Below are 230,686 nucleotides of genomic sequence, written 5' to 3' on the forward strand. Positions count from 1 at the left end.
CCGCGCCGTCCTGGTCGAAGAGGGCGTGGAAGAGCATGCCCTCCTGGAGGGGCGTCAGCGGCAGTACGGCCTCGACATCGCTCGTGGTCCAACGGGCGCCGAGGTGCTGCAGTTCCTCGGGGCCGAGTTCGAGCGCCGCCGTCACGGGCGCGGGTGCGGCCGGCGCCGGTTCCCCGGCGGCCTCGGCCAGGGCCTGGGCGGTGCGGCCGGAGAAGATCTGCTGCGGGGTGAGCACGAGCCCCGCCTCTGCGGCCCGGGCGGCGAGGCGGATCGCGGTGATCGAGTCGCCGCCCAGGTCGAAGAAGTTGTCGTCGGGGCCGACCTCGGCGGCACCGAGGACCTCGGCGACGAGGGCGCACAGCAGCGTCTCGCGCCCGGTGCGCGGGGCCCGGCCGCCGGAGCCGCCGGTGACGACCGGCGCGGGCAGCGCGGCCCGGTCCAGCTTGCCGCTGGGGGTCCGGGGCAGTTCCGCCAGCTCGACGACGGCCGCGGGAACCATGTACTCGGGCAGCACGGAGGCGAGCGCCCGCCGCAGTCCGGCCGGGTCGAGGCCGTGGCCGGGAGCGGCGACCGCGTAGCCGACGAGCCGCCGCACGCCGGGGTGGTCCTCGCGCACCATCACCGTGGCCCGCGCGACGGACGGCTGGTCGGCGAGCGCCGCCTCGACCTCGCCCAACTCGATCCGGAATCCCCGCAGTTTGACCTGATGGTCGGACCGGCCCAGGTACTCCAGCTCGCCCTCGGCACTCCAGCGGGCGACATCCCCCGACCGGTACATGCGCGTTCCCGGCGGGCCGAAGGGGTTGGCGACGAACCGTTCCGCGGTGAGGTCCGGCCGGTTCACATAGCCCCGGGCCAGGCTCTGTCCGGCGATGTACAGCTCACCGGGTACGCCCGCCGGGACCGGCCGCAGCGCGTCGTCGAGCAGCAGGATCCGTGAGCCCAGGACCGGGCGGCCCATCGGCGGCACGGTCCGGCCGGTGAGCGGCCGGCTCATCGTCGCGATCACGGTGGCCTCGGTGGGCCCGTAGGCGTTGACCATCCGGCGCCCCGCCGACCAGCGTTCGACGAGACCGGGGGCGCATGCCTCCGCGCCGACCACGAGGGTGACGCCCGGGGGCAGACCGCCCTCGGGCATGACCGCCAGCGCGGACGGCGCGAGCAGCAGCAGACTCACGCCGGTCTCGGCCACCAGGTTCGCCAGCGCGGGGCCGGGCAGCAGCCGCGTCCGGTCCGCCACGACGGCGCAGGAACCGGTCAGCAGCGCGCTGCACAGCTCCCACACGGAGGCGTCGAAGCCGGGCGAGGCGAACAGCAGGACGCGTTCGGGCCTCCGCAGGCCCAGCGGTTCGGACTGGGCCGCCAGCAGGTTCGGCACACCGAGGTGCGGTACGACGACACCCTTGGGCACCCCGGTCGAGCCCGAGGTGTAGATGACGTAGGCGGCGTCCTCGGGGCGCGAGGGCCGGATGCGCTCGGCGTCCGTGAGGTCGCCGTCGTCGGCTGCGTCGAGCAGTCCGGGGGTGTCCACGGCGAGCGGCCGCACCCCGACGCCGTCCGGCAGCACGGTTCCGGTGACGGTCAGCACCGCCGTGGGCCGCGCGTCGCGCAGTACATGGGCGATCCGGTCGGCCGGGTAGGTGATGTCGACCGGCAGATAGGCGGCACCCGACTTCAGTACGGCGAGGAAGGCGACGACGGCGTCGACACAGCGCGGCATGGCCACGGCGACGAAGCGGTCCGGCCCGGCGCCGTGGGCGACCAGTACCCGCGCGAGGCGGTTGGCCCGCGCGTTGAGCTGGGCGTAGGTCAAGGTGGTGCCGGATTCCGCGCCGGACGCCGTCGGCCCGGCCGCCCGGTGGACCGCGGGGGCGGACGGTGCGGTGCGGACCTGCTCCTCGAAGAGCGCGGAGAGCGTGCCGGTGCGCGGCTGCGGGCCGGTGCCGTCCTCCGCGCGCAGCAGGCGCGCCCGCTCGTCGTCGGACGTCAGGGCGACGCGGCCGAGCGGCTGGTCGGCGTCGGCCGCCGCGAGCGCCCGCAGATAGGTGACGAAGCGCCGCTGATGGGCGTCGAGCTGCCGCTGTGTGTACCGGCCGGGGTTGGCCTCGAAGTCGACGAGCAGGATCTCGCCGCCGGGCCCCCGGCGGACGCTGATGTTGAGGTCGAGGACCGTGCCGCCGGGCAGGGGCCGGGGGTGGGTCGGATGTCCGCCGAAGCGCAGATCGCCGCGCAGGGGAAGGACGTTGACGACGATGCCGAAGAGCTGACCGTCGTCGCGTACGAGGTCCAGCTCGCGCCGCAACTCCTCGTACGGAAGGCTCTGGTGGACGAGCAGGTCGCCCAGTTCGCGGGCAACCTGGGTGAGCAGGTGGCCCCAGGTCCTCGCCGGGTCGACGCTGAGCTTCAGCGGGAGCTGGTTGGCGACCATGCCGGGCACGTTCTGGGTCCCCGGTCCGCGCCGGGCGGTCACCGGCACCCCGAGGGTGAGGTCGCGTACGCCGGTCATGCCGTGCAGATACGCGGCCACGGCGGCGATGACCGGGACGGTCCAGGGGGTGCGTGCGGCCCGCCCCGCGGTACGCAGGGCGGCCATGTCGGCCGCTGTCAGGGTGACCGTACGGGAGACGGGGCCCGCCGGCGGGGTGTCCACGGGGGTCTCGGAGAGGCTCACGGGCTCGGGCCGGCCGGCGAACCGTTCGGTCCAGTAGGCGCGGTCGCGGGTGTACTGCTCGGACTCCCGGTACGCCGTCTCGTCCGCGAGCAGCGCGGACAGGTGCCCGAGCGGGGCGCCCTCGGCGGGCTCCCCGCGTACGGCCGCCGCGTAGAGCTCGGCGACCCGCCGGGTGAGGGCGACGCCGCCGAACGCGTCGGTGAGGATGTGGTGGCAGCGCCGATACCAGAGGTACCGCTCCGCGCCCACTCTCAGCAGCGCGTCCCGTGACAGGTCGTCACGCAGCAGGTCCAGGGGTGTCCGGTGGTCACGGTTCATCCAGGCGAGCGCGGCGGCGTGCGGATCGGCCGTACCGGTGAGGTCGACGCTCTCCAGCGGGGGCGTGCCGGCCTCGGTGAGCCGCTGCCCGGGACCCTGCGGGCCGTCGGTCAGCCGGACGCCGTAACTGCCGCACTCCTCCTCGGCCCGCCGGATCGCCTCGCGCAGGTGGTTCGCGTCCACGGGACCGTGGATGTCCAGATAGTGGGCCGAGTTGAACGTGGTCGTCGCCGGGTCGAACCGCTGCGCGAACCACACCCCACGCTGAGCCGTGGTCAACGGGAACTCCCCGCTCCGTGCGCCCTGCGAATTCATGGGACTGCGACCGCCTTTCCCGACGAGTACGGGGTACTCGCTCCACCTGTGTCTCCGGTCCTGTCGATGCTGTCCGGCGGGCACCGGCGCGGGCCAGGAAGGCGACCGGCAATCGGCGTTGCTGGTCACCCGCGGCACACCCTCCGCGTATTGCCGGGTCCTTGCCTGGATCGGCGGTCCCGAGGACCGCATGATCGGACCGTCGAGATGCCCGGGGCGCCGTTTGATCCCCCGCGGCGGCGCCTCCCGAGAGCCGCTCCGGCGGGCGCCCGCCGCCCGCCGGAGCGGCTCGAATTCCGTTCCCCGCGCTCGACCGGGTCCTGACCAGTGCCACGACCTTCCCGAGGAGAGATCACGTTGAACGTCCCGGACAAGGCTCTTCTCCAGTGGCTCCAGCAGCCGTCCGCCGACCGGGGGCTGCATTTCGCCGGCGCCGGGGACAGCTGGGACTTCCACTCGTACGCGGATCTCGCGGAGCTGACGCTTCGCACGGCGGCGGCGCTGCGCGCGCACGGGCTGCGCACCGGCGAGGTGGTCGCCGTCGTCCAGCGTTCGAGCCCCGGTTTCACGGCGGGCCTGTTCGGCGCGATCGCCGCGGGCGCCACGGCGTGCTCGATCGCCCCGCCGTTCGCCTTCCAGCGCGCCGACGACTACGAGAAGCACGTCACGCATCTCTTCGGTACGGCCCGGCCCACCGTGACCCTCTGCGACCAGGACTCCATCGAGAAGGTACGCAAGATCGCGGCGAACCTCGGGCTGCCGGAGCCGGTGCTCTTCGACGGGTTCGTCGACGGCGTCCGCCCGGCCCAACAGCCTTTCCCCGCCGCGGAGTTCGCGCTCCTTCAGTTCACCTCGGGCTCCAGCGGCTTCTCCCGCGGCGTCCGGGTGACCGGCGCGGCGCTGCGCGCCAACGTGACCGCCATGCGGCGCTGGCTCGACTGGTCGCCCGAACTGCCGGGCATCGCCTGGCTGCCGGTCCACCACGACATGGGCCTCATCGGCTGCCTGCTGAACATCGTCACCACCGGCTGCGACGGCTGGATGCTCCAGCCGGAGGACTTCATCCGCTCCCCGCAGCGCTATCTGCGCTGCATCAGCGAGCAGCGCGTGGGCCTGGCCGCGATGCCGAACTTCGGCCTGGCGTACATCCTGCGACGGGTGCGGGCGGCGGACCTCGACGGGCTGCGCTTCGACTCGCTGCGCTCGATCATCCTGGGCGCGGAACGCATCGACCCCACGGTGCTGGAGAGGTTCGCCGCGCTGCTGGAACCGTACGGCTTCGACCGCCGGGCCCTGCTGCCCGCGTACGGGGGCGCCGAGGCGACGCTCGCCGTGACCGGGCTCCCGCTCGACGAGGGCTGGACGGCCCTGTCACCGGAACACAGCGGTGCGGCCTCCTCGGCGGGCGGCCGGATCGTGGGCTGCGGGCGTCCCCTCGACGGCATGACGGTCACCATCGTGGACGACGACGAACGACCGGTGCCGGACGGCGCGGTCGGCGAGATCGTGGTCAACGGCCCCTCGGTGGCGACCAGTTACGTCGGCGATCCGGGCTCCGCCTCCGGTACGAGCATCGAGGACGGCCTGCTGCGCACCGGCGACGCCGGTTTCCTCCACGACGGGCAGCTCTTCGTCGTCGGACGCCTCGGGGACGGCCTCAAGATGCACGGCCGGATGGTCTTCGCCGAGAGCCTGGAGGCCCAGCTGATCGAGCGGGGCATACCGGAACGCCGGGTCGCCGTACTGCTCGGCAACCGCGAGGGCACCCCGACGGCGACCGTGGTCCTGGAAGCGCCGAAGCCGGAGTGGTACGACCTGGCGGGCGCCGTCCTCCGCGAGTCCCTCACGGACACGGAACTGACGGCCGTCGCCGTCCCCCGCACCGGCATCGCCGTCACCTCCAGCGGCAAACCTCGGCGCCGCGTCATGTGGACGGCGCTGTGCGAGGGGTCGCTGGGGGGCACGGCCCGCAGCTTGTGAGGGGTTCATCGCCCCCGTAGTCCCCCGTCTCCCGTCGGGGTGCCGATGAGGTCATCCACGTCGAGGCTCAGCGGCCGGGTGACCAGGTCCAGGCGCTCTGGGGAGAATCTGGGGGTACGGGCGGCGCTGCGGAGAAGCGGGAGAATGGGCGGCGCTCCGGTCCGGCGGCCCGTACCGGGAACAGCCGGTCCGGTCGGCGCGGTTGCATGGAGCGAGGGCCGGTGTCGCACGGGCGGGGAACACGGAGAAGATCACAAGATCGTCCACCCCACCGGGATCCGGGCCTCAGGACGGCGGCAACGCCGCCGGACTCCTTTGACCAGGACGTATCCGTGCTCTCCGCAGGAGGAAAGTTTCATGACCGACCGGCCCTTGACGCTCATGGCAGTGCACGCCCACCCCGACGACGAGGCCACCAGCACCGGAGGGGTCCTCGCGCGGTATGCGGCGGAAGGCATCCGCACGGTGCTCGTGACCTGTACCGACGGCAGTTGCGGTGACGGACCGGGGGGTGTCAAGCCGGGCGATCCCGGCCACGATCCGGCGGCGGTCGCCCTCATGCGGCGTCAGGAACTTGAGGCGAGCTGTGGCGTCCTGAAGATCAGCGATCTGGAGATGCTGGACTATGCCGACTCCGGAATGATGGGCTGGCCGAGCAACGACGCCCCGGGATCCTTCTGGCAGACCCCCGTACAGGAAGGCGCGGCCCGGCTCGCGGACCTCATGCGGCAGTACCGGCCCGACGTGGTCGTCACCTATGACGAGAACGGTTTCTACGGCCATCCCGACCACATCCAGGCCCACCGCATCACGATGGCGGCGCTGGAGATGATCGAGCCGGCACCGAAGGTGTACTGGACGACGATGCCCCGCTCGGGGATGCGCCGGTTCGGCGAGATCATGCGCGAGTTCCACCCGGAGATGCCGGAGCCGGAGCCCGCCGAGGTCGCCGAGATGGCCAAGATGGGTCTCCCCGACGACGAGATCACCACCTGGGTGGACATCACCGCGTTCAGCGACCAGAAGTTCGACTCGCTGGCCGCACACGCCAGCCAGGGCGACAACATCTTCTTCCTCAAGCTGGGCAAGGAGAGGTTCAGCGACCTGATGGGCATCGAGACCTTCGTACGCGTCCAGGACACCACCGGCGCGGCCGTACCCGAGAAGGACCTCTTCGCCGGACTGCGCTGATCCACCGGCCCGCTCGACCGACCCGGGGAAGCGCATCGACCGCACGACGCGGACACGGGCGCGGACACGATCGAGCGGGTCACAGGTGGAAGTCAACGCCCGTACCGCCGAGTTGGCCCACGAGCGGGACGGGATGGGGGCGGCGTCCGGCGGTCCGGAACGGCTGCCACCAGCCCAGGAAGGAAACGTCCCCCGGCGGCAGATCGACGAACGCGCCGAGCGCCGCCGGGCCGATACCGGGTAGCGGAACCTCAGTCGCCAGGGGTGACGTGCTCGGGATCGGCGTCGTCGAGGGCGTCGAGCACCGCGTCGCCGTTCGCCCTCGCCCACTCGGTCAGCATGTGGATCGGGTCGATCAGTGTCGCGCCGAGCGGGGTGAGTTCGTACTCGACGCGGGGTGGCGCCTCGGCGTAGGCGTGGCGGTGGACGAGTCCGTGGGACTCCAGTCGACGGAGGGTCTGGGTGAGCACCTTGCGGGAGATGCCGCCGATCAGGTCGATCAACTCGCCATGGCGCACCGGGCCCTTGCTGAGGGCGTAGAGCACGACCGCCGTCCACTTGTCGGCGATGAGTTCGACCGTCAGACGCGCCGGGCAGTCGGCGAGATAGGGGTCGCCGGGACCGAAACCGCTCATGGCGCCAAGGTACCCGCTGAGGTACCTGCCGGTTCCTGTCGGAGACCTAGCCTGGGTGCTCTCCCTCCTTTCCGATCCAAAGCCAGGAGAGTCATGCCGGTAAGGCCAGTAGCTCCGGTCGCGCGAGTCATGCGCGTCATCACCCAGCAAACGCTCGGCGGTCCCGAGGTGCTCACCATCGTGGAGGCGCCCGAGCCCAGGGCCCTCCCGACCGAGGTCCTCGTCCGCGTCAAGGCGATCGGGCTGAACCCGTTGGAGGCCCGGCTGCGTGCCGGTGAGTTCCCGCTGCTCGGCCGGCCGCCGTTCGTCCTCGGCTGGGACATCAGCGGCGTGGTCGAACAGGCGCCGGGGACATGGCGGTTCAGGCCCGGTGACGAGGTGTTCGGGATGCCGCTGTTCCCGCAGGCGGCGAACGCGTACGCCGAGGTCGTGGCGGCGCCGGCGCTGCACCTGGCCCGCAAGCCGGCATCGCTCTCGCACGTCGAGGCGTCGGCGCTGCCGGTGGTCGGGCTGACGGCGTGGCAGGGACTCGTCGACCTCGGCGGCGTGAGCGAGGGCGACCGGGTCCTGGTCCACGGCGGCGGTGGCGGGGTCGGCCATGTCGCGATCCAGATCGCGAAGGCGCTCGGCGCGTATGTGGTCACGACCGCCGGCGGGAGCAAGCGGGAGTTCGTCGAGGGGCTCGGCGCCGACGAGGTGATCGACTACACGGCGGTCGACTTCGCCGACGCCGTCCGTGACATCGACCTCGTGCTCGACACGATCGGCGGCGACACCGTCGAGCGGTCTCTCGAAGTGCTGCGCCCCGGTGGTCACTTGGTGACGGCGGTCGCCGAGGAAGATCTGAAACTCATCGCCAGGTTCGAGGCCGCCGGCATGCGTTTCAGCGGCATCGCGGTCGACCCCGATCCGATCGCGCTGCGGGGTCTCGTCGGACTCGTCGAACAGGGCAGGCTCCGGGTTCACGTGCAGGAGACGTTCCCGTTCGAGCGCGTCGCCGACGCCCACCGACTGCTCGACGCCGGCCACCTCCAGGGCAAGCTCGTCCTCACCGTCCGAGGAACGCGGCTTTCCTGACGGGGTTGATCCCCCACCTCAGGCTCCGGGGCAGTTGGCCCGACAGCGCACGACGGAGGACGCGCGCCCCGCCCGCACTCCAACACTCCCTTACCGGTCGGACAAAGCGCTGATACTACGGACTCCTGCACGAGGGGGACGAAAGTGACACGCACCGGCACAGACTCCGACGACGGCACCACGGGCGACCAACCGCACGGTGAGGACGGCAAGACCGACAACAGGACCAGGATCGTGATCGCGTCCATCGGCGCACTGGCGGCCGTCGCCGCGGCAGCGGCCGGAGCCTGGTTCGCTCATGACGATGGCACCAAGGGGACACCGGCCGGCTCTTCGGTCTCCGCGCCCGTCTCCATACTCGTCTCGACACCCGCCTCCAGCGCGGCCGAAGACCCCTGCGATCTGCGACGGCTCGCCGACTCCTGGAATCAGCCGCCGTCGCAGCGCTACAACGAGACGCTCTTCGCGAACCACGACGCGCCTCGCGTCTACACCCAGGTGGGCGGCCCGGCAAGGAGCCCCGAGATCAGCGTCAAGGGGCAGATGAGTCTCAACATCCCGGCAGGCCAGGTCCTTTACCTCGTCACCCGGCCCGACCCCGACTCGAAGGACGAGTTCGGACACCCGGGCAACGGCCGTTTCTATCCGGGTACGCCCGTCAGCCCCACGTCCAGCGGGTGCTGGGAGGACGACAACCACTCGGTCGGCTACATCGGCGTCGAGGGAATCAGCGAGACCTATCTGCTCGTCCTCGTCGGTTCCGACCAGGCCGCGAAGTTCCCGGCCGACCGCAAGGCGAAGGACTGGGACGGATACAGCGCGGACGACTGGCGGGCGCTCACCAAGATCGACGTCATGAACTTCCATGTCTCAACGGCCTAAGGCCTGTCCGGCGGATCAGGTCGCAGGAAAGTGACAGTGCCTGATCAGCGCCGGTGAGCGGGATCTGGTGCGTCCAACGGCAAGGCGGAGGAGGGAGTCGACGCGGTGGGGGCACCTCCCGGCCGAAGGCCGGGGGACGTCGACGACCGACGACAACGCCGCTGGGGGTCCCCCCACGTCTTTAGGACAGTGGGGGAGGGCGTGCCAGACCCCGCGTCTGCGGCAGGATCCGCCGGACAGGTCCTAGTCCCGGAGGGGAGTTGCCACCCGTTCCGTTTCTTCCGGCGTTGCGGCAGCCGGGCGAGCATCCCCTGGCATGCGACGTGAGGATGTCCTCGCGCAGTTCGGGTGGGGCATCGGCCGGGATCGGCTCACCCGCGGTGAGGTCCCGGAAGCGGTCGCGCCGAAGCAGTCGAGGTCGCCGCGGGTGACGGGGGCGGACCACGCGAAGCCGGGCAGGGTCGGCACGACGACGTCGAACGCGTCGGCCGGGTCGCCCCCGTGGGCGACGGTCCGCCAGCGGGTCGATGAGCGGGGAGCTGAACTCGCCCGGCCACGGCCAGCCGTGCAGGATCAGCAGCGGGGGCGGGGTCGGACCCGTGCCGGGCTTGCGGAATCCGCAGCGGCCCGCCGCACCGAGGATCACGCTCCCCCCAAGATCGCGGCGCCACGGCCGACGGCGTCGGAACAGCCCGGAACCGAGCACCCGCCTACGGCACCCCCGCCTCGAACAACACAAACCCGGCATACGACCCCGACGCGACCGCCGTGATCCCCAACAGCAGGCACAGCATGGGCAGTTGGAGGGTACGGAGCTTGACGGCCAACGGGATGAAGAGGGGGAAGCACGGGAGGAGGTAGCGGGAGACGTTTCCGAAGATCTGCTGGCTGCCCAGGACCAGGGCGAGGGTGAGCAGGGTGTAGACGGTCAGGACGGCCGGTGGGCGCAGGCGGATCAGGAGGGGGATCAGCAGCGCGGCCAGCAGGACGACGGCCACACCGATGGTGTCCTCGAAGGGGAACGCGGACAGGTAGTCGAAGTGGCCCACCGCCACGGAGCTGAAGACGTCGACGGTGTGCTTGCCGTAGTCGAAGCTGTGCGCCCACGCGCCGCTCTGGAGCTTGAAGTAGCCCGCCAGATTGCCCATCTCATTGCCGACCCAGAGGAGGTAGCCGATCAGCCCGAGCGGTGCGATCGCCATCGCGACCCACGGGCCCGCGAGGTTCTCCCGGCGGCGGTGGAGCGTCTGCAGCGCGGCGACGGTGAGGGCGGCGATGAGCGCCACGGCGGTGGGGCGGTTGAGGCCGGCGGCGAAGGTGAGGACGCCCGCGGTGAGCCAGCGGTCGGTCATGACGGCATGGCAGGCCCAGACCGCGAGGGCGATGTAGAGGGACTCCGAGTACGCCGACCACTCCATGCCGGAGCCGGGCCAGACCGCCCATAGTCCGGCCGCCGCCAATCCGGCTCGCCTGCCCCCGAAGCGAGTCGTCACGGCGTGGATGCCCAGCGCCGCCGCGAACGACGCCACGACCGACACCAGCATCCCGGAGCCGAACAGACCCAGGCCCGTGACGTCGGAGACCAGTCGCATCGTCGCCGGGTAGAGCGGGAAGAAGGCCGCCGAGTTGCCTTCGAGGGTGATCAGGCCGGTGGCGCCGGGGACTTGGACGAGCGCGGGGTGGTAGCCGTGTGCGGCGATCTGCTGGTACCACCAGCCGTCCCAGGTCGCGAGTACGTCCCAGGCGTGGGCGCCGCCACCGAAACGCGGGTTCCTCGTCCGGAAGCCGCCGTCGGAGTCCAGCAGGTACATGAACACCGAGAAGCCGATGAGCTTCAGCACGCCGTACAGCGCGAGCACCGGGCCGTAGTGGCGGACCGTGCGGCGCAGATACTCGCCAACGTCCCTGTACGGGACGACCGTTGAGCTCTTCGCTGAGTTCTCCGCGACGGGCGGGGTCAGCGTCGTCGTATCGCTCATATCGCCGCCTCCTCCACCGTCTCCTTCGCCGTCTCCTTGGCCGTCTCCTCCGCCTCGCCACGGCGCCCGGCCGGGAACACCCAGGCCCGGAAGAGCAGGAACCGTACGAGAGTCGCCGCCAGGTTGGCGGCGACGAGGATGCCGACCTCCGTGGTGCGCGCGGGAGTTGGGGACATGCGGTGCAGGACGGCCAGGGAGCCGCTGGTGAGGGCGAGGCCGACCGTGAAGACCAGGAGGCCCTGGGCCTGGTGGCGGAGGGCGCCGGCTCGGCCGCGCAGTCCGAAGGTCAGGCGGCGGTTCGCTGCCGTGTTGGCGAGGGCGCAGAGCAGCAACGCCAGCGCGTTGGCGGCCTGTCCGCCCGTCGCCGGCCGCAACGCGACGTACAGCAGGACGTATCCGACCGAACTCACCGCCCCCACGGCGGCGAAGCGCAGGAGTTGGGCGGCCAGGCCGGTCGAGTGCGAGCCGTCGGCGGCGGCCCGGCGCAGGCCCGCCGTCGGGAGCGTGCCGCGGGCCAACTCCCGTCCTATGCGGGCGATTCCGCGCAGGTCGGCCAGTGCCGTGGACAGGATGTCTACCCGGCTGTCGGGGTCGTCCACCCAGTCGACCGGTACTTCGTGGATGCGCAGTCCGGCGCGTTCGGCGATCACCAGCAGCTCGGTGTCGAAGAACCACCCCGAGTCCTTCACCAGGGGCAGCAGCCGCTCGGCGACATCACGCCGTACCGCCTTGAAACCGCACTGCGCGTCGGAGAAGCCGACCGCGAGGGTGGACCTCAACAGGGCGTTGTAGCAACGGGAGATGGCCTCCCGTTTGGGGCCGCGCACCACCCGGGAGCCACGGGCCAGGCGGGTGCCGATCGCGATGTCGGAGTGGCCGGAGATCAGCGGGGCGACCAGCGGGAGGAGGGCCGCGAGGTCGGTCGACAGGTCGACGTCGACGTAGGCGAGCACGGGTGCGCGTGATCCGGACCAGGCCGTGTGCAGCGCCCGGCCCCGGCCCTTCTCGGGGAGCCTCAGCCACTCCAACTCAGGCAGTTCGGAAGCCAGTTGGGCCGCTATGCGCGGGGTCCCGTCCGTGCTGGCGTTGTCCGCGACCGTGATGCGGAACGGGTACGGGAACGTCTCCGACAGGTGTGCGTGCAGCCGCCGTACGCTCGGTTCGAGATCCTTCTCCTCGTTGAACACGGGGACGACCACGTCGAGGACCGGCTCGCGGTGGTGTGCCGACACCGGTGTGCGGAGCGGTAGTTGACCCGTCCAGCACGTCCGACTCGTCGAACCTGTCCGGCTCGTCGAACCCGCCTGGTTCGTCAGTATCGTCATGTTCCGTCCTGGTCTGTGTGCTGCCGCAGGGCGTGCGGGATCGCCTGCGGGCGCCATGCCGCAGCTGGGGCTTACGGGTTGGGGTGGTTCCAGGTGGGACGGGTCAGTCGGAGCCGGTCGCGCCCACGGTCGCGGACGATTCCGTTGCCGGCGAAGTCGTGATCGAGCTCGTCGAAGTGCCGTGCCCGGTCGGCGTGTTGGCCGTCCCCGTGCCGGAGGGTGGCGGGGCCGTGTCGGTCATGGTCGGGTCGGAGGACGAGGTGGTCGAACCTCCGCTGGGGGTCGAGGTCGGTGTGGTGGGCGGCAGGGTGGTCCGTGTGGGGGTCGGGCTCGTGGTGGCGCTCGGGGGCGTGTCCGGTGTGCGGCTCGGGGTGGCGCTCGGGAGCGTCGGGGTCATGGCGGGGCCGGGCAGGGGGGCCTGCGGTCTGTCGTCCACCCGGTCGTGGGGCAGCAGGAAGAAGCCGAGGCCGAGTCCGGCGACGGCCAGGGCGGAGCCAACGGCCTTCTGTGCTACGCGAACCCGGCGTTTGGCCAGTACCCCGGAGCGGAGACGGGTCTGATGCCTCGGCTCGAAGGGGGTCGCCTCCTCGGCGTCGCGCATCATCCGCGCGAGCTCCCGCTCGAAGTGGTCCATCAACTCCCCCTCATCCCACCGGTTCGATGACATCGCCGAGGATCCGGCGCAGCCGTGCCACGCCCCGTGACGTATGGGACCGGGCGGTGCCGACCGGACACCCCAGCACTTCGGCGACCTGCCTGTCGGGCAGGTCCTGGTAGTAGCGCAGGACCACGGCGGCCCGTTGCGCAGGCGGCAGTTGGGCCAGCGCCGCCTCCAGCCGCGAGCGCTCCGCCACCACGGCGGACACGTCCCCGGCCGCCGCCCGGTCGGGCAGTTGCTCGACCGGGCGCTCACCCCACCAGCGCCGCCGCGCCGAACGGGCCGCCGCCCGCGCCAGGATCGTGCGGACGTACGGCTCCGGTGCCTCCTCCGCGATTTTCGGCCAGGCGAACCAGAGCTTGACCATGGCCTCCTGGAGCAGGTCCTCGGCGCGGTGCCGATCGCCTCCCACGAGCAGACAGGCCAGATGGAACAACGCCGACCAGCGCGCTGCCACGAACCCGTCGAACCCGTCGGCCCGACTCTGTTCCATCCGTACCGTCCACCGTCCCCGTTTCGGGCAAGCCCCTTACACAGAGAGAAAGGCCGTGGACCCCCTGCCGCGCTGCACTTCCGTGCTGTGATCCGGGTTACATCGCGCTCCGGTCGGCGACGGCGGCCCCCGTGCCCTGACTCGATGACGACGAACGAGGGCCCGCGGCCGAAACGCGAGAGCGCATCCTCGATGCCGCGATGGACGTGTTCGCCGAGCAGGGCTTCGACGGCGCCACCATCAGCGAGGTGGAGCGGCGGGTCGGCCTGGCCGTGGGAAAGGGCAGCCTGTACCGGCGTTTCCCCTCGAAGGAGGCCCTGGTGGAGGCGGCCGTCGAGCGGGAGGTCACCCGACTGCGGGCCTAGACGACACAGGCCCGCGCGGAGCTGCCGCCGCTGACCGATCCGGCCGAACAGCGACTGCGGGTGTACGAACGGATGCTTCAGGACCTCCGTCGTTTCGACCGGCTGGTTCGGCTGATGCCCAACGAGGGTGAGCGCGTCCCGGAGTTGCGCAAGGCGATCTGGGCGGCGCTGCACCAGCCGGTGGAGGGACTGCCGCACGAGGGCAACACCGTGGAGGCCATCGCCGTGGCGGCGCTCGGCGGCTACCACCCGCTCTCCCGCATGCAGGGCCGACCGTTCAACGGCGTGGCGCAGGAGCAGTTCCTGCGGACCCTGGTGGAGATCACCCAGGCGGGGCGCGCGGAGACGGCCGCACCGGCCGCCGCCTCGACCGCCGCACCGGCCGCATAGTCACAGCCGCACTCCCCCTCGCCACAGCCACGAGGGTGTCCTTGCACATCTGCAAGGACACCCTTGCATCTTGTGTGCGCGCGTCATTGCCGTGCGCGTCGCAGGCGACATCCGCAGCGCGAGTTCCGCGCCCTGAGCCGGGAGATACGCCGTGACCCCAACGACGACCGCGGCCGAAGCGGGCCCCGTCGAGCAGCTCAAGATCTGTGACGTCGACTCGCACGTCCTCGAACCCCCTGACCTCTGGACCGCGCGGATGTCGAAGAAGTGGGGCGACAACGTGCCCCACATCAGGCGGACCGGTGACCGGGACACCTGGTTCATCGGCGACCTGCGGCTGGGCACCGCCGTCGGCGGGCAGGCGCAGGCCGGGTAACCGGAGCCGTATCCCGCGAGCCCGCTCGTCTACGCCGATGCCGACCCCGGCGCCTGGCAGGCCGAGGCCCGGCTCGGCGGGCTGGCTGGCTGGCTGGCTGGCTGGCTGGACCGGCACGGGATCCACTCGCAGGTGCTGTACCCGAACATGATCGCCTTCCACACGGGCGCGATCCTGCCGCTGGAGCCGCGGCTCCGGCTGCAGATCATCCAGACGTACAACGACTTCCTGAGCGAGTTCAGCTCGACGGCCCCGGACCGCCTCATCCCGCTCGCCAACCTCCCCTGGTGGGACATCGAGGCGAGCGTCGCCGAACTCGAACGCCGGAGCCGCTGCTCAGGACCGTCGCGGAGATGGACCGGCCGGTCAACTTCCACGTGGCCTTCAACGAGAGCTTCGCCGAGGACCAGGGGGTCGTGGCCGAGGGCGCGCGCGTGGTGGTCGCCGACGTGTATGCGGAGACCGGCGCCTCCGTCGCCCAATCCCTCGGCGACCGCGCCGCGTTCCGGCGCACCGATGTCACCGACGCCCAACAGGTCCGCGAACTCGTGGAGTTCACGGTGGACCGCTTCGGCGGGCTGCACGTGATGTGCAACAACGCCGGTGTGTCGAGGAGCCTGCGCCGGTTCCTCGACGACGATCTGCGCGACTTCCAACGGGTCGTGGACGTCGACCTGTTCGGGGTCGTGCTCGGCAGCCGGTACGCCGCGCTGCACATGGTGGGACACGGCGGTGGCGTGATCGTCGACGTGGCGTCGGCGGCGGGCATCGACCCGGGCACCGGGATGCTCCCGTACCGGGCCGCCAAGGCCGGGGTCACGCACTTCACGCGGTGTCTCGCGGTGGAACTCGGTGAGCACGGGGTGCGGGCGAACTGCGTCGCGCCCGCCAACATCGCGACCGAGATCAACGCCGCGTTCGACAAGGCGGCCGTGACCCGGCTTCAGCCCTTGGCGCGCCAGGGGTGTCCCGCCGACGCGGCCGAGGCGGTCCTCCACCTCGCCGGCGACCGGGCCGCTCAGCTCACCGGTGTCGTCCTGCCGGTCGACGGAGGCATGTCGACCGGAACGCCGGCCTCGCGGGTCCGCGCACCGGCTGGTCAAGACTCCGTCATGTGAAAACCGCGGGTGAGAGGGGCACGGTCCGCCGACGTACTAAGGGAGCAAGCAGACGCGACTCCCGACGAAGGGCACTTCCTTGATCCCGCGACGCATCCTCCTGAGCCTCGTCGCAGGGCTCGCCTCCACGCTGCTGCTGGGGGCGTGCGGTTCCTCGAACGACGCCGGAACCGACAACGCCGCCTCGGTGGCCCCGGCCGCGTCGGATCCGGCGAGCTCGACACCGGTCGCCTCACCACCGAGCGCCGGCACCGGTTCCGGTGGCGGAACCACGACCACCGCCCTGACGGCCAAGGCGATGAACGGCCTGGGCGACGTGGTCACCGACAACAACGGAAAGACCCTCTACCGTTTCGACAAGGACGAGCCGTCCCCCTCCAAGTGGACGTGCAAGGACGCCTGCACGATGACATGGATCCCCGTCATCGCGCAGGGGTCCGTACAGACCTCGGGAGTCGAGAAGAGCCTCCTCGGCACGGTGCACCGCAACGGCCGGCCGCAACTCACCCTCGCCGGCTGGCCGTTGTACCGGTACGTCGGCGACACGGCGGCCGGGGAGGCGAACGGCCAGGGCAAGGACGGCGAGTGGTACGCCGTCGCCCCGTCCGGACAGAAGGCCGCGACGACGGGCTGACCCCGGTCCCTGCGCCCGCCCCTCAGTCCTTCTCAGTGCCTAGCGGTGGCCGTCGGAACGCTTGCGGTGGAGGGTGAAGTTCTCGAACACCGACAGGTCGCCGTTCGGCTTGTTCACGTTGTAGTAGGTCACGTGCATGCGGGTGGTGTCGCCGGCGTGACTGCCCGGGTCGACGGTGAACGCGGCGAAGCCGTAGGGGTGTTCGGTGTCCCGGACGCCGATCCAGACGGCCTCCTCCTGCGTGTACGTGGAGGTGCGCTTGCCGTTGGAGCCGGGTGTCGCCGAGACGGACGTGATCACCTTGCCGGTGCCGTCCTTGAAGAAGCTCTGGTTCGTGGTGCCCGAGACCCCGCCGCCGCCGAGGATCATGTGCACGGTGCCGAGACCGGTGTCGATGTTGTCGGTGGCCGTGGAGACCGGGTTGGGGGTCAGCGTCTCGGTGCCGCCGACGACTCCGCGGACGGCGAGCGAGCGCTCGTAGTTGTGCTCGTGGCCGCACAGCACCAGGTCGACGCCGTAGCGGTCGAAGAGGGGACCGTACTTCTGGCGCAGGCCGAGGTCGGCGCCGTTCGCGTCGGTGGAGCTGACCATGACCTGGTGCATGGCGACGACGATCCAGTCGGTGTCGCGCGAGGCCCGTGCTGCCTTCAACTCCTTTTCCAGGAAAGCGAGTTGGCGTCCGCCGGAGTAGCCGCTGATGTAGACGTCGCCGCCGTCCTGGAGGCAGTTGTCGTCGTTCTGCAGCACGATCACCCGCACCGAGCCGGCCGTGAACGCGTAGTAGAGGCCCGCGAGTTCGGCGTCGGTCTCGGTGGACGGGAGGGCGAAGTAGGTCTGGTAGGCGCCGAGTCCGATCGGGCCGTTGGCCTTCTCGATCTCGTGGTTGCCGGCCGCCGGCATCCAGGGGCGGAAGCGGGCCGAACGGGTGTTGTTGGTGAAGAAGTTGTTCCAGGTGCGCACCCGATCGACGTCGAGGTTGGCATAGCAGAGGTCGCCGTTGAGGAGGTGGAACAGCGGGGCGACCTGCTCGATGCCGGTGACGATGTCCTTCGTGGCGGGGGTGGAGTTCGCGTCGAGCCCGACCGTGCCGTTGGCCGCCCAGGTGACCTGCGGGGCGGACTGGTCGCCGAAGCTGGTGAAGGTGAGCGGCTTGCGTCCGTGCGGCGCGGTGCGGAACGTGCCGCTGTCGGGCGTCGTCCCCTCGTGGGTGGCGAGGTAGAGGTAGTCGGTGTCGGGGGTGAGCCGGTTCAGCGCGGCGTGGTGGACGTAGACGGTGCGGCTGGAGGTGCCGTCGACGTAGGTGACGGTGCGGGCCTTGGCGCTGGAGCCGAAGCCGTGCTCCAGCGTGCCGTAGCGCACGACGGGTCTGTTCACCGGTTTGTCGGTGATCCAGGAGACGTTCATCTGGGTGCGCGGGTCCGCGCCGAAGGTGAGGTGCAGGCCCTGGACCGGGGTCGCGCCGGAGGAGTCCGCGGTGAGGTGAAGGGCCGGGGCGGCGAGCGGGGCGGCCTGCGCCGTGCCTGCTCCCAGCAAGGGGGTGACGGCCGCGCCGGCGCCGGCCGTACCGAGGAGACCCAGCGCGTGCCGCCGGCTGACCCCCTCGGACGACTGCGTCGACTCGTCCGGTGTCTCGGTCTGTGTGGTCATGGTGCCCTCCCTGGCGAGCAGTTGAGCTGACAACGTCCGCACATTGGCGCTTCCCGGCGGCTCCGAAGTGAACAGTGCGTTGCCAGAGGGTCGTTGCGGCCCCGGGGGCGGGCGACGGGGCCGAATCTTGCCCGGCGCTTTGCCAGGGACCGCCCCTTCGTTGACACGGACGATCGCCCGGGCGGGAGTCGGTGAGCCATTTCCGGCCACCGCCGACCCCGCGTCACGGGCGCGTCAAGAATCGGCGCTCCGGCGTCAGACGGGCGCCAACACGGCGGTACGTCCGCGCTCTTCGGCCCTTCGATGGGACACGCAGACGTCTGTGTACGCCGAGGAGTGAGCGACGATGAGCAGTGACGGGCCGGACGCGCGAGCACGTGCCGTGGTCGGAGTGAGCGGTTCGCCGGGCAGCCTGGCGGCGCTGCACCGGGCGGTGCGGGAGGCCCGTCGCACCGGCGCCGAGCTGCTGGCCGTCCTCGCCTGGGAGCCGCCCGGCGGTGAACTCGCCCACGGGCGCTCGATGTTGACGCCCCCGGCGTCCCACCTCCGACGCGACGCCGCCGACCGGCTCCTCGCCGTACTCGACGCGGCCTTCGGCGAGACGGGCCCCGGGATCCCGTTCCAGGGCCTGGTCGTCCGGGGTACGGCGGGCCGCGCCCTGGTGGAGACCGCCGACCGCCCCGACGACCTCCTGGTCATCGGCGCCGGACCGCGCGGACCGCTGCGCGCCCTGTTCCCGTCCGTCGCCCGCTACTGCGTCACCCACGCCGCGTGCCCGGTCCTGACGGTGCCGCCGTCGCCCCTGGAGAGCGAGCTGGCCTCCCTGCACCGCCGTATCTCACTGGGGCGGGCGGTGGACGCGCGGGAGCTGACGGAGGGCGGGGGCTGACCGGCCGGCCGCGTCCCCGTCAGCACGGCGTCATGGCTGTGCCGCTCCCCGTCAAGCATCCGTCAGCGAGGCACCCGTACCCCCGCCCGGCGGGCATAGCTTCGAGGAAGCGCCAGGTCAGACCGATCCGGCCACGCACATCGCCTTGTACGAGGAGCCGCACGATGTCTCCAGTCGAACCCGCCGGGAAGACCCCCGCGGACCTCGCCGCCGCCGAGGACCCCGAGCCCGCCGAACCCGTCCCGGCCGGACTGCTGTACGTCCCCGTCCGGTCGGGACCCGCGGGCTGCACGGCCCGGTTCTTCCGCACCCCGCTCGGCGGCCGTACGGCGGTCGGCTTCACTTCGGCGGCGCGGCTCGCCGCGACCCTCGGCGCGGGGCAGGCCTGCATCAGGCTCTCCGAACCCGCGCTGCGCGCCCTCGCCGCACCGCTCGGCGTCACCGCGCTCACCGTCGACCCGCAGTTCTCCGCCCCCGCCGCCGACCGTACGGCGGCCGCCGAGCGGGAGCGCGCCAACTCCTGGCGCCGCTGGCATCCCCAGCACGTCGGCGCCCTGCGCGTGACCGGCGCCGCCGCCGTCGTCGCCTGCCTGAACCTGCTGATCGGCTGAGGAGACCCATCCATGTCCATCCTGGACGCCCCCGTTGTCCCGGTCGCCGACACCCGCGACCTGTCCGTCTGGCCCGGCTCCACCCGCCCCTGCCCCACCGGCGACCTGACCGTCGGCGGTGTCTCGCTCGCCGAGGCGGCCGACCGCTTCGGCACCCCCGTCTACGTCCTCGACGAGCAGGAGGTCCGCGATCGCTGTCGTACGTACCGCACGGCGTTCCCGGACGCCGATGTCGTCTACGCGGCCAAGGCGTTCCTGTGCCGGGCGATGGCCCACTGGGTGCGGGAGGAGGGGCTCGGCCTCGACGTCTGCTCGGCCGGCGAACTCGCGCTGGCCGTCACCACCGGTTTCCCGCCGGAGCGCATCGTGCTGCACGGCAATGCCAAGAGCCCGGAGGACCTGCGCACCGCGCTGCGCCTCGGGGTCGGCCGGATCGTCGTCGACAGCACCTCGGAGATCGCCCGGCTGGCCGCGATCACGCCCGCCGACAGCCGCCAGAAGGTGATGGTGCGGGTGGTGCCCGGCGTGGCGGCCGGCGCCCACGTCAAGGTGCGCACCGGCACCGACGACCAGAAGTTCGGCCTCTCCATCACGGACGGTTCCGCGCAGCACGCGGTGACCCGCATCCTCGACCAGCCGCACCTCGAACTCGTGGGCCTGCACTGCCACATCGGCTCGCAGATCGCGACCACGAAGCCGTACGTCGCCGCGGTTCGGCGCATGGTCGGCCTGTTGGCCCGTATCCGCGACCAACACGGCGTCACACTCCCGCAGTTGGACATCGGCGGCGGGCACGCCATCGCCTACCGCCCCGGCGAGGAACGCCTCGACATCCCGGTCCTCGCGGGCCGGGTCCGCGCCGAGCTGGAGGACGGCTGCGCCCGCGCGGGGCTGCCCATACCCCGGCTCATCCTCGAACCGGGCCGGGCGATCGTCGGCCCCGCCGGGGTCTCCGTGTACCGGGTCCTGGCCGTGAAGCGCACCGGCGACCGCACGTTCGTCGCGGTCGACGGCGGCATGAGCGACAACCCGCGGCCCGCGCTCTACGGCGTGCGCTACGCACCCCGGCTCATCGGCCGCCCCGCGACCGCGCCGCCCCGCCCGGTCACCGTCGTGGGCCGGCACTGCGAGGCGGGCGACATCCTCGCGGACGAGGTGGCGCTCCCCGGCGACGTACGCCCCGGCGACCTGCTCGCCGTACCGGCGGCGGGCGCGTACCACCTGTCCATGGCGTCCGGTTACAACCTCGTCGGCCGCCCGCCGGTCGTCGCGGTGTCCGACGGCATCGCGCGCGTGCTCGTCCGGCGTGAGTCGCTGGACGACATGAACCGCAGGGACATCGGGCTGTAGCCCCTGGCCGGGAGGGCGGGACGGAGCCGGGGAACTGGTCTAGACCGCGCGGAGAGGTTAAGGTCACAGCCACGTCCTCTGCTGCTCACCTGCACCTTTGCCCTAGCATCCGAGCATGACGGTCCTGCCCGACGACGGGCTCTCGCTGGCCGCCGAGTTCCCTGACGCGACGCATGAGCAGTGGCAACGCCTGGTGGAAGGCGTACTGCGCAAGTCGGGCAGGGAAGTCTCGGGCGCCGCAGCGGAAGACGCCCTGTCCACCTCGCTGGAGGACGGACTCCGTGCCCGTCCCCTGTACACCGCCGACGACTCCGCACCCGAGCCCGGCCTCCCCGGTTTCGCCCCCTTCGTCCGGGGTGGCCGCGCCGAGGGCAACACCCTCGGCGGCTGGGACGTACGCCAGCAGCACACGACCGGCGACAACGCCGCGGTCCTCGGCGACCTGGAGAACGGCGTCACCTCGCTGTGGCTGGTCACGGGCGAGCGCGGCATCCCGGTCGCGTCGCTCGGCGCCACCCTCGACGGCGTCTATCTCGACCTGGCGCCCGTCGCGCTCGACGCGGGAAGCGAAGTCGAGCCCGCGGCAGCCGAGTTGCTACGGCTGTACGAGGAGCGGGGCGTCGCGCCGGAAGCCGCCCGCGGCACCCTCGGCGCCGACCCGCTGGGCTTCGCGGCCCGCACCGGGAACGAGGGCTTCCCCTTCGCACCCGTCGCCGTGCTCGCCCGGCGCTGCGCCGAGGAGTACCCGGGGCTGCGCGCGCTGACCGTGGACGCGCTGCCGTACCACGGGGCCGGCGGTTCGGCGGCGCAGGAGCTGGGCGCCTCGCTGGCGACCGGTGTCGCCTATCTGCGCGAGCTGACCGAGGCGGGCCTGAGCGTCGAACAGGCCGTGGGACAGCTGGAGTTCCGGTACGCGGCGACGGCCGACCAGTTCCTGACGATCGCCAAGTTGCGCGCGGCGCGCAGGCTCTGGGCGCGGGTGACCGAGGTGTGCGGGGTGCCGGGCGGGCAGGTGCAGCACGCGGTGACCTCGCCGGTGATGATGTCCCGCCGCGATCCGTGGGTGAACATGCTGCGCACGACGGTCGCGACGCTGGCCGCCGGGGTGGGCGGCGCCGAGTCCGTCACCGTGCTGCCCTTCGACCACGCGCTCGGAATGCCGGACGCGTTCGCGCGCCGGATCGCCCGCAACACCTCCACGATCCTGGTCGAGGAGTCGCATCTGTCCCGGGTGATCGACCCGGCGGGCGGCTCCTGGTACGTGGAGCGCCTCACGGACGAACTGGCCCACGCGGGCTGGGAGTTCTTCCAGCACATCGAGCAACAGGGCGGCCAGGCGGCCGTGTTGCGCTCGGGCAGCCTCCGCGAGGACCTCGCCACGACCTGGGCGGCCCGCAGCGCGAAGCTCGCCAAGCGCCGCGAACCGATCACCGGCGTCAGCGAGTTCCCGAACCTCGCCGAACGCCTCCCGGAGCGCGCCCCCGGCCGCACGGCCCCGTCCGGCGGCCTGCCGCGCGTGCGCCGGGACGAGGCCTACGAAGCACTGCGCGCCCGCTCCGACGCCCACCTCGCGGCGACCGGCTCCCGGCCGCGGATCTTCCTGGCCGCGCTCGGCCCGGCCGCCGCGCACACCGCCCGGCTCTCCTTCGCGTCGAACCTGTTCCAGGCGGGCGGCATCGAGCCCGTCACCGGGGGCGAGTTCGCGGACAGCGGGGCCACCGAGGCCTGCCTGTGCTCCAGCGACGCGCTGTACGAGGAGCAAGCGGCCCAGGCCGCCGGGGAGTTGAGGTCGGCCGGAGCCGGGCACGTGTTCCTCGCGGGCCGCCCCGGGCAGTACTCCGGTGTCGACGCCTACGTCTTCGCGGGCTGCGACGCCGTAGCCGTTCTGTCCGCCACCCTCGACCGCATGGGAGTGTCCTGATGGCAGCGAGCGGGCGCATCCCCGACTTCACCGGGATCGAGCTGGGGACCCCGGCCGCCGAGGCCGGCCCCGACGAGTGGCGCGACACCGTCAAGAAGGCGGCGGGCGGGGACGACCTGCTCTGGGAGACCCCGGAGGGCATCGCGGTCAAACCCCTGTACACGGGGCAGGACCTGGAGGGCCTGGACTTCCTGGCCACCTATCCGGGTATCGCGCCGTATCTGCGCGGCCCGTACCCGACGATGTACGTCAACCAGCCCTGGACGATCCGGCAGTACGCGGGTTTCTCCACGGCCGAGGAGTCCAACGCCTTCTACCGCCGCAACCTCGCGGCCGGGCAGAAGGGCCTGTCGGTCGCCTTCGACCTGCCCACGCACCGGGGTTACGACAGCGACCACCCGCGCGTGACCGGTGACGTCGGCATGGCGGGCGTGGCGATCGACTCGATCTACGACATGCGCCAGCTCTTCGACGGCATCCCGCTGGACAAGATGACCGTGTCGATGACGATGAACGGCGCGGTACTGCCCGTGCTCGCCCTCTACATCGTGGCGGCGGAGGAACAGGGCGTACCGCCCGAGAAGTTGGCCGGGACCATCCAGAACGACATCCTCAAGGAGTTCATGGTCCGCAACACCTACATCTATCCGCCGAAGCCGTCGATGCGGATCATCTCCGACATCTTCGCGTACACCTCGCGGCGGATGCCCCGCTACAACTCCATCTCCATCTCCGGCTACCACATCCAAGAGGCGGGCGCGACGGCCGACTTGGAGCTGGCGTACACCCTCGCCGACGGGGTCGAGTACATCCGGGCGGGCCGGGCGGCGGGGATGGACGTGGACGCGTTCGCGCCCCGGCTCTCCTTCTTCTGGGCGATCGGCATGAACTTCTTCATGGAGATCGCCAAGATGCGCGCGGCCCGCCTCCTCTGGGCCAAGCTGGTCAGGCAGTTCGACCCGCGGAACGCCAAGTCCCTCTCCCTGCGCACCCATTCACAGACCTCGGGCTGGTCGCTGACCGCGCAGGACGTCTTCAACAACGTCACGCGGACCTGCGTAGAAGCCATGGCGGCGACACAGGGCCACACCCAGTCGCTGCACACCAACGCCCTGGACGAGGCCCTCGCGCTGCCCACCGACTTCTCGGCGCGCATCGCCCGCAACACCCAGCTCCTCATCCAGCAGGAGTCCGGCACGACCCGGGTGATCGACCCGTGGGGCGGCAGCGCGTACGTCGAGAAGCTGACCTACGACCTCGCGCGCCGCGCCTGGCAGCACATCGAGGAGGTCGAGGCGGCGGGCGGCATGGCCAAGGCCATCGACGCGGGCATCCCGAAACTCCGCATCGAGGAGGCCGCGGCCCGCACCCAGGCCCGCATCGACTCCGGCCGCCAGCCGGTCATCGGCGTCAACAAGTACCGCGTGGAGACCGACGAGGAGATCGACGTCCTCAAGGTCGACAACTCCTCCGTCCGCACCCAACAGATCGAGAAACTACGGCGGTTGCGCGCCGAGCGCGACGAACAGGCCACCCAGGACGCCCTGCACGCGCTGACCCGCGCGGCGGACGAGGGCACGGGAAACCTCCTGGAGCTGGCGGTGAACGCGGCCCGCGCGAAGGCGACGGTCGGCGAGATCTCCGACGCGCTGGAGAAGGTGTACGGGCGGCACGCGAGCCAGATCCGTACGATCGCCGGTGTGTACCGCACCGAAGCCGGCGACTCCCCGTCCGTCGAGCGAACCCGCACCCTGGTCGGCTCCTTCGAGGAGGCCGAGGGCCGTCGCCCCCGCATCCTGGTCGCCAAGATGGGCCAGGACGGCCACGACCGCGGCCAGAAGGTGATCGCCACCGCCTTCGCCGACCTCGGTTTCGACGTCGACGTCGGCCCGCTGTTCCAGACCCCGGGCGAGGTGGCCCGCCAGGCCGTCGAGGCGGACGTGCACATCGTCGGGGTGTCCTCGCTCGCCGCCGGACACCTCACCCTCGTACCGGCGTTGAAGGAGTCCCTCGCCGAGGAGGGCCGCGAGGACATCATGATCGTGGTGGGCGGGGTGATCCCGCCCCAGGACGTACCCACCCTCCTGGAGATGGGCGCGGCGGCCGTGTTCCCGCCCGGGACGGTGATCCCGGACGCGGCCTACGACCTCGTGGAACGCCTGGCCGCCGACCTCGGGCACACCCTGTGATCGAGGTCGACACCTATGTGAAGGGCGTACTCGACGGCAAGCGGGCCCTGGTGGCCCGCGCCATCACCCTCGTCGAGTCGACCAGGCCCCAACACCGGGTCATGGCCCAGGAGTTGCTGACCGAACTCCTCCCGCACAGCGGCCGGGCCCGCCGGATCGGCATCAGCGGCGTACCGGGCGTCGGCAAGTCGACGTTCATCGACGCGTTCGGCACACTGCTGACCTCGCAGGGCTTCCGGGTCGCGGTGCTGGCCGTGGACCCGTCGTCGACCCGCACGGGCGGCTCGATCCTCGGCGACAAGACCCGCATGGAACGCCTGGCCGTGGACCCGGCGGCCTTCGTCCGCCCCTCCCCCACCGCCGGCACGTTGGGCGGCGTGGCGAAGGCCACCCGCGAGTCCATCGTGGTGATGGAGGCGGCGGGCTACGACGTCGTCCTCGTCGAGACGGTAGGCGTGGGCCAGTCGGAGACGGCGGTCGCCAACATGGTCGACTCCTTCCTCCTCCTGACCCTGGCCCGCACCGGCGACCAGTTGCAGGGCATCAAGAAGGGCGTCCTGGAGCTGGCGGACGTCATCGCCGTCAACAAGGCGGACGGCCCGCACGAGCGCGACGCGAAGAGCGCGGCACGTGAACTGGCAGGCGCACTACGGCTGATGCATCCCGCCGACGCCGCCTGGACCCCGCCGGTACTGACCTGCAGCGCACGCGAGGGAACAGGCCTGGACACGGTCTGGGAACGCCTGGAGCAACACCGCTCCCTGCTGGACTCCACGGGCCGCCTCGCCGCGAAGCGCGGCGAGCAACAGGTGGACTGGACCTGGACGATGGTCCGAGAAGAACTCCTGGGCCGCCTCCACTCGGATCCGACGGTACGCGCGCTGGCTCCGGACCTCGAACGCCAGGTACGCGAGGGCGAGTTGACGGCAACACTGGCGGCAGACCAAATCCTGCGAGCCTTCGGGACCCCGCCCAACTGACCACACCCTGTTTTTCGGGGCGCGGGGCTGTATCGATTCGCGGCTCCGCCGCGTGGGCGCGACCAGCCCCCACCAGGCCCGCACCCAAAAATCGACGCACCCACCCCAAACCCTTTAGGCTGGCCGCGCAGCTGGTTCGCCCCGTCAGCCAGACGGACGCGTCGCAAGAGGGAACCCGGTGAGATTCCGGGACTGCCCCGCAGCGGTAAGCGGGAACGACCGCCGTCATACGCACTGGGCCCACACAGGACCTGGGAAGCGACGGCCAGTAGGTGACCTCCGGTTCACAGGAGGCCGTGCCCGCGAGTCCGAAGACCTGCCACCTGCCCGCACGCGAAGCATTCGCGCGCGGAATCCCGGTGACCTCGTGGGCGGGTCGGCGTACACACGGGCGGTCACCATCCCCCGGTCTACGAACCTTCGCGCTCACGTCCCGACACCGGGATCCAGGGAGATATCTCGCGAAGGAGATTTCCGTGACATCGAAGTCCGCAGCCGCGGCAGCACGGGCCACCGTCTACGGCTACCCCCGCCAGGGCAGGGGCCGAGAACTCAAGAAGGCCATCGAGGGCTACTGGAAGGGCCGCGTCGACGCCGACGCCCTCCGGGCCACCGCAGCCGAACTGCGCCGCACGAACTGGCAGCAACTGACGGACGCCGGCATCCACGAGATCCCGACCGGCGACTTCTCGTACTACGACCACGTCCTCGACACCACCGTCATGGTCGGCGCCGTCCCCGAACGCCACCGCGCCGCCGTCGAACTCGACGCGCTGGACGGCTACTTCGCGATGGCGCGCGGCACACAGGACGTGGCGCCGCTGGAGATGACGAAGTGGTTCGACACCAACTACCACTACCTCGTGCCCGAGTTGGGCCCGGACACCGTCTTCACCACCGACTCCACCAAGCAGGTGGCGGAGTTGAAGGAGGCCCTCGCCCTGGGCCTGACCGCCCGCCCCGTCCTCGTCGGCCCCATCACCTACCTGCTGCTCGCCAAGCCCGCGCCCGGGGTGGCCACGGACTTCGATCCGCTGACCCTCCTGGACCGGCTGCTGCCCGTGTACGCCGAGGTCCTCGCCGACCTCCGTGCGGCGGGCGCGGAATGGGTGCAGCTCGACGAACCCGCCCTCGTCCAGGACCGTACCCCGGCCGAACTGAGCGCCACCATGCACGCCTACCGCGACCTCGGGGGCCGCACCGACCGGCCGAAGCTCCTGATCGCCTCGTACTTCGACCGGCTCGGCGAGGCCCTGCTCGTCCTCGCGAAGGCGCCGGTGGAGGGCCTCGCGCTCGACTTCACCGAGGCCGCCGCCGCCAACCTGGACGACCTCGCCTCCGTAGGCGGACTGCCCGGCAAGCGCCTGATCGCGGGCGTGGTCAACGGCCGTAACGTCTGGGTCAACGACCTCACCAAGTCCCTCGCCACCCTGGGCACGTTGCTCGGTCTGGCCGACCGGGTCGACGTGGCCGCCTCCTGCTCGCTGCTCCATGTGCCGCTCGACGCGGCCGCCGAGCGGGACATCGAGCCGCAGATCCTGCGCTGGCTCGCGTTCGCACGGCAGAAGACGGCCGAGATCGTCACGCTCGCCAAGGGACTGGCCCAGGGCACCGACACGATCACCGCCGAACTCGCCGCCAACCGCGCCGACTTGGCCTCCCGCGCCGGTTCGGCGCTCACCAGCGATCCCGCCGTACGGTCCCGGGCCGCCGCGGTCACGGACGCCGACGGCCGCCGCTCCCAGCCGTACGACGAGCGGACGTCGGCGCAGCGCGCTCATCTCGGGCTGCCACCGCTGCCGACGACCACGATCGGTTCGTTCCCGCAGACCGCCGAACTGCGCACCGCGCGGGCCGACCTGAGGGCGCGGCGGATCGACACGACCGGTTACGAAGAGCGGATCAGGACCGAGATCCAGGAGGTGATCTCATTCCAGGAGAAGACCGGCCTGGACGTCCTCGTGCACGGCGAGCCCGAACGCAACGACATGGTCCAGTACTTCGCCGAGCAGCTGACGGGCTACCTCGCCACGCAGCACGGCTGGGTCCAGTCGTACGGCACCCGTTACGTGCGGCCGCCGATCCTGGCCGGCGACATCTCCCGCCCCGAACCGATGACGGTGCGCTGGACGACGTACGCCCAGTCGCTCACCTCGCGCCCGGTCAAGGGGATGCTCACCGGACCGGTCACCATGCTCGCCTGGTCCTTCGTCCGCGACGACCAGCCGCTCGGCGACACCGCCCGGCAGGTCGCCCTCGCCCTGCGCGACGAGGTCAACGACCTTGAGGCGGCCGGGACTTCGGTCATCCAGGTCGACGAACCCGCCCTGCGCGAGACCCTCCCGCTGCGCACGGCGGACCGGGAGGCGTATCTCGCCTGGGCCACGGAGGCGTTCCGGCTGACCACCGCGGGTGTCCGGCCGGAGACGCAGGTCCACACGCACATGTGCTACGCCGAGTTCGGCGACATCGTGCAGGCCATCGACGACCTCGACGCGGACGTCATCAGCCTGGAGGCGGCCCGCTCGCACATGCAGGTCGCGCGCGAACTGGCCGAGCACGGCTATCCGCGCGAGGCGGGACCGGGCGTCTACGACATCCACTCCCCGCGCGTACCGGGTACGGCCGAGGCAGCGGCTCTGCTGCGCAAGGGACTTGAGGCCATCCCGGCGGAGCGGCTGTGGGTCAACCCCGACTGCGGCCTGAAGACCCGCGGCTGGCCCGAGACCCGCGCGTCCCTGGAGAACCTGGTGGCCGCGGCCCGCACGGTCCGTGAGGAGCTGGCCGGGTCCTGACCCGATGGTGGTGGGGCGGCCGGGAGGACACCCTCCCGGCCGTCCCCACGCCGAGGCGCACGCGAGACGATGTCCACCCCTGCCCGGAGAACTGGAGCGACCACGTGACCAGCCGCATCACCCTGATCTCGCCGGCGATGAACCGGTCCCTGCGGGAGACCCGGTTCGACGACGGCAGCCCGCTCGACCCGAGCGGTGCGGCCCGCGCCGAGTCCGCCGCGGGTGCGCTCCGCTCGGCCGACCGGGTGCTGGTCTCGCCCAGCGTGCGGTGCCGGGAGACGGCGTCCGCGCTGGGCCTCTCGGGCGTGGCGGAGGCGGAGTTGGCGGGGTTGGACATGGGGCGTTGGCGGGGGCTGACCCTGGACGAGCTGATGGCGCGGGAGCCGGACGCGGTGATGGCCTGGCTGACGGACCCGGACGCGGTGCCTCACGGCGGGGAGTCGGTGCGGGTGCTCTGCGCACGGGCGGGGCGGTGGCTGGAGGCGGCGGCCGGGTTCGAGGGCAGGACCCTCGCGGTGGTCGAGCAGGAGTTCGTGCGGGCGCTGGCGGTCACGGTTCTCGAAGCACCCGGGCCGGCGTTCTGGCGGCTCGACGTACCGCCGCTGACCGCGACGGACCTCAGTGGACGGTCCGGGCGGTGGAATCTGCGGCTCGGGCGGGAACTCGGAGGCGAGTGAGTCACCGAGCCGGGTGCAGGACGCGCGGAGAGCGGTGGATCGCCGTGGGCCGCATGGCGACCGGAACTTCCGGGCAGAGCGGCCCAGTGGGTCAGAACACGACCGTCCAGCCCTCCCGTGCGGCCTGGTCGGCGGTGTACGAGACGCCGTGGACCTTGAGGCCGTTCGCGTCGAGGAGGGTGATCTCGCCGCCCTGGTTGCCGAGTTGGACGCCGTCGATGAGCGGGACGAGCAGGGTGGCGCCCGGGGCGAGGGGGCCGGACGGTACCGCGCAGGAGTGGCCCAGTCGGTCCCGGACGCGCCAGCCGGTCGGATCGAGCGGATCGGGCGAGGCGTTGAGGAGCGTGACGCTCTCCGGCTCGGGTGCCGGGCCGCGCGGGTTGACCAGGGCCGCCACGACACGGACGGGCTGGCTGCCGGGGTCGGGGCGCGAACCGTCGGTGTCCTCCAGGGTGTGGCCGGTGATGTCGTCGGTGTGCCAGGACTGGCTCTGGAAGGCGAGGAAGATACCGACCCAGCGGGACTGCCCCGGGAAGTGGATGAGGAGGCCGCCGTCCTGCCGGACCCCGTCGTCGCCGCTGAAGCGGCGGCTGTTGCCCTGGTTCATGTGGATGTCGTGGACGCCGTTGCCCGGCAGGAAGCCGAACACCTTGTCCTTGACGGTCGGTTCGGGGCCGAAGCGCTCGCCGAAGACGTACAGCCGGGCGTCAGGGTCGTCCACCGCGCGTCGTACGTAGTGGTCGAGGAGGTCGGCGAGGTCGTTGTCGGGACCGCTCGCGTCCGGCGGGAGCGTGCGCAGTCGCGCCGGGTCGAAGAGGTTGCCGCGCACGAAGTCGAGGTTCGGGCCGCCGGGTCCGGGCAGCAGGGTGTTCCAGCCGCTCGGGAGTCCCTCCAGGCGGGCGGTGACCGGGTGCTGGAAGTCGTCGCTGACGAGATAGAGCAGCTCGGAGGGCTGCTCCGCGGACAGGACGTTCACGGCGGCCCGGAAATGTGTGCCCGAGTCGTCCGTGAGATGGATCTGGTAGTGCGGTGTACCGGCGGCGCCCTCGCGCCTCGTGTCCACCGCGCGCGTGATCAGTACGCCGTAGGCCTTCAGTGGCATGACGACCAACTCCCCCTGCGGGCGGGCGGGATGCCCACCCATGGGAGAAAGCCTAGGGGGGAGGCGCCCGCTCCGGCCGGGACGCGGCGAAACTCGGGTCGGCTGTCGGGTGTACGTCTGCGTACCCATGAACCGCTGAGCCATGGGTGTGAGCCACCGATGAAAGTACCGTCGATCAAGAAGCGTTCTCTACGATCCATGCATGGTCAACTTCCGTCTCGAACGCACGGCCCCCCTTCCCCTTGAGGAGGCGTGGCGCCGGTTGACGGAGTGGCCACGCCACGCCGATGTCGTCCCGCTGACCAGGGTCACCGTGGTCACTCCTCCGCCGACCCGCGAGGGCACGGTCTTCGTGGCCCGCTCCGGGCTCGGCCCGCTCGGCTTCGACGACCGCATGGAGGTCACCGTGTGGCGCCCGCCGACGGAGGACGAGCCGGGTCTGGTCCGCCTGGAGAAGCGGGGGCGGGTCGTCACCGGCTGGGCGGAGATCGAGGTGCGGCCGGGGCCGGGGGGCCGTAGCCGCGTGGTGTGGGAGGAGGAGCTGGCGGTCCGCTTCCTGCCGCGCCTCTTCGACCGGCCGCTGCTGTGGGCTGCGCGGTCGATGTTCGGGCGCGCCGTGAACGGGCTGCTGAGACGGTCGTAGCGCGGTCGGTCCTGACGAAGTCAGCCCTTGAGTCCTTGCCCGGTCAGTCCTTGCGGCCGGTCACCGCGACCGTCACGCCCAACCCGATCATCGTGAGCCCGCCGACCCCGCCCACCGCGGACAGTCTGCGGGGTGACCGCGCGAACCAGTCCCGGGCCGTGGACGCGACCAGCCCCCACACGCTGTCCGAGGCCACGGCGATGAGGTTGAAGACGAGGCCGAGGAGCAGCATCTGGCTGGTGACATGCCCCTGCTCGCGGTCCACGAACTGGGGCAGTACGGCGGCGAAGAACACGATCGTCTTGGGGTTGGCCACCCCGACGGCGAACCCCTCCCACAGGGTGCGCAGCCCGCTGTGCGGGGCCGCCTCCTCGCCCGCGAACACGGCCCGCAGCGACCCGCGTTGGCGCCACGCCTTCACCCCGAGGTACACCAGGTAGGCGGCGCCGGCGAGCTTCAGTGCCGTGAAGACGAGCACCGAGCGTTCCACCAGCGAACCGACGCCGAGCGCCACCGCCACGACGAGCAGACAGGCGCCGAGGGTGTTGCCGACGACGGTGGTGAGCGCGGCCCGGCGGCCGTGGGCCAGCGCCCGTCCGATCACGAACAGCACGCTGGGGCCGGGGACGATGATCAGCAGGAAGGACAGGGCCGCGAAGGCGAGCAGTCGGTCGGTGGACACCATGGGGCCATGGAAGACGCGGGCGCCCCGGGCCCGCAACCCCATTTCCCGGTCCCACGAGGTCGATGTCCGGTGAGAGGAACAGACGCTCTAGTGTGATGGCCCTGAACGGCCCCTGCAGGCACGGGAATCAGGAAAGGTGACCGGCGAATGTCGCTTCGCCCCGGGGATATGGAGTCCGTTGGCGGCTATGCGCTGGTCGACCGGCTGGGCAGCGGTGGGATGGGCGTCGTGTATCTCGCGCGGTCCGCCTCGGGACGGCAGCTCGCCGTCAAGGTCGTGCACGCGCAGTACGCGCTGGACGAGGAGTTCCGGGCCCGCTTCCGGCAGGAGATCGCGGCCGTGCGCCGGGTGAGCGGAGCGTTCACCGCGCCCGTCGTGGACGCCGACCCGGATGCCGAAGTCCCCTGGATGGCCACGCTGTACGTGCCGGGCCGCACCCTGGCCGAGGCGGTGGAGAAGGACGGCCCGTTGGGCGGGCAGGCGCTGCGCACCCTGGCGTTGGGGCTCGTCGAGGCACTGCGGGACATCCACCAAGCCGGTGTCGTGCACCGGGACTTGAAGCCGAGCAACGTCCTGCTCGCCGAGGACGGCCCCCGCGTCATCGACTTCGGCATCTCCCGCGCCGCCGACAACCAGACCCTCACCGTGACCGGTCGGTTGATCGGTACCCCGCCCTTCATGTCACCGGAACAGTTCGCCGCGCCCCGGGACGTCACCGCCGCCTCCGACGTCTTCTCACTGGGTTCGCTGCTGGTGTACGCGGCCACCGGCAACCGTCCCTTCGACGGCGCCAGCCCGTACCTGACGGGCTATCAGGTCATGCACGAGCAGCCCCGGTTGGACGGAGTGTCCGAACCGCTGCGGAGCATCGCGGAACGCTGCCTGGACAAGGACGCGGCGGCCCGGCCCCAACTGGCCGAACTCCACGGCATGTTGCTGGCCCTGCCCGATTCCGCCGCCAGCACGGTGGCGGATCCCACGCGAGGGGCGGTCCCCCACCCCCGCCTCGCGGGTCCTACGGCCGTCCCGGGCACCGAACGCCCGCGTCGAGGGCGGCGGCTCCTCGTCGCTCTCGGCACGGTGATCGCCGTCGCGGGGCTCGGCCTCACGGCCATGCACTGGTCGTCGGACGACACGACCCGGGGCCCGCACGACTCGCCCTCGCCCTCCGCCTCCACCGCCGCCGTGGCGCTGCCCGCGGGCTGGAAGTCCTGGCGGACAAGTCTGCTCACCTCCCAGACCGGGGATCCCCTCGACTACGTCCAGTCCGGCTGCCTGGCGGGCGGCAGCACCACCGTGTACTGCGCCGGTACGGGCGCCACGGTCACCGCGCTGGACGCCGCCTCGGGCCGGGTCCGCTGGCGGTCGGGCACCAGCCCCGAGACCGCGCTCCCCGTCGGTGTCCGGGACGGGCGCGTCTACACCTACGTCAAGCCCGACTCGAACGAAACCTTCATCACCCGGCGCCTGGTCGCCCTGGACGCGAAGACCGGCACCCGGCTGTGGATCCACCCGATCAGGGACGACACGGACCCCGTCCTGTTCGACGGCGGGATCCTGGCGATGGACGTGGACGCGACGAAGTTCGTGGCCTACGACGCGTCGGGCCGTCGGCTGTGGAGCGCGCCCATCTGGTCGAACCTCGGGAACTCCTGCACTCCGACGGCGCTGGGCGGCGCCCCGTACGCCCTCTGCACGGTCGAGGACGATCCCTCGCAGGGCGATTTCGTCCTGGTACGCCTCGATCCCGCCACCGGCGCGCAGCGGAAGCTCGCCGAACTCCCCACGGGGGCTTGGCCGTTGGGCGTCGACAACGGCCGGGTGCTGTTCCTGGCGCCGAAGCTGGCGCCGGAGGTCTTCGGCAGCGGCCCGGACCAGCTGTACACCGCCCTGGACCGGGTGAACCCGAGCACCGGCGCGATCGAGCGGATCGCCCTGCCGGCCGCCACTCGCGGCACCGCCACCCTCGTCAAGGACGTCGTCTACCTCGTCCGCCCGAACGGCACGGTCACCGCCGTCCGCGCGAGCGACGGCAAGCGGCTCTGGCAGCGGGAGACGGACACCGAGAACCTGTCGACGCCGGTGTTCTCGGCGAAGTTCGACAGGCTCTACTTCTCCAACCAGTTCGGCCGCCTGCTGGCCCTGGACCGGAGCACCGGAGCCGTCAAGTGGCGTACGTCCGCACTGGCGAACGCCGGCGACTCGACGGACGACACCACGCCGTACGTCCTGCTCGTCAAGGACGCGATCGTGGCCGTGGCGGGCGACACCGCCTTCTCGGTCCGCCCCCACTGAACCGCTCAGGCCACCGACCCGATCCGCTTCACCTTCGACGACGTCCCGTCGTGATGGATCGGCGTGTGCGCCCCGGTGAGTGAAATGCCGCTGCCGCCACGCCGGTTGGCGACGATCTCCGCGGCGATCGACAGGGCCGTCTCCTCGGGCGTACGCGCGCCGAGGTCGAGCCCGATCGGGGACCTCAGCCGCGCCAACTCCATCTCCGTGACGCCGACTTCGCGCAGCCGATCGTTGCGGTCGAGGTGGGTGCGGCGAGAGCCCATCGCGCCGACGTACGCCACCGGGAGGCGCAGGGCGAGCTGGAGCAGGGGTACGTCGAACTTGGCGTCGTGGGTGAGGACGCACAGGACGGTACGCGCGTCGACGTCCGTGCGGGCCAGGTACGTGTGGGGCCACTCGACGACGATCTCGTCGGCGTCGGGGAAGCGGGTCCGGGTGGCGAAGACGGGGCGGGCGTCGCACACCGTGACGTGGTGGCCGAGGAACTTGCCGATGCGGACCAGTGCGGAGGCGAAGTCGATCGCGCCGAACACGATCATCCGGGGCGGCGGGACCGAGGACTCGACCAGGACGGTGAGCGGGGCCCCGCAGCGGGAGCCCTGCTCGCCGATCTCGACGGTGCCAGTGCGGCCGGCGTCCAGGTAGGCGCCGGCCTCGGCGGCGATCGTGCGGTCCAGTTCGGGGTGGGCGCCGAACCCGCCGTCGTAGGAACCGTCGGGGTGGACGACAAGTGCGCGGCCCCGCAGGTGAGTCGGGCCGGAGACGATCCGGGCCAGGGCCGCCGCCCCGCCGCGTGTCGCGGTCGAGAGGGCGGCGGTGATCACCGGTCGGGCGGGGTCGCCGGCCCGTACCGGTGTGACGAGGATGTCGATGACTCCGCCGCAGGTCAGGCCGACGGCGAAGGCGTCCTCGTCGCTGTAGCCGAAGCGCTCCAGGACGGTTTCGCCGTCCGCCAGCGCCTGTTGGCACAGTTCGTAGACCGCGCCTTCCACACAGCCCCCGGAGACCGAGCCGATCGCCGTGCCGTCGGTGTCCACCGCGAGGGCGGCGCCGGGCTGGCGGGGTGCGCTGCCGCCGACGGCCACCACGGTGGCGACGGCGAAGTCGCGGCCCTGCTCGACCCACCGGTGCAGCTCTTCGGCGATGTCCAGCATTTCTCGGTCTCCTAACAGGGTGGTGGGAAAGGCATTCCAAGATCTGTCAGTGCACGCCCAGCCAGCTCTCGACCGGGTTGAGGGCGAAGTACACGAGGAAGATGACGGTCAGCCCCCACATGAAGGCGCCGACCTCCCGCGCCCTGCCCTGGGCGGCCTTGATGGCGACGTAGGAGATGACTCCCGCCGAGACGCCCGCGGTGATGCTGTACGTGAACGGCATCACAACCACCGTCAGGAACACGGGAATCGCGGTGGCCCGGTCGGCCCAGTCCACGTGCCGGGCGTTCATCAGCATCATCGAGCCGATGACCACGAGGGCGGCGGACGCGACCTCCTGCGGGACGATCGCGGTGACCGGGGTGAAGAAGAGACAGGCCGCGAAGAACAGGCCGGTGACGACGGAGGCGAGGCCCGTTCGGGCGCCCTCGCCGACCCCTGTCGCCGACTCGATGAAGACGGTCTGGCCGGAGCCGCCCGCCACGCCGCCGATCGCGCCGCCGGCCCCGTCGATGAACAGCGCCTTCGACAGACCGGGCATCCGGCCCTTGTCGTCGGCGAGCTTTGCTTCCGTGCCGACGCCGATGATGGTGGCCATCGCGTCGAAGAAGCCGGCCAGCACGAGCGTGAACACGATCATGCCGACCGTCATCGCGCCGACCTTGCCCCACCCCCCGAACTCCACATGGCCGAAGAGCGAGAAGTCCGGCATCGAGACCGCGCTGCCGTGCAGTTCGGGGGCGGCGCCGCTGGCCCACTGCTTGGGGGCGATGACCCCGGCGGCGTTCAGGACCGAGGCGACGACCGTGCCGGTGAGGATGCCGATGAGGATGGCACCGGGCATGTCGCGGGCCTGGAGCATGAAGATGAGGAGCAGCGTCCCGGCGAACAACAGGACGGGCCAGCCCGCGAGTTCACCCGTCGGGCCGAGGGTGAGCGGGGTCGCCCTGCCCTGGTGCACGAAGCCGGATTTGTAGAAGCCGATGAGCGCGATGAACAGGCCGATGCCCATCGTGATGCCGTGTTTCAGCGCGAGCGGGATCGCGTTCATGATCATCTCGCGCAGGCCGGTGACGACGAGCAGCATGATCACCACGCCGTACATCACGCACATGCCCATCGCCTGCGGCCAGGTCATCTGCGGGGCGACCTGCGAGGAGAGCACGCCGGAGACGGAGAGGCCGGCGGCGAGGGCGAGGGGCACCTTGCCGACGAAGCCCATCAGGAGGGTGGTGAAGGCCGCCGCGAACGCGGTCGCGGTGATCAGCCCCTTCTGGCCGAGCGTGTCTCCCGCGACGTCCTTGCCGGACAGGATCAGGGGGTTGAGCAGCAGGATGTACGCCATCGCCATGAAGGTGGTGACTCCGCCGCGCACCTCACGCGCGACGGTCGTTCCCCGCCGGGATATGTGGAAGTACCGGTCGAGCCAGGACCGGCCGGCCGGGACGCGGGTTCCTTCGCCCGCGTCGTCGGCGGCGGTCCTGGGTTCCACTGACTGCTGGGTCATGGGGCCATCTCCCAAGGTTCACAGGGACACCCGTCGGCCGCCTCTGCGGCGCGCGGGATTTGGGATGGACGACCCGGGGGACGGCCCGAGACGAACAATGGGGGCCCGGGGGGACCAACTCCCCCCAGGGCGTCACCGGTTGGGACCCCGTGGGGTCATGTGCCCGTGAGGTGCTCCGGGCGTACCGGTGTCCTGTTCAGTTCCAGCCCGGTCGCGTTCCGAATGGCCGCGAGCACGGCCGGAGTCGACGACAGGGTGGGGGCCTCGCCGATGCCGCGCAGCCCGTACGGGGCGTGCTCGTCGGCGAGTTCGAGCACATCGACCGGAATGGTCGGGGTGTCGAGGATCGTGGGGATGAGGTAGTCCGTGAAGGAGGGGTTCCTGACCTTCGCGGTCTTGGGGTCGACGATGATCTCCTCCATGACCGCCACGCCGAGACCCTGGGTCGTACCGCCCTGGATCTGGCCGATGACGGACAGCGGGTTGAGCGCCTTGCCGACATCCTGCGCGCAGGCCAGTTCGATGACCTTGACCAGGCCGAGTTCGGTGTCGACCTCGACGACGGCACGGTGCGCGGCGAACGTGTACTGGACGTGCCCGAAGCCCTGTCCGGTACGCAGATCGAACGGCTCGGTCGCCCGGTGCCGCCACTCGGCCTCGATCTCGACGGTCTCGCCTTCGAGGACGTCGGCCAGATCCGCGAGGACCTCACCGCCGTCGGTGACCACCTTGCCGCCCTCCAGGAGGAGTTCGGCGGTGGCCCAGGCCGGGTGGTAGGTGCCGAGCTTGCGGCGACCCATCTCCAGGACCTTCTCGCGGACCAGCTCGCAGGAGTTCTTGACGGCGCCGCCGGTGACGTACGTCTGCCGGGAGGCCGAGGTGGAACCCGCGCTGCCCACCTGCGTGTCCGCCGGGTGGATCGTCACCTGGGTGACGCCCAACTCGGTGCGGGCGATCTGGGCGTGGACGGTGACACCACCCTGGCCGACCTCCGCCATCGCGGTGTGCACGACGGCGACGGGCTCACCGCCGACAACTTCCAGGCGGATCTTGGCCGTTGAGTAGTCGTCGAAGCCCTCGGAGAAGCCGACGTTCTTGATGCCGACCGCGTAGCCGACGCCTCGTACGACGCCTTCGCCGTGCGTGGTGTTGGACAGGCCGCCGGGCAACTGCCGTACGTCGGCGGCCTCTCCGGCCGCGAGCCACTGCCGCTCGGGCGGCATGGGCATCGCCTTGACGCGGCGCAGGAGTTCGGCGACCGGGGCCGGGGAGTCGACCGGCTGCCCGGTCGGCATGATCGTGCCCTGCTCCATCGCGTTGAGCTGCCGGAACGCCACCCGGTCCATGCCCACCCTGTCGGCGAGCTTGTCCATCTGGGCCTCGTAGGCGAAGCACGCCTGGACCGCGCCGAAGCCGCGCATCGCGCCGCAGGGCGGGTTGTTGGTGTAGAGGGCGATGGCCTCGATGTCGACGTCGTCGATGACGTAGGGGCCGGCGCCGAGCGAGGAAGCGTTTCCTACGACCGCCGGGGAGGCGGAGGCGTAGGCGCCGCCGTCCAGGACGATCCGGGCCTTGAGGTGGGTGAGCTTGCCGTCCTTCGTCGCGCCGTGCTCGTAGTGGAGCTTGGCGGGGTGGCGGTGGACGTGCCCGAAGAAGGACTCGAAGCGGTTGTAGACGATCTTCACGGGTTTGCCGGTGCGCAGGGCGAGCAGGCAGGCGTGGATCTGCATCGACAGGTCCTCGCGCCCGCCGAACGCGCCGCCGACACCGGAGAGTGTCATGCGGACCTTGTCCTCGGGCAGGCCGAGCACGGGCGCGATCTGCTTGAGGTCCGAGTGCAGCCACTGGGTCGCGATGTAGAGCTCGACGCCGCCGTCCTCGGAGGGGACCGCGAGTCCGGACTCCGGGCCGAGGAACGCCTGGTCCTGCATGCCGAAGGTGTACTCGCCCTCGACGATGAAGTCGGCGCGCTCCCGGGCTGCCGCCACGTCGCCGCGCACGATCGGCTGGCGGTGCACGATGTTCGGGTGCGGAACGTGGCCGATGTGGTGGTCGTCGCGGCCCTCGTGGATGAGGATCGCGTCCGGCGCGGTCGCGGACAACTCGTCGGTGATGACCGGGAGTTCGCGGTACTCGACCTTGATCTTCGCGGCGGCGCGGCGGGCGGTCTCCGGGTGGTCGGCGGCGACGATCGCGACCGGCTCGCCGTGGTGGCGGACCTTGCCGTGCGCGAGGACCGGGGTGTCCTGGATCTCCAGGCCGTAGTTCTTCACCTCGGTGGGCAGGTCGTCGTAGGTCATGACGGCGTAGACGCCCGGGGTCTTCAGCGCCTCGACGGTGTCGATGGAGACGATCTCGGCGTGCGCGACCGTGGAGCGCAGGATCTGACCCCAGAGCATGTCCTCGTGCCACATGTCGGAGGAGTACGCGAACTCGCCGGTGACCTTGAGGGTGCCGTCCGGGCGGAGCGTGGACTCGCCGATGCCGCCCTTGGTCTTGGAGCGCTGGGTGAGGTTCGTGGGGGTGCCGGTGGTGCCCATCGTCAGACCGCCTCTCCCTGCCGGGCGGCCGCCAGGCGGACCGCGTCCATGATCTTCTCGTAGCCGGTGCAGCGGCACAGGTTGCCCGAGAGCGCCTCGCGGATGTCCGCGTCGGTCGGGGTCGGGTTGTGCTCCAGCATCTCGTCGGCCGCGACGAGGAGCCCGGGGGTGCAGAAGCCGCACTGGACGGCGCCGGCGTCGATGAACGCCTGCTGGATCGGGGCGAGTCGGGTGCCCTCGCCGGTCTGGGAGTCGGTCGGCTTGGCCTGCCAGGTGGGAGACCCATCCGGAAGCAATGTGACACTCGGCGCCGAAGTGTCACATTTCTCAGGACCACATGCCCGCTGCCGGGCGTACTCCGCGAGCCCCTCGACCGTGACGACCTCGCGGCCCTCGACCTGGCCGGCGGCGACGAGACAGGAACACACCGGGATGCCGTCGAGCCGGACGGTGCAGGAGCCGCACTCGCCCTGCTCGCAGGCGTTCTTCGAACCCGGGAGGCCCATCCGCTCGCGCAGCACGTACAGCAGGGACTCGCCCTCCCACACGTCGTCCGCTTCCTGCGGGCGGCCGTTGACCGTGAAATTGACGCGCATCAGGCGGCACTCCCCTTCTCGATGGAGCGGCCGTCAGTGCCGCGGTACGACTCCCAGGTCCAGGTCAGGGTGCGGCGGGCCATGATGCCGACCGCGTGCCGGCGGTAGCTGGCCGTGCCCCGGACGTCGTCGATCGGGTTGCAGGCGGCGGAGCACAGGTCCGCGAACTGCTTGGCGACCGACGGCGTGATGATCTTCCCGTTCTCCCAGAAGCCGCCCTCGTCGAGCGCCGCGTTCAGGAACTCCTCGGCGGCCTTCGCCCGTACGGGGGTCGGCGCGGCCGATCCGATGCCGGTGCGGACCGTGCGGGTGGCGGGGTGCAGGGCCAGACCGAAGGCGCACACGGCAATCACCATCGCGTTGCGGGTGCCGACCTTGGAATACTGCTGCGGGCCGTCCGCCTTCTTGATGTGGACGGCCCTGATCAGCTCGTCGGGGGCGAGCGCGTTGCGCTTCACGCCGGTGTAGAACTCGTCGATCGGGATGAGCCGTGTGCCGCGCACCGACTCGGCCTCGACCTCGGCGCCGGCCGCGAGGAGCGCGGGGTGGGCGTCGCCGGCCGGGGAGGCGGTGCCGAGGTTGCCGCCGACGCCGCCGCGGTTGCGGATCTGCGGGGAGGCGACCGTGTGCGAGGCAAGGGAGAGGCCCGGCAGCTCGCCGCGCAGGTTCTCCATGATCCGGGTGTACGGGACCGAGGCCCCGAGCCGCACGCTGTCGGCGCCGACCTCCCAGTCGTAGAGGTCGCCGATGCGGTTCAGGTCGAGCAGGTACTCGGGCCTGCGGTGGTCGAAGTTGATCTCGACCATCACATCGGTGCCGCCCGCGATCGGTACTGCGGTGGGGTGCTCAGCCTTGGCGGCGAGCGCCTCCTCCCAGCTGGCGGGGCGAAGGAAGTCCATGACCGGCTCTCTTCTTCGTCTCGTGGGTCGTACGGATCAAGCCAGTTCGTGTGCGGCGGGTCCGGCTCGTTCATGCGCTGTCAATGCAGCGTGAGGTCAGTACACAGCGCCGTGCGCGGAGCGGGTCAGTCACGGAAACCATGAAGGAGTTGGCTGGCCAGCGCGGGCATCTTGTAGATTCATATGAACAGAGGTCATCAGTAACCCCTCCGATTCCCTGTGGAAACGTGGGAAACAGCCCCGCACCCACAGCACCTCTTGGTTCATCGTAGTTTTCTAGACAAAGAACGGCGGCGACGGCGATGCGGCTGCGCGCACTTCTGGACACCGATGCGCTGGGGCTGCGGCTGCTCGGCGGCGAGGACGAGCTGGACCGCACGGTCCGCGGGGTGATGACCACCGACCTGCGCGACCCCAGCCGCTACCTCTCGGGCGGCGAGCTGGTCCTGACCGGCCTGGCCTGGCGCCGCAACGCCTCCGACACCGAGCCGTTCGTACGACTCCTGGTCTCCGCCGGGGTGGCCGCGCTGGCCGCCGGCGAGGCGGAGCTGGGCGCCGTCCCGGACGACCTGATAGCCGCCTGCGGCAGGCACCGGCTGCCGCTGTTCGCGGTCAACGAGTCGGTGGCGTTCGCGACGATCACCGAGCACGTCGTACGGCAGGTGTCGGGCGAGCGGGCCGGTGATCTCGCGGCCGTGGTGGACCGGCACCGCCGGATGATGACCTCGGGTCCCGCAGGGGGCGGCCCGGACGTGGTCCTGGACCTGCTCGGCTCCGACCTGGATCTGCGGGCGTGGGTGCTGTCGCCGACCGGACGGCTCATCGCGGGTTCGAAGGTGTCGGGGCCGGCGCTGCCCGTCGACGTGTGCGCCAAGCTGGCCGCCGAGCAGCTGGCCGCCGCCCGCACGGGCCGCCGGGGGCCGCACCGGCTGGCGCTGGGCGGCTCGACGTACTCCCTCTTCCCGATCCGTGGCGGCGGGCGGTCCGCGCAGGGTTCGCGGGACGTGCGCGAGACGGTGCTGTCGGACTGGCTGCTCGCGGTCGAGGCGGACGCCGGGGACTGGCCGGACGAGCGCCTGGACCTGTTGCAGGGCGTCACGCAACTGATCGCGGTCGAGCGGGACCGGCGGGACGCGGCACGCACGGTCCGCAGACGCCTCGCGCAGGAGGTCCTGGAGCTGGTCCAGACGGGTGCCGCACCGGCCGAGATCGCCGCGCGGCTACGGGTCGCCGCTCCCGTGCTGCTGCCCGGGCTCGGGGCGGCCCCGCACTGGCAGGTGGTCGTGGCCCGGGTCGAGTGGGAGGGCGCCGACATCGAGGCCGGCCCGGTCTCGCAATCGCTCCTGGAGGAGATCCTGGTCGACCCGCTGACGACGGGCCCCGAGCCCTCCGACCGCATCGCCGTGGCCCACACGGGCGACGAGGCGATCGCGCTCGTACCGCTGCCGGCGGTGTCGACGGAGCACGACGGTTCCGAGTCCGGCATCCATGCGGACGTCCTCCTGGAGGCCGTACGGGATCCGCTGTCGGCCGGGCTCGACGGCGACGGGCGGGTCACGCTCGGGGTGAGCGCGGCGGTGCATTCGGCGGAGGGGCTGCGCGGCGCGCTGGAGGAGGCGCGGCACGCGCGACGGGTGGCGGCGGCACGCCCCGGCCGGGTGTGCGCGGCGGGCCACCAGGAGCTGGCCTCGCACGTCCTCCTCCTCCCCTTCGTACCGGACGACGTACGACGGGCCTTCACCGCGCGTCTCCTCGACCCGCTGCGCGACTACGACCGCCGGCACCGCGCGGAGCTGATCCCGACGCTGGAGGCGTTCCTGGAGTGCGACGGTTCCTGGACGCGCTGCGCGACCCGGCTGCACCTGCACGTCAACACGTTGCGCTACCGGGTCGGCAGGATCGAGCAGTTGACGAGTCGTGACCTCTCACGCCTTGAGGACAAGCTGGATTTCTTCCTGGCACTGCGGATGAGCTGACCCGAAGATCCCACGACTTTGTGAATTCTTTCACCCACCCTCTTGGCCGGGCCCTACGATCCGTGCTGAGATGCCACCACTCAACAGCTCAATGGTGTGCTCGGGGAGGGCAACGTGGCGCAGTCCGCCATGTCTGGACACGGAACGACCGAAGGTGACGATCCCCTCCAGACCGCGGTGTGGCGGCTGCGCTCGCGGGCCTGCTGGGTCGACGCGGCGGCGCTGTTGCCGCCCGACAGCGCGGCACCGGCCCTCCAGCGGACCGCGCTGCTCGTGGAGCGGTGTCTCTACACCGAGCAGGGCTGGGCGGACGCCGACGACGCGCTGCGTACGGCGGAGGCGCTGGCCCACAGCGACGACGAGCGGGGCGCGGCGGCCTGCGAGCGCGGGTACCTCGCCTACGCGGCCACGCTGCACTCGGTGCGCGACCGGGCCGACGAGGCGCGGGCCGCGCTAGGGCGGGCGGCGGCGCTGATCCCGCCGGACGGTGCGGGGCGGGCACTGCTGGACTTCCGGCGGGGGCTGGTGGCGGAGAACCTGGCACGCTCCCCGCAGGCCGCGCGAGCCGCGTACCGCCGCGCCCACGCGGCCGCCGCCGACCAGACCGATCCCCTGCTCCTCTCCTTCACCCACCGCCACCTGGCCGGACTCGCCCTGCGCGACGGCGAGTTGGCGGAGGCCCGCCACGGCTTCGCCGAATCCCTGCGCATCCGCGAGGAGTTGGGCTACCTCGTCGGCACGGCCCCGGCCCTCGTCTCCCTCGCCGACGCGGAGGCCGAGCCGGAGGCATCCCGGTTGCGCGAGGAAGCGCGGCGACTGTTCCGGCTGCTCGGGGGCGTACCGACCTGGCTGGCACGGCAGTTGGCGGTACCGACACCGGGGGCGGCCACCGCGTAGGCCAGGGGCGTCGGGCGGGGGCGGCGAAGGCCCAGGTCAGGAGCCGTCAGTCCGGCTCTGGACGACGTTCACGACGTGGTGGACGAACTGCAGCACAGACGACCGGAGTTCGGGGTCGCGGGCCACCAACACGCCTACGGCGACGAGCAGGAGGACGGACAGGAGGCTGCCGCCGCGGCCGGAGTGGGTGCGGCGGGCGCCCATCTGGGCGGCGCGCATGCCGTCCTGTGCCGCCTGTCGGGCCGACTGCTCGGCGCCGCGTTGTGCGGCCTGTTGGGCGGCCTGCTGGCCCGGATTCGGAAACATCGGCGTTCTCCCCCGCGGATCGGTCGGCTCTCTCCGTGGGGCACGTCACCGGCGGCCGGGCGGGTTCCCGGTGCGGGCCACGGTCGCCGGACCCGGACCCGCTCGTGACCGGAGTCACATATTCGGTATCACGCCGATCACGCGAAGTGCTCCTGCACCAGGGACCGCACCACGTCCCACTCCCCCGCGGCCAACGCGTCGAGGAGTGCGAGATGTTCGGCCGCGTCCGCGACCAGGTCGGCCCGCCCGCGTGTGACCGGACCGCCGACCAGCGGCCACTGGGCGCGCCGGTGCAGGTCCTCGGCGATCTGGACGAGCTGTTCGTTGCCGGCGAGGGCGAGCACCGCGCGGTGGAAGGCCCGGTCGGACTCCGCGTACGTCGCCCGGCACCCGGAGGACGCGGCGCGCACGGCCCCCTCGGCCAGCGGACGCAGGTCGGCCCAGCGGGCGGCGGGCACGGTACGGGCGAGCCGGAGCATCACCGGCACCTCGATGAGGGCGCGGATCTCGGCCAGTTCTGCGAGTTCGCGGGGGCTCCGCTCGACCACCCGGAAGCCCCGGTTCGGTACGACCTCGACGGCGCCCTCGGTGGCGAGCTGCTGCATGGCCTCGCGCACGGGGGTCGCGGAGACGCCGAACCGGTCGCCGAGCGCGGGCGCGGAGTAGACCTCGCCGGGGGTCAGCTCGCCGCCGACGAGCGCGGTGCGCAACGCGTCCAGTATCTGACCGCGCACGGAGGGCCGCTGGAGGACCTGCCGGGGACGCGGGATCGGCGTCTCGCTGTGCGTGTGCTCACCGCGCACGTCGCCGGTGCCGTCCGCGAGGCCCCGGCCCCGATCGCGGTCCACGTCGGCGGCGCGCTGCTGCGGCGGCACCCGGGACCCCCGGGCGCGCGCGTCCGGAACGCCGGTCCCGGCGGAGCCCTGCGTGCCCTGCTTCACGGGTCCTCCTCCGGACGTGTCGGTACTTGGGGTCATTACGGCGTCTTGTTACTCGTCCGTCAAGCACCTTAGGCGCAGATCGGACTAGTTCAAATTACCGAGGCGATGGGTAAGGTAAGCCTTACCTTTAAACCAACGGCGAATCGGTGGTCCCGGCATGCCCCTGCCCTCTTCGGCCGTAGCGGACTCCTACGCCCGCCTCACCGAGGTCATCCCCGGGCTCGCGATCACCGAACTCACCCCGGACCAGCCGACCCCCACCGGCGGCGGCTGGATCTCGGCAGCCGCGCTGGCGGAGGGCGGCGAAGGCCTGGAGGCGTTCCTCGCCCGGGACGACGCCCAGGTCCTGCGCGACCACGGCCGCCGGGGCCGCCCGGACGTGATAGCCACCTTCGGCCTGCACCGCTACGCCTGGCCGGTCGTCCTCCTGTTCACCGTCCCGTGGTTCCTCCACCGCCGCGTCCCCCGCCTCCCCGTCACCCACGTCTCCTACGACCGCACGGCCGAGGGCTTCGACATGGGCCGGCTGGCCGTCCGCACCGACTCCTTCGCCTGTCTGCCCGGCGACCCGGCCGCACTGCTGCCCGGCGCCCGGGTGATCGCCGACGAGGGGGCGCTGCGGGCCGAGGTGCGGGCCGCGGTCGCCCAGCACATGGAACCCGTCCTGGCCGGCTTCGGCCCGCGGATGCGCCGGCGGGGCCGCGCCCTGTGGGGCATGGCGACCGACGAGGTCGTCGAGGGCATCTGGTACGTCGCCGACCTCTTCGGCGAACAGCCGCGGGCCGTGCGGGAGTTGGAGCAACTGCTGCCGGGCGCGACCAAGCCGTACGTCGGTTCGGCCGCGTTCCGTGAGGTGACCGGGCCGAACGGCGAGCCGCTGTCCACCCGGGACCGGGCCAGTTGCTGTATGTACTACACGCTGGACGCCGAGGACGCGTGCGCGACCTGTCCGCGCACCTGCGAGACGGAGCGGGTCACCAAGCTGCTGGCCGCGGCGGTGAGTTGAGGGACCCTCAGTCACAGGCCCCACTCGGGGCCCGCTAGGATCAGCCGCGAACAAGGCGTCCGTCCGATCACAGGTGCTTCACAACTTCCTCACTTGCCGCAGGAACTTTCCGTGGAACCACCCGTACGGGTAGTCTTATTCGAACTCAACTCCCGCCCCTCAAGCGGCAGTTCGAGCAGAAAGCCGCCCTGGGCATCCCCTTGCACCTCCTTGGCGGCCTCTTGCCCCGAAAACGCCTGAGGGCCGTTGGGATTGGGCCACTATGGCGGGCGTTACGCCCTATCCCAATGCAAGGGACCCCAGATGAGACTGACCGACATATCGCTTAACTGGCTGCTTCCCGGCGCCGTACTGCTCCTGGGCATGCTGGCGGCGGTTGCGGTGCTCGCGCGGAGCAAGCGGTCCGGCGGGGAGCACGCGAAAGACGACTCGTGGGAGCGCACGGAGGAGCGCCGCAGGCGCAAGGAGGCCATATACGGCATCGCCTCCTACGTCCTCCTGTTCTGCTGTGCGGCGGTCGCCGCCGCACTCTCCTTCCACGGACTGGTCGGCTTCGGCCAGGAGAACCTCGGCCTGACCGACGGCTGGGAGTACCTCGTCCCGTTCGGCCTCGACGGCGCGGCCATGTTCTGTTCCGTCCTCGCCGTGCGTGAGGCCAGCCACGGTGACGCGGCCCTCGGCTCCCGCATACTCGTGTGGACGTTCGCGGCCGCGGCCGCCTGGTTCAACTGGGTGCACGCGCCCAGGGGTGTCGACCACGCGGGCGCTCCGCAGTTCTTCTCCGGCATGTCGCTGTCGGCTGCGGTCCTCTTCGACCGCGCGCTGAAGCAGACCCGCCGGGCCGCGCTGCGCGAGCAGGGTCTGGTGCCGCGTCCGCTGCCGCAGATCCGTATCGTCCGCTGGCTGCGGGCCCCCAGGGAGACCTACAGCGCCTGGTCGCTGATGCTCCTGGAGAACGTGCGCAGCCTGGACGAGGCGGTCGACGAGGTGCGCGAGGACAAGGCGAAGAAGGAGGAGACCCGACTCCGCCGCCGCGACCAGCAGCGCATCGAGCGGGCCCAGCTCAAGGCCATAAGCCGGGGCCAGCGCGGCCTCATCGGACGGGGCGGCGGCCGGTCGCCGGAACCGCAGGCCCTGGAGCGTGGCGGCTCCGGACAAGCATCCGCGGAGCCTGCTCTATCGACGCCGGAACAACTGCCGGTTCGCACGCGTCCCTCACTCCAGCCAGTCCGCGGGGCATCTGACCCGATAACCGTCGACCTCACAGCCGAGGACGACACGATGGCCCTGCCGCGTCTCGACTCCCTGGAGCGCAAGCTCAAGGACCTGGAGCAGCAGTTCGGCTGAGCCGAGAGCTGAGTACCTGATCCGGGACCGGGCGACATCGGGACGGGGGCGGAGTCCAACTGGACACCGCCCCCGTCCCGTTGCTCATGCCGGGCCCGTTCCGTCGCTCACGCGGCGTCCGAATCCAGCTCGAACCACACGGACTTGCCCACCCCGTGGGCCGACACTCCCCAGGCGTCCGCGAGGGACTGCACCAGGACCAGGCCCCGCCCGTGCGTACCGTCGTCGGCGTCCGGTACGCGCAGTCGGGGCCTGCGGGCCACGAAGTCCCGTACCTCCACGCGCAGTCCACGGGGTCCGACGGTCGCCGTGAGCACGGCGTCGTGGTCGGTGTGGATCAGCGCGTTGGTGACGAGTTCACTCGTGAGCAGCTCCGCTATCTCCGATCGTCCCGGCCTCCCCCAGTGCCGTAGCAGTTCACGCAACGCTCTGCGCGCCTCGGGCACCGCCCGCAGGTCCGCGCGTCCGAGTCTGCGCCTCAGTTGAGGCGGCTGCGCCGGTTCCGTGGCGCTGTCGGCCTCGTCCTCCGCCGCTTTCGCCGAGGAGGCCCCGATCGCCATGGGACCGCCCCCTCGTGCTTGCCTTTTCATGACCCCCGCCCGCACGCCGGTTTCCGGTTCCCTCCTGCTCGAACATGTTCATGGGGATCCATGCCCTCGTCGGGAACGGGGCAGTCATGTCGCATCGTCAACGACCGGGTGTTCGGCCACAGTTGCGCCGGGTCCGGCGGGGCGGAGGATTCGGGGGCGATGCTGTCCGTACGGTCGAACGGCCACCGTACGGAGCATGCGGCGCGGGTGGGGTGGTCGGGGCGTTCCCCTCCGGTGTGTCATGGCTCCCGGCTCCGGGACCAGACACCCCGTGACGTCCTGACCACCGGCGATCGAACCGACTGCCGATGCGCGGCTGCCGATCCGGCCGTAGTCCACGAAGGCGTGGGGCGGTTGGTCCCCCCGGACCTCCCCCGAGACCCACGCTCCGCGAAACTGGCCGGAATCAGCCGCTCAGGAACCGCGAACGGCTCCTCCACGGGGCCTACTTGCCGCCGATTCCCTTGGTGCCGATGTGGATGATCTTGTGGGTCGTGCGGGTCATGTCGACGACCAGCTTGGTGGTGTCGCCGCCGCCCCACGTCAGGGTGATCGCGGCCTCGGTGTAGTCGGCGGTGCCGTTGTCGGTCACCTTCCAGCTCATGGGGGTGTTCTGTGCCTGGAGGACGCCGTCCGCGTGGTTCTTCGCCTCCCAGGCCTTCAGCTCCTTCAGGTAGGCCGGGGTGAGGTAGTAGCCGCGCAGCTCCGTGGCGAGCTTGCCGCCTCCGCTGTCGAGGTCGCTCTCGGCGTCGATGTAGGCGCCGTAGAAGTCGGCGATGCGGGTGATGTTGTCGTCCGGCGAGCCGCTCACGGTGCGCGGGGCGCCGGCGGAGGCCTGGGCCGCCACACCCAGCCCGAGGGCGAGGGCGAGGCCGGCGGCGAGGGCGGTGCGGCGCGTGGCCTTCTTGCTGTTCACGTGTGTTTCCCCGTTCGGGTCGGTGCCGTGCTGTGGTCGGACCGAGCTTCGGCGTACGGCGGCGGCGAGCGCAATGACCGACACCGATCCCGCAACGGTGGAACCGTCCCACCCCGTCTGACCTCCTGGTATATGGAGTCCCTGGGATGCCGCCCTGGGACGCGACACACACGGGAGCAAGGGTGGCGGGCGAGGCCGGCGACAAGGACGTCGAGGAGTTCGCGGCGCTGCTACGGCGCCTGAAGGCACGCACGGACCGCAGCTACAGCCAGCTGGCCCGCCGCCTGAACATGAACGCCTCGACCCTGCACCGCTACTGCGTGGGCGAGGCGGTCCCCCTCGACTTCGCCCCCGTGGAACGCTTCGCGACGCTGTGCGGTGCGACACCGGAGGAACGGCTGGAACTGCACCGGTACTGGATCCTGGCGGTGGCGGCGCGGCAGCGGAGGCGGGATGCGCAGCCGCCGGTGGAGAGCCCGGTTCCGCATCCGGCCCCGGTTCCGGTCCCGGCCCCGGACGCGGCTCCTGAGCCCGCCGCCCGCTCGCCCTGGTACCGGCGACGGCTCACGCTGACGGCCGCCGCGGTGTGCGCGGTGCTCGCCGTGCTCGGCAGCCTGGCGGCGGTGTCCCGGGGCGGTTCCCCGAGGACCAGGACGGTGGCGGGTACGCACTCCGGCACCGCCACCGGTGACAGGACCGGCGCGACCCCGAAGCCGACCCCCGCCCTCCCCGCCCCCCTTACCTGGACCGCCGACTCCCAGGTCTGGGAGATCGGCTGCGACCACGACTACGTCATCGACAAGGCACCCAAGGACGTGCCGCCGCCCCCGGTCCAGCAGGACGCCGGGGTCTGGGCGGCGACCCAGCACGCGGCGCACGGCGGGCAGACGAACGTGGAGATCTCGGTGCAGGGCCGGAGCTCGACGGCCGTGGTCCTGGAGGCACTTCGGGTCCGGGTCGTCGGCCGTACGGCACCCGCCCCGGGCACCGCCTACTCGATGGCCCGGGGCTGCGGCGGGGACATCTCCCCGCGCTACTTCGGCGTGAACCTGGACGCCCACCGCCCCCTGGTCCGCCCGGAGCCGGGCGGCGACATGGGCAAGACGGTCCCGGCGCTGCACCTGCCGTACCGGGTCTCGGCCACGGACCCGGAGGTCCTGCTGGTCAAGGCCCGCACCGGGACCTGCGACTGCCGCTGGTACCTGGAACTGGACTGGTCCTCCCAGGGCCGTACCGGCACGCTCCGCGTCGACGACCACGGCAAGCCGTTCCGCACCAGCTCGATCAAGGGCCTGCCGCACTACTGGTACGGCGAGCACGGCTGGACCCCGATCGGCTGAGGACGGTGCGGTGAGGCCGGCTGGGTCAGGGCGGTCCGGTCAAGGGCGGGGCATGTTGCGGATGTTGGAGCGGGCCATCTGGAGCATCCGCCCAACTCCTCCGTCCAGCACGATCTTTGAGGCCGACAGCGCGAACCCGGTGACCATCTCGGCGCTGATCTTCGGCGGGATGGACAGGGCGTTGGGATCGGTGACGACGTCGACGAGGGCCGGGCCGTTGTGCTTGAAGGCTGCCTTCAGGGCGCCTTCGAGGTCCTTGGGCTTCTCGACCCGCACACCGTAGGCACCGCACGCGCGCGCCACGGCGGCGAAGTCGGGGTTCTTGTTGGTGGTGCCGTACGACGGGAGACCGGCGACCAGCATCTCCAACTCGACCATGCCCAGGGAGGAGTTGTTGAACAGGACGACCTTCACCGGCAGGTCGTACTGGACGAGGGTGAGGAAGTCGCCCATCAGCATGGAGAACCCGCCGTCGCCCGACATCGACACGACCTGCCGCTCGGTGTCGGTGAACTGGGCGCCGATCGCCATCGGCAGCGCGTTCGCCATCGAGCCGTGGGAGAACGAACCGATGATGCGGCGGCGGCCGTTGGGCGTGATGTAGCGCGCGGCCCACACATTGCACATGCCCGTGTCGACGGTGAACACGGCGTCCTCGTCGGCGAGTTCGTCGACCACGGCCGCCACATACTCCGGATGGATCGGGACGTGCTTCTCGACCTTCCGCGTGTACGCCTTGACGACGCCTTCCAGCGCGTCGGCGTGCTTCTTGAGCATCCGGTCGAGGAACTTCCGGTCTCCCTTCGGCTTCACCCGCGGGGTGAGACAGCGCAGCGTCTCCTTCGCGTCGCCCCACACCGCGAGGTCCAACTTCGAGCGCCGGCCCAGGCGTTCGGGCCGTACGTCGATCTGGGCGATCTTCACGTCGTCGGGCAGGAACGCGTTGTACGGGAAGTCGGTGCCGATGAGGATGAGCAGGTCGCACTCGTGGGTGGCCTCGTAGGCGGCGCCGTAACCGAGCAGCCCACTCATGCCGACGTCGTACGGGTTGTCGTACTGAATCCACTCCTTGCCGCGCAGGGCGTGTCCGATCGGGGACTTGATCTTCCCGGCGAACTCCATGACCTCGGCGTGCGCGCCGGCGGTGCCGCTGCCGCAGAACAGGGTGACCTTCTCGGCCGCGTCGATCATCTCGACGAGCTTCTCGATCTCGGCGTCGCCGGGGCGGACGGAGGGCCGGGAGGTGACGAGGGCGGTCTCGGCGGCCTTGTCCGGGGCGGGTTCGGAGGCGATGTCGCCGGGGAGCGAGACGACGCTGACGCCGCTCTGCCCGACCGCGTGCTGGATGGCGGTCTGCAGGAGCCGGGGCATCTGCTTCGGGTTGGAGATGAGTTCGCTGTAGTGACTGCACTCCTGGAAGAGCCGGTCGGGGTGGGTCTCCTGGAAGTACCCGAGGCCGATCTCGCTGGACGGGATCTGCGAGGCGAGGGCGAGGACCGGGGCCATGGAGCGGTGGGCGTCGTAGAGGCCGTTGATGAGGTGCAGGTTTCCTGGGCCGCAGGAGCCGGCGCAGGCCGCGAGCTTCCCGGTTATCTGTGCTTCGGCGCCGGCGGCGAAGGCGGCGGTCTCCTCGTGCCGTACGTGGATCCAGTCGATCGCGGAGTTGCGGCGGATGGCGTCGACGACCGGGTTGAGGCTGTCGCCGACGACGCCGTAGAGGCGCTTGACTCCGGCGCGGACGAGGATGTCGACGAACTGTTCGGCAACGTTCTGCTTGGCCATGGTTCTCGCGTGCCCTTCGGTTTCCTGTGTCCTACGGATCCCTCTGGGTTCCATGAATTCACAGCCCGGGCGCTCACGCCTCCCAAACGGCGGCCGCCGTGCGGTCGTCGGCATAACCCTTGACCCGCACTTGGGTGTCGGCGAGGAAGGCGGCGAGACCGGGCGGGGTGGACCCGGACCACCGCCCCGCCAGGTGCGCGGACAGCTCGGGCTCGCCACGCAGGGGCTCGGCCAGCCCGCCGGTGCACATGAGAAGCGTGTCCCCCGGGCGGGCGACGGAGGCCCGGAAGCGGAAGGGTTCGCGGGGCGGCTCGGGGGCAGGTTCGTACGGGCTCGGAGGCGTCGGAATCCCAAGATCCATGGTGAGCCGGTCCCCCTCGGGCGTCTCGGCGGGCTGCGACCCGAACCCGACGACGGCCTCGCCGCTCAGGTCCGCGACGGTGGGCTCGATGTCCTGCCACTCGCCGTCGCGCAGCCGGAACAGCCCACCGGGCCCGACCCCGAAGAAGACGCGGGTACGGCACTCCGGGTGCGCGGGGAGGAGAAGGCACCGCAGGCCGGCCGAGTACTCCTCCGGATCGATGCCCTGTTCGGCGGCGCTGGCGCGGAGCTTGCCGAGACTGCGGTCGGTGAGCCGGTGCAGCCCCGACTTCAGGTCCCCGCGCCGGGCAGCCCTGATGTCCTCGGAGAGCCGTGCGTGGCTTCGCCCCACGGCCCGCGCGATCCAGTGACACGCCTCGGCGGCGGCCCGATGTGCCCCCGGCGTGGCCCGGGCCCCGGTGGCCATCGCCACCAGCACCAACGCCTGCTCCCCGACCCCGAACCGCGCCGTCAGCAACGAGTCCCGGCGCGGCTCCCCCCTGAACCGCGCGGAGTCCCCCCGCACAGAAGCCGCCCTGACCGTACTCGCCCCGTACCGCGCCCCGTCCAACACGGTGTCCGCGACCAGATCGTCGAGCTCATCCGGATCGGCGAGCGGCAGGGCGGTGGGCTCGGCGTCGTAGGTGGGGGGTCCGGAGCCGACGTAGTCAAGGGTGAGGGGGTTGGACGTCGGAGGGGTTGGCGGTGCGAGGGCAGGGAGGTTGGGGGGTGGCGCGAGCGGGAGGGGTTGCGCGGCGGCTGGAGTGTGCGGGTGGAGGCGGGAGTTGTCAGCGAGGGCCGGGGCAGCGGCTGGAGGCTGAGGGTACGGGCGCGGATCGAACGGACGCTCCGGACGAACGGGCTGCGGAGCCGCGGCGGGGGGCGCGGGGACGACCGGGGGCGGCGGGTACGGCCCCGGGCCCTCCGGACGCTGATCCCTCGACGCGGAAGCGGGACTCACGACGGGAGGTGCAGGAACAGCCGACGCCTGCGCATCCGGCCCCAGACCCTCCGGACGCGGGTCCCTCGGCGCGGAAGCGGGACTCACGACGGGAGGTGCAGGAACAGCCGACGCCTGCACGTCCGGCCCCAGACCCTCCGGACGCTGGCCCCTCGGCACGGAGGCGGGACTCGCGGTAGGGCGTAGGGGAACGGCCATCGGCTGCGGGGCGGACAGGCCATCCGGGCGGAGACCCTCCGGAGCGACGCCAGGACTCTCGGCAGGCGGTGCGGGAACGGCCGACTGCGGGTACGGTCCCGCACCCTCCGGACGCGGGTCCCTCGGCGCGACGGCAGGACTCTCCGTAGGACGTACGGGAACGGCCATCGACTGCGGGGCTGACAGGCCATCCGGGCGGAGACCCTCCGGAGCGACGCCGGGACTCTCGGCAGGCGGTGCGGGAACGGCCGACTGCGGGTACGGTCCCGCACCCTCCGGACGCGGGTCCCTCGGCGCGACGGCAGGACTCTCCGTAGGACGTACGGGAACGGCCATCGACTGCGGGGCTGACAGACCGTCCAGGCGGAGACCCTCCGGAGCGGCGGCGGAACTCTCGGCAGGCGGTGCGGGAGCGGCCGACTGCGGGTAAGCGGGCGGGAACTCCTCATCGGCCGCCCGCTGCGGGGCTGACGACGGGAGGTCGACCGGCGTGTCCCCGTGGAGTCCCTGCCGGGGTGTGTCAGGCGGAACCTGATCCCCCGGGGCCACGGGGCTCATGGGCTTGAACAACGGAGGCTCGGCGTAGGAATCCGCGCCGCCATCCCCCGGCACCCCAGACGGCAACGCGCCCTCACCAGGAGCCACAGGAGCCACAGGCCTGAACGACGGCGGCTCGGCATAAGAATCCGCGCCGACATCCCCCGAAACCCCAGACGGCAACGCGCCCTCACCAGGAGCAGCAGGAGCAGCAGGAGCCACAGGCGTGAACAACGGCGGCTCGCCATACCCATCCGCACCACCAGCACCTCCCGGCACCGGAGGCGCACCGGCCGGCGGCTCCCAGGAAGCACCCGGGGAGACGGAACCCGTACCAGCAGGCGACTCGGAGCCAGGTTCACCACCCGCCCGGGGCCCAGGAACACCCTGCCCCACCGAACACGCCCCCTCACTCGCCGAAGGCATCCCCGCCGGACGCGCCCCCGCACCCGCCGAAGGCATCCCCACCGGCGGCGCCCCTTCGTCCGCCGAGGGCAACCTCACCGAACGCGCTGCCTCGTCCGCAGAAGACACCCCCGCCGACCGCGCCCCCTCACCCGCCGGAGGCACCCCCACCGAACCCCCCCGCCCATCCGCCGGAGGCACCCCCACTGTCCCCGCCGCCGAAGCGAACCGGTCGTCGACGGAGTCGCCCGCGGCCGTGGGCCCCGTGTCCTCCGCGGTGTCGTCGTACAGCTGGCTCCACCAGTCGTCCTCGTGACCGGTCGGCGTTCCCCCCTGCTGGCTCATGCCCCTAATTGTCCACCGCACAGGCCAGTTGGAAACGGGGCGTCCGGAAAATCTGGGGCGCACGCCCTCTCGAACGGCGTGGCGGACGACGTACCGAACACCCGTCCGTCGCAGGACACCACACGGCATCACAGGACACCACAGGACGAAACAGGCCGCCGGACGGTCCCACCCCCCACGGGAGAACCGCCCGGCGACGACTGAGTGACCCGGCCCCGGCTCCCCCGCGTGCCGGCGCACGACATGGGCCCGGGTCACGTCCCAAGTGACCGAATCCCGTTGCCGGTTCGGCCCGCCCGGTCCCGAGTGTGACCGGCTTTCCTGAAGCCCCCCTGTGATTCGCGCCTGTCTCCCCCATGACCCACCGCGCGCGAACCCAGAGGCCAATAGGGCCCAATACCGGCATTACGGGCGGCAGTTGATGCCCCGGTGGCGCAACCTTGGCAGAGTGGCGGGTGGTACGACGATGATGTGCCGAGGCGGGTTCGCGCCGTGGCTGTTTCCCGCCACGGCCTCGCGATGGGGTCTTCGGGGAGGGACGGCACCTGATGCTGGGAGCGATAGGCCTGGACGAGGCACACGAGTCGGCGTACCGGGCACTGGTGTCCGTCGGCGCCGCGGACGTGCCCGATCTCGCCCGACGGCTGACCATCGGGGAGTACGACACCGAGCGCGCCCTGCGCCGCCTGGAACGGCACGGACTCGCCGCCCAGTCCTCGGCCCGCCCCGGCCGCTGGGTCGCCGCCCCACCCGGAGTCGCCCTCGGCGCGCTGCTCACCCAGCAGCGCCACGAACTGGAGAAGGCCGAACTCGCCGCCGCGCTGCTCGCCGAGGAGTACCGGGCCACCGCCGCCGAACCCGCCGTACACGACCTGGTGGAGGTGGTGATCGGCGCCTCGGCCGTCACCCAGCGCTTCCTCCAACTCCAGCTCGGCGCGACCGAGGAGGTCTGCGCGCTGGTCACCGGAACCCCGGTCGCCGTCACCGGCATGGAGAACGACGCGGAGGAACAGGCAGCCGACCGCGGAGTCCGCTACCGGGTCGTCCTGGAACGCGCGGTCCTCGACCAGCCGGACGGCCTCACCGAACTCACCGCCGCGCTCGACCGCGACGAACAGGTACGGGTCGTCGACAAGGTGCCGACCAAGCTGGTGGTCGCCGACCGGACCCTGGCCATGGTGCCGCTGACCTCGCACACCGCGGAACCGGCCGCGCTCGTCGTGCACGCCAGCGGCCTGCTGGAGCTGCTCTGCGGACTCTTCGAGTCGGTCTGGCGGGACGCCCTCCCGCTGCGCCTCGGCGCGTCCGGCGCCACCGAGCAGACCCCGGACGGCCCCGACGCCACCGACCTGGAGGTGCTGTCCCTGCTGCTGGCCGGCCTGACCGACGCCAGCGTCGCGAAACAGCTCGACCTGGGCCTCAGGACGGTCCAGCGCCGGGTGAAGCGCCTGATGGAGCTGACCTGCGTCACGACCCGGCTGCAACTGGGCTGGCACGCCTACGAACGGGGCTGGGTGGCCCGTACCTGACCTGCGGTTTCACCCGGGATCCCGCAGGCTGGGCAGATGGGAGTGGGTGAACTCCTCCTGGTCGGCGTCGTCATCCTGCTCGGCCTGTGCGGAGTCTTGGTGCCCGGAGTGCCGGGGTCGTGGCTGGTGTGGGCCGCGGTCCTGTGGTGGGCGCTGAAGGACCCGCAGCCGGTGTCCTGGGGCGTCCTCGTGGGCGCCACGGTCGTCCTCTTCCTCTCCCAGGTGGTCCGCTGGGCCCTCCCGCCCCGCCGCCTGCGCGCGAGCGGCGCGACCCCCCGAATGGGCGTGTACGCCGGAGCGGGCGCGTTCCTCGGCTTCGTCCTGATCCCCGTGCTCGGCGCGATCCCCGGCTTCATGGCCGGCATCTACCTCCACGAACGCCTGCGCCTGGGCCGCCACGGCGAGGCCATGGCCTCCGTCCGCACCGCGATGCGCTCGGGCGGCTCCAGCGTGCTGACCGAACTGTTCACCTGCCTGCTGATCATGGGCGCGTGGGTGGGCGCGGTGATCTGGGGCTGATGCGGAGCTGATGCGCAGCTGATTCGGGGGCTCAGCTGAGCGCCGTGAGATCGACCGTGTCGGCGAGCGCCCGCATACCGGCGTCGTTGAAGTGCAGGTGGTCACCGCAGTCGTAACCGGGCAGGATCCGCTGCGGCTGCTCGGGGTCACGGACGGCGGCATCGAAGTCGACCACGCTGTCGAAGGGCCCGCCCCCACGGATGAAGCCGTTGATCTCCTGCCGCACGGCTTCGCGGGCCGCCGTGTACCCGCTGTTTCCGCCGTACGGCGTGAGGGTCGCCCCGATGACACGGATGCCGTGCGCGTGGGCCCGGCTCACGAAGGCGCGGTACGCGTCCTCGAAGGCGGCGGGGTCGGTGGCGTTCGGGGTGCCCTTGATGTCGTTGATGCCCTCCAGGAGGATCACCACCCGCACCCCCGACCGCGACAGGGCATCGGCGTCGAGACGGGACAAGCCACTCGGTCCTACGTCGTCGCGCAGCAGCCGGTTCCCGGAGACACCGGCGTTCAGGACACCGAGGCGGCGAGACGACGGCAGGGTGCCGAGACGTTCGGCGAGCCGGTCGGGCCAGCGGTGGTTGGTGTCACGGGTGGAGCCGTTGCCGTCGGTGAGGGAGTCGCCGAAGGCGACGACACTGCCGGCCGCCGGGGCGTCGAGGACGTCGACACCGGTGACGTAGTACCAGGAGGTGGTGGTCGCCGTGTACGCGGCACCATCGACATCGGCGGCCCAATTCCCCTGCGGTGCGAGGTAGTTGGTCTGTCCGGCCGCTCGGTGGTAGGTCGCCGGACCGGAGTCGTCGGGCGTGTGCACGGTGACGAGCAGATCCGTCCCGTCGGGCACGGCGAGCGGAACGGGATCGCTGACCAGGTCCTCCCCCGCCGGAATGGTGACCGACCGCGCCCCGCCGAAGGTGGCGACCCACATCGACCCCGGCACGGCGTCCGGCCCCGCCTCCCGCAGGGCGACGGTCAACGCGTCGAGGCGAAGAGGAGCGGTACCGAGCCGGTTGGTGAGCCGGACGCGGGCCGCGCTGCCGCCGACGCCGAGGTGAACGACATTGCGGAAGGAGGCGCCGGGCAGCGCCGGGGTGGTTCCGGAGGGGGCGGCTTCCCAGGTGCCGGTCCAGGTCTCCGTCGCCCGGCCGACCGGCCCCTCGGCTGTCGCCGTACCCTCCCCAACTCCCGCTCCCAGCACGCACACCAGCAGTGCTACGACGACCCGTCCGGCCCCGACCATGAGCGCTCCGCCTCTCCCCACCAGCCACAAAGAAGGCGACCGTGGCACGCCGGGACAGGCGGATGGCGGAGCATCACCGGCGCCGGGCGCCACGTCCCCTGTCCGGCGTACGACGCAAGGCGGAACGCGGCCTGGGACCGGAGGCCGATGCGCGCGGCGGGCAGGCGTGTTTGGCTGCGGTCATGACCGAATTCACCGAGGCCGAGCGCGCGTACCTCACCTCGCAGCGACTGGGCCGCCTCGCCACCGTCGACCCCCAGGGCCAGCCACAGGCCAACCCCGTCGGCTTCTTCCCCCAGGCCGACGGGACGATCCTGGTCGGCGGCTACGCGATGGGCACGACCAAGAAGTGGCGCAACCTGCGGAAGAACCCGAAGGTCGCGCTGGTCGTGGACGACATCGTCAGCGTCCAGCCCTGGAAGGTGCGTGGCATCGACATCCGCGGCGAGGCCGAACTCCTGGTCGGGCCACATGAGTTGGGCCCGCACATGAGCGAAGAGGTGATCCGTATCCATCCCCGGCGGATCCACAGCTGGGGCCTGGAGACGGAACCGGGAACGGACTAGCTCAGCACAACGCGTCCTCCAGGGTGAGGAGTTGGACCTTGCGTTCGAGTCCGCCCGCATACCCCGTCATCGCTCCGTCGGCGCCGATCACGCGATGGCAGGGCCGGACGACCAGCAGCGGATTGGCGCCGATCGCCCCGCCCACGGCCCGGACGGCGGCCCGGGGCGCGCCGATCCGCGCGGCGATCTCGCCGTACGTCGTCGTCGCGCCGTACGGGACGGAGCCGAGGGCGGTCCAGACGCGCTCCCGGAAGTCGGTGCCGGAGGTGCGGAACTCGAGCTGGAATTCCTTGAGTTCACCGGCGAAGTAGGCGGCGAGTTGTTCCCCGGCGGCACGGAAGGGGCCGGGGTCCTGCCGCCACTCCGGCTGGACGGTACGGCCGCCCTTCTGGCCGGGCACGGAGAGGGAGGTGAGGGCGCCGAACTCGTCGGCGGTGAGGAGGAGTTGACCCAGGGGGCTGTCGAAACTCGTCCAGCGGGTGGCCGTCGGGTCGGTCGTCGGGACAGTCATCGTGACTCCAACTCCCCTGCCGTGCGCAGGCGTTGTACGTGTTCGAGATGTTCTACGTGCTGCACGGCGTACGAACGCCAGGGGCGCCACGCGTCCGGAATGTCGACGCCGGGTGGTGCCACATCGGGGTCGCCGAGGGCGCGGGTGCGGATGACGGCGACGGTCGCGGCGTCCATGCCGGGCAGCGCGAGCAGGGCCTCCTCCGCGTCGTCCCGGTCGACGCCCGCGTCGAGCCGCACCGTGCCGTCGGCCAGGGCGGTGGCGAGGGCGGCCAGGGGTTCGCCGGGGGCGGCGTCCACCAGTGCGGACGGCTCGGGGAAGAGGTGGGTGAGGCCGCCGGAGGGGGCGTCCAGGGTCTTGCCGTAGCGCCGCACCAGCCGCTCGGCCTCCGCCGGCCCGACCAGCGCCCGTACGGCCAGTTCCTCGGGGTCCGCGGTGCCCGGTGAACGCAGGCCGGGTCGGGCGGCGACGAGTGGGGCGAGCCGGGGATCGGCGCCGAGCCGTTCGTCGACGGCGTACGGGTCGGCGTCCAGGTCGAAGAGCCGTCGCAGGCGCTGGACGGCGGTGGTCAGGTCGCGGTGGTCGGTGAGGTGCAGACGGGCGTCGAGCCAGCCGCCGGGGTGCGCGGGGGGCGCGGTCCTGAGGGCGCCGGGTCGTTCGTCGACGGCGACGATTCCGGTGCCGTAGGGGAGGCGCAGGGTGCGGCGGTAGGTGCGGCGGCCGGGGGTACCGGTGATCTCCTCGATGCCGGGGACGGCCTCGCGTGCGAGCAGGTCGAAGACGGCGGCGGACTGGTACGGGCCCCGGTGGGCGAGCCGCAACGGAATTCCGGCGGACGGTCCGGTGCCCTTGGTCTGTGCCGTGGACGCGTGGGGCGTCCTCGTCGTCCGCAGCTCGCTCGGGGTCGACGCGTAGACGGCGCGGATCGTGTCGTTGAACTGGCGCACGCTGGCGAACCCGGCGGCGAACGCGATCTCCGTGATCGGCAGATCGGTGGTCTGCACGAGCACGCGCGCGGTGTGCGCCCGCTGGGCCCGGGCGAGGGCGACCGGCCCGGCGCCGAGTTCGGCGGTGAGCTGCCGCTGGACCTGCCGCGCGCTGTAGCCGAGCCGCACGGCGAGCCCGGCGACGCCCTCGCGGTCCACGACGCCGTCGCCGATCAGCCGCATGGCGCGGCCCACGACATCGGCGCGCGCGTTCCACTCGGCCGACCCCGGCACGGCGTCCGGACGGCACCGCCGGCAGGCCCGGAACCCCGAGCCCTGAGCGGCGGCGGCCGTCGCGAAGAACCGCACGTTGCGCCGCTTCGGCGTCACCGCCGGACAACTCGGCCGGCAGTAGATCCCGGTCGTGGCGACCCCGAAGAAGAACTCCCCGTCGAACCGGGCATCCCGGCTCCGCACGGCTTCGTACCTGGTGTCTTCGTCCATCACGCTGTCCAGTCTCCGCCATCCCCGGGGGTGGGGCTGGCGGAAATCGGACGGGGTGTTGACGCGGCACCGGGCTGGGCCGAGCCGACCTGAACCGCCCGCCGGTGAAGCGGTGACGCGGCTAGGACCTGCCCGGCGGATCATGCCGCAGACGCGGGGTCTGGCACGCCCACCTGCGCTGATCAGTCACTGTCACTTTCCTGCGACCTGATCCGCCGGACAGGCCCTCGTACTACAGCCGGACTTCGCCACGGCCGTCACCGAAGATACGCGCGGCGACAGGCGGCACGCCGACATCCTGCCAGGTGAGCGCCGTGCGAGACCCTCCACAAACTGACACTCCATCAGCCCGACCGGCTTCCCAGAACGGCCCTGACCTGCAAAAACGCAGAAGTCCGGCTGTAGTACTAGGCCCAGCGCCCCCGCTTCGCCTCCATCGCCGCCTTCCCCTCCGCCCCCTTCCGCTTCCAGTCGCGGCGCAGTTCGGCGCGGGCGCGGGCGTCGGTCTTGGCGACGATCCACTGGTTCTCGCGCATGAGCTTGCGGTAACTGTCGAGCCGGCGTTCGGGAAGTTCGCCGGAGTCGAGGGCGGCGAGGACCGCGCAGCCCGGTTCGGCGGTGTGGGCGCAGTCGTGGAAGCGGCACTGTCCGGCCAGTTCCGCGATCTCGGCGAACACCTGCCCGACCCCGGTCTGCGCGTCCCACAGCCCGACACCGCGCAGCCCCGGCGTGTCGATCAGCACCCCACCGCCCGGCAGGGCGAGCAGGTTGCGCGTGGTGGTCGTATGACGGCCCTTGCCGTCGACGTCACGCGTCGCCCGGACGTCCATCACGTCCGCGCCGATCAGCGCGTTCGCGAGTGTCGACTTGCCCGCGCCGGACTGCCCGAGCAGCACGGACGTACCGCCGGCGGCGACCGCGGCAAGGACGTCGATCCCGTCCCCGGTGGCGGCGCTGACGGCCAGCACCGGCACACCCGGCGCCGCCGTCTCCACGTCCTGGACGAGGTACGACAACGTCACCGCGTCCGGCACGAGATCGGCCTTGGTCAGCACGACCACGGGCCGCGCACCGGACTCCCAGGAGTCCGCCGCGTTATGCAGCAGTGCCTCACCACTGGAGCAGGACATGGCCAACGCCAGGAACCGCTCGATCCGCCCGAGGTCCAGTTCGGCCGCGAGCGACACACAGATGACGACGTGATCGATGTTAGTGGCCAGCACTTGGCCCTCGGAACGCTTCGACGAGGTCGAGCGGACGAAGGCGGTACGGCGGGGCAGGAGCGTCCGCACGTAACGCGGGTTGTTGCCTTCGGGGTCGACGGCGACCCAGTCACCCGTGCACACGACCTTCATCGGGTCACGGGGAACCACGAACTCGGTGTCGGCACGGACCGTGCCGACCGGGGTGATGACGTCACACTGACCACGGTCGACGCGCACGACGCGACCCGGCACGAGACCTCGAGCCGCGTACGGAGAGAACTCAGCTTCCCAGTCCGCATCCCACCCATACGGGGTGAGCGCGTAGGCAGAAGAAGCCTCGAACGAAGAGAAAGACAAGGGGAAACCCTTCGAAGGGCGGCCCCGGCAGCGCGTCAGGCGCGCGGATGTCGAGTGGCTGTCAGCCGGAGACCGCAGGAGTGTGGATGACGTACTGAGAGCGGGCACTGCCCTGCGTGACGGCAATCATCGAAATGCACCTCCTGCTTTCTTCTGCGTCTCTACAGAAACAGTCTGTACGCAAGCGGTCCGTGCGTGAGCGCGAGCTTGCGATCCAGAGCGTACGGGAGGGGGTGCCGCGGCACCACGCCTTTTCGCGGCACCCGCCCGGGTCAACTGCCCTGCAGCCACCAGATGAGCCACGCCGTCAACGCGGTACCCAGTGCGGTGGCCGCCCCACGCAAAACAAACCGGCCGAACGACGACCATGTCGCCCGGGCCAGACGACCGGCCCGCCCGCCGGGCAGCAGCTGGCGCATCCACTCGAAGGGCCTCGGCCTCTTCACGCGTGCTCGCATCGTTCACCTCTCTCACGTGCGCGTCGCGCACCTCGGATACCCGGCCACGGTCATGGCCGGCGGAGCGACCATGACGCACCGGGACACCGGTGCACCCGTGGCAACGCGTTGCCGAAGCGCAGCGCAACAGCCCCTCTCTGTTGCCGAATCCCGCGCAACAGTCACAAGCGCGTCGGCCACCCGATAGGACTGTCTGGTGCCATCAGAGAACTGGACGGGCGGGACGCTCAAGCACCTGAGAGAGGACCTGCCGACCACCGACCGAGCCCTAGCCGCCGCCCTGCGAGCCGCCTTCACCGCCATGGGTATCTCGCTCCGGAGCTTCGCCCAGCTGCTCTTCAGCCACCCCGCGACGGTGAGCCGGTACCTCAGTGGACACCTCTTTCCTCCCGAGGACTTCATCGAGAAGGTCGTCGACGTCGTCGGACACCGGCTCACCGCAGCTGACGTCGCCAACCTCAGGTGCCTCCATGAGGAAGCCCGTAGGGGCAGGAACGACGCGGAGAACAAGGTCAGGACCCTGACGGCACAAATCAGCAGAAAAGACGCGCAGGCTTTGGCCGATGCCCGCAGGCATCGGGAGTACGCTGTGGCGCTGGACCGGGCCCACACGGAAATCCGCGGACTGAAGATCCAAATACGCTTGGCCACCGGGTCGTTGGGAGATCCGTCCGTCGCCGTTCTCGAAGAACTCGAGCGGTACGCGCGGCTGCGCGCAGCCGGTGCGCGCGACGCGGTGACCTGTGTCTCGCCCGGCACTCTGCGCAAGTGGCGCACGATGCTCGACAGGTTCGATCGCACCTCCGAGCTTACCGGGACGGACTCCAAACCCTGCACGCCCGAACGTCGTCGCGCGAGTTACCGGCTGCTGGAGCTCGATCAGGCACACCGCGACGCACTCGACGACCTTGTGCCCGTAAAAAGCCCGCGCAGTGTTCCTCCCGGCGAGGAGGTGGTCGAGCTGCACGCGCTGGTCCTCGGCGCGATGCGTGTCTCGGGCCCCCGACCGCTCACCAAGGCCCTTGCCCACTGGTCCCAGGAGCAGCCTTCCGACCTGGACACGAGCCAGTTCGAGTTCCGCGGCCAACTGACCGCCGGAAAGCCTGCGGATCCGCTCGTCGAGCTGTGGCGGCGGGCCGTGACCGAGTGGGATTTCGCTGAGGCGCCCAACTGGACGGGGAGCGCAGCGCGGTCCGCCGAGCGGCGCATCGCCGCCTATGAACTGCTGGCGCTGGAGCCGGAGAGCCGCCGGGTGCTGACGGAGTTGGTACCGATCTCCTTCACCGAGGGCCCAATCGTCATCAGCACCGCGTTCGTGCCGTGGCTCACCCCGGCGCGGGAGTCCAGCCAGGCTTGGTACTGGCCTGCCTATGAAGGGTACTTACGGCAGGTCAAAGGGTGGCCCACGGAGGCCGTGGCCGGGGTGGACGAGGCCGCCCGGCGGGTGGTCGAGCGTCTCGCGGACCCCACCGCCGCTGCCGCCTACCAGGCCAAGGGGTTGGTCGTCGGCTATGTCCAGTCCGGCAAGACCGCCCATATCACCGGCGTGGTGGCCAAGGCCGTGGACTCCGGGTACCGGCTGGTCATTGTCCTCAGCGGTTCGCTCAACAACCTGCGTGCCCAGACGCAGCGGCGCCTCGACAAGGAGCTCGTGGGCCGGGAGAACATCCTTCGCGGGGCGGCCGAGGAGGACGGCGATTACGCCGACGACCCAGCGTGGCGCTCGGGGGAGTTCCTTACACACGGCCGACTGCCCTCCCGTATCGGGGGGTTCGACATCGTGCGGCTCACGACGCGAGACAGCGACTACCGGCTCCTGCACCAGGGCATCACCGCGCTGGAGTTCGAGAAGGCGCATCCGTCGGTGCCGCTCCACGACCCGCGCAATCTGCACCGCAGCGCCGCCCGCCTAATGGTGGTCAAGAAGAACAGCACAGTGCTGAGGAAGGTAGTAAAGGATCTGCGCAGCCTCGGGGACCAGCTCCGGGAGATCCCAGTGCTGATCGTCGACGATGAGGCGGACCATGGGTCGGTGAACACCATGCATCCGGGCAGGTTCCGCGAGAACGGGGAGCGCACCGCCATCAACGGGCTCATCTCGCAGCTGCTGGGACTGCTCCCCCGCGCCCAGTACATCGCCTACACCGCGACTCCGTTCGCCAACGTTCTCATCGATCCGGCGGACACCGAGGACATCTTCCCGAAGGACTTCGTCATCTCGTTGCCGCGGCCCGCGGGGTACATGGGCGCGCGCGATTTCCACGACTTCGATACGGAGACCCCACCACAGGAGCGAACGGTCGCCAACTCCCAGGAGATGGCTCATGTACGCGCCGTTTATGACACCGCCGCGGGGGGCGACTCCGCACTTCGGCAGGCCCTCGACGCCTTCGTCCTGTCCGGGGCGGTCAAGCTGTACCGCGAGGCGCACGATCCGAGTGGCATCGTCTACAGGCACCACACGATGCTGGTCCACGAGTCCGTGCGCATCGCCGACCACCGCGAGCTCGCGAAACGCGTTCTCCGCCTGTGGTACGAGCCGGATGAGTCACAGACCGAGAACCTCGCTCGTCTGCGCGCGCTGCACGACCAGGACTTCGCTCCCGTATCGGCACACCGGGCCGGGACCTTCGTAGTCCCGGCCACCTTCGACGAGCTGATCCCGTACGTCGATGCCGCGCGCGCCCGGGTAACCGGGGCCGGGGATCCCACAGTCGTCGTCAACGGTGACAAGGACATCGAAGCCGGCACCGTCGACTTCGACCGTCGTCGAGTGTGGAAGATCCTTGTCGGCGGCGCCAAGCTCGCCCGAGGTTTCACCATCGAGGGCCTCACCGTCACCTACTACCGCCGTGCCACGTCGCAGGCCGATGCCCTGATGCAGATGGGCCGCTGGTTCGGATTCCGTGAGGGCTACCGCGATCTTGTACGGCTTTACATCGGCCGCGGCGAGACAGCCGGACGCAGTGAGATCGACCTCTACGAGGCGTTCGAAGCCATGTGCCGTGACGAAGAAGCATTCCGCGTCCAACTCACCGAGTACGCCCGGCTGGTGAACGGACATCCACAGGTCACCCCCGCGCAGTTGCCCCCGCTGGTGGCACAACACCTGCCGTGGCTCAGGCCGACCAGCCCCAACAAGATGTACAACGCCGAGCTTGTGGAGATCCATTCGCCCGGGACGTGGATCGAACCCGGCTTGTACCCAGTGACGGCTGTTGTGAAGCGGCGCAACACCGAGCTGTGGCGCGCTGTCCTTGAGGCACTTCACGGTCCGCTCTCCACCTTCGCCGTCCCCGCCGACAACTCGGGGCACAGCGGCTCGTTCTCCGCCCACACCATCGTCGTCGGACACACACAGATGCTCGATGTCTTGAGCGGGCTGAAGTGGGCGAGCCCCGGTCACTTCGCACCGCACCTGGCCTATCTGCAACAGACGAGTGGGAACCACGAAGGCATCGACGACTGGTTGGTGATCGTCCCGCATCCGGCGAAAGCGCGGGTCCAGGTCGGCACGGTGCTCGGCTCCCCGACACTGTCCGTGCTCCGGCATGACAGGCTGCGGGCCGGCCCGCCCTTCGGCCGCATCAGCAGCCCGCTCCACCGCCGGGTGGCCCAGGGCCTCGTCGCGGATACGCGGGAACGGCGAGGTATCACGCTGCTCTACCCCGTATTGGATGCACGGGACATTGCCGACCAACCCGAACGCCCGTCCGGTAGGGCCATTGACCCGTCCGGCATCACCCTCGCCTTCGCTCTGCTGCCTCCTGGCGTTACGAGGGACAGGACAGACTCGGCGGCCCAACGGCTGTACTTCCGCGTCCGGGACGCTTCCGCCCCCGACAGCCCGATCGTTGACAAGCAGTGAGGCACGGCATGGAAAGGCTGACGCTCGCGCACCACCCTTGAGAGGGTGGGCGTGGCAGGAAACGGCAAAGGAAATAGATCGTCTCGCGAGGTGCGCGTCCGATGCGCCTGGCAGTCCCGGCGATGAGCGAACACCTCGGGTCGCTGGACGACACGCGACCGTTGTGGCGCAAGCGGGAGTTCACGGCCCTGGCCAGTACATCGACACCACCCGATTTTCACCCGCCGTTGTTCCAGGCATCGGTCGCCATCGTGGCGGGTGTTGAGCAGCGTTCGTGGATGACTTCCATCGCTCCGGTACCCCTTCTCGTCTACTGCCGCGGTCGCGTGACCGTCCGGCATTCGAACTCGTGGAGCGGAACCTCACGCTGCGAGGTGGACATCATCCTGTCCTCCAGGAACGCGCCCGGCGACCTCGACCACGGGCGTTCGGTAACTCACTTCTACGCCAGAGCGTGTAGTGAACTCCACCAGTTCATAGCGAAGTACACACAGCGCTGGGCCGCCCGCCTCGTCCAAGGCATGCTCCAACACGGGAAGAGACTCCGCGAACTCCCAGGAGGTCGAGACAAGTTGGAACGTACCCGCCTCGGGAAGGTCGCTCAAACGAAACCGAAGGTGCGCCTCTGGCTTCGGCCCACGGCCTGTCCTGGCTGCAGTCTTGCGCTCAGCAAGCGTGGGACCGCAGCCACAAGGTTCATCGCCCGCGCCCAACGGCTCCAGGAGCTTGACACCATCACAAACGTGAAAGGTCTCTCCCGCACCCCTCAGCACCATGCGAAGCGCAAGGGACTGAGATCCGTTCACCATGATGGAGACAGCATCTCGCCGGGTCAGCACCTCATAGCCGAAACAATCAGCTGACACCGATGCTTCTGGCACGCCGCCGTACAACTCAGCCAGAGCATCAGCCAGGTCACGATCGTCAGTCGTGACCCGCCAGGCCGACAACGCCACCGGGCTGCCACCGCACTGTCGCGCGACGTGGAAGCGGCCGACCGAGGTGTCCTCCGACACAAGTGGCAACCCCAATGCGGAACGCTCTCCCTCCAGATCGACACTGTTACCCATGAATATCCTCCGAGTGAGCAGCAAGCAGACTCTGCGATGATCTAGGGAGATCACCGTTTGACCGAACTGGAATTCAGGTGTAGAAGGTCAGCTCGGCTGACGATGATGACACCGGAGGCCACGGCACCGACATGAGCGTGAAGTACAAGGAGACCGCGCGCGGAGGCCTCGCGGTGAACATCATCGAATGCTGACGGTACAGTCCCTGATCAGCGCGTTCCTATCTTTCAGCACTGTCAGGGCCTTCCCTGCTTACGCGGCGAAAAGTCCCTGGAAACTCCCTGAGACAGGCGTGAAAGTCCCTGAAACGTCCCTGGGATGTCCTTGGCCTGGGACCGGTTCCGAGGCTGGGAGAGATTGCATCCGGCCAGGGAGCACGCTTCCTTGAGCAGGCGTCCCGCCCAGTTCTGGGGACCACCCTCGCGGGTGCAGGGAGCACGCGATCTTGTTCCAGAGTGCCACTATCTCCGCGGGGCCATCCCCACACCTGTGGGAAGTAACGATACCTACGCATTACAAGACCATGAGCGATCGTGTTGCGCGGTGCCTGGTCGTGCCGCCTAGTGACGTTCTACCTGATCAGAGGACGTACAGCAGGTTGAAGCGTGCTACCTCGTGTTGCACCGTCCAAAGGCGTCCGGCCACCGGGCGGCCACCGGAGGGGCGTCGCTGGCAGCAGGCAGCCGCGGTTACCAGGTTGTCGGGCTCCCACAGAACCGCCTGCGCGTCCGCCCCCGCTACGAGTAAACAGTCTGAGGGGAACACTCTCCATCTGGAATACCCCTGTGGCCGTTTCGATTGCTCCCTTTGTATTGATCGCGGGAGGGGGGGACGCTGATGGCCGACCTGATGCTGTTCCGGCAGGACGCCGATGGCCGGGATGTCGAGCTTCGGGGCTCGACGGTGGCGCTGGAGGTGGAGCTGCAGCGTCGGGTCGAGGCGGGGATGGAGTCGATGCTCGGCATCCGCTTCCTGGCTTCCGAGTATCCGACGGGACCGTGGCATCGGGGTCGGATCGACACGCTCGGGCTCGACGAGAACAACACCCCCGTGGTGGTCGAGTACAAGAAGGGCTCCGACAGCGGCGTCGTGTCGCAGGCCGTTTCCTACCTGTCGTGGCTGGACTCGGCACGTCATGAGTTCGAGGCGCTGGTGAAGGAGAAGCTGGGCGCCGAGGCGGCCGAGGCAATCGACTGGCGGAACCCGCGGATGGTCTGCATCGCGGCCGGCTTCTCGCACCACGACCGGGTAGCGGTGCACCGTCTCTACGAGCGGATCGACCTGGTGCGGTATCGCTCCTTCGACGGCGGGCTGCTGAGCCTGTTGTTGATCGAGTCCGTACCTGGTTCTCCCCGGCCCGCTCCGACCCGGCGGCAGCGCCGGGAGCGGATGGAGGCAGCCGGTAGCGGCGGCGTCTGCGGGAAGCCGTCGGTCCAGGCCAACCCGAGCGCGCCCCCTGCTTCCCTGCAAGACCTGTACGGCGAGTTGGACGAGATGCTGACGGCTTGGGGCGAGGTCGAGGTGGCTGCGCTCAGGCACTACATCGCCTACCGGCGGATGGTGAACCTCGCCTCGGTGGTCTTCCGTCCGAAGCGCGAGCTGATCTTGGTCTATCTCCGGATCGCCCCGGACACGATCTCGCTGGAGGAGGGCTTCTCACGCGACATGCGTGGCATCGGGCACCACGGGACGGGCGACGTGGAGGTACGCATCTCCTCGGCTGCCGAGTTGGAGAAGGCAAGTCCCCTGATCCGACGGGCATTCGCAGCCTGACCCATACGTCGGCGGGAACCACAGCTTGGACCAAGAGGTCTGCCCTAGCTGCCACGGTTCACTCCCGCGTCGGCGGGAACCACGACTACGACGGACCCCGTGCGGTGCACACGGTCCTTTCGCCCCCGGATCGGCTGGAACCACGTGTACACGCGCAGTTCGCCGTCCTGCCCGATCGGCTCACCCTCGTCGGCGGGGAACACGACCTCCCACGTTCAGGACGGCGCCCTTCAGCGGTTCACCCCTGCGTCGGCGCGGAGCACGCGAGCTACCTTCTGAGGTACGTCGCTCAGTTCGGATCACTCCCGCGCCAGCAGGGACCACCAGCCGCACCTCGTGGCCGCGGACCTCATAAACGGTTCACCCCCACGTCGGCAGGGACCACGTCGTAGGCACCTCACCCGTCCGGTGATTCGTCGGTTCACCCCCGCATCGGCGGGGACCACTGCATCGAAGGCCGCATCGCATTCGCCGCCCTCGGCTCACCCTCGCGCCGCCGGGGACCACGTCACAGCGACCCGGGACTCGGTCCTGATCAATGGTTCACCCCCGCGTCGGCGGAGGCAACTTTGCGGTCGTGGCACGCGCGACCTTCCACATCGGTTCCCCCCGTCGGCGAAGACCACGGCGTGATTGAACAGTTGACCACGGTCGTGGGCGGATCACCCCCGCGTCGGCGGAGACCATTCCAGCTCCAGGATGCGGTCGGTGACGCACTTCGGTTCACCCCCGCGTCTGCGGAACCACCCGTTGACGTCCGCGAGCTTCTTGGAGATCTCCGGCTCCCCTGCGTCGGCTGGGACCACCAGGCGGCGCTCAACACTCAGGCGGACATCGACGGTTCACTCCCGTGGCGGCGGAGACCACCATCGTGCCCATCCCATCACTGTTGGCTACGGCGGCTCACCCCTGCGTCGGCGGGGACCACTAGACCACGTTCGCTACCGCCCACATCGTCCCCAGCTCACCCCCTCGTCGGCGGCGACCACTCGACAGGCTGTTCCGCCTCTACAACCAGCGCCGGCTCACCCCCGCGTCGGCGGGGACCACATCAGGCCGCGGGCGATCCAACGGCCCTGCGCCGGCCCGCCCCCGCGTCGACGGGGACCACCGCTGATCGCCGGCCTTCTGGTGCGGGACGAACGGCTCACCCCCGCGTCGGCGGGGACCACGTGAAGTGCACGGCTTCGATCTCGACGGGCTTCGGCTCACCCCCTCGTCGGCGGGGAGCACCGCCAACTCCCGACCCGGCACCTCCTGGTCGACGGTTCACCCCCGCGTCGGCAGGGAGCACCCGACCTTCCAGGCATCCCAGACCCGGTCCGCCGGTTCACCCCCGCGGCGGCGGGACCACATCGGCGTCGACGTCGGCGAGGGCACCGTGAACGGTTCACCCCCGCGTCGGCGAGGACCGCTCCTTCGCGTTCCTGCTGAACCGCGAGGCAGGCGGTTCACCCCCGCGTCGGCGTGGCGACGATGACGGATACCGCCCGCATCGGCGGGGAGAACGTCCGAACAAGGGCGGCCGATCCCACCGAACCCGAATCACCCCCGCATCGGCAAGGAACACTCGCGTCGCAAATGAGGAATCTCATCCGTTCTCGGCTCACCCCCGCGTCGGCGGGGACCACAAGCCCTTGATCGTCGATCCGACGGCCTGGACCGGTTCACCCCCGCGTCGGCGAGGACCACGTGTTGAGGCCGATCGCCCCGCCGGTCATTTTCGGCTCACCCCCGCGTCGGCGGGGACCACAGCCTACGGCCACCCGACAGCCACCCCACAGACGGTTCACCCCCGCGTCGGCGGGAACCACGGGCAGCGGGGGCAGCACGTCGCCGAAGACGGCTGCTCACCCCCTCGTCGGCAGGGACCACGCGATCGACTCGGCCCGCAGGCGTTTGCCCTGCGGCTCACCCCCGCGTCGGCGGGGACCACTCGCCCTGCTCCCGGAGCTTGTCCGCCAGGGACGGTTCACCCCCGCGCTGGCGGGGACCACCGTCACCCGGTGCCTGCGGATCGCAAGGTCACCGGTTCACCTCGTATCGGCGAGGACCACGTCGTCATCGACCGCCTCCCGTCACGTGGCGGCCGTTCACCCCCACGTCGGCGAGGACCACGAAGTCCTGGTAGAAGTCGAGGTGTCGAGGACGGTTCACCCCCGCTTTGGCAGGGACCACAACCGGCGCGGGTCGGGGTGTGGAGCGAGCTTCGGATCACTCCCGCGTCGGCAGGGACCACGCGCGGGTTCCCTTGAGAGAGGTGCCCCAGAACGGTTCACCCCCACGTCGGAAGGGAGCAGCTTGCGCCAGCGTCGCGTTTCCAGTCAATGAGCGGAGCACCCCACATCGGCTGGAACCACGCGACGTAGTCCGTGTCCAGCAACCCGGTGATCGGTTCACCCCCACGTCGGCGGGGACCACATCTCGTACGTGACGCCCTCACGAGACACGGTCGGTTCACCCCCGCGTCAGCGGGGACTACCTGGGCGCCAACGCCGGCTCGTACGCCTCCTTCGGTTCACCCCCACGTCGGCGGAGAACACGCGCCGCCGTTTCCTAGTCTCCTCACCTCTCTCGGTTCACCCCCGCGTCGACGGGGACCACCACTGGGACCGGGACATCCACGGATTCCTGTGCGGCTCACCCCCGCGTTGGCGGGGACCACGCGGTCTTGGCGGCCACATCGTGGATTCCGGTCGGGTCACCCCCGCGTCGGCGGGGACCAGACGGTGAGGCGGCCCTGCGCGTAACGACGCGTCGGGTCACCCCCGCGTCGGCCGGGATCGCCCCAACTGCCTCTCCGGACCGACCCCCTTCTCACCTCCGCGTCGGCGGGGACCACCCAGGCAGTTCACCCCGGCACCGCCTCTTCGACGGCTCACCCCCGCGGCGGCGGGGGACCACTATCACGAGCGCGGCCTGCTGGCTGTTGATCTGCGGCTCACTCCCGCGTCGGCGGGGACCACGTCTGGGGCTCAGCCAAGAATCAGACGGATGGCGGTTCACCCCCGCGTCGACGGGCAGCACAACCTTCCCTGCCGAGATCCCTGTGGTGGAAAGGGATCACCTCACGTCTGCAGGGACCACATCGTCGTCCGGTTCGGCGGGTGGATGCCTGCCGGTTCACCCCCACATCAGCGAACCACGTCGCGACAACCATAGCCGCGCACTCACTGGCGGATTGCTCCCGCGTCGGCGGGAACCACGCGTCGACCTCCACGGTCTCGGCGTGACGGATCGGCTCACCCCCGCGACGGCGGGGACCACAACAACCCGGGCAACTTCCCGATGCATGACCACGGTTCACCCCCGCGTCGGCGGGGACCACTGAGTCGTGATGGCGTACACCAACCTCCAGATCGGCTCACCCCCCGCGCGTCGGCGGGGACCACCGTACTGGCGGGAGCGGCGCGGCCTCACCCAACGGCTGACCCCCGCGTCGGCGGGGACCACGTCACGGCGACCCGGGACGCGGTCCTGATCAATGGTTCACCCCCGCGTCAGCGGGGACCATTCCCTGCTCGGCCACATGGTTCTCTACACCGTCGGCTCACCCTCGCGTCGGCGGGGACCACTCGTGCCGGTTGTGCAGATGCTCGGCCAGTTCCGGTTCACCCCCGCGTCGGCGGGGACCACGGCCGGTACGACCAGGCCGTCGTCCTGGCCGGCGGTTCACCCCCGCGTCGGCGGGGACCACCTCCTGGTCCTCGTCATCGCAGAGATCTTCCTCGGTTCACCCCCGCGTCGGCGGGGACCACCTTCCGAGCAGCTTCCGCGCGCTCCCGAGCGTCGGTTCACCCCCGCGCCGGCGGGGACCACTCGGTGTCCCACTCGACGCCGCCGATCTCCCACGGTTCACCCCCGCATCGGCGGGGACCACGACGAGAAGTCGTTGCGCGGCGCCCTCCTGCTCGGCTCACCCCCGCGTCGGCGGGGACCACTTGCCCTTGGCGTTGCCGGTGGTCATTTTGACCGGCTCACCCCCGCGTCGGCGGGCAGGACGGATCGCCGGGGCGACCTAGTTTCCATTTCATTGGATCACCCCCGCGTCGCGGGGACACGAGCCCAACTCGTAGATCAGCACCCCCTGTTACGGATCACCACTGCGCTGGCGGGGACCACCCCGGCGCCGGCATAACCCACCACTGCGACGGCGGATCACCCCCGCGTCGGCGGGGACCACCCCGGCGGCTCTCTCATCGCGGCCACAACCCACGGTTCACCCCCGCGTCGGCGGAGACCACGTCCAAACCGTCGCCACCCGCTCGCGCTCGGCCGGTTCACCCCCGCGTCGGCAGGGAGCACGTGCGCGCTTCCTGCCGTACGGCCGCCGTCTTTGGTTCACCCCCGCGTCGGCGGGGACCACCGGATGACGTGGTGGTAGAAGCCTTCGAACGGCGGCTCACCCCCGCGTCGGCAGGGAGCACTCGTTGGCGCCGGCGTCGCGGGCCTCGAACAACGGTTCACCCCCGCGTCGGCGGGGACCACGAGGAGCCGTGACTCACCGACGCTTCGTGCACCGACTCGCCCCCGCGTCGGCGGGGACCACGCGGAAGAGCGACTGAAGGCGGAGTACGACGTCGACTCACCCCGCGTCGGCGGGGACCACAGATTAAACCCGGACGGCGCCTTCGCACCCTTCGGCTCACCCCCGCATCGGCGTGGGTGCCCGGCCCACTGGTACGGCAGCCCATTCTGGGTCGGCTCACCCCGCGTCGGCAGGGACCACGGCAGGGCACCGGCAGTCTTCACCGCCCCGTCCGGCTCACCCCCGCGTCGGAGGGGACCACCGAGCCCGGCAGTTGGCTCGCCGAGAAGCAGGCGGCTCACCCCCGCGTCGGCGGGGACCACGGCCGGGAAGTCTCGTTGGTTGCCCGCGGCTACTTCGACCTCGCACTCCGCTACGGGCACCAGCCCGCCCAACCGGACAGCTGAAGCGCCGGGTCGGAGCGGGAAAAGCTGTCTCGTTGCGGGACCCGATGGGACGACACTGTGCCGGTGAAACTGTTCGATCCGGGCTTTGGGCCCGAAGAGGTGCTCGTGCATCCGCGGCAGCAAGCCGCACAGGCGGACCTGGTTCCGTTGATCGAGCGCGTACGGACCTGCCGCAGCCCGCAGGACGGCTACGAGCTGCAACAGGACCTGCTGCGGCACATCCGCGCGGTGGAGAGCGACCGCAACGCCTTCAGCCGGGCGGTCAAGCGCATGCGCGACGGCAAGGCGCCTCAGGTCGGTGCGCCCGAACCGCAGTCGGGGCTGGACCGGTCCGACATCGAGACGTGGATCCTTGAGCGCGAGCTGTGTGAGCGCGTGGGGCGGCAGTTCCGCTCGGTCGGTGACGCGCTCGTCTGGCGGGCCTTCAACCGCGACCGCCGGTACATCCTGGCCCTGTGCCGAAACCCGCCGCCCGGAATCATGGAGGGCAAGGTCGGCCTGGAGGCGGAGCTGGAGACCGTGGAGAGGCACTGGCGCGACGACGGCCGGTTCGCTCTCATGCACGACCTGACCAACTGCCTGCGGATCGGCGACATCACCGTCTGGCAGGACGACGGACCGCACACCTACGAGATCAAGACCAAGGACAGGTACCGCAGCCGCGCCCAGGAGCAGCGGATCGAGACCGCGTACGAGGCAATCCGCACCGGATCCGCGTTGCCCGGAGACAACCCCGACGAGCGGCTCCACGACATCGGCACCCCGCTGCGGACGCACATGGAGCTCCTGCAGACCGCGACCCAACGCGCCGCCACGGACGGGATCTTCGCCGCAAAGGTGCCCGGCAGCCGTGCCCTGATCGCCGTCGACCTGCACGGCGTAATCAGCCAGGGGTGGACGCGGGAGGAGTTCGGACAACGGCTCGCCCGCCAATGGAACGCCGCTCGGCGCCGCGCACGCATCGGGGACCAGCTCGACTTGAACATGCACGCCACGTCTCTGGACAGCGTCTCCCGCGACCCGCTGCGCGTTCCGTGGGGCATCTACCCCATCCACCCTGTTGCCGCGGCGCGTCTGATCGGCGACGTCATGACCCTCACAGTGGAGACCTCCGGCCCGTCCCTGGCCGCAGACCTGACGGCCCGGGGGATCCCGGCGCAATGGGTACGCCCACCGGGAACCGGCGAACTGGTGGCCGGCGAGGTCGTCATGGAGATGCACAGCCAGGCCGAATGGCGTGCCTCCAACGGACTCACCGCCACGCTGTCCCGGACGCTCCAGGTGAGGCCCTCGGAAATGGACCGCTACCTCATCGAACTGATGGACCAGGACTGCTGGGCAGCAGGCATCCGGCACCTGTTGCTATCCCCGGACACCTCCGACCGGCCGTGGCCCGTCTTCCGCGACGAAGGCCAGACCTGGCTGTGACAACCCACCGGCCCGGCCCGCTGGAACACCGGTGCCGGGCCCGCCACAGAGGACGCCCTACGACTTGCCTTACAAGGTGCCCTACGGCGGTGCACCCCCGCGTCGGCAGGGACCACGCCGCGTTCCCCCGGCCGGCAGGCAACTGCGTCGCCCCCGTCGGCGGCGGCGGGGACCACTCCAACACCGCCCGCTCGATGTCCTCGAAACGCGGCTCACCCCCGCGTCGGCGGGGACCACTCAGTCACGAGGTCGTCCAGGTGCTAACGCGTCGGATCACCCCCGCGTCAGCGGGAACCACTGAACCAGGTCAAGGAAAAGAGGGTGTACATGCGGATCACCCCCACGTCGGCGGGACCACATGAGGACGGCGACCTTCTTCGCAGTCATCTGCGGATCACCCCCGCTTCGGCGGGGACCACACCGCCGTACCGTTCGCCTTGTCCTCGACCAACGGATCACCCCCGCGCCGGCGGGGACCACTTCTGCGTGCTCTTGGCCAGCTTCTCCATGGCCGGCTCACCCCGCGTCGGCGGGGACGACCCGGCCCACTGGTACGGCAGCCCGTTCTGGGTCGGTTCACCCCCGCGTCAGCGGGGACCACACCCCGACCTTCTCGTCGAGATCCGGGGCGGTCGGCTCACCCCCGCGTCTGCGAGGACCACCCAGCGACGCGCTGGATAATGCAGAAGGTTGTCGGTTCACCCCCGCATCGACGGGAACAGCCACGCGCGCGGCGAGTGCGGGCCGGTGTGCACCGGTTCACCCCCACGTCGGCGGGGATCACGTGACCCACTTCAGCGAGCGGACCCCGGCGTCCCGTTCACCCCTGCGTCGGCGGGGACCACGGCTCCGTCCAGCCGGACCAAGCCTATGAGGCCGGTTCACCCCCGCGTCAGCGGAGACTACAACGGGCGTACGACTACAACCTGCTCGGCCTACGGCCCACGCCCGCGTCGGCGGGGACCACCGCGTTGTCGACGTCGACCCCGCCGGCGACTTCGGCTCACCCCCGCGTCGGCGGAGACCACTCTGTCAACAACGGTTACCTCAACGGGAGTTGCGGCTCACCCCCACGTCGGCGGGGACCACTCGGCCCCCAGGCCGTCCCCCTCGGTGGGGATCGGTTCACCCTCGCGTCGGCGGAGACCACTTCAGCTTCCGCATGCCAGTGTCCTTGACGTACGGATCACCCCCGCGCCGGCTGGGACCACCATTGGACAACGGGCCAGGGCGCCCCCTCCTCCGGCTCTCCCCCGCGTCGGCGAGGACCACGCCATCGGTACCTTCCACCTTCCTCCCGGCGACGGTTCACTCCCGCGTCGGCGGGGACCACTCCCACTCGCCGCCCGCGATCCGCCCATGAACGGCTCACCCCCACGTCGGCGGGGACCCCGATCTCGATGCGGAGTACGACGACTGCCGAGACGGCTCACCCCCGCGTCGGCGGAGAGCACGGCAGCACATCCGCCGACCCAGCGATCCCGTGCGGTTCACCCCCGCATCGGTGGGGACTACGGCGGGTACAACGACTACCGCGTGGAACTGGACGGTTCACCCCCCACGTCGGCGGGGAACACCAGTTCTGGAACCGGGCCAGGATGATGCCATTCGGATCACCCCCGCGCCGCCTGGGAGTAAGCGCTCGCCATCGTCGGCGGTGTCACGAATGCCGGATCACCCTCGCGTCGGCGGGGAGCACTACGGCATCTACCCCATCCCATACAACAAGGACGGATCACCCCTGCGTCGGCGGGGACACATGCATACTTCCGTCCAAGAAGATCATCCGGTCACACAGTAGGTCTCGCGGGGGCAATACTGAGCAATCCGCAACCATATGCCTTACCGCGCCCTATTCCCTCTTCCACGCATTGACGTAGCAGATGAGGATCGTCGACGAGTGCGTTCCCCTCGAATCGCGTTCGATGGTTATGGATCCGCTGCTTGCCTTTTACGCCGCCGGCCGCTTCCAACCGCGTGGCATGAACACTGTCCAGCTTCAGTCCGGATTTTTCGGCTTGCCTCTGCCACCAGTCTTCTGCGGCTGGACCCGTCAAGGCCACGATGGGTTTGAGTCCGTACAATTCTTGGGTGGTTTTCCTTGGCTTGCGGATGGCGCTGGCATCGATGCGGTAGCGGATCGGCAGCCCTGGGCGTAGGGCATCCAGTAGCGGCGTGAGGGGCCTGCTGTCTCCGTGCCCGTATTCGGAAGGAAGCTTGTCCAGATCCGGGCGGGTTCGACTTTGGAGAAGCAGGTAAGTGCCTGCAGTGGTTTCCTCCGCCCGGAAGAGGATGCCGAGTTGCCTGCGCGCCTGATCGCCTAGACCGTCCGGGAAAAGCGTCATGACACGGCGGTGCAGTTCCACAGCGTTGCGGAAGTCTCGGCGTGCTTCGCGACTGCGGGGGTCGGGGACGATACGTGTCAGCCAGAGGGGCGTCATGGTCCATCCCGGTGGGTCGTGTGAGGTTGAGGGGCGTCTCCGGTTGTCGGCAAGCCCGTCTGCGCGGCAGCCCCGTCGTTGATCATTTCGGGTGTGAGCGGGACATGGCTGATGTGCACTGCCCTGGGCGCGTAGGAGCGTTGTTTTGGGCCGAAAGAGAGCGGGTGGTCGTGGCGTAGTTCGACGTCCAGCGCCAGGGGGTCGGCGTCAACGATTGTGCGCAGCCATGTACCGGGGGCTTCTTGCGGCCTGGTGCGTTCTTGAAAATGCGGGGTGGCCTGGTTTTCGAGCCAAGGATGTGTGCGCAGTGCGTCGCCGAGTGTTTTCCCGGTGATGGGGTGGCGCTCTTCGGGAAATCCGTTGCTGGGAACGGGGCGTGAGGGGACGAATGCCTTTCGGCCGAAATACAGGGGCCAGCGAGGTCGCATGAGGGCGTCGAGCATCTGGTGCAGTAGTTGCGTATCGTCTGTTTCGAGGCCGACGAGGAAGAGTGCGTCGGCGAGATAGAATCTTCTGGTTGTTGCCGTCCTGTGGTTCTTTCCTTCGGTGTTCGGAACATTTTGGACGGTGTGGAAATCGTCTTCTACGACGCCTTCTCGGTCGACGCGTACGCCCATTCGCAGGTCGGCCAATGTTTTGATCTTGTCGTCGGCGTCGCGGGGTATGCCGAGGGCTGCCGCGAGCAGGCCGGTGACACCCGATTTCGTGGGTTCGGTTGCCGTGTCGCGGCTGGCGAAGTGTGATCTGGTGCCCCAGGACTGCATGGGTGCGTCGAAGCACATGAGCAAAGTGGCCACTGTGATCAGCCCTTGGTGGCCGTCAGGAGGCGGGAGACGAAGTCGTCGAGCGTGGGGGCGATTTCCTGGTCGGCGACGTCGGAGAGGTCATGGTCCACCGAGGCCATGGTGATGTTGCGTAGCTGGGTGTCTCCGTAGAAGCTGCGGAGCTGCTGGAAGTGGTCGACGAGGCGCTGGGTTGAGGCGGCCATGAGATCGGGTACGTCGGTGACGGGGCTGAGGAAGGCATTGGCCAGGTTCCAGGCGCCGGTTTCGCGGACGACTCCGATGAGGGTCTGGGGCATGGTGCGGGCAGCCATGGAGTTCTGCTTGCCGCCGGGTACCGCGTGGATGAAGGAGTGCAGCCATGCGCGGGCGCTGCGGGCGGCGAGGTCGGGATCGTCCGGCAGGTTTGTGGCCAGCTGGCTGAGGTCGAGGTTGGCGTACCGGTAAAAGCAGGCGGCGTTGAAGTCGACGGTGCCGATCATGTCTGCGCCGGGTTCGGCGTCGGGCCTGAGGTCGTCGAGAGCTGTGTAGTAGTCGAATTCGTTGACGACGGCGTGGGTGGAGAGGGCGTGGGCGACCTGGGAGGCGGCATTGACGTTGAAGTCGGTGTTGTCGGCGATCATGCGGCCGAACATGGCGATGTCGGCGGCCCGGGTGCCGTCGAGAATGCGCTTGGCTTCCTCCTGGTTCTGTTTGGTGGGCTTTTTCGCGGCCACCTTCGCGGTGGTGGTTTTGCGTGGTGTCTTTTCCTGCTCCTGCTTCTGCTTGCGCTTCTTCGCCTCGGCCACGGTCGTGGCCAGCTCGTCCCAGCGTTGGTCGCAGTAGTCGGCCAGTAGCTGTTGGGCGGGCTTCCCCACGTACAGCAGGTATTTGGTCAGGCCGGTCGCGGCGTGCGCGGCGAATCCGAGTGCTTCCAGACCGGCTTGGCAGATCTCGGAAGCCTGTTCTGCGTCTCGGCCTCGCGCGGACAGAATGCCGGCTGCGGCATCTCGCAGGCGTTTGGTGCGGACTCCCAGCTCGGCTGGGTCGAGACCGTGTTCGGCGAACAGATTGCGTGCCGCGCGTTTGAGGGACTGGCTGGAGATCCTCGCGCGGGTGTAGCCGCCGAAGCGTGCGGTCTTGGGCTGTCCGAGGTCGTCTCGGTTGAGGTTGCTGACCGGGAAGGACTGCAACAGGTGAAGTTCGATGAGCATGACGGTCCTTCGGGTCAGGCGGTGGGTTCTTCGGGGCCGGTTTCGGGCTCGTCCTCTGTGGCGGCGCCGTCGGGGCGGCCGGCCCGGTGGTAGTCACGGGCCCAGGTCAGGCGGATGCGTTGGCGGCGCTGGGTGTTTCGGCCGTACGGGTCGTCGGTGAGCAGTTCGACCAGCTCGTCGAGGAGTCGGTAGTAGTCAAGCGGGACGGCCGCGGTGCTCAGGAGCTGCACGCACTGGCGCAGGTAGTGAGGCAGGGATGGGCCCTCCACGGACACCAGTTGGGTGAAGCGCCGTCGCACGGAGTCGCCGCGATCGTGGGCGAGTATTCCCATGGCGGTACCGATGGAGGCGCGGTGGTGGCGTTTTTCGAGCCGCGGTTGGGGGTGCAGGGCGAACAGTCCGGCGACGAGCAGCCAGACGTGCTGTTCGGCTTCGGGCGGGTCGAAGTCAAATACGGTCTCGTACGCGTCGGCTTCCTGACGTGGGCCGGCGAAGCAACGGCGCAGTCGTGCCATGACACGGCGGGCTTCGGCAACGGCGTGCCGGTTGTCGGAGGAGATGGTGCGGTGCAGCCCGTAGAGGTGGGTGACGAAGTCACCGCGGCGCCGGCGGACGCTGTCCCGCTGGCTGGCGGTGTCATTGTGGGCGGTCGTCATGCGTCTCCCTGGTCAGGTGCGCTGTATCGGGCGAGTCCGCCGCGGAAGATGCGGTGCAGCTGGTACTTCGCGCGTTGGAAATCGTCGAAGTGGGCACTCGCTGTCAGCAAAGAGCGGTCTCGCCGGGGGGCGCCTTCCAGCCACTGCCAGGCCGCCTTGTCGGCGAGTTCCACGACGGCGGTGCCCCACCGTTCGGCCGGTTCGGTCTCATCGGTTGCGTGCCGCACCGCCTCTCCCAGTTCGCGCAGGAAGGTAGCGAAGGGCGCCGTCAGGCGTGGCCAGTACCAGATCTCCAGGTCGGTGAGCTTCTTCTCCTGGTCCTTGGTGAGTTCGCTGTGGAAGTCGGCGCTGTACTGGCGTTCCATGAGCTTCAGTCCCGCGCCGAGATCGCTGGCCAGAGACACCGCGTAGCCGATGATGTAGCCCACGCGGGCGCTCTCGGCCCGCAACAGGGCGACGGGCGCGGGAACGGCTTCCTCGTACCAGGCGTAGGTGTCGCCGCCCTGGTCGCCGAGTTGCTGGCCGAAGATGCGCAGGGTGTAGACGGTGTCCTCGGCGATCAGACCGTCTTCGACGAGTTCAGCGATGTGATCCAGTGCAGCGGGTCGCTGTCGCTGGGGCTCCTGGGCGGGCAGTGGTCCTGTGGCGCGCATGCGTCCGCGCCAGGTGTTCCACCAGCGTGGGTCGGAGGACAGCAACAGTTCCTGGCTGTGTCGCCACACGCCGCGCAGTTCATCGAGGCTGACCGGCTTGAAGTTGCCCTGTTTGTTGCCTTTCAGCCAGGGTCGTCGAAAGGCCGCCATGGCCTCCAGGTCGACGAGGTTGCCCTCCATCCGTGTACCGGGCGTGAGCACCACTCCATCGACCAGTGTTGCGCCGGCCTTGTCCGACGTGGACAGCAGAATGCGGCGGGAGGGCCAGGTGAGCAGGTCCGTCCACCCCAGCGGTGGCCGGGCATCGGGCTCGGGGTCCGGCGGTTGCGTCGCTTCCCACACCGGTCGGTCCTGCGCCGTGGTGCGCACAGGGAGTTCTACCTCGGGACGGTAGAACTGCATGTTCAGCAACAGAGTCTCGTGCAGCGTGGCGCCTTCGACCACAACACAGCCGAATCGGTTGCCCAGACCGCCTTCCGCGCTCCGCTCCGTGCGGTAGGGCTGCTTGGTACCGGAGGTGTCGTAGGCCTGTGTGGTCACTAGCCAGCGGGCCGCCTCCGCCGGCTGCAGCAAGGGGCGTTGATCGGCGGTGGTGTGGTCGAACAGCGTCCGGTTGCTGCCGGTGGCCCGGTACGCCACGAGCTTCGCCGTAGTAGCCGGCGCGTTGTCCAGGGCCGGGCACTGGAAGAAGGGCGTGTGCGGATGGAACAGTTCGAAGCGTTCTCCGTACTCGTCCCGGTAGTTCGCCAACTCGGCCTGAGGCAGCCCGCCATCAGCCTGCGCCTGCCACAACTCGGCCCAGCGTGCAGCATTCAGGGGCTGGTACACCCGGTGGGCCAGCGCCAACAGCACACGGTGCAACGCCGCGGTCATCGTCGGGGTGGTTCCTGCCAGGCGGCGATAGGCCCCAGCGTTGCTCAAGGCCTCGGCCAGGCCTATCTCTTGACGGCTTCCGTCCAGACACACCACCGGCAGCCACGGCTCGGTGAACAGATTGAACCCCACAGCCTGCTATCCCCTCCCTCAGATTCGTGCAGGTGGCGATTCTGGCAAACGCCACTGACAATCGGGGCGAGGTTCAGCGGAGAAGGATCATCCGGTGGTCAAGTCGGCTGGTTCCACACACAGACCGCGATCGATGCGGTATATGACGCGGACACCGGCCAGCACGATGTGGCCGTCCTCCAGGACGAGCGGACGGTATTGCCTCAGCCAGGGGCTGGCCCGAAACAGCGGTGGCACAGCGACCCGCCGAACGGCATCAACCACTCCAGGATGAATGCCGCCAGCGGCCTCCAACTCCAGTGACGAATCCAGCAGGCCCTGAACCACCTCGCTGCTGCTCGCGTTTACGGTTGACCGCAAATCCACAGGGGCCCCACCCGCGAGCGGGACGACCAGCGGCGAGTCGGGCAGCCGGCACACGACGACGACGCGCACCGCCGCTCCCGCCTCTTCGTCCGACAGACAGGCCGCGGCCTCGTCGTCGAGTATCACTTCAGCGCCCTTCGTCTCGCCGGTAGCTCTCCTGGCGGGTACGGCCCGCCCCGGTCGCCTTCGCGGTCAACTCCCACAGCTGCACATCGTCCCGGGGCTGCGGCAACCGCACAGCCTGCGCGTTTTCCTCCTTGCGGGCGATACTCCGCCCCAACTGCCCAGCCGCCTTCACCCACTGGTCCTCCCACCCCTGCGGGCACTCCAGCGCCTCACCGGGCCCGTAGACCAGGTCGACGAGCTGCTGCACCTCGTGCGGACAGTTCAGCCGAGTACGGTTCCGCAGCAACGCCCAGGTGCGCAACAAGACCGACTCCGCGTACACGTGAGTCGTGTACGGCGGAAACGCGATCTTCTTCCGCTTCTCCTCCACGCCGGTCAGAGCCATCAGCAGGCCGGGCCGGTCATCGCCGCGCCGGTGCCGCTGAATTCGCCCCATTCGCTGAATCAGGCTGTCGATCGGAGCCAGGGCGCTGATCATCACGTCGAAGTCCACGTCCAAGCCCCCTTCCAGCAACTGGGTACCCACGACGATCGCCCGCAACGGTCGCTCAGCCGTTCCTCGATCATCCGGTCGCCCGAACTTCGTGCGGATCTGAGTCTCGACGCGTGCCCGATGTGCCTGAAGGAGTTGCCCGTGCAGCAGGAAAACCTCCGGCCGCTCTTCGGACGGCAGTTGGTCCACACACTCGACGATCTGCTCGTAGGCGTCGACCGCATGCTGGACAACGTTGTGGACGACGGCCACGCAGCGGTCCAGACAGGCTTGCTGCACAGCCCACTCGGCACGCTCCTCGAAGTCGACGCGCACCAACTCCACCACCCGGTCTGCGTTCAGCGAGGAAGCCTCCACGTCTACTGTTTCTGCCGCGTGAGTCTCGGTGTCCGCCCACGTCACCCGCGGGTACGCACCGGCATGCAGTTCTGACAGCGATGGCTCATGGGGCATCTCGCCCGACGCGCCCGCGCGCCAGCTTTCCACGAGTGTGTGTTGTCTACGGGCCGGTAGCGTCGCGGACAACAGCACGACCGGCACCCTCATTTTCCCCAGCCACCACAGCAGACGGTCCATCAGCGTGGACATGTGGACGTCATAGCCGTGGACTTCGTCAAACACCACAACCTTGCCCGACAGCCCCGACAGACGCACGAAAACATGGCTGGAACGCAAGGCCGCCATCAACGCCTGGTCGACCGTGCCCACTCCCAGGGGCGCCAACAGCCCCCGTTTGTGAGCGAACCACTCGGCCGCATCTCCGTCACCGTCTCTTCCGCCATCAACGTCGACGCCGACCGGACGTACCGCCTCGGCTGCATCCGCCTCCGCTGACCGGGCCTTGAGATACTCACCGGCAGTCGAATGCAGCAATCGAACCGGTGGCGCTTCCTGCCCGTGCAGGAGTTGATCCACGACATCGAACGCCTGATTACTAGTGACACGCGACGGCATCGCCACATAAAAGCCCCGCAGACCGAACCGACGCACCAGCGTGGCCGCCGCCTGCAAAGCGGCCTTCGTCTTCCCCTCGCCCGTCGGAGCCGCCACCACCACGATCCCCGGACCTCGCATCCGGCTCACCACGTCCTCGACCGCAACCTGGACGGGATGCGGCGTACGCTCCTCGGCAAAGAGCGAGCGGAACCTCGTGTCTTCAGCCGGCCGCCACGGCCGCCACGCCAGCCGCTCGACCTTCTTCACCTCAACCTGACGTGCCTGCACCAGATATGAGGCCAAGTCGACGTCCGTGCCGACGTAGTCCTCCTCCGCCCTCGCGGAGGCAATCCAGTCGCTGACCGACGTCAGCCCCGCCAGCCCCACCACGGCCTCCGGGCTCAGACGCACCTCGTGCCAGGGCAGGCCTTCCGGCTCCGGCAATCCCCACAACTCAACGACCCTGCGCACCAGATGATCACAGCCTGCAGCCCACCGAGGACCACCGTTGTCCCCCACCGCCTGTCGGGCCTGCTGTACCGACGCCGCCCTCGGGATCACGCCGTGGTGCCCGCCCAAGGCCCACGCAATCGAGCGAGCCGCAGCCGGCACTGCACCCCAGGAACGCAAAATCCGCAACCAGTGCACCACCGTCAGCACCCCGTGATGGCAGTCTGTGCGCGCTCCACTCCTCTTCCACTGCACAAGCCGCCGAATCTGCACCGCAGCCACAGGCCCCATGGACTCCGCAGCAATGTCCTCGCGCAGTCCCTGAAATGTGGGAGAAAACTTACCCAGATCATGCAGCCCGGCCAGAACCGACACCCAGCTCGCAGCATCACCCAGCGGGCCGAACGCGTCTACCAACTCTTGCCGACAGTGCGGCCCCAGCAACACGTCCAGCAGCGTCTCAGCCACGACCGCCGTATCAAGTGCATGGCAAATCAGAGGATGCGGAACAGAACCACCGCCCGCCTTCCCCCAAGGTCCGCAAACGTCCAAGCCGCCATCGCGCCCAGAATCAGCCACGCGCCTATCCAAACCGACCAACCGCCCTGGCTACTACGATTTTTGAACTTCCCGAGACACAGAGCCATCCCTTACTGACCTTTTCGGATTGGCTTCGGGGGATCTGGGGTGAGGGTCAGTCCGGTTTCGGTGAGGCAGCCGTTGATGAGTTCGGGGTGACGCTGGATGTGGGCGAGCCCTCGGCGGAGGGTGCGGGTGAGGTGGTCGGGATCGGTGAACGCGGTGTTGGCCATCGGCCCGCGCCGTAACCACGACCAGATGCCTTCGACGGGATTCAAGTCCGGGCTGTAGGAGGGTAGTTGGACAACGGTGAGCCATTCATGGCCGGCTGCGTACTCCCGCATTCCGACAGCACGGTGGGTGTTCAAATTATCCCAGACGACAATAATCGGGGCGCCGAGTTGCAGGTGCGCGCGGACCAGGAGGTCACGGTAGTCCTGCCAGGCAAAACTCTTGCGTGCGCCTTTGAGGAGCAGGTGAAAGCGGGGCCGGTAGATCAGCCGGGACCGTTCGCCCGGCCGGTAGCAGCAGAGTGCGGCGACCGAAATCCGTCGCCGGCACCGTCCACGCACCCGGACCACGGGAGTCTGCCCGCGCCGGCCCCACGTGCGGGCGCGTGGCGGCGTCATCGCGAACCCGGCCTCGTCCTCGAAGACGATCCAGGCATCGAGCGCCGCCGCGGTGCTTCCACCTGCGGCCACACGTCCTTCTTCCAGAGCCCGACCGCGTGTTCGTCACGTTCCAGCGCGCGACGGGCCGGGCTCTGCCAGGACCAGCCGTGGCGGTGCAGAAGCCGCCACACTCCCGCGATCGAGCAACTGACCTCGAACCGGCGGCCGATCAGCGTTCCGACGCGTTCCAGGGTCCACCGCTGATCTTCCCAGCCATGCGCAGCCGGCCCTTTGGCCAGCTCCCCTTCCAGCAGAGCGAACCGTTCATCCGACAGCTTCGGCAGTTTCGCGGGCCCCTTCGACCTCAGACCCTCGATACCGCCTTCACGCCAGTCCCGGCGCCATTGCTCCACCGAACGCTCACTCACCCGCAGGTCCTTGGCGATGTCCGAAGTCCTGTCACCTCGTTCGAACCTCTGCCCGGCCTCCAGCCGGATCCCTTCACGCGCAGCCCGCCGCTCAGCAGTCAGGCCCCCACCATCCGCGTACCGCATAACACCGGCATACCGCAGGGATCACCCAACGTCACCACCCGAAGGCAACCCGAAAAGGTCAGTAACCACAGGTCAAATCCCCTTCCGGACCCACTCCACTAGGCTGACAACGCTTGAGCCCGGCACCGCAAGCTCCTTGACAACACAAAGCAACAACGCCACCCCGGCAGGAAAGCCAGCACAAGGCCCGACGGACGACCGGCCGCAGACCTCCCCGCTGACGCGGGGGGGCATTCCGGTGAGCTGCTACGGCCCAACCTGCGAGAAAAAGCGACTCCCGCCGACGCGGGGGTGTTCCGTGTGCCGTACGGACGGGTCGAGGTGCATGGGCGTGGTCCCCGCCGACGCGGGGGTGATCCGGCGGTCCCGTCGGGCGTAATCCGAACCTGAACGTGGTCCCCGCCGAGGCGGGGTGTTCCGCCGTTTACCCTCGAACTCGTGCACGATGACTTGTGGTCTCTGCCGATGCGGGGGTGTTCCGTTCGTGCGGGGGCTGAAGATCTCGATCACGGAGTGCTCCCCGCCAACGCGGGGGTGTTCCGAGCTGGCAGAGGATGTTGCTGTCGGCCTTGGAGTGGTTCCCGCCGACGCGGGGGTGATCCGCAGATCGGGTTCCCCTTCGAGTGGCTGGCGCCGTGGTCCCCGCCGACACGGGGGTGTTCCGTCGCTGAGGCATACAGCGCGATGCCCGAATCGGTAGTTCCCGCCGACGCGGGCAGGACGCATCGCCGGGGCGACCTAGTTTCCATTTCATTGGATCACCCCCGCGTCGCGGGGACACGAGCCCAACTCGTAGATCAGCACCCCCTGTTACGGATCACCACTGCGCTGGCGGGGACCACCCCGGCGCCGGCATAACCCACCACTGCGACGGCGGATCACCCCCGCGTCGGCGGGGACCACCTTGTCCAAGGTCGGTAGACGGGGCCACTTTTCGGTTCACCCCCGCATAGGCGGGGAGCACGCCTCCCTGAGGCTGGACAACCAGGACGGCCACGGTTCACCCCTGCGTCGGCGGGGACCACTGGACGATGAGCATGTCCCCGAGCCTCCCCGAGCTCCGATTCCGGTTCACCCCCGCGTCGGCGGGGACCACGTACAACGAGGGCGCCCCGACTCCGGACACGACGTGGTCCCCGCCGACGCGGGGGTGTTCCGGGCGTCAGGGTCCTGGCGCCTTGATTAAGGGACGTGGTCCCCGCCGAGGCGGGGGTGTTCCGCGGAGCGAGTTGCTGGACTCGGCGCGGATGCCGTGGTCCCCGTCGACGCGGGGGTGTTCCGGAGACCAACTCCCAGTGGCTGAACGGCCGTTCGTGGTTCCCGCCGACGCGGGGGTGTTCCGCGGCGTCTGCTGCTGCTCGGCTCGTTGGCCCGGTGGTCCCCGCCGACGCGGGGGTGTTCCGCGGCGTCTGCTGCTGCTCGGCTCGTTGGCCCGGTGGTCCCCGCCGACGCGGGGGTGTTCCGTGGGCGGCGATGCTCGATGAGGCTTCCGAGCGGTGGTTCCCGCTGACGCGGGGTTTCCAACGGTGACGGTGACCATGACGAGGATGCCGACTCGGGACTGTTCCGCGGCGGAAGCCGACCGCGCGGCCGTGTTCGCGGTGGTTACCGTCGATACGGCGGTGAGTGCTCCAAGCCTCGATGCTTTGACCACTCACCGCTACGTGGGCCGCGAAGTCGGTGTTGAGATCTCATATTCATTCCTCCGGCCCCGCCAGAACGAAGTCCTCCTGGGTCAGTTCCGCCTGGAGCCTCCGCTCGGCGACCTTGGCGTAGTGCGACGACAGCTCGACCCCCACGAACCGTCGACCCTCGCGCAGAGCGGCAACGCCCGTGGAGCCGCTGCCGGTGAACGGGTCGAGGACCGTTCCGCCCTCGGGGCAGATCTGCACGAGCTGCTGCATCACCTCGACCGGCTTCTGGGTGATGTGCATCCGGTCCTTGCGAGGCTGCGAGGCGATGAAGTGGCCGGGCAAGTACAGGTCGCGGTCCCTTTCGAGGCTGCCCTTGACGCCCCAGGTGATGAACTCGGACGACTGCTTGAACCCGCCCTTGCGAGGCCGGCTGGCGGGCTTGATCCACGGGATCGTGCCGCTCCAGGTCCAGCCCGCCATCTGCAGGGCGTCGGACGTGGTCGGCTCCTGGCGCCAGTCCGAGAAGACGACGGCGATCGCATGCTCGGTGGCGGCCCGGTACGCCTCGGTGAGCAGGGCGGTCAGCCAGCTCCGGTAGCTCCGCTGGTCGCGGTTTTCTCCGGGGAAGTTCTGCAGGTCGTGCGCGCTGTTGCTGGTGACGTACTTGGCGCGTGCGGTACGACCGGTGCGATCCGAACTCGTACGACCACCGGAGTTGTACGGCGGGTCGGTGATGACGGCGTTGACGCTCTCGTCCGGGAGGGTCTTCAGCACGGTGAGGGCGTCGCCTCGGTGCAGCGTGTAGCTCATGTGCGGGGCCTCTTTCAGGGCGCGTCGGGACTCGGCCCGCTCCGGACGGCGCTCAACAACCGTCGTTCGGGGCGGGGTTGCGCCGGACGGTATCCGCGATTTCCGGCCGCACCCAACGAACCGCCCCCTGCTCCGGATCCGGCCCTGGGAGCCGTTTGGTGCGGCCGGAATCCCCGTCTACTGTCTCGCCAAGTCACCCGGACGGAGCCCCCGCTCCACCCCCACTGACCTGTACCTATCCGTGACATCTCATCCAACAGAGCTGCCCGGAAGACGAGTTGGCTCCTGCATTCCGGAAGCCGTGAGGAGAACGGTGTACCGCCTGAGATTACGAGCGCGGCCGGCTGCCGCGCGTGACCCGAGACCGGTGTCCGGGAGCTACCAACTCCCCTGACCCGGGCCCGCCTTGAGAGGCGGATTCACATCGGCGCGGTGCCGACGGCCTTGCACGAGAAGTCGGCACCGCGCCTCCTGCGAACCACGAGGAGCCGCTGCGATGCAGCATGCCCTGATACCCCCGCGTCCCGACCCAGCACCACTGCCCGGCCGACATCACCGTCTCGGTGAACGGCGGCGGTGATGAAGAAGACCACCGGGGCCGTCGTCGGTCTCATCGGGTCCGGTTCGCTCCTTCTGACCGTTCCGATCCTCGCCGTCGGTGCCGGGACTGCTTCGGCCTCGTGCTCGACCGGCGGCGCACAGGCTGTGGACACCTCGGCCGTTGCCGCTCAGGTGAAGGCGATCCTGGACGGCGACACCAAGGAGACCGTCTCCGTGCCGGGGCTGGACGATCCGACCGAGCAGGTGCCCAACGCCAAGACGATCCAGGCCACCGCCGTCGCCATGAACATCCCGGCCCGCGGGCAGATCGTGGCCCTGGCGACCGCCCTGCAGGAGAGCCGTCTGCGCAACGTCACCTACGGCGACCGTGATTCGCTGGGTCTGTTCCAGCAGCGTCCGTCGCAGGGCTGGGGCACGGTGAACGAGATCCTCGACCCGGTGCACTCAGCGACCAAGTTCTACGAGGCGCTGGAGAAGGTCTCGGGCTGGCAGTCCCTGTCCATCACCCAGGCCGCCCAGGCGGTGCAGAGGTCCGGCTTCCGCGACGCTTACGCCAAGTGGGAGCCCCTGGCCACCGCCTTGCAGCAGGGCATCGCGCCCCTGCTGCCGACGGCCAGCGACGGATCAGCGAGCGCGTCGGAGTCCGGCTCGGCCGACACCGGCAGCAATTCGCCTACTACCGCAGGCAGTTGTACGGCCGACGGAGACGGTACCGACTTCGGAACCATCCCCGCCGGGGCGGTGCCCGCCGGCTACAAGATCCCTGCCGACGCCCCGGCGAAGGTCCGGACAGCGATCCGCTGGGCACTGGGCCAGCTCAACACCCCGTATCAGTGGGGCGGAAGCTGCACCAACTCCCACGGGTCGAACCCCATGGGCCGCTGCGACTGCTCCTCCCTGATGCAGCAGTCGTACAAGGCCGCCGGGCTCACCCTGACCAGGACGACGTACACGCAGGTCAAGGAGGGCAAGGCGGTATCCGTCGACGCCCTTGAGCCAGGCGACCTCGTCTTCACCGAGGGGACGGCCCAAGTCCCTGAGCACGTCGGCATGTTCATCGGCCAGGGCCTGATCATCAACGCCCCGCACACCGGTGACGTGGTCCGTATCGCGACCCTCGCGTCCTGGAAATCGCAGATTCTCGCGGCCCGCCGAGTCGTCTGACTGGCGCTTCCCCCTCCCCTCTTCTTCTCGCACCGCTGCTTCGCCCTCGCGGGCTTTGGCGTGCATTAAATCGAACTGGAGTTCTTAATGTTTCTCGCCGACAAGGTCGTCCAGCTCGCCTACGACCCCGGGATCAAACCGAACGAGGGCGGGCTGCCGGGCCTTCCCGTCCTCAAGCAGGTGATCGGCTCCATCAACCTCTTCGGGATCATCGCCGTGGTCGGCGCGCTCGCCGTCAGCGCGGGCGTGTGGGCCTGGGGCCACCACTCCGGCGGTCACCAGGCCGAGGCCAACGGCAAGAAGGGTGTGCTGGTCGGTGCCGGCGCGGCCCTCCTGCTGGGTGCCGCGAACGGCGTGGTCGCGTTCTTCAGCACGCTGGGAACGCAGGTCCACTGATGCCTGCCCACTCCACGAACCCCGGCGGCGCATCCCGCGTGCGCCGCCGGGCGCTGCTCGGCACCGCCGTCCTGGTGGTCCTCGTCGCCCTCGCCGGCCTGGCCGCCTACCTCACCCGCGACAGCAGGGAGACCTCCAACTCCATTGCCTCTCAGGCGAGTTCGGCCGCCCCCTCTTCCTCGCCCGCTTCACCGTCCACGTCGGCCTCCCCGAGTGCGCACCCACGCTCGCTCTCGGTTCCGCCGGACACCCACGATCCGGTCGTGTTCGGGAAGGCCGCCGCCGTAGCGCTGTGGTCCTACGACACCCGCGCGTACTCCCGGGCGCAGCTGCTGGCCGCGCTGCACGGGTGGCTGACCACCGAGTCCAGGTACGCCGACTCCGCCTCGGTCGAGGCGGTCGTTCCCTCGGCCGTGCTGTGGAAGGAGATGGCCGCCAACGGCCAGTTCGCCACCGCCGCCGTGAACGAGGGGCACTTCCCGGACTCGTTCACCCAGGCCCTCCAGGCGGATCCCGGAACGATCACGCAGGCGTACGTCTACGCCGTGACCGTCTCCGGCAAGCAGTCGATCGCCTGGAACGGCTCGCCCGCCGGCGGTGCTGAGAGCCGTGTCACCACGCTCGCGGTCCAGTGCCGTCCCTCCCGTTCCTGCGCTCTGGCCGGCGTCATGCCGTCCGTCGCGCCCTGACCCGCACTCCAGAAAGGAGGTAGCGCCATGGGAGTCTGCGACTACCCGCTGATGGACAAGGTGTGCGGTGCTGTCGACTTCGCCACCAACCCCGCCGGGACCGTCACCGACGGCATCGGAGCGTGGATCGCGAAGTCGGCGGGCCAACTGGCCGCCAGCGCTGCGGATCTCGCCGCGAAGGCCGTCAACGAGACCACCGCCATCGATCTCAACGCCGGCTGGTTCCGGGACAACTACGAACTCCTGCTGCCCATCGGACTCGCGCTGACCGTCGGCACGTTCTGCATCCAGTTGATGTCCGCGGCCTGGCGACGCGACGAACGCGCTCTCGCCCAGGCGGCGATCGGCACGATGACCGGCGTCCTGTTCTCCTTCTGCGCCGTCGCCTTCACATCCGTCGCCGTCACCGTGGTCGACGCACTGTCCGACGGTCTGTTCCAAGCGGCCAACACCTCGGTCGACGACGCGGTCCGGCGTGTGGTGAAGGTCAGCGAACTGGGGGCGATGTACAGCCTGGGCTGGGGCGTCCCATCCCTGGTCGCCCTCGGCTGTGCGATCGGCGCGTTCATGTACTGGGGCGTGATGGTCGCCCGCAAGGTCGGCGTCCTGGTCCTGGTCGCCCTCGCCGTGTTCGCCGGATCCGGCGGCGGCTGGGAGGTCGCCAAGCGATGGCGGCGCGGCTGGATCGAGGCCACCGCCACCCTGGTCGTCTCGAAACTCCTGATGACCGTCGTCTTCCTCATCGGCGTCTCGGCGATGGGCAAGTCGGACACCCACGACGGCATGGCCGCGCTGTCCGACGCGATGGCAGGCATCGTCGTGATGGTCCTGGTCCTGCTGTGCCCGTACGCCACCTACAAGTTCGTCCACTGGGCCAGCGACGGCGGCGGCCACGACGACGTGCACCGCACCGGCGTCGCCGGCCTGGCGGTCGCCGCCGGAGCCGCGAAGACCGCGGGCAGCCTCGCGATGCAGACCCGGACTGGTACCCCTGCTCCGCAGGGTCCCAGCCAGGTCCCCGGCGCGGGCAGCGACGGAGTCGCCTCCGGGATCAACCCCTCCGGCGGCAACCTCAGCAAGGAGGGCATCAACGGCGGAGTACCCAAGCCGCAGACCCGGTTCCGGTACGGCGAGGACCCCAACGCCTCCGGCGACAAGGGCCGAGCCCTCATCCAGCGCCCCGGCATCCCGCCACTGATCACCCGGCCCGGCGAGGGCGACTCCGGAGGTTCCGAACGGGACGCCCAGGGTGAGCAGTTCGCCGGTGCTTCGGCTCCGGGCGGCAGCATGGCTCTCGCTGGTACCGCAGCCCCCGGGAGCGCGAGCGATCCTGCCGCGCCGCCGTCCGCCGGTCCGTCGGCAGCCGGTTCCCCAACGCCGACAAGCTGGGTGTTCCCCACCCAGCCGCCTTCGGAGTCCTGACCAACTCCCGGACAGGGGGCGGGCTGCACCCGCAGCCCGCCCCCTGTCCCGCCGCACCACCGATCAGACGGAGCCTGCAGTGACCTCCAGAAGAGCGCCACACGCCTCGCCCTCCGCCCGCACCCACCGTCTGGAACCACCATGCCCGACAAGCCCCAAGTCACCACGGCCACCGTGAAGTTCCCACACCGCAGCAGGCGCGGCATCCTGCTCGGCCTAACCGCCCCGCAACTGATCGCCGTCACTCTCACCGGCCTCCTCCTGCTCGCCGTGATCCTCACCCGCGGCGTGGCCGGCGCTCTCGAACTCATCCCTCTCTGGGTCGCCATCGCCCTGTTCGTCTTCGTCCGCCACCGAGGCCGTGCCCTGGCCGACTGGGCTCCGATCGCCACCCGCTACGTCCTGCGCCGGATGCGGGGCCAGCTTGTCTGGCTCACCCGGCCCTCCCGGCGCCCGGTCCGCGAAGGACTCCTCCACCTGCCCGGCACCGCGGCCAGCCTGCGGGTGGTCACCGCCCCCGACCGCCGCTACGGCGCGATCCACAACCCCCACACCGGCACCCTGACCGCCGTCGTCAAGGTCTCCTCCCGCGCCTACGCACTGCTCGACCCGGGCACCCAGAACGCCAACGTCACCGGCTGGGGACGCGCGCTGGCCGCGCTCGCCCGCACCGGTCAGGTCGCCCGGATCCAGGTGATCGAGCGCACCGTCCCGGACTCCGGCGACGCCCTGCGCCGCTACTGGGAGGAACACGGCAAGCCCGAGGCCCCGGTAGCGGGCGCGATCTACAACGAGCTGATCCAGAGCGCGGGTCCGGCGGCGGCTCCGCACGAGGCCTACGTCGCGATCTCGCTGGACGCGAAGGCCGCACGGCGTCTGATCAACCAGGCCGGAGGCGGCCTGACCGGGTCCTTCAGCGTCCTGGCACAGCTGACCTCGACCTTCGACCAGGCCGCGCGAACCGCCGGGCTCAACCCCACCGGCTGGCTCACCGCCCGCGAGATCGCGGCCGTCGTACGCACGGCGTACGACCCCAAGTCCCTTGCAGCACTTGACCGTTGGTCCACCACCGGGCGCCCTGAGGCTGAGCCCGCCGCTGCCGGACCCGTCGTGGTCGTCGAGAAGGCGGACCACATCGCGACCGGCTCGGCCGTCCACACGACGTACTGGGTGGAGAACTGGCCCCGCACCGAGACCTCGGCAGGCTTCCTGCACCAGCTCCTGTTCACCGCCGGGATCCGGCGCACGCTCTCCCTGTCGTACGAGCCGAAGGGACTGGACGCCGCCCTGCGCGACGTCCAGCGCAAGAAGGCCAGCGTCATCGCGGACGCCGCCGAGCGCGCCCGGCGCGGCCAGGTCGGCTCCGAGGCCGACTCGATCGAGTACCAGGACATCAAGTCCCGTGAGCGCCAGCTCATCGCGGGCCACGCGGATGTCGCCCTGACCGGCCTGCTGACCGTCTCGGCCGACAACGAGGAGGAACTCCGTTCCGCCTGCGCGGTCGTGGAGACCGCGGCCGTCGGCGCCCAGCTCGATCTGCGGCCGCTCACCTGGCAGCAGGCCGAAGCGTTCACCGCCGCCGCCATGCCGCTCGCCCTCGCCGCCTGACGGCGCCCGTCCCTCCCTCCGAAAGTGCACCCCCATGTCCCGCACCGCCGGCCCGACCTCGCAGGACTTCGTGCCCTTCGCCACCGCCGCGCTCGACTTCCACCGCGCGCTCAACATCCCAGGCGGTCCACTGGTCACCACGCGCGCCGAGCTGGACGCCCTGCACGCCCACCTCGTCGCGCTGCACGGTCTGCTCGACGCCCATACCGGCCGCACCGGACAGCTCGTCCCGGCCGAGGGCGACCACCTCCGCGCCGCCCGCACGCGGATCTGGCAGGCCGCCGACCACGTCCACGCCGCCTACCACGCGGCACCCCGGCCGGACTCCGGCGAGGTGCCCGACCGTGAGGCGTGCCAGGCCCAACTGCCCGAGGGTGCACCGGAGTTGACCATCTGCCAGCGCCACCAGCGCACCGCGCACCTGGTGCGCCGCCGCACCACCCCGGCCGACCTGCACACGCCGTTCACCGGCCTCGTCCGCCGCTGACCCGCCCTTTCTGTCTGGAGAAACCTTCATGCCCCGCATCCGCGCCAGCGCCTCCCCCCTGTTCGTCCCCCGCAAGGCAACACGCGCCGAGCAGCGGGCCGCCCGCGCCGGTTTCGCCGCAGCCCGCCACAAAGCCCGCCGCGCCACCGCCCCGCCGAAGCACCGCGCCGAACAGACCCTCGACCCTCAACTGCGTCCCACCTACCCGCCATCCGGGCGCCCCGGCCCCGCCTCCGCCCGGGGCGGCAAGCTCAACCTGCCCGCCCATCGCATGACCACCGCCACCGTGTCCGGCGCCTACCCGTTCCTCGCCGAGGGCGGCCTGGGCGCGGAGGGCATCTTCATCGGCAGGGACGTGCACGCCGAAGCGGCGTTCTGCTACGACCCGTTCTCCCTGTACAGCAGCGGCCGGATCGAGGGCTTCACCAACCCGAACGTCGTCCTGGCCGGGATCATCGGCATGGGCAAGAGTGCGCTGGCCAAGTCCATCGCCACCCGGGCCATCGCGCACGGCTACCGGGTCTACGTTCCCTGTGATCCAAAGGGCGAGTGGACGGCCGTCGCTCAGGCCCTCGGCGGCTACAGCATCGCGCTCGGCCCGGGACTCCCCGGCAGGCTCAACCCCCTGGATGCTCCGGCGCGGCCCGCCTCGGTGAGCGAAGGCGACTGGTCGACCGAGGTCCGCAAGCGCCGCCTCCTGCTCCTGGCGGCCCTGGCCCGCACCGTGCTGAAGCGCGATCTGATGCCGATGGAGCACACCGCCCTGGACCTCGCGCTCGACCTGGTCGCCGCCGAGGCCGACGCCGGCGGCGCGGTGCCGCTGCTCGGCGATATCGCGCACGCCCTCGGCTCACCCGAGCGTCTCGACCGGGCCCTCGGCGACCAGGCCGGGCGCATGGGGCCCGCCGCGCAGGATCTCGCGCACGCCCTGCGCCGTCTGGTGCACGGCGACTTGAGCGGCATGTTCGACGCTCCCTCGACGGTGGCCTTCGACCCGACCACCCCGATGCTGTCCATCGACCTCTCCCGGCTCGGCGGCTCCGGCGACGACACCGCCCTGGTGCTCGCGATGACCTGCGCGAGCGCGTGGATGGAGTCCGCGCTCGCCGACCCGGACGGCGGCCGACGATGGGTGATCTACGACGAGGCCTGGCGGGTGATGAGGCACGTCGGTCTGCTGGAGCGCATGCAGTCCCAGTGGAAGCTCTCGCGCGGACTCGGCATCGCCAACCTCATGGTCATCCACCGCCTCAGCGACCTACTCAGCGCGGGCGACGCCGGCTCGCGCGGCCGGGTACTGGCCGAGGGCCTCCTGGCCGACTGTTCCACCCGCATCATCTACCGCCAGGAACCCGACCAACTCGCCGCCGCTGCCTCATTGTTGGGCCTTACCGGCATCGAGACACAGGCGGTGTCCGCCCTGACGAAGGGTCGGGGCCTGTGGAAGGTCGCGGGCCGGAGCTTCATCACCCAGCACATCCTGCACCCGGCCGAACGCGAGCTGTTCGACACCGACGCCCGCATGGCCGCCTAGCAACTAGCCATCTCTCAAACGGAGTTGAACCATGCCATCGACCGAACGGCGAGCGGGCCGCCTTGACGAGCACAACTCTGCCGCAGCGGCGAGTTGGGGCACTATCGCTCCAGCCGTGGACTGGAACGACCGGCTCGCCACAGCTCGGCCCAAGGAGTTCACCGAGCTGTTCCACAAGGCGATTACGGACGACTTCGGCGCGGTGGCGCGACTGCATCAGATGCTCGAAACCGCCTCGCAGTGGTGCCGTATCCACGACGCCCGCAGCAGTGCCGCCGAGCTGGACACCCTTGCCGACCGCCTGACCGACCTCGGCGAGGAACTGCACCTCGTAACGGAGGACGTAGGCCACGAGATCCACTCCCGCTCGCGTCGAGCGGCAACGGCGGCCGGTCTCTCCCCAGCCATGTCCGTCCGCGGGACTCCCGTCGGCCGACAGAGCGAGACTCCAGCGTCCCTCCCACCGAACACCGTCCGCTCAGAGTCGCGTTCGCGGTGAACACCGGCACAGGAACGAGGACAACCGTGCCCACCCCTCCCACTTCCCACGAAACCCAGCCGTCGACGAGCACCGACCCCCTGGCGTGGCACCAGCACATCCCGGCACTGGCCTCCGCCGCTGCCAGCATCAGGCAAGCCTCCGATGCCTGGGACGCGGTCTCGGACTCCTTCTGCGACCACGACGGCTGGCCCACCTACGAAGAGGAGTACGCGGACGGCAAAGCGAAACGTGATGCCGAGGCGTGGAAACACGTCGAGGTCTTCCTCGCCCACGGCCCCGAGGTACTGGCCGGCGTCCGCGCCGCCGCCACCGGCGCCGACTACGTCGAGGGGCCAATTAGCGACGACCTCCGACGGCTGCGCGGAATCGACACCACCCTCGAACGAGCAGGCCAGATCCAACACGAGTGGGACCAGGTCATGGCACTCATGGAGGGCTCGCAACCAGGCTCGCTGCAGCGCTACGAGAGCCGGGCCAAGGAGATCCGCAACTCCGAAGGCTGGCATCACGCGGACGAGCTGTCCTTCCAAGGCCCGGCGCTCGTCCGGGCGGCCGACTACCTGGCCAACCGAATGGATCCCGACCAGCCCTCACAGACCGAGCGCGCCCAGGTCGCCCTCGCCCGATCCGCCTCCGGCAACCGCGCGGCCCTGCCCGCTTCCCCGGCCACGCCCGTGGTGCCGAACCCACCGATCCCTCGCCGGTCCCGCTGACGTCCCTAGCGCCGATCTGCGGCGCGGCCGAACCGGCCAATCACCTGATCCTCGTGGAACGCCACCACCCCGGCCCACCCCACACGCCCGCGCCTCACACCCTCAACCGCTCGGGTACCCGGTCACGGAGAACACTCATGCACGCCGATCAACCCCTGGTCACCATCCAGCAAGAGGGCTCAGCCATCACCGCACGGACCAGCGGACCGCTACCCCAGCACGGCGCCGCCGACCCTCCGGAACGAGAACACGGGTACGGACACCTCACCGCTCCCCTCCGTCGGCGCGGCCTGGAGTGCACCGTCGAGTACGGCCTCAGCGACTACATCGTCCACGCCCAACTCCCCGACGGCAGCGCACTGTTGATCTCGCCACCCCGGGAACCGCCGACCGACCACCCACCCGGGCACCCCGAGAGCTGGATGGTGACCCGCGCGCACCCCGACAACTCCGCACTCCACGAAGTGCTCTACGACTCTGAACCCGACGGTCCCCAGGCCCGGCACGGTGGCAGCATCCCGAACCTGCTCACCGCCATCGACGCGCGCCTGGATCAACTCGGCGTGCCTCGACGGGCGGAAGCTGCCTCACCGCGAGTAGGTGCTGCACTCGCGCCCTCGCCGTCTGCCCAACGCACGGTCCAAGACCGCCTGCCAGCAGCCCCGGCGGCCCGCCCGAAACTGCCGCCCACCCATCCCTCATCCGCACCCGCTCGCTAACCACGTCCCGCCTCGGAGCCCTCTATGCCCCTCACCAGCAGAATCATCCCGGCCCTCGACCGCCCCGCTCCCCGCACCCACACCGGATGGATCAGCCATGCCCGCCCCCGATCACGACTCGCGTCCCGACGTCGCAGTCGGCCACCACCTCGACTACGGCATCGTCGCCGCGAACCCCAAGCAACTCGCCGCCAGCACATGGATGTTGAAGCGTCTCGACTTCCACCCCGTCCACGGCCACCCGACGCTGCACGCACTGACCGACCAGCAGCGTGACGGACAGGAGCGTGCCACCCGGGCCGTCGCGCTGCTGCGCAAGGTCGGCTACCGCGTCGATGCGGACGCCGCGTTCGACCCCTCACTCGCCCGGGCGGCACCGGCCGCCCGTCACCAACGTCCGCACGCAGAACCAGACATCGCGTTCGCCGAGCATCCTCAACTCGGCATCGTCGCATCCGCCGGCCACCACTTCTCCGCGACCGGCGGCCGACTCGCCCTGCTGGACGAGGGCTGGCGGCACGATCCGAACGCGGGCGTCTACACCCTGCCCACCACCATCGGGCGCACCGCAGCCTTGAAGAAGGTCGCCAACGTCACGTCGTCAATGCACCGGTCCGGCCTCCGAACCGTAGCGGAACCCCTCCTCGCCCAGGACCTGACGCCCTACCGGCAACCTACGTCCGCGCCGGCCGCCCCCCGCGAACGGGGCCAAGGGCCCACCACCGACGAGTTCTCCATCAGCGCGGCCGCGCTCGCCTCCAGCCCAGCCCGCGCCAGCCTCGCGGACAAGGCACCGGGTCCCGCTCCCGCCACAGCCGCTCCGGCGGCCCAACCGGTCGACCCGCGCATCGCCTTCTCCCGCAACCGCTGACCCAACTCCCGTAAGGAGCAGTTCCCATGGCCGTGAAGACCATCTGGCAGATCACCCACTCCTGCGGCCACCCAGCCGAACGCGACCTGTCCGACCGGGCGGCCGACCGCCGCGCGGGCTTCGCCGAGTGGCTCGCCAAGCAGGAGTGCACCGACTGCTGGCGGGCCGCGAAGGAGGGCAACGATCAGGACAAGGCTGCTTGGCTGGAGGCCAAGCGGGCCGAAGAGCAGGCCGAATCCGAAGCCTGGTCGGAGCAGTACCGGATGCCGCCGCTGGAGGGGAGCAAGCGGTCCGTCGCCTGGGGTGTGCGCTGCCGCCACAATGTCCTGGCCACCGCCTACACCGCCCTGGTTCTCGAAGGTGAGACCAGCGAGACGGAGTGGGTCGCGATCGAGGAGGCCGCTCGCACCATCACCCGCGCCGGGTGGTGGATCGACCAGCGTTCCTTCGAACCCAGCGACCTCACCGAGCTGCTCCAGGCCGCCACCGCGGCCGACCGGCCCACCGAGAACCCCCACTTCTGACCGCCTTCTGTCCCGCCGAGGCGGGGCACCAGCTCTCCCCGCTGTGTTCCGGTCGGCCGGTCTACGCACAGCGTCCGTCTGCTGACCACTTTGGCCAGGCACAGGGTTATCCCAAGTCGACGGCAAGACCTCGCACGGTTGCAGTGCCGGATCGAACTACCCAGATTCCGCTGTAGGGAGAGGTCTCCTCCGAGCGACTCTTGAGTTCTTCGACGTCCAGGGCAGGAGGCCACTGAGTTCCGGTCTCCGACCATCGCACGCCAGCAAGGTCGAGGCCGTCGAGGTCAACGGCCCGGAGATCAGCGGTGGTGAAGTCGTTGATAAACGCGTGCACGGAGTCCCGGTCAAGCGCGGGTGCTTCCCGATCCAGAACCGTACCGATGGCTCGTGCGACTTCATTGACACGGATGTTGACGAGGGTGGACGTGAGAACACGGTCATGGGAGCCGACACGCTCGAGGACGAGTTCAAGGTCGCGGGCGCGAGAGTGGGCGCGATCAAGTAGGAGTCCGAGGGAAGAACCTTGACGGCGGCCTCGAACACGGATGCGATGGAGGACGCGGAGCATGGCGCGGACGCGGTCGAGATCACGGGCAATGGCATGAGGATGGTTGCGGTTGCGGCCGGTCCCGCGTTCGAGGTCGAGACTGACGGCCAGGTTGAGAGAGCGCACGCGCTCCAGACCACGTTGGAATTCGCCGTCGCGATCGCGCTCGGTGTCCGCACCGAGGCCGACAGCGTGGTCCAAGTCGTCTGCGAGGGCACGGACCAGATCCAGGTCTAGGTCACGTGCGTGATCGCGGGTTAGGTGGTCTCGGGCAATCGCGATGTCGCGTGTGAGGGCACGGTAAGCGGTGACGACGTGCGGGTTCGTACGCAGGGACAAGCGGTCTGATGCACCGACAGGCCAGGCAATCCCACTATCGCTACGCCCTCTATTAGTGGGGCGAGTGATCGGCTGGGAGGACGGAGAGAAGGACGGGAGAACTGCCCTCAGGCCTGCCTCAACGTCGAGGACCCACCCGAGACGATCCACCGCGGCGTCGTGGCGGACCTGTAGCAGCGCCTCACGCAGGCCGGCTTCGACATCCAGGACGTCTTCTAGGTGGGCGGCCAGGTTGCGTCCGTACTGGTCGAGAAGGTGATCGACGGTCTGGTCGTGGAATTCGGGCTCGGGGTGGTAGGTCACTGTCCCCCCTCCCGTGCTTTCACATAGGCCGCTGCGGCGCGACGTGCCTTCACAAGATTGCTTCGCACGGCCTCAGGTGTGATCCGTAACTGCTGAGCGATCTCACGGGGCGTGAAGTCGTCGAGAGTCCAAGCCAGGACCTGGCGCTGCCGAGGTGGCAAGCTACGCAGCAGTGGCAACAAGTCGTAGCGGTCTTCCCATTCTGCGATTGCATCCGGGTCAGAGAGCAACGATGTTGGTTCGGGGATCTGCTCAACCGGGTCCTCCTCAACGGAAGCGACCCTGCGGGCGAGCTCGCGGGATGCGACGGTGTGGGCCCAGGCCCGAGGCCCGCGAAGGTGGTTCCAGTGTTGGTACGCCTTCAGCATGGTGTCCTGGGCAATGTCAGCGGCGACAGGGATCGTGGCCCCCTGATTGACCAGAAAACCAACGAGTTGCCGCGTATTTTCGCGGTAGAAGGCGGAAAATTCCTCCTCTACCTGGCGCGGGGCGGCAGGGCCTCCCTGGAGTTCCCTTTGATGAGCGGCGGTTGCACTCGGCAGGTCGGTGCTGTCTAGTGGATCTTGGTCGCTCATTCTGCCGGAGTTCCCTCACGAGCTGGGGTACGGGTGATCTTCATACGAATGCGGTGCCCATCGTGACTCTGGTCATCCAACTCCACTTGAACGCCCGGTGCTACCGCTTCAGTGATGCCCCGCAGGGACTGCCGCCGGACCTCTTCGCCACGGGTGCGCCAGCGTAGGCGCAGCCAAAGGGCCAGCAGGGCACAAGCGTTCGCTGATATAAGCGAGGCAAGGGTCATGGTCGTGGCAGAGTCCATGCGTGTCCTCTTTAAGCGTCTCGGCTCCGCGTCCTCCGCGAAGCCCCGTCACCTAGTAAGAGTCTGAAGAGGGCATGATCGTGAACTCTGGACTCAAATTGGTCGGCATGCAGCCGTGCACAGTCGTACGAGCCGCAGTGGGACGCCCTGGACGTGCGGGTCGGGCCATCGGCCCACATGGGCAGGGCTACCCAGTACATCCACCTCGCCCGGGCGAACTGTCCTCGGGCGTGCAACCGACCGCTTAACTACTGCCAATCGGGCAGGAACACCCGAACCTCTGGGGGTGGTGGTTCAGCGGACAGCATGTGGGCCCACTAGCTCTTGGACCGGTGACCGCCGTCCGATCCCGTCCCGACGACGCGCCCCGCTCCCAGGCCATGAGTACGCGTTCGTTCCCGTCGGCGTCCTCGGTCAGTCGGATGACGACCTTCTCGTCGCTGCCGTAGAGCCCGACCCAGTCCCGCCAGGTTCGGCGGGCTGTCGCACCGTCGGCCCACACCCCGGAAACCGCCGGCCCGCCGGTCGCGAACTGGAGTCGGACCAGGTGTGTCACGGCAGCCGCCCCAGTGCGCGGGCCTGCCGCCTCAGCTCTACCCGCGCGCCGGGCAGCCGACGGGGGCTGGACCAGTACGGGTGAAACAGCAGCTGCCCGGACAGCGCGTGCAGGCGGCGGCGCAGTGCGGTGGCGTGCACGGGGCGCGGCACGGCGAGCGCCGCGTATGTGCGCTGCCAGTCCGCCTGGAGTTCGATCAGGTCGGGCGGGAGAGGGGCGTGCTCCATGACAGCTATTAGGCCACATGTTCGATTTTCTCGCCAAGCTGACGCGCCCGGCTGTGACGTTCAGCGGTAGTTGGCCATGCGCAGCGATAGTTGGCCTCGTTCGACAGACGGGCCAGCCGAGCCATGCGTAGGAGGTGGCTGCCGTCTATGGCTGCAGGGGCTTGGCCGCCCGGCTCCCGAGGGCATCCCGGCCGCTACAGCAGACTTTCGCACGGCACGGACATCGGGTGCGTGGCCCGGATAGGGTCAGGGCGAGCCGTGACTGGCGTGTCGAGATGGGCGTAACCATCGGGGAGCGGCTTCGTCACATGGACGTGTGCCGCGCGCCTGGGCTTCTTGGGAGCAACCTGGGAGGCACCGTCGTGGTTCGGTACGTATACCCCTCACCTTTGGGCATCGGTCGGCCGTTGTTGGTCGGGATCCTCAACATCACCGCAGACTCGTTCTCGGACGGCGGCAGGTTCCTGGCCACTGAGGATGCGGTGGCACATGCGCGGCGGCTGTGGTCGGAAGGGGCCGACATCGTCGAACTGGGCCCTGCGGCCAGCCACCCGGGAGCCCAGCAGGTGACTGCCGCTGAGGAAATACGGCGGCTGACCGTCGTCATCGACCGGCTGGTCGCCGAGGAGGTGCCGGTGTCGGTCGACTCCTTCCTGCCGGAGACCCAGCGCTTCGCAGCGGCGCGTGGGGCCGCGTACGTGAACGACATCCAAGGCTTCCCCGACCCAGCCCGGTACGAAGAACTCGCCGACACCGACTGCCGGCTCATCGTCATGCACTCTGTGCAGCGCATGGGACCCGCCACCCAGGTGAAGACCGATCCCGCCGCGGTGTGGGCGGGGATCGAGGAGTTCTTCGCCGAGCGGCTGGCCGCGCTGGAAGCGGCTGGCATCGGCCGGGAACGGCTGGTCATCGATCCAGGACTGGGCTACTTCCTGGGCACCGGCCCGGAACCGTCGCTGAGGGTGCTGGCACATCTTGAGCACTTGAAGGCCAGGTTCGACGTGCCGGTCCTGGTTTCTCCCTCCCGGAAGTCGTTTCTTCGGGCGCTCACCGGGAGCAGCCTTTCGGAGATCGGTCCGGCAACTCTGGCGGCGGAGCTGTACGCGGCCTGCCACGGGGCGGACTACATCCGCACCCACGACGTTGCCGCCATCCGGGATGCACTCACCGTCTTCAACGCTCTGGACGCGGCCAAGGCAGGTGCGTGATGGAGCAGCGAGAGGCGATCGTCGCCGTGGTGCGGCGGGGCGAGCGGGTGCTCGTCATCCAGCGGGGCCCGCTGGCCCGGCTGCCGGGGTACTGGGCTCCCCTCAGCGGCAAGCTGGAACCCGGTGAGACGCAGGAGGAAGCCGTGGTCCGGGAAGTGTACGAGGAGGTTGGCCTGCGGGTCTGCCCCGTGGCCAAGGTCTGGGAGTCGCAGACCGAGGACGGCGCTTTCTGCCTGCACTGGTGGACCGCCGAGGCAGAGGAAGGCGAGGTCGTGATGCATCCGAGCGAGGTGAGCGACGTGCGCTGGATCACGCCGCGAGAATTCTCCCGGCTTCAGCCCGTCTTCGCGGCCGACAACCGCGTGTTCTTCGACCGCGTGCTGCCGCAGCTCTGACGCCTCAAGTCGCCGTGTGGGCGGTCGGCAGGAGCCGTCGGCCGCCCACCTGCTCGACGTCCGGGGACCCGCACGCTCCGGTCTCCGGTCTCCAATGTCCAAACGCCCAGCTGCCAACTACCTCTGCCCGAAATGGCCAACTGTCCTTGAGCGCAGCCCGGTCACCAGCAGTCTTGCCGCCGCTCCTGGCCACGTGTGTCCTGCGCTGTCGGAGGCTGTTGCTTGCGAAAGATCAGCCTGGCGTTTCGCCTGCCGATAGAGTTGGGCCCGGCCGTGACTGGCGCGGGTGGACAACCACCGGGGAGCGGCCATGTCTGTTCCGATGTGAGCGTCGACCGCCTGGGCGTCTCCGTCAGCGATGTCCCGCTGAGGAGGCCATGACGTGAAGCTGCGCTACGGAATCAACCCGCAACAGGAAGCTGCGCATGCCGCACCCGTGATGCCAGGCAGGTGGCCGGTCCGGCTGGTGCACGGAGAGCCGTCGTTCATCAACATGCTCGACGCGCTGAACGGATGGCAGCTCGTACGCGAGGCTGGCCAGGCCCTGGGCAGGCCGGCAGCCGCTTCCTTCAAGCATGTCTCGCCTGCGGGTGCGGCCGTCTCCGGGGCCATTGATGAGGTCACCGCGGAGCTCTACGGCGTCGCTGGTCATGAGGTCGGCGCGCTGGCCAGTGCCTACTTGCGGGCCCGGGATGCCGATCCGAAATCCTCGTACGGCGACTTTGCCGCTGTCTCGCATCCGGTCGATGACGAGCTCGCCGAGCTGCTGGTCGGCATGGTCTGCGACGGCATCGTTGCTCCCGGGTATGCGCCGGGCACCGTCGAGCGGCTCAGCAGGAAGAAGAGCGGCCGTTTCCTGATCATGGAGGCGGACGACGGTTTCGTGTCTCCGCGCGAGGAAGCGCGGGAGGTCTTCGGCCTGCGTTTGGCCCAGCAGCATGACGAGGTGGAGCTGTCGGCCTCCCTCCTGCACGTCGCGGACGACGTGCTCCCGGAGACGGCCGTGGCGGACCTGCTGCTGGGGCTGGCAGTCCTGCGCTACACCCAGTCCAATTCCGTGTGCTACCTGCGGGGCGGCATGACGCTGGGAATCGGTGCCGGTCAGCAGTCCCGGGTCGACTGCACCCGTCTGGCCGGTGCCAAGGCCGACACCTGGTGGATCCGGCGCCACCCCAGCGTCCGCGCGCTTTCTTTCCGCCCCGGTATCCGGCGCCAGGACCGGATCAACTGGCAGATCCGCTTCATCGAAGGCGACCTCACGTCGGAGGAGACCCGGCGCCTGGCGGAGGCACTCTCGACACCGGCCGGGGAACTCACCGCGGACGAACGCGCTCAATGGATTCAACGCCTTGATCGGGTGGCTTTCGCCTCCGATGGCGCCCTGCCGTTTCGCGACAACGTCGATCACGCCCACCGCCATGGCGTTGAGTACATCGCGGAGCCAGGGGGATCCATCCGATCCGACGAGGTTGAGGAAGCCTGCCGCGTGCACGGGATCACGCTGGCACGCACTGGGCTGAGGCTGTTCCACCACTGACGGCCTTCTTCCGACCGCGAGGCATGCTCCCCGGTCCGGGCGGCGGCTGTCCCAACCGACCGGCCCTCCACCGTAAGAAGCACGCCTCCACGCAGCTCCGCGATGACGTCGAGGCCGCGGTGGCCAACTATCTCTGAGCAAAATGGCCAACTGCCTTTGAACACAACCCGGTCACCAGGGGCCTTGCCACCGCCTCTGTCCAACTACCGCTGAAGGTCACACCGGCCTCTGGGCCCCTGTGTGACTGAGCGTTGTAGTTGGTCAGTGAGCGCGATAGTTGGCCAACGAGCGCCGCGGTTGGCAGCTCCGACACTCAACTCAGGCCCCCGTCGCTCCAAGAGTCGAACGAAGCCACTGCCCGAGGCTCCTCATTCGTCGGCAGCCGCTCCCCCCACAGCAATCCGCTGTACAAGTTCGTCCAGCTGACCAGCGATGATCATCCTTCGGCGCTCCAGCAGACTCCTGTAGGCGGTCAGAGGTACGGGCTCGCCGTTCGATGCCGCGCGTGTCAGCGCGAAGCGGGCCTCTACCTCCAATGCCAGGTAGGCCCTGCGGCGTGCGTGAGCCGCTCGCTGATGCACCTCCGGCTTCAGGAAGGCGATAGCAGCGCTGAGTCCCGCGCTGACGAGCGCCAGCACGGCCGCCGGGATACGGGCATCTGCTGAAGAGAGCCCCGTCGCGCCCGAGATCCCAGCCAGCACAGCAGCCGGCAGTCCAAGCCCGGCATGGGTGAACCGCCAGAACTGCCGACGGAAGCGGTTCCTCCGGGCTTGTTCTTCGCACTCGGCCCGAAGATCCGCAACCTGACTCCCCACGACGTCGTCTGCCATGGAGCGAGCCTGCCACCTAGGACTCCTGCCTGGACGGTGCATCCCCGTTGTGATCGCCACTCCGCGGCCAACACTGACGCTCAGAGTGGCCATCTGAAGTGCTCAGTCGCGCCCTCTCCAGCCGCCCTGTGACACCGAGCCTTTCGACGAGGCGTGATGAATCGGGCCTTTACCGGCGATCTCCGGCCGGGCCAAAACGCGGATTCTGCGGACCCTCTCCCTCACGGCCCGAACACCCGGGCTCCGGTTCACCACTCCCCTTCGAGGTAGACGCCGTGATCGCCCACCTGCAGCGCACCAGCAACACCGCCGGCCTGCTCACATACCAGTACGGGCCGGGCGAACGCGGTCACCACACCAGCCCCCGGCTGATCGCGGGCGACGGTCACGGAGCCCCGATCGAACTGCTCGCCGAGCCCGAGTCGCTGCCCTTTCTGGCCCAGACCCTCGCCGGCCGGACCTCACCGACGCGCAGTGGGCCACCGTCGCCCGTCGCCTGGTGGCCGCCACCGGGATCGCCCCGGACGGCGATCCAGACGCCTGCCGGTGGATCGCCGTCCGCAACCAGTCCCGCCAGGTGCACGTCGTGGCCACCCTCGCCCGTGAGGACGGCAGCCTCCACAACGCCTACCGCGATGCCTTCCGTCTGCAGACCGAGTGCCACCAACTCGCCGCTGAACTGGGCCACTTGCCCACCGCTCCACACCCGATACCCCACGCCCAGGAGGCCCACGTGCCCGCCCCCTCCATCACGATCACCGCCGAGCCCAGCGGCAGCGTCTCGGCGAAGGGCGCCAGCGACGACCTCTCCGCCACGCTCCTCAAGCACGCCGGCTTCCAGCAGATCGAGGACTGGTACGGCCGACGCCACCGCCTTCCCACGACCACCCCGGCCGCTGACCGCGCCGCCATCGCCACCCACGCGGCCGAGATGCTCCGGGCCGGCCGCTACGGTGTCGACCTCGATCCCTCCCTCGACACCGCCCGGATCAGCACCACGACAAGCCCGCTCGGGCCCTACACCGCCGGAGCGGAACTTCTCCAACTCACCGACCGGATCAGGTCCGCCGGGAACGGTGCGGACCTTCTCCAGGCGGTCGACCACCTCCTGCATCCCGAACACGGTGCGCTGGAACGTATCCGGGAGGCGCTGGAGGCTGCGGGCGAGCAGATCACCGACCTCGACGACGAGGCGTACCAGCTCGCCGACCGGTTCGACGTCGCTGCGGAGTTCGTCAGCGCAGCGCAGTCCGAACTCGTCGGCTCGGACGGCGAGTTGGGCCGTATCGGCGACGGACAGCGGTCCGGGACCGCTGCGTGGGAGCGGTCCTCGGCACTCTCCGGCCCGCGAAGCGCGACGCTGGCCACGTCGCCCGCAGCGGCCAAGGTCACCTCCGTCCTCGGCGCCGGGGCAGCGGATACGAGCGCGTCCGTACGTCCGTCGCAGGCGCCCGGTCCCCGGACGCGGTGACCCGGATGATCTCGTCACCCGCTCCCCGTTCCGGTCTGCCGCGCGCCTACGTCATGCGGGCCGCCGACGCTCTGGCCAGTGCGACGGTCACCTACGCCATCCCGCTCCTGGTCCTGGTCACCACCGGGTCCACCGCTCTGACCGGCGTTGCGTTTCTCGTGGAATGGGCGCCTCGTCTGGCTGCTTTCGCGTTCGCCGGGTCGCTGGTCGACCGGTGGAGTGCCGGCCGTGTCTTCCGGATGACCAACCTGGTGCGTACCGCCGTGGTCGTCCTGGCGGGTGCGGTGCTGCTCGCCCTGCCCAGTACCGGGACGATGACAACCTGTGCGGTTCTGACCTTCGGTGCTGCCTCCGGGCTGCTCGCGGAGGTCTCCTTCGTTGCGGTAGAGACGCTCGGAGCTGAAGCGGGCCGCCGGTTGGGCACGGCGGCCCATCGCGTGCAGTCCGCGCAGACCGGGATCGACCAGGGTGCGATGCTCGTCGGGCCATTCCTGGGCGGATTGCTGCTGATGGTCGGCCCCGCCGTACTGCTGACCGTGGTCGCGCTCTTGGCCTTGACCGCCGCCGCGACCACATCCGGCGATGTCGGCTCCACGGATCATCGTCCGGTGCCGAGCAACCTTCTAACGGGGTGGTCAACTCTTCGCCGCACGCCCGCACTTGGCTGGCTGGTGGGCGGACTGGTCGCCTCGAATCTGGCCCTCGGCGTGCTGCAGGCCGCCGCCCCGATCACGGTCATCCACCGCTTCCACTACTCCAGCGTCGCCGTGGGAGCGGTCTGGAGCACGGCAGCCCTTGCCTCCCTGCTTGCCGTGTGGGCCACTCGCCGTGCGATCGACCGTTTCGGCATCTGGCCGTTCGGCGCGGCGGCGGCCACGGTCTCGACCGCGGCGTGCCTGGCGACCGCCCTGGCGCCGGGCTTCTCCGCGTACACCGTGGCGGTGGCGGTGGTCATGGCCGGCGATGGCGCGTTGACCGTCGTCCTGCGCACGCTGCGGTCCCGTCTCATCCCGGTGCGGGCGTTCGGCTCCACCCTGGCGGTGACGATCATCCTGGTGCTGCTGCCGTTTCCGCTGGCCGGTGCCCTGATCGCGGTGGTTCCCACCGCTGGGATCCCGCACCTGCTGCTCGCGTGCGCCGCGCTCCAGGGCGTAGCGCTGAGTGCGTGCTTCGCCGGTCTACGACGGCATCGCACCGCCTGCGAACTATCCCTCACGCAGGTCCCCGCACCCCGCAGGGAGCCCGTCCAGCCTGCGGATGCACGGTGACGAGCCGCTGAACTGCCCCGCCCCTTCCCGCCGTTGACCTCCGGAGGTCCTCCCATGTCCCGATCCACTCGCCCGCTGCTGATCGTCGTCGGCGGAACCGATCCCGCTTACCGCGGCTACTGCGTCGAGCAGGCCGCCGCCGCGTACCCGATCGCGCTGATCGACACCAAGCCGCCGTCCTGGCAGCAGCACCTGGTGGTCGACCACGAGGTCGCCGACACCCACGATCCGGCGGCCGTGGTCGCCGCCGGCCTGGCCCTGGCCACGCGCCACCCCATCGCCGGAGTCGTCACCTGGGACGAGTACTCACTCGTACCGACCGCCGAACTCGCCGCCCGCCTCGGCCTGCCCGGCAACAGCGTCGCGGCTATGACCGCCTGCCGGGACAAGGCGACCAGCCGCCGTCTGTTCGCCGAGCACAACGTGCCCTCGGCCACCTCCACCCGCGTCGACACCCTGGACGAGGCGACAGCCACCGCGCTCCGCACCGGCTTCCCGGTCGTCCTCAAGCCCTCCTCGCACGCGGGCAGCATCGGCGTCATCCGCGTCGACACCCCTGAACTCCTGCCCACTGCCTGGGAGTTCGCCACCGCCGGAGCCGGTGAGCAGGGCCCGGAAGGCAGTGGTGTGCTGGTCGAGGAGTACCTGTACGGCCCGGAGATATCGGTGGAGTGCGTCACCCAGCACGGCGTCACCACCGCGCTGGCCGTCACCCGCAAGGAGGTCGCCTTCCCTCCGTACTTCCAGGAGGTCGGCCACACCGTGGACGCCGACGACCAGCTGCTGCCCGAGGTCGCCCCCGTTGCGGTCCAGGCCGTGCGAGCGCTGGGCGTCACCGATGGCGTCCAGCACGTGGAGATGCGCCTCACCCCCTCCGGTCCGCGGATCATCGAGGTCAACGCCCGGATCGGCGGCGACCTGATCGGCAAGCTCGTCCGCCGTGCCACCGGCCTCGATCTCCCCCGGATCGCCGCCGACGTCGCCTGTGGAAGGACTCCCGACCTGACGCCCACGGCACGCGCCACCGCCGCGATCAAGATCCTCTATACCCCGGCCACCGGCACCCTCTCCGCCCGAAGTCTGGCCGCCGTCCCTGGTCCGGAGTATCCGTGGCTGCACCAGGTGACGTGGCTCCGCGACGTCGGAGAGCGGGTCGTGCTGCCGCCGGAGGGCGACTTCAACACCGGCCGGGTCGGCTTCGTCATCGTCACCGCCGCCAGTCCCGAAGCAGCCCGGGACCGGCTCTCGTCCCTCGTCGAGGGTCTGACCCTGTCGGTCACACCGTGAACCTGTCCCGCCGGCCTCCTCCGGCGCCTCGCGCACCCCGCACCCGATGACCTCGGTCGCCATCTCGCTTCCCGAACAGGAGCTGCCTCGATGATCAGCAGAAGAGCGCCTCGTGCCCCGCCCCATCACTCACCTGCGCTCATTCCCAGGAACCACCGTGCCCGCACCGCGTACCAGCGCGCCCTCGACCACCACCGGGTCGGACGCACTCCTCTACCTCCTCTTCGGCATACTCGGCATCGCGCTCGCCTTCGGTTCGCTGGCGTGGCTGTCCGGCAATCTCACCAACTCCCTTTTCGGCAACGGCCCTTGGGCCCGTTTCAGTGCCACTGACGCGCTACTCCACCCCGAGGTGCTGTGGCCGCACCTGAATCCCCTGGCCCTCCTGATCGGCGCGCGGATCATCCCCGGCCTGCTGTCCGCCTGCCTCACCGCGATCGCTCTCGTGCTGTGGATGCGGCTGAGCGGCGGCACGAAGAACGGCCTCGCCCGGAAAGCGGACCTCGCCCCGCTGCTGGACAAGGAGATCACCGCCAAGGCCCGGAGCCTGCGGCCGTCCCTGAGCGGCCGGGAGGGTAAAAGAGGTCGCTCCTGCTGACCGCGGCATCCTCCTCGGCGCCCTCTCCCCCGGTCGGGCCGAAGTCCGTGCGTCCTGGGAGGACGTGATCGTGGCAATCATGGCCCCGCGGAGCGGGAAGACCTCTGGGTTGGCGATCCCCGCGATTCTCGCGGCTCCCGGACCGGTGTTGCTGACCTCGAACAAGGCGGCGAACGACGCCTTCACCGCGACGGTGGACGCCCGCGCCGAGGCCGGCACGGTCTGGGCCCTCGACCCCCAGCAGATCGCCCACCACCCGCGCGAGATGTGGTGGGACATCCTTGCCGACGCCCGCGACCTGGCCGGGGCGAAACGTCTCGCCGGGCACTTCGTCGCCGCCAGCGTGGACGAGTCCAACGGCTCCGACTTCTGGTCCACCGCCGCCAGCAACACCCTCGGCGCACTGTTCCTGGCCGCCGCCAGCCACCGGCGTCCGATCACCGACGTCCTGGCCTGGCTCGCCTCCCCCGCCGACCGGACCCCGGTCGACCTGCTCACCGACGCCGGCCACGACGCGGTCGCCGCCCAGCTCCAGGGCACCGTCAGCGGAGCCACGGAGACGCGGGACGGCATCTACGAGACCGCGCGGCAGTACGCGAGCTGTCTCCTCGACCCGGACGTCGCGGCCTGGGTCACGCCCAGCAAGAGCCTCCCCGAGTTCAAGCCGTACGCGTTCGCCACCTCCCGCGACACCCTGTACCTGCTGAGCAAGGACGGCGGTGGCAGCGCGAGCGCGATCATCGCGGCGGCGGCCGACGCCGTGATGCGCGCGGCCGTGATCGTCGCCGAGCGCTCCGGCGGGCGGCTCGACCCGCCCGCTCTGTGCGTCCTCGACGAGGCCGCGAACGTCTGCAAGATCTCCGATCTCCCCGACCTGTACTCCCACTTGGGCAGCCGGGGCGTCATCCCGATGACGATCCTGCAGTCCTACCGGCAGGGCCAGCGGTGCTGGGGCGAGGCCGGCATGGACGCCCTCTGGTCCGCCGCCACCATCAAGATCATCGGTTCGGGCATCGACGACGCCGACTTCGCTGACCGCCTCAGCAGGCAGGTCGGCGACCACGATGTCCAGACCACCTCGGTGTCCACCAGCGAGAGCGGCAAGTCCACGTCGGTCAGCATGCGCACCGAGCGCATCCTGCCCCCGGACGCGATCCGCGCACTCCCCAAGGGCAAGGCACTGCTCCTCGCCACCGGCATCCGGGTCGCCATGCTCGACCTACGGCCCTGGTACAAGGAGCCCTCTGCCAAGGTCGTCGGCCCGGCCTCGGCCCGCGCGACGAAGGCCATCACGGAGCGGGCGCTCGCGAAGTCCCTGGGCCGCGACGACTTCGGGCTGTCGGCATGAGCGCGCACACGCCGTGTCCCGGGCGGCTCGTACGCTCGCCGGCCGTTCTGTGCGACGGCCAGTGGCGGTTGGCCAGCGGGGCCGGCTCGATTCTCGCCACCGATCCCGCGTTCACCAGCATGTTGGACGGCTTCGCCCAGGCGATGACGGCTGCCGATCAGGCCGTCGCCGACCTCCGTGTCCGACAGAGCCAGTCCCCCGCTTCCCGCGCTGGGGGTAAGCGATGAACCCGCTGCTGCGCGCCGAGCAGGCGGTCCTCGGCTCGGTGCTGCTCGACCCCGGCCAGCTCGCGCACCTCGACTGGCTCGCGCCGGATCACTTCTACCGGCCGGTCCACCAAGCCCTGTTCGCCGCCCTGCGCAAGCTGCGCAACGACGGCCACCCCGCATTGGCTGCCGAAACATCCGTACCGCCGCTGTCCTGGGTGACCGACGCGGTCGACGAGGCCAGCCGCCACGTCCGGGGGCTGACCGCCGCCTACCCCCACACCTTGATCTCGGCCTGCCCTCGCTCCGAACACGCCCCGGTCTACGGCCGCATGGTGCTGGAGGGAGCGATCCACCGCAGCATCATGGAACACGCGATCCGCCTCCACCAAGCGGCCCGTGCCGACGCCCTACGGGGCGAGGTCGAGGGAGCCCTGCACCACGCGGATGTACTGACCGGCGTCCTCAACGATCTCGCACGGCGTTGGGGCACCGAACCGCGCCCCGTCGCGCCAACTCCCCCGCCGTCCACCACCACCGTCGTCCCGCCGCCGGTCCGGTCCGACCAGGTCGCCGAGGACGAGCGGTTCCTCCTGGCCGTGCTGATTGAGCGGCCGAGGGCCATGGACGAGGTCGTCGGCTGGCTGCGGCCGTGCGACTTCGCCGACCCGGCCCACGGGCAGCTCTACCGTTGTCTCGGCGCACTGCACCACCGGGGCGAACCCATCGACCGGATCACCCTGCTCTGGGAAGCCCAGCAGCGCGGGCTCCTGGCCGACGGGACCCTGTCCGACGACCAACTCACCGCCATCTGCGACGGCGTGGGCGCGGGCAGCGCCGAGTGGCTCGGCGAGCAGGTCATGCGCTCCTCGCTCACCCGCACCGCCGCCGCCTCCGCGCGCGCCGTCCGGGAGTTGGCGGAGAACGAGACGCTGGCCCCCGGGCGGCTCATCAACCACGCCCTGCACGCGCTCGGCCCGCTCGACGACGTGCGTACCCGCTGGCAGGCCGCGAACGGACGCCCAACTCCGAGGCCACCAACCCCCGTTCTCGCGCCGACCGGGACTCCGCCTGCGCAGGTGCGCGCCGCTCTCTCCCGCAGCACACCGCGGGCAGCGCCGCCGCCCTCGGCGCGGCCCGGTTCGGCGCCCATCCCGGCCGTCACGCGACCGCCTTCACGCGGTCACAGCTAACCCCCTCAGCCCATCGCTCGTCCCCTCCCATGGAATTCACCGTGAACAACACCCCCTTCTCCGACGCTCTGGCTCTGCGTGCCACGGCCTCAGTCTTCGACGCCCAACGCGGAAAACTGCCAAGCCCCGGAGACCTTCACCGTTCACCCGACAGCGTCGCCATCGCCAAGCAGATCTCCGAACTCGGCCAGCTGATAACCGACTTGGGCGACGAGGTCCTCTTCCGGGCTGTCGCCCAGGACCAGGAGGCCCACGCTGCGCGGGTCATCACCAGTTTCGCCGCCGCTGTACAGCCTGCCGGCGAAGCGGCATCCGCTCTCGGAACAGTGGCGCACCAGCTCTCCTTCCTGCACCGGACCGAGCACCTTCGCGAACAGCCCTATGCCCGGGATGCCCGGGAAACAGCGGCGCGGGTGATGGACGACGCACTCGGTCTGGCGGACACCGCCCTTCGCGAAGCCGCCGACTCCCTTCACGCCGCATCGGCGACGATTGCGCCTCCGCCCATGCGGCTCCAAGCCGCCCGCCACCGGTCCACGACCGCTGCTCCCGCTCCACCTCCCGCAGGTGCCCCAGCAGCAACTCCCGCGGACCGGACGGCTCGGAGTCGGTGACATGCAGACCACCATCACTCGCCCGCCACTGATCGGCTCGCTCTGCTCGGGGTACGGCGGACTGGATCTCGGAGTGCAATCCGCCCTCGGCGGCACGCTGGCCTGGCACGCGGAGGTCGATCCGGACGCCGCGCGCATCCTGGCCCGCCACTGGCCCGAGGTGCCCAACCTCGGCGACATCACGACCGTCGACTGGTCCGCCGTCCCCCGGGTGTGCGTCCTGACAGCGGGCTTCCCCTGTCAAAGACGTCTCGGTCGCCGGCCGACGGGCCGGACTCAACTCCCAGACCCGTTCAGGGCTATGGCTGCACGTCGCCCGTGCGGTCGAGGCCCTCCGACCCTGCTTGGTGGTCATCGAGAATGTGCGCGGCCTGCTCACCTCACCCGCCGGTTCCCCTGGCGACGTGGAACCCTGCCCGTGGTGTCTGGGAGACACCCCAGGTCAGCCTCCTCTGCGGGCACTCGGTGCCGTACTCGGATCCCTGGCCGACCTCCGGTACGACACACGATGGCTCGTGCTTCGCGCCTCCGACATCGGAGCCCCGCACCGCCGCGAGCGGACCTTCCTCACCGCCTGGCCCGCCGACCACCCTGCTCAAGACACCGACGAGCAACATCGGCAAGAACGGCGGCTCCCAGCACCCCGCCAAGAGGAAGAGCGGGGGCCACGGCCCGAACCTCGCCGACGAGGTGGAGTGGCTCCTGCCCACCCCGAAGGCGTCGGACGGGACCAAGGGCTCGCCCAACCAGCGCCACGGCAACGGGGACATGACCCTGCCCAGTGCGGCGGCATCACTGCTGCCCACACGATGGGCCAACGGCACGGGCGCCCCGGACCGCCGACCGGGGAAGGAACTGCACCCTCCCCTGCCGCCGTTGGTCCTGCCGCTCTGGACGGATTCGGCTCCGGAGAGCGGGGAGCAGACCGGCGATGGGGTGCATATGCCGCCGCCATCACCCGATGGGAGACGCTCACCCGACCCGCGCCGCCGCCCACCGACGCGGCCGGACGGCTCCGTGCCGACTTCGTGGAGTGGATGCAGGGCCTGGAGCCCGGCTGGGTCACCGCCACCCCGGGGCTCGGCCGACCGGCTCAGCTCACCGCGCTCGGCAACGGTGTCGTACCTCAACAGGCCGCCCGCGCAATGCAGTTGCTGGCCCCGCTCTTCCCCCGTTGCCCTCGCTGCACGACGGCATAGCGCCGCACTACCGGGATTCCCCGGCCGCACCAAATCGCGGTTTCTCCGGACCCTCTTCGGCATGTCGCCGTCCCACAGATGGAGCACGCCCCCATGCCCGACACCAGCAAGACCACCCCCACCCCGGAGCCGATCCGCGTCCCCGACGAAGACCTCGACGACCTCGCCAGCACCCTCGCCAAGACCATGGCCGAGGTCAGGCAGCACGGTGTCATCCTCGACCGCCTCGGCTCCGAACCCGATCCCGAGCCCGCAGCATCCCGGCCGGAGGACGGCGCTCCGGCGGCAGAGGCAGCCGAATCCGAGCGGGCGGACGGCCCCACCTCGGTGTTCATCCTCGCCCTGGGCGGCGAGGCGTACACCGTCGAACTCGCCGCCCTCAGCGACTGGGTGAACTACCTCTTCCTCCCGGTGTACGGCCGAGAGATCAGCACGAGCCGCCCGTGGTGCGCGCAGTGGCACGAACACCCAGAGGCCGTCGCCCGGTTGCACGCCCTCTGGCTCGCCTGGCAGCAACTCACCGACGCCGAGGCCGGCCTGTCCGGTCCTTCGGCGTGGCACCGCGACCACCTCGACCAGACACTGGTCCACCTCCGCGCTCCCGACGGCCCCTTCGCCGCCTGCACGACGAGCCCGACCCGGCCCAACCACCGCGTGCTGACCACCCCCGCGCCCGAGCAGTTGGGACTGGCGGCATGAGCGACGAACCTGCTTTTGGGCCCTACGACTTCGAGCCCACCGACGCGAACTCCGGGAAGGTAGACGAAGGGTTCTGGCCCGGCAATCCGGCGGCCGATGAACTCGACTTCCGTCTCGACGACTTCGAGCCCGCCGACACGGCCTCCGAACGCGCGGAGGAAGCGTTTTGGCCCGGCGACCTGACGGTCCTGGCCAAGCACCACACCACTCCCCACGGCTCGCACAGCTTCGTCGTCGCCCACGACCGATCCATCACCTGGGGTGTTCCCGGCGAACCGCAGGTAGCAGCGATCATGGTCGCGCGGGATCTCAGCCTGAACACGTTCACCTTCGAGTCGAGCCATCACGCAACCGTGGCCTTCGCGCAGAACTGGCTGATCGAACGCGGCTGCCCACCCGAGCAGATCACCCAGGTCGGCGGGAACTTGATGAAGCCCGCCGACGATCTCACTGTCCGGATCGAGCAGCAGATACGGGAGTCGGGCGCCCGCTACGAGGTCCTCGACAGCCAGACCTCGGACTTCGACCCATGTGAGACCTGGACGCTGACCCGGGACTCCAGCGCTGCTCAGGCACCGATTCAGGTCTTCCTCGAAGAGGGCGACACGGACGCCCACACGTACACGATGCGCGAGGGCGCCTTCGGCGACGAGGACGCCGCCCGCAACTGGCTGGACGACCGCACCAGTCCTCTGCCGCAGCCGCCGGAATACCGCGACGAGGCAGCCGCCCTCCGAGCCGGTGTTGCCCTCACCCGGTCGGCCGGCGTCTCCGCACTCCCGAAAGCCGACCTCGATGCCCACCACGTGCCGCCGACAGAAACGGCCCGGCAGCCGGGTTCTCGGAGGTCGATGTGAGCCGCGCCCGCTTCGCCTTCGCCGCGCACCCGGACGCCATCGCGGACCTGCGTGAACTCCCCGACGAGATAAGGGACTTGGCGCTGCTGGAACTGCAGAACCTGGTCCACGGAAGCGACGACTGCCTGCCGCTGAAAGGCCGCCTCGCCGGTTTCCACAAAGTCTACGTCGACCCGTCCGTCTCCTACCGGATGGTCATCCAGTTCCGCCCGGCACCGCCCACCTCGACCCACACGCGCGAGATCTATCTCGTCGCCGCCGGCAGCCGACAGGACTACGAGGTCTACCGCTCGGCCCACCTCCGCACCGCCCCACAACAGGACACCACGACAGCCTCCGCCACCGAGGCCCGCGTCCAGGCCGCTCGATCCCACTCTCCCCACGCGGTCGATCAGCCGACGGCTGTCCCTCCATCTCGTCCAACGGCGGCTCAGCCAGCTGTCACCGCGTCCCGAAAGGCTCCCCAGCGATGACCGCCCACCGCGCCCCCATGGCCCGTAGCGAACTGGCGGGCCTCCTCACCGATGCCGCACAGAGCGTCTCCGGGATCCTCACCACCGAGTACCCGACGGCCGTCAGCCGCTCCTACCTGCACCCCGCGCTGGGTGCGCTGTCCGCCGGACCTCGGGTGGTCTGCGAGCTGAACGACCGGTTCGAAGGCTTCGTGGCCGACGCGCCGCTCCCCACCACGCCCGCGGGTCTCTTCACCCTGGCCTCCTACGCCTCCGCGTTGGGGTGGCTCACCGAATCCCTCGCCGAACTGACCACCTCGGTCGACCAGATCTGCACGCGCGTGGGCATCCCCACGCAACCGCCGGAACCGGCCTCGGCAGCGCCCGCAGGCAATAACGTTGACCACGAGTCCGAATTCGCCTTCAACGCAATCGAGTTGGCGGCGATCCGCACCGCCGCCGAAGCTGCCGGCCTGCCGCCGGGCGACTACGTCGAGGTGCTCTCCGAGTCCCTGCTCGCGGCCTCCCGGATCACCGACGCCTGCATGGAGATCTCCAGCGGTCTCCTCGACGACGCCGCGTACGTCCTCGGCGAGGCGACCGCCCACGTCCGGATCGGCGACGGCCCCGACAGCCTGCCCACCCTGGTCCGTTCGCTGCTCGCCCGGATGGAGGCCGCCGAATGAACCCCCACGACGCGACCAAGCAGCCGGGCGCCCACCTCGTCGCCGAGATGCTCGGCGACGAGGACCCCTGGACCCTCAACATCGCCTACCGGCCGGGGGATCCGCTGTACCGCGCCTCGACGCTCGTCATCGGGGCCGCCCACGAACTCGACGAGCTGCACGGCCGGGTGACACGCGCGACCCAGGCCGCTCTCGGAGTACTCGAACCCGTCGGGCGAGGCGAATTCAACGGTTCACCCAGCTCGTACACGCCGCTGCGGTCTACCGTCGCGCAGATCGGTCGGCTCGTCTCGGCGCAGAACGCGGCCTACGAGCGACTCACCCAGTCGATCTTCGCGTACCGCCGTCTCCTCCCCGAGCCGGACGCTGCTTCGCCCGCAGACGCAGCGGCACGCGACCTGGACAACGGACAGGTCTCCGGCCGCGACGATGACTGGGCCGTGTCCGCTGATCTCCGGCTCAGGGCCCTGGAAGCCGTCGAGGCCGGCGGACTGCGGTTCCACCAGAGCGGGGTCTACGGCTACATCTCTCTCTCGGACGAGCGCGGCGAGCGCCCCTCCGACAGGGTCTGGCCCGAGACCGTCCAACGACTGGTCGCCGACGGGCTGTTGGACCGGGATACCAGCGAGGGACTGTACCGGCCGGGACAGCTCCTCTCGCTCACGCCGAAAGGCGAAGCGGCCCTGCGAGACGCACGTACAGCCACGCCGCGCGTCTCCGCCGCCCTCAACCGCAGCAGCACCACGACGCTCCCCGTCGCCGCCGCCGACCCGTCTGTCGTACGCGCGACAGACGCGGCCACCAAGCCTTCCCGCTCCCGCTGATTCCCCCAGAAAGAACCTCCCCGATGTCCATCCCCGTACAGCCCTCCGCGTTCTCGATCGGCTCGATCGATGCCCAGCGTGTCGAGGACGCGCTGTCCTTGATCGCACCGAGGTGGACGATCTGGTCGGCGCAGACCCTGGCACAGCAGGGTCGCCCTATGCGTGTGGGTGAAGTCGCCGCCCAACTCCCTTTCATCAGCGAGGCGTTCGTCAGCAAGCGGCTGGCTCAGATGCACGCTGACGGGCTGGTCGTTCGAGTCGGCTACCAGCGCGGCGCTCCGTACCAGCTCAGCGCATTCGGCGATTCGCTCTCCTCAGTCCACGACGCCCTGTCGAGTTGGTCCCAGGCCCATCTGTCACTCGGGAGGATGGCTGGTGCCGAACGGGTCGAGAATGCCGTGCAGCGTCTCTACCTTCGTCATTCGACCGCCGTGATCCAGCTCCTCGACGCGAACGGCCCCATGCGGTTCGGCCACATCTCCGAGGAGACCGGCCTGGACAACGGCTTCACCCGGTATCGACTCAACCGGCTTCAGGCCGACGGGCTGGTCGCCCGTACTGGTCCGCGCCACGGTGACCCGTACGTCATGACCGATGCCGGGCGGGCGCTGGGCCCCGTCTACGAGGCCGTCGAGTACTGGAACAACCCCGTCTCCGTATGGAGGAACTCGGCGCCCCCGGCCCCCATCACGACTGCCAACCGGACTCACGCCGACGTCCCGCTAGGGTCGGACGGCGTCCGAACCGCGGCGGCCCTGCGCCGGAGCGCCCCAGCGGCCAACGCCCTGTTCAGTCACGCACCGCAGCCGCAACCGCGGCCGCCGGCGACCGTCACCACCCGGTCATCGCTCTCCCGAAGCCGGTGATCCAGTTGACGCTGAGAGTCAGCCGCTTCTCCCCGTTGCCACGGCGCCCGCGTGCAGTCCGGCAGGCCAACCCCCTGCGCATGCGGGCGCGTTGCCCTCCCACGCCCCGGAGTCCCGACGATGAGCACCCAACTGCCCTACGACCAGAACCACTTCGAAGACGTACTGGTCAGCCCCCGATACCTGGCCGGCTCCAACGGGTCCGGAGGAGCCGGCTTCGCCCCCGTCGCCCACTGGCCCCACCACCACCTCGACGAGGGACCCTGCCAGCTCCTCGTCACCTCGCCCGACCAGAGGATCCGTATCGGCTGGTTCGGCGACGACTTCGAACTGTGGAAGATCACGGCATCCGCGGAGGCCGTCTCCGCGCCCCGCTGGACGGCGACCTTCAACCATGTCACTCCGGCCGAGATCGTCGCCGGTCTCACCACCGCCCTGGCTCACGACTACGCCGAAGCCGATGCCTACGAGGGCAACGGGCGTTTTCTGGCGAGCCCGTCGTTGTACTGGGCCGACGCCGTCCGACCGCTGACCGAAGCCGGCTGGCGTCGTGAGGCGGCCGAGCGCGGCACCGTCGAGATCGTCGCCCCCGACGGGCAGGCAGGCGTCCTGATCGACAACCGCCTCTCCAGCTGGGACGACGAAACCGTCACGCTGTGGGCCGGTCCACCGGGCTGGGGCACTCGTGCGGAGGCGGTCTTCACCGCCCGCACCCCGTCCCACCTGATCGCCGCGACGGCAGCCGCCATGACCGATCCAGCCCCGGTGATCCGTGAGCGGCACCAAATCTCCCGCGAGGTCCAGCACTTGGTCACGCTCACCCCCGTCGGCCTGACCGTCCCCCAGATCTCTCGCGCTCCGACCCCACTCGACGTGCGCCGTACCGCTGTCGCCCAGGCCGTCCACCGCGCCGCACGCACCCCGCAGACAGCCGCCGGCCTCCGGATCATGGCCGCCCGCAGCCGCACCGCGACTTCGGCCCAGATCCGGTCGAGCAAGTCCGCGCACAGCCCGGAGGCCCTGCGGCCGGCCATCTCGCCCGCCCAGCGCCACAGCCGCTGATCCTCAGGGCTCCGAGGCCACCTCTGACCGCAACAACACCCCCGAATGCCGGGAGTTCCGCCATGTCCGACGCCACCGCACTCGACCAAGCGACCGCCATGATCGAGAAAGCCTGGGGCCGCCCCATCGAAGACCTCGAAGCCCTCGCGGTCCGCCGCCCCAACAACGACCCTCTCCTTCGCTCGGCCATGCACATCCGCTCCGCCCTGGTCATCACCGACAGCGCCGTGGCCGTGCACCAGGACCGTCTGCACGCTCTCACCCGGCCCGGCCACGTGCCGGCCTTCTACGAGCTGGAACGGATCACCAGCACGGCGGCGGACCTTCGCATCGCCCAAGCAGAGAGCCGTACGTCCTTGCAGGCCATCAGCCACGTGATCGAAGCACGTGAAACCGCCGCGACCGCGGACCGGACTCCAGCAGTCCGCCTGGCCCAGGCCGCTGTCGCCCGCTCCGCGCACGCTCCACGCGCCCTGGGCCAGTCGCCCGATCAACCCGCGCCTTCAGCCGTTATCGGCCCGCCGGGGGCCGGACTGGGGCCGCACCGCTGACCGGTCAGGCGCCGTCCCCGTCACGGTGGCCATCCCACATACGGGACCCCACCACGCGGGCCAGCTCCTCCAACGTCAACTCGACGCGACGCCCGTCCGCGATCCGGTCCTCCAACTCCCCGCCCTCGTCCGGCCGTCCGTCGGACTGCGCACCGACAGCCCACTGACCGTCGGCGACCATCACGATGTCGCCCACCGTCCACGGCCTCCCGGCGGCGCGCATCTTGCGCTCCAGCCCGACGCCGTCCCAGTGTCTGCTCGCCACCCCTGCTCCCGCCTCGTCCTGCGCGACCCATCGCCGCAACCCACGTACGACAACTGCGTCCGCCGATCCATTCCCGGGTCACCGGCCAACTGCTGACGGCTGCCAGTTCGCCCACGGCAGACGTCGCACCCCGGGAAACGACTACGCGCTTCGGCACACCGCATGTCAACGTACGGGTGCTGGAAAAACCGCAGGTCAACGAAGGGATCGTCCAACCGTGACCGCCTCCGCCACCCACCTGCCCGCTATCGTCCGCCCTGCCGTGGAAGAACGCTGCCGACTCTCCTCCGACCACTGCGCGGACCCGGTGCTCGAACTCCTCCACGCCCTCGGCTGGGCCGTCGTCGACACCCCGCAGGCCAATGTCCACGCGACGAGCCCCGACGGCCGTGTCTACGTCGGCTGGCTCCCCGAGGACCCCACCGCCTGGCAGCGCGGCATCGTCTGGCAGGTCCGGGTTCAACCCACCGAAGGCGAGCCGTGGGTCCAGGAGTTCGGCCTCCACACCCCCTCCGAGGCCGTTGCCGGTTTCCTCACCGCGCTCATCGCCACCCCCAGCCGCTGACCGCGCTACCGACCCCTGTCTCGGAAGGCCCCCTTGGCACACCGCGCCCCGCTCACCAACCACCACGCCGACGGCACGCTCTGCCCGGCGGACCACAAGCACACCAGTTCCGGAAAGCCGCTCCACCCCGACTGCCCCGGCCGCGCGTACACACAGGCCATCTGCTCGTGCGGCGACTGGGAGATGAAGCAGCCCGGCAAGGGCTACGTCAACGAGAGCCGAAAGCGACACCTCGCCAGCCACACCCAGGGCCCGAAAGTCCTTCGCGATCTGCTTCGCCTCGACGGTTCCTGACACACCATCACCAGCTCCGCCTTGCCATCCCGTACCGATCCCGGAGGTTCCGTGCCCCACTACCTGACTGTCGGCCACCTGCTCCGCCAGCTCCAGAACCTCGATCCCAACCTGCCGATCCGCCTCGCCATCAACCCAGACTTCCCCTTCACCCACTACGTGGGAGTCGAGGTCGTCGTCCGGGACGGCAAGGCGTTCATCGCCGACGACGGCCAGGAGGACTACCTCCCGGTGGCGGTCAGCGATGCCCTCGCCTGGGCCTGACCGAGCCCACCAACACACGCCGGAGGCCCCTATCCCGTCGCAATCCCGCCCATCGCATCTCCTTCCGCTGGACCGTCTCGCCGTACAACCCATACCGAGCGGCGTACGCGGCGCGCTGGTCCAGCGCGTCTCCGCCCTCCCCGACGGACCATTCGACGTCACCTGGCTCCCCGCCGAAACCCCGAGACTCCCCCTCGGCCGCATTCGCCTGCACTGGGAACCAGCCTCCCTTGCAGGCTGGGACGTCACGGCCCATCTGGGCCTGGCCACCACCGAAGTGCATCTCGCCTCCTGGCCCACCGCCCCGGACGACTGGCCACGCCTCGTCCGCCCGACCCTCCACGAGGTGCTCGGCCTGTGCGCCGCCCTCGCAGTCGCGACCGCCGCCCTCGACCTCTCCAATCGCCTCGCCCAGGTCTGACCGAAACCGCAGAAGGCCGCCCCACGCCGACCAGGCAGGGGCGGCCTTGCCGTACGCCTGTTCGCCGATGGACAAGGAAGGCGCAATGGTCGGCGGTCCGCCAACCCTCGGGATAGCCGAAGTTCGTCGCTGTGGGCCGAGGAGTCCGGCGTAGTCCCTTCCAGTACGAGATCACTCCGTCCGGCTGACCGGCTCCCGTGCCCGCCCGTAGGCTGCGGCCATGACGTCCGACTCACCGATGCCGTCCCCGCCGTTCCCCTCGCCCGACAACGGTGTGCTCCGGGTGGTCGTCGGCAACGCCATCGCGTCGGTCCGCAACGGCGAAGCCTCGGTGGAGGAAGCGATCCTGCATGCAGCCGTCCTCGGCTGGTACGAAGGCCATATCCAGGGCGAGGACGCGTGCCCCGGCTGCGACTTCCGGGGTGGACTACCCAAGCAGGGCAACCGCACCTGAGCGCAGCTAGATTCCGGACCCCGCACCTCGGCCAATCGTCCGCGCGACCCGCCGCACCAGTGTGGTCGGCTTCAAGTTCCGTTCCACCCGGAGCAGGTAGCTGACGGGCGAGCCCGAGAGCTAAGCATCTCGCGTCTCCGCCGTGGATTGGCGCAGAGTGGCGGCCGCGACCGCAAGGGCTCCTGCGGCGATCGGCACGTTGCCTACCCAACCGCTCGCCGCAGCGGCGAGAGCAGGCACTTCGAACTTGTAACTCAGCGCGCTGTAGAAGGTCTTGAGGTGGAGGCCGTTCATGGCCTCGCGCAGTTCCTCAAGCGGCACCGCGATGCTCTCGTCGAACTGCAGCCGAAGGTGGTGCTCGAAGGCCGCCCGGTCTTCGATGCCGGCCACGTGCTCTCGGAGATCCGTCGCAGCGTTGTCGACTGCTTGGGTGAAGGCATTGAATTCCGCGCGATGGTCCGTACGCAGTTGGATGATCTTCGACACCGGCACCGATCGCAGACCGTCCGGGAGCAGGTGCCATCCTGGCCGGCCGCCGGACGGAACAGGCGTGCGGAGCCGACGTTCTTCAGCCTCGGCAGCAGGTTGAAGCCGAGCATGTGAGCGAAGGCGAACCCGACGATGGACGCCCCGTGGGTGTCGGTGTACTGCCGGTCGATCTCCACATCCGCGCAGTGCCGTAGCACGCCCGGCCTTTGCGGTGGGGCCCGCACCATTCGGCACGGGCCCCACCCAACAACTACGACGTCATGAACGCAGGCGCCTCCAGAGGAACCAGCACAGCGTCGCCGCAACCACCTGCGACAGGGTCATAGCTGGAGACAGCCCAGCACCGACCCCCAGCGCAGCGGAGTATCCCGCCGCATAGGACCCGGCCAGGGCAAGATCCACCCGCTTCGACTCTTGTGGTCCGTCGCCAGGACTTGACGACGGAGTGATACTGGACATGGGTCGACTTTCCTCCTTCACATGGTGGGTGTTGATCTGCCGCCGCCTTCAGTGCTTCTTTCCAGGGATTCGCTGAGGCGGCGGAGCTGTGTCGAGACGCGGGCGAGGCAGCTTCTGCGGTCTAGCTGCGTGGCATCGTGCTGGGGTTCATGGCCCTTCCGCCTGTTCGGACAAGAGATGTCCGAAGGCGCGCTCAAGGTTCGCCACCCGCTCCTCCAGAGTCAGCTTCGTCGGGTGCCTCTCGGCGCGCAGGTCGCGAGCCTCATCGAGTAGCTGGCGGTCGACGCCTCCACCGCTGTGGCGTTGGGTTGAGTCTTGGTGCCGCAACCAGTCGGCGAGGAGCTTGAGTGTGAGTTCGCGAACCCGAGGGTCGCGGTTCCTGCACTGGTCCAGAAACGCAGTGCGGTCGATGTCGCGTTCGCGCCCCTGGCTGGTGCGGTACAGGGTCACCAACCAATCACTGGTCGACTCGCACGTGTGGGAGGGTGGTTGCACCCAGTGCGAGAGACGGGCGGCGCGGTCGCCGGGGGAGCCGGACAAGGCTGCCGTCGCGTTGTTCAAGTCGGCGAGCAGCGGCTGTCGTTGCACGATCTCATTGGCACCGTGCCAGGCGTCCTCCAGCTCGTCATACGCCATCGTGAATTCGACAAGTTCGTCGCGCGGGGAGACAGGCGCGGTGGGCTGGACCACGTTCGACTCTCGCCACTTGGCCACCGTCGAGCCCCAGCGTTTCTGGGCGGCGGACTTAGACACGCCGCCGAGAATGTCTCCGATGACCTCCCAGGACGTCCCCTTCGCCCTCTCGGCGATGACGGCCTTCTCCAGGAGAGCCTCCGCCGCGCTGGCCAACTGGGCTGCTTGGGTGAGCAGTTGGCCTGGAGGGCGGTTCTCGGCCCCCAGGCGCGGATTAGTGTCTGCCTCCTCCGGGGAGGCCGAGTTGTAAGGCACAGCCAAAGAATGACGCTCGCACTACCAAACGTCAACCCGGCCTCTACGTAAGGTTTCCCTAAGCTCGACTCACCCGTGCCGGGGGGTAGATCGAACCGGGGCGAGGCGGCACAAGGTAGCGGGGGTTCAGCCCCAGCGAGCCGCACCCGAGAGCCGCGATCGGTCTGCTCGTCGAGGCCGCGGGCTACCAACTGCAACAGACAACCGCTGGTTCTGGGCCGGGTCTCCAAGAACGATCTTTTGGAGACCGGCCCCATGGAAGAGTTCTCGCTTCCCGAGGACATCACAGCCCACAACGACGAAGAGCTGGACGCCCTCCTCGACGGTGCGATCAACGCGTTCGACGCCATGTCGCGCAGCAGCACCGTCACCACCGACGACCTGGCCCGACTCCGCGAACTGGCCACCGAGGTCGAGAACATCCGCGCCGAGAAGGCAGAGCGGATTGCGGCCGCACAGCAGGCCGCAACCACGGCCGAGACCACCGAGCCGGCCGCCGTCGAGCCGCTCACCGAAGCCGAGCCCGCCAAGGAGACCGCCACCGCCACCGCGGTGGTCAAGAACCGCGCTCTCGACCTGTCCCGCATCCGCGCTCACCAGCCGCGCGCACTGCCCTCCGACCCGAACCCGCGCCCGGAGATCACCGCCTCCGTCGACGTCCCCGACTACGAGCCGGGCCAGGCCCTCGCCATGGCCGACGTCACCGAGGACATCATCCGCCGCGCGAAGGCGTTGAAGCCAGCTGGTGGAGCTGGGGCCGCGAGGCGAGAACGTAGGCCCCCATTCGGCTGGGTCCATCTTCCTGGGCGTCCGGCCGGAAAGGCGACAGAAGCCCTCGCGCTGGCTGCGTGGGGAGCTTCTCTCCTCGGTCAGGGCTGCGCCTGGTGGTGTCGGGCGGTTGTCGGCAGGACTGGCCTTACTCCAGGTAGGTGCCGGCGAAGGCTCCATCGAATCCGAGCGCGGCGAGGCCCTGCTCGACGCTGGGGTACGTCGTTCCGTCCGGGATGGCGATCAGGGCGTCGAAGTCGGTGCGGCTGATCTCGGGTTCGAGCCACTGGTTGCTGCACCGGCAGACGATCCAGACGTTGCGGCCGTGGTTGATGAGTAGCCAGTCGCGCCGGGCGCGGCAGGCCGTGCACATCACGGGGATCCCGCGCAGGGCGAGCGCGCGGGGGTGGCCGAGGCAGCGCGTCGCGCCGGGGCCGTTGGGCGGCTGGGTCTCGTACGCGAGTTGGAGCAGGGGATCGGTGTCGGCGGGGACGGCGGGGAGCACGGGGGTCGGCTCTGCGGGGCGGTGGGTGGTTCTGGGCACGAGCGTCATCTCCCGGTCGGGGGCCTTATTTTCATCCGTAACAGCTGGTGGAACCGGCTGTCCAGGGGTTTCGTGGCGTCGGTCAACCTGGTGAGCGGCCTGTCCGACTCTGGTCAGCGGTGTGGTGGGCGGTCGCGCGGGTCGGAGGTGGTGGGGCGGGCTGCGGGCGTGGGTGTCTTCTGGGTGCTGGTGCGGTTGGTCGAGGTCTTGGGCTGGCCGGTGTCGGCATGCGGGCGGTGGGTCGTTTCGGCGGGGTGAGCGGGGAGCTGGGCGAGGCGGCGTAGGCGCCAGACCAGGACGTCGTTCACGTCGTCGGCGGTGTCGAGTTCGCGGAGGTCGATGGCCTCCTGGAGAAGGGTCTTGGGGTCGTGGCCTGCTTGCTCGGCCTCGGCGAGGGTGGCGGCCAGGGCGTCGGTCTTCGACGCAGTGCTGTCTGCTCGCAGTCCACGCTCCGTCAGGGCTGCGTGGATGGTGGTCTCGTGGGTTCGGCGTTCAGCTTCGGGCAGGGCGCGGCCTTGGTCGCGCAGTGTCTGCATGGGGGTGGCGGCGGCCTGATGGTAGGCGGCTCGTAGGTGCTCGGCGGTCTGTCGGGAAGCGTGGGCCTGCTGGGCGTGCCCGCGTGCGGAGTGCCAGCGGGCGGCGGCGAGAGCGACGAGGACCAGGGTGGAGACGAGCATGGCGGTGGTGCCGCCGTCCTCGCCTCGGCCAAGAGCGTTGCCGGCCTGGATGATCCCCCGGGCCGCCGAACGGATGGCCCTCGTGTCGGCGTACTCCGCTCGGATGCGGCTGCGGGTGGCGCGCTCGAACGCGCGGGATGCGGCAGCCAGTTCGGCGCGGGTGACGGCCGAGGAGGTCTGCGCGACCGCGTCCAACAGTTCACCAACGCCTACGAGTTGGGCTGTGGCTTCGTCGTCGTCGGTGTCGAGGAGGATGGCGGCGCGTTCGGCGATGCCGGTGGCGTTGCGCCGTTCCCGGGCGGACTGCGACCAGTCCGCTCGACCGCTCGTGGATACCGAGGGCGTCGTACGGTCGGAGGTGGCGTCGGCCAGGCGACGGCGGATCTTCGGCAGGGACAGGTCGGGGGCCAGGGTGGAGCCCGCGAACCAGATGGGCTCGCGGTCGCGGTTGCGGTCGCCGGGGAGTGCGACGTTGTAGCCGAGGGCGTCACCGGACGGGGCGTATCGCATCTTCACGCGCAGGCCCGCCTCGCGCAGCCGGGTGAAGAACTCCTCCTCGGTGGCGGCTCCAGCGAGGGATTGACGGACGGCTTCGCGGAGCGTTTCGCGTGGAGCCTCGGTGCGGCCGGTGCGTTCGGCCTTGAAGCGTTCGGCGCTGGTGGGGGTTTTGGCTCCGGTGCCGTCGCCGGGCTTGAGCCGGCGCAGGCCCATCTCCTTCTCGATGCGGCGGCATTCGGCCTGGGCCTTCTTGAAGTCGTAGTTCATCCTGGGGCGGCGCAGGTCGCCTCGGACCATGGTGGCCAGGATGTGGATGTGGTCGTCGGCGTGCCGTACGGCGACCCAGCGGCAGCCGTCGGGATCGCCTTCGGGGGCGAGGTTGACCGCCTGGACCAGTCGGCGGGCGACGGTGTTCCACTCTGCGTCGGTCAGGGGCCGGTCGCCGGGGTCGGTGCGGACCGAGCAGTGCCAGACGTGCTGGGCAGGGGCCTTGTCGCCGGCCTGGTTAACGCGCAGGTCCAGTGCGGCGGCGAGGCGGGCGAGCGTGACCTTGGGGTCGGGGCTGGTGTCGCGTCCGGGGTCGGGCGCGAAGCCGTCCCAACTCCCCACCAAGTGGGCGTCTATGTGTTCGTCACGCTTGCCAGGGCCGTACAGATAGACCAGCAGACCGTAGGTCCGCGAACCGCGCCGGATCTTCGGCACCATCAAAGTCGCTTCTTCACCAGGGCGTCAGCCGCGTCGTCGATACGCGCCAAGAGACGGATCAGGATCGCGAAGGCGCGGTCGAGTTCGCCGGGACGGGGCTGGCCTCCGGCGTTGTAGACGTAGGCGATTTGGTTGATGTTGTTGCCGATGCGGGAGAGGGCGGTGCGCAGGGCGGCCAACTCGTCAATAGCGGTGTCGAGTTGTTCGTTGGTGTACAAGGTGGAGGAACCTCGGGCGGCGGCGAGGGCGGTTGCGGCGAGGAATCGGGCGACGGTGATGCCGCGCTGCGTGGCGGCGAGGACGATCTCGGCATTCTCGGTGTCGGAGAGGCGCGTGGTCGTCTTGCGGGTGCGCTGACTCGGGTTGCGGCTGCGGCGGCGCGGCGTGCGGTCGGGGAAGGCGGGGGTGTTCGGGCTCGGTTGCTCGCGGTCGTCTGCTTCTCCCCCGGCGACGGGCGCCCCCTGGTGTCCGTCGTCCGGTTGGTCCCCGTGCGCCCTCGCTCGGGGACCAACCGGACTTCCCCCGCCCTCCTGGGCGGGGGCAAGTGCGTACGACGGGCCGTAGGACCGTCGTAGGCGACAACTTGCTCCGCCCGGAGCCGTGTTGGGGTCACGCTGCTGTCCGGCCGTGGTGGCCACAGGGTCGTTGGCGGTCACCGGCGCGTCTCCGGATTCTCCTGCCGGATTTCGCGGACGAGTTCCTCGATCCAGTCCATGGCCAGGACCGGGTGGTGCAGGGTCCAGGCGCGGCTGTCCCTAGTTCGTTGCACGGTCCAGGTGGTATCAGGGCCGGACTGGGCGCGGTAGAGGTGACCGTGCTGGTGCAGGACGGTCAGCCAGGAGTCGACCTCGGCGGGTGTGGCCGGGTGAGTACGCATGAAGTGTGCTCCGGTTCGCTTCTGGAGGATGTGGGGAGCGTGGCCGGGAGCGGGTGACCGGCGAGGGCGTCCGGCGCGGCCACCCGCTTCGTGCTGTCCGGTCAGTCCCGGGCAGGGGTGACCGGCTGTCCGTGCTGCTCGCGGAGCTGGGCCATCAGCGCGGTCAAGGTGTCGCTGGACAGGGGGATCTGCTGACCTCGGATCGCCTGGGCGACCACCTTGCGGGTCAGCTTGTCCTCGGCCCTGACCGCCGACCGGGCGATCTTCAGCAGCTCCTCGGTGTCCGGGTCAGGACGCCGGTCACTGGATGTCCGGGTGTCCCGGTCAGTGACCGGCGACAGGGCGACCGGGCGGTCGGTGAGCGGCACGAGGGTGTCCTGGTTGCCGTTGACCGGCGTGGTTCCAATCGGGCGGTCAGTGACCGACGGCACGGTGTCCGGCTGTCCGGACTGGTCAGCGGCCTCGTGCGACTGACCGGTGTCACCGGTGTCCTCGTTGCCGTTGACCGCCGTGGCACTGTCCCCGGTCAGTGACCGGGGACCCGGGGTCTGCTTGTCCAGGGACAGGCGCGGCCGGTCAGTCAGCGCAGTGACCGGCTGCCCGGCGCTGACTTGACCGGCCTGCGGCTCGTGCTGACCGACCCGGTCAGTCCGGGTGACCGCGATGCCCTCGGGCCGGTCAGCCTGACCGAGGACTTCGCGGTCACTGCCCTTGACCGGGCCCCGGGCGATGAGGATGTAGAGGTGGACCGCGCCAGCCAGCGCGAGCGGGGCGATGGTGGACAGCACCGCGACCACCGTGTCCCCGAGCCGGAGCCCGGTGGCCGAGCCCGCTTCCTCGTTGAGGCGCACCGCGTGGAGCGCGTTGGCCCAGATGCTGGCGGCGGTGGCCGTGCCGAAGAGCGTCCAGACGTAGAGCCGGGCGCGCAGGGGTGCGTCGCGCAGGACCAGGAGTGCCCGTATGCCGTAGGCGATGAAGCCGTCGATCACCAGCGGGAAGAGGTAGGTCAGGAGACCGCGGACGTGGATGGCGACGGCCATCTGCTGGAGGGCGTCGTATGACAACGCGCATCCGGCGCCGCCCAGGGCGATGACGACCGCGCGGTCCCAGCCGGTGATGTGCGCCGTCTTCGGCGCGCTCGTGTTGGTCACGCCGCCGTCCCGAAGTCGTCGCGGCCCAGGCGCTCGTCGTCGGTCTCGTGAGGCGGGGTGGTCGTCGGAGTCTGGTCCAGGTCTCGGTTGCGCAGGGCGCGGCGAATCTCGCGGTACTGCTTCTGGGCGTGCTCCTCGGTGATTTTCAGGAGCCAGGCCAGGCGCTGCTCGGTCACTCCGTGGTGGTAGGCGGCGTGTACGACCGCGCGGCGCTCGTCCTTGGTGAGGTGGACGTCGCGCCCGGCGATGGTGGCGTTGACGCGGCTGTAGTCGAGGCGCTGGGCGAGCTTCGCGTGCAGCGACCTACGCTCTTCCTCGGTCAGTCCGCCTCGGATGCCGTCGGTGTCGCCGTTTTCCAGGGCGGCGTCCAGGCAGGTGCGGCGGACCGGACACTGACCGCACAGGGACTTCGCGGCGGTGATCTTGTCGGTCTCGTCGGGGTCCGGGAAGAAGATCTCGGGGTCCACCGGGTTGTACTCGGTGCTCTGGCAGACGGCCTGGTCCTGCCAGGTGTGGTCGCCGAGCGACCGGTGACGGGCAGGGCTGATCGTCGTGATAGTCATGCGAGTTGCTCCGATCGCCCTCCGCGCGCAGAGGCGTCGGCGGAGGGGGCGCTGGGTCGGGAGTGCAGGGGTGGCTCGCTGCCGGCGCGGCCTGCGGTGGGTCAGGCTGCGGGGCGGTGGCGTCTGCGGTCGACCGGCTCGAACTCGACCCTGGTGGTCATCTGCGCGAGCCTGCTGGTGACGCGGTCGCCGAGGTAGGCGCGGAGGTCCTTGATCGCCAGGTTGGTGGTGATCAGGGTCGGGAGCATGTGGTTGTAGCGGCGGTTGATCAGCCGGTACGTCACTTCCTCCACCCACTCGGACGCCTTCGCCGCGCCGAGGTCGTCGATGATCAGCAGCGGGCAGCGGCTGACGGCCGCCAGTTCCCGCTCGCTGTCGGCCCCGGGCCGGGGGCGCAGGTCGGCGTAGAGGTCGGCGGCGGTGGTCGCGCGCCAGCGCACGCCGACTCCGCTCTGCACCAGCCGCCGGACCGCGCCGTACGCCTGGTGCGTCTTGCCCGCGCCGACGACCCCGGCCATCAGCAGGCTGGGCCCGGTGGTGACCTGTCGCCGGGCTCCCCGGCTGGGGGCGACGGCCGCCTCGGCCACCTCCCGAGCCCAGGCCAGGACCTGGGGGTGGTCGGCGACGGCGGCCCGGTAGCGCGGGGGCATCCCCGCCAGGAGGGCGTCCAGCGGGGAGTACGGCTCGGGCTCGTCGGCCAGGTCGGTGACGGCGGCCGGGTCGATGTTGCGGGCGGCCAGGATCCGGGCCAGCCGGTCCACGGTGCCCGTGCCGCCCAGGGGCTGCGGTTCGCGGTTACGGGTGCGCATCACAGCTCCTCGGCATAGGCAGCAGCAGCGTTGGCGGGGTTGGTCCACGCCTGGTGAGCGGGCACGGTAGGGCGGATTCCCGGTCGTGCCAAACCGCCGGGGCGTGCGTTCATGGCCTCGTTGACCATGCTGGTCAGCACGCTCGGGTGCTTGGGGTTGGCGGCGAAGTTCTGCAGCCCGGCCCGGATGTGCTCGGGGGCGATGCCCTCGCCCAGGAGCTTCTTGACGATCCGGCCGAGGTGCCCGATCACATCGCTGGGCGGGCGCTCGTCGCAGGCAGCGATGTACTCGCCGACGAGCTGGTTCGCCGAGACGGTGACCGCGGGCGCCGTGCGCCCCGTAGGGAAAGAAGATCCAGGATCCAAGATCCTAGATCCAGGCGCCGAGCCCTCGCAGAGGCTTCGGGGAAGGTTCGGGGAGTCCTCGGAGAATGCCGTCTGACCTGCTGTTTTCGTGTCCACCTGGTTAGGGGTGTCGGCCATGCCGTCGAGGGTGTCCTGCAGGGCGGCGGAGGTTCCGCCTGCGTGGCGGGGAGGCGTCGCAGCGGGCTGCGCGGGCAGATCGAGGGCTCGGGGAGCATTCGGCGAAGCCTCGGCGAGCCCTCGGGGAGGGGTGCGCGACTCCTCGATCCGCTTGGTGCAGATCCCCTTGCAGGCACCGCACCGGTCGCCGCCGTGGTGCTGCGGGCAGGAGGGCAGACGGGACTGGCTGGGCTTGTCGATCTTCTGGTGCGCGGACCAGGTCACGACGTGGAGATAGCGGCGGCCGTCGCAGCCGGTGTACCGGCAGAGCAGACCGGCGTTCGCGAGCTGGTGGAGGTCGTCCTCGACGTGGACCGAGGTGTGCTCGGCGCGCAGCGGCCAGAGCAGCCCGGCGATGATCGCGGCGTTGTCGCGGTGCCGACCGTGGTCGTCTGACTGGGTGAGCAGCCCGAAGAAGGTCCGCTCGGCCTCGACGCTCACCTCGGCGAGCGACTCGGAGACGAAAGCCTCCGGCTTGACGGTTCGGATCCGCGCCATGTCAGCGGCCCCGACGGGCGGTGAGCAGGTCGCTGCGGGTGAGGGTCGCGTCGGCGAGGTCGAAGGTGTGCGGCCGGGTCCAGTCCACCTCCGGCCAGACCCGCAGGATCCAGCGGGCCGCGACCCTGGCGGCGATCCGGGACAGCTCCATGGTCCGACCGGCCTCGTCCTTGACGATGACGTGCGGGTGGGGCCAGGTCTCCTTCGGGTCGCTGAGGCCGACCCTGATAGTGGCCGAGCCCGGGATCATGCCGGCGAGCTGAGCGGCGAGACGGTGCGGGCGGTCGGGGTCCGGGCAGGCCGGAATTCCGCTCGGCATGACGGGCATGCGATACTCCGTGATTCGTAGGAGCGCGGTGCGGCGGTTCTCGTGCAGAGGCCCCGCCGCCCGCGAGATGTGAATCGGCGCTCTTCGGGGTGCCGGCCCGGCGCTTGGGAGTTGGTAGCTCCCGGGCGCCGGTCTCGTTTCCCCGGTCCGCGTCATGGCCCGCGTGCGTGCATCGTCCCTCCCCTCCTGGCCCATCCCCGCCGGTGATCCTTTTGTGCGGGGACCAGGACCATATGGCGACCCATGGCACAAGTCCAGCCTCTTCGCACCCACCCTGACCAGGCATGGAACACCGCGCTGGACGATTGAGGGAGGCATCGCTCGGCGTCCGCGACGCCTCCGGCGTGGCCGTCTCCGCGGGCGCTATGCAGCAGCTCCGCACCGGGTCCAAACCGAAGACGCGGACCGTCTGAGCGCTGGTCGGCGTCTTTTGTGTGCTCCCGGTCTAGTTCTTCGACAAGGTGGAGGCCGAGCGGCAGCACGCGGAGACCAAGGTGGTTTCCGCCATACGCGACGAGGGCGCGCCGGACCACCGTGCACGCCAACGGGCTCAGAGCATCGGGCCTGGACTTGCCGAACGTCGCGATCGACCTGGCCCGTCGGCTGGAGGGAATGTCGGACGAGTCGGACGACCCCGGACTGCTCGACAACGCGTGAGTTCGCTCCCGCCGGAATCGCGATGCGCGCCGGCCCCCTGACCCGATCAGGCGCTGCCGGTTCGGCGGCCTTCCATCCGTACGATCACTCAGCGGTAGCTATGCATGGTCGCGGGCGACGATGCGTACAGCGGCTTCCCGGCCCCGGTGATACGGAAGCTTGAGCTGGCGAAGGTCGCCGTCGGAGTGTGCGGCCATCTCGCGGCGATCCCCCACCATCGTCTTCCGCACGGCCAGAGATCCCGCGAGGGTGTCCCGTTCCAGTTGCCGCAGGGTGGACTGTTCCACCCGCGTCAACTGTGGGTGCCGTACGACGACACAGACGGTCGTCGTCAAGGAGTCACTGCCCCACGGAAATGCCGCCGCCGACCGGCACCCTGACGCCGGTGTCGAACGCGGCTTCCTCGCTGAACAGGAAGGCGATGGCCGAGGCGATCTCCTCCGGATTCCCGATCCGGCCCAGCGGAACGTCTCCGGCCATGGCCATGCCGGTCAGGCCCGGGCTCACGGTGTCTACGGTGATCCCGCTCGGGCCGATCTCCCTGGCCAGCGAGCGACCGAAGTCGACGAGGCCCGCCGTGGAAGCGACGTAGTCGGCCTGAGCCTCGGCCTTGAGTGCGACGGCCGAGGGCACAAGGATGATCCGGCCGCGCTTGGTCCTCAACATGGCACGGACGGCCCGCGTGGCCAGCCTGCAGGAGGCCGTGAGGTCCGTGTCCAGGACCGCGGCAAAGGCCTCCTCGGGCGTGCGCAGCGGGTTGTCCCGGGTGATGCCGGCGTTGACCACCAGAACGTCGACCGGCCCCTGGTCGGCCTCGACCTCCTTGAAGGCGCTCTCAACCTGTTCGGGGTCGGTGATGTCGCAGTACACGGGCAGGGCTCCGTCGTGGACGAGATCGAAGGAGGCGCCTTCGGTGTAGTGGGTGAACGCGACGTGATCGCCGTGCTGGAGGAATGCGCAGACCGCAGCGTGCCCGATTCCATGGTTTCCGCCGGTGATCAGAACGGAGCGCGACATGAAGATCCTTTACACGAGTCAGCTGGACTGGTTCGCCGTCGCGGAGATCCACTCGCCGCAGCGGTGCCAGTGACAGTAGGACGTCGTCACTCGATCCAAAGGAACGCAAAGCTTGTGCTTATCCTGAGGGTGGGAACTGACAGTTCCCATTGCTTGATGCAGGGGTTTTGCGTTCCGAATTCAGGACGAGGCACGCAACGTCAACTCCCTTGCCTACAGGACGCGATGCGGTGAATGGTCAGCAGGAAACGAGGGCCGTGAATACACCGGGAATGTGACCCGGATCTCACCACCTGTCGTTACGAGAACGTTATGAATGAGAGTGAGATGCAGGGCCAGATCGTCACCCGCATTCTTAAGCAAGCACGGGCACGTCGCAACACATCGGACATCCCCGGCTTTGAGGCGGCTTTCGGGACGTGCCGGACTGTCGGGATCACGCAGGATCAGACGGCCCAACTGGCCGGCGTGAGCCGTCGCTGGTACGGCAGCCTGGAGGGAGCGCGTCCCGGCAACTACAGCGACGCTTTTCTCCACGCCGTGCGCCGCATCCTCGACCTGAACGACGAGGAATGGGACATCGTCTACCGCGTCACCCGCGGTCACGCCCCCGCGGAAGCCCCTGTCAGCCACCTCGGCGCACTGCTCCCCGACTCGATCCGCTCCTTCGTCGAGGACAGCCGCACCTGGGCGCTCTACCTCAACGACCACCGGTGGGATGTGCTGGTCTACAACGCCAAGGCCCTGGAGTACTTCCCGTGGATGCAGCACGGCCTCAACGTCATGGAATGGGCCCTCACCTGGCCTGAAGCGCGCAGACAACTCGTCAATTGGAAAGAGGAGTGGGCGATGCCGATGATGGCCCAGTTGCGCGTGCACGCCGAACAGTGGCGCACCGACGATCGTCTGCGAGCCGTGATCGAAACCGTCCGCGCCGACCCGACCGCACGCAAGCTCTGGGACGCACCCGACCTGCCCACCATCACCCACCCCGCATCGGAACAGCCGCGTCGCCTATACCTGGCAGGTCGAGGTGGCCAGGAATTCGCCATCCGGTTCATCGCGGGAGCACCCCTGGAACTTCCCTCGTACCGCCTCATGGCCGTGACGCCCGCAACGGCTGTATCGAGCAACTAGGGATCGGCCTCCGTGGACTCGCCCATCTCACCTGGGTGCCCATGCTCACCCTGACCGGCAAGACCCACCGCTGGGCACCCAACAAGCGGCGCCTGCGGCTGATCTCCGCCGCCGCTTAGCTCGTTAAGGCCGGCCGCCGCCACTGGCTGCGCTTTACGGCCCGATGATCCTGGACCGACGTCATCACTCACGCGATCGCCAGGCTCCATATCCTCCCGAACCCCGGCTGACCAGCCACCTCGACTAGCCCGAAACGCCCCACCACCGCACCGGCGAAGCGGAACTCGGCGCCCACCCGATGCCAGAGCCGAGCCCTCAGCCTGCCCCAGCCCCGAAAAGACCCCCATTGCGGCACGCGATGCGGACCTTGCCTCGGTTTGTCCAGAAGCCGGCCCTGGAGCAGGACAGTTCTCTGCGCGGTTCGGCCGGGGCCGCCAATCTGAGCGAGATAGTCGACCTTTCGAATGGCGACCCTGTCGAGTTGGAGCGGACGCGTGCCCAACTGGACAGGAACGTCTGCGTCAAGGCTCATCGCGAGCTCGCCCTTCAGGAGGAGTGCCGCCGTTTCAACCGATTGCAGGCGACACCAGCCAGGGCGGCAGCGCCGCCGGCGAGGAACGCCCAGCGGTCGGGGCACTCGGAGTGCTGCAGGACCACCAGGACCTCCGTAAGGACGGCGCGCGTGCCGTCAGGTTCGAGACTGCGCGGGGTGTCGTACGCGGGCAGCCACCGTGGCCATCCCATCGACTGGACCAACACCTGGTCGGCGCCGAGGAGTTCGGCCCTGACCAACGCCAACGAGAGGACCCGTCCAAGGACCAAGTCGCTTCCGAAGTACCGCCACCACCGATGCTGATCACATCCGTTCAACCGAACGATTGAACCTGTAAGCAGCCTTTGGACGACGCGAAACAACACAGTTCATCGGCACGATGGGGGCGCCGCCGCCTACAGAATGTGGCGGCGGAACCAGCAGGAGGACCCTCACGATGCCCAGGAACTTCAGCAGGCGCCGGCTGCTCACCACCGGAGCCGGTGTCGCCCTCGGCGGTGCCGCCGCGGCCGTCGCGACCGACGCGCAGGCGGCCACCCCCGTCAGCGCTTCGCTCACCGGTGTTCGTGAGGAGACCCGCTCCATCGACGAGCTCTACGAGGCGGCGATCGCCGAAGGCGGCAAGCTCGTCCTCTACCAGGGCGGAGACGTCGACGGCCAGGCAGCGGGGGTACGGGCCGCCTGGGCCGCCCGCTTCCCGAAGGTCCCGCTGACGGTCGCCGTGGACTACAGCAAGTACCACGACGTCCGCGTGGACAACCAGCTCGCGACCGACACCCTGGTCCCCGACGTCGTCCAGCTGCAGACGCTCCAGGACTTCACCCGCTGGAAGCAGGAGGGCAAGCTGCTGCGTTACAAGCCTGCCGGCTTCTCCAAGGTCCACAAGGGCTTCAAGGACCCGGACGGCGCGTGGACGGCGCTCTTCGTCATCGCCTTCAGCTTCATGTACGACATCCAGGCCGCTGGGGCGAACGCGCCCAGGACTCCGCTGGACCTGCTCGACGAGCGCTGGAAGGGCGCCATCGCCTCCTCGTACCCGAACGACGACGACGCGGTGCTGTACCTCTACTCCCTCTACCAGCAGAAGTACGGCTGGGACTGGGTGGCGCAGTTCGCCGCGCAGCAGCCCCAGTTCGCCCGGGGTACGAACACCCCGGGCGCCGCGGTCAACGGCGGGGTGAAGACCATCGGAGTGGGCGGCTCGGGCAGCACGGTCTCCACGTCGACCACCGTGAAGTGGGTCGTTCCGACCGGCGACCACCCCTTCATGGCCTGGGGGCAGCGGGCCGCGATCCTGAAGAAGGCGGCAAACCCGACCGCGGCGAAGTTGTACCTGAACTGGGTGCTCTCCGAGGAGCGCCAGCTGGCCAGCTTCAACGGCTGGTCGGTGCGTACGGACGTCACACCGAATGCCAGCCTGAAGCCGGTGTGGGAGTTCCCGAACGCCCACGTCGACGGCTTCCCCAGGTTCATGGAGGACCGCGCCGAGGCCGAGCGGCTGCGGCAGACGTTCTCCCTGTACTTCGGCGAGGTCAAGGGTGATCCGTCGCCGGGCTGGCTCGGTCTGCATCCGGGGAGCTGACATCAGCGCGGGCACGGCCCCATCTGGGCGTTTACAGCGTTCAAACAGGTCCCGGCTTACACTTCTGGACCTGTTGTCGCCTCCGCCCGGCCCGCCCCAGGGAGCCGCAGCCGTGCCCGTCACCGCCTTCGCCGTACGTCGACCCTCTGTCTCCGCGCGGTGTCTCCCGCACCTGGTGTTCCTGGTCGCCGTCGTCGGCACCCTGGTGCGGCTCTTCGAGCTGAACCACGAGCTGTGCTGGCGCATCGCGCCGCCCACGGCCGCGCTGGCCCTGCTGTACGCAGCCGGGTTGGCCCGGTGGGATCGGCTGGGCCGCTGGGCCCAACCTGCCTGGCTCGGCCTTCTCATGCTGCTGTGGTCCTGGGTGGCATGGACCCTCCCGACGCAGCTTGCCTTCGGGTACGCATGGCTGGCCGTGCCGCTGGCCGTACTGGCGCTGCGGATGCCCACTCGTGTGGCGGTGGTCATCGCGCTCGGCAGCCTCACGGCACTTCTGGTGGCGGCTCTGCTGCGGGCCGGTGGTGGCTTCGACGCCGATGTGCTGGCACCACCGGTTGCCGCCCTGTGGGCGACCGTGTTCCTCTACCACGCCCAGCAGCAACTGACCCGCGAACTCACCGCCGCACGGGGCGAGTTGGCACAGCAGCAGCGAGAGGCCGGACGGCTCGCCGAGCGAGCCCGGATCGCTCGGGACCTGCACGACACGCTCGCCCAGGAACTCTCGGGCAGCCGCATGCTGCTGCAGGCCGCCGAACGGGACTGGGACCGCCGACCAGACATTGCCCGGCGGCAGGTACGGTCGGTGACCGGAGCTCTCGGCGAGCATCTCGCGCAGACCCGCGGCATCATCGACGACCTCACTCCGCCCCTGCTCGCACGGGACGGCTTGGAGGCGGCGCTGCGCGACTTGTGCGCCCGCACCGGCGCCGTAGCCGGGTCGCCCGGGATCACCTTCCGTACCGAGTACGAGCCCTGCCCCCTGCGCACAGATCAGGCCGTGGCCCTCCTGCGGGTCACTCAGGGAGTCCTGGCCAACGCCTGCGAACACGCACGCGCCCGGAACGTACGCGTCACCCTGGCCTACGGCGACGCGGGGAGCGCGGCCATCGAGGTCCTGGACGACGGAGTGGGGTTCGGCCCCACGGCCCTGCTACCGCCAGGCACAGGTCGCGGATTCGGGCTGGCCGCGGCACGTGACCGGCTGGGTGTGTTCGGCGGCACCCTCACCATCGACAGCACGCCTGGACAGGGCACCCGCGTCCGGGCGACCCTGCAGGCCAAGGACCGGATCCCGGTGGGCGCCCGATGAACGAGAATCCTGGTCCAGCACTGCGGATTCTGATCGTGGACGACCACACTGTCGTACGAGCCGGTCTGCGTGCGCTCCTTGACAGCGAACCCGGCTTTACCGTCGCCGGCGAGACCGGCGACGGCACCGACGCGGTGCATCAGGTGGAGCAACTGCGCCCCGATGTGGTGCTGATGGACCTCCGGCTGTCGGACACCGGTGCGGCAGACGGCGTCATCGACGGCATCGAGGCGACCCGCCGGATCCTGGCCACCTCCACCACCGCCCGGGTCGTCGTACTCACCAGCCACGGCCACCAGGCCGACGTCCTGCGAGCCGTAGAGGCCGGCGCGCGCGGCTACGTCCTCAAGGCAGGCCCTCCCGACGAACTGTTCCGCGCCGTACGCGCCGCGGCGGCCGGAGGCATGGCGCTGGCACCTGAGGCCGCGGCGCAGTTCATCGGGCATCCTGCCGAGTCGGGTCCGCTGCTGAGCGAGCGCGAGATCGAAGTCGTCCGGCTTGTGGCCCATGGACACACGAACCGGACGATCGCCGGCACCCTGCATCTGGCTGAGGCAACGATCAAGACCCATCTCGTCCGCATCTACCGCAAGCTCGGCACCGAGAACCGCGCCGGCACCGTCACAGAAGCCGCCCGACTCGGCCTGATCGAACTCAACTGATCCTGATGCGGGCGCTGACCCTCGGCAGATCCAATGCACCGGACTCGGTCTGGCTCTGGGTGTCCGGCGCTCAGCTTCCCGTGCGGCTCTCGGGCAGAGTGCGGCTGCGTGCGGCCTGCGACGAGGCTCTGACGCGTAGCTCCGGGTGGATCTGGTAGTGGCGCGCAGCCGTTCGCCCGGTGGAGATCCGCTCCATCAGCAGCTCTATCGCGATCGCGCCCATCTTCTCGCCGAACTGCGAGACGCTCGAAAGGGACACCATCGGGTGGCCAGCGAGCTGGATGTCGTCATACCCCACTACGGAGACGTCCTTGGTGGTCAGTCCCAGATCCGCGAGCGCACGAAGCACGCCGATCGCCAGGGTGTCGTGCCCGGCGAAGATGGCAGTGATCGAGGGATCACGGCTTATCAGTTCGCGTGCTACGGCGTAAGCGTCGTCCTGTGCGTCACCGCAGTATTCGACGATCGAGTCCAGGCCGGCGTCGGCGGTCATCTGCTCGTACGTCAGCAGGCGGAGCGAGTGCGGGGCGCGCGCCTGGGCCTCCGGCTGCATCCGCATCGTGAGGTGCGCGATCCGCTCATGCCCGAGGGTGCGCAGATGGTCGAGGGCCAACGTCGTACCTGCGACGTCGTCATTGGTGACCGTGTCGTAGTTGGCGGAGGCGTCGTGGCGTCCGATGAGGACAATGGGAAGCTCGAGGGCAAGGGTCTCGAGCCAGGCTGGTGTGACCTCGGGCGAGATCGCGATGAGTCCGTCGACCTGGCGGTCGGCCAGATTCTCCAGGACCGGCTCACCGCTGAGCTCGCCGATTCCTGGGGCGATCATGAGTTGGTAGCTCGAACCCGCCAACTGCGCGGCCGCACCCTGCATGATCTGGGTCAGGAAGTCGTTGCCGAGGTTGGGGATCTCCAGACCGATGCTGAAGCTCGACCCCCTCATGGCCCTGGCCGCGATGCGGGGCCGGTACCCCAGTTCCCGGATCGCGTCCTCCACGCGCGTCCGCATGGCATCGCTGACCCCGTACGCGTTGCGGATCACCTTAGACACCGCCCCTTTGGACACTCCAGCAGCCCGGGCCACGTCGTCCATCGACGGACGCCTAGCAGCACCGGCGGACGCATCCGATCCCACGGTTGCCCTCCTTCTTGAAACCATGCGCGAGGCTACCACCGCACATCCGGTTCACGCCCCGATCTTGTAGACCGGTCGCCGCCGAATCCGATCGCGCACGCCTGAGCACTGTTGCCTGAGCAGCACTTCTGCTCCAGATCACCGCCCCACCGGCCGCCTTGGAGCTTCGCGAGCCAGTTTTTGTAGACCGGTTGACACTCTCACCCTCGAGTCCTACGGTCACTAGCACATCGCCGGACGAGTCCCGATTTGTGCGGGCCCGTAACGTCCAGGCTCCACGTTTGAAATCCAATGGAGAATTTCATGCGAAGAAACCGCGCACTCGCGGTCGCCAGTGTCGGTGCGGCCACAGCTCTGGCACTGGCCGGATGTTCGACCGACCCGAATTCCGCCTCGGCCACCTCCGGCAGCGGCAGCAAGACCCTCACGGTTGCCGGTTGGTCCAATGACACCGTGATGAAGGCGGTCATTGCCCAGTTCGAGAAGGACAATCCGGGGGTCAAGGTCAAGTCGACCGGCTATCCCTGGCCGGCCATCCTGACGCAGATCAACACCCAGCTCGTCTCGGGCACCGCATCCGATGTCGACGTCGTGTTCCCGGGCAAGGGAAACCCGATCTCGGCACAGACCCTGGCCAAGGGCCAGTACCTCGCAGACCTCTCCTCCGAGAGCTGGGCTTCGAAATTCAACGAAGCGACCAAGAAAGTCATGAGCGCCGACGGCAAGGTGCTGATGGTCGCCAACAACTCGACCATCGTCCCCGCCACGTACAACACGCAGGCACTCAAGGCCGTCGGAAAGACGGCACCCACCACGTGGAGCCAGGTGCTCGGCCTCTGCTCGGCCGCGAAGGCCAAGGGCAAGGTTGCCTACGCGATGGCTGGACTCGCCGGCGGTACTTTCAACTACCTTCCCTTCGCTCTCACGGCCACTCTCGTGTACGGACCGAACCCGGACTTCTCGGCGCAACAGGCGGCCGGCAAGGCGACGTTCAGCGACTCCGAGTGGACTACGGCGCTGACGAAGTACAAGCAGATGCTCGACGCCGGGTGCTTCACCAAGGACTCGCTCGGAACGAGCCTCGAGATCGCGCAGAAGCAGGTCGCCACGGGGGGCGCCCTCGGCATCGTGACGGTGAGCAACCAGATCGTGGACATCGAGAAGTACGCCCCGAGCGGTACGTCGTTCGAGACCGCCGCGCTCCCCGCAACGGACGACCCCTCGCAGACAGTCCTGCCGGTCGGCCTGGGCGCGGGATACGGCGTCAACGCCAAGGGCAACGTCACGCTGGGGAAGAAGTTCCTCGACTTCTACATGTCCAAGAAAGGCATGGACATCGCGGTCAAGGCCGGATCCATCTTCCCCAGCACCGCGGTGGAGGGATTCAAGCCCGCGCCGACTCTGGCGGGGGTCTCCGACCAGGTGCACAGCGACAAGACCGCCGCTTTCCCAGACCAGACCTGGCCGAACGCCAACATGACCCAGGTCTACCAGGACGAGATGCAGAAGCTCCTGGGCGGACAGGCCTCGGTCAAGGACGTACTCGCCGCAATGGATGCCGCTTACAAGGGATGAGCTGGAAGAACGGACAGCGCGACGCAAGGAACGTGTGCACCGCGCTGTCCTTCTGCGAGGGACAGCAAGGAGTCTCATCATGGCAACAACAAGCACTGTTCCGGCGCGCACGGACGCGCCAGCCTTGAGATCGAGGCGTCGGTATCGCAGTTACGCACAGTCGGTGTGGTGGTTCGTTCTTCCCGCAGCCGCTCTCTACGCGTTCGCGGTGATCGTTCCTGCGGTACAGGGCAGCCTCTTCGCCTTCACCGACTGGGACGGTGTCTCGTCGGTCAGGCACTGGGTGGGCTTCCATCAGTTCCGGTCGATCTTCGACGACACGAACAGCCTGACAGCGATCAAGAACACCCTGCTGATCGCTGTAACTGTCACAGTTGTTCAGAATGCCATCGGCCTGCTCATCGCCCTCGGCGTGAACTCGCAGATCAAATCGCGGAACTTCCTGCGGGTTCTCTTCTTCGCACCGGTGGTGATCACGTCGATCGCGGTGGGGTTCCTCTGGCAGAACCTCCTCGCCCCGGATGGGGCACTCAACCAGATCCTCAAGGACATCGGCCTCGGCGGAATGCGCCAGAACTGGCTCGGCGACCCGAAAGTCGCGATCTGGGCGATCATCGCGGTCGTCATCTGGCAGTTCGTCGGATATTCCATGGTCATTTTTCTCGCAGGACTCCAGGGAATTCCCGACGAGGTGATCGAAGCGGCGGCGATCGACGGAGCCGGCCCGATCCGGCGATTCTGGTACATCGTCCGGCCGATGCTGGCTCCGGCGATCACGATCAACTTGATGCTCTCCCTTATCGGGGGCTTCAAACTGTTCGACCAAGTCCTCGTGATGACCCAGGGTGGACCCGGCGGCGCCACCGACACCATCTCGACGCTGATCTACAAAAACGCCTTCCAGTTGGGGCGATTCAGTAACGGCGCCGCCCTGGCCGTCGTACTAACCCTGTTCGTGGCTGCCGCATCGGCGTTTCAGTATCGGATGATCTCGAAGAACGAAGGCTGAGATGTATCGCTACACATGGAGGACAGGGGTACTTGAGGCCGTCATGATCCTGACAGCCCTGGTGTTCATTTTCCCAATCTTTCTGCTCTTCAACACCGCCTTCAAGGCTCCTGCAGACCAGAGCTCGACCCTTGCACTTCCCAAGCATCCGACCCTCCAAAACTTCGCCGATGCCTGGCACCAGGGCGCTCTCGGCGGCGGGCTCATCAACAGCGCGATCGTCACGGTCCTGACCATCGTCTTCCTGGTCATCTTCGCCTCGTCCGCGGCCTACCCCCTCTCCCGGCTGCGCTCTCGATGGTCCACCGTCAGCTACTTCGCATTCCTTGCGGGACTCCTGCTTCCGATGCAGCTCGCTCTGCTCCCGCTGTACCAGACGATGCGCGACATCCACCTGCTCGGCTCGCTCAGCGGCGTCATTCTTGCGAACGTCGGCCAATCGATGCCGTTCACGATCTTCCTGTACGCCGGCTTCATGCGCGCACTGCCCCACGATTTCGAAGAGGCTGCCGCGCTCGACGGCGCCAGCGCATTCCGCGCCTTCTGGTCGGTGGTATTCCCCCTGATGCGGCCGATCACAGGAACGGTCATCATCCTGAATGCAGTGTTCACTTGGAATGACTTCCTGCAACCACTGCTCTACCTGTCGGGTTCGGGGAACAAGACGATCACTGTTGCCGTCTACGGATTCGTGGGCCAATACGGCGCCCAATGGAATCTTATTTTCGCCGGGATCATCATCAGCATCGTGCCGATCCTGATTGCGTACTTCGCTCTGCAGCGCTACATCGTCCAAGGATTTGCAGGCGGCCTCAAGGGCTGAGCCCATCGTTATCCCCCCACCGTTCCTTGGTGAATTGGAATCTACGTGACCATCTGGACGGGGCGCTTCATCGTGCCCGAAAACGACATCGACTCAGCCCCGCGGTTCCGCCGGGAGTTCTCCACCGAGCCAGGGCACGGAGGACTGGTCGCGGCCACCCTGCGACTGTCCGCATTGGGCATCTGTGAGGCCTGGATCAACGGACGGCCCGTGACGGACGCCGTACTGACTCCAGGGTGGACCAGCTACGAGTGGCGACTGCACTTCGTCGAACTCGACGTGACCGATCTCGTCGACGAGACCTCCACGCTAGCGATCACAGTCGGCAACGGCTGGTACCGCGGACGTCTGGGCTGGATAGAGACGCATCGCTACGGTCCAGACATCGCTGGCTTCGCAGAACTGCGGCTGACCTACGCCGACGGGCACGAGGCGGTGGTCGCGACCGATGAGTCGTGGATGTCCGGCCCCGGGCCGGTGGTCGCCGACGACTTGTACAACGGTCAGGCCATCGATGCCCGACGTGAGGACGATGCCTGGCTGCACCCTGGATTTCAGGCCGAAGGCTGGGCCGGTGTCCGCATCGTGGACTACGACAGCAGCCACCTCAGCCTCGACCCCGCGCCGCCGGTACGACGGATCGCCCACCTGCAGCCGCAGAGAACATGGCACAGCGCTTCCGGCTCGATCCTCGTCGACTTCGGACAGAACATCGTTGGCTGGCTCAAGCTCCGTGTGCGCGGACCAGCGGGGACGGTCATCACGGCACGGCACGCCGAGGTTCTCGAAGACGGCGAGCTGTGCGTACGACCACTGCGTTCGGCTCTGGCGACCGACCACTTCACGTTGAGCGGCGGCGACGACACCTTCGAGCCGACCATGACCTTCCACGGGTTTCGCTACGCCGAGCTCAGAGACTGGCCGGAAGGGCTTCCGGTCGATGACGCGGTGACCGCCGTCGTCATCTCGTCCGACCTGCGTCGGACCGGTGAGTTCGAGTGCTCCGACCCAGATCTGACGACCTTCCACGCGAACGTCGTCCGTGGAATGCAGGGCAATTTCGTCGACGTCCCCACCGACTGCCCGCAACGCGACGAACGCCTCGGCTGGACGGGAGACCTCTCAGCGTTCGCGCCGACGGCCGCTTTTCTGTTCGACGTGAAGGACTTCCTCCTCGACTGGCTGCGTGACCTCACGCTTGAGCACTCCCACGCCGGTGTCGTCCCGCTCGTCGTTCCTGACATCCTCAAGCATGCCGTCGACGCGGCAGCCGGCCCACCGACCGGCCACCCGGTTGCCCTGTGGAGTGACGCTGCTGTCTGGGTTCCCTGGGCACTGTGGGAGGCGTACGGCGAGATCACGATCCTCAGCGAGACGTTCCCGACGATGCTCGCCCACGCGCGGAGGGTCCGCGCATCGCTGTCCCCTTCGGGCCTGTGGGACACAGGTTTCCAGTTCGGCGACTGGCTCGACCCGGACGCCCCCTCCGAACACCCCGAACGCGCCAAAGCAGACCCTGGCGTGGTAGCAACCGCGTGCGCGTACCGCACGATGATGCTCGTCGCGCAGGCGGCACAGCTGCTGGGTAAATCCGTGGAATCCGCCGCATTCGCCTCTACGGCCGCGAACATCCGGGGCGCGTTCCGTCGCCACTACGTCGGCAATCAGCGCATAAAGAGCGACTGCGCCTCCGTCTACACGCTGGCTATCGCGTTCGGGGTGCTCGACGAAACGGAACAGGCCTGGGCCGGCGACCGGCTGGCTCAACTCGTCGAGGCGAGCGGCCACCGGATCTCGACCGGCTTCGCCGGAACGCCCTTCGTCACCGGCGCTCTGAGCTCGACGGGGCACATCGACGCCGCGTACCGCCTGCTTCTCCAGCGCGAATGCCCGTCATGGCTGTACCCAGTCACCATGGGCGCGACGACCGTCTGGGAGCGCTGGGACTCAATGCTGCCGGACGGCCGCATCAACCCGGGCGACATGACCAGCTTCAACCACTACGCGCTCGGGGCAGTCGCCGACTGGATCCATCGCACCGTCGGAGGCATCGCGCCCCTGACCCCTGGTTACCGCAAAGTCCTGGTGGCACCGCAGGTTGCGGAGGGCATCGACTGGGCTCGGTGCGCACTGCAGACCCCCCACGGCCGAGTCTCCATCGAATGGCGCCGGCAGGACGACCGCGTGACGGTCTCGATGACCATCCCCATGGGCAGCAGCGCGGTCTTTCGCTGGCCGGGCCACGCCGACCGCGAACTGCCGTCCGGACATCACACCCTCGACGTCGAGCTCTCGCGGTTGCCCGTTCAGAACGGAGTGGCTGGATGAACCACCCGCCCGTGCGCGCCACCGGCCCCCAAAACTCCGCATCCCGAGCCCTGCCTCGATCCGAGTACGCCTGTCGACGAACGCGTCGCCGAACTGATCTCACGTATGACCTTGGCCGAGAAAGTCGGCCAGATACTTCAACTCGACGCCTGCGGTGACCTTGACGACCTCGTCCACGACCCGCTGTGCGGCTCGCTCTTGCACACACGCCTCCGCACCACGGTGCAGAGGCGTGGAGGTCGCTCCCGAAGCCAAGGTCTCAGGGGCTACGCCACTGGCCGCGGATGTCTGCTGCGATCGCAGTAGGCGCAAGTGTCTGCGCTGGGCCAATGACGAGAGATCGCGTAGGTGCGACCTTCGAGACGATGCCGGAGATCGCCGGCACAACCCTGTGGCACAACTCCGGAGGACCCCAAATGTCCGCTCTAGCCAGCTGGTGCCATAGGCACCGGCTCGTCGTCCTTCTGGCCTGGGTGGGCTTGTTGTTCGCCCTGGTAGCCGGGCTCAGCGTGGCCGGGACCAACTTCGGCAACAGCACGACCGCGCAGAACACCGACTCGGCCAAGGCCATGGCTCTCCTGAAGCAGGGCGCGAGCAGTTCGGCAGGCGAGAGCGGGACCGTGGTCTGGCAGGTGCGCAGCGGCACGGTGACCGATGCTTCGGTGCAGCGGAACATCGCGAACGCACTCGACCGGGTCGCACACTCGCCAGGTGTGGTGTCCGTGGGCAGCCCGTACACAGCAGCGGGTCATCAGCAGATCAGCAAGGACCGTACGACGGCGTACGCGACCGTTGCTTTCGCCGAGGGCAGCAGCGAGGCACAGACCAAGACGGTGGAGAAGCTCGCCACCTCACTTGAGTCCGGGACGCTGCATGTCGCGCTCAACGGCCAGGCCTTCTCCGTGACCCCCGCGTCGAACCCGGCCAGTGAAGGGCTCGGCATCGTCGCGGCGTTCGTCATCTTGCTACTGGTCTTCCGGGCGGTGTGGGTGGCTGTGCTGCCCATCATCACGGCCGTCGCCGGCGTGGGTACCGCTTCCCTGTCCGTGATGCTGCTCAGCCATGTCGTCACCCTCCCCGACACCACGCTCACCCTGGGCGCGCTGATCGGCCTCGGCGTCGGCATCGACTACGCGCTGTTCATCGTCAACCGCCACCGCCACAACCTCATGGACGGCATGAGCGTCGGCGACTCGACGGCGAAGTCCCTCAACACCTCCGGCCGCGCGGTGATCTTCGCCGGTCTGACCGTGGTCATCGCGCTCCTCGGAATGTTCACGCTGCGCCTCGGCATCCTCAACGGCATGGTCATCGGCGCCGCCATCACCGTCATCCTGACCGTGTTGGCCGCCATCACCCTGCTGCCGTCACTTCTCGGCTTCATCGGACTCAAGGTCCTCAGCCGTAAGCAGCGCAGGCAGTTGGCCGGTCACGATCACCATCCCGACGAGGCCGGGCTGTGGGGGCGGTGGGCAGCGCGGGTCCAGGCCCGGCCGAGGATCCTCGGAGCCATCGCCGTGGTGATCGTCACGGCCGTCGCGTTCCCGACGCTGTCCCTGCGCCTGGGTTCGGCCGACGACGGCAACCTGCCGACATCGTCGACGAACCGTCAGGCGTACGACATGATGGCCGACGGCTTCGGCCCCGGCTTCAACGGCCCGCTCGTGCTGGCCGTCCAGGCGCCCAGCGCCGCGGACAAGGTCGCGGCTGCCGACCTGGCAGACAAGCTTCGCCAGGTCGACGGCGTGGCGAGCGTCTCTGCGGCCCCGATGCGCGACGGGCAGGACGTCGGTGTGATCAGCGTGGTGCCGACCACGTCACCGCAGTCCGTCAAGACGTCCGATCTCATCGACCATCTGCGCTCGGACGTGGTCCCACGGCTGGAGAAGGGCACCTCGATACACGTGTACATCGGGGGTACGACGGCCAGTAACGACGACTTTGCATCGGTGCTGATCGGCAAGCTGCCGATGTTCCTGGCGGTGATCGCCGTGCTCGGCTTCCTGCTGCTGACCATCGCCTTCCGTAGTCTGCTGATCCCGGCCGTCGGTGCGCTGCTCAACATCCTCAGCATCGGTGTCGCCTTCGGCTCGATCGTCCTCGTCTTCCAGCACGGCTTCGGCAGCGGTCTGCTGGGAGCCGGGTCGGCCGGTCCGATCGAGTCGTTCGTACCGATCCTGATCATCGGCGTCATGTTCGGACTCTCCATGGACTACCAGGTCTTCCTGGTCAGCCGGATGCGCGAGGAATGGGCCCGCACCGGGGACAACCGGAGCGCGGTCCGGGTCGGCCAGGCCGAGACCGGCAGGGTGATCGCCGTGGCCGCCGCCATCATGTTTTGCGTCTTCGGCTCCTTCGTCTTCGGCGGGATGCGCATGATCGCCGAATTCGGTCTGAGCCTCGCCGTAGCCGTCGCGCTCGACGCCCTGCTCATCCGGATGGTCGTCGTACCCGCCCTCATGCACCTATGCGGACGCGCGAACTGGTGGCTGCCGCGCTGGCTGGACCGGACCCTTCCCCGCGTTTCGGTGGAAGGCCCGCCCGATGAGCCCGCCGACCGGACCCCGAACCCGGTTCGCGTGCCGCAGTCGGCCGGGATCCCAGACTGATAATCAGCCGTCGACAGCGCGGGCCGGGGCCGCTCGCCCCGGCCCGCGCTGCGTACGGTAAAGGGGTGCAAGTGACACACACATGGCTCAGCTGGTGGACTCGCCATGATCGGGTCAGGGACGCGTTCCCGGCTGCGCTGCTGGTGGCAATCGCCGTGGTGGCGAACGCGGCGGGCAAAGACGGCTGGCACCTCCCCCGCGCCGAAGGAGTCGGCTGGACGGTCCTGGCCTGCGCGCCCCTGGTCGTACGCAGCCGCTGGCCCCTGGCGGTCGTCGTCGTCACGCTCGGTATCGACCTGGCTCACATGGCCAACGCGCCGGGATACTGGCTGGCCCCGGCGGCAAGCCTGGTCGCCCTGTACACCTTCGCGACCCACACTGACCGTCGCTCTGCCTGGGCCGTGGGGCTCACCGCGACTATCGCCATCACCACCACCTACGCGATGGCCACCTCGCAGCCGGCCTTCTCCGCACAAGCTCTCGCACGACTCGACCTGGCGATCGCGGCCACCGCCCTCGGAGACGCCATCGGCAGGCGCCGCATCCGCCTCGCCCGGGTCGTGGCCCGCGCCGAAGACGCCGAACGCACCCGGGAGGAGGAAGCCCGCCGCCGGGTCACCGAGGAGCGCATCCGCATCGCCCGCGACCTGCACGATGTCGTCGCCCACCACATCACTCTGGTCAACGCCCAGGCCGGGGTGGCCCAACACCTCATGCGCACTGACCCGGACACGGCGTACCAGGCCCTCGCACACATCAAGGAGAACAGCAGTAACGCACTCGACGAACTGCGCGCCATGGTCGGCCTGCTCCGCGAGTCGGACGACGCCCCCGAACCCCGTCACCCCCTTCCGAGCCTCAGCGGCCTCGACGACCTGGTCGACTCCTTCCGCACCAGTGGCCTACCCGTGGAAGTTGTACGCAGTGGCGAGCCGGAATGGGTGGCGCCCACCACGGATCTGACGGCCTACCGCATCATCCAGGAGGCACTCACCAACGCCCACAAGCATGCGGCGGCCACGCACGTCCAAGTGGCGCTGGACTACCGACCGGAGAGCCTGCGGATCACGGTGACGGACGACGGCCGCCCCGGCACGGCAAACGGCGCCGGCACGGGTCACGGCCTGATTGGTATGCGCGAGCGCGCCGCCGCGATCGGCGGCAAAGTCACCGCCCGGCCTCGGCCGGAAGGCGGCTTCCACGTGTTCGCTGAACTCCCCGTCACCCTTTCCTCGAAAGGTTCCTGATGACCATTCGTGTCCTGCTCGCCGACGACCAGGCACTGCTGCGTGGCACCTTCCGGCTGCTCATCGACGCCCAGCCGGACATGGAGGTCGTCGCGGAGGCCTCCAACGGTCGCGAGGCGGTCGAGTTGGCCCGCAGTGAGCAGGCGGAGGTCGTGTTGATGGACATCCGAATGCCCGAGGTCGACGGCCTCGAAGCCACTCGGCTGATCGGCCAGGACGAGGACCTGGCCGGAGTGAAGGTGCTGGTGCTCACCACGTTCGAAGTGGACGAGTTCGTCGCCGAAGCGCTGCGCGCCGGAGCGAGCGGGTTTCTGGGCAAGGGCGTCGAGCCCGCACAACTCCTCGACGCCGTCCGGCTGGTCGCGAAGGGGGAGGCTCTGTTGTCTCCCGCCGCGACAAGAAGCCTGATCTCCCGTTTCCTCGCGCAGCCTGCACCGCACGGTCCCACCGATCCGGACCGGCTGGCCACCCTGACCCCCCGGGAGCGCGAGGTGATGACTCTGGTGGCGACGGGCCTTTCCAACCAGGACATCGCCGAGCGACTCTTCGTCACGCCGGTGACGGTCAAGACCCACCTGAACCGGGCCATGGCCAAACTCGGCGCCCGGGACCGCGCCCAACTCGTGGTGATCGCCTACGAGACCGGCATGGTCCGCCCCGGCTCCACACAGCAGACCGGGGAACCACGGGTCCGTCGAACGGACTAGCTTCGGGTGAAGCCCGTCTGGTAGGCGCCGACTACCAGTTGAGTCCGGTCACGCGCCCCTACCTCGGCCATGAGCCGCTTGCCATGTGCCTTGGCCGTGTACGTCGACAGGTAGAGCCGTTTCGCAATGTCGTCGTTGGCGAGGCCGGTGGCGAACACACCCAGAACTTGGTACCCACGTTCGGTAAGGCGGGCCATGCCGGTTGGAGCCGGGCGCAGCGCGGACTCGGGACTGGTCAGCTCGGGCGGAAATGCTGTTCAACAGGCTCAACTCACGGCTGGCCCACACGACTCGAGTTACGCCGCTGGCCAGACACACCCGAACGCTCGGAGGCCGACGCGTCAGGATGCGTTGGAGACTCTGTTCTCCGTGACGAGACCTCCCGTCAGGCCAGCAGCGACCAAGGCAGCGGCAGCCGCGACGACCCGGTCGTTCGCGGCGGTCTCAGCCACTGTGACCCGGATTCCCTCCCCCGCGAAGGGCCGAACGAGCAGGCTCTGTTCCTCGAAGAGTTCCGCCCCGGCAAGCGCGTCAGCACCCAGCGGGAACCAGACGAAATTCGCCTGAGTTTCGGCGAGCGCCCAGGCCTGATCAACGAGAGCCTTGGTGACACGGTCGCGCTCAGCCACAAGTGCGTCGACACGTTCGGCGAGTTCGGCCTCCGCACGTAGTGAAGCAACGGCTGCCGCCTGGGCGAGGGAGGTGACGGCGAACGGCAGCGCCACCTTGCGCTGCGCCGCTGCCAGGGCGGCCGGGGCGATGGCGTAACCGACGCGTAGTCCGGCCAGGCCGTACGCCTTCGAGAAGGTGTGGGCGAGTGCCACGTTGGGGCGGCGACGGAAGACGTCTATTCCCTGCACGGTGTCGGGGCGCCGGTTGAAGTGTGCGTACGCCTCGTCGATGAGCACAGTCACGTCGCTGGGCACCCGTTCGAGGAAAGCGTCGAGTTCCGCCCGACCGACCGTCGTACCGGTGGGGTTGTTCGGATTGCAGACGATGATGAGTCGAGTGCGCTCGGTGATGGCCGCGGCCATGGCGTCAAAGTCGTGCTCGTGCCGCTCGTTGAGGGGCACCCGGACGGGTACGGCCCCGGCGGCAACCGTGAGTAGCGGGTACGCCTCGAAGGACCGCCAGGGGAAGACGACTTCGTCTCCATGTCCGGCTGTGGCGCGGATGATCTGGGAGATGACCTCGGATGAACCGCTGCCGAGCACGACATTGGCCGCCTTCACCCCGTATCGCTCGCACAGTCCCGTGACGAGTTCGCGTGCGGCGGTCTCCGGATAGCGGTTGACTGATTCGGCCTGAATGGCGATGGCGGCCAGGACGGACGGGAGCGGTGCGTACGGGTTCTCGTTCGAGGAGAGCTTGAAAGGGCCCGGCCCCGAGCTGGGAGAGGCCGTCTTGCCCGGCTTGTAGTCCGGGATGCCGGCGAGATCAGCACGCAGACGCAGGTTCGACATGGGTTCGCTTCCCGTTGAGTGGCGAGACAACAACCGAATTGACTATAACCATTTAAGTCATTCATGCGAATGTGATCTGGCGTGCCGAGGAGGCCGACGCGAAAGCACAGCTGTACGACAGGCTCGACCCTGCGAGTGGGGGCGTTGCGCTGGAAGGATGGAGTCGAAGCAGGCCCAGGACGGATCGATGCCGCGATGGGAGCCCGGCGCGCACCCGCAGCAAGTCTGATCGGGCAGTGGCCTGGAACGGCGGTACTCGCACAGCCCGGCCCCTGCGGACGACAGGCCCTGGCAGGTCGCCGACCTCAAGGGGGCTGCGCGCTGTGGCGGGTCCCGCTGGATTCACGAGAGGAAGCCGCCTGGCGACACCCGCAGCGCCGCCAGGCGGGTCAACGCCCTCCCCTTCGGACCCGCATGCTGGAGGTGACCTGCGAGTACACCAAACACGGTGTCAGCTCCGTACAACTCCGAGGGCTGGGCACCGGTCGGCGCCTCGGCGGGTCACAAAGACCGCCTTCCCCAACCTGCGTGAGATGGCCAGCCCTCAGCTCACCGCCGTGCAGACCTATATGACCCGATGGGTCGTCCCGCTCGACGACACCAGCTTCAAGAACTTCACTGTCGCCCGGGACGCGGACCTCAGTTTCCTCGGCGATCCGCACTCCAGTGTGGGCATACCGACTTCCGGGGGTACTGGGACTGCTGGAGCAGCCCTGCCCCTTCCTGCCGGTGCAGTTTGCCAAACCGCCCGCGGTCCGGGCCTTTCCCTCGGCGTCGACCTTGCGCCTGGGTGGATGAGCCCTTCACCGATGTGTCGGGCTTGCCGGGAGGTGACGCGGCCGGTGTAGTGATCCGGGTCGGGCCGGGGATCCGTATCCGCCCGAGGGTCAGCGGTCGAGACTGCCGTGACGCTCCACGGCCGTCCGCACCCTGGTCTGATCGCCCGAACGGATCGCCGCGACGAGGTCACGGTGCTTCTCCAGTCGCTGCTCGGAGTCGGCGACGAAACCTGGCACCGGTAGCCGCGGGGGCGAGTCGCCGTCAGCGGCGAGTTCACCGTCGATGTAGTCGACCAGATTGAGGTAGAAGGCGCGCAGCACGGCGTTGGGCGAGATCTCGGCGATCCTGCGGTGCAGCCTCCAGTTGGCATGCAGGCCGTTCACCGGGTCGTGCCACACCTCGGCCAGCCGGTTCATGAGGTCGTCCAGATCGCGCAGGTCCTGGTCGGTACGGTGGACCGCGGCGTCGCTGACGACGGCCTCGTCCAGCGCAGCGAGTACGGCGATCATCTCGTTGACCGTGGAACCACGCTGCCTCAGCTCCATCACGCTGTGGGCGAGCCGCAGCAATGGCGAGCGCTCAGTGACGAAGAGGCCGCCTCCCGGACCGGGACGCGCCTCGACGACCCCGCGTCCGCGCAGGACGCGTAGCGCCTCACCCAGAGTGGCGGGGGCAATGCCGAACTGCTCGCACAGTTCCTGCTTGGTACCGAACCGGTAGCCGGCAGGCAGCCCCTGGCGCGTGATCGTCTCCTCGATCTGCTCCACCACGGAGTCCACGATGGATCCCGTGTTGCGCGCCCGGTTGAACGTCACCACAGAGCCGTTCCCCGCTGAGCCGGCCTCCCTGGATGCTCCCGTGCCGCTGGACGACGCTGCCATCAAACTCCCCTGTCCCGACGCCATCGTGGCCCCGAGATCCGATTCTACGGTCCGGGTTCACGGTTGACGCGAATCGACCATTCGATAGTATCGAATATAATGAATCTATCTGACAGAGCCACGCCTGAGAGGACTGTGACGTGATGGCAACGCCCACTGGCGGAGATCTACTGGCCGAGTCCCTGGCGGCCCAGGGCGTCTCGCGCGTCTTCGGAATACCCGGGGTCCAGCTCGACCCGGCGGCGGACGCTCTCTACAAGCGCGCCGACCGGATCGACTTCATCTGCGCGCGCAATGAGCAGGCCACGACCTACATGGCCGACGGGTACGCCCGCAGCACCGGTGAGGTCGGGGTCGCCATGGTCGTGCCGGGGCCGGGGGTCCTCAACGCGCTGTCCGGCGTAGCGACGGCTTACTCCGCGAACTCGCCCGTGCTCCTGCTTGCCGGGCAGATCGACTCCGCCCTCATCGGTAAGGGGTTTGGCGCGCTGCACGAGATCCCCGACCAGACCGGGATTCTGGAGCGCCTCACCAAATGGACGGGCATCGCCCGCAGCCCGGAACAGGTGCCGGTCCTGGTGGCGGAGGCTTTCCGGCAACTGCGCAGCGGACGCCCGCGCCCGGTCGCGCTCGAAGTACCGCCGGACGTGCTGGCAGCCACCGCCGACGCGCCCATCCCCGGCCGGGTCGCTCCCTCCCCTGTGGAGCCCTACGCGCGGGCGGTCGCGGAGGCCGCCGCCCTGCTGCGCGGCGCCCGTCATCCGCTGATCATCGTCGGCGGCGGGGGCATCGCCTCCGGCGCCACCGCCGCATTGGTACGGCTCGCCGAGGCGCTGGAGGCACCTGTACTGGTCAGCGAGAACGGCCGGGGGGCCATCGACGCCCGCCACCGGTTGGCCTTCGACGCGCTGGCGCTGCGGGCCTTCCGCGCCGAGGCGGACGTGGTGCTCGCCGTGGGCACCCGCTTCATGACCGCCTTCGGCACCCAGGTGGACACCGGGGGCGCCAAGGTGGTCCTGCTCAACGCCGAGGAGGCCGACCTGCACGGCCCCCGGGTCGCCGACACCCGTCTGCACGCCGACGCCGCCCTCGGCCTTGCCGCCCTCGCCGACGAGATCGGCTCCACCGCCCCGGCCTCCCGGGAGGGAGAGTTCGCCGCCGTCCGGGCCTGGCTCGACGAACAGTTCGCCGACATCGCCCCGCAGCGCGAATACCTCGGCGCGATCCGGCAGGCCCTCCCGGAGGACGGCGTGCTGGTCAGCGAATTCACCCAGGTCGGCTACGCCGCAGGGGCCTGCTACCCGGCGTACGGGCCCCGCACCTACATCGGTCCCGGCTACCAGGGCACCCTCGGCTACGGCTTCGCGACCGCGCTCGGCGTCAAAGCGGCCGACCCGGATCGCGCGGTGGTGTCGATCAACGGCGACGGCGGCTTCTCCTGGACCCTTCAGGAGCTGTCCACCGCTCGGAAGTACGACCTGGGGCTGGTCACCGTTGTCTTCCACGACGGCTTCTACGGCAATGTCCGCCGGATCCAGAAGAACCGTTACGGCGCCCGCTACTTCGCCACCGACCTCGTCAACCCCGACTACGCGAAGCTCGCGTCGGCCTTCGGCATCTCCTCCGCCCGTGCCGTCAACCCCAAGGAACTCCAGGGCGCCCTCACCGACGCAGTGTCGGCCGGCGAACCGGTGTTGATCGACGTACCCGTCGGCGAGTTCCCGTCGCCCTGGCACCTGATCCATGAGGGGATACCCCGTCCAGCGCCCCTCGCCCCCGACGCCCACCTGATCACGGAGACCTCATGACGGCCGTCCCCACCCTCATCGGTCACTACATCGGCGGCGCCTGGACCGAACCGGGCATGGAGCGAATCGACGCCCCGTGACCGGCACAACCCATCTTCTTCAGCAGTCCCGGCTACACCAAACCGAGGAGAATTCCATGACGCGGCCGGACCCGCACTCGTATCTCACCGACGACCAGCCGCGCATCCGGCACATCGACTGGACGGCAGCAGTCGACTTCGACCACAGCCACCTGGACTGCGTCGTCCAGGTGATGTTCGACCGGCCAGGCCCGGCAGCCGTCAGCCTGGACACCCGTGCGCTGGACATCCAGGCAGTGCGCACCTCTGCGGGTGAACCGGTCGCGTTCGAGATCGGCCCACACGACAAGGTGCTGGGCGAGCCTCTGTCGTTCACGCTGCCCGACGGGCTGGACAAGGTGTCGATCACCTACGCCACCTCACCCGAATCGACCGCGCTGCAGTGGGTCACCCCTGAGCAGACCTCCGGCGGTACTCACCACTTCCTCTACAGCCAGTGCCAGACCATCCACGCCCGCTCGATGATTCCGCTGCACGACAGCATGTCGGTGCGCCTGACCTACACCGCGCACATCACCGTCCCTGAGGGGTACACCGCGCTGATGTCAGCCGACTCGCTGGGCGACACCCCCGGCCTGCCCGGAACCCGTACCTTCGAGTTCTCCGCCGCCAAGCCGATGCCCCCGTACCTAGTCGTGCTGCTCGCCGGCCACATCGAATCCGCTGAGATCGGGCCGCGCAGCCGGATCTGGGCCGAGCCCGCTGAACTTGACGCCGCTGCGTGGGAGTTCGTCGGGGTCGAAGAATTCGTACGGGCAGGCGAGGAGGTGTACGGCCCCTACCCGTGGAGCCGTGCCGACCTGGTCGTGATGCCGCCCAGCTACCCCTACGGCGGCATGGAGAACCCGCAGCTCACCTACCTCACTCCCACCGTCATCACCGGCGACCGCTCCCTGGTGGACACCCTCAGCCACGAGATCGCCCACCACTGGGCCGGTGACATGGTGACCGCCACCTCCATGGAGCACTTCTGGCTCAACGAGGGCTTCGCCAGCTGGGGCGAACGCCGTATGTCGGAGGCGGTGCACGGGCGCGAGGTCGCTGAGATGCACGCCGCCGTGGTGCGGACCCTCCTCGACGAGGACCTGGCCTACTTCGCGGACCGGCCCGAACACACCAGGCTCCGCCGTGAGATGACCGGCGTGGACCCCGACGCCACCTCCTCCTGGGTTTCCCACGAGAAGGGCTACCTCGTCGTGCGGGCGATGGAGGAGTTCGTGGGCCGGGAACGGTTCGACGCCTTCGTCCTGAAGTACTTCAAGGACTTCGCGTTCTCCTCCCTCACCACCGAGGAGTTCGTCGACTACGCCCGGCGGGAACTCACCAACGACTTCGACTACCAAGAGTGGCTGTACGCCCCCGGCCTGCCCGACTCCGCCCCCCGGGCCCATGCCATCCTCCTGGAGGAAGTCGCCAGGACCGGACAGGAACTGCCCGACGAGGAGACGTCGGCGCACTGGCGGGCCGAACAGTGGCACTACTACGTCGCCCAGCTCAAAACCCCGCAGGACCCCGCCTTCCTCGCCCGCCTGGACGAGCACTACGGCTTCACCACCCACCGCAACCTCGACATCCGCCAGCTCTGGATCCTCGTCGGGCTGCGCAGCGACTACGCGCCCGCCGTCGATGCGGCGTTCGACATGGTCGCCCGCATCGGCCGGATGCGCTTCATCAAACCGCTCTACGACGAACTCGTGGACAACCCGGTTACCCGGCAGCGGGCCATCGACGCCTACGCCGTCAACCGGCCGCGCTACCACTCCATCGCCGCCAGCGTCGTCGACTCACGGCTCGTGAAGCTCGGCATCGACCCCGAAAACCTGCCCGTCAGTACCCCGGCACCCGCTTCCGGCCAGTGAAAACGGAAAGAGCCGCGTCGTGTTCGAACTGCTGAAGGGCTCACCGAACTGCCCGGTCCCGTAGGACACGAACACCATGTCGCCGACCACCTCGACAAGAGGTGGACCGCTGCCGGCGCCCGAGTCCGGCGCACCCCGGTCGGCAACGTCATCGCCGAACTGGGGGGCAGCGGGCCCCGGCTGCTGCTCCAGGCCCGCATGGACGAGATGAGCCTGACTGGCTTCGTAGGTGACGGTTGACTCCGCTTGTAGGTCAGTTCTGACTCCACCTGGTGCGTGGGGGGCGCGATTTTGTAGGTGAGAAATGACTCCACCTGGCAGGCCCCGCCGCGACGGGCTGAGCCGGTGCAGGGCCAGGAGTTCAAGGGCGTTATTGTTCGGGCCGCGTGGGAACACGGGTTGGACGATCACTTTGGTTCTGCGGCCTGGGAGAACCTATGCGGGCGAAGTCGGGCACGGGCGAGTTGATCGCCTTTGTGGGGGCTCGTTTGGCAGAGACCGCAGAGCAGGCCGAGTTGTTCCACGAGCTGGCCTGCGCTGTCGTCGCCTTGCGAGAGGCGGGACCGCGCACTGCCGTGCTCGAAGGCTGTGCCTGTCCCGTCCCGAGAGAGATGCTTGACCGGGCTCTGGCGCTCCGGGCGGAGTTGGACGACTGCGAACGGCGGATCCGCTGCCAGGACCCGCGGGATCCCAAGTGGCCGCTGGACCCTGTCTTCGCCGAACAGACTCTCCGCGTCCTTGCGCTGCCCTTCGAACTGCACCACCAGTGGCGGGACTCGTGGCTTCCCGGATGACATCAACGTATCTCAGGCCGGCTGGAAGGGTGCTGAGTACCCCCGTAGGACGGCGCCGTCTTCTTCAGTGCCTGTCCTTATCCCCCCGGTAGAACGCCTGGCGGTTCCTGCCTTGAGGCAAGTGACAAAGTCACGGTCCGTTTTGGCTGCCCGAGAAACACGACGGCATGGCACGTGATCAACGAACCTTGCGCCGTGGCAATCTGCGGCCAGCAGGACGACTTGGAGCCGGAGGTACACCGCTCGTGGCGGCGAACATCAACCCCACCGTCAGGAGACGCAGTCTGGGGGCAGAGCTCCGCGGGCTCCGCCTGGCCAGTGGGCTGAAGAGCACCGAAGTGGCCGAGCGGCTGATGGTCTCCCAGCCGAAGATCAGTCACCTGGAGAACGGCAACCGCGCCATCAGCGCCCGCGATGTGCGTGACCTGTGCGCGATCTACGGAGTGACCGACCAGCAGGTCATCGCCTCCCTGATGCAGATGGCCAAGGAATCCGGACAGCAGGGCTGGTGGCACGCCTACGGCGACGTCCCCCAGAGCGTCTACATCGCCCTGGAGACGGAAGCTGCCTCCCTCCACGCCTACGAGTCCATGGTGATCCCCGGGCTGTTGCAGACTCCCGCCTACGCCCACGCCGTCATCGGGGAAACGATCCCTCTCCTCACTGCCGAACAGGCCGGCATGCGCCTGAAAGTGCGGTTGCGCCGGCAGCACCGGATCTACGATCCGGCCCGTCCGCTGTGCCTGCGGGTGGTCCTGGACGAATCGGCATTGCGCCGCGTCGTCGGCAGTCCTGACGTCATGCGTGAGCAGTTGGAGCACCTGAACGCACTTGGCACCGAGCCGCACATCACGGTGCAGGTTCTCCCGCACACCGTGGGCGCTCATCCGGGACTGTCAGGACAGTTCTCCGTCCTGGAGTTGGCCGAGAACCCCGACGCAGTGGTGTATCTGGAACGGTTCAGCAGCGATCTCTACCTGGAGAAGCCGTCCGACGTGCAGCACTACGGCGTGATGTTCAACCACCTCCAGGCCCTGGCCCTCAGCCCCGACACCAGCCGTGACTTCATCACCGACGTCACCAAGATGTACATCGACACGGTGAGCCGCCTCTGAGTGCGGTTTGCGAAGTTCTGGGCGTCGCACTGACGGTCTCGCCGTGGTGATGGGAGGATTGAGCCAGGCCCGAGGACCCAGGTGAGACCTCTGGGCGGGGTTGCTGACTGCCAACGCCAGAACGATCAGTCGCGTTGGGTCTCGCGGAAGGTCGGCTGTCCGCTTCTGCGAGAACTTCGGCGGGGCGGTGGGTCTGCGGCACGAACGCCTGCGGAGGACCGCGGCCCTCCTCCACCCGGATCTCCGGACGGCGTCCGGAGATGCAGGCGCGGACCATCGAATACGTCACGCCCCGGGCGTCGTGCTCGTCGATCAGCCGGTCGAAGACCCGCTTGACGGTATGCCGCTGCTTGCGCGGCGCGTCCAGGTCCTCTCGCAGGATCTCATCGATCGTCGCCTTGAACGCGTCCAGACGCGAGATCCGGGGCGGAAGCTGCTTGCGCGGCGCCGGCCACACCGACTCCAACGCCAGCGCCACCGTCCTGCGGCCCACCCCGTACTTGGCCGACAAAGCCCTGCTGGACAGCTCTTCGGCCCGAGCGTCATGGCGTATCGCCGCGTACAACTCGACCTTCGAAAAGGGCACTTGAGCCATCCAGCGCCAGCCGATGCACCCCGATACTCGCACCACAAGCCCCCAAGTGGAGTCAGATCTCACCGACATCAACTGTCCGCCGACAGCACTGGAGTCAGAACTGACCTACTACTGGCCTCAACTCTCACCTACAAAGCCACCTGACGGTCCGCGCCATCAGCAAGGACGGTTTCCCATGGCTGTCCTCCTCCCACCGGGGCGGCGATCTGGGCATCCTGCCCGAGGCCCTGAACCTGCCCGCCGAGGTGTTGACCCGCAACGGCCCCGTGGCCGGCATCTTCGCCCGCCCCACCGGACACCTGCGCGGACATGCCGATACCGATCCCTCCTGGGACGGTGTGCACCTCGACCTGGGGCTGCCGGACCGGGCCGCCGTCCTCGCCGCCGGAGTCCACGTCGGCTGTCCGGTGCTCTACCGGGCCGAAACCCGCCGGGTGGGTCGTCATATCGCCGGGAAGGCGTTCGACGACCGGATAGGCCTGGCCCTGATGACCTCTCTGGCCGAGCGGGTGGACCCGACCGCCCTGCGGTACAGCCCGGTGTTCGCCGCGACCGTGCAAGAGGAGTCCGGCGCCGTCGGCGCCTCCTCGCTCCGGGCCGACCTCGGCGGCCTCGACGCGGCCATCGCCCTGGAGGTCGGCCCGGCCAGCGACACCCCGGGATCACCCCTCGGCTCCCACAGCGTCCGGCTGGGCGGCGGCCCCTGCCTGGTACACGAGGACGCCGCCGCGCACTACGACGTACCGCTCACCGACCGTCTCGCCAGCCTCGCTGACGAGCACGGCATCCCCTTCCAGCACGCCGTCTTCACCAATTTCGGCACGGATGGTGCCCACCTGATCGCCCAGGGCGTACCGACCGCGCTCTTGGCCGTACTCACCCGCCACACACAGCTCCTACGAGATGGTGACCGAGGACGACGTACGGGCGGCCCTACGTCTCTTGGAGGCATACCTGACCGAGCCACCGGCCTGACCGCATCGGGCCTGGCCATCTGCAACGCCGCACACCCACCCCGATGGGCCCATCTCTCCGGGCACATTGGAGCGCTCCTGATGCCCCACCCTCTCGGCATCGCACCCTCGAAGATCATCGCCGCCCATCTCAACTTCCCCTGCTCGGCCGGCGAACGCGGCTGGAGCTGTCCACCGCGCTCTTCGAGTACCTGGAAATCCTCCCCACAAGTCCCGGGATCTCCTGGCGCCGACCGCCCTCACCCGATCCTGTTTCCAAGCCGTGATCATCGGCTCGATCAACGCCCACTGCTCGTCCGCCAAGTCGCTCGGATACGGTCTTCGCTCCATGACTCGCGGCGTACGAGGAGGCCGCGTGGCGCGACCGCGGGAGGGCCGCACCACGCGGCTGGGGCGGGTCGATGGATCAGCTGTGTGCGGACGGGGTCGGTGCGGCGGGCTGGGGGTTCTTCTTCGGTCCGCGGGCGATTCCGGCGGCGAATGCGGCGAAGGGGATGACGCCGAGCACGATGCTGACGCCCATACTGCCGCCGGTGACGAGGGTGAAGTTGGAGAAGACGAGCCAGAGGCTGGCCAGCAGACCCAGCACGGCGAGTACCGGCGCGATCCGAGTCTGCCAGGGCCTGCCCTCGGCGATGTGCGGGTTGCGGGCGAAGAAGACCACCACAGCGACGGAGGTGGTGAGCATGAGCAGGACCATGCCGACTGTGGAGACCCCGGCCATCGAGCCGAACACGCCGACCAGCGGGTCCAGGCCGATCAGGGCGCAGGCACCGACCAGGACCAGCGCGGTTGTGGTCTGGACGATGGAGGAGAAGGACGGCGAGTGGTGGCGCGGGTGGACGGCCCCGAGCCGGGCGGGCACCAGGCCCTTGCGGGCGAGGGTGAAGGTGTAGCGCGCGATGACGTTGTGGAAGGACAGCACGCAGGCGAAGAGACTGCTGAGCAGCAGCACCTGCATGATGTCGCGCAGTGTGGTGCCGACGTATTGCTGGCCGATGTCCATGAGCATGTTGCCCTCGCCGGTGAGGGTTTTGTCGGCGACGGCGGACGCGTCGTCGGTGCCTGCGGCCAGGACCAGGGCCCAGCAGGAGACGGTGTAGAAGGCGCCGATGATGAGAACGGCCAGGTAAGTGGCCCGTGGAATGGTCTTTTCCGGGGTGCGGGCCTCGTCGCGGAAGACGGCCGTCGCCTCGAAGCCGATGAAGCCGGTGAGGGCGAACAAGACGGCTACGCCCAGCGGGCCGGAGAGTGCCGCATGAGGGGTGAAGGACTCGACGTTGATGCCGTGCGCGCCGCCCTTGGCGAAGATCACCGCGTCCAGGACGACCACCACGGCGATCTCGAGTACGAGCGCCACGCCGAGCACCTTGGAGCTGAGGTCGATGTGGCGGTAGCCGAGGAAAGCCACGATCCCGAGTGCCACGAGTGCCCACAGCCACCAAGGGGTGGGCGGGCCTCCGAAGTACTGGATCACGTTGTCCACGGCCCATCCCATGTAGCCGTAGACGGCGACCTGGATCGCCGTGTAGGCGACCAGCGCGACCGCAGCGGTTCCCACTCCGATGCGGTCCCCCAGGCCGCGGGTGGCGTAGGCGTAGAAGGCGCCGGCCTCGGGAACGTGCGGCGTCATGGTGACGAATCCGACGGCGAAGACCAGCAGGACCAGTGAGGCGATCGCGAAGCCGACGGGGGCGCCGGCGCCCGGTCCGCTGGCGATGGCGAGCGGGACGTTGCCGCCGATCACCGTGAGGGGCGCGGCGGCGGCGATCACCATGAACACGATGGCGCCGGTCCCGAGCTTCCCCTGGAGGTTCGCGGGTGCCTGGGGTCTGACGGATTCTTCCGTGGAGAGATCATTCAGCATGTGCGGTCCTCTGTGAGCGGTGCAGTCGAGGTCGGGGCGGGGGCCTGGAGCTCCGGCCGACGGTCGGCCAGGTAGGGGTTGGTCTTGCGGGCTTCCCGGACCGCGGCCGGATCCACGGTCGCGAAGATCAGCTGGTTGCCGTGCTCGACGCTGTCGAGGACGTCCGCCGACGGGCCGACGATGGAGCTGCGGCCGACATAGCGCAGCGAGCCCTCGTCCCCGTCGTGGTTGATGTAGGCGATGTAGACCTGGTTCTCCCAGGCGCGGACCCTCAGCAGGTGCTCTGCGATGAACTCATACGGCTGCATCTGCGCGGTGGGCACGGCGATGAGATCGGCGCCCGCCACCGCGGCGGCGCGCACGTTCTCGGGGAACTCCACGTCGTAGCAGATCAGCATTGCGATCCGCGCTCCGGCGTAGTCGACGACAGGGCTCGATCGGTCGCCGGGGGTGAAGTATCTGCGGTCGAGTTCGCCGAAGAGGTGAGTTTTGCGGTGGCGGCCGAGCACTGCTCCGGCCGGGTCGATGAAGAAGGCGCTGTTGTAGTAGGCGCCGCAGTCGTACTCCGGCGCACCGAGGACAAGAGCGATGGCATGGTGCCGGGCGATCTGCTGTGCCGGCGACAGGAGGTCGGTGTGGGCCAGGTCCTGGACGGTGTCGCCGATGTCGTAGCCGGTGAGGAACAGCTCGGTGGTGACCAGCAGGTCGGCGCCCTCGGCACGGGCCTGGCGGCATGCCGCGTCCAGTTCTCGGAGGTTGGCTTCGACGTCGCCGGGTGTCCCGGCGGTCTGCAGGCCAGCGATCTTCATCAGGGATGCCTTCAGATCGAACATCGGGGGAGGGCGGCGCGAGTCATAGAAACATGCTCACTTTGATCAGGTAAAGGTCTGCGTGTATCGATTCCGTAAATCGGCCGACGTCCCGGCCCTTCATGACCTGCGCCGGGATGGTGCTTACCCTGGCTGGATGGCAATCCATGACGACATCGGCGTACCAAGCCCCTTGACCAGCAGTGCCCTTGCGGCCATCCGCCGCACCAGCGCGGTCGACACGGTCCGGGCGCGGATCTCCCTGGCGGTCGATCTGGGTCTGCTGGTGCCCGGCGAGCGACTGCCGAACGTCCAGGCCGCGGCGGCTGCGCTGGGTGTCGGCGAGATCACCGTCCGGCGAGCCTTCACTGCGCTGGAGCGCGAGGGAGTCGTCGAGCGCAGGCCCGGCCGCTCCGGGGGCACCTTCGTCGCCGCCCAGCCCCGCCGCCACACCGTGGCCGAGGTCGCCGCGTACCAGCAGGACAGCGAGCGGGTGCACCGGCTGATCGACGAACGCATCGTGCTGGAGGTTGGCTTCGCTTTCCTGGCCGCGGACCGCCTCGGTCAGGAGGGGCTCGACGGACTGGACCGCTGCATCGAGGAGATGGACGAGGCGGAGAGCTGGGCCGAGTTCCACGCAGCCGATAAGCGGTTCCACGTGGGCATCGCCCACGAGGCCGGGCTGCCCTCCACTCTGGTGATGTACGAGCGGGTGGCCAAGGAGCTGTATCTCTACTTCCTGCCGTACCCGATGAGCTATCTGTGCAGCAGCAACGAAGAGCACAAGCGCATACGGGCGGCGCTCGCCATGCACGACGGCGCCTTGGCGGCCCGCCTCGTCAAGGAGCACATCACGGAGCTGCACCGGACGATGTACGTCGGATTCGCACATTCCGCAGACCAGGACAACGGCAGCTAACGCACCAGTTGGGACCCCTCCGATGAAACAGCCGTCCGTGCCGGTTCGCTCCAACTGCCTCCGGCCACCGCAACCCCGTAGGGACATGAGCCCCGGCGAGCCCTGCACGTGCCTGCGAATGAGCTGACGTCAGTGTGCCGGCGCCCAGCCACACGCAGACGGCCCACCGACACAGGCCGCTCCCCGACGCCTCGACGTGCGAGAGCGACGCCGGCTTGCGTGCCAGGTGCAACGCGGGCGCCGACACGACCTCGGTGTACGCGTTCGCCACCCGCGGGAACAACGGCATCCCGAACACCTCGTCACCGGGCCTGAACAGCCATGTCCCGGGCGCCTGTTCGACCACGCCGCTGATGTCCCGGCCGCGGACGAACGGCAGCGGTCCGACCAACGGGAACTCGCGGGCGCGCAGACACGATGAGCGGTTTCGGTGATCCCTTTCTCGCCGACTGTCCCGCGCGTCTGACGGTTAAGCTCATCGCCGACAAGTCGACGGTGGTCGCGCTCTACGGCCTCAGCAAGACCCCGCGCGACATGGGAAGTTGATCGAGCTGATCGGCGACGTCTCCCGCAAGATACTCACCCAGACGCTCCGCCGGCTGGAGTCCCACGGACTCGTCCGCCGCCACGCCTACGCCAAGGTGCCGCCCTGCGTCGAGTACGAACTCACCCCGCTCGGCGCGACACTGATCGATCCGATCCACATGCTGACCGAGTGGGCGAGGGCGAACGGCAACGCCGTGCTCGACGCCGATACCCAGCCGGCCGCGTACAGCGGCTGAAAGGCGCTGAGGATCGTCTCGGCCGCCCCTCGGTATCGGCCCGGCCGCGCTCAGCCTGCAGGCTCTCGACGCGTGGGACGATCTGCCGCATAAGGGTGGCGGTCCCGATCATGACCACGAGCGTCTCACCGGTCACACCCGAGGTGCGGTACACGAGGTCAAGCGCGTGGTTCATACGGCGGACCCGGCATCCCGCCGAAGTCGGACCAGACCGATGATCTACGCCATGGTCACCAGCCGCCGACCAGCACGAGTACCCGACTGGCCATTCACGCCAGGCCCCGTGACCTGCAGCTTCACGATGCACAGCCGATGGAGAGAATGTGCCACATCGGGCTCTGTCCCATAAATCGGCGGTAGCACTGAGTGGTGCCGACAGTCAGGGGCAACGTGCTAGATGCAGTCGACGCAGTAGCCCGACGTCCCGGACACGCTGGGGCGTGTCCGGGACGTCTTGCCGCGGTGGCCGCTTTCTTACACCGCGGCGATGCCCTCCATGCCGGAGGCGGCGAAGGCGGGCAGGCCTGTGACCGTCGTGATCTTCGTGAGGGCGCCGGTGCGTTCGACACGGAAGCCGTCGACGGTGCCGGAGGTCGCGTTCTGGACGTAGACGAACTTGTCGGCGGCGACGGCGAGGTCGATGACGCCCTGGGACATTCCGGACGGCGCGGCGGCGATGCCGGCGTCGTTGGTCAGGGCGAGTCGGCCGTGCGCGTCCTGGCGGTAGCCGCTGACGGTGGAGTTGCCGGTGTTGCCGCCGTAGAAGAAGTCACCGGCCCGCTCCAGCCAGCACAGGACCATCTGTCCGTTCGGCAGGGACGCCTGTACGGTCTTCAACTCGCCGTCGTGGCGCACCTTGTAGGTGGTGACGGTGGACTTGGCGGCCTCGGCGACCAGCATGCGGCCGGACTTGTCGAAGGCGATGGCGAACGGCACCATGCCCGCCGACTTGTTCACGGCCGGCTTGTCCGCCGGGAGGCCGTCCTTCCCCACGGGGAAGACCTCGATGGTGTTCGCCGACTTGGTGGTGACGACCAGGTCCCGGCCGTCCGGCGTGAACGCGACCTGGCCCGGCGAACTGCTGAACAGCGGCACCTTCTCGTTCTTCAGCGCCAGACTGCGGTTCGAACCGCTCAGCGGTTTCAGCCCCTTGGAGGTGATCCGGAAGCCCTGCACGCTGCCCGCGCCGCCCGCGTTCATGACGTAGGCGAGATCCCCCGAGACCGTGACGGCGGACGGGAAGTCGCCTCCCGTGGACACTGTTTGACGGTCCGTCAGTTTCTGGCCGTGCACGGCGAAGGACGTCAAGGTGCCGCTACCCGCGTTGACCGCCAGCAGGCGGCCGGAACGGTGGTCGTAGACGAGCGACCCCTGCGAGGCGAGCGAGTCGGTCGGCGCGTCGGTCTGGTCCCCGCCCTTGCCGCCGGTCGCGTACTTTCCCGCAGCGGTCAACTTCCCGTCGTCGCCCCGGCGGAAGACGCGGATGGTGTTCCCGGCCAGTTCGTTGCCCTGGACGAAGACGGCGTGGTCGGCCTTCGAGGCGGCGCGAGGGGTGGGTGAAACCTGCGCCGCGGAGGCTCCGTTGACCATAACCACGGCCGCTGCGACGGCCACCGCGCCACCACCAGTGACAGCGATCCATTTCCGCGGCTTCAACCTGCGCTTGTTGTGCCTACTCACTTACGCCTCCTCCGATCCGGGGTCTTGCGTGACCAGAGTTGGCGAAGTGAAGAAGGTTGTGAAGGCTGACGCGGCCCACGTCAGAGTCTCGTAAGACCCAACACGGCTCCACGGACGCAGAGTTGACGGGCTTCCCGCCCGCCCCTGTCAGCTGTCACGTCGGGTGAATCGGGACGCGCGATTGCGGGGCAGTCGCGGGAAATCCACGAGGCGTCCGACAGCACCGCCGCCAACGACCTGCGGTATGTCGACCCGGGCTCCAACCTGCGGTCCAAGGGTACCGACGGCTTCTCACCGATCAGCTCCTGGCCGTTGGATGCTCGGCGCGCGGACCCGGTGAACTGCAGCTGCGTACGCGGTTCAACGGGCAGTTAGGCCAGGACGCCGCCGGGCCCGACACGAGGTGCCCGCCCTCTCGGCGGGCGGGCTGTTCCGGTCCGCCCGCGCCGCATAAGAAGCAGGCCGGGACATCCCGGTGCGTCATGGGGGGGGGACGGCGAAGGCCGCCTGGTTGTTGACGACGGAGCTACAGTCAGGCTCCGAGTGCGTCGATGAGGGCCTTCGTGACGTCGTCGGTGGAGGCGGTGCCGCCGACGTCGCGGGTGAGGATGCCGGCGCCCGTGGTCGCCTCGACCGCCTTGTGCAGGCGGGCCGCCTGGTCGGGAAGCCCGAGGTGTTCGAGCATCAGGGCGGCGCTGCCGACCGCGCCGATCGGGTTGGCCAGGCCCTGCCCGGCGATGTCCGGGGCGGAGCCGTGGACGGGCTCGAACATGCTGGGGAAACGGCGCTCGGGGTTGAGGTTGGCGCTGGCGGCCAGGCCGAGACTGCCGGCGAGGGCGCTGCCGAGGTCGGAGAGGATGTCGGCGTTGAGGTTGGAGGCGACGACGACGGACAGGTCCTCGGGGCGCAGGACGAATTTCGCGGACATCGCGTCGACCAGGACGCTCTCCGTCTCCACGTCAGGGTAGTCGGCGGCGACGCGCTTGAAGACGTCGTCCCAGAGGACCATGCCGTACTGCTGCGCGTTGCTCTTGGTGACAGAGGAGACTTTGCGGCGGGTACGGGTCCGAGCGAGGTCGAAAGCGAAGCGCATGATGCGCTCGCAGCCCACCTCCGTGAACAGGGCCGACTGGACGGCGACTTCACCGCCGTGCCCGCGACCGGAGAAGTTGCGGCCGCCCAGGCCGGCGTACTCGCCCTCGCTGTTCTCGCGGACGACGATCCAGTCCAGCTCGGTGTCGTCCGCCTTGCGCAGCGGGCTCTGGACGCCGGGCAGGAAGTGCACCGGGCGGACATTGGCCCACTGGTCGAAGCTCTGACAGATCTTCAGCCGCAGTCCCCACAGGCTGATGTGGTCCGGGACGGTGGGCCAGCCGACCGCGCCGAAGTAGATGGCGTCGAAGTGCTTGAGCCGTTCCAGCCCGTCGTCGTCCATCATTTTGCCGGTCTGCTCGTAGTAGCGGCAGCCCCAGGGGAACTCCTCCCACTCGAAGGCGAACGCCCCGTGGGAGTCGGTGGCCAGTGCGTCGAGGACGGCGCGGCCGGCGGCCACGACCTCGGCGCCGACGCCATCGGCGGGGATGGCGGCGATACGGAAGATGCGGGTAGCGGTCACAAGGAGCCTCCGGTGATCCAGATCGATGTCTTCGAGTCAACCCAATGGACCGTGGTGTCGTCCAAGACCCGCTTCCGATACGGCCCATAGGCGCACCCGATTGGTCCGGCGGCTACAGCATCGGCGTCGTGGGGTTCTTCCGCCGGGCGTAGGAGCGGGTCAGCTCCAGGAAGGCGCAGGCGCCCGGAGTGAGGTGGGCGGACAGGCTGATCATGGCGACATGGAGATGCGCGGTGGGCTCGATCGACGCCACAGCGGCACCGCAACGGCGTGCCAGCCTGGTCCAGGAGGCGGGCAGAACGGCGATGCCGACCCCGGTCAGCACGAGGGGAAGGATGGAGGTGCGATGGTCGACCACCGTGACGATGTCGGTTCCCTCGGTGTGCGCGGTGATGTCGTCGACGATGCTGCGCATCAGGCTGCCGCGGCGGGAGGCGATCAGCTTGCGCCCGCCGAGGTCTTCCGGGCGTACGGTCGCACCGTCCTGGATGTCCCCGCCCGGACCGGCTACCACGACGAACGGCTGCTCCTCCACCGGCAGGACGTCGAGACCGGTGAGTGCCACCGGTTTGGCGGCTCCGAGGAGCCCCAACTCGCAGGCGCCGCTCCGGACGAGTTCCGTCACCTCCTCGGGTGTGAAAGCGGCCCGGCTGCTGACCGTGACGGACGGGTTCAGTTCGGCGAAGCGGTGGATCAGGCTGGTCAGCGGTTCGATCCCCGGCGACGGCATGGCCGCCACCTCCACGGTCCCACCGTGCAGACCGGACAGGGCCGCAGCCCTGTCCCGCACTGCCGCCAGATCGCGCAGCACACGCCGGCTCGGTTCGAGGAGTTCCGCTCCGGCCTCGCTGAGCACCACCCCACGGCCCATACGGTGGAACAGGGAGACGCCCAGATCGGCTTCCAGGTTCGCCATCGCCTGTGACAACGAGGGCTGCGCGACGTGGAGCGCGGCGGCGGCCTTGCTGAATCCGCCGTGCTCCACGATGGCGAGGAAGTACTCAAGCTGCCGGGCATCCATCGCGCCTCCCACCGCCACGCACCACATGCCGAAGGTGGACCCTACCGGTTGACCGACACCGCCCCCGTGTCCTCGGCCGGCTGCGCAGTCGATGCGCCGGTGCCGGTCGCGGAGCGTTCGGCACCGGCAGACGGTTCATCGCCCCGGGAGGTGGGCTCATCAACCCCGTCGGCGGGCACCCCTGCCCCGGCTGCGGGGGACTTCTTCCCCTCCGCAGCAGAATCCTTCTCCAGCGCGAGCGACTCTTCCCGGATCTCGCCGGACAGCACCTGGCGGGCTCGCATCAGGTCGAGGCCGTTCTCCCAGCGGGCGACGAACAGGGTGGCCACTGCGTTGCCGTAGAAGTTGACCAGGGCCCGGCACTCCGACATGAACTTGTCGATGCCGAAGACGAGCATGATGCCGGCGGCGGGAACGTGGCCGACGGTCGACAGGGTCGCGGTCAAGGCGATGAAGCCGCCGCCGGCGACTCCGGCCGCACCTTTGGACGTCAGCAGCATCACCGCGAGCAGGCTGAGTTGCTGGCCGACGGAGAGCGAGGTGTCGGTGGCCTGCGCGATGTAAAGGGTGGCCAGGGAGAGGTAGATCGCGGCCCCGTCGAGGTTGAAGCTGTAGCCGGTCGGCACCACCAGGCGGACCGTGGGCTTCTCCACGCCCATGAACTCCAACTTGCGCATCAGGCCCGGCAGGGCCGGCTCGGCGGTGGAGGTGCCCAGGATCAGGAAGAACTCCTCCTTGAAGTAGCGGAAGAGCTGGAAGATGTTCAGCCGCACGTACGCCGCCAGCACCGACCCGAGCCCGACCACGACGAACAGGAGGGAAGTGACGTAGAAGAGAAGGATCAGCGAGCCGAGACTGGTCAACGTCGACAGGCCGAACTTCCCGATGGCGTAGGACATCGCTCCGAAGGCTCCCAGCGGAGCCACTTTCATGACGAACGACAGCACCCTGAACACGACCGTGGTCAGGCGGTTGACACTTGCGATGATCGGCTCGCCGACCTTGCCCACCGACTTCAGCGCGATCCCGAAGATGACCGCGAGGAAGATCACCTGCAGGATGTTCCCCTCGATGAACGCACCGAAGAAACTGTTCGGCACGATGCCGGTGAGGAACTCCCACCAATGCTGGTGCTCGCCCGTCGCGATGTACTGACCGGCGTCCCCCGACACGTCCAGCCGGGAGGGGACGGCGTGCACGCCGTCGCCGAGCCGGAAGACGTTGATGGCGACCAGCCCCGTGACGAGGGCAACGATCGTGCCCAGCTGGAAGTAGGTCAATGCCTTGATGCCGGTGCGGCCGACCTTCTTCAGGTCCGCGACACCGGCGACGCCCCCGATGACGGTGAGGAAGACGATCGGCCCTATGAGCATCTTCATCGTCGCGATGAACGTCGTGCCGATCGGCTCCATAGACATGGCCAGATCCGGCCACTGCCAGCCGAGGACGATCCCGATGACGATCGCGACCAGCACCTGCACATACAACTGCCGGTACCAGGGCTTCTTCCTCACCACTGCGTCGCCTGCGGCTTCATTCGGAGCATGCGTCATTGCAACCTCCATCCAGGCACGGGTGGGCCCGCCTGCGCACTCCTCCGGACAGGAGCCACGCACCCCTTATGGGATGCCGTCCGTCCGTTGTCGGCTTCGAGGACCCGCGTACGACACCGGGTCCCGACCGGCCATCGCACCATCTACCGGCACAGTGAAGCCGGTCACAGACAAGGAGGTCCACGACCAAAAATCGATGCCCCGTATAGGCAGTGCCTATACGGAACGCTGCTTGATCGGGATGGCCACCCGGTGAGATCGCCGCCCTGGCGGAGCGGATCGTGACGGGGTGGTCAGGTCCGCGCAGATCGAGTGTCACCTCGGCCGGTACCGGTGCCGGCCGCTGGACAGAGCGTCGTCATCTCGCATCAGCGATCGAGCCTTGGCCCAAGGCGCATGGCACGTACTCGAATACTTGAGGGTCGCGGCCTGGTTCTTCTTCGCCCCTTGTGAGCCGGAGGCCGAAGGACAGGTCGGTGAACTCCCTCATCACCTGCTTGAAGGAGAGGCGGACAAAGTCGCCGGTCTGCTCGAACAACGGGCAGACGGTACGGAGTTGACCGGGCCCGCTCGACGGGCGCCCCGGTCTCCCGCCCGCCCAACTGGCCACCGCCAGTGTGTTGTATAAAACCGCGTTTCCTGCTCACTGCTGGATAGAAGGCCGCTGGGTTATCCAATGGCGGCTACATGGGCAGCGGTTCGCCAGGCGAGGGCCATGATGGTCAGGACGGGGTTGGCGCCGCCGTTGGTGACGTGAAGGCTGGCATCGGCGACGTAGATGCGGTCGGTACCCCAGACCTTGCCGTGCGGGTCGGTGGCACCGTGGCCGGGCGAGTCGGACATGCGGGCGGTGCCGGACTGATGCTGGCCACCCGACAACGCCCTGCCCCTGGCCCCGTCCGGCTGCCAGACGCGAGTGGCGCCTGAGGCACGCAGCCACTCCTGGGACTTTTCGGACAGGAAGGCGAAGGTGCGGAGGTCCTCGGGATGCTGAAGGCCTTCCAGCCGGGCAACGGGGAGTCCAAGGTCGTCGGTCACGGTGGAGGCGGTCCGGACGCGTGCGTCGCGCGTCGGAATCTCCTGGATCGGCGCCCAGACGTTGATGGTGCGCCGGTAGGTCTCGGCCGCGGCGTGGCGGGCGTCGGGGCCGGCCGGGTCGATGCCGGGGGGCAGACCCATCAGGTAGTGCAGGGCGGGGGTCTTGACGAAGTCGTGGCCGAGCAAGCCACCACCGACGATGCCGTCGTTGCCGTGGGAGAAATGCCGGGTGGCGGTGGAGGGTCCGGGGCCGAGACCGTCGTGGATGTCGGAGTCGAACAGGCCGAACGCCACAGCGTAGGTGTGGCCCTGGAGGCAGTCGCCCACCCAGTCGTTGCCGAGCCCACTGAGCTGAAGCAGCCGGGCGGTCTCGATGGCTCCGCCGGCGAGCACGATCCGTCCCGCACGGATGACGCGCGAGGTGCCGCCGGCGGCGATCTCGACGTCGCCGTTGTCGGACACCCGGGTGGCCTGCGCTTCGGTGATCAGGTGGGTGCCGAGGTCGAGGGCGCGGGGCAGGACTGTGCTGTGGGTGCCGTTGCGGGCATCGACGGGGCAGGCGAAGCCGATGCACTGGCCGCAACGGATGCAGGCCTCCCGGCCGCCTCGGGGTTCGGTGTTCAGCAGTAGCGGCACGGGGCCGGTCGGCCAGCCGAGCGCTCGGGCTCCGGCTTCGAGCACATTGGCTTCGGAGGTTGGCGGGAAAGGCGCCATCGGGTAGTCGCGCTTGCGGACCCCTTCGCCCAAGTGGGCGCGTCCGGCCACACCGACTTCCCATTCCACCTTCTCGTAGAACGGTTCCAAGTCGTCGTAGGAGATGGGCCAGTCGGCGAGCGCCGACCCCTCGGGGACGCCGTACAACGCGGCCATCCGGAAGTCGTCCGGGAGGAACCGCCATGCCTGCGCTCCGAAGAAGCGGGTGCCGCCGCCGACGGTGATCGCGTTGTGGTGGTAGCGGACGTCATCGGATTGCACAGCCGTTTCGCCGTCCTCGCCCAGCACGGCCCGAGGGTGCCCGGGCGGGGTGTCGAGGTCGCCACCGGAGAAGAACCGGTGGTTACGGACGTGGTCGATCGCCAGATCGCGGGCGCCGAACCACGAGCCGCGCTCGACCACCAGGACGGACGCTCCGCTCTCGGCCAGGACAAACGCGGCCACTGCGCCGCCTGCGCCGCTGCCGACGACGATCGCGTCGTAGTACTCGCGCAGGTCGCGCAGCACCCGTACGGGCGGGCGGGCTACCAGTGGTATCTCGACGGGCGGGCGGCCCGCGGGGTAGGGATCGAATCCGACCTCGGCCCAGGCCTTTGAGTCGGGGTCGGCGTAATAGTCGATCGGTGAACGGTCCATCGGGTCCGCCTTTCGTCAGGAGTGTGGTGCATGTGGTGCGGTGCGCCGACCGGGCAGAGTGGGAGCGCAGGTCACGGTCGTCATTGGGCCAGCCCGGCGCCGCTTGAGGATGCGGTGGAGCGTGTGCCGCCGGCCGGGATCCGGGCGCGGACGGCGTCGAGGGTCGAGGCCAGTGCGATGGTCTCGTCCAGGGTCATGACCGGGCTTTCGGTCAGGCCGTGAGCGAGGCAGCGGTGAACCTCGTCGATCTCGAACCGCAGCCCGTTGCCCTCGTAGGAGGCATCGATCCGCTCGGACCCGCCCGTGTGCGTGGTGACGGTGAGCGCCTGGGGCCAGTGCATGGGCGCCGGGATGTCGATGGTGCCGTCGCTGCCCGCGATGCGAGCGGTGCATGACATGCTCGTGCGGATCGCCGCCTTGACCACTCCCAGTCCCCCGCCGGAATGGCGGAGCACCGCTGCGACCTGCTCGTCGACACCGGTCCGGCCGATCTCGCCGTCCGCGACGACATGCACGACCGGGCCCAGCACCGACAAGCAGAGCTGAACGGGATAGATACCGAGATCGAGCAGGGCGCCGCCACCCAACTCCGGCCGGAAAAGGCGGTGCGCGGGATCCACCGGCATCCGGAACCCGAAGTCGGCCTCCACCAGGAGCGGCTCGCCGATGCGGCCGCTGTCGAGCACGTCGACCAGCGTGCGGTAGGACGGCAGGAAACGGCTCCAGATCGCCTCCATCAGGAACAACCTCCGTGCCCGGGCCTCGTGGGCCATCCGCCGGGCCTGCTCGGCGTTCAGCGCGAAGGGCTTCTCGCACATCACGTGCTTGCCGGCCGCGAGGAAGGCGACGGTGTCCTGCTCGTGCCGTGACGGCGGGGTCGCCACATAGACCACGTCGACATCCGGGTCATCGGCCATGGCGGCAGCTTCCCCATACCTGCGCGGGATCCCAAACTTGTCTGCGAATGCCTCCGCCCGTACAAGCGAGCGGGATGCCACCGCGACGATCTCGCCGCCCTCGACGGATCCCATCGCCTCGGCGAACCCGGCCGCGATGGTGCCTGGCCCCACCACACCCCAACGGATCACCGCCGTCTCCCTCCCGCCGTCGACACGATGTCCGCAGCGGCGACCAGGCGAACCCGGCCGCAGCCGGCTGGGCCCGCCAGCCGAAAGTCACCGTGATCTGGATGGTGCACGTGTTGTTCTCCGCGCCGGCGATCTGTGGCAACCGGCGCCACGCGCCTGTCCGGCCGTCGGCGGGACCGTGCCGGAGTCCGGAAGCCTTCTCCGACCAGCGCAGGCGGGCCCATGCGTCTCATGATCTGCTCCCAGCAGAAGAAGGGTCTTCCGCCATGAACTGCAGGCGCTTGGCCCGGCGTAGGCGCTGCTTCTTCGGGTCCGCGACGGGAGCCGCCATCTGCAGCTTGCGGGTGTAGGGGTGCTCGGGGTTCGTCGCGATGTCCTGTGCCTTGCCTATCTCGACGATGCGCCCCTGGTGGAGGACTGCGATGCGATCGCTGATCTCGTTCACGACGCCCAGGTCGTGGCTGATGAACAGGTACGCCACACCCGTCTCGCGCTGGAGGTCATGAAGGAGTGTGAGAACCCTGGCCTGTGTGGTCACGTCGAGGGCGCTGGTGGGTTCGTCGCAGATGATGACCGAGGGGTCGAGGGCGAGTGCCCTGGCGATGGCGATGCGCTGCCGCTGGCCGCCGGAGAACTCACGGGGATACCTTCGGCCGGAGTCGGCCGGGAGGCCGACGGCCTCCAGCAGTTCCCGTACACGCGTCCGTCCGTGGCCGGAACCGGTGGCGAGGAGGGGTTCGACCAGGATGTCCTCGACCGCCATCGACGGGTTCAGCGAGGAATACGGGTCCTGGAACACGACCTGGATGTCACGCGCGACCTTTCGCCGTCTGGCCCGCGAGATGTTGCTGATGGTCTCCCCGCGGAAGGAGACGGAGCCCGCTGTCACCGGTGCGAGCCCGAGAACAGCACGGCCGATCGTCGTCTTGCCCGATCCGGACTCGCCCACCAGGCTCAGCGTCTCCCCCGCGCTCAGCTCGAAGGAAACGCCGTCGATCACCGTGCTGCCGGTGCCCCGACGTCCGCCGTAGCGTACGACGAGCTCTTCGACCTTCAGGACCGGCTCTGCCACCTGTGTCACACCTCCGCGATCTCGACACGGCGTGCTGACGAGAGCAGTTCCTGTGTGTACTCCTCAGCGGGCGCTTCGAAGAGCACGTCCACCTCGCTGCGCTCCACAATCAATCCGTCCTTCATCACGCTGACCGTGTCGCAGAGGTCCGCCACGACGCCGAGATTGTGGGTCACCAGAATCATCGCGAGTCCGCGCTCGTCGCGCAGCTCGCGCAGCAGTTCCAGCACCTCGGCCTGCACGGTTACGTCCAGGGCGGTCGTCGGCTCGTCGGCGACGATCAGCTCCGGGTCGGAGGCGACCGCGCCGCAGATGAGTACGCGCTGTGCCATGCCGCCGGAGATCTGGTGCGGGTACTGCCGGAAGACCCGCTCGGGGTCCTTGATCCCGACCCGCGCGAGCAGGGCGAGCAACTCTCGCTCGGCTTCGCGCTTCGTCATCTTCTTCACCGCGCGCAGCCCGTGGACAAGCTGCGCGCCGATCGTGAAGCAGGGGTCGAGGTTCGACATCGGCTCCTGCGGCACGTACGCGATGCGCCGGCCACGCGCCTGGCGCATGTGGTCCTCGCTCGCCAAGAGGTCCTCTCCGTCCAGCAGGATGCTTCCGCCGAGGATGACCGCCTCGCGGGGCAGGATGCCCAGCGTCGAGAAGGCGATCTGCGACTTGCCCGACCCGGACTCGCCCACCAGACCGTGGATCTCGCCGCGCCGTACGGCCAGATCGACGCCGTGGACCACCTCCCGCACACCGTCGTCACCATCTGGGTACGCGATGCGCAGGCCCCGGATCGACAGCACCGCATCCGCTTCGGGTGCCGACCGTTTCCCTGCTTCCGGCCCGGCTGACCCACGCGCCTGCCCGATCACCTCCCTGAGTTGGCGGGACGACAGAGTCTTGCTGTGCTGGGACGACTGAAGCACGTCGCGAAGGGCGTTACCGAGCAATACGAGCGCCAGGACTGTCAGGCTGATGAGGAGGGCCGGCCACAGGACGCCAGCCTTGTTGTTGTAGAGGTTGCCGAAGGATTCCTGCAACACACCGCCCCAGGACGCTTTGTCGGGATCGCTGAGACCGAGGAAGCCCACGCCGGCATCGATGCCGATGCCCGCGGCGAGGACGAACGAGCTGTGGATGACAACTGGTGCACGAACCGCCCAGAGCACGTGCCGGCCGACGATCCGTAGGTCGGACAGGCCGACCACCTTCGCCGCGTCGACGTAGAGCTCACCTCGGACGCCGACCACGACGGACCTGACGAGTCGGAAGTACGACGGTGCGATGAGGAAGCCGAACACGGTCATGGCGGCCACGATGTTGGGGCCGGTCCTGGCATAGAGCGCGATGAGCAGCACGATCCCGGGCATCGACATGATGGCGTCGGAGAGCCAGTTGGAGATGGCTTCGAACTTGCCCCGGTAGAAGCCGGCGACGAGGCCGCTGGTCACGCCGAGCACGACCGAGACGGCCAGGACGACCACACAGGCCAGCAGCGTCTGCCGGGTGCCCCACATCAGCCTCGACAGGATGTCCCGGCCCGATGCGTCGCCGCCCAGGAGATGACCTGCCGAGAACGGGGGTGCGTTCACCGCTCCGAGTTCCGCGACGTTGGGGGACACCGGTGCCAGCCAAGGGCTGGACAGCCCCAGGAAGATGACGAAGAGCAGGAAGGCCAGGCAGCCGACGCCGAGAGGATCGGACACGATCCGGCGGAGGACGGATCGATCCTTCGCGGTTGGCTCGATCAGCGGGTCGAGTGGCTGCACGGGCTCGGGCACACTCATCGTGTCCTCGCTTTCGGATTGAGCGCCGCATTCGCCAGGTCGGCCAACACGTTGACGACGAGCACGATGACGATGGTCACCAGGACTGCTCCCATCACCACCGGGACGTCGCCCTGCTGGGCAGCGGTGTTGCTCAGCTCGCCCAGGCCAGGGAGGGCGAAGACCTGCTCGATGAAGATGGCGCCGCCGACAAGGGCGATCGTCTGCAGGTTCAGGGCGGTGAGACCGGGGCCGGCCGCATTGCGCAGCACATGGCGGAAGACAACCCGGGACTCGCTGATTCCGCGTGCCCGCAGCGTGCGGACGAAGTCCCGGGAGAGCGTGTCCATGACCGCCCCCCGGAACTGCGACGCCGCGCTGGCGATCGACCCGGCAAGCAGCGCGAGCACCGGAAGCGTTATCGACTTGAGCCAGCCCGTCATGCTCTGGTCCGGGGACACGTATCCGGTCGCCGGGAAGAACCGAACCGAGACGGCGAACGCGAGGACCAGCCCAATCGCGACGATGAACGGCGGGACCGCCGCACCCAGGACGGCCAGGAACTGGACCACCCGGTCGAGCCACCCTCCACGGACGGCGGCCACGATGCCGAGCAGGACGCTCACCACAGCCGTCAGGACCAGTGCCAGGACGATCAGCGCGAGCGTCACAGGCACGCGCGACGACAGCGTGGACGTCACGGACTGCCCCGTGAAGAACGAGTCGCCAAGATTGCCCGTGACCACCCCTTTGAGCCAGTCCCCGTACTGCACGAGCAGCGGCCGGTCGAGTCCCAGCCGGACCATCTCCGCATGAACGTCGGACTCGGTGGCCTTCGTCCCCAGGACCGCCCGCGCGATCCCCGGCCCGTTTCCGAACATCAGCACAAAGGTCGCGAAGCTGACGACGAGCAGCACAGCCAGCGTCCGGACCAGCTTTTTCATCACAGAACCGAACACCTGCGGCTCCAATCGCTCATCCCGGTCGGTTACTTGAAGTCCCGCAGAAGTGGGTTGAGGGCGTTGAGATCACTCATCGTGGGAACGCTGACCTTCGAGCTGTAGGCGTAGAAGCCGTCCGGGTACACCATCGGAACAAACCAGGCCTGGTCGGTGATGTAGCGGTTGATGTCCTGCTGGGCGTCGGCCGACTCCTGGCCGGAGCTGGTCAGGACCTTGGCATAGAGCTTCGTCACCGTCGGATCCGACTGGTGCTCGACGTTCCAGATGCCGTCCGGCAGCACGTAGTCGGCGATGTCCTGAAGCGACTCACCATAGTTACCGAGCTGCCACAGAGGCATGGGGTACTTGCCACTGAGCAGTTCGCTGATGGCGTTCGGACCGGACAGCGTCACCTGCTTGACCTTGATGTTGAGCAGCCCCAACTGCTGCTTCACGACGGGAATCAGCGTCTCGAGGTTCTGGCCCTGCATGAAGGGGATCTCGATGGTGAAACCCTTCGCATAACCCGCCCCGGCCATCAGGTCCTTGGCCTTCTGGATGTTGTAAGCGTAGGGATCCTTGAGGTTCTTGATGTAGGCCGCGCTTCCCGGCCGGAAGATCTGGGCTGCCGGGGTGGCCAACCCTCGGTACAGGTCCTTCGCCATGGCTTCCTTGTCGAACACCATGTTCATGGCGCGACGGACGTCCAGGTTCCCAAGGGCCGGGATCTTCTTGCCCTGGTGATCCGTCACGAGCAGCCGGGTGGTGGTGCCGTGCAGCGTCAGGATCTTGAGCCCGGATGCCTTGGCCTCGTTGTACGTCGCCTGCGTGATGAGGGAGCCGTCGATCTGCCCGGTCTTCAGGGCGTTGAGAGCAGCCGTCTCGCTGGTGATCTTCTTGATGACGAGCTTCTTGTACGGGTAGGCCTTGGCGTTCCAGTACGAGTCGTTCTTGACGAAGCTGTACACCGAGCCGCTGGTGGTCGCCGACTTGTCCAATGTGTACGGGCCAGAGCCGACGGGCGCCTTGTTCACCTGTCCCGAGGCCAGGTATTTCGGGCTCGCCAGCTTCGCCTCGCACATGCGCAGGATGAGCGTCGGGTTCGGTTTCGGAAGGGTGATCGCCACCGTCCTGGCGTCCGGAGTGGCAACCTTCATCGCTGCGAAGCGGGCGGCTTGGCCGCCATGCTTCCCGATGTATCCGATGGAGGCCTTGACGGCCGCAGAGTCGACCGGTGTCCCGTCCGAGAACTTCATACCGGAACGCAGGTGAAACGTGACACCGGTGTTGTCCTTCTTGAACGTCCAGTTCTCGGCAGCGTCCGGGTGGGGCTTGCCCTGGGCGTCGCACTGGATCAGGGACTGATACACCGCCTCGCCCGTCCAGCCCTGATAGCCGGGCTGGTTCGACGGGTCCCAGCCCTGGATGTCGGCGGACATTCCGAGAGTGAGCGTGCCCTTCTTCCCTCCCGCACCACCCGATCCGGAGTCCGTGCTGGTGCATGCGCTCAGCGCCGCCAGGGTGGTCATGGTCGTCGCCATGGTCAGTGCTACGAAAGTAGGTCTTGTGGTGCGCCGCATGGTTGGCTCCTTCGGACGCGAGAGAGGCTCGGCCTGGGGTGTCCGCAGGCCGCAGCGGAAGCGTCCCGCGCCCAACCGAAAGGGGCGCGTACCGGACGAAAATGCTCTCTGGAACGTTTCAAATGGAGGCTAGGTAGCAGGCAGGGATGCGTCAAGGGACGGCGCTGTGATTGCGGGGTAACATTTCCGCAACGCCCTCGTAGTGCACTCTTCAAATGGCCACGTCACAGCACCTCTCACCTGGTGCTCTCCGCCAAAGGCGCACCTTCATCCGCACATCGACGATCGACCGACCAGTCGATGCGAGGTACGCGCGGCCCTGTCGACTCAAGTCAGAAATAGATCGTTCCACGGAACGTCGAAGTGCAGACGGTGCTCGAAAACGGTCTGCCTTCAGGGCTATCGGCGGGCGGAATTGCGCGACGGGGCCGCGCTCGTGCCACGCGGCATCAGCCGTGGTGAGACGACGTAGTGCACGGGCTGGGTCCGGCCGTTCAGGCGTTCCAACAGAAGTCGCGCGCTCATCTGGCCCGTGAGGTGGCCGGACTGATCGACCGTCGTGAGGGAGACGCGGCCGATCGTCGAGGCGTAGACGTTGTCGTATCCGGCGATGGTGATGTCCTGCGGCACCCTCAAGCCGCGCTCCTCCACTGCACGCAGGGCACCGAACGCGGCGATGTCCGCGCCGGCGAAGACGGCCGTCGGCGGTGTCGGCCTGTCGAGGGCTTCCTTGACGGCCTGGTACCCGCCTGCTTCCGAGTAGGAGGTCTCGATGACGTCGGGCTCAAGACCATGCCGTTTCATGGCGCTGACGTAGCCGTCACATCGCGCGGTGTGGGACAGGACGAAGGGCCTCTTCAAACGTCCCGCCGGATGGCTTGTGTGCAGGATGCGCTTGTGGCCCAGTGCCACAAGGTGATCAACCATGAGACGCGCGCCGCCCTGGTCGTCATCCACGATCGTGTCGTAGTGGGCGGAGCCGCCGTGCCGGGCGATCACCAGGGTCGGCACTCCCGACCCGAGTTTCTCCAGCCACGAGGTGGCCATCGTCGGCGCGATGACGATGAGCCCGTCCACCTGCCGGTCGGAGAGCGCTTCGATGCTCTTTTGCTGGCGCTCGGTGGAGAGGCCTCCGGCGACGAAGATCTCCTGATACGAACTCGGCTCCAGTTCGTCGGCAATGCCCTCCGCGATCTCTGTTTGGAAGGGTGCGGAGAACTCGGTGAGCATGACGCCGATGGTGTAGGAGCGTCCTCGCATCGCTCGGGCGCCGGCCTGTGGCCGGTAGCCCAGCTTCTTGATCGCCGCGGAGACCTTGGCCTTCATCTGAGGACGGACACCAGGGGCGTCGCGAATCACGTTGGAGACAGTGGAAACCGAGACCTGCGCCTCCCGTGCGACGTCCTGGATCGTTGCACGGCGAGCATTGGGAGACTTTGACGCGCCGGTGGCGACACCAACGCCCCGCGACCTCGTCCCATCACCCGAAACACGCACGTCGTCCGGCAATTCAGGCCTATCAGCATCGTTTCCCACGCACGCCATGCTACAGCGCAGCTCCGGACCATCATTCGCCGATCACGGTTTCCTGAGCTCCGACATCTTCCGAAGCCCATCCGTTCGTGGAACGATGCAAAGCGCTGTAGGCCCCAGCGACGCGGCTCCTTCCGGGAGCCTGCAAGGTGTTTCTACGCGGCAACGCGGACGCACCGTCTCGGGCCCGGCCTCATGTGCTGAAAAGTCTGGAGACTCGCATGGCAGTGGCTGCCGCCCCCACCGCGCCCCGGTTCGAACACCGCACCGACGCTTCCCCCGTGCTTGGCATGGGCGCCTGTACACCCCGTTTGTCGTGGACCGTTGCGCAAGCGGACGAGGGCTACGAGCAGACGGCGTACGAGGTCGAGGTCACGCGGGACGGGAACTGCGAGAGGTACCAGGTGGACAGCAACGAGCAGGTGCTCGTGCCCTGGCCGGCCGAGCCGCTCGCATCCCGGGAGTCCGCCGAGGTACGGGTCCGCGTCGCGCACAAGGAGGAGTGGAGCGAGTGGGGCCAGCCAGCCGTCGTGGAGGCCGGTCTGCTCGACGTCTCCGACTGGACCGCGGCCTTCGTGAGCCCGACCGGCGTCGGGGATCTGCACTCACCCGCTCCAGTGCTGAGCGGCTTGTTGGAGGTACCGAGTGAAGTGGTCAAGGCACGGCTCTACGCCACCGCCCACGGTCTGTATGTCGCCACGCTCAACGGGCGCCGAGTCGGCGACCTCGTCCTGACACCGGGTTGGACCGCCTACCAGAACCGGCTGCGCTACCAGACGTACGACGTCACGGACCTGGTCCACAAGGGGCGCAACTCGCTGGATGTCCTGCTGGGCAACGGCTGGTACCGGGGCCGGCTCGGCTTCAACGGCGAACGGGCGCTTTACGGGGACCGGTTGGCGCTGCTGGCGCAGTTGGAGGTCACAACCGCCGACGGCCAGGTGCACATCCTCGCCACGGACGGCTCGTGGACCGCGCGCGAGAGCGAAGTCCTCGCCGACGACCTCTACGACGGCCAGCGCACCGACCTACGACGACGTGGCACGGGACGGCGGCCGGCCACGGGCGGAGTCGAGGTGGTCGCGGCCGACTTCAACAGGCTCGTCGCCCCGACAGGGCCTCCCGTCCGCGCCGGCCGGCTGTTGGCGCCCGAGCGCGTGTGGACCTCACCGTCGGGCCGGACCCTGGTCGACTTCGGCCAGGTCGCGGTCGGCTGGGTGCGATTGCGGGTTCGCGGCCTGGCGCCGGGCAGCGAAGTCGTCGTACGGCACGCGGAGGTCCTGGAGAACGGGGAACTCGGCACCCGTCCACTGCGCACGGCTCAGGCGACCGACAGCTACCTAGTGGCAGGCGGGGGTGAGGAGGAGCTCGAACCGTCCCTCACGTTCCACGGCTTCCGTTACGCAGAGGTCTCGGGCGTAGCAGGTGGCCTGCGCGGTGAGGACATCGAGGCGGTGGTGATCGGCTCGGATCTGCGGCGTACGGGCTGGTTCACCTCATCTCACGAACTCCTCAACAGGTTCCACGAGAACGTGGTCCGCAGCATGCACGGCAACTTCGTCGACGTGCCCACTGACTGCCCGCAGCGGGACGAGCGGCTCGGCTGGACCGGCGACATCCAGGTGTTCGCGCCGACTGCGACCTTCCTTTTCGACACCGCGGGCTTCCTCGACTCGTGGCTGGCCGACCTTGCGGCCGAACAGAATGGCGACGGCTCGGTCCCGTTCGTGGTGCCGGACGTGCTGCACACTCCGTCCCCGACCGCGGCCGCCTGGGGCGACGCTGCGACCGTCGTGCCGTGGGTCCTGTACCAACGCACCGGGGACCAGAGTCTCTTGGAGCGACAGTTGCCGAGCATGCGCAGCTGGGTGGATCGGCTAACCGAACTCGCCGGCCCCGACCGTCTGTGGACGGGCGGCTTCCAGTTCGGCGACTGGCTGGACCCGAACGCACCGCCGGAAGACCCTGCTCGGGCAAAGGCCGACCCTGACGTCGTCGCCACCGCGCATCTGGCCCGCTCGGCCGAGATCGTGGCCGCGACGGCCCGTGTACTGGGCCGATGCCAGGAAGCGGACCACTACCACGCCCTGGCGACCGAGGTCCGGGAGGCGTTCGCCCGCGCCTTCGTCACGCCCGCCGGACGCGTCCTCTCCGACGCGCAGACCGTCTATGCCCTGGCCATCGAGTGGGCACTGCTGCCCGGCGAGAAACAGCGCGCGGAGGCCGGCCGACGGCTGGCGGACCTCGTACGCGCCAGCGGATTCCGGATCAGCACCGGATTCGTGGGCACCCCGCTGGTGACCGACGCGCTGGCCTCGACCGGACACAGCGACGTCGCCTACCGCCTGCTTCTGCAGACGGGCTGTCCCTCGTGGCTCTACCCGGTGACCATGGGGGCGACCACGGTCTGGGAACGCTGGGACAGCATGCTCCCCGACGGCAGCATCAATCCCGGCGAGATGACCTCCTTCAACCACTACGCGCTCGGTGCGGTGGCGGACTGGCTGCACCGCCGAGTCGCCGGCCTCGCACCGGCCGCACCCGGCTACCGCGAGATCCTCGTCCGTCCCCTGCCGTCCGCCGCACTCACCTCCGCGTCGGCCCGGCACCTCACCCCCTACGGCGAGGCCCGCGTCGCCTGGGCACGCGCCGACGGGCAGTTCCGACTGGACGTACACGTTCCGGTCGGGGTCACGGCTCACGTGCAGCTGCCCGGTGCCACCACGCCGGAGAAGGTCGAGCACGGCGACCACCACTGGAAGACCGCCGATCCGGTCCAACTCCCCTCTGCCTCAGGCGAGTTCGCCACCATCCGCGATGTGCTCGACGACCCGATCACATGGTCCGCGGTCGTGGCCGCCGCCACGGACGGCGGCATCGCACCAGCCGGCGAGGCCCAAGCCGCCGGACGACTTGGAGCGCACCTGGACGCACCCGCCGCCAACCTTGTGCGGGCGCTCGAAGCAGATGAGTTCTCTCCCTACTCGACATCCTTCCGACACCAAGTGGACGCGATCCTCTCTCGGCCTGAGCCCGAAGCGCAGAACGCAGTGCCACAGCAGTAAGGCAGCAGGTCACGCCAGGCAGGCCGATCGACAGAGCCGGATTCTTCAGCGCTCTCCCGCATGCCTTCGCCGTCACCAGACCGCTGCCCAAGAGCCGCACCATCCAAGAGCAACCTAGGAGCAATGACGCCCCATGAGCTCACCCGACAATTCCCACCAGGACCCGACACCCGAAGCCCTTCCACGAAGGGCGTTCATCCGTGGGGGTGCTCTCTCCGTCGCCGCCCTCGTCGCCGCGGGCGAACTCGGCGGATTCCAGGCGCTGGCCTCGGTTCCGACCACCCATGCGTCGCCGCTGAACGCGGCGAGAGTGCCAGAGGCGGCATACGTCCGCGCCTGGGGCCTCGCACCGGACGGCCCCTGCGAGGCTGCAGCCGATCCCGAGTGCCACACCGGGCAGCCCACGGGCCTGCGCGGACTCGCCGGCGGCATGAGCGTGCCCGGTCTGGGCATCCCGCTCGGTGGCGTGGGCGCCGGATCGTTCCAGTACAACCTGTTCGGGACCTTCGGGCCGTGGAACATGGGTGGTTCGCAGTCATCGAACTGGTGGGAGATGCGCACACTCCCCCAGGCGGCGTTCCACATCCGTGAGCAGGTCGCGGGTGCCACGGGCGCCCCGACCGTCAAAACCCTCGCCACCCGGCACGACAACATTGCCCCGCAGCGCGACTTCGCCGGAGTCCTGCCCGGCTGGAACCAACTGGCCCCCGGTGACGGCACCTACGCCGCGCTCTACCCGTTCGGCTGGACCACCTACAGCGCGTTCCAGTCACAGGTGTCCATGCGGTTCTGGTCGCCGATCGTGGCCCGCGAGGACGAGCGCACCTCGATGCCGGTGGCCTTCTTCGACGTGGAACTGGCGAACCCCACCACAAAGGTGATCGACCTCTCGGTGATGTTCACCTTCCCGAACGCCACTCCCCATGACACGGGCACGACGCGCACCGGCTTCTACAGCCGGTTCGACACCGACGCCCGGTCGGGCGTCGCCGGTGTGACGCTGGGCTCCGACCACCCGACGAACACGCCCGACGCCTACAAGTCCGAGTGGACGATCGCCGCCCTGCCCGCCTCGGGCCAGAAACTCACGTACGCCACCTCGTGGGACGGGGCGGGCGACGGCGGCGACATCTACGGGCCGTTCTCCTCCACCGGCAAGCTGCCCAACAAAGCGCTGGACAACTCGAACTCGGCAGGCGCCGTCACCGTGAGCGCGCAGTTGCGGCCGGGCCAGAAGACAACCGTCCGCTACGCCCTGTCCTGGGATTTCCCACAGGTGTACTACGACGCCGCGCCCGAGGGTCGGGCAGTCTGGATGCGCCGGTACACCGAGTTCCTCGGCGCCGCATCGACGGCCTCCAACGACTACGTCCCGAACTCATATCCGTTCAAGCAGGCCTTCGCCATCGCCCAGCGCGAGTTGGCGCGGCACGACGACTCCCTCACGGCTGTCGAGGCGTGGTGGAAGCCGATCGCCGAGAACAAGAAGTACCCGGTGTGGTTGCGGAAGGCGGCCCTGAACGAGCTGTTCGGGATGGTCTTCGATGCCTCGTTCTGGGAGGCCGGCCTGGTCAGCAGCACCGTCACTCCGGCCCCCGGCGGTCCACGTCTGGGCGCGGAGATCCCCGGAACCCACCTCTTCTACACGATCGACGCCGGCAGCGGCGGTGCTCCGGCCAACGAGATGGACGTCGACAGCTTCGGTTACCTGCTGTACACGAAGCTGTTCCCCAACATCGAACTCGGTCGCCTACGCGGCTGGCTACAGCTGACCAAGCAGGACAAGTGGGGGCGCGTCCCGCAGCAGATCATGTTCGACACCGGCCCCTTCATCACTGCCACGGGTGCCAACCAGGGCGCCCCCTCGGCAACGTCCGAACCCGTCTTCGGCGCACCGCCAGCCGGCACCGACGACCTCGGCGCACTCTTCGATCCCGCGGGCGGCGACGCGTTCCGGGACTGCTTCCACAAGCTCATCTACCGGGTGTACGCGCTGTACCAAGAGACAGACGACAAGAGCCTGTTGGCCTACGGCTACCCCCAGATGCTGCGGACGCTCAAGCACTCGCAGTTCTTCCGCCCGCCCGGCTCCCACCTACCAGCGGATCCGCCGTCGAACAATCCGGCCAACACCTACGACCAATTGCTGGTCAACGGCCACGGCATCTACAACTGCCAGCTGTACCTCCTGTCGCTCCAAATCCTCTCGACGCTCACGCCCACGGCCAGGACCCTCGGAATACCCGAAGCCACGGCCTCGGTCCAGAAGGAGATCGACACCGAACTGGCGGCGGCGAAAGCGGAGTTCGAAAGGATCTTCTGGAACCCCGGGACCGGGCGCTATCGCTTCTCCGACGGTACCGGCGGGATCGATGGACGGACGGGCAACATCTTCGGCATCAAGAAGCCGGTGTTGCCCACGGACGCCGTCTTCCTGGACGCGTTCTACGCCCAGGGCATCGCTTCCCAGCTCGGCCTGCCGAATCTGATCAATCTGCAACGCGCCCGGACGCACTGGCACAACACCCTGGATGCCTTCCTGGCGCCCAAGGACTCAGACGGCATCCCCACAGGACCACCCATCATTCTGGACGAGAACCTGAAGCACTACCCGATGGACTACATCCAGCCTCCCGGCGGCTTCGTCCCTGAGATCGCCGACGTGTGGCCCGGCACCACCTGGATGGCGACGGCGGCCGCCGTCCACATCGGCCGCGCGACCGGCGACAGGAAACTCATCACCAAGGCCCTGAAGATGAGTGAAGCCGTGGCGAACCGGATCTACGACGACGGTGCCACGACCAAGGGCCATGCCTTCGCCACGCCAGAATCCTGGTTCGTGGACGACGTGAACATCTCCCGCTACGCGGCATACGCCCGAGCCCGGTCTGTCTGGCAGCTCGTCGACGCACTCGACCCCATCCCGCGCAGCCCGAAGTCGTCCCGACCCGGACAAGACTGAGGCCGCGGGAAAACGGACCGAGCCGGAGCGATCGCGCATGTCCGTGCAGCAAAGCACCACGTCCTCGTCGAAGGGCGAGGCTCCGCTCCCGCTCGCGGTGACACCAACCGGTGGTAACCGCCGGAGACGTCACGCAGTTGCTCCCTCCGCTCGACAAAATCGCCGCCGTGGCCGGAGTCGTCGGCCGACCACGGCGGCGATGGGACGCGTTGTTGGCAGACCGCGACCACGACACCTACCGGATACCGCCCGCTGATCGAGAGCCTGCTGCCGACCTGCCTCCCGGCCAACAGGCCCTGTCCACAGCCGACTCCCTCGCAGCCGCCCGCCCACCACACCGAAAGAGGAACCATCCGTGAGTACAGCGCCACACTCGTCGATTCGCCCGGGCCAGTTCTGGTACGACACGACCGGCCACCGCATCCAGGCGCACGGCGGGTCGATCACGTACGTCGACGGAACGTTCTACTGGTACGGAGAGAACAAGGAGAAGACGAAACCCGGAAGCGGCATCTGGCACTGGGGAATCCGCTGCTACGCCTCCACCGACCTCTACAACTGGGAGGACCGGGGACTCATCATCCCGCCCGAGCCGGGCGACCCGAAGTCTCCTCTCCACCCGGCCCAGCAGGTCGACCGGCCCCACATCATCTACAACGCCGCGACCAAGCAGTACGTGTGCTGGATCAAGATCATGGGTGAGGGACACACACAAGAGAGCACCGTCCTCGTCGCCGACGACTTCCTCGGCCCCTACCGTGTCGTCCGCACGGGGCTCCGCCCCCTCGGGATGAACGCCGGCGACTTCGACCTCGCCGTCCATCCCGACGACGGCAAGGCGTACTACTACTTCGAGCGCGTACACAGTGAGCTGATCTGCGCCGACCTGACCGAGGACTACACCGACGTCACCGGCTACTACTCGACCCACTTCCCGCACCCGCACCCACCGTACGTCCGTGAGGCGCCGGCCTACTTCACGCGCAACGGACTGCACTACCTGATCACTTCGGGCACAACCGGCTACGCCCCCAACCGGTCGGAGGTTGCCGTCGCGCGGACCTTCCACGGCCCGTGGACCGTGCTGGGCGACCCACACCCCCACGATGCCTCCGGGACCTCGTACCGCTCCCAGATCAGCTCGGTGTTCAAGCATCCGCACAAGAAGGACCTCTACATCGCCCTGGCCGACAGGTGGCTGCCCCACCTGGCACCCGAGCTGGCCGAGCCGATCCAGGAAGAAATGCGCAGGCGCTTCTCCGGCGATGAGCCGGAGGATGCCTCCGACACCCCTGTCGCACTCCCCCCGGAACTGCTCGACCCCGACACGTCGATCGCGGACTATGTCTGGCTGCCCCTCCGCTTCGAAGGAGAGACGGCCTTCGTGGACTGGCACGACGAATGGCGGATCGAGGACTACGACTGACTGACACCTCAGGAACTCATCATTCCCGCGGCCGGGGACGAGCGGTCTGGACAGCGGACGTCGTCCGGATCGGTACGGCGATCGTCACGCGGCGGCCACTGATGGTCGACGCCTCGGCGTCTGGCGGCACGGGTACCTCGTCGACCTCGTCTCGGCCATGCTCCGGGTGGCCGGGATCATCCGGTTCGTCGTCGACGGGAGCGGTGCCCTCCGGCACGCCGACGGTCGGGCCCTCCCAACACCCGCGCGTGAAGAATGAGTTGCCTGACATGACAGCTGCCTGCCGAGCAGCCTCCGCGGTGGTACAGAAGATCCACAAGGTGTACGTACGTGACCTTCCCGGCGCCTTCTTGTGGGGTTCAGCGACCGCCGCTCACCAGGTCGAGGGCAATAACATCGCCCGTGGCTTCTGGGCGTTGAAGCATGCCCGGGTCTCGCGGTTCGCGGAGCCGAGCGGTGACGCCTGCGACCACTTCCGGCTCTACCGCCAGGATCTAGCCCTGCTCAAGATCTGGGCCTCACCAGCTACCGCTTTTCCATCGAGTGGGCGCGGATCAGGCCGAGGACGGCCTCGTCTCCAGGTCGGCGATCGAGCACTACCGGGACGTGCTGGAGGCGTGCCACGAGTTCGGCATCACGCCCATGGTGACGCTGCACCACTTCAGCAGCCCGCACCGGCTGATGAAGCTGGGCGGTTGGGAGTACGAGGGCACGCCGCGGTTCGCGGCCTACTGCCGCCTGGTCATGACCGAATTGGGTTCGCTGATTCCGTACATGGCCACGATCAACGAGGCCAATATCACCGGCCTCACGCGCCGGATGATCGAGGACATGACCGGTGCGAAGGCCTCGCAGTCCCCTGGGGCCGAACAGGCGCCGGTCGGGACCGCCAGCGTAGACCACAGGGGTGAGCGAGTGGCCGGCGGGCCGCCGCGGACGCCCTGGGGACTACGCCCGACAAGGTGAACATCTTCCTGCTCACCTGGGCCGAACCCGGGCTGGGCCTGGGCAAGCGAGCACGCGTGGCGGCGCGCCGCGCGATCAGGGAAGTCTGTCCATCCGCCCAGGTCAGCCTCACCCTCCCGCTGCAGGACGTGCAGGCGGAACCGGGCGGCGAGAATGCCGCCCCCCGAGCACCCGCAGCCGGACCCGGCCAAAGAAGTTCTGCCCGAAGTCGACCCGCGTCCGACCGGAGGGCGACATCGTGACCGCGACGGCCGCAAGCACCTCGGTGACGCGCACCGGCGGCCCGTCCGGTACGACCAAGCGGGACAGGCCCTCGTCGAGTATGTCGACGGGCTGCCGCTGCGACGCCGAGGTGGCGCGAGGCGAAAGTCGCTGCGCTGACCGTCGTCGAGCACGGCGCTGTCCTGGGTGCTCCACGAGCCGTCGGTGACCAGGCGATTTCAGGTCAACCGGCTGCGGAGAAGTCAGACAGGGGAACAAAAGCGGCGCCGACGGCGGAGCGCGGCTTACGGGCAAGGGCAGCGAACCGGTTCCCCATCATTTCGTAGCCCTCCGAATCCGGGTGGACGTTGTCGAAGAGGTGGTGCTGATCAGGCTCGCCCAGCAGTTCGCGGCCGTCGAGCAGGTACAGGTTGGAGTCGGCCAAGGCGCGCCGGCGCACGGTGTCCTCGACGAGCTGACGCACTGCGCCGAGGGTCAGGGCGCCCATCGCGGTGTCCCTTGGAGCGGTGGTCGCGACGAAGGCGCTGGTTACGGGGTCGAACACGGTCGGGCCGGGGGCGTACTCATGGATTCCGCAATAGACGGGAGAAATCACTAGTAGCGGTGTCGTGGGGTGCCCGTCGCGAATGGTGTCGAGGAATCCGTGCAGCGCAGGGACGAAGCTGCGTCGCGTGAACGCGTCACCGTTGACGATGTTGATACCCAGCTTGACGCTGATGACGTCAGCGCTGCTGTCCCGGATGGTCCGGGCCACGAACGGATCGAGCAGCGAGTGGCCTGCCAGACCCAGATCCAGCAGATCCAGACCGAGTTGCCGTGACGCGACCACCGGCCACACCTGAAGCGGCCCGACGGCGGCCTGGCAGTGGCTGATGGAGCTGCCGTGATGCAGCCAGCGCGGACCGCGCGGACCGGCGTACGGCAGGATCTCGGCGTCGGCACGCAGCCCGAGGATCTCGACGGCACTGTTGTGCGGCAGCCACAGTTCGGCCCGCCTCGGACGATGGGCATGCGCCCCGGGCAGTCTCAGCGTGATGGTGAAGGGTGTTCCCTGCGACGCTCTTCCACTCGGGCTCCCGTCACTTCCGAGGTAGACCACCGTCCCTCCGGTCACGGCAACACTGTCGAGGAGGTCCTCCCCGCTTGTCAGCGCGAACACGGACTTCTGCGACAGCGCGTCGCTCTCCGGCCACACATGGCAGGTGACATTGGCCCGCAACTCCACGACTGACGCCGTCGTGACGAAGTCCAGCCGTACACCCGCCGTCTGGTCGGCGACGACCCGCGGAGCGTCGTCGACCATCTGGGCGGAGGTCCAGGCCGGCAGGCGCCGCGGCATGAGACCACTACCGGTCCGCTCGACCTCGGCCGCGCCGACAACGAGTCGTTCCAGCACAGCCTGCGGAACAGAACGCAATTCCTTCATGGTCAACCGCCAATCATGTGCGAGTGGTACGGAACAGCAGGGGGTGGTGGCTTGGCCCAGGAATGCGCACTCAGCGGGATGGGGCCCAATGGGCGACTGCGGCGCTCGTGGGACCCCAGGGGCAGTTCAGCGAAAGCAGGTCCCGGGGATCCTGAGTTCGTTGACCGGTGTCGACTCGACTTCTCCGCCCTTGGGTGCGAGTCCGTAAGGGTTCGCGGTGAGTGCGCTCGCCTCAGGCGTGGTGAGGTACTCGACGAACTTCTTCCGTTTTCGACGTTCTTCGACTTGGCAGTGACGCCCCCTGTCCGTAGCGCCGCAAGACCGCTTGATCTCCGATTTCGCTGGCATAGCTTGCTATTTCGGGGAGTTCTGATTCATGTACGCGTTTCCGAATTTTCCCAAAGGATCAAAGTTTTCATTGATCCTGCGAAGGTTCCTGGGTTCGGTTGCGGCGGAAAAGGAAACCAACGCGTTTCTGCCACCCTGAGGTTCAACTGCGGGGCGGCGCAAGCCGTCAGGGGGTCGCCATGCCCCGCAACATCCGTGCTGCATTTCTTCGCCGTTGCTCCGGGTGAATTTCAGACGGAGGTGGGGCAGGTGTTCGCTCCGCGGTCCGGTAACACATCACTGCCGGGTGCGATGTGGTGTCGCCCATGGATCACATGGTCAGGGTGTCCCTGCCCGCGCCCGTGCCAAATCCGACGGGGGCGCCCTTGCCAGGCCCCGAGTTCGCCTCCCGGCCGCGGCCACATCGGCGGCCGACGGTGCTGCCGTGACGTTGAGACAGGCGGACTGGCGAGGTCTGGCGGCATATCGGGGTAGTGCGCATCTTGCGACTCCTTGCGCGCGGGCTGGCGCGGATGGTGACCTACGTCAGACCACGGTGTGGAGGCGGTCGCCGTCGGAGATGACATCGGCGGTCAGACGCAGATCTCGGCTGGAGCGTCCGACGTGGAGTCGGTAGCGGCCGGCCGGTGTGCGCCAGTCGCGCAGGTCGGTGTCCCAGATCTGGAAGGCACGAGCAGACAGCTGGACCTGGGCGGTGACTTGTGCGTCGGCTGCTGCTTGGACGGTGGTGAAGCCGGCAAGCAGACGGACGGGACGGTCGGGGCCGTCCTGGGGCGGCTCCACGTAGACCTGGACGACCTCGCGACCCGCACGGGGACCGGTGTTGGTCAGCTCCACGGCCAGTTGGAGTCCGTCTCCGCCTGCAGGCCCGGTCAGGTGGGCGGCGGAGACGGACGGATAGGGGGTGGTGACGGAGTCGTATGTCCACCGGGTCCAGCCGAGGCCGTGCCCGAACGGGAAGGCGGGGGTAAGTTCCTGCCGGTCCCAGGCCCGGTGGCCGATGTGGACGCCTTCGGTGTAGGTGACGATGCCGTCGTGCGGCCGGGCGTCGGGGACAGGAACATCCTCCGCCCTGGCGGGAAGAGTCCAGGGCAGGCGGCCGGCTGGCTCGGACCGGCCCAGCAGGACGTCGGCCAGCGCGTGCCCTGCCTCCTGGCCCGGCAGCCACGCCCACAGCAGGGCGGGCACCTCGTCGGCCCAGGGCAGCAGCACGGGGGCACCCGCGTTGACCACGACCACAGTCCGCGGATTGGCGGCGATCACCTTGCGCACCAACTCGTCCTGGTAGCCGGGGAGCTCAAGTCCTGCACGGTCCCAGCCCTCCGACTCGCTCTCCTCGTTGGTGCCCACCACGACCACGGCGACATCGGCCGCCCCGGCCGCGGCGGCGGCTTCGGCGATCTCCTCGTACGGCGTGGGGCCGGGCACGGTGTGTCGTAGCTGCGCGGTGACGAAGCGGTCGTAGCCGCCGGGCTCGACCACGGTGAGGTCGATGCCGATCGCGATCCTGCGGGGCGTCTCGGGCCCCACCTGCACGTCGATCCACTGCAGCGGGGGGTAGTGGTGGAGGGATTGCAGAACCAGCTCAACCCCCCGGTCGTCGTCACCCGCGAAGACCTGCTCACCGTCCACGGTCACCAGGAAGCGTCCTGTGCACCCGAACTCCAAGCGGTGAATCCCGGGCTCGGACAGCGTCAGTTCAGTGCGGAGCACCACCCGGTCCGTCGCCGGGCCGAAGTTCTCGTACGTCGTCCAGTCGGCGCTCGTGCGGACCTCGCCGCCGATCCGGTTCCCGTCGACGTCCAAGTGGTCGGCGCGCACTCCCGCCGTGCCGGTGTCGGGGTCGGTGAGCAGCTCGCTGGAGGCGAAGGGCGGCCGGCGTCGGGAGTCGCCACCCCTGTGCACCGTCAGGCGTACGCCCTCGGGCAGTGCTGCGCGCAGGCCGTCCTCGAAGGTCACCGTGCGCGCCGCCGGAACGAACGCGCTGCCGCCTCCTTGGAGATATGGCGCCACCGCGTTCGGGCCGATCAGCGCGACGCTGCTGATGCTGTTCGGCTGAAGCGGCAGCAGTCCCGCCTCATCACGCAGCAGCACGGTGCCGCGCACGGCGACCTCCCGCAGCAGTGCGAACTCCTCGGGCGCGAGGGCCGAGGCGCCGGAACCCTCAACCTGCGCCGACAGGTAGGGGCCTTCGGTAGGCTCCAGAGCGGATTCCTGCTCGGGCAGGCCGAGTCGGCCGGTGTTCCGGGCCAGGCGCAGCAGCCGCAGCACCTTGTCGTCGATGATCTGCTCGTCCACCTCGCCCGCGCGGACCGCCGCAACGAGAGCTTCTCCCCACGGGCCCTCGGGTCCCGGCATCACGAGGTCGAGTCCGCCGACCGCCGAGGCCACGGTGGATCTGGTGGCGGCCCAGTCACTGACAACGGGCCCAGTGAAGCCCCACTCCTCCTTGAGAACACCCCACAGCAGCCGCACGTGTTCGCTCATCGGCGCCGACTCCTGCCCGTCGTCGACCCCCGAGTAGGCGGCCATCACACTCCACGGTCCGGCCTCCGCGAGGGCCTGCTCGAATGGGGCCAGATAGACCTCGCGCAGCGTGCGCTCGTCCAGACGGGATCGGTAGCTGGTGCGGTCGGTCTCCGAGTCGTTGGCCACGAAGTGTTTGAGGCACGCGGCCACCCCACAGGCCTGCAGACCGCGAACGATGGCGGCAGCCAGGGTGCCCGTGAGCAGCGGGTCCTCGGAGAGGTACTCGAAGTGCCGCCCAGCGACGGGGGTGCGCTGCAGATTCACCGCGGGCGCGAGCAGCACATCGACGCCCTTGCGACGCGCTTCCGTGGCGAACAGGTCCGCCAGCCGCTCAGCCAGCTCCGCATCCCAGGTGGCCGCCAGGGCGCTGGGGGCCGGGGCGAGCAGTCCAGTGGCATCCGGGTCGGCTCCGGTCCCCCGTACCCCCTGCGGGCCGTCGGACATCGTCACCGGGAGAAGCCCGAGCCGGGGCTCGGCCGGCAGCGTCCACAGGTCGGCGCCGGTCAACAGCCGCACCTTGGACTCGAGGTCGAGTCCGCCGATGCGGCGGCTCAGCTCGGCGTCGTCAGGCAGGGAAACGGAGGTCATACGGGTCCTTCCAGGCCGCTTGCCGCGGCATGAACATCAGCGGCATGAATCAGGCGGAACGGAAGCATGAAAGCACACTTACTAAGTGCTTAGTAAGTACTCGTCCAGAACTTATTTTAAGGCTTGTATCGCATAGGTGACGACTGATCGACAGCCCCGTAGACTCCCCCCGGTGAACGTCAGGAAGGCAAGTGACCCGCAGCCCCGCACCGCAAGGAGCCCCAGAGCCCAGCAGCGAAGGGAGGAGATCCTGCACATCGCAATGGACACCTTCGCGGCCCGCGGCTACAACAACGCATCACTCGCCGAGATCGCCGACCGCGCCGGAGTCACCCAGGCCGGCGTCCTGCACTACTTCCGCTCCAAGACACTGCTGCTCACCAGCGTCCTGGAACTGCGCGACAAGACCGACATCGAAGAACTCGGCAGCGAGCGCCCCCGCGGCCTGGCCTTCCTGCGCCACCTGGTCGACACCGCGCGCCACAACGCCGAACGCGAAGGCATCGTGCGGCTGTACGCCGTGCTTTCCGCGGAAAGCACCACCGACGGCCACCCAGCCCAGGAGTACTTCCGCAGTCGGTACCAGAGCCTGCGTGCCCAGGTCGTCGCCGCGCTGACAGAAGCGTCCGAACTCGGCGAAACCCGCGCCGACTTGAACCTCGACGACGCGGCCAACGCCATCGTCGCCGTCATGGACGGGCTCCAGGTCCAATGGCTGCTCGCCCCTGACGCCGTCGACATGGCCGCTGCCACCGACCGCGTCATCTCCGCACTCCTGATAGGCCTCACCCACAAACAGGACTGACCCCCCGCAGCGACATCACGTTGGCCACGCCGTGTACATCGGCACGGCGGCGGTCGACGTCGTTGAGCTACGGCAGCAAACCCGGAAAGCACCAGAACCTCGATACGCGAACGCCGGCCGGCCTGGCCCGGTGGTGTGCCCCGGCCTGACGGCGACCACGATGGTGAACCGTGACCGCAGCGGTCCCACCAGGCTGTTGCACGGCGGGACCGCTGCGGTCACGTCGTCGTCATGACCTGGTGACGACGACTTCGTAGGTGGGTGAGGTGGCCGAGAACCCGATGTCGAAGTGCCCCTTCACGGCGGCAAGGCGGTTCCCGAAGAGCACCGCTGTGGCCGGAACGGCGGAGGCCGGCCTGGTGATCGGAAGCGGGCAATCTTGTTGTCGTGGTTCCGTACCGCCCACAGCCGGTGGCCGTCGAGCACGAGACCGCCGACGTTGGGTGCCTCGCCGACTGACAGAGGTTGAAGCGCCTGGCCAGGCAGTAGGCGCAGACCCTGCAGACATCCGTCTCGCGATGGCCGCGACTACGGCCAGGCTGCCGGAACTCTGTGCAGCGGAGATGGCCTAATCCGCTGTGCTGCGGGCTAGCCGGTTGGCGTGGCTCCGCGATCGTCTATGGCAGGAGTACGATCTTGCCGCCGACGTGTCCCGTACGGCTCAGGTCGAGTGCGACGGCCGCCTCCGCGAGGGGGTAGGTGCGCCAGATCGGGACCTGCAAGCATCCCTCTCCGATCAGGGCGAGGATGTCGTGCAGGGCCCGGACAGCGTTCCCGCCCGTGCCCTCCGTGTAGACCTGGACACCCAGGTCGCCGGCGTCGAAGGCCACCAGGGTGAGGACCCGCCCTGGGCCTCCCGCGAGGTCGATGGACACCGGGATCTCTCCCCTGCCGGAGGCGTCGAGAACGGCATCCACTCCCTCGGGGGCGATCGCCCGTACCCGGTCGGCGAGCCCCTCACCGTAGGCGACGGGGATCACGCCGAGCGAGCGCAGGCGTTCGTGGTTGTCCTGGCTCGCGGTGCCGATCACGCGCGCACCCCGGGCCACGGCGAGCTGGGCGGCGAACACGCCCACGCCACCGGAAGCGGCATGGATCAGAAGGGTCTCGCCCTGGATGACCTTGAGGCGTTCGAGGACCGTCCACGCGGCTCCGCCGGAACCCGCGAGAGCACCGGCCACCTCCCAGGGAAGGCCAGCCGGCTTGGCGACAAGTTCGGCGGCGTCGGCCACCGCGCTCTGGGCGTAGGCCGGGGTGAGTGGGGTCCCGAGAACCTCGTCGCCGACGGCGAAGGCGGTCACTCCCTCCCCGACCTGGTCCACCACACCCGCTATGTCGGACCCGAGGCCCGCAGGGAGATCGATAGGCATCATCTGCCTCATGAACCCCTCCATGATCCTCCAGTCGAGCGGATTGACGCCTGCCGCCCTAACTGCGAGCCGCACCTGCCCGGAGCCCGGGACGGGCGCCGGAACATCCACAACGCGCAGCACTTCACTGGTTCCGTACTCGGAGAACTGCACCGCAAGGGACATTTTGCTCAGCTCCATATTCTTGCCGTGCGCTTGCAGTCCGCTTGCACGCCGGTGGTGTCGCACTGGCGCATACGAGAGTGATATTTCGCGGCCCACAACGCGCCCTGTAACGCCGCCAAAAGGCGTCGTCCACTAGGAAGCTACCTAGTGGATACTGGTTACTTCAAAGATCCTTTAGTATCCTTTGGAAACCATGACGTCCAAGAATGATCTCGACCCCTGCTGCCCGGCCCGGTTGGTACTCGACCGCATCGGCGACAAATGGTCGGTGCTGATCGTGCTGATGCTGAGCGACGGGCCTCGGCGGTTCAACGAGCTGCGCGAAGCGATCCATCACGTGACGCCCAAGGTCCTCACTTACACACTGCGTGGAATGGAACGCGACGGCCTGATCACCCGGACGGTCTTCGCCGAGGTCCCGCCCCGCGTGGACTACGAACTGACCCCACTGGGCCACTCCCTGCGGCCTGCCGTCGAGCTGATCACCGAGTGGGCTGACACGCACGTGGACGAGGTTCTGACCCTCCGCAAGGCCCACGACGCCCACTCCACAGAGACAACCGCGCCCTAGGTCCGCCCTCCGGCTCTCTCCCCGGGGCCCCGTACTTGGCCAGCACGGTCTCCGAAGGAAACCCAAGGATCGTTGAAGTAACCAGTATCCGGTGGGTACCTTCCTGCCCGGCATGGGTCGTTCGGCGCTCGACCGTTCCGTGTGCGTGTGATCAAAGGCGCGGGCATCGAAAACACAGGGGCAAGGAAGATATGGACAGCATCTTCGTACGCGTACGGTTTGATGTTCGTGATCAACGACAGGAGGAGTTCGAGAAGTTGGTGTTCGCGCTGCGCCAGCAGGCGAACGACGAGCCCGGCACCAGGAGCTACCGCTGGTTCTCGGCCACGGACGGCAGCTATCTGGTGATCGAGGAGTACGCCGACTCGGCGGCGGCCATGGCACACATGGAGCGGGCCGGGGATCTGTTGGGGCGGTTGACAGAGTGCGCAATGGCGGGAGCCGTGGAGCTCCATGGGCCGATCGGGCCCGAGCTGCGGGAATGGGTGGGGTCTAATCCACCGCCGGCCATGTTCACGGACTTCGTCGGTCAGGATCCCGAAGACCGCGGCTGAGGGATCGCGAAAACGTCGGCCGACCGGGAGAAGGCGTCGTCACCATGGCCAATGGCGATTGCGCGGTCGGCGACGTGCCGGGACCCAGCGGCGAGGGCGGTGAACTGGATGAGCAGCCTCCGTCCCACCGTTGTCGCAGATCCGCACCGCCGTGATGGTGGACCGGCGAGATGTGGCGGCCGGGTTCAGGGCCGCGGACCGTTCCGCAAATCGGCTCTGGCCAGGTCGAACGTCTCCTCCCCGCCGAGAAGACAAACCCCTTCATCTGTTCGCCGGAGATGTGACGCGGGATCGAGAGCTCGTGGGGGTCGGTGACCATGTCCATGAGGCACCGTCCGTCGTGCGACAGCGTCTCCCGCAGGCTTCCGCGGATCTGTCCGGGCTTCTCGATGCGGATCAAGTGGATGCCGACCGCAGCGGCGGTGGCGGCCTGGTACACCGGCTCATGGTCGGTCTCATAGTCGGCCATTCCTCGAGACCATCACTCCAACTTGACCATGCCGAGGGTGCAGACGCTGTCTCCACACCACCGAGTGCATCATCGGCCTGCCCAAGGTCTTCGACGCAAGCAGGCGTCTATGGATTCACCCCAATGCCGCCCCGCCAATCAGCTGGCCGAAGTGGCACGCCGACGGCCCCCGGGTGCGCCCAGGTACGAACTGGCAGATGGTGGGAGAGGGAGGCCGAACTGGCACGCCCACATCACACGTACCCCCTGCGGGACAACAGCGGGTGCGCGGCGAACCGCCGCTGGTCAGCCGTGGCCGTACAACGACAACTCCGGTCCCTGCGGCGGGTGATACCGGCGGCGACCGGCGCCCAACCCGTCCCCGAACCCTTTGCCCCGGCAAGAACATGGAGCTGAAGAAAATGCCCCTCGCAGTGCAGTTCTCTGAGTATGGCGGCAGCGATGTTCTGCGCGTCGTGGACGTTCCGGCGCCCGCTCCGGGCTCCGGGCAGGTGCGACTCACGGTACGGGCGGCAGGTGTCAACCCGTTCGACTGGAAAGTCATGCAGGGATTCATGAGCCAGGTGATGCCCCTCGATCTCCCTGCGGGCCTCGGGTCCGACATCGCGGGTGTGGTGGACCAGGTCGGGGAGGGAGTGACCGCCTTCGCCGTCGGCGACGAGGTTCTCGGGACCTCGCTCACGCCTGCCTACGCCGAGGCCGCGGTCGCCGACGCCGACTCACTGGTCGCCAAGCCGGCCGGCCTTCCCTGGGAGGTGGCCGGCACGCTCGCGGGTTCCGGCGGAACCGCGTGGACGGTCCTCGAACGCCTCAAGGTCATCCAGGGCGAGACCCTTCTGATCCATGCCGCTTCCGGTGGCGTGGGCGCGTTCGCCGCCCAGCTCGCCGTGGCCCGGGGCGCGCGCGTGATCGGCACCGCGAGCGAGGACAACCACGAACGCCTGCGCTCGCTCGGTGTAATCCCCGTGGTGTACGGAGAGGGCCTCGCCGACCGCGTACGGGCGATCACCCCCGAAGGAGTCGACGCCGTTCTCGACGCCTCCGGCCGGGGAGAGATCCCGGTGTCCATCGAACTCGCGGGAGGCCCAGGCCGGGTCCTCACCCTCCTGGCCTTCGACGCCGGCGACCTGGGTATCCAGGTCCACACGGACGGCGCGAGCGGGAACACGGTCCAGGCCCTGCACGACATCCTCGCCCTGATCGAAGAGGGACGACTGCAGGTCCCGATCTGGCGCACCTACCCCCTCGCAGAGGCAGCTGTCGCACTCGACCTGAGCCGTACGGGACACGTCGGCGGCAAGATCGCACTCCTGCCCTAGGCGACCTAGGACCCCTCGGTCGGCCTGACGAGGGGTCCTGGCCGGACTTCAGCCCTTGCCGAGCAGGCGCCAGATCTGGTTCTTCTTGGTGCTCAGTACGCTCGCAGCGTCGCAGGTCCACTGGTGGATCAGCGCGCCGGCGGTGGTCGAGACGCCGGTGACGTCGAGGCATTTGCCGCTGATCTCGTTGACGACCGTGTACGTGTTGGCCGTGCCGCTGACCGGCTTGAGGTCGAGCATCTGCTGGTAGCCGCCCTCGCAGTAGTACTGCTGGTACTGCGTGCCGTTGGCGCTGGAGAGGTTGGTGTCGTCCAGGCACTGGCCGCTGTTCTGGCTGACGGCGACCGTGGAGACGGTGGTGTTGGACGGGGGCGTCAGCGTGACGGTGTAGCCGTCCTTGGCGTTCGTCCACGGCAGGCTCACCGAGGCCGCGTTCCCGCTGACGGTGAGGGTGGTGTCGGCGATGGTCTCCGGGCCGGTCACGATGCACCACCTCCCGCGAAAGCACCCGCACCGTGGGCTTTCCCCCACGAGAACTCCGCGACCTGCAACTCCGCGTCCGCACCGAGCAACAGACGCCCGAGTGGAAGACCCGCTACGCGGTCCGCTCCGGGGTGGAGGGCACGGTCAATGAGTTCGCCCACGGACACGGCATACGACGCTGCCGCTACCGAGGACAGGGAAAAGCCCACATCCAGCACGTCCTGACGGCCATCGCCGTCAACATCGAGCCCCTCAGCAGACTGCCGCCGACCAAAGAAGCACTCACACCCCGCCGGCCGACTGCCGTCCAGAACTACCTCGACCAGCGCGAGATACCCCGGCCGAAGTCCTGGCGAACCCTGGGCAGTTGAACTCGGTAACTCCAAGATCCCCGACTGTCACGTTAGGCGACGGACGGCACTACGAACTCACGCCGCCCACCGCTCGGGCCGCTTGACAGACGGCATTAGGAATCAGTGACCGGGCTGAAGAGTCTCCCTGACAACGCGCGCTGAACTGGGCATTTCCCACTCCGCCGAGCGGGCCCTGCAAGAGCCCTAGCCCCGGCTCAGCCGGGGCGGCGCATGGGCTGCAGACGCACGGGCACCGTCCGGTGCCCATTGACGATGAGGCTCGCCACGGGTTCAAGCTCCTCGGGCGGTACGGCAAGGGTCATCTCCGGGAAGCTCTCGAACAGGGCAGGGAGCGCCACTCGTGCTTCGGCGCGGGCCAGCGGAGCACCGAGGCAGAAATGTGCCCCGTGTCCGAAGGCGAGATGCTCCTTGCTCTCCCTCAAGACGTCGAATGTCCCCGCAGTGGCGCCGTGCAGGTTCGGATGGCGGCCGACTGCTCCGTACGAGGCGAGGATCGCGTCGCCCTGGCGGATCACGAGCCCGTTCGGGAGGGTGAGGTCCTCGACGGCGTACCGAAGCGGCAAGTGGCTGATGGGGGCAGCGAAGCGGAGGGATTCCTCGATCACGTCGTCCCAGGAGGCGCGGCCCGCCCAAACGTGGGCGAGCTGGCCCGAGTTGGTGAGCAGGGCGGTGACGGCCTGGTCGAGGAGGTTGACGGTCGTTTCGTAGCCGGCGCTGATTGCCAGGAGCAGGGTGTCCAGGAGTTCCTGCTCCGTGAGAGCGGAACCGTCGCCTTCGTCGTCGCGCACGTTGATGAGCGTCGACGTGAGGTCCTCGCCGGGCGTGGTCCGCTTGGAGGCGACCAGTTCGGTGAGGATGCCGTACAGGACCGCGGTGTTGGCTCGGGCCTCCTCGCTGCTGAGAGTGGTGTCGAAGACTCCGTCGACCACGTCCCGGAAACGGGGAACGACTTCTTCCGGCAGACCCATGAGGTTGCCGATGACCTGGATCGGTAGCGGGAAGGCGAGCGCTTCGCGCAGCTCGACGATTTCGCCGGGCTGGGTCCGGGCTAGCTGCTCAATGAGGCGGGCCGTGATCTGTTCGATGCGCGGCACCATTTCGGCGGTACGTCGGGCAGTGAACGCCCTGCTGACCAGGCGCTTCAACCGTCGGTGGTTGTCGCCGTAGGCGGTGAACATATTGTTCACGCCGACCCACAGAGCCAGCGGCCACTTCTCGGTGATCTCGCCGTTGATGAATGCCGGCCAGTGCTTGCTCGCGTCCTTGGAGACCCGGTGGTCGTTGAGGAGGCTCTTGAGGGTGGCCGGGTCGCTGACCGACCAGGCCGGTACTCCGAGGATGTCCACGAGGGTGGCGGGACCGGCGGCGTGGAGGGCGGCTTCTTCGGCCGGGCGGGAGCGGCCGGTGGGGTCCAGGACGAGGGGCAGAGTGCGGTCCATGTCGGATTCTCCCTAGGTCAGAGTGAGGCGCGGCGACGGGGGAAAGTGGACCGGCAGGCCGGTCAGGGAACGGTGGAATGGGCCCGGGCGGTAGGTGAGTTGCGCGGCGGGGACGGCGAGTTCCATCTCGGGGAGGGCGTCGAGGATCTCCTCGATGGCCACTTCGGCGATGAGGTAGGCCAGGGGCTGCGCGGGGCAGGTGTGCGGTCCGGCGCTCCAGGTCAGGTGGGAGCGGTTGCCGGCGCGATGGTCGGAGACGACCGTGGGGTCGTTGTTGCAGGCGGCCATGCTGACAAGCACCGGCTGATGGGCCGGCAGGACGACGCCGTCGACCTCGACCGGGAGCGGGGGATACGACGCGCAATAGATGGCCAACGGCGGATCGGCAAAGAGCAGTTCGTCGAGGGCGTCGCGCACGCTGAGGCTCCCCCGCAGCACGCGGCCGGAGTACCGGTCGTCGCTGAGGATCAGCCGCAGGGTGTTCGCGATGGTGTTCTGCTCCGGCTCGATCCCGGCGCCGTACAAGGTGAGCAGTTGGTCCATCAACTCCAACTCGTCCAGCTTGGCCGGGTGCATCAGGAGGCCGGTGGTGATGTCCATCCCGGGATGGCGGCGTTTGAAGGCGACGAGTTCGCTGAGGGTCTCGGCCAACATGGCATTGCCGGCCTCGGCGTTCACGCCGTCGAAGACCGCGGCCATCCCCTGGGCCACGCGCTGGCCGATCTCCGGGGGACACCCGAGGATCGCGTTGAGGACCTGAAAGGCAAGGGGCTGTGCGTACTGCGTCAGCAGGTCCGCGTGGCCCTTCTCGCACATCTCGTTGATCAGAGGGATCGCGATCCGCTGCACCATGGCGTGCAGTTCGTGCTGGCGGACGTAGCCGAGGGCGGACGTGTTCGCCGAACGGTAACGATCATGAGCGGGGCCCGAATTGCGCAGCGCGTTGCGGCGGTGCTCCAGCATCGGCCGGACCGGGCAGTGCGCGGAGACGCCCTGTTGCCAGATTCGCGGGTCGGCGGGGAACCGTACCGGGTCGTTGAGGACACGAACCGCGGTCTGATAGCCGATCACCAGCGTGGCAGGCACGTCCGGGTCAAGGTAGACCGGAGCCAGCGTTCCGTACTGCTCCCGCATATGCGCGTACCAAAGGTGGGGATCCGCCGCGAACTCCTGTGTGTAGATGGCGAATCGCGCGTCCCCGGTGCGCGTCCGGTGGTCGGCTTGAGATATCGGTGGCGGCAGATTCACGACAGGTGCTCCAGTCGGCTGGATCGGTGGAGGTATTCGACGAACGCGATCAGCGCGCGGATGCAGGAAACTTCGTCGCGGGCGTCGCAGGAGGTGAGCACCACGTCGGCAGGCAGGGCCAGGGCCTGCCGGATCTCGCCGAGGTCGTATCGAGGGGCGCCCTCGAACTGGTTGACCGCGACGGCGAATGGCAGGTCGCGTTCTTCGAAGAGCCCGAGGATCGCGTCGGAGTCCTGGAGCCGACGAGTGTCGACGAGGACCAGCGCTCCCAGTGCCCCGTGGATGAGGTGTTCCCAGAAGGGTGTGAACCGGTTCTGCCCGGGGGTGCCGAACAGATAGAGGGCGAGCCGGGGGCTCAGCGTGCGGCGGCCGAAGTCGAAGGCGACTGTCGTCTCCGTCTTGTCGGGCAGGCCGGCGAGGTCGTCAACTCCCCTGCTGGCTTCGGTGATCGGCTCTTCGGTCCTCAGCGGTTTGATCTCCGACACACTGCCGACCAGCGTCGTCTTTCCCGCTCCGAAGTGGCCGGCGATCAGGATCTTCGCCGAGCGGGTCACGGTGGCGGGGAGGTACTGGTGCTCAGACGAGAGCACGGAGTCCATTGAGTACTTCCTCCAGAACGCTGATGTCCGGCTGATCGTCGGCCAGGGTCGGGGTGTTGAGGTGGCCGGTGTCGAGAAGTCCGGAGACGACGATGAGCGCGACGGTGGGGGGCAGTTCGAGAAGCGAGGCGATCTCCGCGATCACCAGCGGCCCGTGGCAGATCCCGAGGACCCGTCGAGCTTCGATGTCGAGGCCGTGAAGCGGACGGTCCGCTGCGCGAACGAGCGTCGTCAGGGTCAGTCCGTCGCGGGACGGCGCCGAGTGCCCACGTGTACGGACGTACGCCCGGACCATGTCGGGATCGCGCCCCAGCGGGCTCATGGCCGAGCGCCGCCCTCATCACCTTGGCTACGCGCGGGGCTGGACAGTTCCTTGCCGAGGCGTTCGGACAGACCGTTCATCCGGTAGGTGAGGACCTCGGCGTCCACGGTGTCGGTCGTCGACACTGCCAACAGGGCGTTGTGGCCAACGGTCTTGACGAAGAGGAGGCCATCGTCGAACTCGCCCACGACTTGGCGCAGCCCGTTCGTGGCGCCGCCGGTGTACGGGGCCATCGCGACGCCGATGGAGTGAAAACCGCTGGTGGATGCAGCGATCTTGTCTGCCGTGTCGCGGTCCACCGATTCCGAGTAGCCCAGGGCCAACCCGTCCGTGGCCAGCAGTACGGCGTAGTGGACACCCGGCATGCTCGACAGGTCGTCGAGCATCCAGCCGAGCCTGTTCGCCTGTGTCGTCATGAGTCGAGGAACCCTTCTTCGTGATCTGTGCGGACCATCGCGCCCTGGGCGGGGCGCGGCTGAGGTACCGCGGTCTCGCGTGTCTGCCTGCTCGCCGCCCGCCAGGCGCCGATCACCTCGGGTCGGGCCGGCTCGGTACTCACACGGCGTTCGGTGGAGGCCTGTTGCTGCCGATGCATCGGTTGGCGAGACGTGCGCGTCGGCAACCCGTTCTCGGTCAGCGCCGGTTCCGAAGGGGCGGGCGTCTGTGCGTAGACGAGCTGCGGCACCGGTTCCGCCTCGGCAACAGCGGTGGTGAGGAGTGCCTCGGGGAGGAAGACCGAGGCGCACATACCGCCGTAACGGTTGGAATCCGTGAGGACGACCTCGATGCCGTACCGGCGGGCAAGGAGCGCGACCACGGGGAACCCGACCCTCGGATGCGCGTCCATGGTGAGGATGTCGATCTCCTGGCGGCCGTCCAAGATCCGCCGTGCGCGCTCCAGATCCTCCGGGCTCATCCGCTTGCCGGCGTCGTCGATGAGGAGGGTGACTCCGTAGTGGCCGTGCTGGGCGCTCACCTCCACGTACGTCTGCGGTGGTGAGTACCGGGCCGCGTTGTCGAGGAGTTGGCTCAGGATGAGCTTCACCGGCCCGACCATGCGGGCGATGACCGCCCGGTCCGACGTGTACGGCTGGATACGCGTGTAGTTGGGGATCGCACCTTGGGCCGCTCCGACGACGTCCGTGAGCGTGCTGGCCGGCCACCTCTGTCCGAGCCGCCCGCCGGCCAGCACAACGTAGGACTGTGCTTGGTGAAGCATCTGCTGGACGCCGTGGTCGATCTTGGTGAGTGTGGCGAAGAGGTGGCTGTCGTGATGTCGGCGCAGGGCCTGGGCGATCTCGTTGCTCACGTTGATGCCGGTGCTCACCATCGCTGTGGCGAAGGACTTGACGGCTCCCTTCGCCGCCTCGCGGGCTTCGGCTTCGACTTGCTGACGCGTCGAGACCGCTGTCTTGCGCTGCACCTGTTGCAGACCGGCGACGTACCGCTCGCCGAGCGTGCAGAGCTTGTCCACGAAGCCGGAGCCGAAGAGGCAGTCCGGGACCTCGAACTCCGTAGACGTCGACTGCGACCATTGGATGGAGTCCGCGACCGATGCGAGGCCGTCCGAGACCAGCGCGGCCAGGGCCGTGTCCTGGGCAACGGCGATCTCCTGCCAATACGCGCTCCGGGCACGGTATTTGGCGGAACGCCGGCCGCAATGCGCGGCCAGCCCGAGCGCCACAGCAAGCATGGCGGTCAGGCAAATGAACGCCACGACAGCTGATTCGTGTCTCATCGGTTCTCTCAATGGGGTCGAAGGGGGAGCGACAGAGCACGTGACCGGTGACTCGGAGGACCGTCGGGTCGGCGCCGGAGACGAGTGGAAGCCGAGGTGGCTGCCTCATGTCGCGAAGGTCGTCGACAGGGCGCCTAGAACTTGATCTCGCCGATCACGTCCACGAGGCTCGTCGTGGCCTTGGAGATCGTCGGCGCGATCGATGAACTGGCGAGGTAGAAGCCGAAGAGCGTGCAGACGATCGCGTGCGCGGCCTTCAGCCCTCCGTTCTTGACGAGCAGGAACGTGATGATCGCGAGGAGCACGACGGCCGAGACGCTAACCGCCATACCGCTCCTCCCTGTTGCGCGTGCCGCCCGACCGCGTCAGGGCGAGCCAGTGGAGGAGTGTCACGCTGTCGGTGTGATCTGGATGTCCATCGGGAGGAATCAGCCACACCGTCGAGCAGCGCGAGTGCCCGACCACCTGGCCGCCGAGCGCACATTCCCAGTGGCGCCCCGTACGACACACCGTCTGCGGAACGTGCCAGCGGTAGGCGGTTCCCGCTTCGACCGGGATGTGGACTCGGGCGTGCGCGGGGCAGCAGAGCACCGGCCCGACAGGAAGTCCCCTGTTCCGGGCCCCCTCGACAGCACGTAGACCGACGAGGAGTCCCGCCTGCACGACGTCGACGGCCCCGAGTCGCGGCAGCGGACGTGACGCGAGCTGGATCCTCCAAGGCAATTCGGTCTGCGCACACGGCAAGATCGACTCCGGGGTGGTGGGGTGGCCGTGCCACGGGCGCCGGCCGTCCAAAGGCACCACGGGTGCCATGCGCTCCGGGACGGAGTGCGGATCAGAGGCGGTTCCAATTCGGCCTTGCGAGGCAATCACCGGGATCTCCTGTGCGTGCGGATTCATGGCTGAGCCTCACGACCAAGTAGTCGCTCTCACAAGGACGTTGGCAGATCCCCAAGACTGTTTGCCTGAAAGCGATTACGCACATGCCGAGGGTGATATCACTCCGGCGATCCCGGTTCGGGAAAGACCGATCACGTCCTCACCTGCGCGTATCACGTGAGTAATACGGGGTGCCAGAGGCCGCCCGTACCCTGATGTACGCAGAGGAGAAACGGGGGTGCGATGCGGAAGAACGCTCGCGTATGCGCCGACTGCGGATGCCACCTGAGCCAGTACAACCTGGAAGACCGGTGCGCGACGTGCTCCCGCGACAGGCGAATGGCCGCGCGCTCGGGTCCCCATGTCCCGGACGAGGTCTGGCTCGAACCGGCCATCCAAGTCGCCATCGCCAACTGGGACTTCGGTCTCGCGAGTCGCCTCATCCGTGAACGAGCGGCTCTCCGCCAGGACGACATGGCGCTCATGACCGGACTCAGCCAGAGCTTCCTCTCCATGCTCGAAGCCGGCAATCGCCGCCTGACCAGCCTGGACAAAGCCGCGCGGTTCCTGGAGGGCATCGGAACACCGGAAGCTCTGCTTGCCCCGCCGTTCCGTGAACAAGCGCCACCCACGGCCACTGCCGATATGGCGCTTCCAGCCCTCGGCCACCACGACGCCCGAACTTCGGTGCACCAGGCCGCGGATCTGAACGATCTTGCGGCCCATGCCGCCGTACGGTCCCTACAGTTCACCGACGAGATCACGAAGACCAACGTGAGCAACGTCGAACTGGAAGGTCTTGAATCCACCCTCACTCGGATCGCCGGCGACTACGTCCACGCCCCGCTGCACCAGATCTTCACGGACCTCGTCACGACACGGGATCGTCTCTTCACCCTGCTGAACGGCCGCCAATCCCTGCGGCAGACTCGCGAACTGCATCTCCTCGCCGGCACGAGTTGCCTCCTGCTCGCGCATGCCTCGCAGAACCTCGGCGACGAGGACGCCGCCATCGCTCAGCTCCAAACGGCGTGGACGTTCGCGGAACAGGCCGACCACAACGACCTGCGAGCCTGGGTCAAGGGCACAGCCGCCCTCATCGCCGAGTGGTCCACCCGCCGACAGACGGCCCTGGAATACACACGCCAGGCGGCCCAACTGGCACTCGGTGGGGAGACACGAATCCGAATCGTAGCGATCGAAGCCCGGGCCGCAGCACGCATCGGAGATCGCCCTACGGCCTTGGCCGCGCTGGAGGATCTCCAACATGCCCGAGACCACCAAGCCGGGCCCGACGCACTGACCCGCTTCGGCGGCCTCCTCAGCTTTCCCGAGGCGAAGCAGGAGTACTACATCGGCGGAACCTTCGCGCTGCTCGGCGAGCACCAGCTCGCCGAGCAACACGCCTATGCCGCAATCGAGTTGTACGAGAGCGGTCCCGACGAACACCGGTCGTACGGTGACGAGGCCCTGGCCCGCCTCGACATCGTGACCGCGCGCATCGCCGTAGGAGAGATCGAGGGAGCCGGCGAACAGTTGCAACCCATCCTGGAACTCCCCGCCGACCGCCGGATCCGGCAGCTCGGCGACGCCATGCGGGCAGTGACTAGGCTGCTGGAAGAACCGCGGTTCGCTCGTAGCTCTGCCGCCCGCACGCTCGCGGACGCAACCCGTGGTTACCAGGCGATCGACACCCGAACGAAAGCCCTCACTCCATGACCACGACGGTCTCACCAGAGTCCGCGGCCCGTATGGCCTGTCAGGCGTCCGGCCTGGCAGACCGATCCCTCGTCCGGCTCCACGAACACGCCACCTCTGTGTTCCTCCTCGCCGAAGAAGGCGTCGTCGTCCGCGTCAGTGCGATCTCACAGCGGCAGCAGCTCGAAACGGCTGTGTCCCTGACGCGCTGGCTCGCCGACAACGACTTTCCGGCCACGGAACCGTTGGACGTTCCTCAGCCGGTGGCGTACGAGCCGTACGCCGTGACGTTCTGGCAGCACTACCCGCAACCGCCGAAAGGTGCACCACCCGCAGAACACCTGGGTGGTTTGCTCCGCGCCTTCCACGACCTGCCGGCACCGCCGCTGCCCCTCCCGAAGTACCAACCCCTCGCCACGCTCAAGACCACCGTCGGGTCCAGCACCTACCTGACATCAGACCAACGGTCATGGCTGGTAGGCCATAGGGAAGAACTCCTGGATGCCTACGCACAGCTCGACTTCCCGCTGGGCCATGGACACATCCATGGTGACGCGTATCCGGGAAATACCCTCTGGGCCGATCACGGGGTCCGACTGGGTGACTGGGACGAAGCTGCCTTTGGGCCTCGCGAGATCGATCTGGCCAATACGTTCCAGGGGGTGCGTTTCGGACGCTCCGCCGAAGAACTCGGCAACTTCAACTACCGGTACGGATACGACATCAGGCAGTGGCCCGGGCTCCCTGTCCTCTGCGAAATCCGGGACCTGCACACGCTCGGGTCCTATATCCGGCGCGCGGATCACGGAGATGCAGCTGCCGCGCAGCAGTTGTCGTATCGCATCGAGACGATTAGGAACCACGACGGCGAGGCCCGGTGGTGTGCTGCCTGATCTGCCCGGCGGCCATCGCCCCTCTCACCGGTCCTGTGTCGTCAACGCCAACTCGGCGATCTCGGCCGCGCAGCCCCACGAGAGCGTGACGCCCGTCCCACCGTGACCGTAGTTGTGGAACACCCTGCTCCCGCTGTCACGGCGTTCCTCCTCGACTCGGACTTCAGAACGGGTCGGTCGGACGCCCACAAGGTGTGCGACGACGGGCGTCTTTGCCAATTCCGGCACGATCTCGGCGCATCGGTCCACAATGGCTCGGGCCGCTTCAGGATCGTCGCGAAGATCCCCCTCACCATCGATCGCCGTGCCACCCAGCACGACGTTGTCGCCATGCGGGTAGATGCACAGAAGCTCGGACGACAGTCCCGTGTCTTCGGAGAAGAACTCCGTGATGCCAGGGTTCTCCACCACCACGTGCTGACCACGGATCGGTCGGACGCCGGGGTCTCCGGCGAGATCGCCGCCTCTCAGGCCGGCGCAGTTGACGATCGCGGACGCGCCTTCGACCTCATCCAACGTACGGATCGTCCCGTGCTGAACTACGCCGCCCGCCCGCTGGAAACGGTCCAACAGATACTGCAGATAGACCGGCATGTCGATGAGCGGCACGGTGAAGCGGTGGCCGCTCGCGAAACCCGCAGGCAGTTCCTCCGGCGCGCAGGTACGGAAGTCAGGGAGCAGGTCGCTCCAGTCGGGCGCCGGCACCTGAGAACGAGCCGCCTCGATCCCGCTGACCATCCGTACCCCTGTCGAGGGATCTTCGGCCAGAGCCTCGAAGACATGTAGGGATGCAAGGCTCCATTCACGCACGCGCACCCACGGCTCGACCAGGTACGGCCCCCACATCGCGCCCGCCGCCAGGGACGTCGCACCTGGTACTTCCTCTGCCACCAGGCGCACGGGAAGTCCCGCTTCGAGGAGTGAGACTCCTGTGGTGAGGCCGGAGACGCCCGCACCGATGATGACGATCGACTGATCTGCTGTCATACCCCGACGGTATCCGCCCGGCCAGGCCCTGTTCCGGCATGCATCCGAAGCCCTTCCTCCAACTCAGGCAGGAACGTCTTGACGTGAGGATTTCGCTGGCGACGACGCAACTCCACCGCCAATTGCCGGAGGAGTTCCGTGCTGCGCGGAGACCGGACCACTTCCAAGCGTGCGACGGCGGTCCTCGCGATCTGGCAGGACCGCTCCAAGTCACCCGAGGTGCTGTAGCCCAGAGCGAGCCAGGCTCCCTCGAACAGGGCCCTTCGCTGACTCGGATCCCCCTTGGTCACCAAGTGCGCCCCTGTTTCGAGGAACTGCTCACCACGCCGGACGAAGCCACGCCCGGTGGACCTGTTCCCTTCCCCGACAGCCGATCGCCCCAGGTTGATCATCGAGTAGCCGGTCTGGCACTCCAAGTGGTTGGGCGTGAGGAAGTACATCCACCGCGGCTCGTCTTCGTTTCCCGAGCGCGTCTCGATCAACTCGCATGCGAGACCGCTGGTTCGCTCGAAGTCTGCCGTCTGCCCGGCAGCGGCGTAGCCGTGCGCGAGGCGGGACAGGACCGATGCTCGGACGCTCGCGGTCCCGCCGCCGCTCGCCCGACGGGCGGCCTCACCCAGGGCTATCGCGTCTGCGGAGTGGCGTCGGCTGGAGGCCTGGAACGACATGTCCGCGAGGATGTGTGCACACAGTTGTCTGTCGTTGACCTGATGCGCTGCTCGTAGGGCTGTGACGAAGTATCGCTGGGCGAGGCCATGGTTGGCGGAGTCGAAGGCCATCCAGCCGGCAAGTTGGCCAATCTCAGCGAAAGCGCGAATCAGCCGGACTGTGGCTTCCGCAGAGAGTCCGCCCTCGTGGAGCAGAAGACCGACGGCCCGGAACTGTGCTCCTACGTAAGGCAGATGGCGGGCGCCGCCGTTCGCGTCGTCGAGGAGTTGCAGCAGCGGCAGGTTCTGTTCCACCTGGGCGACGAGGGGATCGGACGACGACCCGTCGTCGGTGATCCGCGAGGTGAAGGTGCCTCGTCCTGCCGTTCCGTCGAGGTACTGCGAGATCGCCGCGAGCAGACCTGCCCCCGAGATGGCCAGGAATCGGCGGCGGTCGAGAAGACCGCCAAGTACCCAGTCCTCCACGATCTGATCAAGTCCTTTGACGCTCCATGGGTGATCCAGGTTCGCATCCGCGGCCAACAGGAGCGGCGAGTCGACTGCCTTGCCCTGCCAGAGATGCTCGACGGATATCGGGCGGCCCAACTCCTGCGAAAGAACGTGGGCCGTCATCGCCGACAGCGGAGAACGCGGTACACCACCGACGTCACGCCAGTGGTACGGGGCGGATTCAGCGACGCTCCCAGCGCCGAACACGCGATTCAGCCTTCGAGCAAGAGCCTTCGGACTCCACCCGAGCTCGTCCAGACACTCCGCCAACACTACGTTGTGCCTGCTGTTCGTCTCCAGCCTCTCCACCCCCTCTCCCTCCGTGCAGCAAAACACGCTCCTGCTCGGGCATTCCCCGTTTCAGCCCAACCCACCAACACGCCGAGAAGTTGACCAAGTTGACCGCTGGATGGCCTGCACGGGACCCCCACCCATCCGGTGTCCTAGAGCTTCGGGACACGAACCTTCCAACTGAAGGCAAGGAGTGGCCGTCCGTGCTGGTCGGACAAACCCTCAACGCGCGACCTCCAAGCCCCGCTCGCCGGTGCGCGGGGTGCGGATGCCGCCTGAACCGGTACAACGACAGCCCTCGCTGTTTCACGTGCAGCCGGAGCGTAGCGATGCCGGAAGCGGCCGTACCCGGGATTCCAGCGGAGGTCTGGGACGACCCTCTCGCCCAACAAGCGCTGGTCGAACGCGACTTCGGGGCACTGTGCCTTCGGTTGCGTGAGCTGACCTCCCTGCGACAGGACGACCTGGCGCTGCTCACGGGGCTGAGTCAGCCCTATCTGTCGATGCTGGAGTCCGGCCGACGCAGGCTCACCAGCATCGACAAGATCGTTGAGCTGCTCGCAGGTCTTCAAGTTCCGCCGGAACTCACGGGCCCCATGCTTCGAGTTCGCCCCCTCACCGGGCACGCCGGACGTGACGCGCACTGAGCAAAACAGGGTTCCGTTCACGAGCTGGATCACTGGAGCGATATCACGATCGTGATGTGCGAAGTGCCGCCACCAGCAGCAGAGTTGAACCCGCGAGCCTCTGCGGCCTACGCCCGGAAGCACGTCATTTCACCAGCATAGGCACGTCAGTGCAGCGCAATCGTGGCGTACCGCACCGCCGACGAGCGCCGCCCCCGAAACACCTCGGACGCGGGGGGACGGTTCTGGTGCCCACCGCGCCGAATTGCGCCGCCGCTCAGCGGTTGCACCTCCGCAGCCGCAGGATCCCCAGGCCATTCGCTTGCCGAGTGGCCTCAACGAGAGGAGAGCCGAGTGACCACAACCGCGAAGAACGCGAAGGCCAAGAAGAAGGAAGGCGGAGGGACCAGCGTCGGCCTGCTGGTCGCCGTCGAGCAACTCGCCGTGGCCCACGACCGCAGCGAGGCGGAGCGGTCCGACGTCACCAGCTCGCAAAACAGCGCGGGCGACGACGGCGACAACCGCGACCTGAACCTTCCCAAGGAGTAGGAGGAACCCATGGAGCACCGGCTCGTCACAGGTATCGAGAAGGCGTTCGGCTGGGACGGGCCGGGGCCCGTGGGCACCGCGTTCGCTCGCGGGCACCTCGCCGACCCGGACCTGATCGCCCGGCTGATGACCCCGAACCGGCTGCTGGAGACCATCCGGCACCGCCACCTCGCCAACCCCCAACTGCGCTGCTACGCCGATGGAGACGAGGTACACCCCTCGCTCTTCCTGTCCACCAACGTCAACCGGCGCAGGCAGGCTGTCAGCCAGGCCGACATGGCGGCTCTCGGCCGGATCCTCAACGACGGAGGAACCCTGGTCCTGGACCACGTCGACGCCTTCGACCCGACGCTGGAAGTCGCGTGCCGCGCGCTGGGCTGGTGGTCAGGTGAACTCGCCTCCGCCAACGCCTACTTGGCCGTCGGTGACACGGATGGCTTCAACCTGCACTGGGACGACCACGACGTGATCGCGGTCCAGCTCTCGGGCGAGAAGTCCTGGGAGGTCCGAGGCCCCTCCCGTCCAGCGCCCATGTATCGCGACGCCGAGCGCAACCGCACACCGTCGGAGGAGGTGCTCTGGAAGGGCACCATGCGGGCCGGCGACGTCATGCACATACCCCGCGGCTACTGGCACACCGCGACGAGAATCGGCTCCGGAGACGACGGCCACTCCCTCCACGTGACCTTCGGCCTGACGAAGCGCACCGGTGTGACCTGGGCCAACTTCCTGTCCGACGCCGCGCGCGCCGACGAGGCCTTCCGTACGGACCTGGAGCGCAGCGACGACACCGTCGACGGCGCCGTGCTCGCCGCGAAGCTGACCGAACTCGCACGCGAGTACAACCCCGAGCGCTACCTCGCGGAACTGCGCGCGAACACCCCGCCCGCTCGACACCTGCCCCACATCCCGGTGTTCGGCCCGCTCGAATACGCCGTAGCCTGCACCGAGTTCGAACCGGTCATCACACGCGCCAGCGACACGGTCCAGGTGGTCGGCGGCGGCAAGCGCCTCACCTTCCACGGCCGCGCCGAACCTGCCCTTCGCAGCCTCCTGTCCGGGCACCCGGTACACCTCACCGACGACGACCAAGACCTCACCACGCTCGCCGAGCACCTGATCCAGGAGGGGCTGTGCGCACCGCTGACCGCCGAATCGCTCTCGGCCTATACCGGACTGGTCCCACCCGACACCTTCTAGAAGGTGCCCTGGAGCAGGGTGTCACCGACCTCGACACCGCCTTCAACTATCAGCACTTCGCCTCCCACCGGACGCTCCCGACGATCGCGGACGACCTCCTGTCGGAGTTCACGATCTCCACGAAGGTCGGCTACTTCCCCGACGGTCACGATCTCGACCCGGCGCGGCTTCGCGTAGCGGTCGAGCGATCGGCGGAGGAACTCGGCCGTACCCCGGACACAGTGCTCCTGCACAACCCCGAGTCCTCGGTCGACGGCTTCGCCGACGCGTGCGCCGTCCTCCTGGACCTGCGCGAGGCAGGACTCTGCAAGACCTGGGGACTCTCCACATGGGACCCTCGACCGCTCCTCGAAGCCGACTGGGAGGTCCCGCGCCCGGACGTGGGGATGGTTCGCGCCGGCCTCACCGTCCCAGTCGGGATCCTGGACGCGGTGGACGAACTCGTCCTCCGCGCACAGATCACGGAGCTGTGGGGAATGGCTCCCTTTGCGGGAAACGCAGACGACTCGATCTGGCAGACCGTGGACACCTCCACGTTCCTCGTCCCGGGCCAGCAGCACAACGCACTTCAGACAGGCGTCGCCGCAGCGTTCGCGATCCCCGAGGTCAGCCGTCTCGCGGTCGGCACCTCTCACGTCGAGCACCTGGCCGAAGCCGTCGGTGGCACACGACTTGAGATCAACACCGAGACGGTGACGGCATATCGGGCGCTACTGCGCGAGCGGGCTACCGTGAGCGCAGGAGCCCCGTCCAGGAAGGACCCCTAGTGCACGCCACCTTGGATGACCTCTCGACAGTTCCGCTCGACGACGTCCTCGACGACGTCGAGCGGCGGCTCGGACGTCAGCTCAAGCGCGAGGACGGCCACTTCAGCAAGTACAACGGCACCGCCGGCTTCCGAACCGATGCGGCCACGTGGGTCCGGCTCGCCTGGCGACGCGCAGAGAAGATCGACCCCCAGGCCTGGACCGGCTTCGAGGCCGCAGCCGCCATCGAAGGCGTACCCCGGCCCGAATGGTCAGCCGCGGCCGTCTGGACCGACCGGGGCCGCGGTGTGGTGTGGCGTGCGGACGAGATGACGCTCGTCGAAGACGGCGCGCTCTCCCCCACCAGCGACATCACCTCGGATCCTGAGCTGCCCGAGCAGTGGTGGATCGACCTACGGACCGCGCTCATGAACCTCTCGGTCCACTCCACGGACCGCGTGTCCATGGGCCAGGCCCACCTGACCCGCCGCATCCACGAGGTCTACGGGACGGACATCGACACCACGATCACCGACTGGGCCTGCGCCCACGGCGATCTCGGCTACGCCAACCTCTGCGGCCCCCGCCTGTCCATCCTCGACTGGGAGAGCTGGGGCATGGGCCCGGTCGGATGGGACGAGGCCTGCTTGTGGTCCGCCTCCCTGACCGTGCCCACGCTCGCGGAACAAGTAGAGGCCCTGTTCTCCAGCATCCTGGCGACTCGCAGTGGCAAGCTGTCCCGCCTGCTGCTGTGCGCGAACGTCGAGCGCGCCTTCCAACGGACGGGCAAGAAGGCGCCGTTGACCGACACAATGGCCGACGTCGCTGCTTCGCTGCTTCGCGACCTGCGCTAGGTAGAGGACGCCGGAACTTGGTCGTACAACGGCCGTTCTTACGATGAGCCGCCCTGCCCTTCGGCTTCCCCCGTAGCTGGAGGGCAGGGCTTCGCCGTGAGCTTCCGTAATGAGTGGACGCCGTCCACCGGATCCCCGGCCTGACGGGCTAGCCACTCTGCGACATGAACCGCCAGACGCCGTGCTCAAGCCCACCGGGTCCGTGTCCCAGCAGCGCGGCGGTCTCCTCATACACCTCTTGCAGGTGCTCGTACTTCAGCCCAGAGACACCGGCCTCTACGGCGAAGGCTCGCAGGTGTACGTCCACGGCGATCTGCGACCGGCCGACGAGGTTTCCGATGTAGTCCACGGTCGTCGGCCCTACGCCCTGCACCGCGAGCAGAGCGGTACGACCGGCTTCGTGGTCGAGCCAGGCGTGGAGGTCGTTGCGTGCGTCGATCCCGTTGGCAACCAGTAGGTCGGTAATTCCATGGGCCGTTGCGACCCTGCGAGGACTGCTGAAGTTCATGGCGACAGCCAGGTCTTCCGTGGCTAGTCGCGTCTGAAATCCGCGCACCGTCGCGGCGTCGGGCCATGCCGCTTGGAGCTGGAGTATCCGCGGCCGGTTCGTCGATTCGTACTTGCGACGCGCCTGAAAGCTGGCGTCGCAGATCACGGCGCCCATATGCACCCAGCCGCCTGGCGGATGGAACGGGCCGTCACCGAGGACGGTCCGAACGTGGGCAGCGAGCTGCTGGGCGGGGCTGCGTGTGGTCATGGGCCAATGATGATGTCAGGTGTCGGACAATCCAGGGACGAGAACCCGGGTTTGGGCAATCGTGCGCGAGTTCGCCGAAACTGCTCAGGCCGCTTGATGCGCGGCTCGTGCATACTCGCCGGCTATCGGTACGGGTTCCACCAGAGCCGGGCGGGCGCCTCCTTCACCGCTGGCGAGTGCCAGCTCAGCAGGCGCTTCACGGAGCGAGGCCGTCACGGTCGTGGTGTCCTCCCCGGAGACGGGTACCGCCAGTTCGAACCAAGTCTTCTTCCCCGTTGCGCACAGTTGTGATCCCCACTCCGTTGCCATTGCGGCAACGAGGAAGAGACCGCGCCCGTTCTCGTCCGTGGACAGAGCATGCGTAGGTACTGGCAAAGTCGAGTCAACGTCGGTGACTTCGACTCGTAGCCGCTCTCCGGTCCACCGGACGTACACCACACACTCCGCCTGCGTGTGCGTAACCGAGTTCGCGACCAGCTCCCCGGTGAGCAGTTTCAAGTCGCCGATCAGTTCCTCGTCCAGGTCCAACCCAAGCCCCCGAGCACGATCTGCGACACGGTCCCGCGCTGCTGCCACCTCCTCGACCAGAGCCGGGACGGTGAAGGCGTGGGGCGATTCTTCGAGCGGGCGCGGCATAACTGGGAACCTCTCGATGGGCAGGGGCCAGGGAGTCAGCGCGTTTTCCCGAGAGCGAGCGGATCGCTCACCGCCTTCACAAGGCAGTACGCAGGACAGCCAAGAAGTCGAAAAGAGCCCGGGAAACGGCGGACGACCACCATCTACCTCGGACGGCCCGACTCCCCATCTCAGCGGTGATATCACCAGCGCAATGTCAAGGGAACCGCACCAGCCGTTGGGCGGTGCCGACTATCAGAGAATCTCGGCACCATCGGCGCTCAGGGAGTTCGCATGTAGGGAGCACCTCAGCACCGATCCTGTGCCGCCCCTGATCGAAAGTCGCAGCCCCGCCCAACGAGCCCGGACCGTCGGCGTGAATGTGGAAAACCAAAGCACTGGGCAGGCGCAGCAGACTGCTGAACAGCCATGAGGTCGTCGTGCAGTCCATCTCCGAGACCACTGCCCGCGCCGGCCTCACCGTCTACACCAAACTCGACACCGGCGCCTATCCCACCGATGGGAAGGTCAGCGACGCCGAGCTGAACGCAGTACCGATGACCAGACATGCCTTCGTCGGTCCCGCGGAAGCGTTGGGATGCTTCTGCCAGCCTTCCCGTGACAATCGCCATCGGCCAGCTGCTACGACCTTGTCGAGGTTGCGAAACCGACCCCTTAGCCTGGCAGCAGATGTTGCGGCGGGTAACGGCGGAGGACCGAAATGATGGAGAAGGACGAAGCGGGCGGCAGAGACCATACCGAAGCCCTTCTGTGGTCTGCTCCTGTTGGTCCGCTCCCAGCGCCGCCCATCGATACCAGGGCGCAGATGCTGCCCATCGGCGAACTCCACTGGCCCGACACGGAGCGTCTGTTCCTCAGGATGCTGCATACCGTTCGGCCAGTTCAGTACGCCAAGCTCTTCGGTGCCCCGGGCCAAGCCCAAGCTGGGATCGATGCCTACGCACGGCTTCCGCTGGACCTGGCGCACGGTGAATCCGGCGGTCGGGACTACATCACCTTGCAGTCTCGACGGGTCAAAACGCTGACCGCGGCCAAGATCGACAAGGCTGTCGACGACCTCTTGAAGGGCGAATGGGTAGACAAAACGGCCGCTTTCTACTTCGCTACGTCGTTCGACTTGCAGGACACCAGGCTGGACGCCGCGATCCGCAAGCAGACCAAACGGCTGGCCAAACTCAAGATCACCTTCATTCCGTGGGGTGTGCAGGAAGTGTCAACCCTGCTGAAAAACCACCCTCGCGTCGTCGATGACTTCTTCGGCCGCCCCTGGGTCGAACGCTTCTGTGGCCCAGACGCAGCCCAGGCTCTTGAACACAATCTGCCCCACCAGGACAGCAGAGAACTCCGCGCAGGGTTGCGCGATCTCTACCGCTCGGTCTTCTCCGCCCAAGGCGGAGTCCATCCGGTCGAGAACGCGGAGCTCGACGGCGCGTTCGTCATCCTGAACGTCGATCCCAGCCGTCAACGGCCCGACGTCATCGACGCCGAACAGCCCGAGCGAGTCGTCGAAAGTCAACGCCCAGAAAAGAGCCCAGTCGACGGCCATACCTACATCGCCTCGCGGATAGGCGTTCGTCGGCAGTCGTTCAGATCCGCCCACCACCTGCTCAAGCACAGAAGTGAGACCGAACCAACCACTGCCGGCACTATGGCGGCCGACGACTGGCTGGCCAGCGGCAAGTACCAGCTACTCATCGGGCGTCCGGGAGCGGGAAAATCCAGCCTGTTGCGGTTCATTGCAGCGGACTTGCTCTCGGCCAAGCCGCAGTCAGTCGCGCTACAGAGGGAACACGGCACCGACCTGCCGGTCTGGCTGCCGTTCGGATTCCTATGTCGTCATCTCGAAGCATCAACGGAAAACTCACTCGTCTCGGCCGCCGAAGCCTGGCTGAAGTCACAGAGTGCTACGCACCTCTGGCCGCTGGTCCAGCGTGCGCTGCGGGACGACCGCTTGCTGCTCCTCGTCGATGGCATTGACGAATGGAGCGATGTCAGCGCCGCTGAACGCGCGCTCGGGACCCTTGAGGCGTTCCTTGGACGCACGACGGCCTCAGCCTTCCTCTCCACACGCCCGTACGCGGTCGACCGGCTCAACTGGAGGCGCCCGTGGGTGCAAGCCGAGATCACACCTCTGACAAACGCACAACGCCAGACAATTACAACCGGGATCCTCGGGCCAGTCACACGGCCTGAGGACGCAACTGAATTCCCTCCGATGTGGAGCGCTGGCGTCGAGCCGTTCCTGGACCAACTTGAGGCCGTCCCTGAACTCGCTGAACTCTCCAGGTCCCCCCTCTTTCTCACGCTGCTGGCCACGACCTGGCAAGGCGAACCTCTCCCACGGCAACGGTTCAAGATCTACGCCCGGCTCGTCGAATTGCTCGTCGAAAAACACCCTCAGATGCGGCAGCGCGCTTCACATGCGCGCGGGGCTGTGTTGACGGCCAACGATGCGATCACACTGTTCGCCGCCGTGGCCTACCGCCTTCGCGTCAAAGACCCCTTCGGCACCGTCACCAAGATGGAGATGCGCGGGCTCATCGTCGAATCGATGACTGACGACGAAGTCCTCGGCTATCAGCAACCCGAGGCCCGCAGAATCGCCGATGCCGTTCTGGCCATGGCGGAAGACGAGTTTGGGCTGATCGTGTCGCACGGCGCAGGTTCCTTCGGCTTCCTGCACCGCGTCATCCTCGATCACCTGGCCGGCCAGCACCTGGCCACGCGCCCCGTAAAAGAGCAGATCGCGAACGTACAGCGGTTCGTGCCAGATCCGGCTTGGCGAGATGCGCTCCTGGCGCTGCTGACCGCGCAGGTCAGCTCTCACGCAACGGAGCCCCTGCTTTCTGCAGCCCCCGGCTCGGACAGCCAACGATGGGCGGACATCGACGGATACGAGCTGGTCGCCGATGCCCTCGCCGCCGGTGTCAAGCTCACCCCGAGAGCACAGGCCAGTTACACCGACGTACTCGTCAAACGAGTAGAGGTCCACGCCTCACTGCGCCATCGGGCGAACCTGATCACCGCGCTCACCGCCATGCTCGCGAGCCACACCACGCGCACTCGCTTGCTGCCGATTATGAAGCGGTGGCTTACGGCGCCCCGCCCTGACCCTTCACCAACCATGTGGGCGCTGCGCGACCTCGACATCGACGACGACAGCGCGGCCGAATTCCTGCTCTGGGGCATTCGACACCCCGAGGACCATGTGAAGGTCAATGCGGCAGCGGCCCTCGCACGCCGATTCGGTGGTCAACTGCGCATGTTGGACCGGCTGATGACGTTCACCGAGACGGGGCCGTCGTCAGCAACCCAAGCCGCGGCCCTCCTCGCCCTCGGCAACGGCTGGCCCGACGCCCCCGAGACCACGCGGCTGGTCGAGTGGGCGCGGACTCAATCATCCAGACCGGTTCGACTGGTCGCCCTACACGCCCTGCAGCACGGCACCGCATCAAGCGATGCCGGCATGTACCGGCCGGAAGAGCGAGACTGGCTGCTGTCCTTGCTGCGCGACGAAGACCTTCGCTCAGGTCCATGGCCTACAGCAGACTCCGTCAGGATCGCAGCTACCGGAGACGCCCGGGCAGCCGACTTCGCGCTGGAGACCTTGAAGGCGAATGTACCCAATGGTGGCGACCGTGGACTTGCGTGGATCCTGGCATGCAGCGCCTTCGCCGACGATAACCGCTTCAAGACGTGGGTAGCAGAACAGCTCTCAGCCCCGGAAGACCGCGGGTTGATTTTGTATGACGTCGGATTGATTCCTCAGCAGTGGCGGGACGATCCGGATTTCGCAGAGGCCCTCCACCCCTATGTGGATTCCGAATTGAAGAGTGTGACGCCTTACCGCGTAGCAGGTCTGGCGACCGCACTTCCAACCGCTGACGCTCAAACCGTACTGCTTCGTAGCCTGGATTCCCATCGACCCTATGCCGCGGCCAGCACACTGGTCGACCGATACGGGGACGACGAGCAGGTCCGCACTTCCCTCACCAACAGGCTTCGTGGCGAATTCGATCAAGCGGCGCCCATGGCCGGCGTGGCCATTGACGTGCTTGGTCCTCAGGAAGGGTTCTCCGTCCTGGTGTCCCTTCTGCGCCAGCCGACCACAGATGGCTGGTCCGAGGAGCACGTTGTTGTCGCCCAGGCAGTAGCAGAGGCCTGGAAGGAGTTCGAACACACCGCCCAAGAGGGAGATGTGAGAGGTGAAACCGCACGGAAGGTGCTTGCCAGCTACGACCCAGGCGAATTGGCAGCCTCGTGCGCGGCTGTGAGCTATCACCCTTTGATGTGGCACGTACCCGCGGTCATCAGAGCCTGGCCTGATCAGCCAGCCGTCCAGGAGCTTGCCGACAGACTCATCCACGACACCCAACCCATCAGGTCAGGAATCGCGGACACCATTCCCGTCGCGATCCTCAGGGCCTACTGCGACAGGACCGACACTGCGTCCCTCCGGGTCCTCGACAAGACGCTCAGCCTGCTCAAACACATCGGTCCAGAACTGCGCGAAGTCCTGGCGTTCGAACTCGCGCGCGCCACACTGTCCGCGGCCGAACTCATCGACGTCATGGCGGAGTGGAACAACGAACCGGACACCGAGGTTCGTCGTACTGCGTTCATCGGACTCACCCAAGCGATCAAGCGACACCAACAGGCTCACAACGACTTGGCGGGCTCCGACACACTGACGGCCGAAATGGAGTGGCTACGTGGTGAGATCAAAGACGACCTGTGCGCGTATGGCCCTGAACTCGAAGAGCGTCGCCAACTGGCGTGGATCGGCATGCTCATGCTCGGCGATCTCACTCTAATTGACGACATCAGGGAAACGATCGGCGACCCGGGCGAACCTGGCGTTACGCTCGATGTTCCCTTCAGCGGCGACGCGGATCAGATTCTGGTAGACCTCGTCGCCGCGAACTGGGAGCAGTTGTGCGCTCACTTCGGCGACAAGGTCTTCGAGCGGCTAAACGGAAAGTCCGATAGCCGTAGGCGAACGGCAAGTGAGCAGCGGCAGCACGTCATCTCAGCACTGGCAACAGTCGCTTCGCGCCACCCCGTCATCGCAGAGATGCTGCGCCACGAGGCCGACAGCGACGCGACGCTACGTCAAGATGAGCGCTTCCTCCTGTGGGCCAAAGAGGAGAACAGAGGCGACGAAGGAGTCTTGCGCGCCGTCGTGGCCAAGCTTGGCCGAACGGAGAACGAGGGACAGGACCGCGTCCTTGACTCTCTGTTGGACCACAACAGTTGGACCGTTTCCGATGAAGTATTCAAGGCCGCCCTTGCCGAGAAGACGATCGTTAACCGGTCAGGCCGCGTTCATGCAGGTGATGGGCTAGCCACCTATACACAGCTGTTCCCGTCTGACAGCTTGTCCGTTTCCGCCCTCCGGGACCTAGAAACTTGGTTTACAAAAGATTCCGAAACTCGCGAGCGGCGCGAATGGGGCACTAGCTTGGCCATCGCCTTCGGCGCAGCCCCGCCACAGGATCTGCCAGCCTTTGTGATCCGCGCTCACACCCGATTCCGTTTGGGTATTCCGGACCGGTACCTCCCCATGTTCACCAGACCGCTGCTACGCCGGCTCCGCGTGGACGCTAACGCCATCGAGGCGTTCAAGGACGCTCTTAGCGACCCCACCGGAATCCGGGAGGACAGCCCTATAATGGCGGCTCCCTGGGACCCGATTGCTGACGCACACCCGGAAGTGCAACCCTTGCAGCGCACGTACCTCTTTGCCACAGTACTGCGCCAATCCGGTGCCCTGCCGCAAGCAGATGCGGCAGCTCCGATCCGCGTCCTCGCGGCCGCATCACCCGACATCGTGGTACACAACCCCTTCACCAACCACGAGGGTCCACTCTGCCTCGCTGTGCTCGACCTCGCAGCGCACTGAGCCAAAGGGAACCACCAGTGAGCCGCGAAGAGATCCGCAGCGTCTTATCGGCCTCAGCAACTTACTCGCTCTGGCATCAAGCCGACCTTGGCAACCGTGAGAGTTCTACCGACGGCTCGGGCAGCGCCTGACGCACAACGACGAAACACAGGTGGTGCCAGCCGAGACCCGGCTGGCACCACCCAAGTGCGTGGATGAAGTGCCCAAGGACCGATCAGACCACCCACTCCGGGACGAGCCTCTCCATGATCGGTGTCCTGTCACCCCAGTGCTTGGGCACGGTGACGGTCAGCGACTTGAGTACGCATCCGAGCAGCATGCGCCGGTCTTGAATAGTCGACTCCGCCCATGCCTCGGCCAGCGCTTCTCCATCCGCGAAGAAGACGGTGAGGTCCGCCTCCATGGCGAGGCGGGCTGCCTCCTTTTCCAGGCTCTGGATCAAAGCGCTCTGAGCGGCCGAGAGCTCACGGAATCGCTCTGCAGACAGCGTTCCCGCGATGTAGTAGTCCGTCTCCAGCAGTTCGCGGCGTCCCTTTGCGGCATCAAGTCCGGCCATCAGATCCCTGCGCTGGGCGTCTCGCTCCGGATCGTGGAGAACCGACCATCGCCGGACGATCGCGTCCAATCCCGGATCCCCGTGTTCGAGAGCTGACACATGGCTGAGCCACATAGCCTCAACCCCGGCGTCCACGCGTTCGGCTCGGACGATGACACCGGGACAGGCGTCTTTGCCGTAGGTGCCACGGATCCGGCACCGGTACATGCGGCCCCGCTCGCTACCGCTGGCCGTCATTGTGTTCCGGCAGCGAGGGCACAAGAACATTCCGCCAAGGAGAGTGGTCTGAGGGCGTTTTCCTGTGGATCCTCCCCCGATCCTGCTGACCCGCTCCTCGAACATCGCGAGGATGCGGAGCCGTTCCCCGGGAGACACCACGCCGGTACCGATCTCGACCGGGCGACCGTGAGCATCCCGCTCCGGCTCGGTCGAGGGTATCCACACGTCGAGCGGTTGCCCGTCAGCGTCGTACTTGCGTTCCTTCGTCGGTAGTAGACCAGCCCAGGCAGGCGACTTCACCATGCGGGAGATGGCACGGGACGACCAGCGTGCTCCGTCGCGGGTCCGGATTCCGTCTCGTTCCAACTCGTGGGCGACGCTCATCGCCGAGCGGCCTTTGAGGAGTTCGTCGGCGATACGCCGCGCGTGCGGATATTCGTCGGGGTGCGGCTCGATGATTCCCGAGCCCCTGGGTGACCGCACGCCATAGGGCGTCCGTCCGCCCGACCACTTGCCAGCTACCCGAGCCGCGGTCTTGCCGGTCGTGACGCGAAGAGTCAGGTCCTCGATCTCTTCGCGGGCTCGTTCGGCGAGGATCGCGAAGATGATCCGTGTGCCCCTCTGACTTGAGTCTAGATGTTCCTGGAGCACGAAGAGTCGTGCCTTGCGGCGGTCGAACTCGTCCAGCGCCGCACCTACCGCAGCCATGCCCCTGCGGTCGAAGCGGTCCGTCTTCCACACCGCAAGTGTCTTGACCTCGCCGGCGATGACGGCGGCCATCGCGCCCTCAAGCTTCTCTCGCCGCACATGCTGCTTCGAGGCACTGAGCTGCTCCAGCCAGACCTTGCGGACGGTCAGGTTCTGCCGGTCCATCTCACGGCGGAGGTCGCGGGCGTGCTGCTTGAGGGTTTCGAGGGTCTCCCGCTTCTTGCTGCGCCGGAGGTACAGGTCGACCAGATCCTCGGGACCCTTGCCGACCAGCTCTTCGGGACGGGCATCCCGGAACTCCTCTGCCACACGCGCTGCCATATAGCCCTCCTACAACACAGATCCGGCCGCTCCAAACGGCATCTGTGCAGGTGAAGGCTGGTGTGCATTACATGGCGGACTCCCACGCGAGCGCGAGAAACCGTTCGATACGGCCGAGGTCGAGATCCCCGGTCAGCGGTACGGCCACGATCGCGTGGTCGACATTGGCCGCGAGGATCTGCCCCTCGGACCGCTTGGAGGAGGTGGACCGCACGAAAGCGGTACGGCGCGGCAGATACGTCCGTACGTACCGCGGGTTGCCGGCGGGTTCGACGGCGACCCAGTCACCGGTGCACACCACGCGCAGCGGGTCGTTCGGGGTGACGAACGCGGTGTCGGCGCGCACCGTGCCGTCGGCGGTGACGACGTCGCACTGTCCCCGGTCGACCCGGATCACCCGGCCGGCCAACAGTCCTTCGGCGTCGTAGCGGGCGAATTCATCCGCCCACGCGTCGTCCCAGCCGTAGCGGGCGAGCGCGAGAAAAGCAGAGCTGGAAGTCAAGGGAGACCCTTCACAAGGGCGGCCCCGGCACGCGCACACGGGCGCGGTGGAAGAGGAAGGTCAGCCGGTGGCCACGGAGGTGGACTTGATGCACTTCTGAAGGCGGGCAGGGCCCATCACAGAGACAGCCATCGGTCACACCTCCCACAACATGCTCACGTCACCCACGGCGACCCCAGGTCGCCGTTCCAACTGGACCGACCCTAGAAGGTGCGCGGGGCGCGACGCCACCGAATTAACGCGCGCCCATGGCGAGCACCTTCATCACGTCCTACGACACGACCGCTACCAGTCGATCTCGGCCAGCAGGAACGGCTCGTCCTCGGGAGCCTCCTTGCGGGCCCGCAGCGCCCGTTCGGCGGGTGCGCCGGCCGGTACGCGCAGCGGAGGTTCGGGCTGTTCGATCGTCGCGGCCACCGTCGCGGCCACGTCCTCCGGGGTGACGAGTTCGCCGCGGAGCGCGGGGAGTGCCTCGTAGAGCGGGGTGTAGGGGTCGTTCTCGCCCAGGTGCACCCTGGCGCGCTCACCGCCGCCCGAGGAGACCGCGCCGGGCTGGACGACGCTCACCTTGACGCCGAAGTGGCCCGTCTCGATGGCGAGCGTCTCGGCGAGTGCCTCCAGTGCCCATTTGCTGGCGCCGTAGGGGCCGATCATGGGCAGCACCATGCGTCCCTGGATGCTGGAGACGAAGACGAGACGGCCGGCGCCGCGTTCGCGCATGGCGGGCAGCACGGCCTGTGCCACGCGCAGCGCGCCCAGGGTGTTGACCTGGAAGAGCCGTTCGACCTCCGCGAGCGGGACGCTCTCCAGGGGTGCGCGCACGGTCTCCCCGGCGTTGCTGACCAGGACGTCGATCTCGCCGGCCTCCCGGACGGCCCGGTCGACGCTCTCCTGGTCGGTGACGTCGAGGCGGAGGCGTTGGGCGACGGGGAGGTCGGCCAGGGTTTCCGGGCGGCGCGCGGTGGCGATCACCCGGTGGCCCCGACCGGCCAGTTCTACGGCGATGGCTCGGCCGATGCCTTGGGACGCGCCGGTGATGAGCACGGAGGACATGGTGGACCTCGTCTTTCGCAGGGGGGTCGTGGGTGTCAGTCTTCGTGGGGGTCGACGGCGGCTCAGGCGGCGGTCTCGTCACCGACCAGTTCGCCCCGCATGAGCCACGTCGGGCCTTCGGCGTACGCGCCCGCCTCGGCGAAGAACGCGGCGAAGTACGGGCCGGCCGCGTGCGCGTTGAACGCGTCGGCGTCCGCGTAGACCTCGTTCAGGTAGAGGACATCCGGGTTCTCCTCGTCCGCGACGACCTCGAACCGATGGGAGCCGGGCTCGTTCGCGAGGGAGTCGCGGGCGGTGCGGTGGGCCGCCCGGACGAAGTCGTCACGGTGCTCCGGCCGGACGGTGAAGGAAACCAGGAACTGGTACATACGGCGCGCTCCTCAAGGTCGACACGGTCGGTTCAATGACTGAACCGGACCTGGTGAACACCGTAGCATCGTCAGTTCAGTGAGTGAACCGCTGCTGGTAGAATCGGTGGCATGACCCTCCCCAACACCTACGCGGACGGGAACTGCCCCCTCGCGCGAACGCTGGAGGTCGTGGGCGAGCGCTGGACGCTGCTGATCCTCCGCGACGCGTTCTACGGCGTACGGAGGTTCGGCGACTTCGCAACCCAACTCGGGGTCCCACGGGCCGTGTTGACCAACCGGCTGAAGTCACTGACGCAGGAAGGCGTCCTCACCCGCGAGCACGACGACGCCGGCCGTGTCGAGTACCGGCTGACGGACAAGGGCCTCGCCCTGTGGCCGGCCGTGCACGCCCTGATGAACTGGGGCGAGGCCTTCTACTCCCCGCACGGAGCCAAGCGCGTCCTCCGTCACGACCTCGACGGCGGCCTCCTCGACCCCGACGGACACTGCCGGGACTGCGGTTCGGCCGTCCCGGTCCCGGAGATCCGGATCGAACCCGGCCCCGGCTTCCAGGCGCCGGACCGCGAGGGCGATCCCGTCTCCGGCGCGATCAACACACCACGCCGACTCCTCGACCCGATCGTGGCGACCCCCGCGACGGCCCACGCAGCCGGCTGATACGACGACCCCGGCCCCGGCGCCCGCACGAACCCACAACCGTCCGGTGACAGAACCGTCGCACCGGACGCCACAGCGGGATACCGGGGCGGAATGTCCAACTGGGCGTGAACGGCGGGCGGTTCCGCTCGCCGTCTCCGGCGTGGCAGTCCACCGCGCCGCACAGGCATCCTGGGGGAATCGTTGATCAGCACTGCACGCACGCTGCGTTCGTCCGTGACGGTCGCGGGAGCCGGCCTGCTCCTGGCCGCCACCGGAGCCGTCCTGGCGCCGTCGGCCACGGCCGCGACGACGGACTCGCAGCCGCCGGCCCTTTCCGTCTCGACCGCGGCACCGGCGGAGATCGGACTGGCGGGCCAGCCGGTCGAGTTCACCACCACGGCGACCAACGTCGGTACGGAGGACACCACTTCGGCACGGTTGATCTACCACATCGACGGAGGCGCCGGCCTGCCGCCGAACGCCGTCAGCCTGCAGTACCGGCTCAGCGGAACGGCGTGGAAGACGGTACCGCTGACCCTGACCGGGACGCGGTTCTCCGGCGAACTGCCCGAGTCCTTCGCCCTGGCCGCCGCCCGGTCACGGACCGTACACCTGCGCCTCGGCCTCCCCATGGGCACCGC

195 protein-coding genes, 12 pseudogenes and 3 riboswitches (2 of these 210 only partly in view) are annotated in these 230,686 nt (G+C 68.8%); of the genes and pseudogenes, 109 read left to right on the forward strand and 98 right to left on the reverse strand.

Translation table 11 applies throughout. The features are described 5' to 3' along the window. Positions 1-3,268: the 5' portion of a non-ribosomal peptide synthetase gene (locus OG226_RS11715; protein ID WP_329348842.1), read on the reverse strand. 3,086 nt of this gene lie to the left of the window's left edge; only the first 3,268 of its 6,354 coding nucleotides appear in the window; it begins with the start codon at positions 3,266-3,268; the stop codon falls past the left edge of the window. Between the two features lie 393 nt (positions 3,269-3,661). Between OG226_RS11715 and OG226_RS11720 the strand changes: the two genes are divergently transcribed. The 3 genes from OG226_RS11720 (at position 3,662) to OG226_RS11730 (ending at position 6,719) form a co-directional block, all read left to right on the forward strand. Further along, positions 3,662-5,284: an AMP-binding protein gene (locus tag OG226_RS11720; protein WP_329348843.1), complete on the forward strand. Its 1,623-nt coding sequence runs from the start codon at positions 3,662-3,664 to the stop codon at positions 5,282-5,284. Between the two features lie 357 nt (positions 5,285-5,641). Next, the gene (locus OG226_RS11725; protein WP_329348844.1) at positions 5,642-6,475 is read left to right on the forward strand and encodes a PIG-L family deacetylase; all 834 of its coding nucleotides are present in this window, start codon (positions 5,642-5,644) and stop codon (positions 6,473-6,475) included. Between the two features lie 85 nt (positions 6,476-6,560). Then, complete coding sequence (locus OG226_RS11730; RefSeq protein ID WP_328677078.1) at positions 6,561-6,719, forward strand: hypothetical protein; 159 nt, start codon at positions 6,561-6,563, stop codon at positions 6,717-6,719. 7 nt (positions 6,720-6,726) lie between these two features. On the opposite strand, the gene OG226_RS11735 is transcribed toward OG226_RS11730, so the two are convergent. Then, positions 6,727-7,110: a winged helix-turn-helix transcriptional regulator gene (locus OG226_RS11735; protein ID WP_328677079.1), complete on the reverse strand. Its 384-nt coding sequence runs from the start codon at positions 7,108-7,110 to the stop codon at positions 6,727-6,729. Positions 7,111-7,239: 129 nt separating this feature from the next. Between OG226_RS11735 and OG226_RS11740 the strand changes: the two genes are divergently transcribed. Together OG226_RS11740 and OG226_RS11745 are read left to right on the forward strand one after the other, a co-directional pair. After that, complete coding sequence (locus OG226_RS11740) at positions 7,240-8,187, forward strand: NADP-dependent oxidoreductase (RefSeq protein ID WP_328677081.1); 948 nt, start codon at positions 7,240-7,242, stop codon at positions 8,185-8,187. Positions 8,188-8,331: 144 nt separating this feature from the next. Continuing rightward, on the forward strand, positions 8,332-9,069 hold the full coding sequence (locus tag OG226_RS11745) for a hypothetical protein (protein ID WP_328677083.1): 738 nt from the start codon (positions 8,332-8,334) through the stop codon (positions 9,067-9,069). A gap of 426 nt (positions 9,070-9,495) precedes the next feature. Here the strand turns inward: OG226_RS11745 and OG226_RS11750 are convergent. The 5 genes and pseudogenes from OG226_RS11750 to OG226_RS11770 all read right to left on the reverse strand — a co-directional run. Beyond that, a pseudogene (locus OG226_RS11750) lies at positions 9,496-9,682 on the reverse strand (epoxide hydrolase); the annotation flags it as partial. A 97-nt stretch (positions 9,683-9,779) separates the two neighbouring features. Next, a complete protein-coding gene (locus OG226_RS11755; protein ID WP_328677085.1) occupies positions 9,780-11,048 on the reverse strand; it encodes a hypothetical protein in 1,269 nt (422 codons plus the stop codon). Next, positions 11,045-12,373 (reverse strand): glycosyltransferase, encoded by a 1,329-nt coding sequence (locus OG226_RS11760; RefSeq protein ID WP_328677088.1) that lies wholly within the window; start codon positions 12,371-12,373, stop codon positions 11,045-11,047. Before OG226_RS11760 ends, OG226_RS11755 begins: the two co-directional genes overlap by 4 nt. Positions 12,374-12,476: 103 nt before the next feature. Next, on the reverse strand, positions 12,477-13,007 hold the full coding sequence (locus OG226_RS11765; protein WP_328677090.1) for a hypothetical protein: 531 nt from the start codon (positions 13,005-13,007) through the stop codon (positions 12,477-12,479). Between the two features lie 10 nt (positions 13,008-13,017). After that, complete coding sequence (locus OG226_RS11770; protein ID WP_328677092.1) at positions 13,018-13,524, reverse strand: SigE family RNA polymerase sigma factor; 507 nt, start codon at positions 13,522-13,524, stop codon at positions 13,018-13,020. Between the two features lie 185 nt (positions 13,525-13,709). Between OG226_RS11770 and OG226_RS11775 the strand changes: the two genes are divergently transcribed. From OG226_RS11775 to OG226_RS11795, 5 genes are all read left to right on the forward strand, one after another. Then, positions 13,710-13,889 carry a helix-turn-helix domain-containing protein gene (locus OG226_RS11775; protein WP_328686292.1) on the forward strand — a complete coding sequence of 60 codons (180 nt, stop codon included), beginning with the start codon at positions 13,710-13,712 and terminating at the stop codon, positions 13,887-13,889. Positions 13,890-13,961: 72 nt separating this feature from the next. Then, complete coding sequence (locus tag OG226_RS11780) at positions 13,962-14,279, forward strand: hypothetical protein (RefSeq protein ID WP_328677094.1); 318 nt, start codon at positions 13,962-13,964, stop codon at positions 14,277-14,279. 151 nt (positions 14,280-14,430) lie between these two features. Further along, on the forward strand, positions 14,431-14,655 hold the full coding sequence (locus OG226_RS11785) for a hypothetical protein (RefSeq protein WP_329348845.1): 225 nt from the start codon (positions 14,431-14,433) through the stop codon (positions 14,653-14,655). A 353-nt stretch (positions 14,656-15,008) separates the two neighbouring features. Next, positions 15,009-15,773, forward strand: coding sequence for an SDR family NAD(P)-dependent oxidoreductase (locus OG226_RS11790; protein WP_329348847.1), 765 nt, complete (start codon positions 15,009-15,011; stop codon positions 15,771-15,773). 79 nt (positions 15,774-15,852) lie between these two features. Beyond that, positions 15,853-16,407 (forward strand): hypothetical protein, encoded by a 555-nt coding sequence (locus OG226_RS11795; RefSeq protein ID WP_328677096.1) that lies wholly within the window; start codon positions 15,853-15,855, stop codon positions 16,405-16,407. Positions 16,408-16,446: 39 nt separating this feature from the next. Here the strand turns inward: OG226_RS11795 and OG226_RS11800 are convergent, their stop codons facing one another. Continuing rightward, positions 16,447-18,054 (reverse strand): purple acid phosphatase family protein, encoded by a 1,608-nt coding sequence (locus tag OG226_RS11800; RefSeq protein ID WP_328677098.1) that lies wholly within the window; start codon positions 18,052-18,054, stop codon positions 16,447-16,449. 346 nt (positions 18,055-18,400) lie between these two features. On the opposite strand from OG226_RS11800, the gene OG226_RS11805 reads away from it, so the two are divergent. From OG226_RS11805 to OG226_RS11840, 8 genes are all read left to right on the forward strand, one after another. After that, complete coding sequence (locus OG226_RS11805) at positions 18,401-18,943, forward strand: universal stress protein (protein WP_328677100.1); 543 nt, start codon at positions 18,401-18,403, stop codon at positions 18,941-18,943. Positions 18,944-19,107: 164 nt separating this feature from the next. Further along, positions 19,108-19,554, forward strand: a complete 447-nt coding sequence (locus tag OG226_RS11810; RefSeq protein ID WP_328677102.1) for an SAV_915 family protein — start codon at positions 19,108-19,110, stop codon at positions 19,552-19,554. Between the two features lie 12 nt (positions 19,555-19,566). Then, a complete protein-coding gene (lysA, locus tag OG226_RS11815; RefSeq protein WP_329348850.1) occupies positions 19,567-20,904 on the forward strand; it encodes a diaminopimelate decarboxylase in 1,338 nt (445 codons plus the stop codon). A 115-nt stretch (positions 20,905-21,019) separates the two neighbouring features. Beyond that, positions 21,020-22,825: a methylmalonyl-CoA mutase subunit beta gene (locus OG226_RS11820; RefSeq protein ID WP_328677106.1), complete on the forward strand. Its 1,806-nt coding sequence runs from the start codon at positions 21,020-21,022 to the stop codon at positions 22,823-22,825. Next, on the forward strand, positions 22,825-25,014 hold the full coding sequence (gene scpA / locus OG226_RS11825; protein ID WP_328677108.1) for a methylmalonyl-CoA mutase: 2,190 nt from the start codon (positions 22,825-22,827) through the stop codon (positions 25,012-25,014). Before OG226_RS11820 ends, scpA begins: the two co-directional genes overlap by 1 nt. Then, the gene (gene meaB, locus OG226_RS11830; RefSeq protein WP_329348852.1) at positions 25,011-25,994 is read left to right on the forward strand and encodes a methylmalonyl Co-A mutase-associated GTPase MeaB; all 984 of its coding nucleotides are present in this window, start codon (positions 25,011-25,013) and stop codon (positions 25,992-25,994) included. Before scpA ends, meaB begins: the two co-directional genes overlap by 4 nt. A gap of 115 nt (positions 25,995-26,109) precedes the next feature. Next, a riboswitch (cobalamin riboswitch) is annotated at positions 26,110-26,332 on the forward strand. Positions 26,333-26,470: 138 nt separating this feature from the next. Beyond that, positions 26,471-28,789: a 5-methyltetrahydropteroyltriglutamate--homocysteine S-methyltransferase gene (gene metE, locus OG226_RS11835; RefSeq protein WP_329348853.1), complete on the forward strand. Its 2,319-nt coding sequence runs from the start codon at positions 26,471-26,473 to the stop codon at positions 28,787-28,789. A 104-nt stretch (positions 28,790-28,893) separates the two neighbouring features. After that, positions 28,894-29,466, forward strand: a complete 573-nt coding sequence (locus OG226_RS11840; RefSeq protein ID WP_329348855.1) for a histidine phosphatase family protein — start codon at positions 28,894-28,896, stop codon at positions 29,464-29,466. Between the two features lie 91 nt (positions 29,467-29,557). On the opposite strand, the gene OG226_RS11845 is transcribed toward OG226_RS11840, so the two are convergent. Continuing rightward, positions 29,558-30,568, reverse strand: a complete 1,011-nt coding sequence (locus OG226_RS11845) for a DUF2278 family protein (protein WP_329353370.1) — start codon at positions 30,566-30,568, stop codon at positions 29,558-29,560. A gap of 202 nt (positions 30,569-30,770) precedes the next feature. Here OG226_RS11845 and OG226_RS11850 point away from each other — a divergent pair, with 202 nt between their 5' ends. Then, the gene (locus OG226_RS11850) at positions 30,771-31,211 is read left to right on the forward strand and encodes an SRPBCC family protein (RefSeq protein WP_328677116.1); all 441 of its coding nucleotides are present in this window, start codon (positions 30,771-30,773) and stop codon (positions 31,209-31,211) included. 43 nt (positions 31,212-31,254) lie between these two features. Here OG226_RS11850 and OG226_RS11855 read toward each other — a convergent pair whose 3' ends face one another. Next, entirely contained in the window at positions 31,255-31,896 is a 642-nt protein-coding gene (locus OG226_RS11855) for a LysE family translocator (RefSeq protein WP_329348856.1), read from the reverse strand. Positions 31,897-32,043: 147 nt separating this feature from the next. Between OG226_RS11855 and OG226_RS11860 the strand changes: the two genes are divergently transcribed. Further along, positions 32,044-34,191 carry a serine/threonine-protein kinase gene (locus tag OG226_RS11860; RefSeq protein WP_329348858.1) on the forward strand — a complete coding sequence of 716 codons (2,148 nt, stop codon included), beginning with the start codon at positions 32,044-32,046 and terminating at the stop codon, positions 34,189-34,191. Between the two features lie 5 nt (positions 34,192-34,196). Here the strand turns inward: OG226_RS11860 and OG226_RS11865 are convergent, their stop codons facing one another. From OG226_RS11865 to OG226_RS11885, 5 genes are all read right to left on the reverse strand, one after another. After that, positions 34,197-35,348 (reverse strand): XdhC family protein, encoded by a 1,152-nt coding sequence (locus OG226_RS11865; RefSeq protein ID WP_329348860.1) that lies wholly within the window; start codon positions 35,346-35,348, stop codon positions 34,197-34,199. Positions 35,349-35,394: 46 nt separating this feature from the next. Further along, positions 35,395-36,855: an NCS2 family permease gene (locus tag OG226_RS11870; protein WP_329348861.1), complete on the reverse strand. Its 1,461-nt coding sequence runs from the start codon at positions 36,853-36,855 to the stop codon at positions 35,395-35,397. A gap of 155 nt (positions 36,856-37,010) precedes the next feature. Then, the gene (locus OG226_RS11875; RefSeq protein ID WP_328677127.1) at positions 37,011-39,395 is read right to left on the reverse strand and encodes a xanthine dehydrogenase family protein molybdopterin-binding subunit; all 2,385 of its coding nucleotides are present in this window, start codon (positions 39,393-39,395) and stop codon (positions 37,011-37,013) included. 2 nt (positions 39,396-39,397) lie between these two features. Beyond that, positions 39,398-39,991, reverse strand: coding sequence for a (2Fe-2S)-binding protein (locus OG226_RS11880; protein ID WP_328677128.1), 594 nt, complete (start codon positions 39,989-39,991; stop codon positions 39,398-39,400). After that, complete coding sequence (locus tag OG226_RS11885) at positions 39,991-40,890, reverse strand: FAD binding domain-containing protein (protein ID WP_328677131.1); 900 nt, start codon at positions 40,888-40,890, stop codon at positions 39,991-39,993. The genes OG226_RS11880 and OG226_RS11885 overlap by 1 nt, the downstream gene beginning before the upstream one ends. A gap of 302 nt (positions 40,891-41,192) precedes the next feature. Between OG226_RS11885 and OG226_RS11890 the strand changes: the two genes are divergently transcribed. Both OG226_RS11890 and OG226_RS11895 read left to right on the forward strand, forming a co-directional pair. Next, positions 41,193-42,866, forward strand: a complete 1,674-nt coding sequence (locus tag OG226_RS11890) for a PucR family transcriptional regulator (protein ID WP_329348863.1) — start codon at positions 41,193-41,195, stop codon at positions 42,864-42,866. Positions 42,867-42,980: 114 nt separating this feature from the next. Then, positions 42,981-43,763 (forward strand): hypothetical protein, encoded by a 783-nt coding sequence (locus OG226_RS11895; RefSeq protein WP_329348865.1) that lies wholly within the window; start codon positions 42,981-42,983, stop codon positions 43,761-43,763. A gap of 36 nt (positions 43,764-43,799) precedes the next feature. Here OG226_RS11895 and OG226_RS11900 read toward each other — a convergent pair whose 3' ends face one another. Both OG226_RS11900 and OG226_RS11905 read right to left on the reverse strand, forming a co-directional pair. Further along, complete coding sequence (locus OG226_RS11900) at positions 43,800-44,069, reverse strand: hypothetical protein (RefSeq protein WP_328677137.1); 270 nt, start codon at positions 44,067-44,069, stop codon at positions 43,800-43,802. A gap of 137 nt (positions 44,070-44,206) precedes the next feature. Next, positions 44,207-45,010 carry a GntR family transcriptional regulator gene (locus OG226_RS11905; protein WP_329348866.1) on the reverse strand — a complete coding sequence of 268 codons (804 nt, stop codon included), beginning with the start codon at positions 45,008-45,010 and terminating at the stop codon, positions 44,207-44,209. 157 nt (positions 45,011-45,167) lie between these two features. Here OG226_RS11905 and OG226_RS11910 point away from each other — a divergent pair, with 157 nt between their 5' ends. Then, entirely contained in the window at positions 45,168-46,016 is an 849-nt protein-coding gene (locus OG226_RS11910; RefSeq protein WP_328677139.1) for a (2Fe-2S)-binding protein, read from the forward strand. 303 nt (positions 46,017-46,319) lie between these two features. After that, a complete protein-coding gene (locus OG226_RS11915; RefSeq protein WP_328677142.1) occupies positions 46,320-47,363 on the forward strand; it encodes a DUF2637 domain-containing protein in 1,044 nt (347 codons plus the stop codon). A gap of 107 nt (positions 47,364-47,470) precedes the next feature. Here the strand turns inward: OG226_RS11915 and OG226_RS11920 are convergent, their stop codons facing one another. Together OG226_RS11920 and OG226_RS11925 are read right to left on the reverse strand one after the other, a co-directional pair. After that, entirely contained in the window at positions 47,471-47,923 is a 453-nt protein-coding gene (locus OG226_RS11920) for an ATP-binding protein (protein WP_328677144.1), read from the reverse strand. A 475-nt stretch (positions 47,924-48,398) separates the two neighbouring features. Further along, positions 48,399-48,869: a hypothetical protein gene (locus tag OG226_RS11925; protein WP_328677146.1), complete on the reverse strand. Its 471-nt coding sequence runs from the start codon at positions 48,867-48,869 to the stop codon at positions 48,399-48,401. Between the two features lie 146 nt (positions 48,870-49,015). Between OG226_RS11925 and OG226_RS11930 the strand changes: the two genes are divergently transcribed. After that, a complete protein-coding gene (locus tag OG226_RS11930) occupies positions 49,016-50,209 on the forward strand; it encodes a helix-turn-helix domain-containing protein (protein WP_329348867.1) in 1,194 nt (397 codons plus the stop codon). 39 nt (positions 50,210-50,248) lie between these two features. Here OG226_RS11930 and OG226_RS11935 read toward each other — a convergent pair whose 3' ends face one another. Both OG226_RS11935 and OG226_RS11940 read right to left on the reverse strand, forming a co-directional pair. Then, positions 50,249-51,991: a pyruvate dehydrogenase gene (locus OG226_RS11935; RefSeq protein WP_329348868.1), complete on the reverse strand. Its 1,743-nt coding sequence runs from the start codon at positions 51,989-51,991 to the stop codon at positions 50,249-50,251. A 73-nt stretch (positions 51,992-52,064) separates the two neighbouring features. Beyond that, entirely contained in the window at positions 52,065-53,678 is a 1,614-nt protein-coding gene (locus tag OG226_RS11940) for a protein phosphatase 2C domain-containing protein (protein WP_329348869.1), read from the reverse strand. A gap of 1,667 nt (positions 53,679-55,345) precedes the next feature. Here OG226_RS11940 and OG226_RS11945 point away from each other — a divergent pair. Further along, a complete protein-coding gene (locus OG226_RS11945; RefSeq protein ID WP_329348870.1) occupies positions 55,346-56,326 on the forward strand; it encodes a helix-turn-helix domain-containing protein in 981 nt (326 codons plus the stop codon). Between the two features lie 36 nt (positions 56,327-56,362). After that, positions 56,363-56,845, forward strand: a complete 483-nt coding sequence (locus OG226_RS11950; protein WP_328677155.1) for a DUF456 domain-containing protein — start codon at positions 56,363-56,365, stop codon at positions 56,843-56,845. 31 nt (positions 56,846-56,876) lie between these two features. On the opposite strand, the gene OG226_RS11955 is transcribed toward OG226_RS11950, so the two are convergent. After that, positions 56,877-58,085 carry an SGNH/GDSL hydrolase family protein gene (locus OG226_RS11955; RefSeq protein ID WP_329348871.1) on the reverse strand — a complete coding sequence of 403 codons (1,209 nt, stop codon included), beginning with the start codon at positions 58,083-58,085 and terminating at the stop codon, positions 56,877-56,879. A 182-nt stretch (positions 58,086-58,267) separates the two neighbouring features. Between OG226_RS11955 and OG226_RS11960 the strand changes: the two genes are divergently transcribed. Beyond that, the gene (locus tag OG226_RS11960) at positions 58,268-58,651 is read left to right on the forward strand and encodes a PPOX class F420-dependent oxidoreductase (protein ID WP_328677159.1); all 384 of its coding nucleotides are present in this window, start codon (positions 58,268-58,270) and stop codon (positions 58,649-58,651) included. A 1-nt stretch (position 58,652) separates the two neighbouring features. On the opposite strand, the gene OG226_RS11965 is transcribed toward OG226_RS11960, so the two are convergent. From OG226_RS11965 to rsgA, 3 genes are all read right to left on the reverse strand, one after another. Then, positions 58,653-59,162, reverse strand: coding sequence for a methylated-DNA--[protein]-cysteine S-methyltransferase (locus tag OG226_RS11965; protein ID WP_329348874.1), 510 nt, complete (start codon positions 59,160-59,162; stop codon positions 58,653-58,655). Then, positions 59,159-60,592 (reverse strand): DNA-3-methyladenine glycosylase 2 family protein, encoded by a 1,434-nt coding sequence (locus OG226_RS11970; protein ID WP_329353372.1) that lies wholly within the window; start codon positions 60,590-60,592, stop codon positions 59,159-59,161. Before OG226_RS11970 ends, OG226_RS11965 begins: the two co-directional genes overlap by 4 nt. 407 nt (positions 60,593-60,999) lie before the next feature. After that, a complete protein-coding gene (gene rsgA / locus OG226_RS11975; protein ID WP_329348875.1) occupies positions 61,000-62,154 on the reverse strand; it encodes a ribosome small subunit-dependent GTPase A in 1,155 nt (384 codons plus the stop codon). A 654-nt stretch (positions 62,155-62,808) separates the two neighbouring features. Between rsgA and OG226_RS11980 the strand changes: the two genes are divergently transcribed. Next, positions 62,809-66,480 (forward strand): Z1 domain-containing protein, encoded by a 3,672-nt coding sequence (locus tag OG226_RS11980; RefSeq protein ID WP_329348876.1) that lies wholly within the window; start codon positions 62,809-62,811, stop codon positions 66,478-66,480. A 362-nt stretch (positions 66,481-66,842) separates the two neighbouring features. Here the strand turns inward: OG226_RS11980 and OG226_RS11985 are convergent, their stop codons facing one another. Further along, on the reverse strand, positions 66,843-67,550 hold the full coding sequence (locus tag OG226_RS11985; RefSeq protein ID WP_329348877.1) for a recombination directionality factor: 708 nt from the start codon (positions 67,548-67,550) through the stop codon (positions 66,843-66,845). A gap of 837 nt (positions 67,551-68,387) precedes the next feature. On the opposite strand from OG226_RS11985, the gene OG226_RS11990 reads away from it, so the two are divergent. The 3 genes from OG226_RS11990 (at position 68,388) to OG226_RS12000 (ending at position 75,686) form a co-directional block, all read left to right on the forward strand. Continuing rightward, positions 68,388-69,323 (forward strand): DUF5655 domain-containing protein, encoded by a 936-nt coding sequence (locus tag OG226_RS11990; protein WP_329348878.1) that lies wholly within the window; start codon positions 68,388-68,390, stop codon positions 69,321-69,323. A 4,665-nt stretch (positions 69,324-73,988) separates the two neighbouring features. Continuing rightward, positions 73,989-74,258: a hypothetical protein gene (locus OG226_RS11995; RefSeq protein WP_329348879.1), complete on the forward strand. Its 270-nt coding sequence runs from the start codon at positions 73,989-73,991 to the stop codon at positions 74,256-74,258. A 63-nt stretch (positions 74,259-74,321) separates the two neighbouring features. Continuing rightward, positions 74,322-75,686 (forward strand): hypothetical protein, encoded by a 1,365-nt coding sequence (locus OG226_RS12000; protein WP_329348880.1) that lies wholly within the window; start codon positions 74,322-74,324, stop codon positions 75,684-75,686. Between the two features lie 1,790 nt (positions 75,687-77,476). On the opposite strand, the gene cas6e is transcribed toward OG226_RS12000, so the two are convergent. The 9 genes from cas6e to OG226_RS12050 form a co-directional block, all read right to left on the reverse strand. Further along, positions 77,477-78,127, reverse strand: a complete 651-nt coding sequence (gene cas6e, locus OG226_RS12005; RefSeq protein ID WP_078623274.1) for a type I-E CRISPR-associated protein Cas6/Cse3/CasE — start codon at positions 78,125-78,127, stop codon at positions 77,477-77,479. After that, on the reverse strand, positions 78,124-78,909 hold the full coding sequence (gene cas5e / locus OG226_RS12010) for a type I-E CRISPR-associated protein Cas5/CasD (protein WP_329348882.1): 786 nt from the start codon (positions 78,907-78,909) through the stop codon (positions 78,124-78,126). The genes cas6e and cas5e overlap by 4 nt, the downstream gene beginning before the upstream one ends. A gap of 20 nt (positions 78,910-78,929) precedes the next feature. Continuing rightward, positions 78,930-80,102: a type I-E CRISPR-associated protein Cas7/Cse4/CasC gene (gene cas7e / locus OG226_RS12015; protein ID WP_019064973.1), complete on the reverse strand. Its 1,173-nt coding sequence runs from the start codon at positions 80,100-80,102 to the stop codon at positions 78,930-78,932. 14 nt (positions 80,103-80,116) lie between these two features. Beyond that, positions 80,117-80,758 carry a type I-E CRISPR-associated protein Cse2/CasB gene (gene casB / locus OG226_RS12020; protein WP_329348883.1) on the reverse strand — a complete coding sequence of 214 codons (642 nt, stop codon included), beginning with the start codon at positions 80,756-80,758 and terminating at the stop codon, positions 80,117-80,119. After that, complete coding sequence (gene casA, locus OG226_RS12025) at positions 80,755-82,416, reverse strand: type I-E CRISPR-associated protein Cse1/CasA (RefSeq protein ID WP_329348884.1); 1,662 nt, start codon at positions 82,414-82,416, stop codon at positions 80,755-80,757. Before casA ends, casB begins: the two co-directional genes overlap by 4 nt. 87 nt (positions 82,417-82,503) lie before the next feature. Beyond that, positions 82,504-82,908, reverse strand: coding sequence for a hypothetical protein (locus OG226_RS12030; protein WP_329348886.1), 405 nt, complete (start codon positions 82,906-82,908; stop codon positions 82,504-82,506). 1 nt (position 82,909) lies between these two features. Further along, the gene (gene cas3, locus OG226_RS12035) at positions 82,910-85,366 is read right to left on the reverse strand and encodes a CRISPR-associated helicase Cas3' (protein ID WP_329348887.1); all 2,457 of its coding nucleotides are present in this window, start codon (positions 85,364-85,366) and stop codon (positions 82,910-82,912) included. Positions 85,367-85,437: 71 nt separating this feature from the next. Next, positions 85,438-86,531, reverse strand: a protein-coding gene (locus OG226_RS51545; RefSeq protein ID WP_443066882.1) for an IS630 family transposase whose coding sequence is annotated in 2 segments (ribosomal slippage) — positions 85,438-86,075 and positions 86,075-86,531 — 1,095 coding nt in all. Because the reading frame shifts where the segments join, the coding sequence is not laid out codon by codon here. 1,697 nt (positions 86,532-88,228) lie between these two features. Further along, positions 88,229-88,975 (reverse strand): DNA-methyltransferase, encoded by a 747-nt coding sequence (locus OG226_RS12050; protein WP_329348890.1) that lies wholly within the window; start codon positions 88,973-88,975, stop codon positions 88,229-88,231. 579 nt (positions 88,976-89,554) lie between these two features. Between OG226_RS12050 and OG226_RS12055 the strand changes: the two genes are divergently transcribed. The 12 genes from OG226_RS12055 to OG226_RS12110 all read left to right on the forward strand — a co-directional run bounded on the left by OG226_RS12055 (position 89,555) and on the right by OG226_RS12110 (position 100,165). Next, a complete protein-coding gene (locus OG226_RS12055; protein ID WP_329348891.1) occupies positions 89,555-90,700 on the forward strand; it encodes a C40 family peptidase in 1,146 nt (381 codons plus the stop codon). A gap of 87 nt (positions 90,701-90,787) precedes the next feature. Continuing rightward, positions 90,788-91,096: a DUF6112 family protein gene (locus OG226_RS12060; RefSeq protein WP_329348892.1), complete on the forward strand. Its 309-nt coding sequence runs from the start codon at positions 90,788-90,790 to the stop codon at positions 91,094-91,096. Continuing rightward, complete coding sequence (locus tag OG226_RS12065; protein WP_329348894.1) at positions 91,096-91,785, forward strand: hypothetical protein; 690 nt, start codon at positions 91,096-91,098, stop codon at positions 91,783-91,785. Before OG226_RS12060 ends, OG226_RS12065 begins: the two co-directional genes overlap by 1 nt. A gap of 27 nt (positions 91,786-91,812) precedes the next feature. Continuing rightward, a complete protein-coding gene (locus OG226_RS12070; protein WP_329348895.1) occupies positions 91,813-93,207 on the forward strand; it encodes an SCO6881 family protein in 1,395 nt (464 codons plus the stop codon). A gap of 141 nt (positions 93,208-93,348) precedes the next feature. After that, positions 93,349-94,815 carry an SCO6880 family protein gene (locus tag OG226_RS12075; protein WP_329348896.1) on the forward strand — a complete coding sequence of 489 codons (1,467 nt, stop codon included), beginning with the start codon at positions 93,349-93,351 and terminating at the stop codon, positions 94,813-94,815. 34 nt (positions 94,816-94,849) lie between these two features. Continuing rightward, on the forward strand, positions 94,850-95,302 hold the full coding sequence (locus tag OG226_RS12080) for a DUF6238 family protein (protein ID WP_329348897.1): 453 nt from the start codon (positions 94,850-94,852) through the stop codon (positions 95,300-95,302). A 28-nt stretch (positions 95,303-95,330) separates the two neighbouring features. Next, complete coding sequence (locus OG226_RS12085; RefSeq protein WP_329348898.1) at positions 95,331-96,836, forward strand: ATP-binding protein; 1,506 nt, start codon at positions 95,331-95,333, stop codon at positions 96,834-96,836. 115 nt (positions 96,837-96,951) lie between these two features. Further along, positions 96,952-97,335: a hypothetical protein gene (locus tag OG226_RS12090; protein ID WP_329348899.1), complete on the forward strand. Its 384-nt coding sequence runs from the start codon at positions 96,952-96,954 to the stop codon at positions 97,333-97,335. A gap of 26 nt (positions 97,336-97,361) precedes the next feature. Beyond that, on the forward strand, positions 97,362-98,051 hold the full coding sequence (locus OG226_RS12095) for a hypothetical protein (RefSeq protein ID WP_329348900.1): 690 nt from the start codon (positions 97,362-97,364) through the stop codon (positions 98,049-98,051). Positions 98,052-98,188: 137 nt separating this feature from the next. Continuing rightward, the gene (locus OG226_RS12100; protein ID WP_329348901.1) at positions 98,189-98,770 is read left to right on the forward strand and encodes a hypothetical protein; all 582 of its coding nucleotides are present in this window, start codon (positions 98,189-98,191) and stop codon (positions 98,768-98,770) included. A 97-nt stretch (positions 98,771-98,867) separates the two neighbouring features. Then, positions 98,868-99,641: a hypothetical protein gene (locus OG226_RS12105; RefSeq protein WP_329348902.1), complete on the forward strand. Its 774-nt coding sequence runs from the start codon at positions 98,868-98,870 to the stop codon at positions 99,639-99,641. Between the two features lie 26 nt (positions 99,642-99,667). Next, positions 99,668-100,165, forward strand: a complete 498-nt coding sequence (locus OG226_RS12110; RefSeq protein ID WP_329348903.1) for a hypothetical protein — start codon at positions 99,668-99,670, stop codon at positions 100,163-100,165. Between the two features lie 106 nt (positions 100,166-100,271). Here OG226_RS12110 and OG226_RS12115 read toward each other — a convergent pair whose 3' ends face one another. The 3 genes from OG226_RS12115 to OG226_RS12125 form a co-directional block, all read right to left on the reverse strand. Next, positions 100,272-101,354 carry a hypothetical protein gene (locus tag OG226_RS12115; protein WP_329348904.1) on the reverse strand — a complete coding sequence of 361 codons (1,083 nt, stop codon included), beginning with the start codon at positions 101,352-101,354 and terminating at the stop codon, positions 100,272-100,274. After that, on the reverse strand, positions 101,351-101,929 hold the full coding sequence (locus OG226_RS12120; protein ID WP_329348905.1) for an RNA polymerase sigma factor: 579 nt from the start codon (positions 101,927-101,929) through the stop codon (positions 101,351-101,353). The genes OG226_RS12115 and OG226_RS12120 overlap by 4 nt, the downstream gene beginning before the upstream one ends. A 797-nt stretch (positions 101,930-102,726) precedes the next feature. Beyond that, on the reverse strand, positions 102,727-102,957 hold the full coding sequence (locus tag OG226_RS12125; RefSeq protein WP_329348906.1) for a hypothetical protein: 231 nt from the start codon (positions 102,955-102,957) through the stop codon (positions 102,727-102,729). Between the two features lie 248 nt (positions 102,958-103,205). After that, positions 103,206-103,297: riboswitch (ZMP/ZTP riboswitch) on the forward strand. A 55-nt stretch (positions 103,298-103,352) separates the two neighbouring features. Between OG226_RS12125 and folP the strand changes: the two genes are divergently transcribed. The 3 genes from folP to OG226_RS12140 all read left to right on the forward strand — a co-directional run bounded on the left by folP (position 103,353) and on the right by OG226_RS12140 (position 106,100). Next, positions 103,353-104,168, forward strand: a complete 816-nt coding sequence (gene folP / locus OG226_RS12130) for a dihydropteroate synthase (protein WP_329353374.1) — start codon at positions 103,353-103,355, stop codon at positions 104,166-104,168. Continuing rightward, complete coding sequence (locus tag OG226_RS12135) at positions 104,168-104,563, forward strand: NUDIX domain-containing protein (protein WP_329348907.1); 396 nt, start codon at positions 104,168-104,170, stop codon at positions 104,561-104,563. The genes folP and OG226_RS12135 overlap by 1 nt, the downstream gene beginning before the upstream one ends. 263 nt (positions 104,564-104,826) lie before the next feature. Next, positions 104,827-104,915: riboswitch (ZMP/ZTP riboswitch) on the forward strand. Positions 104,916-104,945: 30 nt separating this feature from the next. After that, complete coding sequence (locus tag OG226_RS12140; protein WP_329348909.1) at positions 104,946-106,100, forward strand: phosphoribosylaminoimidazolecarboxamide formyltransferase; 1,155 nt, start codon at positions 104,946-104,948, stop codon at positions 106,098-106,100. A gap of 368 nt (positions 106,101-106,468) precedes the next feature. Here the strand turns inward: OG226_RS12140 and OG226_RS12145 are convergent, their stop codons facing one another. Beyond that, positions 106,469-106,930, reverse strand: coding sequence for a hypothetical protein (locus OG226_RS12145; protein WP_329348910.1), 462 nt, complete (start codon positions 106,928-106,930; stop codon positions 106,469-106,471). A 499-nt stretch (positions 106,931-107,429) separates the two neighbouring features. On the opposite strand from OG226_RS12145, the gene OG226_RS12150 reads away from it, so the two are divergent. The 5 genes and pseudogenes from OG226_RS12150 to OG226_RS12170 all read left to right on the forward strand — a co-directional run bounded on the left by OG226_RS12150 (position 107,430) and on the right by OG226_RS12170 (position 114,301). Then, positions 107,430-108,401, forward strand: coding sequence for a hypothetical protein (locus OG226_RS12150; RefSeq protein ID WP_329348911.1), 972 nt, complete (start codon positions 107,430-107,432; stop codon positions 108,399-108,401). 5 nt (positions 108,402-108,406) lie between these two features. Continuing rightward, positions 108,407-109,669, forward strand: coding sequence for an MFS transporter (locus OG226_RS12155; RefSeq protein WP_329348912.1), 1,263 nt, complete (start codon positions 108,407-108,409; stop codon positions 109,667-109,669). Between the two features lie 54 nt (positions 109,670-109,723). Continuing rightward, the gene (locus OG226_RS12160; protein ID WP_329348913.1) at positions 109,724-110,956 is read left to right on the forward strand and encodes an ATP-grasp domain-containing protein; all 1,233 of its coding nucleotides are present in this window, start codon (positions 109,724-109,726) and stop codon (positions 110,954-110,956) included. 157 nt (positions 110,957-111,113) lie between these two features. Further along, a pseudogene (locus tag OG226_RS12165) lies at positions 111,114-112,902 on the forward strand (type IV secretory system conjugative DNA transfer family protein). Positions 112,903-113,125: 223 nt separating this feature from the next. Then, a complete protein-coding gene (locus OG226_RS12170; protein ID WP_329348914.1) occupies positions 113,126-114,301 on the forward strand; it encodes a DnaB-like helicase N-terminal domain-containing protein in 1,176 nt (391 codons plus the stop codon). Positions 114,302-114,444: 143 nt separating this feature from the next. Here the strand turns inward: OG226_RS12170 and OG226_RS12175 are convergent, their stop codons facing one another. Further along, on the reverse strand, positions 114,445-114,777 hold the full coding sequence (locus OG226_RS12175; protein ID WP_329348915.1) for a hypothetical protein: 333 nt from the start codon (positions 114,775-114,777) through the stop codon (positions 114,445-114,447). 139 nt (positions 114,778-114,916) lie between these two features. Here OG226_RS12175 and OG226_RS12180 point away from each other — a divergent pair. The 11 genes and pseudogenes from OG226_RS12180 to OG226_RS12230 form a co-directional block, all read left to right on the forward strand. Next, positions 114,917-115,090 (forward strand): annotated as a pseudogene (locus OG226_RS12180) (DNA cytosine methyltransferase); the annotation flags it as partial. A gap of 121 nt (positions 115,091-115,211) precedes the next feature. Further along, positions 115,212-115,505: pseudogene (locus OG226_RS12185) on the forward strand (DNA cytosine methyltransferase); the annotation flags it as partial. A gap of 447 nt (positions 115,506-115,952) precedes the next feature. Further along, positions 115,953-116,114 carry a hypothetical protein gene (locus OG226_RS12190; RefSeq protein ID WP_329348916.1) on the forward strand — a complete coding sequence of 54 codons (162 nt, stop codon included), beginning with the start codon at positions 115,953-115,955 and terminating at the stop codon, positions 116,112-116,114. A 93-nt stretch (positions 116,115-116,207) separates the two neighbouring features. Beyond that, positions 116,208-116,813 carry a DUF4913 domain-containing protein gene (locus OG226_RS12195; RefSeq protein ID WP_329348917.1) on the forward strand — a complete coding sequence of 202 codons (606 nt, stop codon included), beginning with the start codon at positions 116,208-116,210 and terminating at the stop codon, positions 116,811-116,813. Further along, complete coding sequence (locus OG226_RS12200) at positions 116,810-117,670, forward strand: glycosyl hydrolase (RefSeq protein WP_329348918.1); 861 nt, start codon at positions 116,810-116,812, stop codon at positions 117,668-117,670. Before OG226_RS12195 ends, OG226_RS12200 begins: the two co-directional genes overlap by 4 nt. Then, positions 117,667-118,143, forward strand: a complete 477-nt coding sequence (locus OG226_RS12205; protein WP_329348919.1) for a hypothetical protein — start codon at positions 117,667-117,669, stop codon at positions 118,141-118,143. Before OG226_RS12200 ends, OG226_RS12205 begins: the two co-directional genes overlap by 4 nt. After that, positions 118,140-118,808 (forward strand): hypothetical protein, encoded by a 669-nt coding sequence (locus OG226_RS12210; protein WP_329348920.1) that lies wholly within the window; start codon positions 118,140-118,142, stop codon positions 118,806-118,808. Before OG226_RS12205 ends, OG226_RS12210 begins: the two co-directional genes overlap by 4 nt. After that, the gene (locus OG226_RS12215; protein ID WP_329348922.1) at positions 118,805-119,632 is read left to right on the forward strand and encodes a large ATP-binding protein; all 828 of its coding nucleotides are present in this window, start codon (positions 118,805-118,807) and stop codon (positions 119,630-119,632) included. Before OG226_RS12210 ends, OG226_RS12215 begins: the two co-directional genes overlap by 4 nt. A gap of 23 nt (positions 119,633-119,655) precedes the next feature. Beyond that, a complete protein-coding gene (locus tag OG226_RS12220; protein WP_329348924.1) occupies positions 119,656-120,498 on the forward strand; it encodes a winged helix-turn-helix transcriptional regulator in 843 nt (280 codons plus the stop codon). Between the two features lie 120 nt (positions 120,499-120,618). After that, positions 120,619-121,560, forward strand: coding sequence for a DUF317 domain-containing protein (locus OG226_RS12225; protein ID WP_329348925.1), 942 nt, complete (start codon positions 120,619-120,621; stop codon positions 121,558-121,560). A 62-nt stretch (positions 121,561-121,622) separates the two neighbouring features. Continuing rightward, positions 121,623-122,111 (forward strand): hypothetical protein, encoded by a 489-nt coding sequence (locus tag OG226_RS12230; protein WP_329348927.1) that lies wholly within the window; start codon positions 121,623-121,625, stop codon positions 122,109-122,111. Between the two features lie 4 nt (positions 122,112-122,115). Here OG226_RS12230 and OG226_RS12235 read toward each other — a convergent pair whose 3' ends face one another. Next, on the reverse strand, positions 122,116-122,334 hold the full coding sequence (locus OG226_RS12235) for a hypothetical protein (RefSeq protein WP_329353376.1): 219 nt from the start codon (positions 122,332-122,334) through the stop codon (positions 122,116-122,118). A gap of 259 nt (positions 122,335-122,593) precedes the next feature. Between OG226_RS12235 and OG226_RS12240 the strand changes: the two genes are divergently transcribed. From OG226_RS12240 to OG226_RS12260, 5 genes are all read left to right on the forward strand, one after another. Beyond that, on the forward strand, positions 122,594-122,941 hold the full coding sequence (locus OG226_RS12240; protein WP_329348928.1) for a DUF317 domain-containing protein: 348 nt from the start codon (positions 122,594-122,596) through the stop codon (positions 122,939-122,941). Positions 122,942-122,974: 33 nt separating this feature from the next. Beyond that, a complete protein-coding gene (locus OG226_RS12245; protein ID WP_329348929.1) occupies positions 122,975-123,235 on the forward strand; it encodes a hypothetical protein in 261 nt (86 codons plus the stop codon). Positions 123,236-123,286: 51 nt separating this feature from the next. Then, on the forward strand, positions 123,287-123,499 hold the full coding sequence (locus OG226_RS12250; protein WP_329348930.1) for a hypothetical protein: 213 nt from the start codon (positions 123,287-123,289) through the stop codon (positions 123,497-123,499). Then, positions 123,480-123,920: an esterase gene (locus tag OG226_RS12255; RefSeq protein WP_329348931.1), complete on the forward strand. Its 441-nt coding sequence runs from the start codon at positions 123,480-123,482 to the stop codon at positions 123,918-123,920. The genes OG226_RS12250 and OG226_RS12255 overlap by 20 nt, the downstream gene beginning before the upstream one ends. A gap of 220 nt (positions 123,921-124,140) precedes the next feature. Continuing rightward, positions 124,141-124,374 carry a hypothetical protein gene (locus OG226_RS12260; protein ID WP_329348932.1) on the forward strand — a complete coding sequence of 78 codons (234 nt, stop codon included), beginning with the start codon at positions 124,141-124,143 and terminating at the stop codon, positions 124,372-124,374. 120 nt (positions 124,375-124,494) lie between these two features. On the opposite strand, the gene OG226_RS12265 is transcribed toward OG226_RS12260, so the two are convergent. The 13 genes and pseudogenes from OG226_RS12265 to OG226_RS12325 all read right to left on the reverse strand — a co-directional run bounded on the left by OG226_RS12265 (position 124,495) and on the right by OG226_RS12325 (position 134,209). Next, positions 124,495-124,890, reverse strand: coding sequence for a DUF6236 family protein (locus OG226_RS12265; protein ID WP_329353377.1), 396 nt, complete (start codon positions 124,888-124,890; stop codon positions 124,495-124,497). Positions 124,891-124,907: 17 nt separating this feature from the next. Continuing rightward, a pseudogene (locus tag OG226_RS12270) lies at positions 124,908-125,090 on the reverse strand (Tn3 family transposase); the annotation flags it as partial. Positions 125,091-125,469: 379 nt separating this feature from the next. Next, entirely contained in the window at positions 125,470-126,270 is an 801-nt protein-coding gene (locus OG226_RS12275) for a hypothetical protein (protein ID WP_329348934.1), read from the reverse strand. Positions 126,271-126,396: 126 nt separating this feature from the next. Continuing rightward, positions 126,397-126,867, reverse strand: coding sequence for a hypothetical protein (locus tag OG226_RS12280; RefSeq protein ID WP_329348935.1), 471 nt, complete (start codon positions 126,865-126,867; stop codon positions 126,397-126,399). 319 nt (positions 126,868-127,186) lie between these two features. Beyond that, positions 127,187-127,591, reverse strand: coding sequence for a hypothetical protein (locus OG226_RS12285; RefSeq protein WP_329348936.1), 405 nt, complete (start codon positions 127,589-127,591; stop codon positions 127,187-127,189). A gap of 104 nt (positions 127,592-127,695) precedes the next feature. Next, positions 127,696-129,462 carry a relaxase/mobilization nuclease domain-containing protein gene (locus tag OG226_RS12290; protein WP_329348938.1) on the reverse strand — a complete coding sequence of 589 codons (1,767 nt, stop codon included), beginning with the start codon at positions 129,460-129,462 and terminating at the stop codon, positions 127,696-127,698. Then, a complete protein-coding gene (locus OG226_RS12295) occupies positions 129,462-130,118 on the reverse strand; it encodes a MobC family plasmid mobilization relaxosome protein (protein WP_329348939.1) in 657 nt (218 codons plus the stop codon). The genes OG226_RS12290 and OG226_RS12295 overlap by 1 nt, the downstream gene beginning before the upstream one ends. Beyond that, positions 130,115-130,339, reverse strand: coding sequence for a hypothetical protein (locus OG226_RS12300; RefSeq protein ID WP_329348941.1), 225 nt, complete (start codon positions 130,337-130,339; stop codon positions 130,115-130,117). The genes OG226_RS12295 and OG226_RS12300 overlap by 4 nt, the downstream gene beginning before the upstream one ends. Before the next feature lie 101 nt (positions 130,340-130,440). Continuing rightward, positions 130,441-131,490 (reverse strand): DUF2637 domain-containing protein, encoded by a 1,050-nt coding sequence (locus OG226_RS12305; RefSeq protein ID WP_329348943.1) that lies wholly within the window; start codon positions 131,488-131,490, stop codon positions 130,441-130,443. Next, positions 131,487-132,053, reverse strand: coding sequence for a WhiB family transcriptional regulator (locus tag OG226_RS12310; protein ID WP_329348944.1), 567 nt, complete (start codon positions 132,051-132,053; stop codon positions 131,487-131,489). The genes OG226_RS12305 and OG226_RS12310 overlap by 4 nt, the downstream gene beginning before the upstream one ends. A 101-nt stretch (positions 132,054-132,154) precedes the next feature. Beyond that, the gene (locus OG226_RS12315) at positions 132,155-132,862 is read right to left on the reverse strand and encodes an ATP-binding protein (RefSeq protein WP_329348945.1); all 708 of its coding nucleotides are present in this window, start codon (positions 132,860-132,862) and stop codon (positions 132,155-132,157) included. Then, entirely contained in the window at positions 132,862-133,881 is a 1,020-nt protein-coding gene (locus OG226_RS12320) for a hypothetical protein (RefSeq protein ID WP_329348946.1), read from the reverse strand. Before OG226_RS12320 ends, OG226_RS12315 begins: the two co-directional genes overlap by 1 nt. Position 133,882: 1 nt before the next feature. After that, complete coding sequence (locus OG226_RS12325; protein WP_329348947.1) at positions 133,883-134,209, reverse strand: transcriptional regulator; 327 nt, start codon at positions 134,207-134,209, stop codon at positions 133,883-133,885. A gap of 534 nt (positions 134,210-134,743) precedes the next feature. Between OG226_RS12325 and OG226_RS12330 the strand changes: the two genes are divergently transcribed. Then, complete coding sequence (locus OG226_RS12330; RefSeq protein WP_329348948.1) at positions 134,744-134,866, forward strand: hypothetical protein; 123 nt, start codon at positions 134,744-134,746, stop codon at positions 134,864-134,866. A 98-nt stretch (positions 134,867-134,964) separates the two neighbouring features. On the opposite strand, the gene OG226_RS12335 is transcribed toward OG226_RS12330, so the two are convergent. Then, positions 134,965-135,201, reverse strand: coding sequence for a hypothetical protein (locus OG226_RS12335; RefSeq protein ID WP_329348949.1), 237 nt, complete (start codon positions 135,199-135,201; stop codon positions 134,965-134,967). A gap of 4 nt (positions 135,202-135,205) precedes the next feature. Continuing rightward, positions 135,206-135,883, reverse strand: a complete 678-nt coding sequence (locus OG226_RS12340; protein WP_329348950.1) for an SDR family oxidoreductase — start codon at positions 135,881-135,883, stop codon at positions 135,206-135,208. A 327-nt stretch (positions 135,884-136,210) separates the two neighbouring features. Between OG226_RS12340 and OG226_RS12345 the strand changes: the two genes are divergently transcribed. Further along, a complete protein-coding gene (locus OG226_RS12345; protein ID WP_329348951.1) occupies positions 136,211-137,020 on the forward strand; it encodes an MmyB family transcriptional regulator in 810 nt (269 codons plus the stop codon). A gap of 546 nt (positions 137,021-137,566) precedes the next feature. Here the strand turns inward: OG226_RS12345 and OG226_RS12350 are convergent. Next, positions 137,567-137,842: a hypothetical protein gene (locus OG226_RS12350; RefSeq protein WP_329348952.1), complete on the reverse strand. Its 276-nt coding sequence runs from the start codon at positions 137,840-137,842 to the stop codon at positions 137,567-137,569. A gap of 167 nt (positions 137,843-138,009) precedes the next feature. Here OG226_RS12350 and OG226_RS12355 point away from each other — a divergent pair, with 167 nt between their 5' ends. The 3 genes from OG226_RS12355 to OG226_RS12365 all read left to right on the forward strand — a co-directional run bounded on the left by OG226_RS12355 (position 138,010) and on the right by OG226_RS12365 (position 141,126). Next, the gene (locus OG226_RS12355) at positions 138,010-139,155 is read left to right on the forward strand and encodes an ABC transporter substrate-binding protein (RefSeq protein WP_329348953.1); all 1,146 of its coding nucleotides are present in this window, start codon (positions 138,010-138,012) and stop codon (positions 139,153-139,155) included. Positions 139,156-139,267: 112 nt separating this feature from the next. Next, positions 139,268-140,464: a sensor histidine kinase gene (locus tag OG226_RS12360; protein ID WP_329348954.1), complete on the forward strand. Its 1,197-nt coding sequence runs from the start codon at positions 139,268-139,270 to the stop codon at positions 140,462-140,464. Next, positions 140,461-141,126: a response regulator transcription factor gene (locus tag OG226_RS12365; RefSeq protein ID WP_329348955.1), complete on the forward strand. Its 666-nt coding sequence runs from the start codon at positions 140,461-140,463 to the stop codon at positions 141,124-141,126. Before OG226_RS12360 ends, OG226_RS12365 begins: the two co-directional genes overlap by 4 nt. Before the next feature lie 70 nt (positions 141,127-141,196). On the opposite strand, the gene OG226_RS12370 is transcribed toward OG226_RS12365, so the two are convergent. Then, positions 141,197-142,216 carry a LacI family DNA-binding transcriptional regulator gene (locus OG226_RS12370; protein WP_329348956.1) on the reverse strand — a complete coding sequence of 340 codons (1,020 nt, stop codon included), beginning with the start codon at positions 142,214-142,216 and terminating at the stop codon, positions 141,197-141,199. 345 nt (positions 142,217-142,561) lie between these two features. Here OG226_RS12370 and OG226_RS12375 point away from each other — a divergent pair, with 345 nt between their 5' ends. The 7 genes from OG226_RS12375 (at position 142,562) to OG226_RS12405 (ending at position 152,556) form a co-directional block, all read left to right on the forward strand. Beyond that, entirely contained in the window at positions 142,562-143,833 is a 1,272-nt protein-coding gene (locus OG226_RS12375) for an ABC transporter substrate-binding protein (RefSeq protein ID WP_329348957.1), read from the forward strand. Positions 143,834-143,912: 79 nt separating this feature from the next. Continuing rightward, positions 143,913-144,842: a carbohydrate ABC transporter permease gene (locus OG226_RS12380; protein WP_329348958.1), complete on the forward strand. Its 930-nt coding sequence runs from the start codon at positions 143,913-143,915 to the stop codon at positions 144,840-144,842. A 43-nt stretch (positions 144,843-144,885) separates the two neighbouring features. After that, positions 144,886-145,665: a carbohydrate ABC transporter permease gene (locus OG226_RS12385; RefSeq protein ID WP_329348959.1), complete on the forward strand. Its 780-nt coding sequence runs from the start codon at positions 144,886-144,888 to the stop codon at positions 145,663-145,665. Between the two features lie 45 nt (positions 145,666-145,710). Then, positions 145,711-147,993: an alpha-L-rhamnosidase gene (locus tag OG226_RS12390; protein WP_329348960.1), complete on the forward strand. Its 2,283-nt coding sequence runs from the start codon at positions 145,711-145,713 to the stop codon at positions 147,991-147,993. Between the two features lie 416 nt (positions 147,994-148,409). Continuing rightward, positions 148,410-150,602 carry an MMPL family transporter gene (locus OG226_RS12395; RefSeq protein ID WP_329348961.1) on the forward strand — a complete coding sequence of 731 codons (2,193 nt, stop codon included), beginning with the start codon at positions 148,410-148,412 and terminating at the stop codon, positions 150,600-150,602. A gap of 71 nt (positions 150,603-150,673) precedes the next feature. Continuing rightward, positions 150,674-151,849 carry a sensor histidine kinase gene (locus OG226_RS12400; RefSeq protein WP_329348962.1) on the forward strand — a complete coding sequence of 392 codons (1,176 nt, stop codon included), beginning with the start codon at positions 150,674-150,676 and terminating at the stop codon, positions 151,847-151,849. Then, positions 151,849-152,556: a response regulator transcription factor gene (locus OG226_RS12405; RefSeq protein WP_329348963.1), complete on the forward strand. Its 708-nt coding sequence runs from the start codon at positions 151,849-151,851 to the stop codon at positions 152,554-152,556. Before OG226_RS12400 ends, OG226_RS12405 begins: the two co-directional genes overlap by 1 nt. On the opposite strand, the gene OG226_RS12410 is transcribed toward OG226_RS12405, so the two are convergent. The 3 genes from OG226_RS12410 to OG226_RS12420 all read right to left on the reverse strand — a co-directional run bounded on the left by OG226_RS12410 (position 152,553) and on the right by OG226_RS12420 (position 155,614). After that, positions 152,553-152,753, reverse strand: a complete 201-nt coding sequence (locus OG226_RS12410; RefSeq protein WP_329348964.1) for a response regulator transcription factor — start codon at positions 152,751-152,753, stop codon at positions 152,553-152,555. The two genes, OG226_RS12405 and OG226_RS12410, sit on opposite strands and share 4 nt — an antisense overlap. A 144-nt stretch (positions 152,754-152,897) precedes the next feature. Further along, complete coding sequence (gene hisC, locus OG226_RS12415; protein ID WP_329348965.1) at positions 152,898-154,019, reverse strand: histidinol-phosphate transaminase; 1,122 nt, start codon at positions 154,017-154,019, stop codon at positions 152,898-152,900. A gap of 887 nt (positions 154,020-154,906) precedes the next feature. Continuing rightward, positions 154,907-155,614 carry a FadR/GntR family transcriptional regulator gene (locus tag OG226_RS12420; protein ID WP_329348966.1) on the reverse strand — a complete coding sequence of 236 codons (708 nt, stop codon included), beginning with the start codon at positions 155,612-155,614 and terminating at the stop codon, positions 154,907-154,909. A 209-nt stretch (positions 155,615-155,823) separates the two neighbouring features. Between OG226_RS12420 and OG226_RS12425 the strand changes: the two genes are divergently transcribed. From OG226_RS12425 to OG226_RS51550, 6 genes and pseudogenes are all read left to right on the forward strand, one after another. After that, positions 155,824-157,488: a thiamine pyrophosphate-dependent enzyme gene (locus tag OG226_RS12425; protein ID WP_329348967.1), complete on the forward strand. Its 1,665-nt coding sequence runs from the start codon at positions 155,824-155,826 to the stop codon at positions 157,486-157,488. 136 nt (positions 157,489-157,624) lie between these two features. Beyond that, positions 157,625-159,427: a M1 family metallopeptidase gene (locus OG226_RS12430; RefSeq protein ID WP_329348968.1), complete on the forward strand. Its 1,803-nt coding sequence runs from the start codon at positions 157,625-157,627 to the stop codon at positions 159,425-159,427. A 488-nt stretch (positions 159,428-159,915) separates the two neighbouring features. After that, a complete protein-coding gene (locus tag OG226_RS12435) occupies positions 159,916-160,221 on the forward strand; it encodes a hypothetical protein (protein ID WP_405988412.1) in 306 nt (101 codons plus the stop codon). A 245-nt stretch (positions 160,222-160,466) separates the two neighbouring features. Continuing rightward, complete coding sequence (locus OG226_RS12440) at positions 160,467-161,336, forward strand: helix-turn-helix domain-containing protein (RefSeq protein WP_329348970.1); 870 nt, start codon at positions 160,467-160,469, stop codon at positions 161,334-161,336. A 398-nt stretch (positions 161,337-161,734) separates the two neighbouring features. Continuing rightward, complete coding sequence (locus tag OG226_RS12445) at positions 161,735-161,926, forward strand: hypothetical protein (protein WP_329348971.1); 192 nt, start codon at positions 161,735-161,737, stop codon at positions 161,924-161,926. A 271-nt stretch (positions 161,927-162,197) separates the two neighbouring features. Continuing rightward, positions 162,198-162,758: pseudogene (locus OG226_RS51550) on the forward strand (hypothetical protein); the annotation flags it as partial. 387 nt (positions 162,759-163,145) lie between these two features. Here the strand turns inward: OG226_RS51550 and OG226_RS12455 are convergent. From OG226_RS12455 to OG226_RS12465, 3 genes and pseudogenes are all read right to left on the reverse strand, one after another. Next, positions 163,146-163,235, reverse strand: a pseudogene (locus tag OG226_RS12455) (IS5/IS1182 family transposase); the annotation flags it as partial. A gap of 76 nt (positions 163,236-163,311) precedes the next feature. After that, a complete protein-coding gene (locus OG226_RS12460) occupies positions 163,312-164,772 on the reverse strand; it encodes an APC family permease (RefSeq protein WP_329348973.1) in 1,461 nt (486 codons plus the stop codon). After that, positions 164,766-165,581 (reverse strand): carbon-nitrogen hydrolase family protein, encoded by an 816-nt coding sequence (locus tag OG226_RS12465; RefSeq protein WP_329348974.1) that lies wholly within the window; start codon positions 165,579-165,581, stop codon positions 164,766-164,768. Before OG226_RS12465 ends, OG226_RS12460 begins: the two co-directional genes overlap by 7 nt. Positions 165,582-165,738: 157 nt before the next feature. On the opposite strand from OG226_RS12465, the gene OG226_RS12470 reads away from it, so the two are divergent. After that, complete coding sequence (locus tag OG226_RS12470) at positions 165,739-166,500, forward strand: FadR/GntR family transcriptional regulator (protein ID WP_329348975.1); 762 nt, start codon at positions 165,739-165,741, stop codon at positions 166,498-166,500. A 142-nt stretch (positions 166,501-166,642) separates the two neighbouring features. On the opposite strand, the pseudogene OG226_RS12475 reads toward OG226_RS12470, so the two are convergent. Then, positions 166,643-166,912 (reverse strand): annotated as a pseudogene (locus OG226_RS12475) (NADP-dependent oxidoreductase); the annotation flags it as partial. A gap of 5 nt (positions 166,913-166,917) precedes the next feature. Here OG226_RS12475 and OG226_RS12480 point away from each other — a divergent pair. Next, a pseudogene (locus OG226_RS12480) lies at positions 166,918-167,282 on the forward strand (winged helix-turn-helix transcriptional regulator). A 474-nt stretch (positions 167,283-167,756) separates the two neighbouring features. Here OG226_RS12480 and OG226_RS12485 read toward each other — a convergent pair. From OG226_RS12485 to OG226_RS12540, 12 genes are all read right to left on the reverse strand, one after another. Continuing rightward, on the reverse strand, positions 167,757-168,962 hold the full coding sequence (locus OG226_RS12485) for a lactonase family protein (protein ID WP_329348976.1): 1,206 nt from the start codon (positions 168,960-168,962) through the stop codon (positions 167,757-167,759). 532 nt (positions 168,963-169,494) lie between these two features. Beyond that, positions 169,495-170,577: a tartrate dehydrogenase gene (locus OG226_RS12490; protein WP_329348977.1), complete on the reverse strand. Its 1,083-nt coding sequence runs from the start codon at positions 170,575-170,577 to the stop codon at positions 169,495-169,497. Positions 170,578-170,689: 112 nt separating this feature from the next. Next, positions 170,690-171,598: a LysR family transcriptional regulator gene (locus OG226_RS12495; RefSeq protein ID WP_329348978.1), complete on the reverse strand. Its 909-nt coding sequence runs from the start codon at positions 171,596-171,598 to the stop codon at positions 170,690-170,692. Between the two features lie 41 nt (positions 171,599-171,639). Further along, entirely contained in the window at positions 171,640-173,151 is a 1,512-nt protein-coding gene (dctA, locus tag OG226_RS12500; protein WP_329348979.1) for a C4-dicarboxylate transporter DctA, read from the reverse strand. 358 nt (positions 173,152-173,509) lie between these two features. Then, positions 173,510-173,689: a hypothetical protein gene (locus OG226_RS12505; RefSeq protein WP_329348980.1), complete on the reverse strand. Its 180-nt coding sequence runs from the start codon at positions 173,687-173,689 to the stop codon at positions 173,510-173,512. A gap of 131 nt (positions 173,690-173,820) precedes the next feature. Beyond that, a complete protein-coding gene (locus OG226_RS12510; protein ID WP_329348981.1) occupies positions 173,821-175,539 on the reverse strand; it encodes a GMC family oxidoreductase in 1,719 nt (572 codons plus the stop codon). 80 nt (positions 175,540-175,619) lie between these two features. Further along, a complete protein-coding gene (locus OG226_RS12515; RefSeq protein ID WP_329348982.1) occupies positions 175,620-176,627 on the reverse strand; it encodes a Gfo/Idh/MocA family protein in 1,008 nt (335 codons plus the stop codon). Between the two features lie 229 nt (positions 176,628-176,856). Continuing rightward, positions 176,857-177,699: an ATP-binding cassette domain-containing protein gene (locus OG226_RS12520; RefSeq protein WP_329348983.1), complete on the reverse strand. Its 843-nt coding sequence runs from the start codon at positions 177,697-177,699 to the stop codon at positions 176,857-176,859. 5 nt (positions 177,700-177,704) lie between these two features. Beyond that, positions 177,705-179,480, reverse strand: a complete 1,776-nt coding sequence (locus OG226_RS12525; protein WP_329348984.1) for a dipeptide/oligopeptide/nickel ABC transporter permease/ATP-binding protein — start codon at positions 179,478-179,480, stop codon at positions 177,705-177,707. Continuing rightward, entirely contained in the window at positions 179,477-180,403 is a 927-nt protein-coding gene (locus OG226_RS12530; RefSeq protein ID WP_329348985.1) for an ABC transporter permease, read from the reverse strand. The genes OG226_RS12525 and OG226_RS12530 overlap by 4 nt, the downstream gene beginning before the upstream one ends. Positions 180,404-180,447: 44 nt before the next feature. Next, positions 180,448-181,980, reverse strand: a complete 1,533-nt coding sequence (locus OG226_RS12535; protein ID WP_329348986.1) for an ABC transporter substrate-binding protein — start codon at positions 181,978-181,980, stop codon at positions 180,448-180,450. Positions 181,981-182,379: 399 nt separating this feature from the next. Next, positions 182,380-183,516: a LacI family DNA-binding transcriptional regulator gene (locus OG226_RS12540; protein WP_329348987.1), complete on the reverse strand. Its 1,137-nt coding sequence runs from the start codon at positions 183,514-183,516 to the stop codon at positions 182,380-182,382. 218 nt (positions 183,517-183,734) lie between these two features. Between OG226_RS12540 and OG226_RS12545 the strand changes: the two genes are divergently transcribed. From OG226_RS12545 to OG226_RS12560, 3 genes are all read left to right on the forward strand, one after another. Next, the gene (locus OG226_RS12545) at positions 183,735-186,578 is read left to right on the forward strand and encodes a family 78 glycoside hydrolase catalytic domain (protein WP_329348988.1); all 2,844 of its coding nucleotides are present in this window, start codon (positions 183,735-183,737) and stop codon (positions 186,576-186,578) included. A 133-nt stretch (positions 186,579-186,711) separates the two neighbouring features. Further along, complete coding sequence (locus OG226_RS12550; RefSeq protein WP_329348989.1) at positions 186,712-189,540, forward strand: GH116 family glycosyl-hydrolase; 2,829 nt, start codon at positions 186,712-186,714, stop codon at positions 189,538-189,540. Positions 189,541-189,895: 355 nt separating this feature from the next. Further along, a complete protein-coding gene (locus tag OG226_RS12560; RefSeq protein WP_329348990.1) occupies positions 189,896-190,966 on the forward strand; it encodes a family 43 glycosylhydrolase in 1,071 nt (356 codons plus the stop codon). 19 nt (positions 190,967-190,985) lie between these two features. Here OG226_RS12560 and OG226_RS12565 read toward each other — a convergent pair whose 3' ends face one another. After that, complete coding sequence (locus OG226_RS12565) at positions 190,986-191,237, reverse strand: hypothetical protein (protein ID WP_329348991.1); 252 nt, start codon at positions 191,235-191,237, stop codon at positions 190,986-190,988. On the opposite strand from OG226_RS12565, the pseudogene OG226_RS51555 reads away from it, so the two are divergent. Both OG226_RS51555 and OG226_RS12570 read left to right on the forward strand, forming a co-directional pair. Next, a pseudogene (locus OG226_RS51555) lies at positions 191,236-191,463 on the forward strand (family 1 glycosylhydrolase); the annotation flags it as partial. The gene OG226_RS12565 and the pseudogene OG226_RS51555 overlap by 2 nt on opposite strands. Positions 191,464-191,509: 46 nt before the next feature. Continuing rightward, positions 191,510-191,932 (forward strand): family 1 glycosylhydrolase, encoded by a 423-nt coding sequence (locus tag OG226_RS12570; RefSeq protein WP_329348992.1) that lies wholly within the window; start codon positions 191,510-191,512, stop codon positions 191,930-191,932. A gap of 445 nt (positions 191,933-192,377) precedes the next feature. Here OG226_RS12570 and OG226_RS12575 read toward each other — a convergent pair whose 3' ends face one another. After that, positions 192,378-193,580, reverse strand: a complete 1,203-nt coding sequence (locus tag OG226_RS12575) for an SGNH/GDSL hydrolase family protein (protein ID WP_329353378.1) — start codon at positions 193,578-193,580, stop codon at positions 192,378-192,380. 873 nt (positions 193,581-194,453) lie between these two features. Continuing rightward, entirely contained in the window at positions 194,454-197,045 is a 2,592-nt protein-coding gene (locus tag OG226_RS12580; RefSeq protein WP_329348993.1) for a beta-glucosidase family protein, read from the reverse strand. 262 nt (positions 197,046-197,307) lie between these two features. Here OG226_RS12580 and OG226_RS12585 point away from each other — a divergent pair, with 262 nt between their 5' ends. After that, positions 197,308-197,850: a TetR family transcriptional regulator gene (locus tag OG226_RS12585; protein WP_405996245.1), complete on the forward strand. Its 543-nt coding sequence runs from the start codon at positions 197,308-197,310 to the stop codon at positions 197,848-197,850. A gap of 617 nt (positions 197,851-198,467) precedes the next feature. Here OG226_RS12585 and OG226_RS12590 read toward each other — a convergent pair. Then, positions 198,468-199,385, reverse strand: coding sequence for an NADP-dependent oxidoreductase (locus tag OG226_RS12590; RefSeq protein ID WP_443066991.1), 918 nt, complete (start codon positions 199,383-199,385; stop codon positions 198,468-198,470). Positions 199,386-199,578: 193 nt separating this feature from the next. Between OG226_RS12590 and OG226_RS12595 the strand changes: the two genes are divergently transcribed. Both OG226_RS12595 and OG226_RS12600 read left to right on the forward strand, forming a co-directional pair. Beyond that, positions 199,579-199,956, forward strand: a complete 378-nt coding sequence (locus OG226_RS12595; protein ID WP_329348995.1) for a winged helix-turn-helix transcriptional regulator — start codon at positions 199,579-199,581, stop codon at positions 199,954-199,956. A 191-nt stretch (positions 199,957-200,147) separates the two neighbouring features. Continuing rightward, complete coding sequence (locus OG226_RS12600) at positions 200,148-200,510, forward strand: putative quinol monooxygenase (RefSeq protein ID WP_329348996.1); 363 nt, start codon at positions 200,148-200,150, stop codon at positions 200,508-200,510. Here the strand turns inward: OG226_RS12600 and OG226_RS12605 are convergent. Next, the gene (locus OG226_RS12605) at positions 200,470-200,979 is read right to left on the reverse strand and encodes a hypothetical protein (protein WP_329348997.1); all 510 of its coding nucleotides are present in this window, start codon (positions 200,977-200,979) and stop codon (positions 200,470-200,472) included. The genes OG226_RS12600 and OG226_RS12605 overlap by 41 nt on opposite strands. A gap of 401 nt (positions 200,980-201,380) precedes the next feature. Here OG226_RS12605 and OG226_RS12610 point away from each other — a divergent pair, with 401 nt between their 5' ends. After that, positions 201,381-202,298 (forward strand): NADP-dependent oxidoreductase, encoded by a 918-nt coding sequence (locus tag OG226_RS12610; RefSeq protein ID WP_329348998.1) that lies wholly within the window; start codon positions 201,381-201,383, stop codon positions 202,296-202,298. 48 nt (positions 202,299-202,346) lie between these two features. On the opposite strand, the gene OG226_RS12615 is transcribed toward OG226_RS12610, so the two are convergent. Next, complete coding sequence (locus OG226_RS12615) at positions 202,347-202,781, reverse strand: RICIN domain-containing protein (protein ID WP_329348999.1); 435 nt, start codon at positions 202,779-202,781, stop codon at positions 202,347-202,349. 32 nt (positions 202,782-202,813) lie between these two features. Here OG226_RS12615 and OG226_RS12620 point away from each other — a divergent pair, with 32 nt between their 5' ends. Continuing rightward, a complete protein-coding gene (locus tag OG226_RS12620) occupies positions 202,814-203,152 on the forward strand; it encodes a transposase (RefSeq protein WP_329349000.1) in 339 nt (112 codons plus the stop codon). Between the two features lie 197 nt (positions 203,153-203,349). Here the strand turns inward: OG226_RS12620 and OG226_RS12625 are convergent, their stop codons facing one another. The 7 genes from OG226_RS12625 to OG226_RS12655 form a co-directional block, all read right to left on the reverse strand. Then, positions 203,350-204,594 (reverse strand): cytochrome P450 family protein, encoded by a 1,245-nt coding sequence (locus tag OG226_RS12625; protein WP_329349001.1) that lies wholly within the window; start codon positions 204,592-204,594, stop codon positions 203,350-203,352. 12 nt (positions 204,595-204,606) lie between these two features. Next, positions 204,607-205,842, reverse strand: coding sequence for a cytochrome P450 (locus OG226_RS12630; RefSeq protein WP_329349002.1), 1,236 nt, complete (start codon positions 205,840-205,842; stop codon positions 204,607-204,609). Continuing rightward, complete coding sequence (locus OG226_RS12635) at positions 205,839-206,441, reverse strand: GTP-binding protein (RefSeq protein ID WP_329349003.1); 603 nt, start codon at positions 206,439-206,441, stop codon at positions 205,839-205,841. Before OG226_RS12635 ends, OG226_RS12630 begins: the two co-directional genes overlap by 4 nt. Further along, on the reverse strand, positions 206,419-206,763 hold the full coding sequence (locus OG226_RS12640) for a DUF742 domain-containing protein (RefSeq protein ID WP_329349004.1): 345 nt from the start codon (positions 206,761-206,763) through the stop codon (positions 206,419-206,421). Before OG226_RS12640 ends, OG226_RS12635 begins: the two co-directional genes overlap by 23 nt. Beyond that, the gene (locus tag OG226_RS12645; protein WP_329349005.1) at positions 206,760-207,179 is read right to left on the reverse strand and encodes a roadblock/LC7 domain-containing protein; all 420 of its coding nucleotides are present in this window, start codon (positions 207,177-207,179) and stop codon (positions 206,760-206,762) included. The genes OG226_RS12640 and OG226_RS12645 overlap by 4 nt, the downstream gene beginning before the upstream one ends. Continuing rightward, positions 207,176-208,456, reverse strand: coding sequence for an ATP-binding protein (locus OG226_RS12650; protein WP_329349006.1), 1,281 nt, complete (start codon positions 208,454-208,456; stop codon positions 207,176-207,178). Before OG226_RS12650 ends, OG226_RS12645 begins: the two co-directional genes overlap by 4 nt. A gap of 179 nt (positions 208,457-208,635) precedes the next feature. Further along, positions 208,636-208,830 (reverse strand): hypothetical protein, encoded by a 195-nt coding sequence (locus OG226_RS12655; RefSeq protein WP_329349007.1) that lies wholly within the window; start codon positions 208,828-208,830, stop codon positions 208,636-208,638. Between the two features lie 889 nt (positions 208,831-209,719). Here OG226_RS12655 and OG226_RS12660 point away from each other — a divergent pair. Together OG226_RS12660 and OG226_RS12665 are read left to right on the forward strand one after the other, a co-directional pair. Next, positions 209,720-211,099, forward strand: a complete 1,380-nt coding sequence (locus tag OG226_RS12660; RefSeq protein ID WP_329349008.1) for a helix-turn-helix domain-containing protein — start codon at positions 209,720-209,722, stop codon at positions 211,097-211,099. Continuing rightward, positions 211,096-211,971, forward strand: coding sequence for a phosphotransferase (locus OG226_RS12665; RefSeq protein WP_329349009.1), 876 nt, complete (start codon positions 211,096-211,098; stop codon positions 211,969-211,971). The genes OG226_RS12660 and OG226_RS12665 overlap by 4 nt, the downstream gene beginning before the upstream one ends. Before the next feature lie 24 nt (positions 211,972-211,995). On the opposite strand, the gene OG226_RS12670 is transcribed toward OG226_RS12665, so the two are convergent. Then, entirely contained in the window at positions 211,996-212,958 is a 963-nt protein-coding gene (locus OG226_RS12670) for an FAD-dependent oxidoreductase (protein ID WP_329349010.1), read from the reverse strand. Continuing rightward, positions 212,955-214,424, reverse strand: coding sequence for a carph-isopro domain-containing protein (locus tag OG226_RS12675; RefSeq protein ID WP_443066883.1), 1,470 nt, complete (start codon positions 214,422-214,424; stop codon positions 212,955-212,957). Before OG226_RS12675 ends, OG226_RS12670 begins: the two co-directional genes overlap by 4 nt. Before the next feature lie 311 nt (positions 214,425-214,735). Between OG226_RS12675 and OG226_RS12680 the strand changes: the two genes are divergently transcribed. From OG226_RS12680 to OG226_RS12700, 5 genes are all read left to right on the forward strand, one after another. Next, positions 214,736-215,053: a helix-turn-helix domain-containing protein gene (locus tag OG226_RS12680; RefSeq protein ID WP_329349011.1), complete on the forward strand. Its 318-nt coding sequence runs from the start codon at positions 214,736-214,738 to the stop codon at positions 215,051-215,053. Positions 215,054-215,386: 333 nt separating this feature from the next. Then, complete coding sequence (locus tag OG226_RS12685) at positions 215,387-215,581, forward strand: hypothetical protein (RefSeq protein ID WP_329349012.1); 195 nt, start codon at positions 215,387-215,389, stop codon at positions 215,579-215,581. Between the two features lie 9 nt (positions 215,582-215,590). Further along, positions 215,591-216,781 carry a JmjC domain-containing protein gene (locus OG226_RS12690; protein WP_329349013.1) on the forward strand — a complete coding sequence of 397 codons (1,191 nt, stop codon included), beginning with the start codon at positions 215,591-215,593 and terminating at the stop codon, positions 216,779-216,781. Beyond that, a complete protein-coding gene (locus OG226_RS12695) occupies positions 216,715-217,548 on the forward strand; it encodes an aldo/keto reductase (RefSeq protein WP_329349014.1) in 834 nt (277 codons plus the stop codon). Before OG226_RS12690 ends, OG226_RS12695 begins: the two co-directional genes overlap by 67 nt. Next, entirely contained in the window at positions 217,548-218,381 is an 834-nt protein-coding gene (locus tag OG226_RS12700; RefSeq protein ID WP_329349015.1) for an aminoglycoside phosphotransferase, read from the forward strand. Before OG226_RS12695 ends, OG226_RS12700 begins: the two co-directional genes overlap by 1 nt. Positions 218,382-218,529: 148 nt before the next feature. Here OG226_RS12700 and OG226_RS12705 read toward each other — a convergent pair whose 3' ends face one another. Further along, positions 218,530-219,138 (reverse strand): hypothetical protein, encoded by a 609-nt coding sequence (locus OG226_RS12705; protein ID WP_329349016.1) that lies wholly within the window; start codon positions 219,136-219,138, stop codon positions 218,530-218,532. An 84-nt stretch (positions 219,139-219,222) separates the two neighbouring features. Further along, the gene (locus tag OG226_RS12710) at positions 219,223-219,774 is read right to left on the reverse strand and encodes an ATP-binding protein (RefSeq protein ID WP_329349017.1); all 552 of its coding nucleotides are present in this window, start codon (positions 219,772-219,774) and stop codon (positions 219,223-219,225) included. 386 nt (positions 219,775-220,160) lie between these two features. Here OG226_RS12710 and OG226_RS51560 point away from each other — a divergent pair. Further along, positions 220,161-220,334: pseudogene (locus OG226_RS51560) on the forward strand (ISAzo13-like element transposase-related protein); the annotation flags it as partial. Positions 220,335-220,474: 140 nt separating this feature from the next. Beyond that, on the forward strand, positions 220,475-225,676 hold the full coding sequence (locus OG226_RS12715) for an NACHT domain-containing protein (protein WP_329349018.1): 5,202 nt from the start codon (positions 220,475-220,477) through the stop codon (positions 225,674-225,676). Between the two features lie 214 nt (positions 225,677-225,890). Here the strand turns inward: OG226_RS12715 and OG226_RS12720 are convergent, their stop codons facing one another. The 4 genes and pseudogenes from OG226_RS12720 to OG226_RS12735 form a co-directional block, all read right to left on the reverse strand. After that, on the reverse strand, positions 225,891-227,468 hold the full coding sequence (locus tag OG226_RS12720; protein ID WP_329349019.1) for a recombinase family protein: 1,578 nt from the start codon (positions 227,466-227,468) through the stop codon (positions 225,891-225,893). 88 nt (positions 227,469-227,556) lie between these two features. Continuing rightward, a pseudogene (locus OG226_RS12725) lies at positions 227,557-227,982 on the reverse strand (ribosome small subunit-dependent GTPase A); the annotation flags it as partial. Positions 227,983-228,267: 285 nt separating this feature from the next. After that, positions 228,268-229,035, reverse strand: a complete 768-nt coding sequence (locus OG226_RS12730; RefSeq protein WP_329349020.1) for an SDR family oxidoreductase — start codon at positions 229,033-229,035, stop codon at positions 228,268-228,270. A gap of 62 nt (positions 229,036-229,097) precedes the next feature. Next, complete coding sequence (locus tag OG226_RS12735; RefSeq protein WP_328677167.1) at positions 229,098-229,403, reverse strand: putative quinol monooxygenase; 306 nt, start codon at positions 229,401-229,403, stop codon at positions 229,098-229,100. A 111-nt stretch (positions 229,404-229,514) separates the two neighbouring features. Here OG226_RS12735 and OG226_RS12740 point away from each other — a divergent pair, with 111 nt between their 5' ends. Continuing rightward, positions 229,515-230,063 carry a winged helix-turn-helix transcriptional regulator gene (locus tag OG226_RS12740; RefSeq protein WP_329349021.1) on the forward strand — a complete coding sequence of 183 codons (549 nt, stop codon included), beginning with the start codon at positions 229,515-229,517 and terminating at the stop codon, positions 230,061-230,063. Between the two features lie 183 nt (positions 230,064-230,246). Continuing rightward, positions 230,247-230,686, forward strand: the 5' portion of a protein-coding gene (locus OG226_RS12745) for a hypothetical protein (RefSeq protein WP_329349022.1). 514 nt of this gene lie beyond the right edge of the window; only the first 440 of its 954 coding nucleotides appear in the window; the start codon lies at positions 230,247-230,249; the stop codon falls past the right edge of the window.

This window comes from Streptomyces sp. NBC_01261 (genome assembly GCF_036226385.1).
Taxonomy (GTDB): Bacteria; Actinomycetota; Actinomycetes; order Streptomycetales; family Streptomycetaceae; genus Streptomyces.

Excerpts from the sequence above, each read along its gene's own strand:
- OG226_RS11855 (WP_329348856.1), bottom strand. The coding sequence starts at position 31,896 with ATGGTGTCCACCGACCGACTGCTCGCCTTCGCGGCCCTGTCCTTCCTG.
- OG226_RS12310 (WP_329348944.1), bottom strand. The coding sequence starts at position 132,053 with ATGACTATCACGACGATCAGCCCTGCCCGTCACCGGTCGCTCGGCGAC.
- OG226_RS12610 (WP_329348998.1), top strand. The coding sequence starts at position 201,381 with ATGCCCCTCGCAGTGCAGTTCTCTGAGTATGGCGGCAGCGATGTTCTG.
- cas6e (WP_078623274.1), bottom strand. The coding sequence starts at position 78,127 with ATGACGCCCCTCTGGCTGACACGTATCGTCCCCGACCCCCGCAGTCGC.
- OG226_RS12215 (WP_329348922.1), top strand. The coding sequence starts at position 118,805 with ATGAACCCCCACGACGCGACCAAGCAGCCGGGCGCCCACCTCGTCGCC.
- OG226_RS12650 (WP_329349006.1), bottom strand. The coding sequence starts at position 208,456 with ATGCTTGCTGTGGCGCTCGGGCTGGCCGCGCATTGCGGCCGGCGTTCC.
- hisC (WP_329348965.1), bottom strand. The coding sequence starts at position 154,019 with ATGTCGAACCTGCGTCTGCGTGCTGATCTCGCCGGCATCCCGGACTAC.
- OG226_RS12550 (WP_329348989.1), top strand. The coding sequence starts at position 186,712 with ATGAGCTCACCCGACAATTCCCACCAGGACCCGACACCCGAAGCCCTT.
- OG226_RS12290 (WP_329348938.1), bottom strand. The coding sequence starts at position 129,462 with ATGGTGCCGAAGATCCGGCGCGGTTCGCGGACCTACGGTCTGCTGGTC.
- OG226_RS11765 (WP_328677090.1), bottom strand. The coding sequence starts at position 13,007 with ATGGACCACTTCGAGCGGGAGCTCGCGCGGATGATGCGCGACGCCGAG.
- OG226_RS12655 (WP_329349007.1), bottom strand. The coding sequence starts at position 208,830 with ATGGCGGTTAGCGTCTCGGCCGTCGTGCTCCTCGCGATCATCACGTTC.
- OG226_RS12660 (WP_329349008.1), top strand. The coding sequence starts at position 209,720 with ATGGCCGCGCGCTCGGGTCCCCATGTCCCGGACGAGGTCTGGCTCGAA.
- lysA (WP_329348850.1), top strand. The coding sequence starts at position 19,567 with ATGTCCATCCTGGACGCCCCCGTTGTCCCGGTCGCCGACACCCGCGAC.
- OG226_RS12065 (WP_329348894.1), top strand. The coding sequence starts at position 91,096 with ATGCCTGCCCACTCCACGAACCCCGGCGGCGCATCCCGCGTGCGCCGC.
- cas5e (WP_329348882.1), bottom strand. The coding sequence starts at position 78,909 with ATGTGCTTCGACGCACCCATGCAGTCCTGGGGCACCAGATCACACTTC.
- OG226_RS11865 (WP_329348860.1), bottom strand. The coding sequence starts at position 35,348 with ATGCTGGACATCGCCGAAGAGCTGCACCGGTGGGTCGAGCAGGGCCGC.
- OG226_RS12640 (WP_329349004.1), bottom strand. The coding sequence starts at position 206,763 with ATGAGCCCGCTGGGGCGCGATCCCGACATGGTCCGGGCGTACGTCCGT.
- OG226_RS11850 (WP_328677116.1), top strand. The coding sequence starts at position 30,771 with ATGGTCAACTTCCGTCTCGAACGCACGGCCCCCCTTCCCCTTGAGGAG.
- OG226_RS11780 (WP_328677094.1), top strand. The coding sequence starts at position 13,962 with ATGCTTCAGGACCTCCGTCGTTTCGACCGGCTGGTTCGGCTGATGCCC.
- OG226_RS11845 (WP_329353370.1), bottom strand. The coding sequence starts at position 30,568 with ATGCCACTGAAGGCCTACGGCGTACTGATCACGCGCGCGGTGGACACG.
- OG226_RS12345 (WP_329348951.1), top strand. The coding sequence starts at position 136,211 with ATGCAGGGCCAGATCGTCACCCGCATTCTTAAGCAAGCACGGGCACGT.
- OG226_RS12170 (WP_329348914.1), top strand. The coding sequence starts at position 113,126 with ATGAACCCGCTGCTGCGCGCCGAGCAGGCGGTCCTCGGCTCGGTGCTG.
- OG226_RS11810 (WP_328677102.1), top strand. The coding sequence starts at position 19,108 with ATGTCTCCAGTCGAACCCGCCGGGAAGACCCCCGCGGACCTCGCCGCC.
- OG226_RS12710 (WP_329349017.1), bottom strand. The coding sequence starts at position 219,774 with ATGCCGCGCCCGCTCGAAGAATCGCCCCACGCCTTCACCGTCCCGGCT.
- OG226_RS11930 (WP_329348867.1), top strand. The coding sequence starts at position 49,016 with ATGCCGCCCTGGGACGCGACACACACGGGAGCAAGGGTGGCGGGCGAG.
- OG226_RS11790 (WP_329348847.1), top strand. The coding sequence starts at position 15,009 with ATGGACCGGCCGGTCAACTTCCACGTGGCCTTCAACGAGAGCTTCGCC.
- OG226_RS11935 (WP_329348868.1), bottom strand. The coding sequence starts at position 51,991 with ATGGCCAAGCAGAACGTTGCCGAACAGTTCGTCGACATCCTCGTCCGC.
- OG226_RS12100 (WP_329348901.1), top strand. The coding sequence starts at position 98,189 with ATGCACGCCGATCAACCCCTGGTCACCATCCAGCAAGAGGGCTCAGCC.
- OG226_RS12260 (WP_329348932.1), top strand. The coding sequence starts at position 124,141 with ATGACGTCCGACTCACCGATGCCGTCCCCGCCGTTCCCCTCGCCCGAC.
- OG226_RS12645 (WP_329349005.1), bottom strand. The coding sequence starts at position 207,179 with ATGACGACACAGGCGAACAGGCTCGGCTGGATGCTCGACGACCTGTCG.
- OG226_RS11860 (WP_329348858.1), top strand. The coding sequence starts at position 32,044 with ATGTCGCTTCGCCCCGGGGATATGGAGTCCGTTGGCGGCTATGCGCTG.
- OG226_RS12105 (WP_329348902.1), top strand. The coding sequence starts at position 98,868 with ATGCCCGCCCCCGATCACGACTCGCGTCCCGACGTCGCAGTCGGCCAC.
- OG226_RS12120 (WP_329348905.1), bottom strand. The coding sequence starts at position 101,929 with ATGAGCGACCAAGATCCACTAGACAGCACCGACCTGCCGAGTGCAACC.
- OG226_RS11890 (WP_329348863.1), top strand. The coding sequence starts at position 41,193 with ATGCGGCTGCGCGCACTTCTGGACACCGATGCGCTGGGGCTGCGGCTG.
- OG226_RS12410 (WP_329348964.1), bottom strand. The coding sequence starts at position 152,753 with ATGGCCCGCCTTACCGAACGTGGGTACCAAGTTCTGGGTGTGTTCGCC.
- OG226_RS11950 (WP_328677155.1), top strand. The coding sequence starts at position 56,363 with ATGGGAGTGGGTGAACTCCTCCTGGTCGGCGTCGTCATCCTGCTCGGC.
- OG226_RS12210 (WP_329348920.1), top strand. The coding sequence starts at position 118,140 with ATGACCGCCCACCGCGCCCCCATGGCCCGTAGCGAACTGGCGGGCCTC.
- OG226_RS12635 (WP_329349003.1), bottom strand. The coding sequence starts at position 206,441 with ATGGACTCCGTGCTCTCGTCTGAGCACCAGTACCTCCCCGCCACCGTG.
- OG226_RS12705 (WP_329349016.1), bottom strand. The coding sequence starts at position 219,138 with ATGACCACACGCAGCCCCGCCCAGCAGCTCGCTGCCCACGTTCGGACC.
- OG226_RS12535 (WP_329348986.1), bottom strand. The coding sequence starts at position 181,980 with ATGCGGCGCACCACAAGACCTACTTTCGTAGCACTGACCATGGCGACG.
- OG226_RS12320 (WP_329348946.1), bottom strand. The coding sequence starts at position 133,881 with ATGGCGCGGATCCGAACCGTCAAGCCGGAGGCTTTCGTCTCCGAGTCG.
- OG226_RS12590 (WP_443066991.1), bottom strand. The coding sequence starts at position 199,385 with ATGTCCCTTGCGGTGCAGTTCTCCGAGTACGGAACCAGTGAAGTGCTG.
- OG226_RS12470 (WP_329348975.1), top strand. The coding sequence starts at position 165,739 with ATGGCAATCCATGACGACATCGGCGTACCAAGCCCCTTGACCAGCAGT.
- OG226_RS11800 (WP_328677098.1), bottom strand. The coding sequence starts at position 18,054 with ATGACCACACAGACCGAGACACCGGACGAGTCGACGCAGTCGTCCGAG.
- OG226_RS12405 (WP_329348963.1), top strand. The coding sequence starts at position 151,849 with ATGACCATTCGTGTCCTGCTCGCCGACGACCAGGCACTGCTGCGTGGC.
- OG226_RS12060 (WP_329348892.1), top strand. The coding sequence starts at position 90,788 with ATGTTTCTCGCCGACAAGGTCGTCCAGCTCGCCTACGACCCCGGGATC.
- OG226_RS11910 (WP_328677139.1), top strand. The coding sequence starts at position 45,168 with ATGCCCCTGCCCTCTTCGGCCGTAGCGGACTCCTACGCCCGCCTCACC.
- OG226_RS12670 (WP_329349010.1), bottom strand. The coding sequence starts at position 212,958 with ATGACAGCAGATCAGTCGATCGTCATCATCGGTGCGGGCGTCTCCGGC.
- OG226_RS12225 (WP_329348925.1), top strand. The coding sequence starts at position 120,619 with ATGAGCACCCAACTGCCCTACGACCAGAACCACTTCGAAGACGTACTG.
- OG226_RS12625 (WP_329349001.1), bottom strand. The coding sequence starts at position 204,594 with ATGGACCGCACTCTGCCCCTCGTCCTGGACCCCACCGGCCGCTCCCGC.
- OG226_RS11880 (WP_328677128.1), bottom strand. The coding sequence starts at position 39,991 with ATGCGCGTCAATTTCACGGTCAACGGCCGCCCGCAGGAAGCGGACGAC.
- OG226_RS11755 (WP_328677085.1), bottom strand. The coding sequence starts at position 11,048 with ATGAGCGATACGACGACGCTGACCCCGCCCGTCGCGGAGAACTCAGCG.
- OG226_RS12190 (WP_329348916.1), top strand. The coding sequence starts at position 115,953 with ATGCAGGGCCTGGAGCCCGGCTGGGTCACCGCCACCCCGGGGCTCGGC.
- OG226_RS12300 (WP_329348941.1), bottom strand. The coding sequence starts at position 130,339 with ATGCGTACTCACCCGGCCACACCCGCCGAGGTCGACTCCTGGCTGACC.
- OG226_RS12145 (WP_329348910.1), bottom strand. The coding sequence starts at position 106,930 with ATGGCAGACGACGTCGTGGGGAGTCAGGTTGCGGATCTTCGGGCCGAG.
- OG226_RS11940 (WP_329348869.1), bottom strand. The coding sequence starts at position 53,678 with ATGGCCGTTCCCGTACGTCCTACGGAGAGTCCTGCCGTCGCGCCGAGG.
- scpA (WP_328677108.1), top strand. The coding sequence starts at position 22,825 with ATGGCAGCGAGCGGGCGCATCCCCGACTTCACCGGGATCGAGCTGGGG.
- OG226_RS12080 (WP_329348897.1), top strand. The coding sequence starts at position 94,850 with ATGTCCCGCACCGCCGGCCCGACCTCGCAGGACTTCGTGCCCTTCGCC.
- OG226_RS12155 (WP_329348912.1), top strand. The coding sequence starts at position 108,407 with ATGATCTCGTCACCCGCTCCCCGTTCCGGTCTGCCGCGCGCCTACGTC.
- OG226_RS12600 (WP_329348996.1), top strand. The coding sequence starts at position 200,148 with ATGGACAGCATCTTCGTACGCGTACGGTTTGATGTTCGTGATCAACGA.
- OG226_RS11805 (WP_328677100.1), top strand. The coding sequence starts at position 18,401 with ATGAGCAGTGACGGGCCGGACGCGCGAGCACGTGCCGTGGTCGGAGTG.
- OG226_RS12370 (WP_329348956.1), bottom strand. The coding sequence starts at position 142,216 with ATGGACGACGTGGCCCGGGCTGCTGGAGTGTCCAAAGGGGCGGTGTCT.
- OG226_RS12530 (WP_329348985.1), bottom strand. The coding sequence starts at position 180,403 with ATGAAAAAGCTGGTCCGGACGCTGGCTGTGCTGCTCGTCGTCAGCTTC.
- cas7e (WP_019064973.1), bottom strand. The coding sequence starts at position 80,102 with ATGCTCATCGAACTTCACCTGTTGCAGTCCTTCCCGGTCAGCAACCTC.
- OG226_RS12730 (WP_329349020.1), bottom strand. The coding sequence starts at position 229,035 with ATGTCCTCCGTGCTCATCACCGGCGCGTCCCAAGGCATCGGCCGAGCC.
- OG226_RS12355 (WP_329348953.1), top strand. The coding sequence starts at position 138,010 with ATGCCCAGGAACTTCAGCAGGCGCCGGCTGCTCACCACCGGAGCCGGT.
- OG226_RS12220 (WP_329348924.1), top strand. The coding sequence starts at position 119,656 with ATGTCCATCCCCGTACAGCCCTCCGCGTTCTCGATCGGCTCGATCGAT.
- OG226_RS12465 (WP_329348974.1), bottom strand. The coding sequence starts at position 165,581 with ATGAAGATCGCTGGCCTGCAGACCGCCGGGACACCCGGCGACGTCGAA.
- OG226_RS11900 (WP_328677137.1), bottom strand. The coding sequence starts at position 44,069 with ATGTTTCCGAATCCGGGCCAGCAGGCCGCCCAACAGGCCGCACAACGC.
- OG226_RS11735 (WP_328677079.1), bottom strand. The coding sequence starts at position 7,110 with ATGAGCGGTTTCGGTCCCGGCGACCCCTATCTCGCCGACTGCCCGGCG.
- OG226_RS12125 (WP_329348906.1), bottom strand. The coding sequence starts at position 102,957 with ATGGAGCACGCCCCTCTCCCGCCCGACCTGATCGAACTCCAGGCGGAC.
- OG226_RS11990 (WP_329348878.1), top strand. The coding sequence starts at position 68,388 with ATGGCCGACCTGATGCTGTTCCGGCAGGACGCCGATGGCCGGGATGTC.
- OG226_RS12525 (WP_329348984.1), bottom strand. The coding sequence starts at position 179,480 with ATGAGTGTGCCCGAGCCCGTGCAGCCACTCGACCCGCTGATCGAGCCA.
- dctA (WP_329348979.1), bottom strand. The coding sequence starts at position 173,151 with ATGACGCATGCTCCGAATGAAGCCGCAGGCGACGCAGTGGTGAGGAAG.
- OG226_RS12255 (WP_329348931.1), top strand. The coding sequence starts at position 123,480 with ATGCCCTCGCCTGGGCCTGACCGAGCCCACCAACACACGCCGGAGGCC.
- OG226_RS11915 (WP_328677142.1), top strand. The coding sequence starts at position 46,320 with ATGAGACTGACCGACATATCGCTTAACTGGCTGCTTCCCGGCGCCGTA.
- OG226_RS12740 (WP_329349021.1), top strand. The coding sequence starts at position 229,515 with ATGACCCTCCCCAACACCTACGCGGACGGGAACTGCCCCCTCGCGCGA.
- OG226_RS12160 (WP_329348913.1), top strand. The coding sequence starts at position 109,724 with ATGTCCCGATCCACTCGCCCGCTGCTGATCGTCGTCGGCGGAACCGAT.
- OG226_RS12510 (WP_329348981.1), bottom strand. The coding sequence starts at position 175,539 with ATGGACCGTTCACCGATCGACTATTACGCCGACCCCGACTCAAAGGCC.
- OG226_RS12315 (WP_329348945.1), bottom strand. The coding sequence starts at position 132,862 with ATGCGCACCCGTAACCGCGAACCGCAGCCCCTGGGCGGCACGGGCACC.
- OG226_RS12285 (WP_329348936.1), bottom strand. The coding sequence starts at position 127,591 with ATGACGCTCGTGCCCAGAACCACCCACCGCCCCGCAGAGCCGACCCCC.
- OG226_RS12595 (WP_329348995.1), top strand. The coding sequence starts at position 199,579 with ATGACGTCCAAGAATGATCTCGACCCCTGCTGCCCGGCCCGGTTGGTA.
- OG226_RS12325 (WP_329348947.1), bottom strand. The coding sequence starts at position 134,209 with ATGCCCGTCATGCCGAGCGGAATTCCGGCCTGCCCGGACCCCGACCGC.
- OG226_RS11725 (WP_329348844.1), top strand. The coding sequence starts at position 5,642 with ATGACCGACCGGCCCTTGACGCTCATGGCAGTGCACGCCCACCCCGAC.
- OG226_RS12580 (WP_329348993.1), bottom strand. The coding sequence starts at position 197,045 with ATGACCTCCGTTTCCCTGCCTGACGACGCCGAGCTGAGCCGCCGCATC.
- OG226_RS12735 (WP_328677167.1), bottom strand. The coding sequence starts at position 229,403 with ATGTACCAGTTCCTGGTTTCCTTCACCGTCCGGCCGGAGCACCGTGAC.
- OG226_RS12195 (WP_329348917.1), top strand. The coding sequence starts at position 116,208 with ATGCCCGACACCAGCAAGACCACCCCCACCCCGGAGCCGATCCGCGTC.
- OG226_RS11965 (WP_329348874.1), bottom strand. The coding sequence starts at position 59,162 with ATGACTGTCCCGACGACCGACCCGACGGCCACCCGCTGGACGAGTTTC.
- OG226_RS11955 (WP_329348871.1), bottom strand. The coding sequence starts at position 58,085 with ATGGTCGGGGCCGGACGGGTCGTCGTAGCACTGCTGGTGTGCGTGCTG.
- OG226_RS11875 (WP_328677127.1), bottom strand. The coding sequence starts at position 39,395 with ATGGGCACCACCGGCACCCCCACGAACCTCACCCAGCGCTCCAAGACC.
- OG226_RS11985 (WP_329348877.1), bottom strand. The coding sequence starts at position 67,550 with ATGGGTAACAGTGTCGATCTGGAGGGAGAGCGTTCCGCATTGGGGTTG.
- OG226_RS12425 (WP_329348967.1), top strand. The coding sequence starts at position 155,824 with ATGGCAACGCCCACTGGCGGAGATCTACTGGCCGAGTCCCTGGCGGCC.
- OG226_RS11770 (WP_328677092.1), bottom strand. The coding sequence starts at position 13,524 with ATGGAACAGAGTCGGGCCGACGGGTTCGACGGGTTCGTGGCAGCGCGC.
- OG226_RS11870 (WP_329348861.1), bottom strand. The coding sequence starts at position 36,855 with ATGACCCAGCAGTCAGTGGAACCCAGGACCGCCGCCGACGACGCGGGC.
- OG226_RS12680 (WP_329349011.1), top strand. The coding sequence starts at position 214,736 with ATGCCGGAAGCGGCCGTACCCGGGATTCCAGCGGAGGTCTGGGACGAC.
- OG226_RS11885 (WP_328677131.1), bottom strand. The coding sequence starts at position 40,890 with ATGGACTTCCTTCGCCCCGCCAGCTGGGAGGAGGCGCTCGCCGCCAAG.
- OG226_RS12715 (WP_329349018.1), top strand. The coding sequence starts at position 220,475 with ATGATGGAGAAGGACGAAGCGGGCGGCAGAGACCATACCGAAGCCCTT.
- OG226_RS12070 (WP_329348895.1), top strand. The coding sequence starts at position 91,813 with ATGGGAGTCTGCGACTACCCGCTGATGGACAAGGTGTGCGGTGCTGTC.
- OG226_RS11760 (WP_328677088.1), bottom strand. The coding sequence starts at position 12,373 with ATGACGATACTGACGAACCAGGCGGGTTCGACGAGCCGGACAGGTTCG.
- OG226_RS12235 (WP_329353376.1), bottom strand. The coding sequence starts at position 122,334 with ATGCGCGCCGCCGGGAGGCCGTGGACGGTGGGCGACATCGTGATGGTC.
- OG226_RS11960 (WP_328677159.1), top strand. The coding sequence starts at position 58,268 with ATGACCGAATTCACCGAGGCCGAGCGCGCGTACCTCACCTCGCAGCGA.
- OG226_RS12135 (WP_329348907.1), top strand. The coding sequence starts at position 104,168 with ATGGAGCAGCGAGAGGCGATCGTCGCCGTGGTGCGGCGGGGCGAGCGG.
- OG226_RS12365 (WP_329348955.1), top strand. The coding sequence starts at position 140,461 with ATGAACGAGAATCCTGGTCCAGCACTGCGGATTCTGATCGTGGACGAC.
- OG226_RS12340 (WP_329348950.1), bottom strand. The coding sequence starts at position 135,883 with ATGTCGCGCTCCGTTCTGATCACCGGCGGAAACCATGGAATCGGGCAC.
- OG226_RS12585 (WP_405996245.1), top strand. The coding sequence starts at position 197,308 with ATGGACACCTTCGCGGCCCGCGGCTACAACAACGCATCACTCGCCGAG.
- OG226_RS12230 (WP_329348927.1), top strand. The coding sequence starts at position 121,623 with ATGTCCGACGCCACCGCACTCGACCAAGCGACCGCCATGATCGAGAAA.
- OG226_RS12380 (WP_329348958.1), top strand. The coding sequence starts at position 143,913 with ATGGCAACAACAAGCACTGTTCCGGCGCGCACGGACGCGCCAGCCTTG.
- OG226_RS12055 (WP_329348891.1), top strand. The coding sequence starts at position 89,555 with ATGAAGAAGACCACCGGGGCCGTCGTCGGTCTCATCGGGTCCGGTTCG.
- OG226_RS12460 (WP_329348973.1), bottom strand. The coding sequence starts at position 164,772 with ATGCTGAATGATCTCTCCACGGAAGAATCCGTCAGACCCCAGGCACCC.
- OG226_RS12395 (WP_329348961.1), top strand. The coding sequence starts at position 148,410 with ATGTCCGCTCTAGCCAGCTGGTGCCATAGGCACCGGCTCGTCGTCCTT.
- casB (WP_329348883.1), bottom strand. The coding sequence starts at position 80,758 with ATGACGACCGCCCACAATGACACCGCCAGCCAGCGGGACAGCGTCCGC.
- OG226_RS12430 (WP_329348968.1), top strand. The coding sequence starts at position 157,625 with ATGACGCGGCCGGACCCGCACTCGTATCTCACCGACGACCAGCCGCGC.
- OG226_RS11920 (WP_328677144.1), bottom strand. The coding sequence starts at position 47,923 with ATGGCGATCGGGGCCTCCTCGGCGAAAGCGGCGGAGGACGAGGCCGAC.
- OG226_RS12545 (WP_329348988.1), top strand. The coding sequence starts at position 183,735 with ATGGCAGTGGCTGCCGCCCCCACCGCGCCCCGGTTCGAACACCGCACC.
- OG226_RS12495 (WP_329348978.1), bottom strand. The coding sequence starts at position 171,598 with ATGGATGCCCGGCAGCTTGAGTACTTCCTCGCCATCGTGGAGCACGGC.
- OG226_RS12375 (WP_329348957.1), top strand. The coding sequence starts at position 142,562 with ATGCGAAGAAACCGCGCACTCGCGGTCGCCAGTGTCGGTGCGGCCACA.
- OG226_RS11945 (WP_329348870.1), top strand. The coding sequence starts at position 55,346 with ATGCTGGGAGCGATAGGCCTGGACGAGGCACACGAGTCGGCGTACCGG.
- OG226_RS12075 (WP_329348896.1), top strand. The coding sequence starts at position 93,349 with ATGCCCGACAAGCCCCAAGTCACCACGGCCACCGTGAAGTTCCCACAC.
- OG226_RS12665 (WP_329349009.1), top strand. The coding sequence starts at position 211,096 with ATGACCACGACGGTCTCACCAGAGTCCGCGGCCCGTATGGCCTGTCAG.
- OG226_RS12050 (WP_329348890.1), bottom strand. The coding sequence starts at position 88,975 with ATGAGCTACACGCTGCACCGAGGCGACGCCCTCACCGTGCTGAAGACC.
- OG226_RS12690 (WP_329349013.1), top strand. The coding sequence starts at position 215,591 with ATGGAGCACCGGCTCGTCACAGGTATCGAGAAGGCGTTCGGCTGGGAC.
- OG226_RS12110 (WP_329348903.1), top strand. The coding sequence starts at position 99,668 with ATGGCCGTGAAGACCATCTGGCAGATCACCCACTCCTGCGGCCACCCA.
- OG226_RS12605 (WP_329348997.1), bottom strand. The coding sequence starts at position 200,979 with ATGGCCGACTATGAGACCGACCATGAGCCGGTGTACCAGGCCGCCACC.
- OG226_RS12565 (WP_329348991.1), bottom strand. The coding sequence starts at position 191,237 with ATGTCAGGCAACTCATTCTTCACGCGCGGGTGTTGGGAGGGCCCGACC.
- OG226_RS11740 (WP_328677081.1), top strand. The coding sequence starts at position 7,240 with ATGCGCGTCATCACCCAGCAAACGCTCGGCGGTCCCGAGGTGCTCACC.
- OG226_RS11820 (WP_328677106.1), top strand. The coding sequence starts at position 21,020 with ATGACGGTCCTGCCCGACGACGGGCTCTCGCTGGCCGCCGAGTTCCCT.
- OG226_RS12085 (WP_329348898.1), top strand. The coding sequence starts at position 95,331 with ATGCCCCGCATCCGCGCCAGCGCCTCCCCCCTGTTCGTCCCCCGCAAG.
- OG226_RS12385 (WP_329348959.1), top strand. The coding sequence starts at position 144,886 with ATGATCCTGACAGCCCTGGTGTTCATTTTCCCAATCTTTCTGCTCTTC.
- OG226_RS12575 (WP_329353378.1), bottom strand. The coding sequence starts at position 193,580 with ATGAAGGAATTGCGTTCTGTTCCGCAGGCTGTGCTGGAACGACTCGTT.
- OG226_RS12200 (WP_329348918.1), top strand. The coding sequence starts at position 116,810 with ATGAGCGACGAACCTGCTTTTGGGCCCTACGACTTCGAGCCCACCGAC.
- OG226_RS11970 (WP_329353372.1), bottom strand. The coding sequence starts at position 60,592 with ATGGACGAAGACACCAGGTACGAAGCCGTGCGGAGCCGGGATGCCCGG.